Here is a 223,474-nt window from a genome sequence, read left to right on the forward strand (position 1 = left end):
GCCCTCGGCGTGGTGCTCCTCTCAGAGCAGCTGGTTCCGCTGGTTGCCGGGCTCGCCGGGCCGGCCTGACACCACTTTCGGGCGTAGAACTCCGGCACCGCGCTCACGCACAGAACTCGGGCACAGAACTTCAGGCTTTGCGCTCCATAAACCATTCCGTGAACTCCAACGCCCGCCCGTCCGGTTCAAGGCGGATGACCCACAGGTTGTCGTAGCTGGGACTGTCACCGGGGTAGTCCGTGAAGCCCTGCACAAAGGCCAGCCCGCCGTCGGTTCCCAGTACGGACCAGTCAAAGGTCCAATTCCCGGGGTCGTCCGCCGCCGTCAGCCAGCGGTTCACGATCTGCTCGCGCCCCCGCCATGCGTCGGCATCGTGCGGCCGGGTGGCGTAGACGGCTTCCTCGGTGAACAGCGCCCGGATGTCCTCGGGGTTGTTGGTGGTCCACGCCGCGATGTACTTCTCCATCCAGGACCGGACTGCGTCGCTCATGCCTCCGTTGTACTCCGGGGCGGCTGGCTCCACAAGGCAAGTCCACAAGGCAAGTCCATCAGGCCGCCCGTAAGACGAAGCCTATTTTCCGTCCAGGTTCTCCCACTCCTGCTCCCACAGCCGGCGCTCGTCAACGTCCTTGCGGATGACTTCGAACGTTTCCAGCTCCGCCGGCCGGCCGCGGAGCCAGTCCCGCGGGTTGAGGGACTTGCGGCCGTTGTCCAGCACCAGCAGGGCGCGGTCGGTCAGTGCGTCGTTGCGGAGCACCACGTCCGTTTTCCGGCGGCGGAGGACCTCCTTCAGGGCGTCGTGCGCCTGTGCGTGGGCGCCGAGCCGCCGGAGCGCCCGGCCCCGGAGCAAGAGCAGGGCCGCCGAGAGGTCGTCGGAGTTCAGCAGCCCCTCCGTCCAGATCACCACTTCCTTGTCGCGTCCCAGCCCGAACGCCAGCGCACAGCGCGCCAGTGCTGACGGCAACGACGGCGGCAGCCCGGCCACCGTCTGCAGCGCGGCTTCCAGCTGGCCCGTCTCCCGCAGGGAGTGCGACAGGGCTAGGAAGACCGATTCCTGGCTGAACAGCACGGGGACTTCGATGCGCTCGGCAACCTCCACCCGCGTGACCACACGCGTGAGGTACGTGGCCGCATACTGGTTGGCGTCGTCGTCGTTCCTGAGGGACAGGCCGCGCTGGAGGAGTTCGGACGCGCGCAGGTAACCGCCGTGCTGGTACGCAAGGAGGCCCGCCATAACTGAGCAGAGCCCCGCCCAGCCCGGATAGGCGCGGCCCAGGGCGATGAGCCGCTCCGGTTCCTTGCCGGTGAAGATGGCATCGTGCACGGCCCTGGCCGCTTTCCCGGGCATCCGCTTGAGCTTGGGAACCTCGCCGTCCACGGCGAGCAGCGCGGCATCCCGGCCGCCCAGAACACCGTGGATCAGCCCGCCGACGCTGCCGGCGAGCTCGCGGACGGGGGTCTGCATGTGGGCGTTTCCGAACGGTGTCAGGTCACGGGCGTCCCGGTAGATCGGTCCTCTGGCATCCCCCGCGGTCATCTCTCCATGCTACGTGGCGGACCATCGTGGACGGACTATGTGGCCGCGGCGACCCAGAGCCCGATCACCCAGGTGCTGGCCGCCAGGCACGCCAGCCCGAACTCCACCAGCATGCCCAGTCCGGTGGCCTTTAGGGCGGCCCAGCTGGTGGATGTCGCCGTGCCGACCCGCCGGGTCCGGCGAAGCTCACTGAGCAGCAGGCCGGCGGCGAACCCGATAAAGAGCCCCACGACGGGGATGATGAACATGCCCACCACGCCTGCGGCCAGGCCGATTAGCACGCTGCGGTTGGGAATGCCGTGCTGCTTGAGCTTCCGTCCAGTCAGCACTGCACTGGCCGACATGCCAGCGAGCACAAACACCATTCCCACCGCGAAGACCACCCAGCCCACCGCGCCCGCGCCGCCCCAGATGGCCCACGCCAGCAGGCTGAGCCCGATGAGGAAACTGCCGGGAAGCACCGGGATGATGGTGCCGGCCACGCCCACCAGGATGGCCAGGCCACACAGGAAACTTACAACGGTTTCGGAGTTCATGAGCCCCAGTTTAGGGTGGCCGCCAGCCGGACGGCCGGGCCTCCCCGGCCCGCAGGCGGCGGCCGCGGACCACTGGAAGGTGTATGAACAACTTATTGATGGGATAGAGAGTGCTCCACCATTGAGGATTTAGATGCCAGCGATACGCTGCCCAAACAGCGGATTAACGAATTTAGAACTTGTATGTACAGCTGTGTTTTTTGCTTGCTCGGCCTGGCCCAGGGCGCCAAGGTGTATGAGTACCCGGTTCGCGACCCGCGATCCGGGATTCCAACCAGACACGAGGAACCATGACCAGATCCTTCCGCTTCCGCGCGGCCGTCACAGCAACCGCCATTACCGTCATTTCTGCCGTCGGCGTTCCAGGGGCGATGGCCACGCCTCTGGCGCCTGGCACTCCGGCTGAACCACTGACGGCCGCCGACACGGCACCCTACGCAGGGCTCCCCGCCGGCACGAAGTCCCAGAAGACCTTGGTGATCGGGATTGACGGCGCGTCCATCTCCACTTTCGCGCAGGCCGGCGTGCCGAATCTGCAGCAACTGATGAACGGCGGAATGACTGCCACCAGCAACCTTTATGCCAACCCCATGGCACCCACGGTGTCCGGGCCGGGCTGGTCAAGCATCGCCACAGGAGTGTGGCCGGACAAGCACAAGGTAGTGGATAACAACTTCACGGCCCCGAACTACTCCCAGTACCCGGACTACCTCACCCGACTGGAAACCGCCTCCCCCGAAGCTTCAACCCTGGTGGTTGGCACCTGGTCCCCCGTCCCGCAGAAGATTTTCGGCAACAAGGTGGATCTTCGGCTTGCCGGCGGCAACGACGCGGGCACCACGGCCAAGGCAGTTGATTACCTCAGCCACGGCAACCCCGACAGCACCTTTGTGCATCTTGACGAGGTGGATGGCGCCGGCCATTCCGGTGGTACGAACAGCGAGGGTTACCTCGCAGCCACCCGCCGCGCCGACAGCCAGGTGGGCGAAATTCTGCAGGCTGTCCGGCAGCGCCCCAGCTACTCCACCGAGGAATGGCTGATCGTGATCACCGCGGACCACGGGCACACCCCCACAGGAGGCCATGGCGGAAACACCCCCGGGGAGCGCCAGACCTTTGTCATAGCCCAGGGCGCAGGCATCAAGAAAGGCACGGTCCGCAACGACGTCAAGATCGCTGACATCGCTCCATCCGTACTGAAGCATTCCGGGGTTCAGACTGATGCAGCCTGGAACCTGGATGGCACTCCGTTCTCAAAGGTCGCTGCGGACGCTTTCGACAGCCTGAGCGACACCCTCAGGACCCGGGTTGACGAAGCCGGCCTGGCAGCTGACCTCAAGGGCTGGACCAATGCCACCCCCGAGGGCTGGAGCATCGACAACTCCGCCATGCCGGCCGGCGGTGTTACGGAGTGGAGCGGCTGGTCTTTTGCCACCGACGACTTCTGGACCAACACGGATCGAGGACAGGGCCGTGAGACCAGCGTCCGGAACCGGAATGTATTTGCCGTGGCGGACTCAGATGAATGGGATGATAAAGCCCATGCGCCTGGGCAGTTCGACTCCACCCTTGTCAGCCCGGATTACAAGGTCAACGGCAAAACGGCCGTGCTGACCTTCTCGAGCAACTACCGCGTGGACGGCCCGCAGACCGGGGATGTGCTGGTGAGCTTCGACGGCGGTGCACCACAGCTGGTCAAGTCCTACCGCAGCAACGCCAACGGCTTCGAAAGGATCGAGCTGCAGGTTCCGTCGGGAGCCAAATCAGCCCGGGTGCATTTCAAGTACACGGGCACCAACAGCGCCTTCTGGACCGTGGACCAGATCGGCATCGGCCACTGACCTGAATAGCATCGACGGCGGTGCCTCCCTTCCAAGGGAGGCACCGCCGTCGGGCGTTGTGTCAGCTTGTGGCTGCGGAGGCTACTCGGCTTCCACGGCGGCGGCGACGGCGGCCGTCACTGCCGGGGCAACGCGCGGGTCCAGCGGGCTGGGCACGATGTAGTCCACCGAAAGGTCAGCTTCCGCGAGTTCGGCAATGGCTCGTGCCGCGGCAAGCTTCATGGCGGGCGTGATCCGGCGGGCACCGGCGTCCAGCGCGCCGCGGAAGATTCCGGGGAAGGCCAGGACGTTGTTGATCTGGTTGGGGAAGTCGCTGCGGCCGGTGGCCACCACGGCGGCGTACTTGGCGGCCACCTCGGGCAGGACTTCGGGGTCCGGGTTGGAGAGGGCGAACACGATGGAATCGGCGTTCATCAGCCTCAGATGCGCCTCGTCCAGCTTCGAGGAGGAAACCCCGATGAACACGTCAGCGCCCAGCAGCGCTTCGCCGGGGCCGCCCGTGACACTGCGGGGATTGCTGCGCCCTGCCATCTGGGACTTCTTGCTCTGCGGGTCGGCGGCAATGTCGGCCCGCTCCCGGTTGATGACGCCCTTTGAGTCGAGCAGGACAACATCCGTGATGCCGGCGGCGAGCAGGATTTCGGCGACGGCGATGCCTGCTGCTCCGGCGCCGGAAACCACTACGCGGAGGTCTGCGAGTTCGCGGCCGGTGACCTTGGCGGCGTTCGTCAGGGCGGCGAGGGCCACCACAGCGGTGCCGTGCTGGTCATCGTGCATGACCGGGCAGTCCAGGGCTTCGATGAGCTTCTCTTCGAGCTCGAAGCAACGGGGGGCCGAGATGTCCTCGAGGTTGACCGCACCGAAGCTGGGGCGAAGACGGACCAGGGTTTCCACGATCTCATCAACGTCCGTGGTGTTCAGGACCAGGGGAATGGAATCCAGCTCGCCGAAGGTCTTGAACAGGGCGGACTTGCCCTCCATCACGGGGAGTGAGGCGGCCGCGCCGATGTTGCCCAGGCCCAGCACCGCGGTGCCGTCGCTGACCACAACCACCAGGCGCTGCGCCCAGGTGAGGGTCTTGGCGAGTTCCGGGTTGTTGTGGATGGCGCGGCTGACCTCGGCGACACCGGGAGTGTAGGCGATGGACAGGTCGCGCTTGTTGGACAGCGGGACCGTGCTGGTGACCGAGAGCTTGCCACCCTGGTGGGCGTCGAAGATTTCGGCCTCGGTCAGGGCGGTGGCTGCTGAATTGTCGGTAGGTGCGATTACGTCAATGGACACGTCGTTGTCTCCTGGGGCTAGCCGTGGGCGCACGGCGCAGAAAGGCTCAAGCACAGGGAGGCTCAAGGTGGAATTCGTTGCTTCTTGGGCCCAGAGGTGGCGGGCCCGGGGTGAAGCCCTTGCAGATGCGGGTTGCCAGCCACTCCGGTCCTGCAATACTAAACAGCGCTCACGCCCCGGAAAGTGCATTTGAGGGTCCCGAGGCCTGCTAAATCGTTTAATCAGGCGTATTTGTGAGCCACGTCACGGAATAAAGACGTATTTATTGGCCATCTGGTCTAGACCAGTTACGCCGATCGGTGGGCAGCCCGGGCCCCGGCAGCCACCGGAGCAAGCAAAGTGCAGGCCTTTTTGAGGTCCTCTTCGGCCTCAAAGAGCGAGAGCCTGCGGTTGCGGACGGACTGGACCAGACCAGTGACGGTCAGCAGGAGCACCCGGGCCGCTACGGCGTCGTCGGAGGCGGTGGCCACCGCCGTTTCGCTCAGGGCATCGATTTCATGCAGGAGTGCCGTGGTGTCCTTGTCCTTGAGGTAGACGCAGCGGCTCAGGCACTGCTCGACTGCCGGCTGCATCACCCGCATATGGAAGATCTCCATGACCACACCGGTGAGGGCGCGGCCGCCGAAGCTGGCCGCTGACGTGCGGGCCCTGCCCTGAAGCTCGTCCAGCTGCTGGCGGTAGAGGGACAGCATCAGGTGGTTCGCGGTGGGGAAATAGCGGTAGACGGTGCCCAGAGGCACCCCGGATTTTTCCGAAATTTCCGCGAGGTCCACAGACTCCAGCCCTTTGCGGGCAAATCCCGCGGCAGATTCAAGGACGCGCGTGTAACGCAGCCGCTGGCGCGGGGTGGCGGGCCGGGCGGCCATGGACGGATGGGCTGAAAAGGTCTCGGGCATCAGGATTCCGGGGTTGTGTTCCAATGGTGCAGCGGCAGGGAGAGTCCCCATCCCGTGGTGCAGTCCGCCTCAACTATACGGCACGGGCAAATGCCGGAGTCAGTCGACCCCCTTGATTTTGACCACGAACACGGCCCCCAGCAGGCCGATGACGGCGGCTGTGGTGAACAACGTGACGTACCCGCCGAGGAACTGCAGGGAGAGGAAGGCGATCAGCGGGGCAAACACCTGCGGCAGGGAATTGGCCACATTGATGACCCCCATGTCTTTCCCCCGGTCAGCGGCCTGCGGCAGCACCTGGGTCAGCAGCGCGAAGTCCACTGCAAGGTAGGCGCCGAAGCCGACGCCCAGGACGGCGGCCCCCACCAGGGCCCCCGGCCACACCGGGAAAAAGGCCATAATCAGTCCGGCCGTGGCGATGGTGGCGGACGAGCCGATCACAAACGGCTTGCGTTTACCCACCCGGTCACTCCATGGTCCGGCCAGCACTGCGGTGATCATGACCATCACCGCGTAGATTCCCGTGAGCATCAGGACACCCAGCGCCGGGTCCTCATGCTTGATGACGTCCCGGAGGAAAAAGAGCAGGTAGACGATGGTGAGCTGGTTGCCTACGTTGACCAGGAAGCGGGTGAGCCAGGCCCAGGCGAAGTCCGGGTGGCGGGCAGGGCTGATCCAGAAACCGCGCAAAAATCCGGTCCAGGTGAACGGCGGCCGGGCCTCCCGCGGGAGCGGGGGATCGTTCCGGTGGAAGAGATAGGGCAGCACGGAGAACAGCAGGGCGGCCGCACACATGGTGTACCCCACCATGAAGTTTCCGGAGACCACGGCACCGAAAACTGCGCCGAGCAGGATTCCCAGGGTCTGGCCCATCGCCGCCAGCCCGCCCACTCCCCCGCGCTGGAGCACCGGCACACGGTCCGGGACGGCAGCGGTGATGGCCGCGTAGGCTGCGTTGGCACCGAGCTGGACCAGGCACCAGAAGAGGACCATGAGGGCCACCGCCGTGGCTCCGGACATCGCCAGCAACGCAGCCGTGGCCAGGACGGCGCCGGCCAGGACCCACGGGGCACGGCGGCCGAAACCGGAGACCGTCCGGTCGGACAAGGCGCCGAAAAGCGGGTTGGCCACCAGCGAAACGGCGGCGCCGCAACCCGTCACCAGGGAGAGGATGGCTTCCTTGTTGGCGGCGTCAATGCCGATGGCCTGCTGGCCGATGAAGACATTGATGGGGCCGAAGAACGCGGCGTTGATGCCTACATTGACCAGCACCAGCCCGGTCACCCAGCGCGCGGTGACCTTCCGCGTCGGCTCGGCGAGCGCCGCCGTCGAGCTTTCCGCGGCCGCTCCGGGAACCGGCGCAGCGCTGGGATCCGGTGCTGCGGGTGTGTCGGACAGGCTCATGCTGGTTCCCCCTGGAACGGTTGGTGATTCTGAAAATCAGACTATCGTGGGCTGCATCGCGCCGCCTGTCATACGGAGCATGCCTTGTGTGGCGATGGACAGCGCGCAGCCCACGACGACACTGAACACCTGGAGATCCAATGACCGCATCTGCTGCAGGCAACACCAACAGCCCCGTCAACACCGCCGATCTGTACGACGAGCGCGGCGAGGAACTGGCGTCCGTTTCACTCCAGTTCCAGTCCCTCGGCGGCCGTACACACTTCAGCGGCCCGGTGCGGACCATCCGCTGCTTCCAGGACAACGCCCTGGTCAAGTCCACGCTGGCCACCCCCGGCAACGGCGCCGTGCTGGTGGTGGACGGCAGCGGTTCGCTGGGCACCGCCCTGATGGGGGACATGATCGCCGAGAGCGCCGTGGCGAATTGCTGGGCCGGCGTCGTGATTAACGGCGCCATCCGCGACCGCGAGGCGATCGCCCAACTGGATCTGGGCGTCAAGGCGCTGGGCAGCAACCCGCGCAAGAGCGCCAAGGCCGGCGCCGGTGAGGTTGATGTGGATGTAGTGCTCGACGGCGTGACGTTCCGTCCCGGAGTCACCGTCTGGTGCGATCCGGACGGCATCCTCGTGGAGCGCTGAGCGAGGTCCTCTGGCTGCGGCGGGGCCGGTCGGGGCGGCGGCCGCGGAAGAAATTTCTGGCAGCGGGAATGAAACGGGAACTAACATAGTTACTGAAAGCAACTATGTTAACGTGATCCCTTTATTCTTTCCTGGAGTAGCCATGTCCAAAATAACCGCTGTGCGTGCCGCCGGCGAAACCCTGACACAGCGTCAGATCGTCACCGTGATGGTGGGGCTCATGCTGGGCATGTTCCTGGCATCCCTGGACCAGACCATCGTGTCCACCTCCATCTACACCATCGCTAATGATCTCGACGGGCTGTCCCTGCAGGCGTGGGCCACCACCGCGTACCTCATCACGTCCACCGTCAGCACGCCGCTGTACGGCAAGCTGAGCGACATCTTCGGCCGCCGACCGCTGTACCTGATCGCCATCGTCATCTTCCTGGTCGGCTCGCTCTACGCCGGCTCAGTGCACTCCATGACGGAACTGGCCATCGCCCGCGGCGTCCAGGGCCTGGGCGCCGGCGGCCTGCTGGCCCTCGCGCTGACCATCATCGGCGACATCGTGTCCCTCAAGGACCGGGCCAAGTACCAGGGCTACTTCATGTCGGTATTCGGCATCTCCTCCGTGCTCGGCCCCGTGGTGGGCGGCGCGTTCGCAGGTTCCGCCAACATCCTGGGCTTTGACGGCTGGCGCTGGGTGTTCTTCATCAACCTGCCGATCGGCCTTGCTGCCTTGGCCGTGGTGTTCATGTTCCTGCACTTGCCGGCCAAGCACGTGAAGCAGAAGATCGACTACTTCGGCGCGGCCGCCATCACGCTCGCCATTGTCCCGCTGCTGCTGGTGGCGGAACAGGGCCGCAGCTGGCGCTTTATGTCGCTGAACTCCTTCCTTTGCTACGGCCTGGGCGCGGTGGGCATCATCTGGTTCCTGCTGGCTGAAAAGCGCGCCGGGGACTACGCCCTGATCCCGCTCCGGCTCTTCAGGAACGCTACTTTTGGCCTGTCCTCGCTGCTGAACTTCATCATCGGCATCGGCATGTTCGGCGCCATCGCCATGCTGCCCATGTACCTGCAGCTGGTCAAGGGGCTCACACCTACCGAAGCCGGCCTGATGATGATCACCTTCACGGTGGGCATCCTGACCGGTTCCATCACCGCGGGCCGCACCATTTCGGCGTCGGGCACGTACAGGATCTTCCCCATCGTGGGTACGGGCACCCTCACCGCCGCCGCTGTGACCATGGGCCTGTCCCTGGGCGTGGATACGGGCCTCTGGGTTCCCGGCGTGATCGCCGTGTTCTTCGGCATGGGACTGGGTTTCTGCATGCAGCCGCTCACCCTGGCCATGCAGGTCTCCGTGCCCCCGAAGGACATGGGCGTGGGCACGTCGTCCGCCGCGTTCTTCCGCTCCATGGGCGGCGCAGTGGGCACAGCCGTGTTCATCTCCATGCTGTTCAGCCTGGCCGCAAGCCGGATCGCCGACACCATGAAGTCAGCCATGTCCAGTGCCGACTACCAGGCCGTGCTGCGCGACCCGGCCGTGGCGGCGGACCCCGCGAACGCGAAGCTCTACGAGTTCTTCCAGAACGGGGCATCGAACGAATCGCTCAATGACACCAGCTGGCTCCCCTCCGCCAACAGCGCTCTCACCCGGCCCATTACTGAAGGCTTCGCCTACGCGATCGACACCGTGATGATCACCGCGGCCGTCCTCACCGGGATCGCGTTCCTGATCAGCTTCGCACTGCCGAACAAGAAGCTGACGGACCCGAAAGTCGCTCCGCAGGAGGTCGGTGCTGCGCCGGTGGCGGCCCACTAGCGCTTCTGGGTTCACCGGACCCATGCATTCGCGCGGCAACCTGTCACGGCAGGCAGTCTTCTAGGCTGACTGCCGTTGTCGTTCCGCGGAAACCCGGGCTTTTCCCGCCCCGGCCGGCCCAAAAGCGTGCTTCACGTGACACCGGCCGCACGCACGCAGCGGCTAGACTCCGGAACGTGCCGCCCCCGGCGCCGCCGCCCGAGGCAAGCAGCACTCACCGGGCCGCAACTCACCGACGAGCCTAAGGAGTCCGATGACGAGCCCCCTGACAGAGCACCGGCCCACGCGCCTCCCGCTGAGGAAGTCCTTCTCGTTGTCCGCGGTGACGGCGGGATTCGTGGCGGTGGCCATTTCCTACGCCGGCCCCATGCTGGTGGTCCTGCAGGCCGCCCAGAGTGCAGGCCTCAGCGCGGAACGCACCACGTCGTGGGTCTGGTCCCTGGCGGTGGCCAGCGGCGTGACGTGTGTGGTGCTCAGCCTCGTGACGCGCCAGCCGATTGTGGTGGCGTGGTCCGTTCCCGGGGCGGCGCTCCTGCTGACGGCACTGGGGAATTACGAGTACAGCGACGCGATCGGGGCCTATGTCGTGGCGGCTTTGCTGGCGCTGATCGTGGGCGTGACCGGCTGGTTCGGGCGGCTCCTGGCCATCGTGCCGAAGCCGGTGATGGCCGCGGTACTCGCCGGGGTGCTGCTGCCCTTTGTCCTGAAGGCCGTCGAGGCGGTGGTCACGTCCCCCATCGTTGCCGGCGGGCTGGTGGTGGCTTTCCTGATCGGACGGCGGATCACCCCGCGGTACGCCGTGCTCGTGGCCATGGCGGTGGGGGTGGCGCTAAGCGCACTGACAGGTCAGGCCCAGGCGCCCGACCTGACGCTCGACCTCTCCGGACCGGTGTGGACCACACCCACTTTCGATTTCCAGGCGATCATGGGGATCGCTGTGCCGCTGGTGATCGTGACCATGGCCGGGCAGAACGGACCTGGGCTGGCCATGATGGGAACCCTTGGCTACAAGGTCAACGACAAACTGGTCCTCGGCGGGGCTTCACTGGCCTGGCTGGTCTCGGCCCCGCTGGGCTCGCACGGCATCAATCTAGCGGCCATCACGGCCGGAATCTGCGCCGGCCCGGAGGCGCACCCGGACAAGGACCGCCGCTACATGGCTGGCGTTTTCTGCGGCGTCTTCTATATCCTTTTCGGCCTCTTCAGCAGTGCCGCCGTGACACTCTTCTCCGCCGTCCCGGCAGCCATGATGGCGGCCCTCGCCGGCGTGGCACTCCTGGGTGCACTGCACGGCTCGCTGATCGACACCATTTCGGACTTCAAGGCCAACCCGATCGCGGCGGAGGCGGCCCTGATCACCCTGGTGGTCACCGCGTCGGGAGTAGCTCCGGCGGGCATCGTCTCGCCGTTCTGGGGACTCCTGGCCGGAAGCGTCGCCTACCTCGCCCTGCGCCGCTACCGCGGGAAGGCGTAAGCAGGCCCTGCGGAAACCACAGACAGGACGACGGCGGCCTCCCGCCGTCGTCGTCCTCCCCTTCCGTGCGGGAAGCGGCCAAGTGGAACGGCGGGCGGTGACGTGCCACACTGTGTAGCGCGTGTGCGCCGGTCATAAGCCGGTACCGCAGCCGACGACGTCCGCACCGCATCCACCCGACCCCCAATCCCAGGGAGCAGCATGCCCACCGCCAAGGAGCAGACAACCGCCAAGATCCCGCAGCGGGTGATCTGGCTGGCACTCGCAGGCGCGGTGGGCGGATTCCTGTTCGGTTTCGACTCCTCCGTGGTCAACGGCGCAGTAGACGCCATCAAGGACGAGTTCGCGCTCTCCGAGGCCGTGACCGGCTTCGCCGTGGCCATCGCCCTGCTGGGCTGCGCGGCAGGCGCCTTCCTCGCCGGCAAAGTCGCCGACCGCCACGGCCGCATCCCCGCCATGAAGCTCGGCGCCTTGCTGTTCCTGGTCAGCGCCATCGGAACCGGCTTCGCCTTCGGCGTCTGGGACCTGATCTTCTGGCGCCTGGTGGGCGGCCTGGGCATCGGCCTGGCCTCAGTGATCGCACCGGCCTACATTTCCGAGATTTCCCCGCGGCAGGTCCGTGGCCGGCTGGCGTCGCTGCAGCAGCTGGCCATCACCACCGGCATCTTCGCCGCACTCCTGTCCGACGCACTCTTCGCCACCACCGCAGGCGGCGCCGACCAGGCCTTCTGGCTGGGCCTGGAAGCCTGGCGCTGGATGTTCCTCGCCGCAGCGGTTCCCGCCGTGGTGTACGGCTGGATTGCCTACACCCTCCCGGAATCCCCGCGGTTCCTGGTGTTCCAGGGCAAAGAAGACGAAGCCCGCAAGGTCTTCGACTCCATCGCGCCCTCCGAGGACACCGACCGGCACATCCGCGAGATCCAGGACGCCATCGAAGAGGACAAGCTCTCCGGGCAGAAAGGCTCGCTCCGCGGCAAGACGTTCGGCCTGCAGGCAGTGGTCTGGGTGGGCATCATCCTCTCCGTCCTGCAGCAGTTCGTGGGCATCAACGTGATCTTCTACTACTCCACCACGCTGTGGAAGGCCGTCGGTTTCCAGGAGAAGGACTCGCTCACCATCTCGGTGGCAACCTCCATCACCAACATCCTGGTCACACTCGTGGCCATCGCCCTGGTGGACCGGATCGGCCGCCGGCCCATCCTCCTGGCCGGTTCCATCGGCATGGCGGTTTCGCTGGGCACCATGGCGCTGGCGTTCTCGGCCGCAGTTGGCTCCGGCTCCGAGATCTCCCTGCCGGGCGTCTGGGGTCCGGTGGCCCTGGTGGCCGCCAACATCTTTGTGGTCAGCTTCGGCGCATCCTGGGGCCCGCTGGTCTGGGTCCTCCTCGGCGAGATCTTCCCGTCCCGGATCCGTGCCCGTGCCCTGGGCCTGGCCGCCGCCGCGCAATGGGTGGCCAACTTTTCCATCACGCTCAGCTTCCCGGTGATGGCCGCCGCGTCCCTGCCCCTGACCTACGCCATGTACGCGCTGTTCGCGGCGGCGTCGTTCTTCTTTGTGATGTTCAAGGTGCCGGAAACCAACGGCATGTCCCTGGAGCAGGCCGAGACGCTGTTTGTGCCCAAGGGTTCCAAGAAGGCATAACGCCCGGGTCAGAGCGTGAGCTTCATGCCCTCATGGCTGGCGTCAAAGCCGAGCCGCTCGTAGAAGCGGTGGGCGGCCGTCCGCGTCTTGTGTGTGGTCAGCTGCAGCAACGTGCAGCCGCGGCGCCTGGATTCGTCGATCGCCCACCCCACCATCAGGTTTCCCAGGCCCTGGCCACGAAGGCTGCCCGCCACGCGGACCGCCTCAATCTGCGAGCGCCAGGAGCCCTGCCGCGAGATGCCGGGAAGGAAGCTCAGCTGGAAAGTGGCCACTACGGGGCCGTCAGCTGCCCCAACCGGCACGTACTCCCCCACCGCGAGCAAATGGGACGGATCGGCGTCGATCGCTTCGAAAGCACGCTCGTACGGTGCCATCTCGTGGCCCAGCTCGCGGCTGGCGCCCAAGGAATCGTCGGCCAGCAGTGCCACGATGGCGGGCAGGTCCGCGGCGACTGCGTGCCTGAGGCGGAAGGTCCCGCCGTCGACGTCGGCAGTCAGCAAGGGGGTCAAGGCGCCGGGGTTCGTGGTCATCTCCCCAGCATTCCACGGCTGTTCCCGGGACCCAACGTACGACGCCGAGACCACGCCCCAGGGTAGGAGATCACAACGCACGACGCCGGCACTCGGGTGAGTGCCGGCGTCGTGATTGCGCGAGGGTTCAGGAAAAACCCGCAGGAACTGCGAGAGGGTTTGGGAAAAACCCGCACGAAGTGAGAGAGGGTCAGGCGGGCGCCTTCGCCCCTTCTGCCTGGCGTTCCTCCACCAGCGTGGACACGGCTGCGAACAGGGGGTGCTCCGGAGCCAGCCCGGTGATCCGGGCTGTGGCGTCGTCCGCCGATGAGGACGCCAGGATCTGCGCAAGCTCGGCAGCCTCGGCGTCGGCGGGGTCGGTGAAGCGAAGGGCCGCGGCGATGGCACCCAGGAGTGCCTCGGGCACGATCCCGCGTTCGGCGAGCTCGGCTGCCGGGCCGATGAACCGTTCATGCCGGCTGAGCTTGCGCATCGGGGCGCGGCCCACCCGGTTCACGGTGTCCGGCAGGTGCGGGTTGGAGAACCGGACCAGGATCTTCTGGACGTAGGCTTCCTGCTCGTCGTTGTTGAAGCCGTGCTTGGCCACGAGGAGCTGCTTGGTTTCCTCCAGGACGGCCCGGACGTCTTCCGCGACGTCCTGGTCGGCCATGGCATCGGAGATCTTTTCCAGGCCGGCCTCGAACCCGAGATACGCCGCGGAGGCGTGCCCGGTATTCACGGTGAAGAGCTTCCGCTCGATGTAGGGCGAGAGCTCGTCCACAAACGTCGCCCCCGGGATGACCGGCGCAGCATCGCCAAATGCCGTCCGGTCGATGACCCACTCGTAGAACGTCTCCACGGTGACGTCCAGGCCCTGGCCCGGCGCCTGGTTGGGCACAATCCGGTCCACGGCGGTGTTCGCAAACACCGCCGCGTCGTCCAGGGAGCCGGCGGCGTCGTCCCAGAGCGCCGCGACTTCGGCCCGCAGGATGTCCGTGGCGTTGATGGCGTTCTCGCAGGCCATAACCTGCAGCGGCGCCAGCCCGGTAGCCCGCGCCGCGATGCCCTTGGCGATGGCGGGCGCCACGAACTTCAGGATGTGCGGTCCCACGGCGGTGGTGACGATGTCCGCCGTCGCGATTTCCCGCACCAGCTCCGCTTCCTGCGTGCCGGAGTTCAGCGCGCGGAAGTTGTCCACCGTCCGGACGGTGGGGTTCTCCCCCACCTCGTGGACGTTGTAGCTGTCTGCTGCCGCCAGCTGGTCGATGAGCGTGTCCGCGACATCCGCGAACACCACCTCATAACCGGCCTGGTGCAGCAGCAGCCCCACAAAGCCGCGGCCGATGTTGCCGGCTCCGAAATGTACCGCCTTCACTATGCGTTCACCTTTCCGAACAGCTCCAGGACTTCCTCAACGGACGTGGCCGCTTCCAGCTGGGCCACCTGGGCCTTGTTGGTGAAGACCTTCGCGATGGAGGACAGGATGTGGAGGTGTTCGTTGTTGATGCCGGCGACGCCCACCACGAACTTGACCTGCTTGCCGTTCCAGTCGATGCCGTCCGGGTAGCGGATCACGGACACCGCCGACTTCAGGATGTGGTCCTTGGCGGCGTTGGTGCCGTGCGGGATGGCCAGCAAGCTGCCCATGTAGGTGGACACGGATTCCTCGCGTTCGTGCATGGCCGCGAGGTAGCCCTCGTCCACGGCGCCGCGGGCCAGGAGGAGCCGGCCGGCTTCGTCGATGGCGGCATCGCGGGTGGTGGCGGTGCCGTTGAGGATGACGCTGTCGGCCACGAGGATGTCGGAAGGCGCCGCCGTCCCCGCAGCTTCGGCAGGTGCTGTACCGCTGCCGGCGGCGGGTGAGGCATCCACAGGGGCACTGGCAACGTGCGCGCCGTGGCCAGCGGCAGCTGCGGCACCGGCGGCAGCACCGGCGTCGGGCGTTGCGCCTTCGGTGTTGTGCTCCTTGACCAGCTCCACAATCTCGTCGTACCGCGGGCTGTTCATGAAGTTGTCCACGGAGTAGTGGGCCGCACTGGAGGTGACGGGCTTGGCGCGTTCGGTCAGGTCCTGGTGCGTGATCACAACGTCGTAGGTGTCGCTGAGGTTGGCGATCGCGGCATTGGTGACCTTGACGTCCGGGAACCCGGCGGCCTTGATCTTGTTCCGCAGCACCGAGGCGCCCATGGCGCTGGAGCCCATGCCGGCGTCGCACGCGAACACAATGTTCTTGATGGGGCCGGCGAGGACAGCCGTGCCCACGCCGCCACCTGCACCAGCGCCGGTCAGCATTGAGGAGACGGAGCTCTTTTTGCCCTTCATGGCTTCCATCTTGGACGTGGCGTCGGTCAGGTCCGTCTCGTCGCTGTGCTTGGTGGTCTTCAGGATCACGGAGGCCACCAGGAAGGAGACTGTGGTGGCAAGAACCACCGCGAGGATCACCCCGACGTAGCTGTCGCGGGAGGTCTGGGCGAGCACGGCGATGATCGAGCCAGGCGCCGCCGGCGCAACGAGTCCGGAGCCGGTGATGGCCATGGTGGCGATACCCGTCATGCCGCCGGCGATTGCGGCCAGGATCAGCAGCGGGCGCATCAGGACGTACGGGAAGTAGATTTCGTGGATGCCGCCGAGGAAGTGGATGATCGCTGCGCCGGAGGCCGAACCCTTGGCAATGCCCTTCCCGAAGAACATGTACGCGAGCAGGATCCCCATGCCGGGACCGGGGTTGGCTTCGAGGAGGAACAGGATCGACTTGCCCTGCTCCAACGACTGCTGGATGCCCAGCGGGGTCAGCACGCCGTGGTTGATAGCGTTGTTCAGGAACAGCACCTTGGCGGGCTCGATGAAAATGCTGGTGAGCGGCAGCAGGCCGTTGTTGACCAGGAACTGCACCACATTGCCGGCGCCGGTGCTGAACGCCTGGACCAGCGGGGAGATGCCGTAGAACCCCAGCATCGCCAGCAGTGCGCCCCAGATGCCGGCCGAGAAGTTGTTGACCAGCATCTCGAAGCCCGGGCGGATTTTGCCTTCCCACAGGAGGTCGATCTTCTTCATGGTCCAGCCGCCGAGGGGGCCCATGATCATGGCGCCGATGAACATCGGGATGCCGGCGCCCACAATGACGCCCATGGTGCCGATGGCTCCCACCACGCCGCCGCGGACGTCGTAGACCATCCGGCCGCCGGTGTAGGCGATCAGGAGCGGCAGCAGGTAGGTGATCATGGGGCCAACCAGGCCCACATTGGGGACTCCCTCGGCGTTGGTGTCGAAGCCGCCCAAGGCCGGGACCGGGATCCAGCCCTTCTCAATGAAGAGGGCCGTGATGAGCCCCCACGCGATGAACGCGCCAATGTTGGGCATGATCATGCCGGACAGGAACGTCCCGAACTTCTGGACGCCGACCCGCAGGCTGGTGCGGGGTTTCGCAACTGTCTCTGTTGCCATGTGCTTTCCTAACCGTCATTCCTGCTGCAGCGCAGGATGGGTCCGATACTTACGACGACGTGCTGGTGGAGATTCGGTGAAGCCATTCGAGGAACAGTTTGAGTTCCGAGCTGGAGAGCTGGTCTGAGTGCGATGCCTGGAGCGCGGCGTTCAGGGCAATCGCTGCCACCACCACCGAGGACTTGCCGGAGTCTTCCGGCGCGGCCCCTTCGGCTTGCGCCGCAGACACCGCAAAGATCATGGCGTCCCGGGTCATGATGGACAGTTCAAGGTTCCGTTCGGCGGCCGGTTCCGCAATCAGCATCAAGGTCACACCCACGTTGGCGGCCAGGATGGACCTGGCTGCTTCGCGCGGCTGGACGTTCAGCTGGCCCGCAGCCGCTGCCTTGTTCAGCATCTCCTCCATCAGCGCCTCGGCTTCGGCGACGATGGCGGGGCGGCTTTCCGGGCGGATATTGCCGAACATCACCAGGTACAGTTCCGGCTGCTTGAGCCCGAACTGGACGTGGTTATCCCACATCCGCCGGATGTCTTCCAGCGGATGTCCGGACCGGGCGAAGTCCCTCTCGCCCGCAACATACTCTTCAAAACCTGCGGCGACGACGGCGTCAAAGAGACCTTCCTTGTCACCGAAGTGGTGGTACAGCGTGGGCGCCGTAACCCCTGCCAGCTGCGTGATCTGGCGGGTGGAGACGGATGCTCCCGCGGACTTTGCCAGCAATTCGGCCGCTGCACGCAACAGACGCATTTTGGGGGGAAGCTGGCCATCCAAACTCATAGCCGCTACCCTATCACCTATAGCATTGCTATATGAACTGAATCACATACAATTTTTTCAGGCACGTTTCCGCCCTCGCACATAGTGGTCGCGGCGGCCCCGGCATGGCGCCGGGATAACCTAGGCGGGCCTGGCTACCGGCAGAGAATGAGGACCTTCAGTGCAGACCTTCCCAGGAGTTGGCGTCAGCCCCGGCCGCATCATCGGAACCGTCCGGCAGATGCCCAAACCGATCAGCGAACCCCCCGCAGGCGAGCAACTGGCCGCCGGAGTCACGGCCGAGGACGCGACCGCCGCCCTCAAGACGGCCTCCCAGGCGGTGCACGACGAACTGAAGTCCCGTGCCGCCCACGCCACAGGTGACGGCAAAGCAGTCCTGGAAGCCACGGCACTCATGGCCAAGGACACCATGCTGATCAAGGGTGCGGCCAAGCTCGTTGCCCGCGGCGCCTCAAGCGAGCGCGCCATCTGGGAGTCCGGTTCCTCCGTTGCTGAAATGCTTCACAACCTGGGCGGCTACATGGCCGAACGCGCCACTGACGTCCTGGATGTGCGCGCACGGATCGTCGCCGAGCTGCGCGGCGTGCCCGCGCCCGGCATTCCGGCATCCAATACGCCGTTCGTCCTGGTGGCCGAGGATCTGGCGCCGGCGGACACCGCGACCCTGGACCCGAACAAGGTACTGGCACTCGTTACAGCGGGCGGCGGCCCCCAGTCCCACACCGCCATCATCGCCCGCTCCCTTGGCCTGCCGGCCGTGGTGGCAGCCGTAGGCGTGGACGAACTCCCGGACGGCACGGACGTCTATGTGGACGGCGCGGCCGGCACCATCACAGCTGAGCCCGACGAATCACTGCGTGCCGCAGCGGAAGCATGGGCGGCCACGGCTTCCCTGCTGGCCGAGTTCAGCGGCACGGGCACGACGGCGGACGGCCACCTGGTGCCGCTGCTCGCCAACGTTGGCGGCGGCAAAGACGCCGAGGCTGCCGCCAAGCTTGGCGCCCAGGGCGTGGGCCTTTTCCGCACCGAATTCTGCTTCCTCGAACGGGACTCCGAGCCCAGCGTGGAGGAACAGGCCGCGGCCTACAAGAGCGTTTTTGATGCGTTCCCGGGAAAAAAAGTGGTCCTGCGCACGCTCGACGCCGGCGCCGACAAGCCGCTTCCGTTCCTGACCGACTCCACGGAGCCCAACCCGGCCCTGGGCGTCCGCGGCTACCGCACTGACTTCACCACACCTGGCGTGCTGGACCGCCAGCTGGAAGCCATCGCCCTGGCCGAGAAGCAGTCCGAAGCGGACGTGTGGGTCATGGCCCCAATGATCTCGACGGCGGAAGAGGCGGCCCGCTTCGCCTCAATGTGCGCCGACGCCGGCATCAAGACGCCCGGCGTGATGGTGGAAGTCCCCTCCGCCGCACTCACCGCCGAGGCCATCCTGCGCGAGGTGGGCTTCGCGAGCTTGGGCACCAACGACCTCACCCAGTACGCCATGGCCGCGGACCGCCAACTCGGCCCGCTGGCAGGACTGAACACACCCTGGCAGCCCGCCGTGCTGCGCCTGGTGGGTTTGACCGTGGAAGGCTCCCGTGCGGAAGGCAACAACAAACCCGTGGGCGTCTGCGGTGAGGCGGCCGCTGACCCGGCCCTCGCCGTCGTACTTACCGGGCTGGGCGTCAACACGCTGTCCATGACCGCGCGGTCCCTGGCCGCTGTGGCCGCGGTGCTGAAGACCGTCACGCTGGCCGAGGCGCAGCAGCTGGCCAAGCTGGCCCTGTCCGCGCCCAGCGCCACCGAAGCCAAGGCTTGGGTACGGGAAAAACTGCCCGTCCTCGAAGAACTCGGCCTCTGACCGCCCGCCTTTGACCAACCGCCGCTCTAGCCAGACACCACGAAGCACCCACCAGGAGGAACAATGCCCGAACGCATCGCCACCATCGCCAGCCGCTCCGGCCTGCACGCGCGCCCCGCCGCGCTGTTTGCTGAAGCCGCGGGGGACGTGGGAGTTGAGGTCACCATTGCCATGCAGGGCGACCCGGAGGACGACGCACTGGACGCTTCGAGCATCCTGTCGCTGATGACCCTGGGCGCCGCCAAGGGCGATGTTGTGGTGCTCCGGGCTGAAGGTGACGGCGCCGACGCGGCATTGGATTCGCTGGTCAAGCTCCTGGAAACGGACCTCGACGCCGAATAGGGCACGACGCCGGGAGCGCACCTCACGTGGTGGCGTTCAGGCGGTGACGCCGAAGCCGTCCACGGGCCGGGCCCAGTCGGTGATCGCAGCGGCCGCCGGCCCCGGGGCGGTGTGCTGGAAAACGTGGCCGCGTCCGGGGATCTCGGCCAGGCTGCCCTGGGGAGCCTGGGCAGCCAGCCGCTGGCACCAGGCGCGGCCGGCCACCGGGTCCTTGCTGCCGCGCAGCACAAGCAGCGGCTGGCTGACTCTCCGGATCCTGGCCTCAAGGGGATACTGCATCATCACGGGCAGCTCGGTGAGGTACCAGCGTGGGCCGGCCCGAAAATAATCCGATAGGACAATGGCATTCGCGGACGGGCTCTCGCTGAACATGGCGTCGCGGGTCAATGCCAGCGCCTGCCGCGCCACCGACTTCCGGCGGGGGTCCACCACCGGGCCCATCAGCACCACGCCGGCAACGAGTTCCGGCTCCTGCAGGGCGAGTTCAACGGCATGCTGGGTTCCCATGGAATGCCCGATCACCACGCAGGACGTCACGCCGGCTTCCGCGAGCGCCGCCCGCACAAACGCCGCGTACTCACCCACCGGTACCTGGCGCCGAGGCTTGGGCGCGTCACCAAAACCTGGGAGGTCAAAGGAGTAGACGTCTGCTGCCAGGGCCAGCTCCCGGTGCAGCCGCGCAAAGTAGCGGTGGGAGACGCCGATCCCGTGCAGCAGGACATACGTCTGTCGCTGAACCTCGCCTCCTGGCGCCACGGAGCGGTACAGCCGGCCCGCCAGCCCGCCGGATTCAATGTCCTCGCCATCACTGAGCTTCACCCCGCGAGCATACCGCCGTCGCCCGCAGGTACCGGGTTAGGCTGTGCCCATGGCATTGATAGCTCCGAAAATGACGGCTGCGCTTCCACCCAAAGATGCAGGGAAACTCCAACGGGCCCTGGCGGGCGGCAATGACATTACGGTTTTTGTGGACGGCACCGTCCACCGGCTGACGCCCCAGGCGAGGGATGCGGTGGTGGACCTGCTCGCTCGGCTGAGCCGCGGCGAAGCGGTGACCGTCAGCAGTGTGGAGGAAATGCTCACCACGTCCCAGGCGGCCGAACTCGCCGGGATTTCCCACACGTACCTGCGCAACATGACCGATCGCGGTGAGATTCCGGTGGAATACCGCGGCACGCACCGCCGGATCAGGCTGGCGGCCATCATGGCCTGGCTGGACCGGCAGAAGAAGCTTGATCAGCAAGAGAAGCCAGCGCCGGCCTAGCCCCCGGGTGGGCTGGCTCCGGCGCGTCTGGGTCCGGGGTGCGCTAGATCCTGGCCCGTTAGATCCGCGGGCGCCCCGCCCAGCGCCGCATCTTGAGTGCCGCATGGAGCTCCAGCCGGGGCATCCCCTTCAGCGGGTCAACGCCCAGGAGTTGCCGGATGCGGCCCAGCCGGTTGTAGATGCTGCTGCGGTGCAGGTGGAGTTTGGTGGCCACGTCCTGGACTGAGCCGTCGTTGTCATAGATGAGCTCAAGTACTGGGAGAAGCTCATCGTTGCGGTCGTGGTCCTCCAGCATCCGTACATAAACGGACCCGGAGTCAGCCCAGGCGCCAGCTCCCCCGCCCGCCGATGCCAGCAGTTGGTAGACCCCGGTGGCCCGGCAGTCCACCAGTTCGCCCAGCTGGGGGTCCACCGCCGCCGCCTGTGCCGCCTGCCTGGACTGCCTGTAAGCCTCGGCAAGCTCGCGTGGCTTCGCAAATCCCTCGCTGATGCCCAGGATGATGCGGTGCACGGGCCGGCCCGAGCGTTTGGCCAGCTCCAGCTGGTAGTGGACCAGTACCTGGGCATGGTTGGCCCGGCCCACCGACTCCCGGAACAGCACCACCGAATGGGTTTCCGTGCCTGCACTGAACAGCGCCACATCCACTCCCACCGTGGCCTGCAGGGCGGCTGACCGGTGGATCAGCGTGGAGGCGATGGGGTCCGGGCCGCCGGCCCAGCCATCGGCGTCGAGCACTGTGACCATCTGCCACGGCCCCTTGCCTTGGATTTCCTTCCAGCCCGCCACGGCGGCCACCGCGTTGGCCTCGCCGGAACAGGCGGCCAGGAACTCGCGTTCGCGGCCCCGCCGGAACTCGGACTCGGCGGTGTTGGAATCCAGCAGCAGGCCGGAAAGCAGCTCGATCTCCGGGGTGACGTCCGGCAACTGGGCGAGGATCGCCGTCGGATTTTCCTCTGCAGAGTCCTGCTGCACCCAGAGGTAGCCGACGCGGAAACCGCGCACCATCAAGGGGACACACACCCGGCCCAGCATCCCAAGCTCCTGGTTGGCGGGAATCGCTACCGGGCGGACCGCCGTGGCGATGCCGTGGGAAAGCTGCCAGGTGCTGACATCGGCCGGGACCCGCTTGCTCAACAGGAAGTTCACCCGGACCCGGTCCGCATGGGACTGGTTGGAGCTGTAGGCGAGCAGCAGGCCGTCCAGGTCCTCCAGCGACAGCCCCCGCCCAAGCTTCTGCGCCACCTGCTCCACCAGTTGTTCCACGTCCTGCTGCATGGGGTAACACTACTGCTCCGGCAGGCATCCGGGCGAACGAACAGCAGGCGACACCTGATGCCCTCACGCTGAACATTTGTCGATCCATGAAACCAAAAATTCCCGGAATGACGCGGAGTTTGCAAGCCCCGGAGCTTGCTTTCCTGTCAGCTGGGTCACAACCGGATCTATTCTGGAAGCACAACTTCCCCCGCAATTTCGGGCCTACGCGGCCTGAGAATATGGAGCCACAAATGATCATCGGTGTCCCCAAAGAGATCAAGAACAACGAATTCCGCGTCGCCATCACCGCTGCTGGCGTTAACGAGTTCCGCACCCACGGCCACACAGTCCTGGTGGAACGCGGCGCAGGCCTGGGCTCAGGGATCACGGACGAGGAATACGCGATCGCCGGCGCCGAAATCGTCGCCGAGGCCGATGACGTCTGGGCCCGGGCCGACATGGTCATGAAGGTGAAGGAACCCATCACGGCCGAGTACCACCGCTTCCACAAGGGCCTGATCCTCTTCACCTACCTCCACCTCGCCGCCGAACCGGAACTCACCCAGGAACTCATCAACTCCGGCGTCACCGCCATCGCCTACGAGACCGTGCAGGAAGGCCGCACCCTGCCGCTGCTGGCCCCCATGTCCGAGGTTGCCGGCCGCCTGTCCGTGCAGGTAGGCGCCACGTCCCTGATGGCACCTGCCGGCGGCAAGGGCGTCCTGCTGGGTGGCGTTCCGGGTGTCCGCCCGGCGAAGGTGGTTGTCCTTGGCGCCGGCGTCGCTGGCACCAACGCCGCCGCGATGGCCCTGGGCCTGGGCGCCGACGTCACCATCCTGGACATCAACATCAACCGTCTCCGCGAACTCGACGCCCAGTACCAGGGCCGGCTGAAGACCGTGGCCTCCAACAAGTACGAGATCGAAAAGTCAGTGGTGGACGCAGACCTGGTAATCGGCTCCGTCCTGATCCCCGGTGCGAAGGCCCCCAAGCTGGTCAGCAACGAACTCGTGGCCCGCATGAAGCCCGGCTCCGTGCTGGTGGACATCGCCGTGGACCAGGGCGGCTGCTTCGAAGACACGCGCCCCACTACGCACCAGGAACCGACGTACAAGGTCCACAACACGATCTTCTACTGCGTGGCCAACATGCCGGGCGCCGTACCCAACACGTCCACCTACGCGCTGACCAACGTCACCCTGCGCTACGCCGTGGCCCTGGCCAACCTCGGCGTCAAGGCAGCCTTCGAGAAGGATTCGGCCCTCGCCGCCGGCCTCAACATCGCCGCCGGACACGTAGCGCACCACTCCGTCTCCGAGGCACACAACCTGCCCCTCGTGGCGGACTGGCACGAACTGGTCTCCGCTTAGGCCTCTTGGTTGCCGTCTGAACGGCAGACATCCAACGCGTGCTGGCTCCTTCGTCGCCTTTGACGCACGCTTTCTGGATGGCTGCCGTTCCGACGTTAAGCCCCGTTCTGCGCCAAGGCCAGTTCGCGTGCCTTTTCTATTACTTTGAGGACCTCGACGGCGTCTGCCGGGTCTACCGGGAGCGGTAGTGCGGATGTGGCGCCGCCGTCGTCGATATTGGCTGCCAGCAGCCGGTAGAACTCGGGGTAGGCGCCTCGTTCCGTGGGCAGTAGATCGAGGTGGCCGTCGCGGCCCAGGCTTCCTGCCCATTCCGGTGCCTCAACGCCGTATTCCGCGTCCAGCGGGCCGCCGCCGGCAACAATGAACGGCTCCTGCGGGTCGATCCCGTGCTTGGTGAACGCGCCCGTGGATCCGAGGATGCGGAACCGCGGGCCCTGCTGGGCGCACAGCAGGTTCATGCTTAGGTGGCTGGTCGCCCCGGACTCGTGGTTGAGTACCAGGAAGACGTCATCGTCGGCCTTCTCGTCGGGACGCCGGACCCGGAGTTCTGCATGGATGACGGTGGCTGGACCGAAAAGCAAAAGCGCCTGGTCGATGAGGTGCGTGCCGAGGTCGAAGAGCGCACCGCCGCCGTCAGCCGCCGTAGCGCTGGCCTTCCAGGCTTTGGAGATCCCTGGCGTCCAGCGCTCAAAGCTGGACTCAAAGCGGGTCACAGCGCCCAAGGCTTCCTCGGCCAGCAACTTCCGGACCGTAAGGAAATCGCCGTCCCAGCGCCGGTTCTGGAAGACCGTGAGCACCCGTCCCAGCCGCTCCGCGAGGGCGATCAGTTCCTGCCCCTCGGCTGACCGGACCACAAAGGGCTTGTCCACCACAACATCGAGCCCAGCCTCCAGGGCTGCCTTCGCCAGCGGAAAGTGCGTGGCCGGCGGGGTCCCCAGCACCACAAGGTCAAGGTCACCGGCGAGCGCAAGCACAGCATCGCCGTCGGGCACTGTTTTGACGCCTTGGTACCGCTGCGTCGCAGCAACCTGCCGGCCGGCGTCGGACGTGGCGATGACGTCCAGCGAGTAGCGGAGGTCCGCCGCGATGAGCGGCGCATGGAAAACGCTGCCGGACAGGCCATAACCGACGACGGCGGTCCGGATACGGCGTTCGGGTTCAGTCCACGTCATAGGGAAAACGGTACCCTTACGCTCTCTCACCTCCTGTATGTTTCACGCGAACGCTCTCTCACTTCCTGACCGGGAGTGAGAGAGCGTTGCGGAAAAACCTGCAGGATGTGAGAGAGCGTCCCGGGGGTATTACTTCTTGATCCAGCCCAGGGTGGACCAGTCCGGAACCTGGGAGAGGCTCTGGAACAGGGACGGGCCGTAGTTGGCCAGGCCGGTGCGGACGAAGGAGATCTGCGGGCCGTTCATCACAACACCCAGGGAGAAGTACTTGGCCATGTGCTCCTTTTCAACGTCCATGGCTGCCTTGTTGCGCTCGGCGTTGTCCTCGATGGAGGCGAGACCGGCGATTTTCTTGTCCAGCTCGGCGTCGCCCAGGCCGTTTTCGTTGGTCTTGGAGTCGTAGTACTGCTTGACGGCGTCGGTGGCATCCGGGCCGACGGTGTAGCCGGAGACGCTCATGTCGAAGTCGCGGCCGCCGATGACCTTGCCGAAGTCGGCAGAGGCGCGCTGGTCGATGCCAACATCCATGCCGCCGGCCTGGAGCTGCTTCTGCAGCGTCTGGGTGAAGGCAAGGGTGGTGGGGTCGTCACCGAAGTTGCTGATCTTGAAGGCGGCGGGCTTGCCGTCCTTCTCCATGATTCCGGCGGCGTTGGGCGCGTAGCCGGCGTCGGTCAGAACCTTCTTGGCAACGTCCGCGCCGGTTTCCTTCACCGGGTAGTTGTCCTGGTAGTAGTCCGAGAACGGCAGGACCATCATGGAGCCGGAGCTGGGCTCTTCCCAGTTCAGGCCATTGAAGCGGACCTTGCGGAGGGCTTCGCGGTCAACTGCGGCGAAGATGGCCTCGCGGACGGCGACGTCGGTGATCTTCTGGGCGTTGATGTTCATGCCACCGGCGAAGAGGCGCTGGCCACGGCGGACCTCGGAGTCTTTGGTGCCCTCAAGCTGCTTGTAAAGGGCGATGGTGTTGGCGGACATGGCGTCGATCTCGCCGTTCTTGAAGGCAGCGATCTGTGCGCTGGTTTCCAGCTGGCGGAAGACGACGCTTTCCAGGACGGGCTTGGTGCCCCACCACTTGTCGTTGGGAACCAGCGTCACCGTCTTGGCTGCGGTGTCGTACCGATCCAGCTTGAACGGTCCGGCCATCCACTCGGGGTGCATTTCGCCGTTGAAGCCTTCGTTGAAGAGTTCAGGCGTGTTCACGGCCGGGTGGATCAGGCCGAAGAAGAGCGCATCCAGCGGGTAAACCGGCTGGGTGGTCTTGACGATGACTTCCTTGTCACTGCTGCCGGCCTCAACCGACTCAACGAACTCGTAGGCTCCGGAGCTCACGATGTCGTAGCCGGCATCCGGGCTCTTCAGGATGTTCCAGGTGTTCTTGAAGGCCTTGACGTCGATCGGCGTGCCGTCGTTGTAGGTGGCCTTCGGGTTGACCTTGATGGTGACGGTCTGCTTGCCGTCCACCACCTTGCTCTCCACGGACTCGCAGAAGTCCTTGTTCGGAGTTGCCTTGCCGACAAAATCGATCTTCCAGCAGCCGCCGATGCCGCCGCTGTTCACAGCCACCGGGTTCATGGGGATCTGCAGGGCGGAGTTGTCCGCACTGTTGCCGTTGTTGGAGAACCCGTTGAAGTCCGGCCCGATGTTGCCAAGCGGCAGCGTGACCTTTCCGCCGGGCTCAAGATCCGCGGCCGGCTTCTCGTTGATGCTGATGAGCTTGGCGAGGTCGCTGCCCGTCCCCTGCCCCTTAGCGGTTTCCGGTCCGGTGGGTGTTCCTCCACCTCCGCAGGCCGTCAGCGTCAGGGCTGCGGCAATGGCCGCTGCGCCGCCGATCTTGGTCAGATTCCTCATGGTTTTCCCTTCATAGGTGCGGGTGATGCTTGTGATGGGTCGAAAAAATCTAGGGTGCATAGGGTTCCACCGTTTCGTGGACCACCAGCATGTGCTCGTCCAGCTCGCCGTCGGGGAAGAAGCAGGCGAACTGCTGGTCCGGCGCGGGCACCGGACCAGCCTCCAAAACCTGCACCGCGGACGAAGGCTGCACGGCTTCCAGCGGCGGCTCCAGGGTCAGGCACTGCTCCTGCTTCGCTGCGGGAAGCGCCGCGAACACGGGGCAGCGTGTGGCGAAGTTGCAGCCCTTCGGGGCATCCAACGGGGACGGCAGGTCCCCTTGGAGGATGATCCGCTCCCGTGTGCGCTCTAACTGCGGGTCCGGGACCGGGATCGCGGACAGCAGGGCGCGCGTATACGGGTGGCGGGGGTTGTCGAAAACCCGGTCAACCTCACCGATTTCCACGATCTTCCCCAGGTACATCACCGCCACCCGGTTGGAGATGTGGCGGACCACGGAGAGATCATGGGCCACCATCAGGTAGCTGAGGCCCAGCTCAGCGCGGAGCTTGTCCAAGAGGTTGATGACGCCGGCCTGGACCGAGACATCCAGCGCGGATACTGGCTCGTCCAGGACCACCAGTTTGGGGTTCACGGCCAGGGCCCGGGCGATGCCGACGCGCTGCCGCTGGCCGCCGGAGAACTGATTGGGGAACCGGTTGACGTGGTCCGGTTGCAGGCCCACCAGTTTCATCAGTTCCATGATGCGTTTTTTGATGTCCGGCTTGCTGAGTCCGGCGTTCTGGAGCGGTTCGGCCAGGACCTCGTAGACGGTGAAACGGGGATCAAGGGCGCCGGTGGGATCCTGGAAGACCATCTGCATTTCCCGGCGCATGGCGCTTTTGGTCTTGGCGTCGGCGGCTTGCTTGTTGCTGATGCCGCCGATGATCACCTCGCCGTCCTGGTCCTTATGGAACTCCATGATTTCCAGCAGGGTGGTGGTTTTGCCCGACCCGGACTCCCCCACAATGGAGAAGCACTCGCCTTCGCGGATGTCGAAGCTCAGGCCGTCCACGGCCTTCACGGTGCCGATGCGCCGCTTGAGCAGGGCGCCCTTGGTCAGCGGAAAGTGCTTACGGACATCCTTGAGTTCCAGCACGGTTGAGCGTTCCCCGCGGGGGATGAGGTCAAAGCTGGAGGCCGGGACCGGCGGGGCGGAAAAGATCTCGTGGACATCCACGTCCGCGCCGAGGGAGCCGGATTTGATGCAGGCCGCCTGGTGGTAACCGCTGCCCGGAACCGGGTCCAAGGAAGGCTCGCCGTCCAGGCAGGCATCGGTCACCAGCGGGCACCGCGGCGCGAAGGAGCAGCCGGTGGGGGTGTGGAGGAGGTTTGGCGGAATGCCGTCGATGGGGACCAGCGAGGATTTCTCCGCGACGTCCACGCGTGGCACTGCCCCGAGCAGGCCCATCGTGTAGGGCATCCGGGGATCGTAGTAGATGTCATCCACGCTGCCGGTTTCCACCGGCTTACCGGCGTACATCACCATGATGTCGTCGGCGATGCCCGCCACCACGCCCAGATCGTGCGTGATCATCACGACGGCGGCGCCCGTTTCCTCCTGCGCCGTATGCAGCACCTCAAGCACCTGGGCCTGGATGGTGACGTCCAGGGCCGTCGTCGGCTCATCCGCGATCAGTACGCGCGGGTTGTTGGCGATGGCGATGGCGATCATCACGCGCTGGCGCATGCCGCCGGAGAACTCGTGCGGAAAGGCCCTGAGCCTGTTCCTGGGGCTGGGAATGCCCACCATCGCCAGGAGTTCGACGGCGCGGGTTTCCTTCGCCGCGTTGCTCATGCCCGGGTTGTGGATGGTGAGGGCCTCGGTGATCTGGGTGCCCACCGTGTACACCGGGGTGAGGGAGGACAGCGGGTCCTGGAACACCATGGCGATGTCGTTGCCGCGGTAGGCACACATGGCTTTGTCGCTCAGGCCCAGCAGTTCCTTGCCCTTGAGCCTGACGGAACCGGAGATCTCGGCCGTGGCAGGCAGCAGGCCCATGATGGCCAGCGATGTCACCGACTTGCCGGACCCGGACTCTCCAACAATTCCCAAGGTTTTTCCGGGCATCAGGTCGAAGTTGACGCCCCGGACGGCATGGACGGCTCCGTTTTCGGAGTTGAAGCTGACGTTCAGGTCCCGGACGGACAGGACAGCGTCCGACGGCGAGTGGAGACCGGCGATGTGGAGCCGCTCGGCCGCTGCGGGGGCCGGGTCCGCCGGCTCAACGAAGGTGCTCATTTGCTCTTCCTTCCTGCACTGGTCTTTTTGGCACGGCCAACCGAACTGGAGCTCGGGTCAAAGGCGTCACGCAGGCCATCGTTCATCATGGCCAGGGACCCCGTGAGCAGGAACATCACGGTGAGCGGGACCCAGAACATCCACGGGAACGTCTGGACCTGGGACGTGGCGCCGCCAATCAGCACGCCGAGGCTCACATCCGGCACCTTGATGCCGATGCCGATGAAGGAGAAAGCCACTTCGGCCAGGATGGCCCCGGTGACGCCGCGGGTGATGTCCAGGACCAGCAGCGACCCGATGTTGGGGACCAGGTGCCGCCACACGATGCGCCGCGGCGGGACGCCCATGTACTGGGCCGCCTTGACGAAGTCCCGCTGCATCAGCGACATGGACATCGAGCGGATAAGCCGCGCGGTCCCCATCCAGCTGAACACCAGGAGCACGATGATCAGCAGGAGCCAGCTGGGGAGGTTCTTCTTCAGGCCGTCCCCTCCGCCGCTGGTGGCCACCGCCACCACCAGCAGGGCCGGCATCATGATGAGCGCCTCCAGGACGAAGAGCATCACCTTGTCCACTTTTCCCCCGAAGTAGGCCATGGTGCAGCCGTAGACCGCGGCGACCAGGACGGACACGAGGCCCACAATCAGGCCGATCAGGATGGAGATCCGGGTGCCTTCGACAGTCATGGCGTAGAGGTCGATGCCGGCCTGCGACGTACCGAGGAAGTGGTCACCGGAAGGCGGCATGCCGATGTTGAAGGGGTCGAGGGTCTCCTTGTCCCAAGGCGTAAAGAACCCGCCGACGAAGGAGAAGAGGGTCAGGCCAACGAAGATCGCCAGCCCTGCGACGGCCGTCTTGTTCCGCATAAAACGGCGGAAAATGATGGTGGACTTGGCGATCACCACATCGGCGCCTTCGAGGTGCGCTTCCTGCGCGACCGCTGCCGGATCAATGGCGTTGAGGTTGGTCATGGCTACTGCACCCTCACTCTCGGGTCCACAAGCGTGGTGGCGAAGTCAGCGAGGATGGCGCCGAGGGCGAAGATGACCGAGCCGTAGGCGAGGGTGGCCGTGGCCGCATTGACGTCCTGCAGCGAGATGGCGTCAATGCTCCAGGAGCCCACTCCGGGCCAGGCGAAGATCTTCTCGGCAAAGAAGCCGCCGGCGAAGATGGCCGGGATGGTGAACGCGATGCTTTGGGCCACCGGAATGAAGGAAACCCTGAGGGCGTGCCGGGTGATGGCCTGGTTCCGCGTCAGCCCCTTGGCGCGTGCCGTCCGGACGAAGTCCGCATTGACGTTATCCAGCAGGTACTGGCGCTGCGCGATCTGGTACGAACCCCAGCCGACAAGGGTGATGGCGATCGTTGGAACTGCATAGTGGGCCACCATGTCCACAAACTGCGCCCACCCGGGTTGCATGCCCGGCGTGGAGATGCCTGTCACGAAGAAGATGCGCTTCCCGACGGTCTCGTTGATGTTGATGGCACCGAGCTGCACCAGGAAGTAGGCAATGGGGGCGGGCACGATGTACGCGAGGTAGCTGTAGGAGGTGATCACCCGGTCCTGAAACTTGTACTGCCGCGCCGCCGAGTAGACCCCGAGGGCGACGCCGATGACGAGGGTCAGGACGATGGCTGCGAGGAAGAGCCGGGTGGAGATCCAGACGCGGTCCCCGAATTCAGCGTTGATGAAGGCGCCGTTGGGGCTGCGTCCCCAGTCCCAGCGGGTCACGATCCCGGTGAGCCACTCAACGTAGCGCTCCCACGGGCTGAGGTCCGGGTCCAGGCCCTTCAGGCGCATGGAATTGGCGACCTGCTCGGGTGTGGGCCGGGGAATCCGTTCCTGTTCGAGGAGCGCCGGCTTGAGCGAACTGACCGCCAGGAAATAGCCGGCAGACGTGGTCAGGAAAATCATAAAGACGTAGGTGATGCCGCGCTTGGCGAGGTACCTGATCATGTGGCAGCTACTTCAGGATCTTTGCCACCAGGACTATGGACGAACACTCCAAGGGATCACCCTGGGCTGGCAACGGTTGTCCTGCCTTCACTACATCCACGTTCCAGATCCTTCCGATTTCCCCGGCCAGCAACGGGTCTCGCCGCCACCGGGTTTTCACCAGCGCGTAGCCGGTCTCCCGCGACCAGCGCAGAATAGGTCCGGGTGGACTATGTTGCGGGTCACATTCCAGAGGAAACTACCACAGAGTAGCGTCCGAAATGCGGCCACCTGAGCGGAATCCGTGCGCTCCGTATCAGATTGTTATGAATAATTCTGTGGAATTGATTTGACTGGACGACTCGAGTGATTTAGGCGTACTCTACCGCCCGCGGACCACACGCGTGACAAGCTCCCGCCAGGATTCAGTCAGTCGCTCGGGCGCCAGGCCCTGGACGCGGACGGCGTGCAGAAGCCGGTCTGGATCCAGCGTTGCGGTCAGGGACATGGCCATCAGCAACGGGTCCGCGTCCATGCCTTCTTCACGGAGGAGGTGCTCGACATGGCGTTGCCACAGCATGACTGCCGGGACCTCGTAGCGGCTGTGGGCCGAAGACTCAGCAGCTCTCGCCAGGTCCCCATGCTCCATGACGTAGGCGATCCGCTCCGCACCGAAGGCGATCAGCCGCTCCAGGCCCGGGGCGCCTGGCCCCAAGGGCGGCGGGCCGAACATAAAGCGCGCCTGGAACGCGGCCTCGGAATCGCTCAGCAAGGTCATCATCAGCCCCGCGCGGCTCCCGAACCGGCGGAAGACGGTGCCCTTGCCCACGCCGGCCCGCTCGGCCAGCCTGTCCATGGTTAGGGCGTCCGCCCCACACTCGGCAATCAGCTCCCGCGCCGCGCCCAACAGCCGCGCACGGTTCCGCGCAGCGTCACTGCGCTCAGCGGGCGGACCGGCGAGCGAACCGGGCAGCAGCGGGATAAAGCTCACAGTCCATATCCTAGCCTCGGGAATAATAATCGGACTACAGTCCGCTTAGTCGATGAAGGCACCAAGCCTCCACCCTTCCACCGGCCAGCGGCCCCGTCCGCAGCCCGACCCCCAGGAGTCCGTATGTCGAAGAGCACCGTCCTTACCCTTGTTGGCAGCCTCCGCGCCGAATCCACCAACCAGAAGCTCGCCGAAGCCATCCAGCTGAACGCTCCCGAGCAGGTTGACGTGGTCATCCACGAAAGCCTGGGCAACATCCCGTTCTACAACGAGGACATCGACGTCGAGGGCAAGGTTCCCGCCGCTGCCGCCGCCCTCCGCGCCGCCGCCAATGAAGCAGACACCCTCCTCCTGGTGACCCCGGAGCACAACGGCACGGTGCCCGCATCGCTGAAGAACGCCATCGACTGGCTGTCCCGCCCCTTCGGCGCCGGCGCCCTCTCCGGCAAGCCCACCGCCGTCGTCGGAACCGCCTTTGGCCAGTTCGGTGGCGTCTGGGCGCAGGACGAAGCCCGCAAGGCAGTGGGCATTGCCGGCGCCCAGGTGCTCGAGGACGTCAAGCTCGCCGTCCCCGGCTCCATGGTCCGCTTTGCCGAGCTGCACCCGAAGGACGACGCTGAGGTTGTGGAGCAGATCAAGGGCGTCTTCGACGCACTCGCCGCCGCCCAGCCGGCAGCATAAGGCCGCCGCAGACAGCAGGCTCGAGCTACCAATGCCCCGGGCACCGAAAGGTGTCCGGGGCATTGGTTATCTCGCCGAGAGCAGAAACGGACGCAGCCACCGCGCGCGTGATCAAGTCTTATTCCAACCGGTACCGCGCGGGCATGTTCAGGGTTGAGGGACCGCCGTAACGTTTAATGCACGGAAGGCATTGGGCACGGGAACGCGGTGCGGACATGGCAGGCAGGCGGAGCGCCGGAAAGCTGATGGCGACGGCGGCAGCACTCTCGCTTCCGCTGTGGCTGGGAGGCTGCGCTCCCGCTTCGAACCCGCCTGCCGGCAGCAGCGGTCCGGCCGGTGCAACCACCATTGAACACTCTGACCGCGCCCAGGCGCCCCTGGTCCCGGTTCCCCAGCCGCAAGCGCCGCCGCCGGCCACCGCTGCGCCCCCAGAAGCCACCGGCGCGTCCGCCGCTTCGCCGCCCGAGCCTTCAGGCCAAGCGTCCGGCGGGGTGCCGGGAAGGCCGGGGGGAATCCCGGGCGCCGGTCCAGCGTCCGGGCCTGCAGCGTCCGGTCCGGCCTCGCCCGGGACTGCCGCGCCCGGCGGAGCGGCACCCGGTACAGCTACGGCCGCCGCGGGAAGCCCATCGCCGGCCCCGGAGCCCTTGGCGCCGCCCCCGGCCGCGCCGGCTGCCGGCCAGTCCGCCGGATCCCAGACGGTGACTGCCTACTACGTCATGCTCGACGACGGCGGCGCCGGAGGTGTGCGCTTTGGCTGCAACGACAGCCTGGCAGGCGTCCGCCGCAACGTTGCCGGATCCGCGGAACCGTTGGCCAACGCCATGCGCGCCCTGCTGGACGGAGTCGCAGAACCGGCGCCCGGACTGTACAACTCCCTGTCCGGCTCAACCCTGACGTTCCTGTCCGGCACCTTCGACGGCACGGCCGTCACGGTCTACCTGTCCGGCTCGATCCGTCCGGCGGGGGTGTGCGACATCCCCCGCATCGAGGCCCAGTTGACCCAGACTGCCGTCGCCTCGGTGGGCGCCATCCGCGCCGAGGTCTACGTCAACGGTGTTGGGCTGGCCGAAGCACTGCGCCTCAAATAGCGCGATTGATCAACAGATGTTGCCTGATCGGCAACTGCCGGCTGTATCCTGAGCATGTGAGCCACGAAACACTTGATGCCGGCGCAGTGCAGCTACCGGCCGAAGCCATTGATGCCATCGAGCGCGCGGCCACGTCCGCCCACCGCGCCGCCCATCCCCATGAGGCGCTGTTTTCGGAGCGCGCAGCCAACATTAAGCAATCAGCAGTGCGGGACGTTTTTGACATCTCGATGCGCCCCGGGCTGGTGTCCCTTGCCGGGGGCAGCCCGTACCTGCAATCCCTTCCGCTTCAGCGGCTGGCCGCCACGGCTGCCAGCATCATCGCCGACGAAGGGCTCACCGCCCTGCAGTACGGCGGAGGGCAGGGCACGGAAGAACTGCGCACCCAGATCTGCGAGGTGATGGCGGCAGAGGGAATTCTGGACGCGATCCCGCAGAACGTGGTGATCACGGCAGGCTCCCAGTCCGCCCAGGATGTGGCCACCAAGGTCTTCTGCAACCCGGGGGACGTGGTGCTGGTGGAGAACCCCACCTATGTGGGCGCCCTCAATACGTTTGAGGCGTACCAGGTGGAGGTGGCCACCGTGGAAATGGATGACGACGGCCTGGTGCCTGAGCTTCTGGAGGCCAGGATCGCAGCGCTCCAGACAGCCGGGAAGAACATCAAGTTCCTCTACACCATCCCGAACTTCAACAACCCCTCCGGCATTACCCTGGCCCGGGAACGCCGTCAGCGTGTGGTTGATATATGCCGGAACGCGAATATTCTGGTGCTGGAAGACAACCCGTACGGGCTCCTACGGTTCGACGGTGAGCCGCTGGAACCGCTCCGCGCGGCCAACCCGGCGGATGTCATCTACATGGGGTCCTTCTCCAAGATCTTTGCCCCTGGTCTGCGAATCGGCTGGGCGCTGGTTCCGGAGCACCTCCAGCGGCGCTACTACCTGGCATCCGAATCTGTCACGCTCTGCCCGCCGACGCTGAACCAGATGCTGGTGTCCGCCTACCTCAGGGACTATGACTGGAAGGGCCAGATCGAGACCTACCGCGGACTTTACGCCGAACGATGCACGGCAATGCTCGCAGCCCTGGACGAGCATATGCCCGCCGGCACCAGGTGGACCAGCCCGGAGGGCGGCTTCTTCGTCTGGGTCACCCTGCCCGAAGGCGTGGATACCTATCCCCTGCTGCAGAAGGCGATCGATGCCGGCGTCGTCTTTATCCCCGGGGCTGCTTTCACCACGTCTGATGCGCCGTCCAATAAGCTGCGGCTCGCGTTCAGCGCGGTGCCGCCCGACGCTATCAAGGAAGGTGTCCGCCGTTTGGCCCCGGTACTGCGCGAAGCCCTTGCAGCGCTGTAACGTTGGCCGGACTGAGTGTGGCCACGATTGATACTGAACAAGGGGTACAAAGCATGAGCGGAATTATTGTTGTGGGGGTTGACGGCAGCGGCACCGCCAAGAAGGCCGCCGAATCGGCCCGGGATCTCGCCGCCGCCGTGGGCGCCTCGCTGCACGTCGTCTCAGCCTTCGACAGCGACCGCACCGAGATCTTCGGCTCGGGCAGCGACCAGTGGATCGTTTCCGACGCCGACGGTGCCGAACATGTTGCCAAGACAGTGGCCGAGGCGCTGGCCGGCTCGATCAAGGTCACGTATTCGGCCGCCCGTGGCAAGCCTGCCGACGCACTCATCAAGGAAGCCGAGCGCCTTGACGCCAAGATGATCGTGGTGGGCAACCGGCGGATGCGCGGCATCGGCCGGGTCCTGGGAAGCGTGGCCAACAGCGTTGCCCACAATGCCACGTGCGACGTCTACATCGCCAACACCTACGACGCCGACTAACTGACCACGCGACACCGTGCACCAGCCGCACCGCGACGGTGCATGGTGTCCGTTCTCACCCCTTAAGGCCGGTTTCAGCACCGGCCAGGCGATAAAATGGGAGTGCCCTCAACGGAGCGGACAACCACTCTCCACTCCAGCCAAAGGGGCCCCTTGATTACTCTTCAGCGCCGCCAACTTGTAGGCCATGACATCCTTCTGGCCCGCCACGGCAACCACATCTGCTCCATGCGGGTGGACCGCGGCAACGGCCGTGTCATTGCCCTGCTGGATGACGGCTCCGTGGACAGCGCACCCAACCTCATCACGCCGGGACTGCGCCTGCCGGAGACCTTGGAGAGCGTCCTGCGAGAGGACTGGAAATTCTTCGCGGCCGTCTCAGGCATTGCCCTGATCCTCGGTGGCCTGGTTTTCGCAACATTCGCCGCCTGGGCGGGCGCCCTGGGCGGGAATCCCGAGGTGGTCGAGATGATGACGGCATACTCCGCCTACGGTTACTGACATTTAGGCTTACCGGTAGAGGAGCCAGCCGCGCAGGAGCCACCACAGGCCGGCCATCACTAGCCCGCCAAACAGCGATCCGGCCACCACCTGCGCCAGCGTGTGTGCGCGGAGCACCACCCGCGACCACCCGACGGCTGGAATCAGCAGCACCAGTGGGAGCCACGCAGGTCCCAGCATCAGGACGGAAATAACTGCCGCCGACGACACCGCGGCAGCGTGGCCGCTGATCTTCCAGAAGGGGCTTACGGCGGCCAACACAATAATGCCGGCGACGATGGCCAGCACCATGACCAGCACGCTTCGCGGCGCACCGGTGGCTTGCAGCACCACCAGGCCTGCGATCACAGACCCTAGCACCATCAGCAGCACGGGCGCGCGCTGTTTGCGGTTGCTGACGTGGTGGTCAGTGACCCTGTCCAGCCTCACGAGCACGAGGAGCACGACCAGCGGCAGCACGCACACAAACAGCGCAGCCAAGGCTCCGTACCCGATGGTGCCGGGGAATCCGGGCTCGACCACAGGGCTGATTAGCAGCTGAAGCGTCACCACCACCGGCGGTTGGAACACCTCTGTCAGCCATCTGGCTGTCCGGTTCCTGGACCGAATGGCAGCTTGGTTCACGGTTTTGATGATCGTGGTCCCGGCGTCCTGGTCCCCGCCCTAGTCCAGGAGGAGCGCCGGCTCCTCAAGGATCGCGGCGACGTCGGCCATAAAGCGGGCGGACAGGTCCCCGTCCACCACCCGGTGGTCAAAGGAGCCGCCGAGTGTGGTGATCCAGCGCGGAATGACCTCTCCGTCCAGGACCCAGGGCTTCTGCTTGATGGTTCCAAAAGCCACAATTGCCACTTCGCCCGGGTTGATGATCGGCGTGCCGGTATCGATCCCCAGCGCACCGATGTTGGTGATGGTGAGCGTTCCGCCCTGCATTTCGGCGGGCTGTGTCTTGCCCGCCCGGGCTGTGGTTGCGAGGCTGTTCAGAGCCAGCGCCAATTCCTTGAGTGACAGGTCCTGCGCGTCCTTGATGTTCGGAACCATCAGCCCGCGCGGGGTGGCGGCGGCGATGCCCAGGTTCATGTAGTGCTTGACCTGGATCTCGGCGGCGTCGGTCCCGTCCACGTTGTCTACCCAGGTGGCGTTGACGCTGGGGTTCCGGGCTGCAGCCCAAATGACGGCCTTGGCCAGGATCAGGAGCGGCGAAACCTTGATTCCCTCGAAGTCGCGCGAAGCCTTCAGTCGCTTGACGAACTCCATGGTGCGGCTGGCATCAACATCAACAAAGATGCTCACGTGCGGGGCCGCGAACGCTGATTCCACCATGGCCTTGGCCGTCGCCTTGCGGACGCCCTTGACCGGAATCCGTTCAATCCGCTGGTCCTGCGGCTTGCCTGCTTTGCCCCAGAAGCCTTCGGCCTGATCCAGCTCTGCATCGCGCTGGGCCTGGTAGCTGACCAGGTCCTCGCGCGTGACTTCGCCGCGCGAGCCGGTGGCCACCACATCGGCGAGGTCAATCCCCAGATCCCGGGCGATCTTGCGGACGGGTGGCTTGGCCAGGACGCGGTTCACGAGGCCTGTGATCGTTCCGCCGAGGGTGGGCCGGTTATCGACGGCTTCGGTGATTGCCTGGGTCTCGACAGGCTCGACCACCAGAGCGATGACAGGCTCGCCCACCAGGACCGGGTCGGCGGGTGCCGCCTTCCGGGGACGGCGCTTGACGGCGTCGGCCTTAGGACCCGATCCCACCAGCGGACCGCCGGCCAGGGCACTGCCCGTGGTGCCGCCGTCGTCCGCGGGAAGCTTGCCGTACAACGGCTGGACCGGAGTGGCGGGGGCCGGGACATCGGCCGGCGTCGGGTCACCGGAGACGGCGTCAGAGACGCTGATGATGGCGGTCCCGACGTCGATGGTCACGCCCTCGGGAACCAGCAGCTCGGTGACGGTGCCGGCGAAGGGGGACGGCAGCTCAACGAGCGATTTGGCGGTCTCGATCTCGCACAGAACGTCGTTGATGGCAACGGTGTCCCCCGGCTTGACCTTCCAGGAGACGATTTCCGCCTCGGTGAGGCCTTCGCCCACGTCGGGCAGGTTGAACTTGTTCAGAGTCATGGTGTCCTCTTTCGCGGCGGACTTGAGCGGGAAGCGTGAGCGGGGAAGGTGCCTGCGCCTAGTAGGCCAGGGCGCGGTCCAGCGCCTCGAGGATCCGGTCGATGTCCGGGAGGTAGTCTTCCTCGACCTTGGCCACCGGGTACGGCATGTGGAAGCCGCCCACACGGATCACGGGTGCCTCCAATGAGAGGAATGCCCGTTCGCTGATCCGGGCTGCGATCTCGCCGCCGATGCCGCCGAACGTCGGCGCCTCATGCGCCACAACAAGCCGGCCCGTCTTCTTGGCGGACGCTGTGACGGTGTCGAAGTCGATCGGTGAAATGGAGCGCAGGTCGATGACCTCGATGCTGTGGCCGTCCTCGGCAGCGGCGTCGGCAGCGGCAAGGGCCACCGGCACGAGCGGTCCGTAGGCCACCACTGTGGCGTCCGTGCCCTCGCGGAGCACATGCGCCTTGAACGGATCGGCCGAAGCGCCTGGTGAATCGGTGTCAACCTCGCCCTTGAGCCAGTAGCGGCGCTTGGGTTCGAAGACGATCACGGGATCTTGGCATTCCACTGCCTGCCGGATCATCCAGTAGGCGTCGTGGGCGTTGGACGGTGTGATGATCCGCAGGCCGGCAGTGTGGGCGAACAGCGCCTCCGGTGATTCCGAATGGTGCTCAATGGAGCCGATACCGCCGCCGTAAGGGATCCGGACGACGACGGGAACGGTGAGGTTGCCGTTGCTGCGGGCGTGCATCTTGGCCAGCTGGGTGGTGATCTGGTTGAAGCCGGGGAACACAAACCCGTCGAACTGGATCTCGCAGACGGGCAGGTAGCCGCGCAGGGCGAGGCCGATGGCCGTGCCGATGATGCCGGACTCGGCCAGCGGTGTGTCCACCACGCGGTCCGCGCCGAACTCCGCAAGGAGGCCGTCGGTGACGCGGTAGACGCCGCCCAGGGCTCCGATGTCCTCGCCCATGAGCAGGGTCCGCGGGTTGTTGTCCAGGGTAGCGCGCAGGCCCTCGTTAATGGCCTTGGCTATGGTCATGGTGGTCATCAGCGGGCCACTCCTGTCGCTGCTTCATCGGGGTCCGGGCTGCCGGGTCCAGCACTGTCAGGTTCAGCGCTGTCGCGCTCCGCCGTTTCGGCGAACCCTGCGCTGTATTCCTCAAACCAGGCCAGTTCCTCGGCCACCAAGGGGTGGGCCTCGACGTAGGTGTTGGCGAAGGCGGTCCGGATGTCCGGGGTCTCAAGGTCGTAGGTGGTCTTGCGGACGTAGGCGGCGAGTTCGTCGCCGTCGGCCTTAACCTGTTCAAAGAACGCGTCATCGGCCAGTCCCTCGGCCCGCAGGTACTTTTCCAGGCGGTCCAGCGGATCCTTGGCGCGCCATAGGGCTTCCTCGGCGGATTCCCGGTACTTCGTGGGGTCATCAGCCGTGGTGTGCGCACCGACGCGGTACGTGAACGCCTCGATCAGCACCGGTCCCTTGCCCTCACGGGCGTGTTCGAGCGCCCACTCGGTCACGGCGTGGACGGCGATCGCATCGTTGCCGTCCACCCGGATTCCCGGGAAACCGTAACCCTTGGCACGGTTGGACAGCGGAATGCGGGTCTGCACCGAGCTGGGAACGGAGATGGCCCAGTGGTTGTTCTGGCAGAAGAACACCACCGGCGCGTTGTAGGAGGAAGCGAACACCATGGATTCGTGGACGTCGCCCTCGGAACTGGCACCGTCACCGAAGTAGACCATCACGGCGGCCTTGGGCTCGGCCGGCCCGTCCGCCGCCCCATCCGCGGCGACTGCAGCGGCCGCGAGCTTCTGGTCCCGCTGGATTCCCATTGCGTAGCCGACAGCGTGCGGTGTCTGCGCGGCGAGGACCAGGGTGTAGAGATGGAAGTTGGTGTCCTTCGGGTTCCAGCCACCGTTCGAGACGCCGCGGAACTGGCGCAGGAGCTCCGCGAGGTCCACATTGCGGGTCAGCGCCACGCCATGCTCGCGGTAGGTGGGGAAGATGTAGTCCTGAGGCTGGCTGGCCCGCCCGGAGCCGATCTGCGCAGCCTCCTGGCCGGTCAGCGGGACCCACAGGGCTAGCTGGCCTTGGCGCTGGAGTGCGGTTGCCTCCACATCAAAGCGGCGGATCTTGGCCATGTCAGCGTAGAAGCCGCGCAGCTTTTCACCGTCCAGCCGATCCGCATACGCAGAGAAGACCGGGTCTGTCCCCAGGGTCCCGTCAGGCGCCAACAGCTGCACCATAGGCTCGGCCGGGCCGCCCAGTTGGGCCTCGGCCGCAGCCTCGAGCTGGTCGTCTGCCGCTGTCTCATCGAACTCGGTGGAGGGCAGATGTGTGGCGCCCATACCGTCTCCTTGCTTGCCGCATGCGGATGCATTGCAATGTCGCTGGGATATATGCCGCCCGAGGAATGCATTCCCCTGTTGGCATATATATTGGCTTTCTGATCCTTACTTTATCTTCAGTAGGTGCCGCTCCTGATGCATGTTAAGCATTAGGAAGGTCGTGGCGCCTTTGTATAGTTCGCACAGAGCTCGAGGAAGCGGGTGTTGGCCTCCGGCTCGCCGATGCTGACCCGCACGCCTTCACTACCGAAGGCGCGCACCGAAAGCGCCTGCGTGCCCGCCAGCTCGGCAAATTCCGAGCTGTTTTCGCCGAGGTTCAACCAGACGAAGTTGCCTTGCGCCTCAGGCACAAACCAGCCCAGCTCACGGAGCCCGGAGGTTACGCGGGTGCGTTCGTCCACGATGCTTTGTACCCTTTCTACAACCTGTGGGTAATTCTGCAGCGAAACAATGGCGGCCTGTTCGGCGATCTGTGACACGGCGAAGGGCGTGGCCGCGACGCGCAAGTGCTGGGTGAGCCCGGGGTTCGAGAGGCTGTAGCCCACGCGCAGGCCCGCCAGCCCGTGCGCCTTGGAGAACGTCCGGAGCACCACAACGTTCGGGTATTTGCGATACATCGCGATGCCGTCCACGGCGTCTTCGGAGCGGACGAACTCCTGGTATGCCTCGTCAATGACCACCACAACGTCGGCCGGGACCGCCTGGATGAACCGCTCCGTTTCGGCAGTGGTCAGGATGGGCCCCGTGGGGTTGTTCGGAGTGCAGAGCAGGATGACCCGGGTCCGGACCGTGACGGCTGCGGCCATGGCGTCAAGGTGGTGGCGTCCGTCTGCCGTCAGTGGGATGCGGACGCTTTCCGCGCCCACCAGGCCCACGCTGATGGGATAGGCCTCGAAGGACCGCCACGCATAGATCACTTCGTCGGCTTTGCCGTCCTCGTTCTGGCCCGCGAACGTGGACAGCAGCTGGTTCAGGGCGCCGAGGCTTCCAGCACCGGTGACCACGTCCTCGGCCGGCACATCCAGGAACTCGGCGAGCGCAGCACGAAGCTTGCTGCTGAGAGGGTCGGGGTAGCGGTTGAAGTCAGTCTGGCTGGAAATCGCCTCCAGCACCGCCGGAAGAGGGGGCAGGGGGTTCTCATTGGAGGAGAGCTTGTAGCTGGCCAGCCCATCCGCGGCGACGGGAGGCTTTCCTGCGGCGTAGCGGGGAAGCCGGCCAACCACGGGGCGCGGCCGGATTTCGCCAGGCAGGATCTCTGATGAAGTCATGCAAACTAGCCTACTTCGCCTGAACGCCACGGATTGGGCGGGCGCCCAGGCGGGGCTCAGGGGCAATGTGACAGCATGGGCGTATGCGCTCTTTTATTGTTCGAGTCCTCATCAACGGGCTGGCCCTCTGGATTGCCAGCTGGATACTACCGGGCCTGGATATCTCTACTTCGGCCACTACCGAGGCGGTGGCCAACACGGGCGTAACGCAGGGCACGGAGACCGTCGGCATCATTCTCGCGTACCTGTTCATCGGGTTGATCTTCGGCGTGGTGAACGCGTTTGTACGCCCCCTGGTCAGCTTCCTGTCCTTGCCCATCACCATCCTCACGCTGGGGCTGTTCACCATCGTCATCAACGCCGCCATGCTGTATCTGACGTCCTGGCTCAGCAGTTACACGCCGGTGCATTTCACCATCGACTCGTTCTTCTGGACGGCGGTCCTCGCGGCCATCATCATCACGCTCATTTCGCTGGTGGCGGGCCGGGTGCCGGGCGGCCGCCGGCGCTAACGGGCGGATCACCTCGCCCGGTCAATCTGAGACGGCCGCGGTGGGGAGTGTGGCATGGGCCGCGGTACGGGCCCGGGCGGCGTCCCGGGAGGCTTCGCGCGCGTCAGCGCAAAACGTGTGGCCGTTGCCGTGCCGCCTGCCCCCAGGACGCCGCTCAGGACGGCGGTTGACGCCGTGAGCGAAGGATCGTCGCTCTCCGCGACAAGCCGTGCGCCTCCCGTGTAGTTGCTGAGCCTGTGGCCTGGACCAATACCGAATTCGCCACCTTCGGGCGTGGTTACTGGGCTGTTGAGGGTCACCGTAACCCGGTTTCTGGCGTCCGGGTTCGGTGTGCCGTCAGTTCCCGGCACCCAATCCTGCCTATGCTCCAGATGGAGAGCAGTGACGTCGGCGTCCGGAACAATGCCACCTACGGGAGACCCTGCAGTGAGCACATATTTCATGTCGTACTCGTTGAGGAACAGTTCGTCGGCCGCAAGGTTCATGGCATGGATTCCACCTTGGCTGTAACCCACGGCAACTACGGGCGCACCCTTTTCTGCGCCGGCATCCTGCAAGGCCCGCAACACCGCCGCGTTGATTTCTGCGGAGTTGTGACCCAGCCCTTCAACGATTCCGGCTTCATCGAAGGGATTCACTCCGCCCATTTCGCCTCCCGTCTGCGTTCCGGGAATGACCACCACGTAGACCTTCTGTCCCCCGTTATCCACCTCGATGACTTCCACGTAGCCCTCACCCCGCTCACCAATGATCCGTGCCCGTTCCAGGAGGGAAGCCGGCGAGCCATCGAACTCAATAGGCAGCGTTTCCTTCCGGTCCACCGTGACCGGACGCGGCTGCAGAATGCGGACGGAACTCCCTGCCGCGCCGTTGAGCATGGGAACGGCCGCCGCGACGTGCCTGCCGGCCGCCATGTCTGCCCCGAGCGCTACCAAAAAGCGCTCCGGCGCGACTGCGAGCAAGGCCGCAAGGGCCACAGGGCCCGCGGCGAGTTCCGCGACTTCCCTGTTGGGAACAAAGCCCAACCCGAGATCTCCCGCCTGCCGACCGAGAGTTTCGGTGCTGGTCAGGCTGCCGCCAATTCCGCGCGAGAAACCCGCCCATGCTTCCGCCGTCTCGTAGTCCCATTTGCAGTCCCGTACCTGCTGGCTGATTCGCTGCAGCTCCACGCGGACGGCCTGGACGCTCCACTGCGCCTCGCCGAGGCCAATCAAGGCCGCCGTTCCGGTGGGACGCGCTTCGTCCTGGTAGGGGCACAGGTCTTCCCAGATGCGGCGCACCTCCACTTCCACTCCAGCCAACTCCCCCGCAGCAGCGTCGAGCTTTTCGGCGCCGCCTATGAGCTCCTCCAACTGAAAACTGATGCCACCAACGCCTCCCCTGATTTCCATGCCCCCGTCCACGGCAGGCCGTGTCAGCTGGATGGGTCCGCCGCTCCCGGACGGGGTCACCTCGGCCATCAGTACCGCCCCGCCGAGTCGCCGGCCGAAGCTCCCACCGCCTGCGCGTGACGTCGCACCGAAGACAACGCGTCCTCGAGTCTCACGCGTGCCCTTCCAAGCGCCGCCTCCTGGAGGGCTACCGAATTCCGGTATGCCCGCCCCGCGGGAGACTGCCAGTCCAGGAGCTGGATCTCGCGAAAGCCGCCGAGGACCTTTTCCACCCTCCCCAAGCAAAGGTCAATCCGAGCCGCCAACTGCTGAACCTCATAACCGCGCGACATGCATGCCGCCATGTCGGCTGCCGTCACGTCACTGCCCATGCCCGTTCCCCCTTCCGGCTACCCGTATGACTATCTGATCCGTCAACGCCAAGTCCTGAACCCCGACGCTACGGAAAGCCGCCCACACGGCGGAAGCACCGCCGTCGGCTATGTGGACAAGTCACGCGCTGTTCACATCAGCCGGACCGCTTAAGCGGCAGTGAAGAGTTCATGAAACAATCAGCACATGCCTGAAACTGCCGCCACAGCTGATACCCGCACGCCCTCCGGACGCCTGGCCTTTGCCGCGTCACCGGACCAGATCGCCCTGGGTCCGCTGGACGGCCGCTACCAGTCCGCCGTCGCGCCCCTCGTTGACTACCTGTCCGAGGCAGCCCTGAACCGTGACCGTGTGGCCGTGGAAGTCGAGTGGCTCATACACCTGACCAGCAACAACGTCCTCCCCGGCGCAGGCCAGCTCACCGCGGAACAGCAGGAAAAGCTCCGCGCGATCGTCACCGAATTCAACTCAGCCTCGGTGTCCGAGCTCGCCGAAATCGAAGCCGTAACCGTCCATGACGTGAAGGCAGTGGAGTACTACATCGGCCGCCGCCTGCCCGCCGTCGGCATCGAGAACCTGACCGCCATGGTCCACTTCGGCTGCACGTCCGAGGACATCAACAACCTCTCCTACGCACTGGGCGTCAAGGGTGCTGTGGAGGACGTGTGGCTGCCCGCCGCACGCGCCCTCGTTGCCCAGATCAGCAAGATGGCCGAGGACAACCGCGCGGTCCCCATGCTGTCCCGCACGCACGGCCAGCCCGCTACGCCCACCACCCTGGGCAAGGAACTGGCCGTCATCGCGCACCGCCTGACCCGCCAGCTGGACCGGATCGCCAAGACCGAATACCTGGGCAAGATCAACGGCGCCACCGGAACGTACGCAGCCCACGTCGCATCCGTTCCGGGCGCGGACTGGCAGCACGTGGCCAGGTCCTTCGTGGAGGGCCTGGGCCTGACCTGGAACCCGCTGACCACCCAGATCGAAAGCCACGACTGGCAGGCCGAGCTGTATGCCGACGTCGCCCGGTTCAACCGGATCCTGCACAACGTCTGCACGGACATGTGGAGCTACATCTCCATCGGCTACTTCGCCCAGATCCCCGTGGCCGGCGCCACCGGTTCCTCCACCATGCCGCACAAGGTCAACCCCATCCGCTTCGAGAACGCCGAGGCCAACCTGGAGATTTCCTCCGGCCTCCTGGACGTGCTGGGCTCCACGCTGGTGACCTCCCGCTGGCAGCGCGACCTCACGGACTCCTCCAGCCAGCGCAACATCGGCGTGGCGTTCGGCCACTCCCTCCTGGCGATCTCCAACGTGGCCAAAGGCCTGGACCGGCTCGACGTTGCCGAAGACGTGCTCGCCGGCGACCTGGACACCAACTGGGAAGTCCTGGGCGAGGCCATCCAGATGGTCATGCGCGCCGAGGCGATCGCCGGCGTCGAAGGCATGGAAAACCCGTACGAGCGGCTCAAGGACCTCACCCGCGGCCAGCGTGTGGATGCCGCCCGCATGCAGGAATTCGTTCAGAGCCTGGGACTCTCGGCCGAGGCCGAGGCGCGGCTGCTCGCCCTCACACCGGGCAAGTACACCGGCATCGCGGACCAGCTGGTGGACCACCTCAAGTAAGCCGGCACGCTCGGCCATAAACGTACGACGGCGGCGCCGGGTCCTTTGAGGGCCCGGCGCCTTCCGGTGGTTGAGCTTGCCGAACCCGGTTGCGGTGCCGCGCCCTGTTCGTTCCCGCCCGGTTGCCGGCCCGGCTACAGGCGGAGCGCGGGCGACACGCCGTGTCTTGCCACCCGCGGGCACCAGCAAACCGGGGAGGAACGCACGACGTCGGCCCGGCAGGCAGACGCCGAATCGCGCCGCCGGGTGCGAAACTGGAGTCATGAAGCTGCTGCTCATCCGCCACGGACAGACCCCCGGCAACGTACTCGGCCAGCTGGACACTGCCCACCCAGGGCCCGGGCTGACCGAGCTGGGCGAACGCCAGGCCGAGGCCATGGCGCGGTCCCTGGCCAGCGAGCAGATAGGCGCCCTGTACGCATCGACGCTTCTGCGGACCCAGATCACGGCCGCCCCGCTATCCCGGCTCCACGGGCTTCGCGTTGAAGTCCTGGACGGTCTGCACGAAATCGAAGCAGGGGCACTGGAGAAACTGACCGACCACGAGTCGCACATGCGGTATATGGGCACAGTGTTCGCGTGGGCAGCCGGTGACCTGGACCGCAGGATGCCTGCAGGCGCGGACGGCCACGAGTTTTTCGAGCGGTACGACGCCGCCATCAGCCGGATTGCCGAGCACGCGGCCAGCAACGGGGACTCCGCCGTCGCGGCCGTGGTGAGCCACGGCGCCGCCATCCGCACCTGGACAGGGCTCCGCGCCGCCGGCGCCGACCATGAGTTCGCGGCCCGCCACGTCCTGTCCAACACCGGCATCGTGGCCCTCGAAGGGGACCCCGGCGCCGGCTGGAAGTTGATCCACTGGGACGGGAGCCCGGTGGGCGGCCTCGCTCTTGCAGATCCGACCGCCGAGGACCCCACCGGCGCCCCGGGGTAGTAGGCAAGTTCTTCGTTCCCTTACGCACCGGTAACACGGCGTTAACCGCACGCCCGTAGGCTTAATCTGCATCACCCTTCGGCGAAACGAGGCAGTCATGCAGACCAATCCGCGGCTCAACATCAGGTCCGTCACGTGGTCCAACCCCGTGGGCGCCGATCTGCGCAGGGCCCAGCAGGCGGAACTGGACGCCCGCTTCGGTACCCCTGACCACGAACCGGGGACCCCGCCGTCGGGCGCTGACTGTGCCGTGTTCCTGGTGGCGTACGACAAAGGCTCGGGACAGCCCGTGGGCTGCGGCGGACTCAGGCTCCTGGACAGCGCCACGGCCGAAATCAAGCGGCTTTACGTGCTCCCGTATACGCGGGGATCGGGCGTGGCCAGCTCCATCCTGGCCGCCCTCGAAGCCGAGGCGCACAAGCAGGGAATCACGCGTATCACGGCCGAAGCAGGCTCGGCGCAGCCGGACGGCCGGAACTTCTACGAGAACTCCGGTTTTGAATCCGTCCCCAACTTTGGCGCTTACGTGGGCGTGGAGCATTCGTACTGCTACGCCAAGTCGATTGACTCGCACAGCGCCGCCCACACTGCGATGACCTGAACCAAATCCGGGCGGCGGTCCGTTACACAACAACAACTACGACGTAACGTGCGCCGCGGCACGCTAACCTCGCCATATGGAATCCACTGACATCACTTTCCGCACCCGCAAATGGATCCGGCCGGAGGACCTGAATGCCAACGGGACCCTCTTCGGCGGAAGCCTGCTGAAATGGATCGATGAGGAAGCCGCGATCTACGCCATCCTCCAGCTTGGCAACGGCCGAGCGGTCACGAAGTACATCTCGGAGATCAACTTCGTGAGCTCCGCAGTGCAGGGAGACCTGGTGGAAATGGGCCTGACGGCAACGCGCTTCGGCCGGACGTCACTGACCATGCGCGCCGAAGTCCGCAACATGATCACCCGCCAAAGCATCCTCACCATCGAAGAGATCGTCTTTGTGAACCTCAGCCCGGCCGGCAAACCCGAGCCCCACGGCTACACCGAAATCACGTATGAGCGGGACCGGATTCCCACTCATCACCTGACCGAAACCCTCATCCAGGACTGAGGCGGGACTGACGCAGTACCGGGCTGACATCGGCCGGCGGGGCGCTGTCGGGGCGGGAACGCCGGCCGTTTGCCATGGGTCCCTGGGGCGTACGGCATAGGATCGATAGCCGGACCCATTGAAAGGACCCTCTTGGCCAAGCTCTACTTCCGCTACGGCGCCATGAACTCCGGAAAGTCCACCGGACTCCTGCAGGCCGCCTTCAATTACGAGGAGCGGGGCCAGCGCGTCCTCCTCGCCAAGCCCGGTGTGGACACCAAAGGCGATACCGACATTGTTTCCCGGCTGGGCATGACACGGTCCGTGGACTTTCTTCTCTCCGCCACCACCCCGGTGCGCGAGCTGTTCGCCGCCCATGCGGCCGGCGATGACCCGGACGCCCTGCTGGAGCACGTGGACCAGAAGCCGGTGGCCTGTTTTCTAGTGGACGAGGCACAGTTTCTGACCCCGGACCAGGTGGATGACCTGTTCCGCATCGCCGTCCTGGACAACGTCCCGGTACTTGCTTATGGCATCAGGACGGACTTCCTGACCCACGCCTTCCCGGGATCACGCCGGCTCATGGAGGTCGCCCACACGCTGGAAGAGCTCAAGACCATTTGCCGGTGCGGGCGCAAGGCCATCTTCAACACCCGGCGCGTTGGCAACGAGGTGGTGTTCGACGGCGACCAGGTCGCCATCGACGGCCAGGACGTCTGGTACGAATCCCTGTGCGGCTCCTGCTACCTCGAGGAGTCCGGCGGCCGCCTGGGCTCCTAGACGTCCTGTCCGGCGGCTGAGCGTCCAGCGGCTCAGCGTACCCCGGGCCAGCCGGTGTACGCCTCGGCCAGGTAAGCCATTCCGTGTTTCGACGAGACAACCGAGTTAAGCTCGCCGAGCTGGCGGGCGCGGGAGAATGCGTCCGCCTCGGCGGAGGTATGCAGCATAGTGGTCATCCAGTAGGAGAACTGCTGCGCCTTCCAGACCCGCTCCAGTGCAAGGTCGCTGTAGGAATCGAGCAGGACAGTGGAGCCGCTGGCGTAGAACGAATCCAACCCTTCGAAGAGCACCTTAACGTCGTGGATGGCCAGGTTGAGGCCCTTGGCGCCGGTGGGCGGAACCGTGTGGGCCGCGTCGCCGGCCAGGAACAGGTTTCCGTGGCGCATGGGGGTGTGCACGAAGCTTCGGAATGGCAGGACCATCTTGTCGATGACCGGCCCCTCCTTGAGCTCGAAGCCGTTGCCGTTGACCCGGCTGCGGAATTCCGCCCAGATCCGGTCATCATCCCAGTCAGCCACGTTTTCCTTGGGATCACACTGGAAGTACATCCGCTGGACGGTTTCAGTCCTCTGGCTGATCAGGGCGAACCCGTTGTCCGAGTTGGCGTAGATCAGCTCATCGGAACTGCGCGGGGCTTCGGCCAAGATGCCGAACCAGGCGAACGGGTATTCGTGGAAGTACCGCTTGCGGCCGGCTTCCGGGATCTGGACTCGGCAATGGCTGCGTGAACCGTCCGCGCCCACCAGAAACTCTGCCTGGATCTCATACTCCACCCCCTCGGCGTCGGTGAACCAGACCTTCGGCTTGCCCTCGAGGTCATGGACGGTGGTGTCAGTGACGCTGTAGCGGACGTCGCCGCCGTCGGCCTTCCGCCGGGCGGCGAGGTCCAGGAAGACGTCAGTCTGCGGGTAGAGCCAGACTGACTCCCCCACGAGGTCTTTGAAGTCGATGCGGTGGCTTTCGCCGTTGAACCGCAGCTCGATGCCGTCATGCCGGTCGCCGTCGCGCAGCACCCGGTCCGAGACCCCGCTGTCCACGAGCAGGTTGACGGTGCCGTGCTCCAGAATTCCCGCCCGGACCGTTTCGGAGATGTCCTTGTGGCTGCGGACCTCAATCACGGTGGTGTCGATGCCAGCCTTGGCCAACAGGTGGGAAAGCATAAGGCCGGCGGGTCCGGCGCCCATGATGGCCACCTGGGTGGTGATGATCTTGCGTGCTGCCATGACTATTCTCGCTTCGTTGCGGGGCCCTCGTTGGTGGCCGGGCGGTGATTGGTTCTTGCTAACAGCGTGCGGCAGGCAACGTGACCTGCGTTAGACCAATTCCATTCAACGGAAGCACAAATTAGACTCCCTGGCCTCCGAGCCTGCGCGCGATACCCCGCGCCGCGGTCTGCAGAGCGGGCACCAGCGACTGCAGACCCACCTCCCGCAGCGGAACCACGACGCCGGGTGCGGCCACTGCGTGCTGCCTGCCATCCAGCACGGGGACTGCGATGCCCCTCGTGTCCGGATCCACCACGCCCGCCAATTGCGCGAACCCCTGATGGCCCGTTTCGCTGAGCACGGCACGCACGGCGGCCGCCGCGGTGAATCCCCGGAGACTGAATTTGCCATATCCGCCGCTTCCATTCAATGGTGATGATAGGTGGCCCCCAGATCACCCTCTGCGCACGCGCCGCCAGAGGGCAGGTGCCAGCACCACGGCAATGCCGACGGCGGCACCAATCACCGTCTCGACGATCCGGTCCCGGAGCAGAATGGTGGGCGACGCCGGCACCACGAGCAGCGTGGAGATCAAGGCCAGCGGCGTGACGAAGAGCTGCGCCAGCACGTACTGGCGGGCGATGAACAACTCCGCGCCGAACTGGCACAGCGCGATGACCAGCACCGTCTGCCACGGTGCCAGGCCCAGCAGCAGGATGACGGCCAGCACGGCGAGCCCCAGCACGGTGCCGATGATCCTCTGCACGCCGCGGCGGACGCGGTGCACAGTGGTGTGCCCCACCAGCGGCACCACCGCTGCCACCATGGCCCAGTAGTTGTGGCCAAAGCCCAAGCGTTGCCCCACCAGGGTCGCCAGCGAACCGGCCAGCCCGGCTGCCACAAAATAGCCCAGGCCCTCCAGCCAGGCCGCCCGCCGCTCGTCCGGAGTGCGGCGGAGCGGGCGCGGCCGGACCCAGGGTGTGCGGTGGCTGGGCAGCACCCGTGCAGAGAAGCCGATCAGCAGGCAGAAGGCGGTGGTGAGGACGGACACCAGCATGCCTTCCAGGAGCGGCGGCTGGTTGGGGATCGAGGCAATGGCTGCGAAGGCGAAGATATGAAACAGGGACCCGGCGGGCCGCAGCCGAAGCCAGGAGATGGCCACCGAACAGCCGCCCGCCACCAACGTGGTGGCCAGGACCAGGAGCCAGGTGGCTCCGGCCCCGTCCAGTCCCCAGGCCGCGCCGGCGCGGGCCGCGAGAACTGCCAGCAAGATGACAAGCAGCATCAGCAGGCCGGCGCGGAGCTGAAGGAAGAAGCGGGATCCATGGGGCTCGCCGCGGCCGTAGATCCCGGTGAAGGCGCCGAAAGAGGCGAAGATCGCCAAGTCCAGCCGGCCCAGCAGCACCAGGGTCAGGAGCGGAACAAACACGCCCACGGCGCACCGGAGCGCCGGCTGGTGGTCCTTGTTTGCCGGAGCGGTGCTGAACATCTCAGCGAGGATCTTCACGTGCTGATGGCGCCTTCCTGCAGTACAACCGGTACATCTCTGACGGGCGGCCGCGCTGACGTCCACATCGATCCTACGCCGCAGCCTGTTCCCACAATCGGAACGGCAGGGCAACGCCGCCGAAACACCACCCTGTGATCCTTGAGGCATGAAGCCCACTGCAAGGAACCCTGCCGCGGCTGATTTGAGCTGTGAAGTCTGCGGCCTGATGCCGGAACCCACCAAGACCCGCCTGACCGTGGCCAACGTGGCAGTCATGCTCCCGATCGAACTGCTGGTCCATGCCCTCGTGGTGGAAACTCACCTGCCGTATCTTGCCAAGGTGCTGGTCCTCACGCTCACGGCCACCGTGCTGGTGATTTGGGTGGCGGAGCCCTCCGCCGCCCGGATGCTCCGCGGCTGGCTGCACGCGCCGGCGCTCCGGCACCACAGGAAGCTGGGCAGCGCACCGGCGTTGTGGCGGGCGCGCACGGTGCTCCAGGACCACCCGGGGTCGTTGCAGAAGATCACCCGGGCGCTGGCCCGCCTGGACACCAACATCCTCAGCATCCACGTGCACCCCGTTGCCGGCGGCGTGCTGGACGAGTTTGTGCTCTCGGCGCCCGGGAACCTCAGCGAACGGCACCTGCTGGAGGCACTGCAGGACGGCGGCGGCTCGGGTTCGCGGGTCTGGCCCACCACTGCCCTGGCCATGGCGGACGGCCAGACGAAAGCGCTGAGCCTGGCGGCCAGGATCGCCGATGCCCCGGACGAACTTCCGCTGGCAGTCGCCGAGCTGCTCCGCGCCCGCATCCTCACCCCCGCAGAGGCCGCCCTGGAAACGGACGACGCCGGCACCCGCCTGAAGATCCCCACCGCCTGGCACGGACCCATCATCTTCGCCCGACCCGGCGAACCGTTCACACCCGCCGAGTCAGCCCGTGCACACCGGCTCGCCGAGCTCGCCGAAATCCTGGCCCACCGGCAGGCGCCCGCTCCCCGCATGTAGGTCCCAGCCAATGTAGGTAGCGCTATCTGTCGTTATAGGGCCTCAAAACGACAGATAGCGCTACCTAGTTGGGCTACATCCGGATGGTCAACGCGCCGGGCTCAATGGTCATCAGGACGTGCTTGCCGTCGCCTTCGTGGTCGCCGTCGAGCTGGTAATCGTCGTTGTGTTCGAGCGTGATCTCCACGGATTTGCCCTGGTAGTACTCCACGGACGTGTTCTTGCCGCGGCCCTTGCCGATCATGCCGGCGATCACGGAGAACCACCCGAGTTTCCCCCTCGGAGCCAGCACCGCGACGTCCAGCAGTCCGTCATCCATCTTGGCCTCGGGGAAGATCTCCAGTCCGCCCTGGACCTTGCCGCAGTTACCCACCATCACGCTGCGGACCCCGCGGTGAACTACAGTTTTGCCGTCGAGGACGATGGTTGCCTTCACCGGCTTGCCGGGCAGGTTCCGGATGCCGGCGTCCACGTAGGCCAGCCAGCCCACCTTGTCCTTGAGGTCCTCATTGGTGTCGGCCATGATGGTGGCGTCGTAGCCCACGCCAGCCATGACCAGGAAGACCTGCTCCTTGTCCGGATCATTGCGGGCGGCCCGGACCACGTCGATCTTCCGCTCGGTGCCCGCCAGTGCCCCGGCCATGGCGCCGTCAAAGTCCGTGACGTCCATGCCCAGGTTCCGGGCCAGGAGGTTTCCCGTGCCGAACGGAAGCACCCCCATGGGCACATCGCCGCCGGAAAGGACCTCGGCCACACACCGCACGGTACCGTCGCCGCCGGCAGCAATAACGACGTCGGCCCCTTGCTTGAGTGCCTCCATCGCCTGGCCGACGCCGGGATCCTCCTTGGTTGTCTCCAGCCAGATGGGTTCGCCCCACCCGTTCTCCGAGCAGTGCTTGGCCGCCAGGGCACGTAAGTCGATGTCCACCGGCTTGGCAGGATTGATGATGATGGCCGGGCGCTTGAGGGAAGTGGAGCTGTTGGCTGTCATGGCGTCCTTCGGGTGACGGGAAATGTGCCTGTTGTGGAAAGCGTACTTGGCTACAGGGCCTTCACGGCGCCCAACACCTTGGCCAGGGAATCCTTGGCATCGCCGAAGAGCAGCGAGGTCTGCGGCTCGTACAGAAGCTCGTTCTCAATTCCCGCGAATCCTGGCCGCATGGAGCGTTTCAGGAAGATCACCTGCCGGGCGTCGGCCACTTCCAGGATGGGCATGCCGTAGATCGGCGAACCGGAGGACGTCTTCGCGGCGGGGTTCACCACGTCGTTGGCTCCCACCACCAAAGCGACGTCGGCCATCCGGAACTCGGAGTTGATCTCGCCCATCTCCTTGAGCGATTCGTACGGCACGTTCGCCTCGGCCAGTAGCACGTTCATGTGCCCGGGCATGCGGCCGGCCACGGGATGGATAGCGAAGTCCACCTCGATGCCTCTGGCTTCGAGGGCCAGAGCCAGCTCGGCCGCTGTGTGCTGGCCCTGCGCCACCGCCAGGCCGTAGCCGGGGACAATGATCACCCGCTGCGCATAGCCCAGGAGCACGGCGACGTCCTCCGGGCTGGAGGACCTGACGGGACGTTCGCTCACGGCGGTGGATCCCGCCGTCGAACCTCCCTTGAAGGCGCCGAACAGGATGCCGGCCACGCTGCGGCCCATCGCGGCGGCCATGGCCCTGGTGAGGATGGTACCGGAGGCGCCCACCAGCGTGCCGGCCACCACCAGCAGCACGTTGCCCAGAACCACACCGGACGCCGCAACGGCCAGGCCGGTGAACGCGTTCAGGAGCGAGATGACGATTGGCACGTCCGCGCCGCCCACCGGCAGCACCAGCAGCGCGCCCGCGGCCAGGCCCAGCACCATCAGCAACACAGCGAGCGCCAGGGAACCGGTCAGGACGACGGCGACGGCCGTTCCCACCGCTGCGAGCAGCACCGCGGCCATCACCACGGGGAGGCCCGGGAACACCACCGGCCGGGTGGTCATAAGCTCCTGGAGTTTGGCGAAGGTGATCCCGGAGCCGGCGAAGGACACGGCCCCCACCAGGAGGGTGAACACGATGGCCAGCCGGACCCAGGGGTCGGCGGTATGGCTGAGTTCCAGCAGCGCCACCAGGGCTGCGGCGCCGCCGCCCACCCCGTTGAACAGCGCCACCAGCTGGGGCATCTGGGTCATCTGCACGCGCCGGGCCACCGGTGCGGCCACCGCTGACCCCAGCGCGATGGCACCGAGGATCCAGGGGATGTTGTCCAGCCGCGCGGAAAGGAAGACCGTGACGACGGCGAGCAGCGCACCGAAAGCGCCGATCAGGTTGCCGCGCCGGGCAGTCCGGGGCGAGCTGAGGCCGCGGAGCGCCAGAATAAAGAACACCGCCGCGGCGAGGTAAAGGAGCGAGGTCCAGACCGGATCGAGGAGGGTCACTTTGCTTCCTCCTTGCCGGTGGCTTCCTTGACCGGGGCTCCCTGGCGGGCGACGTCCTTGCGGGCACGGAACATGTGCAGCATCCGGTCCGTCACCACAAAGCCGCCCACCAGGTTGGCGGTGGCCAGCACCACGGCAAGCAGCGCCACGGCCAGGATCCACGGGTCCGCGGCCTGGCCGGCCACGATGATGGCGCCCACCAGGATGATGCCGTGGATGGCGTTGGCGCCGGACATCAGCGGGGTGTGCAGGGTGCTGGAGACCTTGGAAACCACCTCGAATCCCACAAACACCGCCAGCACGGTGACTGTCAGCAGGCTCATGCCGTCCATCAGATTCCCCCCTCGTTCTGGACCCGATTGTTCTGGACCCGGTCGTTCTGGACCTGGGGCGCATGGTCGGGCAGGGCGGGCACAAGTGCCGCCAAAGCTTCGGCCGTGGGCAGGTGCCGCACGGCGCCGTCGTGCGTGAGGCACGCACCCGCGATCACCTCGTCGTCGAAATCGGGGGCAACGGTACCTTCCCGGACCATCAGGGCGAGCAGGTTGGCCACGTTCTTGGCATACAGCCGGGACGCGTCCTGCGCCATTGCGGACGGCGCGTCCTTCAGCCCCACCAGGGTGACGTGGCCCTGACCGTCAGCGGTGGGCACCAGGATGTCCTCGCCGGGAACGGCACCCTCCACGTTGCCGCCGGACTCAGCGGCGAGGTCGACGACGACGGAACCGGGGCGCATGCCCTGCACCATTTGGCGGCTGACGAGGAGCGGTGCGCGCCTGCCGGGGACGGCCGCCGTCGTAATCAGGACATCCGCCGCGGCGACATGCGGGGCGAGGAGTTCACGCTGGAGGGCGCCGCGGTCGGCGCTGAGTTCGCGGGCGTAGCCACCGGAGGCCTCCGCCGTTTCCAGATCCAGTTTGATGAACGTGCCGCCCATCGACGCGACCTCGTCAGCCGAGGCCGGCCGGATGTCGTTGGCGGAGACCCGGGCGCCAAGCCGTTTCGCGGTGCCGATGGCCTGCAGCCCGGCAACCCCGGCGCCGAGCACCAGAACCCGGGCAGGCGGGACGGTACCGGCGGCGGTCATGTACAGCGGGAAGAAGCGCGGCAGCCGGATGGCGGCTTCCAGCACGCAGCGGTAGCCGGCCACCAGGGCCTGGGAGCTGAGCGCATCCATGGACTGGGCCCTGGAGATGCGGGGCACCAGTTCCAGGGCGAACGCGGTGACGCCGGCCTCCACGAGCGCCTGCACGGTGGCGAGTTCGGACGACGGCGAGGCAAGCCCTACGGTGACGGCGCCCCTTTTCAGGGCTGCCGCCGTCGGGGGTTCCAGCGGGCGGACGTGGACCAGGACGTTCAGGTCGCCGGGATCCAGGTCCTGGACGATCCGGGCGCCGGCGGCGGCGTAATCGTGGTCTGAATGGCCGGCGGCGGCCCCTGCTCCTGCCTCGATCAGGACGTCCAGGCCCAGCCCCGCCAGCTGCTCGACCGTTTCCGGCGTGGCGGCCACACGCTGCTCACCCTCATGACGTTCCCGCGGTATGCCCAGTTTCAAACCGCCAACTCCCTTACGGACGTAGTTGGCTCGAGTCTATGGCGCCTTTCGCGAACTGGCAGCTAATTCCCTCAGATTCGCGTTTTGGGCGCATTTACTGCCTGTTCGCGGCCTCACTGCCGCGGTCAGGTCCGCGCGGTCAGCCCCGCCCGTTCAGCGCCGTGCGGTCAGGTCCGCCGAGATGAGCTTCGCGGTCGCCACGATTTCGCGGGCCACGGCGGCCAGGTACGCTTCCGGGTCCGGCCGGGCCGCTACCGACTGGGCCTGGAGGGACACGTTCACGGCGGCCACCACCTTGGTTGGCCCGTCGTACACAGGGGCCGCAACGGACATCAGCCCGAGCTCAAGCTCCTGGTCCAGCAGGCACCAGCCCTGGGCGCGGACGGTTTCCAGGACCAACAGAAGCTCGGGGACAGTGCCCAGCGCGCGCGGCGTCAAGGGTTTGATGTCCGCCGCTGCCACGTAGTCCTTGAGTCCGGCGGGCGGCAGGGCCGCGAGCAGCACCCTGCCCATGGACGTGGCGTAGGCCGGGAAACGGGTGCCCACGGTGATGCCCACGTTCATGATGCGGCGCGTGGTCACCCGGGCGATGTAGGCGATGTCAGTGCCGTCCAGCACCGCCGCCGACGTGGACTCGCCCAGTTTGAGGGACAGTTCCTCCAAGTGCGGCTGGGCCAGCTGCGGCAGGGACAGCCCGCTGAGGTAGGCGTAGCCGAGCTGCAGGACCTTGGCCGTGAGCGCAAACGTTTTACCGTCGGTGCGGACGTAGTCCAGCTCAACGAGGGTGTGCAGGAAGCGCCGGGCCGTGGCTCGGGTCAGGTCCGTCCGGGCCGCCACCTCGGTCAGGGTCATGACCGGGTGGTCGGTATCAAAGGCGCGGATCACGGCCAGCCCGCGCGCCAGCGACTGCACGTACTGGTCACTCGCCTGCGGGGCGGCCCCTGAGTCTCCGGGTGCGTTGGTCATGGTTACCAATCCTATTCGGCGCGAACGGGCAGGTAATCCCCTCAAAGCTTGGGTTTGAGGGGATTACCTGCCCGTTCGCGCTGGGTGGGGTTAGAGCGCGACGACGGCGGCGGACTTGAGCGGGACAGGCACCAGTTCCTGGAGCTCCTCCAGGGTGCATCCGAACGTCTCACGGACCTGGACGCCGTCGGGCCCGGTGAGGAAGACGGCCTTGTCCGTGTACACGCGGGTCACGCAGCCCACGCCGGTGAGCGGGTACGTGCACGCTTCCACGATCTTCGACGCGCCTTCGCGGGTCAGGAGCGTCATCATCACAAACACGTCCTTGGCGCCGGTGGCGAGGTCCATCGCGCCTCCCACGGCCGGGATGGCGTCAGGGGCGCCGGTGTGCCAGTTGGCGAGGTCGCCCGTGGCCGAGACCTGGAACGCGCCGAGCACGCAGATGTCCAGGTGGCCGCCGCGCATGATCGCGAACGAATCCGCGTGGTGGAAGTAGGACGCCCCGGGCAGCTCCGTGACCGGGATCTTGCCGGCGTTGATGAGGTCGCCGTCGATGTCGTCGCCCTCGGCCGCGGGACCCATGCCCAGCATGCCGTTCTCCGTGTGGAGCGTGATGTTCTGCTCCGGCCTGAGGTAGTTGGAGACCAGCGTGGGCTGGCCGATGCCAAGGTTCACAAACGAGCCCGGCGCGATGTCGCGGGCCACGAGTTCGGCGAGCTGATCGCGGCCCAAGGGCATGTCGGACGTCTGAATGCTGGTTGCGATGCTCATTTTCAGGCCACCTTCACGATGCTGTTGACGTAGATTCCGGGGGTCACGACGTTTTCGGGGTCGAGCCCGCCGGTGGGGACAATCTCGGACACCTGGACCACCGTGTGCTTCGCGGCGGCGGCCATGATGGGGCCGAAGTTCCGCGCGGTCTTGCGGTACACAAGGTTCCCCACGCCGTCGGCCTTCAGGGCCTTGATCAGGGCGACGTCGGCGTGGATGGGGGTCTCGAACACCTGGCCGCGGCCGTCGATGATGCGGGTTTCCTTGCCCTCGGCCAGCATGGTGCCGTAGCCGGTGGGTGTGAAGAACCCGCCGATGCCGGCACCGGCGGCGCGGATCCGCTCGGCCAGGTTGCCCTGCGGCACCAGCTCCAGCTCGATCTCGCCGGCGTGGAACTTGGCGTCGAAGTGCCACGAATCGGACTGCCGTGGGAAGGAGCAGATCATCTTCCTCACCCGGCCTTCCTTGATGAGCAGCGCCAGGCCCTGGTCGCCCTGGCCGGCGTTGTTGTTCACCACGGTCAGGTCCTTGGCGCCGCAGTCCATCAGCGCGTCGATCAGTTCGAACGGCTGGCCGGCGTTGCCGAAGCCGCCGATCATCACGGTGGAGCCGTCCTTGATGCCGGAAACGGCCTCGTTTACGGAGTCAACAAATGTCAGCACGTCCTAGGCCTTTCCTGTGCTGGTACCGGTACCAGCCGTAACGTTTTCGAGGACAACGGCGAGGCCCTGGCCCACGCCGATGCAGATCGCGGCCACGCCCCAGCGCTCACCGGAGGCCTGCAGGCTCCGGGCAAGCGTGCCCAGGATCCGCGTACCGGACGCGCCCAGGGGGTGGCCCATGGCGAGCGCGCCGCCGTGCCGGTTCACGATGGTGGGGTCGATACCCCAGGCGTTGATGCAGGCCAGGGACTGCGCGGCGAACGCTTCGTTAAGTTCGACGGCGCCCACCTGGTCCCAGCTGATGCCCGCCTTCGCGAGGGCCTTGTTCGCGGCCTCCACCGGGGCGTAGCCGAAGTACTGGGGGTCGTTGGCGTGTGCGCCGCGGCCGGCGATGCGGGCCAGCGGTTCGAGCCCGAGCAGCCCGGCGGCGGCTTCGGATCCGATCCAGGCCGCGGAGGCGCCGTCGGACAGCGGGGACGCGTTCCCGGCCGTGACGGTGCCGTTCTCGGTTCGGAAAACGGTCTTCAGCCCGGCGAGTTTCTGGGCCGAGGAGCCAGCGCGGATCCCTTCATCGCGGACCAGGTCGGTGCCGGGAACCGGGGCCACGAGGTTGTCGTAGAAGCCCTCGTCCCAGGCGGCGGCGGAGAGGTTGTGCGAGTTCGCGGCGAACTCGTCCTGCTGCTCGCGGGTCACGCCGTACTTCTCGCGCAGCCGCTCGGTTGCCTCGCCCAGGGAGATGGTCCACTCCTTCGGCATCGCCTTGTTCACCAGTCGCCAGCCCAGCGTGGTGGACGCCAGGGTCATGTCCCCGGCCGGGTAGGGCTTCTCCGTCTTGGGCAGGACCCAGGGGGCCCGGGACATCGACTCGGCGCCGCCAACGAGCATCAGCTCGGCGTCGCCGGCGTTGATCTGGCGCGAGGCGATGATCGCCGCGTCCAGCGACGACCCGCAGAGCCGGTTCACGCTGGTGCCGGGAATCGAGACCGGCAGGCCGGCCAGCAGCGTGCCCATCCGGGCGATGTTGCGGTTCTCCTCGCCGGCGCCGTTGGCGTTGCCGAACACCACCTCATCAATCCGCTCGGGGTCCAGGCCGGGCGCACGCTTCACGGATTCCTTGATCACGTGCGCGGCCAGGTCATCCGGACGGACGGCGGCAAGGCCGGAGCCGAACTTGCCGAACGGCGTGCGAACGGCGTCGTACACAAAGGCCTGGTTCATAACTTTTCCTCAAATTCTGTCTGACTAAAGCTGCGTGCGTACGGCAGCGGGTAGGCGGCCCAACTAGGTAGCAGTAAGTGTCGTTCTGAGGGCTCATAACGACAGTTAGCGCTACCTAGTTGGGTGGGGTGGGGTGCTAGTTGGGTGGGGTGGCGGCGTCGTCCGGGGTGGGGGCGTCCATGTCTGCGGCGTCCATGTCGCGGAAGACCTGCTGGGCGGTCTTGAAGGCTGTGTTGGCGGAGGGAACTCCGCAGTAGATGGCGGTCTGCAGCAGGATTTCCTTGATGTCGTCCCTGCTCAGGCCGTTGGAGATGGCCGCGCGGATGTGCATGGCCAACTCTTCCCAGTGCCCGTGCGCCACCATGGCGGTGATTGTCACGGCGGAGCGCATCTGCCGGGTGAGGCCCGGGCGGGTCCAAATGCCACCCCACGCGATCCGCGTGATCATGTCCTGGAAATCGTCGGTGAACTCGTCCTTGTTGGCGTTGGCCCGGTCCACGTGCGCGGCGCCCAGCACCTCGCGGCGGACCACCATGCCGCCGTCGTAAATCTGCTGGCTGGTGGCGTCCGGCTGGACGACGCCGTTGCGTTCTGCGTTGGGAAGGTCTGCGCCGCTCATTGGGCTGCCCCCCGGGATTCGCTCCAGGTGATGAGGGTCCGCAGCAGTTCGGCAACGTGCGCGGGCGCCTCGGCAGGGGCCAGGTGCGCCACTCCCTCCAGCGTCACAGCATTTGCCGTGCCGCCACCGGCGGTAATTCCGTCAACGGTTTCCTGAGCCATCGACGGCGGCGCAACAGTGTCCGCCGCACCCGCCACTGCCTGCGTGGGGACGGTGATGCTGCCGAGTTCGTCCCGGACGTCAAAGCCTGCCAGCGCTTCGCAGCAGAAGGCGTAGCTGAAGCGGTCGGTGTCGCGAAGGGCGTGCAGGAGCCGGCTGCTCCGCTTGGGTTCACGGTCCATAAAGCCCGGCGCGAACCAGCGCTGCGCGGAGCCCTGGATCAATACGGGAGTGCCCTGGCTGCGTACGGTTTCAGCACGTTCCAGCCAGGCTTCGGGGGTGCCGATCTTGGCGCCGGTGCACTGGACGGAGAGGCTCTTGAGGCGTTCGCCGTGCTTGATGCCCAGCTGCAGGCCGGTGGCACCGCCGAGCGAAACCCCGGCATAGTGGAAGGCTTCGCCCGGGGCGATCGAGTCCACCAGGTCCACCACTGAATCCGCCAGCCCGGCGACGTCGAACGTCTCCGTGGCGGCGGGCGAGACGCCGTGGCCGGGCAGGTCCCAGGCCACAACGTCGTAGTCGTTGCTGAGCAGGGTGGCCGCGTCGGACCACAGGACGGAGGAAGTGCCCAGGGAGGGTCCAAGCACCAGCAGCGGACGTTCGCCAAGGGCCCGTTCGGGCGAAAGCAGAACTGCCTTCAGGGTCGGTTTAGCCACGGTTGGCTCCGTTCTGGTCGGGGTCTGCTGATGACCCGGGGTTGGCAGGTAACTGGCTGAAGCGGGAAAAGTCGGGGTAGGCGGCCAGGATGCGGCGCGAGATTTCGGCTGCCTGGCCCAGGTAGCTGGCCGGTTCAAGGAGTTCCGCCAGCTGCCCATCGGAAAGCGTCTCCGCCGGGACGGCTTCGCGGAGCAGCCGCCGGTAGGTGTCCGCCTGTTCGACCGCGGGCGCCCGGAGCGTCCGATCCACCACGAGCTGCAGCTGCTCCTTGCCGCTGCGGCCATCCTGTTCGGCCAGCAGCGGGGCGACGGCGGCGCCCACGCCTTCGGCCAGGAGCAGCGGCCCGGCAAGTTCCAGGTTGCGGCGCATGGCGTCGGGGAAAACCTGCAGGCCTTCGGCGAGCTCCCTGAGGTGTCCGGCCGCGCCGAGTGCCAGGCGGAGGAGCTGGCGCAGGGCCGGCCATTCCGTGTGCCAGGCGGCGTCGGGGCGTTCGTCGTTGAAGTTGGCAGCGGCCAGGTGCAGCTGGGCCACCAGCTGCGGCGCCTGGAGCGCGGCGCTGCGGATGAGGACCGACAACACGGGGTTCTGCTTCTGCGGCATGGCAGAGGAGACCCCGCGGCCGGCGGCGCGCGGTTCGGCGAGTTCGGCCACCTCGGGCCGGCTCAGGAACAGGGCGTCCGTGGCGATCTTGCCCGCGGCGTCCAGCGCCGAGGCCAAGGCCTGTCCGAGGGACGTGACGGCCAGCCGGTTCGTGTGCCATGGTGCCGGTGCCGGCGCGAGCCCCAGCTGCGCGGCCAGCGAGTCGGCCAGGTCAAAGGGGCTGGCGGCCGAGCCGGAAGTGAGCACGGTTCCGGCAGCGAGTGTTCCGGCCGCCCCGCCGAACTGCACCGGGAACTGTACGTTGCCCAGTTGCCGGCCTGCGGCCGCCAGCCCGTGGAACCACTGCGCCGCCCGCAGCCCAAAGGTAAAGGGAAGGGAGTGCTGGGTCAGGCTCCTGCCCACGCCCAGCGTGTCCGCATGCTGTTCCGCCAAGGAAGCGAGCGCCGCCGTCGTGCATTTCAGATCCGCCAGCACCGCCTCAACGGTGTTGCGCGCGAGCAGCATCAGGGCCGTGTCCAGCACGTCCTGGCTGGTCAGCGAGGTGTGAACCGCCTTAACTGCGCCGATGCGGGCGCCGTCCAGCGCCGTGACGTGCTTCCGCAGGTCTCCCAACAGCGGGATGACGGGGTTGCCGCCGCCCTGGGCCCGGAGCGCGATGTCTGCCGCGTCGTAGCGGCCCGCCTCCGCGGCGGAAACCACGACGGCGGCGGAACCGGCAGGCGCCAGGCCCGCCTTCTCCAGCACGGCGGCCCAGCCGGACTCGACGGCGAGAATCGCCGCCAGTACGGCGCGGTCACCGGTCAGCGCCGTCACCAGGGGCGACGCCGAGACGGGACTGAGCAGGCCGACGTCGCCGTCGGCCGCGCTTCCGAAGCGGCCCAGGGCGGCGTCAGTCACTGGAAGTCCAGGAAGACTGTTTCGCCCTCGCCCTGCAGGCGGATGTCCCACGTGAGTCCGCCGTCGGGATCGCGGCGGCCAATGAGGGTCTTGCGGCGTTCCGGGTCCAGTGAGCTGAGCAGCGGGTCCTTGGCGAGGGCTTCCTCGTTTTCCGGGAGGTACACGCGGGTGAAAAGCCGGTTCATCAGGCCGCGGGCAAACACGGCCACGGAGATGAAGGGCGCGGCACCGGACTCGGTGGGGCCCGGGTTCACGGTGGTGAACGTATACACGCCGGAGTGGCCCACGGAAGCGCGGCCCCAGCCGGTGAAGGTGTAGCCGTCGCGGACCAGGGAGCCGGTCTGCTGCACGATCTCACCGTCGGCGTCGGGCTGCCAGATCTCGAGGATGGCGTCCGGGATGGTTTCCCCGGCGCCGTCATAAACGGTGCCCTGGAGGCGGAGGGAGCCGGGCGAGCCAGGCGCAAGGAGTTCGTTGTCCTTCTCGAACGGCAGGGCGTAACCGTAGAACGGGCCGACGGTCTGGCCGGGGGTGGGAACAAGCTTGGTGGTTGTGCTCACGTTATTCCTCGTCTCCTGCTGCGCCGAGCGCCTCATTTTCGGTCCAGGTCCGCTTGGAGCCGGTCAGGACGATGTCCCAGTTGTAGCCCAGGGCCCACTCAGGCTGGGTCAGGTCATGGTTGTAGGTGGCCACGAGGCGGTCGCGGGCGTCCTGGTCCACGATGGACTGGTAGATGGGGTCCAGCGGGAACAACTGGTCGCCGGGGAAGTACATCTGCGTGACGATCCGCTGGGTGAACTCCGTGCCGAACATGGAGAAGTGGATGTGGGCCGGGCGCCAGGCGTTGACATGGTTCTTCCACGGGTAGGCGCCGGGCTTGATGGTGGTGAACCGGTACGAGCCGTCCGGGCCGGTGATGCAGCGGCCGACGCCGGTGAAGTTGGGGTCCAGCGGGGCGGGGTGCTGATCGCGTTTGTGGATGTAGCGGCCGGACGCGTTGGCCTGCCAGATTTCCACGAGCTGCCCGGCCACGGGGCGGCCGTCGCCGTCCAGGACCCTGCCGGCCACGATGATCCGCTCGCCCTGGGGTTCCCTGTTGTGCTGGATGGTCAGGTCCGATTCCAGGGCGTGCACGTCCTGGTGCCCAAAGGCCGGCGAGTACAGCTCAATGGTTTCCGGGTCCGCGTGGTGCAGGCTTTTGGTGGGGTGCCGCAGGATGCTGCTGCGGTAGGGAGCATAGTCCAGCCTGGGCTGGGTCTCGGCCGGGGCGCCGTCCTTGAGCGCCCGCGCGTAGGCATCGCCCATGGCGTTGATCTCTGCACTGAGATCCTGCTGTGTCTCCACTGCGGCCTCCTCTTCTCTGGTTGTTGCTGCTGAGTGGTCTTAAGGATGGGTAGTACGGATAGTGCTGTCTTACCGGTGCTGCAGGTGGTCGTACTGGACTGCGTGGCGCACGGGGGCGTTGGGGGCGCCGTAGCCGTCGTAGGCGCCGCGGCGTTCCACCATTTCGAAGAACACACTGCCCACGGTGGCCGTGTAGAAGTGGAGGAATTCGCCGTCCGCGTCCCGGTCGTACAGCAGGTTCAGGTCCTGCATTGTGGCCAGGAAGTCCGGTGCCAGTCCGAAGCGTGCGTCCAGATCCTCGTAGTAGTTCGCCGGGATCTGCAGGAATTCCAGGCCGCGGGCCTTGCAGTCACCGGCGGTGGCCACCAGGTCATCCACGGCGAAGGCGATGTGCTCCTGGTAGGTCCTGCGCTGCTGATTCAGCGGTGCCAGGTTCAGCACCAGCCGCACGGCGCGGTTTTCCGTGGCCATCACCTGCGAGCGGACCAGCCCCGTGGGGCTGGGCACCTCCGCGAACGGCTGGGGCTCCAGGGCCAGGGCGCTCGTGTAGAAGAGGACGGCTTCGTCGAAATGCTGCCACGGCTGGGCCAGGTTGACGTGGTCGATCACGGCGGTGGCTCCGGCGGCGGGCTTTTCCAGCCCCTCCCCGAACTCACTGGTCCAGGCCGCGGTGCCGTCGGAGGTGCCCTGACACAGGAAGATCTCGGTGGAGTCCGGGGCGGCGAAGCCCTGGAATACTTCCTCGTTGGCCTGGCTTTTGCGCGGGACCGCGGGGGCCTTCAGCTGCTGGGCGCGGGCGGCGGCAATCACCGGGGAGTCGACGTCGAACCCCAGGGCGGCGATGGCCGGTGAGGCATCCCCCGCTGAGTCGTCCCCGTCTGCAGGTGCAGCCTCGTTGATGATCACCCGGGCGTGGCCCATGCTCCAGAGCTGCACGTCCTTGGTGCGGTGCCGGCCGTTGAATTCGAAGCCCAGCTGGCCCAGGACCGTTTCCAGTCCCTTGGTATCCGCGGCCCTGACTTCGGCGAAGTTATAGCCAGCCGGTTCGGCCACCTGCGGGAGCGTGGCCAGCTCCATGGGATAACGACGGCGGCTGGGGGCCGGGGTGCCCACCGCGCCAGCGGTGATACCGGCGCCGGAAAGGGCCGGGGCGTTGGCGTCCAGCCACTTGGCGCTCTGTTCCTCCAGCCAGATGAGCGAGCGCATGGCATCGACGGCGGTGCGCTCCACGTCCGACTGGCGGAAGACGTCGTTGAAGATCTCCAGCGACACCGGGCCGCTGTACCCCGCCCGGACCACGTGGCCCATGAACTTGGCGAGCTCGAACTGGCCCTCGCCCGGAAAAACCCGGTAGTGCCGGCTCCAGGAGAGGACATCCATGGAGAGCTTGGGGGCGTCTGCCACCTGGACGAAGAAGATCTTTTCCGGGTTGAAGGCCTCGATGGGGGCGGTGTCCCAGTTGCGGGACAGGATGTGGAAGGAATCCAGGCAGGTGCCCAGGTTGGGGTGGTCCACGGCTTCCACGAGCTTGTGGGCATGCTCGTAGTCGCTGACGTATTTGCCCCAGGCCAAGGCTTCGTAGGCAACCTTGACGCCGTGGTCCCCGGCCAGTGCAGCCAGTTTGCCGAGCTGTTCAACCCGGAGGTCGTCGCTGTCGATGCTGGCGGTGGCCACGTTGGAGCAGATCAGGATGGTGTCGATGCCCAGCCGCGCCATGAGTTTGAATTTGGCTTCGGCGCGCCGGAGGTTGGCAGTGAGGAGGTCTTCGGAGACGCTGTCGAAGTCGCGGAACGGCTGGTAAAGATCCAGCGTGAGGCCAAGGTCGGCCGCCATCTTGCGGACGTCCTCGGGCGTGAGCGGCGACGTAACCAGGTCCTGTTCGAAGATTTCAATGCCGTCAAAGCCGGCGATGGCGCAGCCCTGCATCTTTTCCTTCAGGGTGCCGGAGAGGCAGACCGTGGCGATTCCAGTGCGCATCAGGCAGCCACCTCTTCCTTGGCCACGAGCTCCAGGAAATGGCTGCGCATCCGTTCAGCGTCGGCTTCCAGCCCGGTGAAAATCCGGAAGGAATCCGCGGCCTGCCCCACTGCCATGCGGCCGCCGTCCAGGACCTCGCAGCCTATGGCGCGGGCGCCGCAGACCAGTTCGGTATCGATCGGGCGGTAGACGATGTCCGCCACCCAGTGCCGCGTTTCCAGCAGGTCCAGGTCCAGGGGGATGCCCGGGTGGGCGGCCATTCCTACGGGCGTACAGTGCACCAGACCGTCGGCCAGCGGCATCAGCTGCGGCAGCTCCGCCGTCGTACGCGCTGTGACGGTGCTGCCCGCGAACAAGCCGGCCAGCTCTGCGGCGCGTGCCGCGCAGCGGTCGGGGTCCACGTCCACCAGGTCCAGCGCCTGCACGCCGGCGGTAAGCAGTGCGTAGGCGACGGCGGAACCGGCACCTCCCGCGCCAAGCTGGACCACGCGGTCCAGCCGCGCGCCCGGTAGGCCGGAGGCAAGCGCGGCGGCGAAGCCGGAGAAGTCGGTGTTGTGGCCGATGAAGCGGCCGTCCTCGACCACCACGGTGTTGACGGCGCCGAGCCTGAGGGCATCCGGTGAGACCTCGTCCAGGTGTGCCAGGACAAGCTGCTTGCACGGATGAGTGATGTTCAGGCCGTTGAAGCCCAGGCTGCGGGCACTCTTGAGCAGATCCCCCACGGCGTCGCCGGAAAGTCCGAGCTCCAGCAGGTCGATGGGGCGGTAGAGGTAGCGCAGGCCCTGCACGTCCCCTTCGCGTTCGTGCATGAGGGGAGTGAGTGACGGCATCACGCCGTCGCCGACCAGTCCCACAAGGTAGGACTCAGTTCGATTGCTCATCCGGGCAGCTCCTTTGATACGGCACCCGGCGGGCGGCGGCGCTCGAGGCGTCCGCGGCGGGTCGGGTGATAGGGATTACAGTACAACACTTGTTCACTTCCCGCACGCTTGTTCTACATGCGAACTTTTGAAGCATAATTACCGCTGCGGCAAGCGCGCGGCCAGCTCCGCCGCGGCATCCTGCAGCAGGGGCACATGGGCCAGCAGGGCTTCCACGCTGAGGCGGAAGACGGGAACGGCGGTGGCCAGGGAAGCGAAGGCGTGGCCCTGAGAATTGAGCAGCGGCACAGCCACGGCGCGCATGCCGTTCTCGTTCTCCTCGTCCATCACGGCATATCCCTGCCGGCGCACCTTCTCGATCTCCGCACGGAAGGCGGCGCGGTCCCTGATGGTGTGTTCGGTAAGGGGTTCCAGCTCGAGCTCCTCAATCAGCGCTTCACGCTCCGAATCCTCGGCAAAAGCCACCAGCGCTTTACCCACGGCCGTCGCGTGCAGGGCGCCCAGATGCCCGGGATCGCTGGTGACGCGGAAAGTCTGCGGGCCATCCACCTTGTTGACCGTGAGGTGATGATGGCCGTCGCGGACGCTGAGGATGGTGGCCTCCCCCGTCCGCTCGGTGACGCGGCGCAGGACGGGCAGTGCCGTGCCCGCAAATCCGTGATGGTTGGAGACCCGCTGCCCCAGCTGGAAGATCCGCAGGCCCAGGTGGTAGCGGCGGCCGTCCGGCTCATAGTCCACAAATCCGTCCCGCGTCAGGGAACCCAGGAGGCGGTAGGTGGTGCTGAAGGGGAGATCGGCACGGCGCGAAATCTCGGCGGCGCTGGCGCCACGCGGCTCCTCACCTAGGAGGACCAGCAGGCCCAGGGCCTTGCCCACCATGTCCGTGCGGTCACCCTTGGGCGTCTTTGGCTCAGCGGCGACGTCATCGGGCGCTGTGGTTTGATTCACACTCATACGTCGATGTTGCCACATCGTGGGAACTATTTCTAGATGGTGATTATTTTCTTGACAAGTGACTGCGCTCACAGCCATCATTGCTGTATCGCACAAGTAGCTCCCACCATGTGGCTACTAGGCCGGGTCTTTCAACGGACTCCAGCCGCACCGCACCAGGCCTCCACTCAGGCCGCTGCGGCTGCGACCCTCCAGATCCATCCGCGACAACGTCGTCACATCTAAGGAACTCCATGAGCCAGACACTTCCGTCCGCCGGGCCGGGCACTGTTGCCCCGGCCGGGACGCCAAAGAAGGCAGCCCTCGCCAGCTTCCTCGGCAGCGCCGTCGAATACTACGACTTCTTCATCTTCGGTTCCGCGGCGGCCCTGATCTTCCCCACGGTGTTCTTCCCGGACGCCGGGGCCAACGCGGCCGTTATGTCCTTCGCCACCTTCGGCTTTGCCTACGTGGCGCGACCCTTCGGCGCCGTCATCCTGGGCCACTTCGGTGACCGCGTGGGCAGGCGGAAGGTCCTTATGTTCACGTTGCTGCTGATGGGTGCCTCGACGTTCCTGATCGGCTGCCTCCCCGACTTCAACACCGTGGGCTGGTGGGCTCCGGCCCTGCTGGTGCTGGCCCGGCTGTGCCAGGGCCTCTCCGCCGCAGGTGAGCAGGCCGGCGCCTCGTCCATGACGCTGGAACACGCGCCGGACAATCGCCGCGCCTTCTTCACCTCTTGGACCCTCACGGGCACCCAGGGCGGCCAGATCCTCGCCGCGCTGGTCTTCATCCCCGTCCTGGCCCTTCCGGACGAGATCAAGTACGGCATCGGCTGGCGCATTCCGTTCTGGCTCAGCGCAGTGGTAGTGCTGGTGGCATTCTTCATCCGCCGCACGCTGCACGAGCCGCCGGCCTTCGAGGAAGCCCAGAAGACCGCCCAGATTTCCAAGCTACCCGTTGCCGACCTCCTCAAGGACCACTGGCGCGATGTGCTCCGCGTGGTCTGCTGCGCCTTCATCGCCGCAGTCTCCACCGTGTTCGGCACCTTGGCCATCACCTACGCCAAGACTGTTGCCGGTGTTGACGGGACCACCACCCTGTGGCTGGTGGTCGGCGCCAACCTGGTGGCCCTGGGTACCCAGCCTTTGTTCGGCAAGCTCGCGGACCGGATCGGCCGCAAGCCGGTCTTCCTCTACGGCGCCGTGGCCAGCGCCATCCTCACGCCGGTCTTCCTGCTCAGCCTGGAATCCGGCAGCATCCCGCTGATGTTCCTCGCGGCCATCGGCTTCTTCTCCTTCGGCTACGCAGCCTCAAACGCCGTCTGGCCGTCCTTCTACGCCGAAATGTTCAGCACCAGGGTCCGGTTCTCCGGCCTGGCGATCGGTACGCAGCTGGGCTTTCTGATGGCAGGTTTCGCCCCGGCCATCGTGGCAGCCATGGGCGGCATCAGGCCCGGCGGCTGGGTCCAGATCAGCATCTTCACCGCCGTCATCTGCGGCATCTCGGCCATCTCCGCCCTGACGGCCAAGGAAACCTTCAACATCCCCACCAAGCAGCTTGGCCTGCAGTAACACCCCGCTGGCCGGACGCCACAAGCCGGACGCTCCTGCCCAGTTTGCTCACCGGAATGCCCGGCACGTCCCTGGACGCGCCGGGCTTTCCCTTGCACCGCCGGGGGCAGATGGGGTGGAACGTTCGACGCCGGGAAGCGGGCCGGGTGCCTACGGCTGTCCGGTGTCCAGGACCGAGGCAAGGTCGAAACTGACCGGTTCCTCCAGTTGGGCGTAGGTGCAGGATTCGGGATCCCGGTCCGGCCGCCAGCGTGAAAACTGGGCAGTATGCCGGAAGCGCTCACCTTCCATGTGGTCGTACCTGACCTCCACCACCAGTTCGGGCCGGAGGGGCACAAAGGACAGGTCCTTGCCGGCGCTCCACCTGCTGCCCTCCGCGTTGCGCGGGGTCCGTTCGCCTTCCTCCTGCTTGGCCCAGGCCCAGGGGTGTCCGTCAAAGTCCGTGACCAGCGCTTGGAGTTCCTCGAACAGCTCCTGCCGGCGTTTCATGGGGAAGGCGCCGATCACGCCCACGCTGGCCAGGCCGCCGTCGTCCTTGTACAACCCCAGCAGCAGCGAGCCGATCGCGTCAGGTCCGCTCTTGTGCACGCGGTAGCCGGCCACCACACAGTCGGCCGTGCGTTCGTGCTTGACCTTGAACATCACGCGTTTGTCCGGCTGGTAGCTGCCATCCAGCGGCTTGGCAACAATCCCGTCCAGGCCTGCACCTTCGAACTGCTGGAACCACTGCTCGGCGGTGGCCTTGTCCTGGGTCGCGGCGGTGAGGTGGACGGGAGCCTTGCTGGTGGCGAGCGCCTTTTCCAGCGCTGCCCGACGCTCGGCGAAGGGCCGGCCGGTGTAGTCGTCGTCGCCCAGGGCCAGCAGGTCAAAGGCCACAAACTTGGCCGGGGTCCGTTCGGCAAGAAGCTTCACCCGGCTGGCCGCGGGATGGATGCGCTGCTGAAGGGCGTCAAAATCCAGCCGGTCGCCGGATGTCCCCACCAGGACAATCTCGCCGTCCAGGACACAGCGGGGCGGCAGGTTCTCCTTCAGGGCTTCCACAAGCTCAGGAAAATACCTGGTCATGGGCTTTTCATTGCGGCTGCCGATCTCCAGCTCGTCGCCGTCGCGGAAAATGATGGACCGGAACCCGTCCCACTTGGGTTCATAGCTCAAGGGCCCGTCCGGTATCCCGCTGACGGCTTTGGCGAGCATGGGCGGGACGGGAGGCATCACGGGAAGTTGCATAGTGCCCATTGTTGTCCGGGAGACCCGCCGGCGGTAGGCCTGAACTGGCACAATGCCCCACTGAAGGCCCCGCCGCGTTTGGCCGGTGGCACTCTCCGAATCCCATGGTGCCGGCGGAAACGCATCGATCGCAGAGAACTAACCGGCTCCTAACGTCGAGGAAACTCGGGCGCAACATTGCCCCGCCACACTGGAAGTGCCGGCAAGCGCAGGCACCAGCTCCAGCCAGGAGGCCCCAATGTTGAAGGAAGCCAAAGCCCATGTAACAAGAGTCCGCGCCCTGGACCAGCTCCACCGCGGCGATGAAATCGAAGCCAGGCTCTCTGTGGGCCCCAGCTACGACGACGTGGTCATCCGCCGCGGCCGCGTCCAAGAGACAGCACCGGGAATCGGCGTTGTCTGGATCATGGACCATCACACCGGCTCGCGGAAAGCGATCAATACGGACGAATGCAGCGTCTGGCGGATTGCCTGACCCGGTTTCGAGCCGCTGGCGCAGAACCTCCTTGCGGAACCTTGCACCGCGACGGCGGGCGCAGTCATTCAGGACTGCCCGCCGGACCGCCCGAGAGACGCTTCGGCCCTAACCTCCGGCCACCGACTGGATGACCAGCACCTCCTGCCCGGGCGACACCTCGGTTTCCAGGCCCTGGAGCCGGCGCACCTCGTCGCCGGCCACGTAAATATTCACGTACCGGCGAAGTGCTCCTGTTTCGTCCCGCAGTCGCCTGGCCAGCACCGGGTAACCCCCGGTCACCGAATCCAGCAGGCTTCCCACCGTCACCGTCCCTTCGGCGGGCGCAGTCAGGATGGACTGCCCGCCGGCCAGTGGCTGGAGGATGCTGGGAAGTACCACGCTGATGTCAGGCACCGCGGGCCGCTGACGTTTCCGGAACCGCCAGTCCCGCCCCGGAGACCACGGCGGCGCGGACACAAAGGACATCCGGGAGATGACTGACAACTTCAGCAAACGTCTCCCCTTCATCCGCGCTGGCGTACACGGTGCCGCCGCGGGTTCCAAAGTAGACGCCTGCCGGTTCAGCTGAGTCAACCGCTGCGGCATCGCGGAGGACGCTGTTGTACTCGTGCTCCGGCAGTCCTGCGTCGAGCCTCTTCCAGGTGCCGCCGGCGTCGTCCGTCCGATGCACCGCAAGGTGTCCCTCCGGGGGGATCCGCTCGCCGTCGGCCTTCAGCGGGACAACCCAGGCTGTGCCTTCCCGCCGCGGATGCGTCAGCATCACAAAACCGAAGTCGGCCGGAAGTCCTTCAGCGATGGAGTCCCAGTTTTCGCCGTTGTCATCCGTGCGGTAGACACCGTGGTGGTTCTGCGCATACAGACGGCCTTCGACTACGGCATCCGCAGCGATCTTGTGCACGCACTGGCCGAACTCCGGGTAGGGGTCAGGCATGAAACGCACCGAGATCCCTTTGTTCCGCGGTTGCCAGGAGGTCCCGCCGTCGAGCGAGCGGTACACGCCACCGGTGCTCATGGCGATGTGGACGTTATCCCCCGCCCGATTCACCACGATGGAGTGGGCCGCGGCGCCACCGTAGCCCGCACCCCAATCGCTGCGATGAGGATGGTCCCACAGCCCGCGGTTGAGTTCGAAATGCTCACCGCCGTCGGTGGATTTCCAGACCGAAATCGGTTCGGCACCTGCCCACACCACCCCTGGCCGCGACTCTGCGTCCGGGTAGATCTGCCAGATGCGCTCCACTGCCGCGCCGGTGTCTTCGGGAAACGTGATGGCGCCCTGTTCCGGTTCGGTCCACGTGGCGCCAAGGTCATCGGAGTGGGCCACAGTAGGGCCCCAGTGCTCGGACCTGACGCCCACCATGATCCGGTTACGGCCGTCCCGAGTGTCGATCCCGATGCTGGGGATTTCGCTCATCAGAAAATGCGGGCCGGAGAAGGACCATTGCTTCCGGTCCTGGCTGGTTGCCAGCCAGAGGCCCTTTTTGGTCCCGATCGCTAAGACATAGTTCTCTGCGGTTGCCATGCACCCCATGCAACCACCACGGCCGGAGGGCCGCAACGCTTTTCTTCGCTATGTGGATTGGTCCGGCGTGGACTGGACGCATGGGCCGTGCCGGCGGCGCCCCGTCAGTCGACGAATTCGGACTGCGTCTCGATGAAATCCCAGTCGGCTTCGGTGAGGACAGCCACCTGGGTACCCGGATGCGGCCCGCCGGCTTCGGCGATGCCCTGCAGCACCGGTAACGGCAGTTCCGCCGCACGGAGGTTTTCCCGCAGCCATTCCTTGGTTTGCAGGTTCAGATCCAGCCACCACATGTAGATTTCCATGCCGGTCACGCACCTTTCGTATGCTCCAACGTTAGGCTCCGCCCTGTCCACGTTCAAGGGTGGCAACACTCCAATAGCCCCCTCCCGTTTCCGCGTACAGGCAGGTAACAGCGCAGGTCAAAGGCGGAAAAAGACGAGTACCCGCTACTCGCGACCGCACCCGCCCGCCGCCCCTAGCCTGAATTTACAAGCAATTGATCATGCTGCCGGGGGCATTCAGAGCCAACGCTCCTCCCCTACCACCATGGTCCTTTCGGAAAAGTCTGGGGAGACGAAAACCATGAAACGAACCTTCGCAATTTTGGGGGTCGCGGGGCTGGCATTGCTCAGCGTCTCGGCCCCGGCCAGCGCGGCAGATAACTTCACTCTTTGCCACAACGGACATGACATCAGCATCGACCTCAACGGGGTGAACGGCCTGGGTGCCCATAGTGGACACTCCGAGGACATCATCCCGCCCAACCCGCTGCTGCCTGGCGGATTGAACTGGGACCTTCAAGGGATGGCGGACTTTGCTAACTCCTGCAACGCAGTAACACTGCCGCCCGTCGTCGTCCCACCCGTGGTACCGCCGGTCGTCGTCCCGCCCGTCGTTCCACCCGTAGTGGTGCCGCCGGTCGTCGTCCCACCCGCAGAAGAACCCGTGGTGGTCCCGCCAGCCGTGGTGGTGACGCCCATGGTGGAGTCAGCGGTCGTCGTCCAGACGCCGGTCACCACAGTCACACCCACAGTGCAGACCCCCGCCGCACCGGCAACCGTACAGACGCCAGCCGGCACCGGGACAGTGGCTGTCAGCCAGGGCACCAACCAGGGCTTCAACGCGCAGACCGCAGTGGGCGGAGCTGAGAGTGCTCCTACCTGGCTCGCGGGCCTGGGCATGATGCTCGGCGCCGGTGCGCTGGTGGCCGTACGCCGCAGGTCCCTGGAACCAAAGGCAGACTAGGCCCCAGCTCGGACTGGGCCGAGCTGACACGCAGGGCGCCCCGCCAACTCAAGGCGGGGCGCCCTTCCTGTAAGCACAATTTCCAACAGCCTGAGGAGCATTGTGGCAAAGCAAACCGGACGGCACGAAGTGCCGAAACGGCCCCGCGGCTGGAACCGCGGAGACATCGCCATCCTGGCCTGCGGTGTCCTGGGCTTCCTGTCCTTCACGTTCGGTGGATCGCTGCTGGACCAGCATGGGGCCGCAACGCCGGGTACAAACACTGCAGACTACTCTTCCGGAACGTCGTCGATCCAACTGCCGTTGCCCCTGGCCGTTTCGGGCCTTCCGGCCGCACCGTCTGCATCCGTGCCGGCTGCAGCGGCGCCCGTGGCCACCGGGCCGGTCCTCCCGGAGTCTTCGGCCCCGCAGCGGATCGTCTATCCGAAAGCTGCGATGGACACGGCCGTGCATCCGCTGGCGCCGGACAGCACAGCCGTCGAAAGTCAGACAATCGTGCCGCCCACCACCATGGACGGGTATTGGCTGACACCGTTCGGGACCCCGGGCAACGGCTCGGGCAACACCACGTACATCATCGGTCACAGCTGGGAGGGGCGGGACGCCCCGTTCAATCACCTCAGCTCCGCTGCCGCGGTTGGCGATACGTTCGACGTCGTCACGGAAACCGGCACCATCCCTTACCGCGTGGACAGCGTCACTACCTACCTCAAGGACAGCCTCAAAGACAGCCCCATCTGGGACATGGTGCCCAGCCGCGTGGTTCTGATCAGCTGCTACACGGAAGACCCATGGGGGAAAAACGTGGTGGTCTCGGCGTCACCCGCTGCCGCTTAACACGTCCACGCGCCGGGCGCCCCCCTGTTCAAGTGGCACCCGGCGGCACAGAATGGCCTTATGAGTCCAGAACGTTTCAGTGGCCCGCCTCCACTCCTGGTCGGTGTGCTGCCCGATCAGCATCCCGAGGTGCTGAAGACCGCAACATCTCTCGCAGCCCGCCTGTCAGCGCCGTTGCTGTTCGCCTATGTTGACGAGGCCAGCTACCTGGTGGAATGGGATCCTGCCAGATCCGCGCACCGGCTGTCGCTGCACCCGGACAAGGACGACGACGATATACGCTCCGTCACCACGGAACTCAGGGCGGTGATCGCAGAAGCCGTGGCCGCCGCCGCGACGCCGGGCGCCCCCGTGGATTGGACTCTGCGGACCCTGGCGGGGGATCCGGGCCGCGCCCTGGCCCGGCTCGCCGCGGAAAGCAACTCCCCCATGATCATCGTGGGAACGTCGGAGCGGGGCCTGACCCACCGGATCTCCGAACTGCTCAACGGATCAGTGGGACTCTGGCTGACGCATCATCAAAGCCGGCCAGTGCTGGTGGTTCCTTACCGGAGACCGGCGCATCAGGACGAAGTCTGAGCCGGCCTGAACGCGTCGCCTCGCCCATCCGGGGCGGTTTTCGGGTGACCGAAATAATAAAGCGAAAGTAGTTATTCGAGGTGGTAGCGGACGGCCGTACCGGCACGTAAGCTAATTCAAGCAGAACGATCCGGCCGCAGCGGCCGGGTGAATCTGCCCAAATGCTGCTCCGGAGTGCGTATCCCCCAATAACGCACTCCGGAGCTTTTTTGTGCGCTCCCACAACCCGCACCTACCCCCGTTCGTGGAGCGCCTCCTTGATTTGGATACCCCCAGGGGGTACTTGCCATATACCCCCACCGGGTATATGTTGGCAGCATGGAACCTTTGCAGGAAACCTTGACCACACATGCCGGCACCGCCCCGGCGCCCCCGCATGGCTACACCGCGAACAAAGAGGCATACCTGCGCAGGCTCAAGCGCATCGAAGGCCAGGTCCGCGGCATCGCCCGGATGGTGGATGAGGACAAATACTGCATCGACATCCTGACCCAGGTCTCCGCGGTCACCAAGGCCCTTCATGCTGTGAGCCTGGGACTCGTGGAAGAGCACATCGGCCACTGCGTGGTGGGTGCCGCCGGGGAACCCGATCCTGCCCTTCGCGCTGAAGCCATCGACAGCAAAGTCAAGGAAGCTACAGAGGCCATCGGCCGTCTCCTGCGCTGACCACCTGCCACTGACCATCCATTTACGGCCGGCCACCGCCGGCCCCCTTTCAAGGAGCCAGCCATGAGCACCACCTCCACCACCGTCAACGTGTCCGGCATGACCTGCGGCCACTGCGTTTCCTCTGTCAGCGAGGAAATCGAATCGCTCGCCGGAGTTGAAACGGTCGACGTCGAACTCAACGCCGGCGGCATTTCCACCGTCACCATCACCTCAAGCCAGGAACTGTCGCCGTCCGAGATCGGCGAAGCGGTAGCCGAAGCCGGCTACCTGGTTGTTGCCAACGACGCGTAACGCTGTCTGATCGGGGGATCCCACATGAGTACAGACCATCTCCGTCACCACCCTCAAAGCCGGGTGGTTGAACTGGACGTTGAGGGCATGACCTGCGCCTCCTGCGTGAACCGCGTGGAAAAGAAGCTGGGCAAGCTCGACGGCGTCGAAGCCTCCGTCAACCTCCCGCTGGAATCGGCCCACGTCACTGTCCCTGCCGGCATCACGAACCAGCAGATTGTGGACACAGTCAACGCCACGGGCTACAAGGCAACGGTCCGCCTCCCGCGCTACCTGAGCCAAAATGCCGGCGACGGAACCGACGCGCTCGGCTCGATGCCCGCAAGCGGCGACGTCGGGGGCATGCGGCAGCATGCGTCTAAGCGAGGCACGAGCGAGCATGCAGAGCATGTCTCCGACGGTGCCGCGCCTGGTAACCACCCTCAACATGGCACCGAAGGCGGTGCGAAAAGTGACCACTTGTCCCACGGCGGCAAGGCGGCCCAGCTCCGGCCGCGCCTCATCCTGGCCGCAGTCCTGACGGTTCCCGTGTTCGCGGTTTCGATGGTTCCGGCACTGCAGTTTCCCGACTGGGGCTGGGTAGCCGGTGCCGTGGCGTTTCCGGTGGTCAGTTGGGCGGCTTGGCCCTTCCACCGCGCTGCGGCCGTCAATGCCCGCCACCTGGCGTCCACCATGGACACTCTCGTTTCCATCGGCGTCGCTGCCGCTTACCTTTTCAGCGTGTGGCAACTGGCCCTGGATCCCCGCATGACCGAACACCCGGCCATGGAGGGCATGGAAAGCGGCGGGCTGTACTTCGAAGTGGCCGCCGTGGTCACCACCTTCCTGCTGCTGGGCCGGCTCCTCGAAGCCAACGCCAAGCAGAAAGCCGGCGACGCCCTCAAGGCATTGTTGAACCTCGGCGCCAAGGACGCCACCATCCTTCACCACGGCTCCGAACATAAAGTCCCCGCCGATCAGCTCCGCGTGGGAGATGTCGTTGTGGTCCGCCCCGGCGAAAAGATCGCCACGGACGGAGAGGTGATCGACGGAATTTCAGCTGTGGACGCATCCCTGCTGACCGGCGAATCCGTCCCGGTGGAGGTGGAGCCCGGGAGCAAGGTCACGGGCGCCACCATCAACACTTCCGGCCGGCTACTGGTCCGGGCCACACGCGTGGGCTCCGAAACCACGCTGGCACAGATGGCCCGGCTGGTCTCGCAGGCACAGACCGGCAAAGCCCCCATCGCCCGACTCGCCGACCGGATCAGCGCCGTCTTTGTCCCCATAGTTCTTGCCCTCGCCGTGCTCACGTTTGCGCTCTGGCTCGCGTTCAGCGGCCCGGTGATTGAGCCTGCCGAGCTCAGGGCAGCTTTCACCGCCGCAGTCACCGTCCTGGTCATCGCTTGCCCGTGCGCCCTGGGGCTTGCCACTCCCGTGGGACTGCTCACCGGAACCGGCCGGGGCGCCCAGCTGGGCATCCTGATCAAGGGCCCGCAGGTCCTCGAAGACACCCGCACCGTGGACACCATCCTGCTCGACAAGACCGGCACCGTCACCACCGGAAAACTCGCCGTGGGCAACACTCTCGCGTTTGACGGTTACCAGGGCAAGGACGTGCTGCGGCTCGCCGGCGCCGTCGAAGCGGCATCGGAGCACCCGATCGCACACGCCATCGCGGCCGCGGCCCTTGAGGCACAAACCGGGCACGTTGACGGCGGGCGGCTCCCCGCCGTCGAACACTTCCGTTCGGCACCCGGCGGCGGAGTGGTGGGAACCGCTGATGGGCGAGTGATCCTCGCGGGCCGCACCGGCTGGCTCACGGAGAATGGCGTCCGCCCTTCCGGCGCGCAGCTGGAGGCGCTGGCCGATGCGGAAGCCACCGGTGCCACGGCCATCTGGGTGGCGGTGGACGGCACCCCTGCCGGCATCATCAGTCTCCGCGACACCGTGAAGCCGGGATCCGCGGAAGCTGTGGCAAAGCTGAAGAAGCTCGGGCTGCGCCCCATTCTGCTGACCGGGGACAACGCCGCGGTGGCCGCGCAGGTCGCTTCCGCCGTCGGCATTTCCCCTGACAATGTTTATGCAGGTGTTCTGCCTGCCGGGAAGGTCGACGCCGTCCGTCGGCTCCAGACGGGCGGGGCCATTGTGGCGATGGCCGGCGACGGCGTGAATGACGCCGCCGCGCTGGCGCAGGCTGACCTGGGCATCGCCATGGGATCCGGTACCGATGTGGCCATCGAGGCGGCGGACCTCACCGTCATGGGCAATGACCTGGGACAGGTGGCGCAGGCCATCGAATTGTCCCGGCGGACGCTGGCCACCATCAAGACCAACCTGTTCTGGGCGTTCTTCTATAACGCCATCGGCATTCCGGTGGCCGCCCTGGGCCTCTTGAACCCGATGCTTGCCGGTGCCGCGATGGCGGCGAGTTCCGTCCTGGTGGTGGCCAACTCGCTCCGGCTGCGCAGCTTCGGCAAGTAGGTCCTCAGGCGGATAGATCCTCAGGCGGTGCCGAAGCGCACGGCAGCGCGGGCCTTCGCCTTGATAGCCTCTTCTTCCCGGTCTTTGGCGGGAGCGTGGGTGACCAGCGAATCCAGCAGGTGTTGGGTGATGTGGGCGATCTCGTGCACCGCCGCTTCGAAGGCATCCTCGTTGGCCTTGGACGGCTTGGCGCTGCCGCTGACCTTGCGCACATACTGCAGCGCGGCGGCATGCACTTCCTCAGAGGTGGCATGCGGTTCGTAATTGTGGAGGGTTCGGATATTCCGGCACATACAGCCATGCTAGGCTCTGGAACGCCTCGGATCGACCCCCCTCTCCCTCACATGGGCAGCGGTGCCCATCGACAGTGTTTTGGGGCCGGGATAGGTTCTAGGTAATGGATCTTCCGGATGAACCGGGGGCCACTGGGGATGCCGATCTGGATCGGATCCAAGACAACAAGGAGAAACTGATGGCTATTTGGGGCGCAGATGTAGAACAGCTCAGGACTCTTGGCAGCAAGCTGCAGGCCGGTGCCGGCGAGATCGAGCAGCAGCGGTCCAACCTGTCCCGCGTGCTGGACAGCACCAACTGGGAAGGCCCTGACGCCACCCACTTCCGCGGCGAATGGTCAGGCACGCACACCGCGGCGCTGAACCAGGTCATCCAGGCGCTGAAGGATGCCGGCCAGAAGGCCACCAAGAACGCCAACGAGCAGGACCAGGCTTCACGCTGACGGCAGAAGCTATAACCCGGGGGCCCGGACACAGCACAGTGTCCGGGCCCCCGCGGCATTTAACCGCGGGGCACAGCGGCACCTGTCCTTCAGGACAGGGCACCCGGCACTCAGGGCACGGGTTCGACGTCGTTCGCGTGGTCCAGCGGGGCGGGCGTACCGCCAGTTGCTGCGGCCGTGCCGGAGCGCAGCTCGTCCAGCCGGACCAGCACGACCCCGCCCACAATAAGGGCGCCGCCCAGGAGTTGGATGGCACCGGGCAGCTCACCCAGAAGCAGCCAGGCCCAGATCACGGCGAACAGAACCTCGGTCAGCGAGACGAAGGACGCAACCTTGGAGCCAAGGGCGCGGGCAGCGACAATGCCGGAAACGTACGCCAGGACTGTTGCCAGGATGATCAGGCCACCCAGGGAGACCCACCAGGGTGTGATCCAGGGGCCCAGCTTGGTATCCGCGGTGCTGAAGGCCATGGGAAGCAGTCCCGTGGCGGCCGCCAGCCACATGACGGCGGCCCCCACCAGCAGCCCGACCGACGCAAGGACGATGGGCGGCAGGGAATCATTTTCCTTGGCCGTGATGAAGAAGTAGATGGCAAGGCATACGGCAGCGGCCATCCCCCACAGGACCCCGATGATGTCGATCTTGACCGTTCCGGTGAGGTCCAGCACGAGGATCAGGCCGCCGAGCGACAGCACTGTTCCGCCGAAGGTCAACGCACGCGGCCGCTTCCTGCTGGCTCCCCATAGCCAAAGCACGATGAGGACGGGAGCCAGGTATTCAAGCAACAGCGCTACACCCACAGAGAGGCGGGCTACGGCGTTGAAGTAGAACAGCTGGCACGCGGCCACACCGATCAGCCCGAAAAGACCGATGGTGACCCAGTTGTCGCGCAGCTGGTACCACCGTCCGCGTAAAGCCAGAATGGCAGGAATGGCGAGAATCAGCGCCGCGCCGGTCAGGCGGGCCGTCACGGCGGCGCCCGGGGACCAGCCGGTTTCCAGGAGCGCTTTGGCGAAGGAGCCGGAGAGCCCGAAGACAGCAGAAGAGAACAAAGCGATTCCAAGACCGGAGCCAAGGAATCCGCCCGCGGCTGCGGGGTTAGGGGCGGCAGTCACCGACGCCTCCTGTCAGGAGTAAAGTAGGGTAATGGTCCTGACATTACGCCCGGTCCCAGTAAGGAGTCAAGATGGTCTTTGCCCCTGACACCGAAATTGCCCTGCGCACCGTGGTCAACCTGATCAACACCGCCGCCAACGGCCGTGAATCACTTGCCACGGTGGCGGACCTGGATCACTTCCTTCAGACCGAAGGGTTCAGTGGATCCCGCGCCGGCGATGCAGCGGAAGTGTCCAGTGTCCACGAACTGCGCGGCCGGCTTGCCAACCTGTGGACGGCAGAGGAAGACTCGGCCGTCGCGGGCGTCAACCGCTTATTGCGCGAGGCGAACGCACTCCCCCAGCTGATGAAACACGACGAGTGGGACTGGCATCTGCACGCCACCGCCCGGGATGCGCCACTGGCGGAGCGCATGGGCACTGAAGCCGCCATGGCCCTGGTGGACGTCATCCGGACCAAGGAGATGGACCGCCTTCTGGTGTGCGAGGCCGAGGACTGCGATGCGGTGGTCCTGGACCTCAGCCGCAACCGGTCTAAACGCTATTGCGATACCGGGAACTGCGCCAACCGCGCGCACGTCGCAGCGTACCGAGCGCGGCAGGCGACGGTTCGCTGAGCCAGGGCAGGGCCGGGCCCGGGCCGCCGCGCGGGGGGCGGGTGGGCTAGGAGTGGCTGGAGCCGGCGCTGTCAGCGTCCGGAGACTCAGGTGCGCCGCCGGCCTGGCTTGGCCCGTGTCCCCCGAATCCATGCGACGGCTTCCGCGCTGAACTCAGGTTGACGCCGGATCCCTTGCCCAGGTGCTCGGAGTTCTCCTTGTGGCTCATAGCCAGCATGGCGGCGATGACCAGCGTGACGATAAACGCGATGCCGGCGCCCGTGAAGGCGAGATCGAACCGCGGGGTCTTCGCGCTGCCGCCAGAGGCGAAGATCAACACCGCGAAGAAGGCGAGGACGGCCCAGAACGCAGAGAACATCAGCGGCCCCTTCACCGAGGTCCGCAGATTGCGCGGTTTTCCTGGTTTCTGGTCTGCCAAGGTAGTTCCTCTCCTACAGCCGTGCCGGAAGGGCGTGCTGGTTCGAATGTGTGCGGGGGTTGTTCCGAGCGTGTTTTCTACGCCGGGTAGAACCTTTCGCTTCTAGTTTACGGCTTCGCGGAGGCGGGCCGGGAATCGTGCCTCAGCGTCAGCCCGGACAGGACCCACAGCACACCGGAGATGATGGCCCCACCGCCGGCGACGCCCAGCAGGGCATGGGCTCCGAGGCTGATGAAGAAGGGCAGGATGGCTGCGGTACCAAGCCCGATGATGCCCGAGGCCAGCCAGTCGCGGGCCAGCACGTGCCGGCCGCGATACCGGAGTCCGCAGTTCAGCTCCACCGCTCCGGCCAGGCCAAGTCCCACCGCCGCGACGACGCCAAAGACCCGGTCCCCGTGAAGCAGCGCCACGGCAACACCTGCGCCTGCCAGGGCGGCCCCTGCCGCGGAGAGGATTTTGCCGGGCATACGCTCACGCGCGTAGCCGGTCTTGGGGATGGCCCAGAGCAGCAGCAGGCCCGTGACAAGCAGATATAGTCCGCCTGCCCAGCCCATGACCTGGACCGACGGTCCGCCCCAGAAAATGGTCACGGCGCCGAACGCCAGTGCGGCCACGGCCCTGAGCAGTACCGGCTTCCACAGGTCAGCCTGCTGGGCGGTGCCTGCGGGAGCATCTGTGGGTGTCAGTGGTTGGTTCACCGGTCCAGTTTAGTGGCCGCTGGGCTTATGGCGAACCCAGCACCAGCCAGCGGTCCGACCGGGCGCGCAGGCCCAGTGTCACGGCCCGGGCGGCCATATAGCCCAGCGCAAAGGCGGCCCACAGCCAAACGAGGCCTGCAGCAGCGGACATGCCGGAGACAACAACGGCCACGAGCATGGGGACGTATACGGCGAGGTTGACCACGCCCGCCAGCGCTAGGTACTTGGCGTCCCCGGCGCCGATCAGCACACCATCCAGGACAAAAACATAACCGGCAAGGGGCTGACCGGCGGCCAGGATCCACAGAGCGTATGTCAGCACGGATTGGACGCCGGGGTCGGAGGTGAACAGCGCCCCCACCCAGGGCGCAGCGATGGCCAGCAGGGCCCCCGTAAGCACACCGAATCCGACACCCCAGCGGATCATGGTCCGGGTCAGGTGCCGCGCCCTGACGGGGTTGGATGCGCCCAGTTCCTTGCCGATCAGGGCCTGGGCGGCGATGGCAAGGGCATCGAGGGCAAAAGCGAGGAAGGAGAAGATGGTCATGGCCAGCTGGTGCGCAGCCAGGTTGACGGCACCTTGCCCCGTAACCACAAAAACCGTAGCCAGGATGGCAATCCGCAGGCTCAGCGTGCGGAGCATGAGCCACGAACCGACCCGGGTCATCGCGCGGATACCGCTCCAGTCGGGCCACAGGCTGATGCCGTGCCGGGCAGCATTTCGCTGAACCATCGCCAGATAGACGGCCGCCATGGCCCATTGCGCCACGCTGGTGCCTGCCGCCGAGCCCGCAACGGACCAGCCCAGCCCGTAGACCAGCCAGAAGTTAAGGACAATATTCAGGGCAAAGCCTGCGGTGGCTACGAGCAGCGGCGTCCTGGTGTCCTGCAACCCGCGGAGAACACCAGTGCCGGCAAAGATGAGCAGCATTGCCACCAGGCCGGGCATGGACCAGCGCAGATAGTCAGCGGCGAATGAACGCACCTCACCCTCGGCGCCCATCAGGGACACCAGCGGTTCAGCGGCCCAGAAGCCGGCCACCGCCAGGACTATGCCCAACAGAAGTGCCAGCCAGACGCCGTCGCGCCCTGCGGCGAGTGCCTTGCCCAACTGCCCGTGTCCCATCGCGCGGGCCACCGCCGGGGTGGTGGAGTAGGCGAGGAACACCATCAGGCCGACGGCGGTGTGCAGCACGGCGGAGGCGAGCCCCACACCGGCCAGCTGGGCCACACCAAGGTGTCCCACAATGGCCGAATCCGCGAGCAGAAACAGCGGTTCGGCGATCAGCGCCCCGAACGCCGGGACGGCGAGCCGCAGGATTTCCCGGGCATGGCTCGCGGGACGCTGCACGGCAGCGGGGGCGGATTGGTTGGGCACAGTTTCAGCCTAGCGGCCGGCACCGACCGTCTGGCGGCTGCGCTTCCGTGACGCCGCAAGTCATGACCAAGGACACAATGGGCGGCATTTAGTTGACACTTCAACAAACGATCACCGAGACTCGATTCATGAATCAGTCACGCCTTACCACCACCGCCACCACCGTCCTGCGCGTCATCCTCGGCTTCCTCTTCGCCGCCCACGGCTGGCAGAAATTCAACGAATGGACCATCGCCGGAACCCAGGCCGCGTTCGCCCAGATGGGCGTGCCCGCAGCCAACGTCTCAGCACCCGTCATTGCAGGCCTCGAACTGGCCGGCGGCATTGCCCTCATCCTTGGCGCACTCACCCGCGTGGTGGCCGCCCTGCTGGCCGTAAACATGATCGGCGCCCTCGTCCTGGTGCACGCCTCGGCCGGAGTCTTCGCCGACAAGGGCGGGTACGAACTGGTCCTGCTCCTGGGCGCTGCCGCCCTGGCACTCGCACTCACCGGAGCTGGCCGCGTGTCTGTGGACCGCGTCCTGTTCGGCCGCAAGGGCTCCAAACTGGCAGTCCTCGCGTAAGGCGGACTCCCACAAAGCAAACGTAAAGCCCGACGGCGGACAGGCACCCAGGTGCCGGTCCGCCGTCGGGCTTTAACGTCCCTGGCCGTCAGAACGTCAGCCGGTGACCCCGGTCAGTTCATTGGCGACGCGTTCCAGGACGGCACTCCTGACCACCTTTCCCTCAGTCAGGTCAACGGCGTGGATGGTGGAGGTGGCCGGCTCCGTGACGTAGGCCGTTGAGCCCTGGACGAACAGGGTGGGGCGGGGATCCTGCCAGGCATCCGGCTCCGTCCAGGCGCCAACCACGGAAATGGCAGCGGTGACCTCGCCGTTCGTCGGATCAATGACGTGGAGCGCCCCGTCCGTGCCCAGCACCAGGGCCTCGCCGGCCGGACCGCGGCCCAGGGAACGGAAGGAATAGCTGGTGCCCAGGTCCACCAACCGCAGTGTCCCGGTGTCAGTGTTGACCAGTGAGATCCGGGTGGGCCGCTCAAGGTCGGCATCCCTGTCCACCTTGTAGTCGCCGAGGATCACCGGCGAGGCGGGGCTTCCGGCCTGGTTGCCCATGCGGCCGTACATGTCGGGGCTTGCGAGCTTGGTGAAGGCGCCGTCCCGATAGACCAGCATGCCGTCCTCGCAGCCCACCACCACGGCGTCACCGCCTGCCACGGCCTCGCCATGCACGCCGGGGCAATCCTCGTTGCGGAGCAGTTCGCTGCGACCCTGCCCGCCGTCGTTGCTCGGCGCACTCAGCAGCGCGAGGCCGTTGCGGCCATCCTCGTTGCCAAGGGTGACCAGCAGCTGCCCATCCGCCAGCGGCACTGCCACGCCATGATGGGCTTCGGGTGTGGTGTAGGTGCTGGTCGCGGGCAGGCCGGTCTTGAGTGCGCCAGTCAGCGCGGCCGGATCAAAAACTTCCACCTTCCCTGAACCGTCATTGAACAGCACTGTCTTCTCTGCGTGGTTGACCACATGGCCGGCCTTGTTGGCGCCGAAGGCCCGGTCCGTCAGCCGGGGTGCGGCGACATAGGAGTGCCCGTGGTCGCCGTGCGCCTCTGTCCACACGCCGGCGTCAAAGATGCGGAAGGAATCTCCGGTGGCCACCAGGACGTGCCGGCCGTCGCCGGCCGGACTGAGGCGGTTGAATCCCTCCAACGGCACCTCCCCCACCGGCCCGAGCGTCTTCGCGTCAAGAACCGTAATTCCCGCATCGTGGGTCAGGACCAGCCGCGGGGAGGGGGCCTGGCTTTCCTTTGCTTGCCTTGGTGCGGGAGCCGCTGAAGCGCCGGCTGAGTCAGCGCCTGCGCTCGGCGACGGTCCGGAGCCCGCGCCCGGGGCGGCCCCGCATGCCGTGAGGAGCAGTGCCGAAACCGCGAGAACTGCCGGCAGAGCCTGCGGATATGAGCGCATGAGGCCGGGATATGTGTGAGCTTTAGTCATAGTGCTAACGATAGTCATTATCAATAGTGGTGCAAGTCGAATGACCTCGCCCGCGTCATGGTGAGACCTCCAGCGCGGGGCATGTTCACCCAAAACAACACACTTGACATCAAAAACTCCCAGAAAACAATCAGGATACCCTTGACCTCTACAACGTTGTACTGATAAACCTGTGAGCGATCACATGGACGGTATGCATCACCGCCCAGGTCGCAACATCCGAGGCGTCAACCTTCCGTTCCGGCTCCTGCCGCCAGTCCGCTGGCCGGCCCCAACCCCAGGAAAAGCACCGCGCACAAATTCTCCGTTCGTATTGAAACGATCCAAGTCCGACACAGTGGTTGGGCTCCCCGCCACCGCTCATCAAAGGAGATGTTCGTGAACAATCCCCCTCAAGACAGTCCGTTCAGCAAGGAAGGACCCCCTCGCGGCAGCACGGGCAGACGCCTTTCCAAGGGCACCAAAGCCGTGACGGCAGCCGTCGCCTCGGCGGCCATTGCCTTCACCGGCTTGCCTGCCGTCCAGGCAGAGACTCCCCTGCCGGCCGTCGGCAGCGGATTCCAGTTCGACTTCGGCCCCGGCAACACCGAGGCCGGCTACACGCAGGTGGAGGCGTCAACCGGGTACTCCGCCGCCGGCAAGTTCGGCTTTACGGACACCGCCGCTACGTCCGGTGTGGACCGCGGCACGGGCGACGCCCTCCGTTCGGACTTTGTCCAGGCACAGGGCAGCAGCTTCCTGGTGGACCTGCCCAATGGCGACTACACCGTCAAGCTCATCGCCGGAGACGCCTCCGAGGCGACCAACATCGCCATCACAGCTGAGAAGATGGCCAAAGTCCAGATGACGGACAAGGCCGCCGGCCAGTACCTGGAAATGGAGTTTCCCATCTCCCTGGTTGACGGCCAGCTGAACCTGGATTTCAGCGGCACGGCGGCCAAGATCAACTCGCTCGTGATTGCGGCCCGCGCGCCGCGGACTGCCACCACTGACCCCGGCATCTACCTGGCCGGGGACTCCACGGTCCAGACCTACGACGCCGGGTACGTCCCGCAGGCAGGCTGGGGCCAGATGATCGACCGCTTCTTTGATGACAAGGTGGCCTTCAGGAACCACGCCATCGGCGGCCGCAGCTCCAAGAACTTCATCAGCCAGGGACGGCTCGACGAGATCCTGCGGGTCATCAACCCCGGGGACTACCTCATGGTCCAGTTCGGCCACAACGATGCCACGTTCGGCGTCGATGACCGTTACGCGTCCCCCGCTGACTACAAGGAATACCTACGGACCTACGTCCACGGCGCCAAGCAGCGAGGCGCCACCCCCGTGCTCGTCACCCCGGTGGGGCGTCGCGACTTTGACGAGGCCACCGGCAAATTCAACGTCAGCTTCCCCGAGTACGTCGCCAAGATGCAGGAACTGGCCACCGAGGAGAATGTGGCCCTGGTTGATCTGTCCGCTCTGAGCCGCGCCTACTACGACGCCATCGGCCCGGAGGACACCAAGTCGGTCTTCCTGCACGTCGACGCCGGCGTTTACCCGAACCGGCCGACGGGCACCGTGGACAATACACACTTCCAGGAATACGGCGCCATTCAGATAGCCCGCCTGATCGCCGGCAGCGTGAAGCAGCTCAGCGTACCGCTGGCCTCGCACGTCCTGGAGGTCACACCGCCGTCGTCCGTTCCCGCGAAGCCGCAGGCCCTGGTGGCGGGAAGTGTGTCCAACGCCGGCGCTCTCCTGAAGTGGCAGCCGGTTGATGGCGCGGACATCTACAAGGTCTACCGGAAACTCGCGTCAGAACCGGACAGCTCCTGGACGCTGGCCACTACGGCCACCGTCCCGACAGCCAACCTCACCGGGCTGGCCGAAGGCACTGCGTACAACGTGCGCGTCGCCGCCATGAACGGCAAGGGGCTGTCCGAGCCCAGCGATACCCTGAACGTGACCACCAAGGAAGCCAAGTACCGCTTCGACTTTGGACCGGTCGGAGCTCCCGTGGAGACCGGCTACACCGAGGTCAACCGGACCATGGCCTACACGGCCCAGCGCGGCTTCGGGTTCAAGGACATCAGCGTCCTCAGCGACCGCGACCGGGGCGCCGTGACCACCAACCTCCTGCGCGACTTTGTGCTCAGCGGCGCCAGCTTCGAATTCCAGCTCGACGTCCCGAACGGCACCTACGCCCTGAAGACGTACCACAGCGACTGGATCGGCTCCACCCGGACCGACGTCGCCGCGGAAGGCACCCCTTACGGCCAGGTCGCCTCCAGCAAGGCTTCCTCCGCGACCAAGATCATCAACCAGGTCCTGGTCTCCGATGGCCAGCTGAACCTGACCATCAGTGGTTCCGGCCAGCGACTCAACGGCCTCGAGGTCACGCCGCTGCTGGTGGGTCCCACCAACCTGCACACCACTGCTGTGGACGCCGGCTCCGAACCGCCGGCCGTCGACCTCGCATGGGACGCGGTGGGAGACGCCGCCAGCTACAAGGTGTTCCGCCAGGCCTCTTTCGATACCGAGTCCCGGCTGATCGCAGAGAACGTCGCGTCCGCTTCGTTCCGCGACAGCACCGCGTACGCCGGCCTCAGCTACAAGTACTTCGTCACGGCGTTGGATTACACCGGCCTGGAATCGGTGGCCTCGAACACCGTGGACGTGGCCCTGGTCGATCCCAACACCCCGGTTCCGGCCGCCACCGGCAAGCTGGACGTCAAGGCCGTTGAAAAGACCAGCGTCAGCCTCAAATGGAAGAAGGTCCCCGGCGCCGCGGCGTACCAGGTCTACCGGTCCACCTCCCCGGACGGGCCGTTCGACTATGTGGGCCGGGCCACCGAGATGAACTACACCGACACAACGGTGCTGACCACCATCCGTTACTACTACCGCGTAACCACGGTGAACAAGGGCGGCGAATCCGCGCCGTCCGCCGTCATCGGGACCGAGAAGGTCACTGTGGTGAACCGGCAGATGGAGAAGCTGGACCGGGCCCCCGTCGCGCTCCTGACCGGCGAGGGTGTCCGGGTCGGCTGGCGCATGTTGGGCCTCGATCCGGAGCAGATCGGCTTCCATGTCATCCGCGACGGCGTCCAACTCACCGCCGAGCCCATCAGGAACAGCACCACCTTCCTTGATGCCGGGGGATCCCCTGGATCCAAGTACGTCATCAAGGCCGTGGGCAACGGCGGGGACCAGCTCACCGCCGAGTTCACGCCACTTGCCCAGGACTACCTGGCGGTGAAGCTGGACAAGCCTGCCGACGACTACACCAAGGACGGCCAGCCCTACAGCTACTCCGCGGGCGATTCCAGCGTTGCCGACGTCGACGGCGACGGCACGTATGAAGTCATCCAAATGTGGTCCCCGTCCAACTCCAAGGACAACTCACAGGCGGGCTACACCGGCACCGTTTATGTGGACGCCTACAAGATGGACGGCATTAAGCTCTGGCGCATCAACATGGGCCCGAACATCCGGGCCGGCGCACATTACACCCAGCTGCTTGCCTACGACTTCGACAGCGACGGCAAGGCCGAAATCGCCATGAAGACGGCGGACGGCACGCGGGACGCCGCCGGAACCGTGGTGGGTAACCCCACTGCGGATTACCGCAACAGCAGCGGCTACGTGCTGACGGGGCCGGAGTACCTGACAGTGTTCCATGGGGCCACCGGGACGGTCATGGACACCGTGGCTTACGACCCGCCCCGGGGCGATGTAGCAGCCTGGGGCGACGGCTACGGCAACCGCGTGGACCGTTTCCTCGGCGCCGTTGCGTACCTGGACGGTGAACACCCCTCCATGATGTTCAGCCGCGGCTACTACACCCGCACGGTGCTGGCCACCTACGACCTCGTGGGCGGCAAGATCGTCAAGCGCTGGGTCTTCGATTCGGACATCGCTGGCGCCCAGTACCGCGGCCAAGGAAACCACAACCTCTCCGTGGCGGACGTGGACGCCGACGGCAAGGACGAGTTCGTCTTCGGCTCCCTGACCATCGATGACAACGGCAAGCCGCTCTACAACACGGGGCTTGGCCATGGCGACGCGATCCACACGGGCGACCTGGACCCCACCAGGCCGGGACTCGAAACGTTCGCCGCCCACGAGGACATGGGTTCAAGCGGCAACAAGGGCGCAACGTTCCGCGACTCCCGGACCGGTGAAGTCCTCTGGAGCATCCCGGCCGTCAAGGACACCGGACGCGCGGCGGCCGGCGACATCGACCCCCGCTACACCGGGGCCGAGGGCTGGGCAATCGGCGGCGACGCCGCCTGGAACTCCCCCGTCGGCGAGCTCCGGTCGGCCAAGGGCGAACTGATCGCCAACAACATCCCGGCAGCCAACTTCCTGGCGTGGTGGGACGGAGACTTGCTTCGCGAAATCGTCGACCACGACTGGGATGCCACCGCCAACAAGGGAACCCCCACAGTCTCCAAGTGGAACTGGGAAACCGCGTCCAGCGACCGGCTCCTGACGGCAACCGGATCGAAGTCGAATAACAGCACCAAGGGCACACCGGCTATCCAGGCTGACCTCCTCGGTGACTGGCGTGAGGAAATCGCCTGGCCGTCGTCGGACAGCACGGAGCTGCGGATCTACACCACCGCCGCAGCCACGGACGTCCGGCTGCGGACGCTGATGCACGATCCGGTCTACCGGCAGTCCGTTGCGCGCGAGAACATCGCGTACAACCAGCCGCCGCACCCCAGCGTCTTCATCGGGGTTGGCATGGAACGGCCCGCACAGCCGGATATCACCTACGCGGGCGCAAAGTAACCACCGGCAGCCGGCAATCCTCAGCAGAACTGCCCTGTCCGCCCCAAAAGGCGGGCGGGGCAGTTCCTGTTGCGGATATGCGTCAGCCCCGACCCTCCGGTAACACGACGTCTCAGTAAGATCGCAGCATGACTGAGACCGCAGCCAACTCCGTAACCCTCCGCTTCCTGGCCGCCCCCACGGATGTGGGCCACAGCGGATCCGTGGACGCGGGGACCGTCCTCGAATGGGTGGACAAGGCTGCGTACGCTGCCGCTGTGGGCTGGGCCAAGTCCTACTGCGTCACCGCCTATGTGGGCAACATCCATTTCGCGGACCCGGTGAACAGCGGCGACATGGTGGAGGTGGAGGCCACCATCGTCTACACGGGACGTTCCTCCATGCACATCCAGACCGTCGTCTCTTCAAGCGATCCCAAGGGCGGGCCAGCCACGATGCGCAGCCAGTGCATGGTGATCTTTGTTGCGGTCGGCGACAACGGCAAGCCGATACCCGTCAAACAGTTCGAGCCGGTCACGGCAACGGAGCTCGAACAGCGGGACCACGCCCTGGCCCGGATCAAGGTCCGCGAACGCATCGTCGAAGCCATGAACGCCCAGGAATATACCGACGCCGGGACCGCCGAACACGTAACGCTGCGGTTCATGGCCGCCCCCACGGACGTGAACTGGGGCGGAAAAGTGCACGGCGGCATCGTCATGAAGTGGATCGACGAAGCCGCCTATGTCTGCGCATCCCGCTACTGCGGGATGGACACCGTGGCGGTATTCTCCGGTGGCGTGCGCTTCTACCGGCCCCTGCTGATCGGCCATGTGGTGGAGGTCGAGGCCAGGCTGGTCTATACAGGGACCAAAGGCATGCACATCGCCGTACACGTGCGCTCCGGTGATCCGAAGGGCAAGGAACTCAACCTCACCACGTATTGCCTCACGGTGGTGGTGGCGCGCGACGCCGACGGCAACTCGGTGCCAGTCCCCGGCTGGGTGCCGGTCTCGGCGGAGGACAAGCGGCTGCATGCCCACGCCCGCGAACTGCTTGAGATCCGTGGGACCGCTCCGGGGAACCGTCTGCCCAACCACCTGCTGGGGCAGGGCTAAGCCAGCGGGAAGCCTTGCTCAGGCAGGGCCAAGCCAGCCAGCCCGGCCGGGAACGGACCTAGAAGCCGCTGCCTCCGGCGTCGGCCGCCATGTTGGCGAAGCGCGAGTAGTGACCCTGGAAGGCCACCACAATGTCCTTGGTGGGGCCGTTACGGTGCTTGGCGATGAGGATGTCCGCCTCCCCCGCACGCGGGGATTCCTTGTCATAGACGTCCTCGCGGTGCAGCAGGATGACCATGTCCGCATCCTGCTCGATGGAGCCGGATTCACGGAGGTCAGAGACCATGGGCCGCTTGTCCTGGCGCTGCTCGGAGCCACGGTTCAGCTGCGACAGGGCAATGACCGGGACCTGGAGTTCCTTGGCCAGCAGCTTGAGCGCACGGGAGAACTCGGAGACTTCCTGCTGGCGTGACTCGACTTTCTTGCCGGAGCTCATCAGCTGCAGGTAGTCCAGGATCACGAGCTTCAGGTCATGCTGCTGCTTGAGGCGGCGGCACTTGGCCCTGATTTCCATCAGCGACATATTCGGGCTGTCATCGATGAAGAGCGGGGCATCATTCATCCGGCCCATGGTGGTGGCGATCTTGGACCACTGCTCGTCTTTGATGGTGCCCTTGCGCAGGTCCTGGAGACCAATGGTCGCTTCGGCGGACAGCAGGCGCATGGCGATTTCGTTCCGGCCCATTTCGAGCGAGAACATGACCGTGGCCAGGTTGTTCTTGATGGCCGCCGAGCGGGCGAAGTCCAGGGCAAACGTGGACTTACCAACTGCCGGACGGGCGGCGATGACGATCATCTGGCCCGGGTGCAGCCCGTGGGTGAGTTCATCGAGTTCGTAGAACCCGGTGGGAACACCAGTCATGCCTTCCCCTCGGTGTCCGGACGCTTCGATCTCGTCCACCGTGGCTTCCATGACGTCCTTGAGGACCACATAATCCTCTGCTGTGCGCCGCTCCGCCACGGCGTAAACCTCGGCCTGCGCCTGGTTAACCAGGTCCTCCACCTCGCCGTCGGAACCGTATCCCAGCTGGACGATTTTAGTGCCCGCGTTGACCAGCCGGCGCAGAATGGCGCGCTCTGCCACGATCTCGGCGTAGTAGCCGGCATTGGCGGCCGTAGGGACAGTCTGGATGAGCTCGTGCAGGTAGGCGGGGCCGCCGATCCTGTTGATCTCTGCGCGCTTGGTCAGTTCGTCCGAGACGGTGACGGCATCCGCCGGCTCGCCGCGGCCGTAGAGGTCGATGATCGCCTCGTAGATGGTCTCGTGCGCAGGCCGGTAGAAGTCCTGGCCGCGGAGGATTTCCACAACGTCCGCGATAGCGTCCTTGGACAGCATCATGCCGCCGAGGACGGACTGCTCGGCGGGAATGTCCTGTGGTGGCTTACGGCTGCCTTCTGATCCGCGGGTACCCTCGATCGAGTCCAGGTGCGTTACTGACAAAGCTGCCGTCCTCCATAGTGTGCCGCGTCAAGATGCGGCGAGTAAGTCGTTTACCTGCCGGCTGCCATCCAGCGGGACCTCCCCGGGACGGCATACGTTCAGGTCTATCAGCGGCCACCGACAATGAAGCCCGGCGGGCCCGATTGAGTCTGCGCAACTTGGAGTCTGCGCAACTTGGAGTCTGCGCAACTTGGAGTCTGCGCAACGCGCGTTGGAGTTATCCCCATGTTCCGCAAAGTTATCCACAGAATGCGCCCCAGCGGCCGGACCTAAGGCCTCCACTGCGGCGACAGCACATGTCCGCGACGGCGTCATCGCGCCCCAAAAGCAGGTATCCCGCAACGGTAGCCGCCACCGCTCCAGCGTCCAAGCCCACAAGCCGGGAGGACTGTGGATAACCTGTGCACTAATGGGCATAGCTTGTGCACAGCCTGTGGGTGAACCTGTGGAAACAAAAAAACTTTTGCCACATGCAAGCGTCTGACCTGCGAAAACGTTCGTCGAGGATGTGGACTAAATTCTTTTTTTCCTAACCTTCATCCACAGCTTGCGGCGCGGCGCCGTTGAAAGTTCTGCCGTTCCGGGCGCCTCAACCTACGATTCATGCCCCCAAGGTGATGCGACGCACACCTGTCGGAATTTTTTGACGTCGCAGCGAATCGGCTGTATGCAACGGCAGGAATATGCTGTGGATAACGTGCATCTGGCATAAGCTCTGACTATGGGCGACGTACTGATGGTGTTTCTGCCGGCCGGCGTGTTGGCGGCAATAATCTGGGCATTCACCACGGCACTCAGGCCACGTGATTCCGGGACTTCCGACGCCGAGAAGTACCAGCAGGACCTGGCCAGGCGCTCTGCGGAGCACTATGCCGAGCAGGTGCGCGTGGCAACAGCGGTGCGTGCCCGCCTCGAAGCCAACACCCGGCCCAGCCAGAACGAACAGCAGCAGTCGCAGCAGGAAGACCATGCCCGGGCGGCACAGCGCGGGCAATCCGGAGCGGGTGCCGGCCAGTTTGGCTATGCGGCGCTGCCCGGCGGTCATCTGGACCCTCAGCTGGCCCTGCAGTTGCAGACGATGGCGCACGACGGACACAAGATCCAGGCCATCAAACTCCTCCGCCAGGCAACCCACACGGACCTGGCCACAGCCAAAAAGTATGTAGATCGGCTTTAGAAATGGAATCGCTCGTGATCCCCGTTATCATCCTCGCGGTCGTGGCCGCCGGAGTCGCACTGGCGGCCCGGGCGCTCAGCAGGCGGCAGGCGGCCGTCAAGCAGGCCGGGACCGCCCCCGCGCCGGATCCGGTTGAGGTGGCCCGCCTGGCCGCCGCCAAGCTCTCTGAGGACCAGCACCGCAGGTTGTACGCGCTGATTGCCCAGGGACAGGCGATGGCGGCCATCAAGCTGTACTACGAGGCAACAGGAGACGGCCTGCGGGCATCCCGGGACGCGGTGGGGGCGTTGGCCGCCCATCCGCAGGCCTACCGCAGTCCTGCGGCTGAAGCGGCGGAGGCAGAGCCCGACGACGACGACGCGCCCCAGCGGTTCCCCTACCGTTACCGCGCCATCGCCAGCAAGGGCGACGTGACGCGTGAGGTCAGCAGCAACATGCTCAACGACGAGATCTACGGCCGCATCCGCACGCTTGCGCGCAGTGGCGACACCGAAGCCGCCGCCACTGCCCTCACCAGGCACTCGGACATCTCCCTGAAGCAGGCACGCGAGTTCATCGCCCTCCTGGACGACTAAGCTACTGGACCACCCGGCTCCTGGTCCCCCAGGGCCCCTAGCCAGGTCCCGCCGCGCCGTCCGGCTGTCAGAAGTCGAAGAGGTCTCCCAGCCAGCCTTCCTTCTTTTTGGGACGCCGGCGGTCGTAGTCGCGGTCATGCCCGGGCTTGTTGTACTTCCGGTCGTCGTAGCGCGACTGGTCGAACCGGGGCTGCTCAAAGCGGGGCTGCTCGCGACGGGGTTCAAAATTCGGATACAGCGGGGGCGGAACCGGGGCAGGCGCCGCGGCCGCCGGGCGCGGCGTCGGAGCGCTGCCACCCATGGCATCGTTGGCGCGGTCGATGATTTTGTCCAGCTCACCGCGGTCCAGCCAGACGCCTCGGCACTGCGGGCAGTAGTCGATCTCGACGCCGCCGCGTTCGCTCATGATCAGGTCAATTGAATCCACAGGACACTTCATGTTCCGGTCAACGACCGGGGAGACCGAATAGTTCGGCAGCCGGGGTTCCCGGGGCGGACGGGCGCGGCCGTTGCGGACGGCCGCCTTAGCGTCCGCCGGAAATGCCCGCCAGGAGCTGCTCGAACGGCAATGACTCCAAGGCCGCCGGCTTGCGGGCGGACTGCTCCCCCGCCAGGAGGGCGGCAAACTCAGCCGCCGCACGGTCGATCCGCGACGATAGGGGCGAACCGCCGTCGTCCGTGTTTCCCCAGTCCTGGGGGCCGGCGAAAACGGCCGTTGCGGCCATCCGGGTGCGCAGGTAGCTGAAGAGCGGGCGCATTGCGTACTCAAGGACCATCTGGTGGCGGTCCGTACCGCCGGTGGCGCCCAGCAGGACAGCCTTCCCGTCCAGGGACTTGGGGTCCAGGACGTCAATGAAGGACTTGAACAGGCCGCTGTAGGAGGCGCTGAACACCGGGCTGACGGCAATGATGCCATCGGAAGCCTCCACGCCGGCAATGACATCCGCCAGGCGCGGGGCCGCATAGCCGGTGACGAAGTTGTTGGCGATGTCCACCGCTAGGTCCCGGAGCTCAACGATCTCAACCGTTACCTCAAAACCGGCATCTGCGAGGCGGTGCTCCGCTGCAGCGGCGAGCTGGTCGGCGAGCAGCCTGCTTGAGGACGGCACGCCCAGGCCGGCGGACAGCACGGTGATGCGGCGGGTTTCCACTTGGACTCCTGAGGTTCGGTACAGCGGAGGTTACATGTATTTGCATGTACCTGGGTAACCAGCGACTGTCCGCGTTTATTCCACGGGCTCTACAGCACCACCGTGCCGCTGATGCAAGTGGTGGAACTGCCGCCCACCCAGACGTCTTCGCCGACAGCTTCTACGTGGACGCGCCCCGCCCGGCCCAGCACCGTACCCTGCGCTGCCGTATACGAATTCGGCGCACGGCCACTGCCGATCAGCCACTGTGCAGCGCCTGCGTTGAAGCTCCCGGTGACGGGGTCCTCAGCCGCAGCGTCTCCCGGGATGAAGGTCCGAACCTCAAAGTCGGTTTCGGCGTCCGCAGCATGCCGCCCGATCACACCCACTTTCAGGCCAGCCAGGGCGGCGAAGTCCGGCCTGATGCCGAGCACCTGCCCGGCGGACTCCAGGAAAACGCCGATCCATTCCGGGCCATTGACCAGCCAGGAGCCGTCCAGAAGCGCCGGGCGCGGCAGGCGAAGGCCCACTGCGATCCGTGCCATGTCCGCTTCCGCCACCGGTCCGGAGCGCGTCAGGGGCGGCGCAGCGAATGCCAGCCGTCCGCCGTCGCGCTTCACGCGGACGAGGCCGGCCGCGCATTCCTGGACCAGGACCCCGTCCCGCTTCGGGACGCCACCGGCCTCGAGCCACGCATGCGCCGACCCCAACGTGGGATGCCCGGCAAAGGGGAACTCCTCGTGGGCGGTGAAGATGCGGACGCGGTAGTCGGCGTCGGGATGCGTCGGCGGCAGGAGGAAGGCGGTCTCCGAGAGGTTGGTCCAGTTGGCGAAGCGCTGCATCTGTTCCGCGCTGAGGCCTACGGCATCAAGAACCACTGCGAGCGGATTGCCCCGGTAGGGTTCGTCCGTGAATACGTCCACCTGGGTGAACGGACGACGGCGGCGCGCGGGGGAAGAATTCTGGCTCACCGCGGCAGGCTATCACCCCGGGCCGCCGGGCTGACACGCCTGCCACGGGGTGGGAGACTACCGGCATGACGGAAAACAAGACCCAGCCCACCGACCGTACCGTTGAGGACTTCCTGGCGGCGGTGGAGCACCCGGTACGCCGCGAGGACGGGTTCGAACTGTTGGACCTCATGCGGCAGATCACGGGGCATGAGGCAGTCATGTGGGGGCCAACCATCGTCGGATTCGGCAGCTACCACTACCGGTACGAAAGCGGCCACGAAGGGGATACCGCTGCCATGGGCTTCTCACCGCGCAAGGCGAACCTCGCCCTGTACGGGCTGACGTACGGGCCCGACGCGGAGCATCTGCTTCCGCGGCTCGGCAAGCACAAGACCGGAGTGGCCTGTCTCTACATCAACAAGCTCGACGATGTGGACCGCGAAGTCCTGGCCGAGATGGTACGCACCGGCTACGGCCACGTTATGGCAGAGCTGCACCAGCCCTGACGTCCTTCGAGATGGCATTAGGCGGCAGTCCCGGTCGCCGACACTGCCGCCTAATGCCATGTCGGGCAGCGCAGGCACAGAAAACCCCCGCTGCCGGTGACGGCAACGGGGGTTTTCGTGCAGTTCAGGACTGCGTAGCGGGAAGGCTACTTGCGCTACGCAGCGCCCCTAAAACCTCGCAAGCTCGGTTTCAGGGAACCCTGCACTACTTGCTGGCGACTACGTTGAGCTCGATCACAGCGGCAACGTCAGCGTGAAGGCGGACGTTGGCCTGGTAAGAACCGACCGACTTGATGTGAGTCGGCAGTTCAACCTTGCGCTTGTCGATGCGGCCAAGGCCAGCGGCCTCAACAGCGTCGGCGACGTCGGCCTGCTTGACGGTGCCGAACAGGCGTCCGGTCTCGCCAGCCTTGACGACGAGCTTGACCGGCTTGGCCGAGAGTGCAGCGGCCTGCTTCTGAGCATCTTCCAGGGAAGCGTGCTCGCGGGCGGCGCGGGCAGCCTTGATGGACTCAACCTGCTTCTCGCCACCCTTGGACCAGGTCAGGGCGAAGTTGCGGGGCAGCAGGTAGTTACGTGCGTAACCGTCCTTGACCTCGACAACGTCGCCAGCAGCACCGAGACCGGTTACTTCGTGGGTCAGAATGAGCTTTGCCATGTTAGTTAATCCCTTCCCTAACCGCGGCCAGCGCCGGAGTAAGGCAGCAGTGCAACTTCGCGGGCGTTCTTGATTGCCTGGGCGATTTTGCGCTGTTCCTGCACCGTGACGCCGGTGACGCGACGGGCGCGGATCTTTCCGCGGTCGGAGATGAACTTGCGCAGCAATGCTACGTCCTTGTAGTCGATGACAGTGATGTCAGCGGCCTTCAAGGGGTTGGACTTTGGTTTGGGCTTACGGAGTTCAGCCTTAGCCATCGTGGAGCTCCTATTCTATGGAGCCCGTGGATATTGATCCACGGGATGGTGGTGGTCCGACGGCGGCAGTCACCTCCGGTGCCTTGCGGCACTTTCGGCGGTCCCGGCGTCGGGCCTAAATGATTGGTTTAGAAGGGAGGTTCGGAATCGGGGCCGTTGCCCCAGCCGCCACCTGCGTTGGAGACACCGGGCGTAGCCCAGGGATCCTCCTGTGCAGCCGGCTGGTTGCCGCCACCGAAGCTTCCACCGGAGTTGCCGCCCTGGTTTCCACCAGAGTTGCCGCCTCCGAAGCCACCGCCGCTGTTGCCGCCGCCGAAGCCACCCTGACCACCCTGACCGCCGGAGCGCTGGGTGCGGTTGACCTTGGCATTGGCGTAACGCAGGCTCGGGCCGATTTCATCGACTTCGAGTTCAATAACGGTGCGCTTTTCGCCTTCTTTTGTTTCGTAGGAACGGCTCTTCAAACGGCCGGAAACGATCACGCGCATGCCCTTGGTGAGGGACTCGGCAACGTTCTCGGCTGCTTCACGCCATACCGCTGCGCGGAGGAACAGGGTTTCCCCGTCCTTCCACTCATTGGACTGGCGGTCAAAGGTGCGCGGGGTGGAAGCGATGGTGAAGTTCGCTACTGCCGAACCTGACGGTGTGAACCGCAATTCCGGGTCATTGGTGAGATTACCGATGACCGTAATAGTGGTTTCGCCTGCCATCTACTGCCTCCTTGTTCGATCCTGGGTGAAGAATTCGATCCTGCGGGGTAAAGAATGAAAATTGGAGCTGAAATTACTCAGCAACAACCTTCTGCTCTTCGGGGCGGGTGATCTTGGTGCGCATGATGGTCTCGTTAAGAGACAGCTGGCGGTCAAGTTCCTTGGCGGTGTCCGGCTTGGCGGTGAAGTTCACCACGGCGTAGATACCTTCGGACTTCTTCTTGATTTCGTAAGCCAGTCGACGACGGCCCCAGATGTCAACCTTTTCGATGGTTCCACCATCGTTGGTGATGACGTTCAGGAACTTCTGAAGCGACGGCTCAACGGTACGCTCTTCGACCTCGGGGTCGATGATTACCATCAATTCGTAAGGACGCATATGTGAACCCACCTCCTTTGGGCTAAGCGGTTACGGCATTTCCGTAACAGGAGGTTCATTTGCGATGCCGTGCGGTGCCCGACCAACAGAACGGAGGCAGGGCGCAGCACAGACTTCAATATCTTAGTGCATTTGGACCGGATAGGCGATTCGCGCTTGACTCAAGGCTAGGCGCCGTGGCCCGGGAGCGGAAGCCGGGATGCGCGTATGTGGATAACTTCCCAAGTGGAGAACGGCCCGAAAATGAGTACTTAAGCGCCGGGACTTCGCTGGTGCGGGCACATGACGGGAGCTATATTGCTATCCAACGGCTGGGAACCGTGCTGGTCGCGATAACGCGGCCAGGAAATCCGGCCCGCACGGTCACGAAAATGACCGGACGGTCCTCGTCAAGTGTGAAATGCAAGCAGCGGTGGTCTCCTTCGATGAACGGATGGGGACCACATGTCGTTAATAGGGCGCACCAAAGAGTTGGAGCGGATCCTCTCTGTGATCCGCAAGCCCAAGGAGTCCGCCCTGACGATTGTGGGCCGGCACGGCATGGGCAAGTCCGCGTTGCTGTCCGAAATCCCGCGCCTGTCGGACTACAGGACTGTTGTACTGCGGGCCAGCGCCTCCGAATCGGACTGGCCGCTGTCCGGCCTCACGGCACTGTTGAACGGCATTGATGATCCCGTCCTCAGCCGGTTCGCGGACGAGCTGCTGCGGGATTCAACCGGCGCCATGGACGTCCCCACCGTGTCCAGCATGCTGCTGAACGGACTTCACCAGCGCTCTTCCTCACGGACCATCATTGTCATCGACGATGCAGACCAGCTGGATCCCAGCAGCCAGGCTGTGATCGGATTCCTGGCCCGCCGCCTGTCCGGTACTGACATTGCCCTGTTCACCAGTGTGCGCGAAGAATCGCCGGACAGCCCCTTCGACAGCCTGCCCACCCTTCAGCTGACGGCCCTGGACTACAACGACACCGTCCGGATGCTGGAGTCGATACCGGCGCGTCAGTCCGCGACTATGGCCGTCCACGCCGTCGCCGCAGCAACCCAAGGCAACCCGCTTGCCGCCGTCGAGCTCTACACCTGCCTGCTGGAGCGCCACGCCGAGGGGAAATACGCACTCCCCATTCCGCTGCCCTGCAAGGGAAGCTTTGAATCCGAATTCGCCGCAACGGTGGGTGCGCTCACCCCGGCCGCCCGGCATGTCCTTGATCTGATTTCACTGTCCTGCCGAAGCGACATCGCGGCACTGGAAAAGGTCTACGACGAACTGTGGACTGGCGTGGATGAGCTGCTGGCCAGCGGTATGGTCAGCCGGTCCGGTCCGCACCTGCGGATCCGGGACCAGCTCCTGCGGGGCTATGTCTTTGCCGCGATGACACCGGCCATCCGGACGGCCAACCACCGCGCCCTTGCAGAAGCAGCGGGCGAAACAGACCCGCATTCGCGCCGGTGGCACCTGAGCTTTACGGCGTTGGAGCGCCAGACGCCGTTCAGCCTCCTCCGACATGCCGTTGACCTGATCCGGGACGGCGACGTGTCCTTCGCTGTGGAGTACATCGAGCGGGCCCTCACCATCAATCCCTGGGAAGCAGAAACGGCGGCTCGGCTCACTAGGGTTGCGGAACTGATGTTCAACCGGGGTGAATTCGTTTATGCCAAGCGGTACCTGGACTGGGCGCAGCGGGTTACCCGCAATCCGGCCCTGATCCTTCGGCTGACCGGCCTCGCCTTCGAAATCCAGTTCATGCAGGGTGCGGCCGTGCGGCCCAGCATGGTGCTGCGGCTCGCGAAGGAATTCGGCCAGCACGACCCCGCCTACGCGGCCAGCCTTTTGTCCGTCGGTTCGCTCTACTACGCAGAGCGGTGGGAGCTGGAGGCCGCCCTGAGCCTGCTTCGTTATGCCGAAAAATTCAAGGACGCCGCCTCGAAGGACAGCCTCGCGGTGGCAGACCGTGCCAGGCTCCTGATCGACGCAATCAGCGGGAACACCGAGCGCCTGACGCGCAAACACGATGCCGAGGACGGGACCGTGGCCGCGCTCCTGGTGCAGGGGCGTACCCTGAGCTATGCCGAGCATCATGAATCCGCCCAGGAGGCCTTCGCGATCGTGCGGAACGCCGTTGACGCGAGCAATATCAACTGGCGGGAAACCGCAGACTACCTCGCCGTGGACAATGAGATCCGCGCGGGGAATGTCCGGAAGGCCATCCGGCTCATCGACGACCTGGAAGTCAGCGAACGCGAAACCAAATACCACCGCGGGATGCGGCACATCTTCCGGGTATGGCGGGCACATTCCCTGGGCGATGAGGCGCTGGCGCAGCTCTATGTTGCGGAGGCCCAGCATTTCGCCGGGGCGGACAGCCACCGTGCCATCACTGCCCAACTGGCCGCCTGCCAGGGCCACTTCGCGTTGATGCGGGGCAACCTGGCCGAGGCATTCGCCCAGCTGTCACGCGCCGCGGAGATCGGCATGGCGTTCGCCAATCCAGCGCTGCTCCGCTGCGAGGCTGACCTGGTGGAGGTCCTGGTCCGGATGGGGCGGCACCGCGAAGCGACCCAAGCCCTGTACCGCCTTGAGAGCCGCTCCGTGGGGCTGAGGTCTCCCTGGCTGCTCACGGTGGTGGCCCGCAGCCGGGCCATGCTGGCGGACGGGGAGCAGTCGCTTCAACTGTTCAGCCAAGCCCTTGAGGGCAGGGGCGCCCGCGATTCCGTGTTTGAACGCGCCAGGACTTTGCTGTGCTACGCGGAGCGGCTGGGCGCCTTCGGGCGGCGGCGTGATGCCAGGGACGGACTCATGCGCGCAAAAGTGATGTTTGACGAGGCCGGCGCGGATGCCTGGACACAGCATGTTGATTCGCTCCTGCTCGACGACCGCGTGGAACCGTCCCGCGCAGCAGGTAACCCCGCCATGCTCGTGCTCGCCGACCACGAACGTGCCCTCGCTAAGATGGTGGCCCGCGGCATGCGCAACAAGGAAATCGCCGGCACGCTTTATGTTTCCGTGCGGACCGTTGAAGTGCGCCTTACGGCGATCTACCGCAAGCTGGGCGTGGAGTCCCGCGCGCAGCTGACGGCCCTGGCGGCCGGTAAGGACGCCGCCGCACGCGAGGCGTACGTCCTGCCTGTCCCGTAGGGCAACCCTGCAGTTGCAGGTACCCGCAGTATCCACACTGTTCCCTTACCGCACCCACAAAGGCCCTCCCTTTCCCCGCTGCAGGCGTCAGTTCCCGGCTAATTTTGCATCACGGTCAGAGCAAAAGCGGACATGCCGGGAAGGGGATATCATGGCGGAAATTCCAGTAGCCCGCACCCGGCGTGCAGCCTTCGACTGGCCCGTTGCTTCCGTTGCTGCACAGCGGACCGCAACTGCGCCGTTGGCGGGAGCGGGCGCCGCAGGAACCCGGTTCCTGCTCCCGCCAACTGTTTCCCCCGCAACGCCCGGCCGCAAGGCAGGGACAGCGTGGATCGCAACGCACATCAATCTTCTCCGCTTCACCGACTCGCTCATGGTGTCGGGCGCTGTTCTTGTTGGCTTTCTCCTTTCCAGCATCGGATTCGCCCCAGGCGTTGAAAGCGACAAGGGAGGCGTCCTCACCGCCGCCCTGGTGACGCTGCTTTGGGTCATGGCACTGGAAATCTACCGGACACGCGACTCCAAGGTACTTGGCGTCGGTGCGGACGAATACAAGCGGGTCGCCTCGGCAACGCTGCGGATCTTCGGCCTCATGGCCATCAGCGCAGTGGTGCTTTCCGTTCATGGTGGAACCGCCTTCGTCACGGTGTCGCTGCCGTTGGGGCTGGTGGCCCTGACAGGAAACCGGTGGGCGTTCCGCCGCCGGCTGACCAGGGAAAAGGCGTACGGACGCCACCTCTCGAAGGCCATTGTGGTGGGGGAACCGGAGGATGTCCGCTACGTTGTGCAGCAGGTGGCCAGAAAATCCGGCCCGGTGTACAAGATCCTTGGTGTCTGCCTTCCCGGGGCCCGGCGCGGGGGGAGCCTGCGCGTGGAAGGGCTGCAGTTCCCCGTCCTTTCCTCCACCGATGACATCGCCCGGACAGCGCGGCTTGCCGACGCGGACACGGTCATCGTGGCGGGGCCCCTCCCCGGCGGCAACAAGTTCATCCGTGAACTCGGCTGGAAGCTCGAGGAATGCGCCGCGGAAATGGTCCTGGCAGCCACCCTCACCAACGTTGCGGGTCCCCGCATCCATTGGCGGCCGGTTGAAGGCCTGCCCCTGATGCATGTGGACATTCCGCAATACTCGGGCGCGAAGCATGCGCTGAAGAGGGTTATGGATGTGGCGATGGCGCTCGGTGCCCTCCTGGCGCTGTCGCCGCTGCTCCTGGTGCTGGCCGAAATTGTGCGGCTGGACAGCCCGGGACCGGTCCTTTTCCGCCAGGACCGCGTGGGTAAGGACGGCCACACGTTCGGGATGTTCAAGTTCCGCTCAATGGTGGTGGACGCCGAGGCCCGCCTGGCGGCACTGAATCAGCAGAACGAAGGCGCCGGCGTGCTGTTCAAGCTGCGTGACGATCCGCGGGTCACCCGGTGCGGGCGTTGGATGCGGAAATACTCGCTGGATGAACTGCCGCAGCTCTGGAACGTGGTGCTAGGTGACATGAGCATGGTGGGACCGCGCCCGCCGCTGGCCAGGGAAGTCAATGGCTACGAACGCCACACCCGCCGGCGCCTGCTCATCAAGCCGGGGATTACGGGTCTCTGGCAAATCAACGGCCGCTCGGACCTTTCCTGGGACGAGGCAGTGCGGCTGGACCTCTACTACGTCGAGAACTGGTCCATCGCGGGGGACCTCCTGATCCTGTGGCGGACCTTCCGCGCCGTCATCAGGCCCTCGGGTGCCTACTAACCACCTCACCAGGGAGAGAACAAACATGAGAACCCCCAATCCTTTCCACGTCCCCACCCAGCGTCAGCCGACTCCGAAGCTGAAGATCGCCGTCGTCGGAGCCGGGTATTGGGGGCCAAACCTGGCCCGCAACCTGCAGGCCAGCCCCGTCTGGGACCTCGTGGCAATCTGCGACCTGGACCTGGAACGGGCCACCAGGCTGGCCGCGACGCTGGGTGACATTCCCGTCGTCGAGTCCCTGGATGAGCTGCTGGACACCTTTGATGTGGACGCCGTGGCCATTGCGACGCCGGCCCGCACCCACCACGGGACCGTCATGACGGCGCTGCGCGCCGGTAAGCACGTCCTGGTGGAGAAGCCGCTGGCGGACAGCCGGGCCCACGGACTGGAAATGGTGGCGGAGGCCGAGGCGAAGGGCCTGGTGCTGATGGCGGACCACACGTACTGCTACACCCCGGCGGTGCTGAAGATGCAGGAGCTGGTGCAGGCAGGGTCGCTGGGCGAAATCCTCTTTGTGGACTCCACCAGGATCAACCTGGGGCTGGTGCAGCCCGATGTGGATGTGTTCTGGGACCTGGCTCCGCACGACCTGGCGATTCTCGACTTTGTCCTCCCCGGCGGGCTGAACCCAACGGAGGTCTCGGCTTTCGGTGCGGACCCGCTGGGGACCGGCAGGGACTGCGTGGGGCACCTGAACTTCCGGCTTCCCAACGACGCCACTGCGCACGTGCACGTGAACTGGCTGAGCCCCACCAAGATCCGGCAGATGGTGATCGGCGGCTCGCTGCGGACCCTCGTGTGGGATGACCTGAATCCGCAGCAGCGGCTGAGCGTGTACGACCGCGGCGTGAGCCTGGACAGGCAGGCCAAATCGGCGGGTGAGAGGAAGACCTCCGCCGTCTCCTACCGGCTGGGGGATACCTGGTCCCCGGCACTTCCCGAACGGGAGGCACTGGGGCAGGTGGTGGAGGAGCTGGCCTACTGCATCCACAACAAACGCGAGGCCCGCACCGGCGGCGCGTCCGGCCTGCGGGTACTGTCCGTGCTGGAAGCTGTCACGCGCAGCCTGAGCATGGACGGCAAGTCCTCCCCGGTGGAAGGGTCCGAGCTGGCCGCTGCAGGCGTTCGGTTTGAAGGTGCGCGGTGAGCGAGCTCCGGGGGGCCAATGTCCTGGTGACCGGCGGGGCGGGAACCATCGGCTCAACCCTGGTGGATGCACTCCTGGCCGCCGGCGTGAACCGGATCGAGGTGCTGGACAACATGGTCCGGGGCCGCCTGGGCAACCTTGAAGAGGCCCTGGAAAGCGGGCAGGTTGAGTTGGTCATGGGCAGCATTTGCAACCGGGACCTTGTGCATGACCTCACCAAAGGCAAGGATCTTGTGTTCCATCAGGCAGCCATCCGGATCACCCAGTGCGCCGAGGAACCGCGGCTCGCCCTGGAAGTCCTGGTGGACGGGACGTTCAACGTCCTGGAGGCCGCCGCCGAGCACGACGTGGACAAGCTGATCGCCGCGTCCAGCGCATCGGTCTACGGCATGGCCGAGGAATTTCCCACCACCGAACGCCACCACCACGCCAACAACGACACCTTCTACGGAGCCGCGAAATCCTTTAATGAAGGAATGGCCCGCAGTTTCCACGCCATGACCGGGCTGGACTACGTGATGCTGCGGTATTTCAACGTCTACGGGCCGCGGATGGATGTCCACGGACTGTACACAGAGGTTCTGGTCCGGTGGATGGAAAGGATCATGGACGGCCAGCCACCGCTGATCTTCGGCGATGGCCTGCAGACCATGGACTTCGTGTACACCGCCGATGTTGCCCGGGCCAATGTCCTGGCCGCTGCCAGCGACGTCGGCCGCGGTATTTACAACGTCGCCAGCGGCACCGAGACGAGCCTGCTGGAAATGGCGCAGGCGCTGCTCCGGGTCATGGACTCGGACCTGGCTGTGGAACACGGCCCCGCCCGGCTGGTTAACAGTGTGGTCCGCCGGCTGGCTGACACGTCGGCGGCAGGGCAGGACCTGGGATTCAAAGCAGAAGTGGAACTGGAAGAAGGACTCCGCGAACTCGTCCGTTGGTGGAAGCCGCTGCGCGCGGAGATTTCCGCGACAAGGAAAGTTGGTGCCTGATGACCGCGGAAACAGCCCTTGCCCGGATCAACGTCATGAAGCCTTGGCTCGGCGCTGAGGAAGCCCAGGCACTGGCGGAGGTGGTTGCCTCAGGCTGGGTGGCGCAAGGGCCCAAAGTCAAGGAATTCGAGGCTGACTTCAGCGCCGCGCAGGAGGTGCGCCACGCCGTCGCGACCTCCAGCTGCACCACGGCACTTCACCTGGCGCTGGTAGTGGCGGGCATCGGTCCCGGGGACGATGTGGTGGTGCCGTCACTGTCCTTCATTGCCACCGCCAACGCGGTGACCTACGTCGGGGCACGTCCGGTGTTCTGCGACGTCGACCCGGCCACCGGCAACGTGACCGCGGAGACCATCCACGCGGCCCTGACACTAGACACCAGGGCGGTGATTGTGGTTGACCAGGGCGGGGTGCCGGTTGACCTGGACCCCATCCGCGAACTCTGCGCCCGGAACGAGATCACCGTGGTCGAGGATGCTGCCTGCGCCGTCGGATCCCGATACAAGGGCCGGCCCGTTGGTACCGGGGCTGACGTGGCGGTGTGGTCATTCCATCCCCGCAAGGTCCTCACCACCGGCGAGGGCGGCATGCTCACCACGAACCGGGCGGACTGGGCCGCGCGGGCGCGGACCCTGCGGGAACACTCCATGAGCGTTTCGGCGACCGACCGGCACGGATCATTACTGGCCCCGCCGGAGGTTTATCTCGAGGCAGGGTTCAACTACCGGATGACTGACCTGCAGGCCGCCGTCGGGATAGTGCAACTGAGGCGGCTCGCGGCAGTGGTGGAACGGCGTCGGGAGATTGCGGCGGGGTATGTTGCCGGGCTGGCGGGCCTGAAGGGCCTGCGGTTCGTCGCAGATCCGCCCTACGGCACCACCAACTTCCAGTCCTTCTGGGTTGAGGTCCTGCCGGGCTTTGGGACCAGTCGGGAGGGGCTGCTTTCGCAGCTGGCTGATGCTGGCATTTCGGCCAGGCGTGGCATCATGGCTGCGCACCGGCAGCCCGCATACCGCTGGCGGGACTCCGGCAACGCGAGGCTGCAGCACACGGAGCGGCTGACCGACAGGACGCTCATCCTTCCTGTCTTCCACGAACTGGACACCGCCGGCATGAACCGTGTCATGAGCACCATCCACGCTGCCGCCGTCGACGGAGTGGGGACATGAGCGAGCTGATTCTCATAGCTGCAAGCGGGCTCGCCCGCGAAGTGCTCGCCATGGTGCGCAGCAGTGGCCAGTACGACGTGGTGGGGCTGCTCGACGACGACAAGGAAATGGCGGGCGTCACCGTCGATGGGGCACCTGTCTTGGGGACCATCGACGACGCGCCCAAGTTCACACACGCTTTTGTGTTGGTGTGTCTGGGCTCCGGAAAGTCGCGGGAAACGGTGGTGGAGCGGCTCACCGCCATGGGGTTGCATGCGGCGCGGTACGCCACCGCGATCGACCCGTCCGTCCAGAGCCCGGAGGGGTGCCGGATCGGCCGGGGCAGCATCCTGCTGCGCAACGTGACGCTGACAGCCTCCGTCACCCTGGGCTCGCACGTGGTGGCCATGCCCTCGGTGACTTTCACGCACGACGACGACGTGGCGGACTTCGCCACGTTCGCGGCCGGCGTGTCTCTGGGCGGCGGAGTCCGGATTGGCCGGGCAGCATACTTGGGGATGAATTCCAGCGTCCGGGAACGGACGTCGGTGGGTGCGTACGCCACGGTAGGCATGGGCGCCGCCGTGCTCAGCAACGTTCCCGACGGCGAGACGTGGGTGGGCGTTCCGGCCCGCGAAATCGACGGCGAAGCCTTCTGCCACGGGAGTGGACGATGAGCGCGGGGGTGCTCAGCCGGAGTTCGGGCGCACTGCGCCTGGCCGCCGGCCAGCTGCGGCGGCGCCCCTCAGTTTCGGTGGTCATCCCGTGCTACAACTACGCGCGCTACCTGCGGGACGCGGTGGCTTCGGCTCTGGGGCAGGCTGAGGTGGATGTGGACGTGGTCATTGTTGACGACGCATCGACTGATGAAAGCGGCCAACTGGCTCTGGACCTTGCGTCGGCCGACCCCCGTATCCGGCCCATCCTGCACGCTGAAAATATGGGGCACATAGGCACCTACAACGACGGCCTGTCCCGGGCCACCGGCGACTATGTGGTGCTCCTGTCCGCAGACGATCTGCTCGCGCCGGGCTCCCTGGCCAGGTCCACTGCGTTGATGGAAGACCATCCCGAGGTGGGTCTCGTTTACGGTTTTGCCGAAGAGTTCTCCGAGACCGTACCGCCTTCGCCCGGCAAGAGGGCCTCGTGGTCCGTGTGGCGGGGAGAAGCGTGGATCGGCATCATGTGCCGGCGCGGATCCAACATCATCACAAACCCGGAAGCTGTCCTCAGGCGGACAGTATTGGAACAGCTTTCCGGGTACCGGGCCGACATGCCCCACGCCGCAGACATGGATCTGTGGCTTCGTGCCGCCGCAATCAGTGGTGTGGGACGGGTCAACGGACCCGTTCAGGCGTACTACCGCGTACACGGCCAGAACATGCACCTCACGGACTTCAGCGCGACCCTCGACGACATCCGGGCGCGACGTGAGGTCTTTGACGAGCTGTGCACGCTTTCCGGTCCTGCACTGACCCGGCCACGCCAGTTCCTGCACGCCGCACGCAAGGCACTCGCTATCGAGGCCGTTCGCGCGGCGATCCATCTTGCCGACAACGACGACGGCCAGCCGGGACATTCAGCTGCCCTTGCCGATTTCGCGTCGCAGACCGATTCGGCCATCACAGCTTCTGCGCTCTGGGCCTCATACCTGCGGCGGTCGGCCGGGGAGTCTTCAATTGCCGAGAGAACCGTTTCGGAACTCGTGTACCGCTGGCGCTGGTCATTGCAGTGGCGGCGTTGGAGGCGGTCCGGAATATGACAGCAGCGGCAGCAGGCAGCCTGCGGAGCCGGATCGGGACGGGGCTGGCGTGGAGCACGGTAAACAGCCTCGTCCTTCGCCTGGGCAGCTTCGCTGTGGGCATCGTTCTGGCGCGATTGCTGGCACCCGAGCAATTCGGGGTGTTTGCCGTGGCGCTGACTGTCCAGGCTGTCCTGATGACGTTGGCAGACCTCGGTATGAGCACCGACCTGATCCGCTCAGAAAACCCCGAGGCAAAAGGCCCCACTGTAGCCACGCTGGCACTCGTGTCAGGAACGATGCTGACAGGGGTCATGGCCGCTTCTGCCCAAGGCCTCGCCGATCTCTTGGGGAGCAGCCAAGCCGGACCCGTCATTGCCGTGATGGCGTTCTCCATGATGCTTGCCGGCGCCGGTGTTGTCCCCTACGCCTCTCTGCAGCGCGAATTTGCCCAGAAGAAGCTCTTCATTATCGCCGTGGTGGAGTTTGTCGTTGGCACCGCATTGACGATTGGCCTGATTCTTGGTGGCTGGGGAGTCATGGGCCTGGCGGTTGCCAGGATTGCGTCGCAGCTCCTGACTCTTGTGCTTCAGTTCATCCTTTCCGGTGAACGGGTCCGCTTCGGCTTTGATCCGGCCCTTGCCCCCGGGATCCTCAAATACGGGATCCCCGTGGCTGGCGCAAATATGCTCTCGTGGGCGCTCCTGAATGTGGACAACGTGGCGATCTCACGGCTGGCAGGGCCTGTCGCACTGGGCTTCTACTTCCTTGCCTTCAACATTTCCACTTGGCCAATGAGCGCCCTTGGCCAAGTGGTGAGGTCAGTATCGATACCTGCGTTCGCCCGGCTGGCCGCAGGACGCTCTGACCAGAGCCTCGCGGCGGTCTTGGGGCCGGTCTGGGCGGTTTCGCTCCTTGCCGGATTGATGCTCGCGGTACTCGCAGCACCCGTCGTCGAACTGGTATATGGAGAAAAGTGGCTGCCCGCTGCCGTCGTCCTTGCCTGGCTGGGGCTGTTCGGTTCCCTGCGCACACTTTTCGACCTTTCCGCCTCCTACCTGCTGGCGAGGGGTGCCTCCAAGGCGACCCTTTTTGTGCAGGTCGCCTGGATTGCCGCCCTCGTCCCGGCTGTATTCACAGGAGTCAACGTGGCAGGGATTGCCGGCGCGGCAATCGCTCATCTTGCTGTAGCCGTCCTGATCGTGTGCCCCGCTTATGCGATCGCGCTGCGATCGAACGGCGCGGACCTCCTGGCCGTCGGCGCCCGGCTTTGGCCGCCCGTGGTGGCAGCCATACCTGCTGCGGGCGCCGCCCTGGGCGCCATGGCGCTGCAGCCGACGCCTTTGGCCTCTCTGTTTGCAGGCGGGGCCGCAGGTACCGGCGTCTATGCGCTGCTGCTCGCCACATGGTTCCGCCGCCAGGTCCGCGAGGCAATCAGGTGGATGCCTGGCAGTGACGTCCGAAACAACAACGAAGCCAATGCCGACCAGCGGTTGGCCGCACCGTCAGGGGGAATGCCATGACACAACAACAAGTGCCACTGGTTGATCTGTCCTACCAGCAGCTGCAGATCAACGATGCAATTCGTGAAGGGTTTAACCGCGTCATCGCGGAGTCCAGCTTCATCATGGGGCCCCAGGTGGCTGAGTTTGAAGAAGCCTGGGCGAATTACTGCGGCGTGAAGTTTGCAGTTGGCGTGGGAAACGGGACCGACGCCATCGAGCTCGCTGTGCGGGCAACCGGAGTGGGTCCCGGGGATGAAGTCATCGTCCCTACCAACACCTTTGTTGCCACTGCCGGGGCAGTCCTTCGGGCCGGGGCCAAACTCGTTCTCGCTGATTGCGACGAAGATTTCCTGCTTGACCCCCGGGACGTGGCAGACAAGCTCACGTCAAGGACGAAGGCCGTCATTGGCGTCCATCTCTTCGGACAGGCCGCTGCCATGGAAGACATCGGCGCCGCCGTGCCGCCGGGCGTAGCGCTGATTGAGGACATGGCCCAGGCCCACGGCGCCAGGAGACATGGCGTTCGTGCCGCCGGACTCGGCCATGTCGCCGCCACAAGTTTCTATCCGGGCAAGAACCTTGGCGCTTATGGCGATGCGGGGGCCGTCATGACAAACTCCGAAGACGTTGCCACCCGGCTGCGCGAGCTGCGCAACCATGGCGGAATGGCCCGCTACCAGCACTTGGACATTGGCTTCAATTCACGGCTGGATACCCTCCAGGCAGTGGTCCTCAATGCCAAACTCGGGCTGCTGGATCAATGGAACCAGCAACGCGTTGAGGCTGCTGCCCGGTACGACGAACTGCTTCGCGGCCTGGACGGCGTTGTCTTACCCCGATCCATTCCGGGCAATGACCACGTCTTCCATCTCTACGTTGTCCGGGTTCCCGAGCGGGACCGCGTTGTCCACAAGTTGAACAGGGGCGGAATCGGAGCCGGGATTCATTATCCGAATCCGGTCCACCTGCTGCCCGCCTACGCCTTCCTCGGACATCGGAAGGGCTCGTTTCCGGTGGCAGAAACTCTCACCCGGGAAATCCTGTCTTTGCCGCTCTACCCCGGAATTACGCCATCACAGCAGGAGATCGTGGCAGACGCACTCCGGTCAGCGCTAAGGGGCTGAAGTCATGGACAACACCTCAGTACGTTTGCATCAGCGCATCAGGGTCAGGCCACTGCTGGAACGGCCGTACACACCCACAGTGACCGTCGTCATTTCCTGCTACAACTATGCCCACTACCTTCCCCAGGCAGTTCAGAGCTGCCTCGATCAGCTGGACGTGGACGTAGACGTCATCATTGTCGACGACGCTTCCACGGATAACAGTCTTGCGGTCGCGCAAGGCTTGGCAGCAGCCCACCCCAACATTTCAGTCGTGGCGCACAGCCAGAACAAAGGGATGGTGGAGACGTTCAATGACGGGGCCAAGACGGCCACCGGGGAGTTTCTGGTCCGCCTGGACGCAGACGATCTGCTCACGCCGGGATCGCTGTCCCGCGCCACGCTCGTGGCCCAGAACTACCCTTCAGTTGGGCTGGTGTACGGACACCCGATTCACTTCTCCGGGGTCACCCTCCCCAAGGCGCGCGAACGGGCCACCGCCTGGACCATCTGGCCGGGTACGGAGTGGCTCCAGGACCGCTGTCTTTCAGGGAAGAACGTCATCACTTCGCCGGAAGTGCTCATGCGCCGGGCACTCCTCGAAACGCTCGGCTATCAGGCACCGCTGCGCCACACTCCTGATATGGAGCTATGGTTCCGCCTGTCAGCATTTTCCGATGTGGCCTATGTCCAAGGCGCCGACCAGGCATGGCACCGGGACCATGAGGCCAGCATGTCGGCCAAGGAAGTAGACGAGTTGGTTGATCTTCGCGAGCGCGGCGAGGCATTTGACGTTCTATTCCAGGGTCCGCTGGCGGGCAAGCCGGAAGCTCCAGCGCTGCGGGCCATCGCCAACAAGACACTTGCCAGCGAAGCCCTGTCGACGGCCCGGCATGAGTTGGACCGCGGGGCCGGTGCCAGCCCGCTGTACTCGTTCTGTTTAAAGCTGGCAACATCACTGGATCCCGTCGTGGTGGACAGTCCTGCGTGGCAAAAGCTCGAAGCTCGCTCCTTGGCCGGTCCCATCCGGCGTTCCCCAGGCATCAAATCGTTGGCCGCACGGTTGAGGGGCCGGATCAGATCCGAGCTGCAATGGCAACGCTGGCACAGGACGGGGGTGTACTGAGATGGAATCAACAGCCCTATTGGGCGTTGTACGCCGCGTCCGAACAAGCGGAGCCAGGGACATCAGCCGCCGTATTGCCCGTCGCGTGACCCGCTTCCTGTCAACCACGTTTGATACGTCGACGCTGGAGTTCCCACTTCTGCCGCAGGATATTGCCGATTCAACCCGGCTCCGGCTCGATCCTCCCCCTGGCACCGGCGCACCTGATGAACCACTTCACCTGGCATGGATTTGTACCCCTCCCGGTGCCGGCTCGGGAGGCCATACAACGCTTTTCCGGATGCTTGAGGGTATGGAGCTGCGCGGGCATACGTGCTCGCTGCTCCTTTATGACCGCCACAATTCGGATCCAGCTCATTCTGCGTCCGTAATACGCAGGCACTGGCCCCAACTGAAAGCCGACATTCAACAGGTGCCGGGTGCCATCGAGGGCTTCGACGGCTGCATCGCCAGTTCATGGGAAACAGCCCACGTGCTGGCCAGTCGCGGGCAAACGGGCATGCACCGATTTTACTTCATTCAAGACTATGAACCGTTCTTCTACCCCCGAGGCAGTCTCTACAGTCTCGCGGAGGACACCTACCGATTCGGCTTTCGCAACATTGCTCTCGGCGACATGGTCGCTGGTGCTCTTAAGGAAAACATCGGTGTTGACCCTGCGAGCGTGTCCTTCGGATGTGACACGTCGGTCTACAGGCTTGAAAACCTGGGGCGACGTCATGGCGTGGTGTTCTATGCGCGGGAAACGGTAGACCGACGGGGCTTCCTTTTAGGCAAACTGGCCCTTGAGGAATTCCACAAGCGGCACCCTGAGCAGACCATTCATGTATACGGCGACGCCATTGGCCGCTGGCGGACTCCTCACACGCATCACGGTCGGCTGGCCCCCCGTGAGCTGAACCAACTTTACAACTCGTCAATCGCCGGCCTCGCAATGTCGCTAACTAACATCTCGCTTGTTGCGGAAGAGATGCTTGCCTCGGGTATGACGCCTGTTGTCAACGCCAATCCCTATGCTCAGGCAGACCTCAACAACCCATACGCTCGGTGGGCGCCTGCTACGCCGGGCGGCCTCGCGGATGCCCTCTGCCACGTCGTGGAGCAGCCCGAGGATCCGACCAGAGCGCTTGGCATCTCCGCTTCTGTCCGCCGAGGTTGGACACCCGCGCAGTCGGCTTTCGCCGGAATCATTGAAGCGGAGGTAGCAGCATGCAGGATCTGACACCCGCGAGGCCAACACGTCGATCGCTGGAGTCGGCACCGGCAACGGCCCGGGTTGAGTGGCTTGACGGCGTTCGAGCCTTGGCCGCATTCTTTGTAGTGCTCCACCACTCGTGGCTGATGACCGTGGGCGGTTATCCGGGCAACAACGGCCCCTGGTTCACGGACTGGCTGATCTACGGCCATTTGGCGGTGTCAGTTTTCATAGTTGTCTCCGGTTACTCCCTTTGCCTGTCGCCGTCGCGATATGGAATGCAGCTGCGAAGCGGAGGCCGGGGATTTCTGCGCCGCCGCTTCTGGCGCATCGTCCCGCCGTACTGGGCTGCGCTGGTCATTGCGGCACTGCTTATTCAGTTCGGGCTCTATGCGCCTGCAGACAGCCAGAACTTCGAGGCACGCGACTTCCTGGTCCATTTCCTGCTTCTTCAGGATGCGATCGGGAATACGTCGCCTAATGGCGCTTTCTGGTCCATTGCTGTGGAGTGGCACATTTACTTCCTGTTCCCACTGATCCTGTGGGGGTTCCGCCGCTACGGCATCAGGGTCGCACTGCCGGCGACGGCTGCAGTCGTAATAGGGCAGCAACTGCTGGGCCAACTTGTTCCGGCTGTGGGGGCGTTCAACCGTTTCACCCCCGCATATCTGGTGCTCTTCATGGCCGGGGCTTCGGCGGCTTGGCTGGTACAGCGACGGGAGGGCGGCCGGGAGGGGCTCATGTCAGCCGGCCTCCTGGGAGCCGCCGCCGCCATCTACCTCATCGCTGCCGGCAGCGAGCGAACGGTGGAGACATATTTCTGGGTTGACCTGGTGGTTGGAGCGGCCACCGCCAGCCTTTTTGTAGCTCTAGGCCAGGGCCGGCTCCGCTGGCTGGGTTCGTTCCTGGCACTGCGGCCGCTCGCTTTCCTGGGATCCTTCGCCTTCAGCCTCTATCTCATCCATGCGCCTGTCCTGGCGATGCTGACGGAATATGTGGTTAGGCCGTCCGGGCTGGGGGGCATTGATAGCCTGCATCTGCTGCTCCTTGTTGGCTGCCCCAGTTCCGTGGCTGTCGCCTACCTCTTCTTCCTCGTCTTCGAGCGTCCTTTCCTGACCATCCGAAGCTTCGGGCAAATCGCCAGCGCCTTGCGTACGCCGTTCGCATCGTGGCGAAAGCCGCGAATTCGCAACCGCAAGGACGCCGGACGGGCCCCCGCTGCGCACCCCTTGAAGGTGACTGAGCCATGAAAGAAATGGTGGTGCTCACGCCGTCCTACTTGCCGGACTTTGAAAACTTCGTCCGCCTCCATGAGTCCGTTCTCAGGTTCACGGACGAATCTACGTGGCACCACGTCATCGTGCCGCGGCGCGACCTCCCGGCGTTCCAAGGGATCCGCTCGCCACGGCTCCGCGTCTGGTCAGAGGCGGATTTCCTCCCCAGTGGCTTTGTCGCAACCGATGGCCTGGCCGCGCTCCGACGCCGTGTACCCATCCTTCCGAAAACAATCAACTGCAGCGCCATCAACCTCCGACGGCCCTGGCCGCCGGTCCGGGGCTGGATTCTGCAGCAGATTCTCAAGCTCTCCGCGGCGACACAGCTGGACTGCGCTGCCGTTGTGATCATCGATTCTGATGTTGTCCTCATCCGACCCCTGCAGGCTTCAACGTTCCTCCGCGGCGGCGCCGTCCGACTCTATGAGAAGCCGGACGCCGTGACGGCTGACCTTGAACGCCACTTGACATGGACCAAGACGGCTTACGATCTGCTTGGACTCCCTTGGTCCGGCGAGGCAAGCTTTCCGGACTACGTGGGCGGCATAGTGTCCTGGGACCCGCGGTTGGTCGCCGCATGCCGCGAACGCATCGAGGCAGTTTCCGGATCCGACTGGGCTACGACGGTGGCATGTCGGCTCCACTTCAGTGAGTTCATTCTGTACGGAACCTACGTCAGGAATTTCGGAACCCCCGCGGAGCGGTCATTTTCGGAGGACCGGACGCTATGCCACAGCTACTGGTCGCCAACCCCCCTGTCGGGCGAGACGGCTGATTCCTTCGCAGCCTGCTACGACAACCGTGATCTTGCCGTTCATGTGCAGTCCAACTCCGGAACCGCCACCGAAGTCATCGATCGGCTCGTTTCGGTGCTAGCCGGGAGGGCGGCCAGATGACGCTCTATCCCACGACGCTTCCCGAGCCTGCCAGTCGTTCGCACTCAATCCTTAAAATGCTGCTTCTCATCGTCTTGGTCTTGCCGTCCTACATGGTCATCGGCGCCTTCGGCGCCAGTGGAAGCGCAGGTCAACTGCTCGCCCTGGCCGTCTTTGTTCTCTGGCTGATTGCCGCGGGATTCGGCCTCCATGACTCCATGCCATTCGGCCATCCCGGGCGGGCCGCGCTCCTGTTTTGGATATTGGCGTCTTGCGCCAGCTATGCCGCCATGTTTGCTGGTCTCAGCGGGAGCAATGACGATGCAGGACGTGCTGCCGCGGATCGATGGCTGATCTTGGTACTGGCCGGCGCCGGAATCACTCTGGTTACTACCGAATCCGTCCGGACCACTGCAGCGGTGAAGTCAGTGACCCGGTGGGTCATGGCCGGAGCGGCCTTCTGCTGCGTGGTGGCTCTGGTGCAGTTCTCATTCAAAATCAACCCGATGGAGTGGGTGGCGTCCCTGATGGTCGGCTTCGAGGACAACGGTTCGGGTACCGCCTTCCAGAGCCGCGAAGCGTTCATGAGAGTGGCCGGCACAACGATGCACCCTATTGAACTCGGCGTTGTGTGCTCCATGCTTCTTCCCCTGGCAGTCTGGTGGAGCCTGTTCGACTCCCCTGTACGGCCTTGGCTGAGATTCTCGGTCCCCGTACTCCTCTTTGCCGGCAACGTCATCACAGTTTCCCGCACAGGCCTAACTGGGCTTGCGATCGCAGCGCTCGTTCTCATTCCGTACCTCCCCAAACTGGCCCGTCGGTGGGCGTTTGTTGCCGTGCCCTCTGGGATTGCTGCACTGTTTCTGTTTGTGCCCGGAATGGTCTCGACGCTCTTTTCTTCAGCCACAGCCGGTTCATCGGATTCCTCAATCACCTACAGAACTGATGACTATCCGCTGGCCTGGCAACTGTTCTTTGAGCGGCCGTGGCTGGGCCTGGGCCCGGGGACATGGATGCCCGTTGATATGAAGAATGTCTTTGACAATCAATATCTGCTGACGGTGGCGACGATGGGCGGAATCGGTCTGGCAGCCTTGCTGGCCTATTTCCTTGCCCCGTTCTTCGCCAGCCTGACTGCGGCACATCACGCCCAGACCAGCGAGATCCGGGTACTGGGCGGGGCAGTCGGTGCTGCCATGCTCGTCGCCGCGGTCTCCGCAGGAACGTTTGACGCGCTGTCCTTCCAGACCTTCGCTCTCCTTTGTCCCTTTTTCGTGGGTCTCAGCGGAGTGGTCTGGCTGATGGTCAAACAAGAAATGTCCGCGTCGCCAACGCCCGCGGAGTCGAAGCCCTCCGAGGCAAAAGAAGCGGGGAAGGAAGACCCATGGACCCATTAACAGTCCTAGTTACCCTCTGGCGGCACAGGTGGGTGACGTTGCCGGTGGTCCTGCTGACTCTTGCCGCCTGCGTGTACGTATACCTGTTTGCTCCGCGCACCTACGAGGCAACGGTGTCCTACGCCCTGACAGCGCCCGACGTCCCCTCTAACTACGAACTGGAGCACGATGCCGAGCTCGCCAAGCTGAATTCGGACAATCCGTATCTTCGTAGCAGCGACAGCTCACTGCTTGCCCAGGTAGTGATCACCAAACTGTCTGACCCCACATACGTGGACCAGCTCAAAGAAGCCGGTTTTGGAACAGACTTCAAGATCGCTCCTGTTGCCAGCCTTGGCATGGGACTGGTCACGGTCAGTGCCTCGTCTGAATCCCCGGCTGAGGCCGTCGAAACGGCAAAACTAGTGGGTGACCAATTCACCAATACCCTGAACTCTGTCCAGAAAGTCAAAGGGGCTGACGACCGCTATCTCTACTCGACCATCCTGGTGCGGGGCCCCGGACCGGCCAAGGAGCTGTTCTCAAGCCGCCTGAGGTCACTGATTATGGTCGGGATCGCCGGTAGCGTACTTCTTTTCAGTGCGGTATCGGTGGCACGCTCCATCCGGATCAGGCGCGTGCGTAAGAGCCCTGAAGGGCAGCGGGAAAAGGTATCGGCGGCCGCGGAGAACGTGTCAATCGCCGCGGCCAGGCCTGAGGTTGAGCACGGCGAGTCCGTTCCTGCCCCCTCCCGGAGGTCCATGAGGGGGACCCAAACGCCTGCCGCGGTGAATGCTTCCTTGACGGCTGCGGCCGTGCCGGCTCGTGCTATCATCTCCAGCAATCCAGCAACCACGGATTCCCCGCCCAGCGAGGCTTCCCGCCTTGTATCGGTCGGCGAAAAGATGCGCAACTCCTAGCAGTGACGTGCAGAGTGACCAGAAGCCCGGACGCCTTCCTCGTCCGGGCTTCTGGTCACTCTTCGCGTAGCTAGCGGCTGGAGTCGTCCCGCTCCCACCTGATCCCCCGGCGCGGAGCCATTCGACCGGCCAGGGCGAATGCCGCGTAGACGGCCGCATCGACTGCGGAGCCAGCATCACGGACTGACCGTGCCAGTTGGCCTACCGTACGGCCGGTATGTGATCCGGCGACCTCACGCAATTCTGCGTTGCCGCGGTACACCCTCTTAAGGATGGCCAGCAAAGTCCTGGCGGAGCGCGGTGTCCTTACGACGACTGGAGGACAATCCAGTGTTGCCTTTTCGCCGTCGCCGAAGAGACGGTCAATGAAGCAATCGTCAGCAGTCACGGTGGGAAACTCGCCCAACCGGCCGTGTCCCGCAAGGCTAAGGCCATATACACCAGCGCCCCACATTGATTCAGATGCCTGCGGCAGGCGGTTTCTCGCCCGGTAATAGGCACGCACCGGCCATGACGCACCCAGGGTGTCGTACCGGAACGTCGGACGGGCACACAGAGTCTTTTCGTCATGGGCAAGCCGCTCCAGAGTGGCACACAGCGCCTCGACCGGGAGTTCAATGTCCGCATCGAGATACACCCTCGGCCATCGTGACGCTGCACGATCCCCTGCGTTCAGGGCAGCTATCTTGGATGCCCCCGGGACCTCAATTACCTGAACCCCTCGAAATCGGCGTGCCAGTGACTCCGTCCCGTCACTGCAGCCGTTACACGCAACGATGACCTCCACAGATCCGCTGGCCAAGGGCTCCGCCAGTGCCTTCAACGTCCGCTCGATCACCGCCGCCTCGTTATGGGCGGGAATGATCACGGAACCTGTGGGAATGCCCGCACGGTGTCCCTCCGCAGGCGCATAGTGAACTGCGCGCGGGAGCCGCTCCCAGGCCTTCTCCTTGCTCACCGCGGTAAGGACCTTAGTACGCCGTGGCAGAGGTAAACGCAGGACCGCGGAAAGGACGACGGCGGCACGGAAGGCCCGTGCGTAGCCGCCGGGATGAAACTTGCGGATGTATCTGATCCGGTTGGTTGCCATGAGGGCATCCAATGCAGCAGATGTTCCGGAACCGCCCCGGCAGTGCATCATCCGGGACCGTGGCTCGAACCACACATCGGCGCCCGCTTCACGGACACGATGAAGGTAGTCGGTTTCTTCTGAGTACAGGAAATAACTTTCTTCCCAGTCCCCCACCACCTCGGTGACGTCAGGCCTGATCAGGAGGGCTGCTCCCGTTGCCCAGTCGATCTTGTGGGCATGAAGATAGCTTTCTGAATCAAAATCCATTTCGGACAACCAGCCCGGACGCCCTGGGAGCCTGCTTCCCAGCAGCGCATCTCCGAAGGCCCGGGAAATGCTGGGCTCCCTGCGTAGCGAAGGATAGACCGTACCGTCGTCGTCGAGCAATAACGGCACCACCACACCAGCCCGCGAAGAAGTCATCCTGTCCCGCAGGGCCCGGAGAGATCCCGGCACCACCCGCATGTCCGGGTTGAGGACAAGGTAGGCATCGGTGGTGCCCGCCATTGCCACGGCCGCATTGATTGCAGCGGCGTAACCCAGGTTTCCCCCTGTCGCGAAGGCGAAGACGTCGGGGTGGTCCTTCAGTGCCAACAGCGTGGACGGCGACGGCGAATTGTCCGCCACGATGACCTTGATGGATTGGTCCAGAGCCTCCCGTCTCAGGCTTTCGAGAAGGACCGGAATATCTGTTTCACTGTTGTAAGTGACCACAAGCACCGCAACATCCGTGTGCTCGTCCCTCGGTGAGAATCCTTGCATGCGCGCGGTGGGAGCTGGTGGTGGCTTAGTCTGCCCCGAAGCTGGATAACCCGGGCGGACAGCGTCCACCGCGCTGTTTGGGCGGCCGGCAGCGCTGCAGCGGCGGAGTTTGAGGTAGGCTTCCGGCCCGTCCACCAGGTATCGGTTAGCAAGTCGCCGTGGTTCCAGGGCGAGGCGCCATGCCCATTCAAAACCGAGATCCCGCACCGGAGTGGGAGCCCTCTGTACGCGACCGGCCAGGAAATCGACGACGGCGCCAAACGCCAGCATCACCCTTGCCCCTGTCAGGTGTCCGAACTCGGAAATCCAGAGTTCCTGCCGTGGCTTGCCGAGGCAAACCACCAGTATGTCCGTTCGGGACGCTGAAATCTCGGCCGCCAGGGCCAGGGAGGCTTGCGGATCTGCGAGCGAGCTTCGCTCTGGAGCCCACCAGCCGGCCACCGCCAGATTGGGGTGTGCGGTCGCGAACCTGTCTCTGATAAGGGCATGTGCGTCCGCGGTTCCACCCAGGAAGCCGACCCTCAGCCCCTTCGCCTCGGCAGCATCAAGTACCGGCCAGATCAGATCGCTCCCGGCGAGCCGCGGCCAACGCCGGTGGGTGATCCTCTCCGCCTCCGATACCAGCGGGGCTCCGTCGAGGAGCGTCAGCCATTCAACGGAGGTCTGTTGTTCCAGCGTGTCCGCCCAACGGTTGCCCTGACCAAAATGATTGACGTGGTCCAGGTTGGCTGACGCGACGCCGAGCGGCAGCGGTCCTCCCCGTATGGCCCGATCAACAATGGAGTCCAGCGCTTCCTCGAAGTCCAAAAGCCTGACCTGAGTGCCGCCGAGAGTTACCCACTCAACAGCGCTGCGCTGCGCCGCGGGATCGGTTTCCGGAGTGAGCACAGGTCGATGACGGGCGGGCCGGAGCAGGGCAGCCGGCTGCACGAAGCTTCGCAGAGAACCTGTCAGTGTCATGTGGCCTAACCTTTCGATGGAATGCCGGTTAAGGTGAAGACGGAACCTGGAGGAGCTGTATAGCGGACAGTCCCGCGCTCCATGACGGCGTTCTCGCCGGATTGCATGTTCCGGACGGCATCGGTGACGTTGCTCGAAAGCTGGACGGTTTGGGCAACTCCGGGCGCCTGGAGGACGGCCTCCACGGGCTGGTCGGACGAGTTCTGACCGAACAGGGTGACCCGGCCTGAAGCCCGGTCATGGAAGGCCACCAGCCGGACTGCTTCCTGATCGGATGACGCCGCCAAACGCACCGAATTCCGGGGCGTATGCCTTATCAGTTGTTGGAGGACGAAATATGTCTTACGCGGGCTGTAGGTCCCAGTCCTGGAGTCGTACGCCAGCAGTCCCCAGTAGCCCATGCTTTCGTGATGTTCGTAGTAGCCGTCCCAGGCGTCGTATTGCTGCAGACCCGATGCTCCTTGTTCCAGGAGATCGATTGCATGTCCGGCAGTTGCGGCTGCGGAAGTCCAGTCCGTGGGGTTCGGTGATCCGGAATCGCAGCCGGGGCAGGGTCCGGAGAATTCGGTGACCCAGAAATCAACCCCCGTGTTGGTTGCCCGCGGCAAGGCATCGTTAGTTCCAGCCGCATCACCGTCGTACGTGTGGATGCCGAAGTGGGCCAGGCGCGACATCACCAGGGGGTCCTTGGCTAACGCCGGAAGATACTTCTCAACACCCTTCGGCGCGGAGGCAGTATCCGGTCCCACGAGGCGGATGTCGGAAAGACCTAGCCCGTCCAACCGATTAATAAGTTTGTGGAGCAGTCGCACGTATTGATCAGCGCCCACCTGGGGCCCCTCGATACCGTTCCAGTCTGTCTCGTTCATCGGCCCGAGGAGCTTGAAGTCGAGTCCCCTGACGGTACGGCCGTAGGCGACCATGGAGGCAATCATGCGCACCCAGTGGTCTTCGCGGGACTCGTCAATCCGGTTGCCGCCCATCCATGCGGGGACACCACCCATCACATTGACCATGACCTGTTGACCGGGCTTGGAGTTGATGTACTCGACGGTCTCCCAAAGGTCCGCCATCTTGCCGTTCTCGTAGATGGATGAGTAATAGTTCCAGTCGATAATTTCCGTGCTTTCTGGGTTTTCCACGGCTTCCCAGTCAGCCTTGTCGACGATCACCCGCCAGGTGACTTCACCGAGTTCGGTAATCCGGTCGATGGCAGGCCGCAGCTCTCCGTTGTTCCAGCTGTGAACGTTGGCATTTACTCCCAGGCCTGAAATCACCTGGAATTCAAGCTGTTGACCTGGTGCGTTCGCAGTCGGATTCGAGGCAGCCTGGGAGGGCTCCGGTGGTGCAGGATGCGGGGCAACACCCCCATTGACCGCACCTGAACACCCTGCGATGAGCACCATCACGCATCCCAGTACGGCTGCGCTGAACCTTTCGAGCCGACTCATTCGATGTCTCCGTCCGGTTCGCAACCGGTCACGAACGATTGAAAACGACATCGACCCAGTAGTTGGTGCTTCGGAAACTGTCGGTCGGGAACCCTGCCGTGCCATAGCGGTAGACGCCGTTGGCTCCGTCCACACCACTGGCGAGACCATGAAGAGGAGCGTTGTCCGCGGAACTGTTGAAGTAGTCCCTGGTTGATGAATAGAAACCGACAGGCGCGTAGTAGGACACGATGTAAGTGGTGTTGGCTGAGATGGATACCGGTGTCAAGAACAAAGCTTGCTGCCAGCCAGAACCCGTCTCGCCCACAAATATAACGGTCGCGAGAAGAGTCCCTGCTGACGACCAGAGGTGCCCGATGTGGATCCCGGTGTTGGAACTGCCCTTGAAGAATCGGACGCCGGTTACTGTGCCGGCAACGTCCGAGCGGAACTTCATCCCCAGCTCAGTCGCATTTCGATCGTTGGTGTTGACCGTGGCGGGGACAGCGTTCGGACTAAAGACGCTGCATGGGCATGCTGAGGGGGCTGCTTTCGTGGTGAAACTCCAGGAGAAGGGCGAGCTCATTGCCGCACCGGCAGCATTTGTAGCCCCACTCACAGTTGCCGTGTACGTAGTACTGAACGCGAGTGCCGCGGCGGGAGAGAATGTAGATGTATTGGTCAGCGAGTCATACGCCGCCGATCCGGCCACTGCAGTTCCTAATGCGTCCTTGAGGCTGAATATCACCGACGATCCCGTGACTGCCTGGTTGAACGTAGCTGTGGGCTTCACTGTCTCAGATACGACTGTTGCGCTGTTTGCTGGTGAAACCGCCGTGACAGACGGGGCTGTTCCTGTCGTGCTGGCGTTGAACACCACGTCCACCCAATAGTTGGTGTTGTTGAAACTGTCCGTGGGGAACGCGGTTGCGCCATAGAGGTAAAGACCATTGGGCCCGTCGTCACCACTGGCCAGGCCATGCAACGGGGCACGGTCAACAGAGGACGAGAATTGTCCGCTGCTCGAGGAGTAGTAACCCTCTGGAGCGTAGTAGGACACAACGTAGGTGGTGCCGGCGGCTATGGGAACGGGTGATGAGAAGAGTGCCTGCTGCCAGCCCGTTGCCGACTCTCCGGTGAAGGTAACCGAAGCCAGGATCGTTCCTGTTGCGGACCACAGATGGCCTGTGTGCGTTCCCGTGTTTGAGCTGCCCTTATAGAAGCGCACGCCCGAGACGGTCCCGGCTGTATCCGAACGGAACTTCATGCCTAGCTCCACGGCATTGCCATCCTCAGCCGAAACCGTTGCGGGGACGGCGTCTGCACTGAAAACGGTGCATGGGCACAATGCGGGAACTGCGGCTGTTGTGAACGACCACGTATAAGGCGCACTCATGCTCTGCCCGGTTGTATTGGTCGCGCCGCTGACCGTTGCCGTGTAGGTGGTGCTGTACGAGAGGGCAGCACTCGCAGTGAAGGTGGCCGTTGTTGTTGCCGCGTCGTAGGCGACCGTCCCTGAAACTGCCACGTTGGCCGCGTCCTTCAAGGCGAAGACCACCGACGACGCCGTTACTGCCTGGTTGAACGTTGCGGAAGGCTTTACTGTCACGGCAACGGAGGTAGCGCTACTGGCTGGCGTCGACGACGAAACAGCGGGAAGCACGGCCGCGGCGGTGGTCGTAAATGTCCATGAGTACGGTGCACCCATGGTTTGCCCTGTGGAATTAGTGGCACCGCTGACTGTTGCCGTGTAAGCAGTGTTGTACGAGAGAGTGGCCGTCGGCGAGAACGTAGCAGTGTTGGTGGCCAAATCATAGGCAGTGGACCCCGGCACCGTGGCATTCGCTGCATCCTTCAGCGCGAAGACCACGGAGGACGCGCTTACTGCCTGGTTAAAGGCCACCGTAGGCTTGACCGCCACGGGAACACCTGTTGCATTGTTTGCTGGAGTCACGGTAGTGACGCCAGGCGCCGCTCCGGTGGGAGTCGTACCAAAAACAACGTCCACCCAATAATTGGTGTTGTTGTAGCTATCCGTGGGAAACGCTGTACCACCGTAGCGGTATACGCCGTTGGGCCCATCCGTCCCGCTTGCCAACCCATGCAGCGGCGCCCTGTCAGCGGCGCTGCCGAAATATCCGCTGTTGGCCGCATAATGGCCATTTGGTGCATTGTAGGAGACCACGTATGTGGTGTTCGCCGTGATGCTCACGGGAGCGGAGAAGTTGGCCTGCTGCCAGCCGGTCGCCGTCTCGCCCGCAAACGTGACGGACGCCAGCAGCGTCCCGGTTCCGGACCAAAGGTGACCAGTATGGGTACCAGTGTTGGATGTGCCCTTATAGAACCGGACACCTGTCACTGTGCCCGTCACGTCTGAGCGGAACTTCATGCCCACTTCCACCGCGTTGATATCACTTTCCGCGGCGATTGCCGGAACTGACGTGGGACTGAACACCGTGCAGGGACATGACTCCGGCGCGGCAACCGTGGAAAACGTCCACGAATAGGGCGCCGTCATCGACTGGCCGGAGCTGTTCGTCGCGCCGCTCACGGTTGCCGTGTAATTGGTGCTGTACGCCAGGGCGGCCGCCGGAGCAAACGTCGCGGTGTTGGACGAGGTGTCGTAGGCCGTTGAGCCCGCGACTGAGGATCCGGCAGCATCCTTCAGGCCGAAGACCACCGATGGGCCAGTGACCGCTTGGTTGAACGTCGCTGCCGGTCTTGCTCCCACCGCCACACTTGTTGCGTTGTTCGTCGGTGAGACTGAGGAAACGGCAGGCGCCACCGGAGCCGCCACTGTAGTGAACGTCCACGAATAGGGTGCGCCCATTGCCTGGCCACTGGAATTCGTTGCGCCGCTGACGGTGGCTGTATATGCCGTTCCGTACGCGAGTGCACTCGCCGGTGTGAAAGTGGAGGTGTTTGTGGCTGCGTCATGTGCGACGGATCCGGTGACGGACGCGCCGGCAGTTGTCTTCAGTGCGAAGACCACTGAGTTGCCTGTTACCGCCTGGTTGAAAGTCACTGATGGCCTAACATTCAGGGCGACGCCCGAGGCACTGGACGCAGGAGACACCGAGGATACCGCCGGAGCGACCGTCCCTGTTGGTGCGAACTGCGCGTCGACCCAGTAGTACTCGGCGTCGTAGATCTGATCAGGGAAGCCGGATGCGGACCCGTAGCGGTAGAAGCCGTTGGGAGACCCCGGAACGCTGCGTGTGAAGTGCAGCGGAGCGCTGTCCGTGAGGTTCATACCGCCAGAGGGAGAGGGGTTGTTGTAGAAGTACCCAACGTCCTGGGCGTAGTGGCCTTGCGGCGCGAAGTACGACACCACATAGGGGGTGTTTGCCGCGATGGCCAGCGGTGGCGACAACGTGGCCGTTTGCCAGCCCGTGGCAGACTCACCTGTGAAAGTTGCGCTGGCAAGTCTCTGACCGGTGGCGCTCCAGACGCTGCCGATGTGGGTCCCGGTGTTCTTGACGGACTTAAAGAAACGGACTCCGCTGATGGTGCCGGCGACCTCGGAAGTGAACTTCGCACCGACTTCTATGGAGTTGATGTCGTTTGCGTCAGGAATCGCGGGAACTACATTTCCGCCGATGATAGAGCACGGGCACGCAACATTCACTGGCGCGCCTGCTGATCCCGATCCAAGGTTGCCACTGTCATCAACCGCCCGGGACCGCAGCACTGATGTGGGACTTCCATGGGCATTCCACGTGAAGGTCCAGTTCGTGGTCCCATTCGCCCGGCGCCAGGTGGCACCGCCGTCGGTGGATACCTCCACTCCGGCCACTACTCCCCCAACGTCGGACGCAGTTCCGGAAACCGTGACGGTCGTGCCATCTGCAATCGTCGAACCCGCGGCAGGGGAGGTGACTGTTGACGTGGGGGCGGTGGCATCAACTGAGGGTTGGGCGGGGGTCAGGCTGCCCATCAGGGTGACAGGCTGGGACCCCATATCGGCGAACAGGTTCACCGTGGCCTGCTGCATATTCCGGTCCACGGCCTTGCCGGTGGTGAAGGGGTCCAGGCCCCACGACCATTGGACGGTACCGGCGCCAAAGACGAGGGCGCCACTGGAGGCCTTGTACATGGTCAGGTTGTGGGTAGCTGTCCCGCCCTGTTGGGTAGTGGAGCCGTAGTCGGTAAAGATCTCAGCCGAAGTGCTTGTAGTTTGGGACAGCCGGAAGGCACCTGGTGGCCTGAAGCCGTTATCCGCGTCAACATCCCATTCATAACCCAGCGTGCCCACGCCGGCACCCAAAGTCGCCGAGGCCCCCGCAGCCAAGCTTGGTATCGAGGTGCCCCGCCACAGCCGAAGCTGCTTAAAAGCAGCCGGAACAACGATGTCCGTGGTCCCGGAGTTGACCACAAAGTACTGCCCGGTCAGGGAGTTCTCCGGGTTACCTCCCCCGGTTGCCGTCCCGAACCGCGGATCACGCCAGGTTCCGGTCCACGCCACCGGATCGGTCTGCGTATAGAAGTGGGTGTCCTTGTAGGAGACCAGCGTCCTGCCGGCCGTATTCGCGCCGTCTGCACTCGGCTCCCACCGCGTCTTCCAGAACATTTCATTGCCGCTGAAGAAGGCAAGGTGGACCCCGGCGTCGCGTGCTGCCTCGACATTGTCGCGCTGATCAGCGGACCAGTATTCGTCGTGCCCAACCGACATAAAGGCCTTATGGTTGAGCAGCAGTGGCGCCTTGGTGGCCACATCCAAACCGCTCATGTAACTCATGTCGTAGCCGTTTGCCTCCATAAAACGGATCATTGGATACTCGGCGTACATCAGCCAGCTGCGGCCCTGGTCATCGGCGGCCGAATTAAAGGGCCTGTTGTACGAAACCTTGAACGCGGCCTTATAGGCGAGAGGAGTTCCCGGCGGACACGCGACGGTGCAGCTATAGAGGCTGTTTCCGCCGTACGTGTTGTAAGCCTGCCAGGTGGTGTCCGACGTTTGGAACAGGACATCCGAGTGCGCCGCATCATCGCGGACAATGAACGGAATGACACTCGCCGCGCTGTTGTCGGTCCTGACCAGCCGCGCCAGGTAGACCCCGGAGACTGCCGACGCCGGCACAGGCCACGACGCAGAGACGGCCCAGTTGCCACAATCGATCAGGCCCGTCGCGGAGAACGTGGCGCAGTTCGGCTGGGACTGGGGCAGCGGCACTGAGGGAAGGATGTTTGCGGCGACCTTGCGGGCGCCAAGCCCTTGGTAGTAGCCCAGCCGGTAGATATCGATCCGGTACGCACTGGCAGTGCTCTTGACCTTGAAGGTCACTGTCTGGCCGACGTTGACACTCATCGACGTGGCGTAGCCCTGAATGGTGCTGTTGCCCGCACCAGCTACCTGCCACTCGGAGGCGGGGCTGCCTGGCTGGGTGTTCTCGCAAGCGACCTTGCTGACCACCGGCGCATCGCACGGACCTGCGGCGCGGGCAGGAGCCAGCAGCGACGGGTCGGCCGCGATGGAGAGCGTGGAAACGATCAACGCAAGGACCAGCGCAGGCACACCCTGCTTGAGGATCCGCCGGGAGAACAATCCAGGTGCAGACTTCATTTTCGGCTCCATAGTCGCGGTACAACCACGCAGCGGCAGGATCCGGGGTCTGCACTCCCCTGTCCTGCCAGCGGTACCGGCCTCCCGGCACCTGACTGTCGCGTTCAGTTAGTTGTTACCGATGTCCTGGGTGGCGATAAATGAATCGCCGCAGCGGCCCGGAACCATGGACCACATACCCATAGGGCATCCGTGTTTTTCAACCGTAGACGCGGCTGAGCGCGGCCACTACTGAAGGGGCGTGACTTTGTGGATATCCGCACCAGTTTTGTGGTGCGGATTCAAGCTGTACGAAACCCTTAAACCGCCGTGCCGCTCCGGGTAGTTGGGGTGGACCGCATGGCCCGCATCAGCGGAAACGCAGAACGACGCCGCCAGCGCCTGCCGCCGCTGGCTCACGGTTGCGCCGAGGCCGTCGGAGACCCGCACCAGCACGTCCTCGAGGATGGGTCCGCAGGCTCCGGAACGGGAGTTGGATCCGATTTCCTCGTGGTCGAACGCCGCGAGGACGGCGATCGGCCCACCGGCCGCGCCGCCAGAGGCAGCAGAAGAATGCGCGATCAGCGACGCCAGCCCGGCATGCGTCGCGGAAAGGTTGTCCAGGCGCCCGGAGGCGAAGAACTCCCGGTTGGCCCCGAAAACGCAGGAGCCTGTGTGTCTGCAATAACGACGTCGTACCCGCCAACCCGCGCAGGATCCTCCGAAACGCCGGCGACGTGGGAAGCGAGCACGGCGTCATGCCGGGGGTCACGTTCACCCACGACGACGACGTGGCGGACTTCTCGACCTTCGCAGCCGGAGTTTCCCTGGGCGGGGGCGTGCGGATAGGGCGGGCCGCGTACCTGGGCATGAACTCAAGCGTGCGGGAACGGACGTCGGTGGGAGCCTACGCCACGATCGGGATGGGGGCTGCCGTATTGAGCAACGTCCCGGACGGGGAAACCTGGATCGGCGTTCCGGCCCATGCCATGGACTTCGGTCCTGGCGCGGCCGGTCCCCTCATGAAATATTTCGGTCAATCCGGGACTCAACCGGCACGCAAGGCGACTCACCGCCTCCAGGCAGAGGCGGGGGACCCAGAGTCTCAAGGGCATGGCATCAAGCCGGCCCTAGTACTACAGTGCCCGGAGGGTGACAACTTCATCGTCGCCGTTAAGGAATTCCATGCGGTCGTTCGGTTCATATCCAACAGCCGTCAGAAGCCGGGCGCCGATTTCTTGGGTGATAAACGTACCGGCCCGCACCGCCATCAGAGGAAGTGTCCCCCCAGACGGTGACGCTGGAAGAGGTAGCCACGCCTGAGCCGGAATCACAGCGACTTTCGTCAGGGCCGCGCCGTTTGTGGGGATGGCGGTGAACTTCCAGGGTGGGTTATTACGAAGTCAGTCAGGGTGGCGCTAGCCGCGCCATGGATAATGTCTACGGTGATCTTTTTGACGTCTACGGCAATGGTCGAGCCGGTGGCGTTGTGGATCGCAAAGATATTCTGTGAAGTGGAGGCACGCTTAGGGTGCGGAATGTGGCGGTACGTCCCTCATACTCACCGTGATTGCCCAGCACGACAACCTGCCTGTGGTCGCCGCCGGGCATGGTGACGGTATCAATATTAGTGCCCGAACCGGCGGTGATCGGAACCGAGGAATTAGCCATGGCTTCGAGACCCGCTGTCAGTCTGCATTCCGCCAGAAACGGGACGGAATTCCCACGTATAAGAGCCGTCAGCCTTGAGGCTCATCCGTAGGTGACCCCCACGTGTCGCTAAACTTCCGCTCCACATAGGAGGGGTTGCTGGTGAACTCCCGGAGGCCGATTCCACCAGTGGACACCTGGAATTGTTGCATCCCGTCCGCAACGCACTGGTCCGCGTTGTTAATCGGGCAGGTCCGCTCATAATTGTGCTGTGAGCCGGACAGCAACACACGAACGCGGTTCGCCCAGAACACGTCAATCCACGGCTTCGCCTTAGAGAAGCGGGTATGGCTCGACGTGTTGCTGGTGAAATAAGGATCATGGTAGATAACCGCCAGATGCTTTCCAGCGGCCTTCGCCGCTTTCAGGTTGGCATCCATCTCCGAGGTCATCGCCTGCGCCCGCGTAGCGTTATAACGCCATGTGGCCGTAGGCGCTACAAGAATGTGCCAGTTGCCTTTGTCGAACGAATACCATTCAAGAGCGTTTTGGAACCGTCCAACATCGGAGTTCGTCGCGCTCTTCACCGTGGACACGCACTGCCCATCCATGTACCGCTCAACGTCGTCATTCTTGCCGGGTTCAACATCATGATTCGGTCCAGCGGTCCAGTACGTCTTGGCCTTAGCCGGACCCCACAACTGGTTGTAAGCCCCGAGCGCGGAACAGGTGCTCTTGTCATACTGGAAATCGCCCAGCGCAAGGAAGTTGTCCAGCGAACCGTCGTTGAGACCGGCGATGATGCTAGCCGCGTTTTTACCACTGTGCGACGTGGCCGACGTGATACCCGCAGGGTTCATATCCCCGGTGGCGGCGAACTCAAACGACTCACCGGATGGCGGCGGGGGAGGGGGAGCGGCTGCCGCATAGACGCGAACCCAATCCACTCGCATCTCGCCAGCGCCGTCAGCAGTGCTGTCTGGGACCCAGTCCAGTTGTAGCGTCTGGTGCATCCCGCCTGGGGGCTGGTGCGCCGGGTCGGTGGTCTCGAACCACTTCACGCCGTCAATGTAGCCGACGATCCCGGCCGGAGACCAGTCCACTGCGTAGTTGTGGAACTGTGAAACTTCCAGTGTCTTGGAAGCGGACACCTGACGGTTTTCACATGAGTAGTGGTGGAAGAACTTGATGACGTTCCAGTCACCCATCGTCTCCGCGTAATTAACTTCGCCGTCACACGGCCAATTCCCACTATCCGGCCACAGGATCGACACCATGTGGTACTCATTGTCACCCGAACCCGCCGCGCGGACCTCCCACCGGCCGTACTTCTGGCGCGCAAACTTCGCGCTCATTCCAGCGGTCGTGCCGTCCGGTGTTCCAGTCATGACCATTTTGGAACCGTCTACCGTGACCTGCTGGGGACTCCGAATGCCATTCCCCGCGTGCCCGGCACTGTTGTACACGGACCACTTCGCGGCGTCCGGTGCGCCGGTATAGTTGAACTCGTCGCCAGCGGTCGGCGTGCCCCAGTTCAGATCTGTCGCGGCCGAGCCTGTCGTTGGCGTAGCAGGCGTCGGCGTGGCTGATGCTGATGTGGCGGCCGGCGCCGGCGCCGTTTCTGCCGGTTGCGGTGAAGGGGCCGAGCAGCCGGCCAGGAAGATTGCCGCTACCCCAACGGCGACCAGGTGTTTACGCATACGTCAGATGATAAGGGCCCGGGGCGAGGATGCCTATGTGACCGCTCCCGGAGGCTGCGAGCACCTTGTGGCGCAGGAACTCGGGCAGCACTCTGCCGGGGCACCGGGGGTCCTCGTCCGACACGCCCAGGTGGAGGTCGCTGAGGAGCCACCACCGCGCGGCGCGGCTCACGTGAGCAGTCCCAGCACGCGTGGAAGGAAGAGGAGCAGGTACGTCGTCCACATGACGGCGACGACCTTGGGGCTCACTGTTCGGCCGAGGAGCCTCGGCCGTGTGGGCTGTCCGGTGTCTGGTCCGGCGCGTCGGACCTCGAGCGCGATGAGGGTGATGAGCAGGGCGGCAGTCGCGAGCAGTCCCGCCAGGTTGATCATGACGTCGATCATGACGTGGCCTCCTTTCTTGCGCGTGTCATGCACGCGAGGACGGTGATGACGCCCATCGTGACGACGCACGCCTGCCAGGACCACACAGCGAGGTAGAACATCGCCGTGGACACCGCGGTGAGCGCGGCGAGGCCGAGCGCCAGGACGAGCAGCGCGCCGAGCGCGAGGTCGGTCACCTGCGTGAGTCGGGCCAGTGCCTGCCCCGGGAGCAGGACCAGGACGGCTGTCGCGGCGACCGTCTGCAGCGGTGTCGGCAGCCCGACGAGCGTCACCAGCGACAGCGCGACGGCCGCGAGACCGAGCGCCACGGTGGGCCGGCTGACGCCGCCGCTCATGGCGCCACCACCCGGTACGCGCGTGCGTCGGCGTTGCTGAACGCGAGCTCCACGCCGTCCTGCGTGCTCAGCCACTTCTCCAGCTCGGCGAAGCCGCCCGCGCTGCTGGCGCCCTGGAGCACGAGACTCGCCTCCGACGAGCGCGTGAGCAGCACGATGGCACCGGCAGGGTTCTCTCGGGCGTAGTCGTAGACGAGTGGGCCGCACGTCGCCGTCGACAAGTCGGACCGGCACATGTAGTCGATCGTCCGGTACCGGTGTCGAGGTAGGCCTCGCTGCGCCACGGCGTGGGGTGGGCAGCCGAGATCCGGCGCTCTTCAAGCACAAGGACGAGGCCGGCTTCGACGTCCTCACCTGGCGCAAAGGCACCACAGAGGACATCCCCGAGAACAGCTTCACTGACGTCGCCTACACGGACGCCCACGGGCAAACCAGGACCTGGAACGTGGCGGACACGGCCGTGGATCTGGCGCTGGCCGCCACCGGGGAAGCGTTTCGGATGCGGCAGATCAGCCGCATCGTCCCTGCCCGGGGCGGGGCAACCCGGCAGATCCACATCCTCACCACCGATCAGGTGATGCCGGCCGGTGAGGTGATCTACCGGATGGGCTCCCGCTGGCGCCAGGAAAACTACTTCCGCTACGCCCGCATCCATTTCGACCTGGACTCCCACGACGCCTACGCCGGCACCGAGGATGACCCCGACAGGTCAGTACCGAACCCGGACAAGAAAGAGGCCTCCCAAAAAGTAGTCGCCGCCCGGGCCCGCTACGACCAGGTGCTGGCCCGAACAGACGCCGCGATGCTCGCGATGCGAACCCCGGATCCAGGCACCGGCGAAGTCCTCATCACCAACGCGATGCACAACGCGGTCACCGCCCCGCTCCTTACCGCGGAAGCCGCACTGGACCAGGCAGAAGCCGCCCACCGACGGATCCCCGTCAGGGTTCCGTTGGGAGAACTCTCACCCGGCCAACAGGTCCTCGACACCGAGACCAAGCTGATCACCCACGCGGTCAGGATGGCCGCGTTCAACACCGCTACGACCCTCGCCCGGGAGATCCGCACGAACACCGGCTATGCCCGCGCGACCCAGGAAGCCCACGCACTGGCACGGCAGGCGCTGACCGGCAGCGGCGACATCGACACCACCACCCCTGGTTACCTCACGATCCGATTGGACCCACTCCCCACACCACGGGCCACCGCAGCAATCAGTGAGCTCTGCGAGCACTTCACCACCACCCAAACCTGCTACCCCGGCACCGGGCTCGTCCTGCGCTACGAAATCAAAAACCACCTCTGACCCCACACCGAATACCTCACCATGTCAGGAGCCCTGGAGCCAGAACGCTGTGGCAGATTCCTTCTTCTCATCGGTGAGGATTTCGGAGTAGGCCAGCCTTGAATGGTCATCCACGGCGTGGTGCAGGTAGGCGTGGCCTGGTCCCGGCCCGGCGGTTCTTTCTGCCTGCGGCCCGTCCCAGGGAGCGGTGTCCGCCGCCTTCTGGGATGCGTCCTAGTTTCTTGATGTCCACGTGGATCAGGTCCCCGGGGGCTCGTGTTCGTAGCGTCGTGGCGCTGGTTTGCGGATGGGCAGCCCGGTACCCTGGTCAAGGCAGGCAAGCCGTGGCATCCGGTAACGGGCCAGGACGTTTCCCACCGTCGATCGGGCCAGGCCCAAGTGCGCCGCAATGCGGTGCGGCCCCCAACGACGGCTGATACGCAGCGCCAGAATCAGCCGTTCAGTGCGGGCGTTGGTGCGGTTCGGGCTCCGGTGTGGCCGCGAGGACATATCGGCCATGCCGTCCTCACCGCGGGCCCTATACCCGTCGACCCATTTCTTCGCTGTGGCCGGCGAGCACTGGAACCGCTCCGCAGCGCGGCGCAAAGTCCAGCCCTGCTCGATAACCAACCGGGCAAGTTTTCCCCTGGCCTTGGTGTCAGGTCGGCATTGGCATGGGTAACGTAGGACACGAGAGCCTCCTGGCGTCGAGATGAGTGTGGTAGCCCAAATCGATACGGGAGGCTCTCGCCCTTTACATCACGCCACGCTGTTCATAACCTGCGTGGGAACTACACTAGACCTGTCCTGGGTGACGCCCGAGGAGGCTGCCTCGCTAGCCGCCCGCGGCGAGATGCCCCAGCTCGCACGGAGTGCTCGTTCGCCAGGCTCTGGCGCACGCCGGGTTCCCCAGGTGACCGGCGGCCCGCCGCCCCATTCCTTGCACGCGAGCGTGCAGCCCGCCCGGCCGGTGCGCTGACACCGGTACGGCTCAGCCACCGTCCGGACGCCAGTACCGCAGCCCGCCGCTGGTGGTGCCGTCGCGGGCGACGTCGACCACGGCGTACGGGAACGCCCGACGGTCCGACTGGTCAGATCCGCGACCGCGGACGTCCGAACACCATGTGCCGGTGTTGACGTACCGGGTGGGGCACGCCTCGAGCGCCGACTCGAGGGCCCGGTGGGTGTGGCCCGAGACGTACCAGGCCACCCCGGAACCGTGCGCCTCGAGGGTACGCGCGAACCGGGCCGCTACAGCAGGAGCCGCCTCGCTGGCGATACTGCGCCCGGCAGCCGCGAGCACCATGCGGGTGGCGGTGCGCGGGAGCACCGACACCATCCGGAACCGGGACAGGCGCGCCAGGTCCCGAACGGCCGCCCCGTCGAGCTCGAGCCGCAGTGACTCGGCCTGCAACAGTTCGCCGTACGCAACCTCCCGGACGCGGCGTTCCGCCCGTTCAGAGGCCAGGCAGGCCCGGGCAACGGCCCCGGCACGGCTCAGGCGCGAGCTCGACGGCCGGGCGTGCCAGGCCGCGAGCGGTGGCAGGTCCAGCTCGTCGGTGCCGCTGACCGCGGTGCGCAGCAGCTCGGGGATCCGGTGCAGCGCGTGATGCTGGTGCCCGTGCTCGGCCACAAGTACGTGGGGCACGTGCAGGAACCACGGGTGCACCCGGACCTGCGTCGGATCGACGGGCGAAAGCAGCGATGACAGGCGGGCGGCAACGGAGGGCCGGGCCAGCTCCACGTCATGGTTGCCGCACACGAAGTGCAACTGCACGCCGCGCGCCGCACACGCTTCGAGCGCCCGTACCGTGTCGGCGTGGCGGGTGAGGATGGACTTCAGCCGGGCCAGGCTCTCCTCTTCGGGGAACCCGGCCAACTCAAACGTGTCGCCGACAAAGACGACGTGCTGCTGACCAGAGGCTGCAAGCACCTCACGATGCAGGAACTCGGACAGCGCCTTGCCTGGGCGCCGGGGGTCGTCGTCCGGCACGCCCAGGTGGAGGTCGCTGAGGAGCCACCACCGGGCTGCGCCGCTCACGTGAGTAGTTCCAGCAGACGTGGAAGGAAGAGGAGCAGGCACAGTATCCACATAACGGCAACGACACCGCGGCTCACCGCTGGCCCGAAGAACCTCGGGGGTGCGGTCTGCCGCGGGTCTGGTCCGGCGTGTCGGACCTCAAGCGTGACGAGGGTGACCAGCAGGGCAGCAGCCACCAGCAGTCCTGCCAGATCAATCATGACGCAACCTCCTGCCGTGCGCGTGCAATGCACGCGAGGATGGTGATGACGCCCATCGAGACGACGCATGCCTGCCACGACCACACACCAAGGTAGAACATCGCCGTGGACACGGCGGTGAGCGTGGCGAGGCCAAGCGCCAGGACGAGCAGCGCGCCGAGCGCGAAGTCGTTAACCGGCGTGAGCCGGGCCAGTGCCTGCCCCGGGAGCAGGATAAGGACAGCTATCGCGGCGACCGTTTGCAGCGGCGTCGGCAGCCCCACAAGCGTTATGAGGGCCAGCGCGACGGCGGCGAGACCGAGCGCCATGGCGGGCCGCTTGGCAATACTCATGGCACTCATGGCGCCACCCGGTACACTCGTGCGTCGACATTGTTGAACACGAGCTCCACGCCGTCCTGCATGCTAAACCACTCCTCCAGCTTGGTGTAATCGTCCGCAGTGTTGTCGCCCTGGAGCACCACACTCGCCTCCGACGAGCGCATGAAGAGCAAGTGGGCTCCGGCGGGGTTGTGCTGGGCGTAGTTGTAGACAATGGGACCGCAGGTCGCAGGTGACAGATTCTCCCGGCACAGGTCGTCCATTGTCCGGTAACGGTGTTCGAGGTAGGACTCACTACGCCACGGCGTAGGGTGGGCAGCAGAGATAACAGCCGAACCGGGGGGCGCCAAATGCTCCGCGGCGGCGACTGCGTCAATCTCATTGTCGGTGAAGACGTCATACTGCGCGTTTCCGAACCGACCGGTTACGGTCAGCACGGCCAGCAGGAAGCACGTGAGGACAAGGCCTCCCACGGCGCGGGCAGACGGGCGGCTGCTGCCGTCCCCGGGGAGCAGCACCGAGCACGCCAGGAGGGCTACGAAAGGCAGTGCGAACAGCGAGACTCGGATGAGCATTTCACCGCCGTACGCCTGTGCGGGGAAGAGCAGCAGTGGGGTGACGGCAAGGAGGACCACTCGTAGGTCGAGACGCCCTCTGCGCCACTCGAGTACCGCCCCGAGAGCGGCGAGCGCCCACAGCAGGACGGTGAGGCCGACCCGGAGTTGCACCACGAGCAGGTGCCCGGCGGTCCCGCTCACACGATCGACGACGTTGGCCTCGGCCGCCATTTGCAGTCCTGCATCCTCCAGGAGCGGGTGCCCGGCGAGGTATGTACTCGCTGGGTAGACGAGCCAGAGCATGAGCACAACGCCGGCGATAAGGGGCAGCCGGCTGGGCCAAACACGTCCGCTCAGCGTGAGGACAGTGATGACAATGAGCAACATAAACGGCGTGAGCTGATGGCTCGCGTTGATGACCACGATGAGCAAGAGGGTCACAACGAGAGCGGCCAGCCGGTGTGCCGGCCGGGGCTCGGCTGGCGACCGCCCTCGCCACCACTCCGCCAGGCTGGCCCGCCGGAAGCCGTGAAACTTAGTGGACCGCGCTGCCAGCGGGCCGAGCAGCATCGCAAGCACAACGAGGTACAGGAAGAAGCCGAAGGCCTGGGGAGACAGGTAGTCCTGGTCCTGCCAGTTGCCAAGGCAGAAAAGCCAGAGTACGAGCCAGCGCCGCCGTGTATCCCGGGTCAAATAGCCGGTGAGTACGGCCACGGCAGTGAGCCACAGGCCCACGTTGAGCACCGGAGCCCACAGGGCAAGGGTCACGGGGTCGATGCCGGTCGCCCCGAGCACTGTCGCCAGCAGGGTGAAGAAACCCGGCCAGTTGAAGTACGCGTCGATGTTCGGATCGATCCGCTGCATGCCTGACAAGGCGTCCGCGATACCAAGGTGACGGAATGCAACCTCACCCCTTGGTACGTCGGTCACGAAGGCGGCCGTCCCGAAGAGTACGAGCACGAGCACCACAACGAGCCCCAACATGACCGGGCGGCGCGCCGGGCCCGCGGCATCCCCCCGCAGCGCCACGACGAAGGCGATATTCAAAAGCAGGACCCCCACCCAGTACGGGTAGGGCAACACGGCGACAAGCCCCAGGTCACTGTTCACGGGCAAGGCCACAGTTGAGGCGGCCCCTGCGGCAAGAGCCAGCGACACCATGCCCGCCACCGCGCACCACAAGTCCAGAGGCTTCCAGCGTCTCTGGATGCGGCTGGCCGGCTCAAGCGTCTTGGTCATCGCGCTTCCTTCGTGACGCGCCGGAGGATGGCGAGCACGCGGAGGCCGATCGCCGTAGATCCGATGGCGAGCACAACGAGCCACGCAAGGGCCATGGCGGTGGGGCCATTTTCGGCGGCCAACATCGCTGAGACGCAGAGGGCGGTTCCGAGCGCCACACCGACCACGATCGCCTCAGTGTAGAGGCCGCGGACACGGCAGACGGAGTTGTAGGCATGCAGCACCGCGTATGGCACCAGTCCGGCCGCCAACAACCGCAGGGCGTCGGTGGACGAGTTGGCGTACCGGTCCCCGAGCAGATGGAGCAGCGGGTGAGCGAAGATGACGAGGACGACGGCGGCGAGACCACCTATGGCGAGCGACCAACGGAAACTCGCCCAAGTGGTCGCCACCAGGCGGCCGGGGTCGCGGACACCCTCGGAGAACTGGACGATGCCTATCAGCATTGGGGCGGTGTAGGCGGCCCAGGCCATCATCCACGCGGGGTACCAGTAAGCAGCGGCCTCCGGAGATACCATGTGCGCGAGCAGGAGCGGCAGCACCAGCCCGGGGGCGCGCTCGGTGAGGGTGAGGAGCTGGTGCGGAATGCCCAGCACCAGCAGTGGACGGTTCCGCGCCGGGCGCAAGGATGGTCGCGGCCGGTAGCCGACCAGTCTTCGCAGCTGGACCATACCGACGACGCACGAGACGGTGGACCCGAGTGTCCAGCAGGCCATCAGCACGTCCGCCGGGGCGCCGTGCGCCTGCAAGGCCACGAGCGCTGTCGCTCCGAGTGAGACGACGCCACCCACCAGGTACCTCAAGGTGGCGCTGGAACCGCGGCCCAACGCCACCAGCGCCTGGTCCAGCACAGTGCACAGGGTCCCTGTGACGGCAGCTATGAGGAACGTGATCCAGAAGAGAACCGATACCACGGCCGTGTCCGGCGTCACGGTCGACTGCAGCACGAGGTAGCCGAGGGCCAGCACGGTGCTGGCTACCCCCACGATGCCGAACGCCGCGTCCAGCATCCGCGCGGGCGGCTCCCCCCGCCCCACAGAGACGATCACGGCCGACCCGGCGCCCAGCACCGCGAGCTGCGTGCAGATCATCACCGCCGAGACTGCGGCCGTGGTGAGCCCGACCTCACGGTCGAACGTCGCATGCGCCGCCACCACCCAGAAGGCGAAACCCGCGCCCGTCTGGGCGGCCTTGCCCACGATGAGGCCGAGCGAGCTGCGCAAGGCGGAGTGCCGGACGGTCGAGGCGTCCCTGACAGTGATCCCCTGGTCAGCGCTCACGACGCAACCCCCTCGCCAGGCCGGCGTAGTTATACCAGCAGAAGGCGACGTAGTAGCGCACCCACCGAGGCTGGCCCGCAGCGAGGCTCAAGGCACTGCCCCGGACTGCCGCGGCGGCGGGCAACAGCGCCAACCTCGCACCACGCCAGCCGTGCTTGCGGACCATCCGTCCCAGTCCCGTTCCGTCCATGAGGAACTGGTCGAGCGCGAAGTCGAAGTCGTCTGCGGCGAAACGATGTTCGACGAGGACCCGGCGTGACACCGCCGTTCGCAGCCCTGACTCCCGCATCCGCCAACGCAGCTCGATGTCCTCCCCCGACTTGAACGAGTCGTCGAAACCCACGCCCAGCATCAGGTCCCGGTCCACGACCGTCGCCACGAGCCCGAACCAGTTGCGGCTGCGGCCGGTACGATGGTGATGTGCCAGCGCCTGCCCCCAGTAGCCCGGTCCGGCGACACTCTCCAGACCGGCCTGCAGGGCGTCGTAGCCGCCCTCGACCAGCTCCGTGAGCAGGTCGGCGACCCCCGTGGGCCCGAACACGACGTCGGAGTCCACGAGCAGGACCCAACGCGTGGTGCTGCTTTGCACACCCAGCGTTCGAGCCCATGGCAGGCCGCGCCCCTCATCACTCAGGACCCGGGCACCGGCAGCGAGGGCAAGCTCGACGGTGCGGTCTGTGGAGCATCCGTCCACCACGATGATCTCGGCCACGCCGGACTGACGCAGGGCCTCCAGACAGCGCGGGAGCAGGTGCTCCGCGTTGCGGGCTGGAACGACCGCGGTGACCTCGGCAGGGCTGTGACCCACTGTGTCCGGCACCTCAGGCCTCCTCGTCGAGGACCGACGGCAGCAGCTGCTCGAGATACCGGACGATGTCGTCCGACGCCTCGTCCGCCGAGTACGCGGAGGGCACCTGCAGCAGGTGGCAGGGCCGCCCGTCGAGCGCCTTGCTCAGCACGACCCCCTTCGCCGCGAAGTGCTCGCGCCACGGGACAACGGACGTGGCCGCCAGGCCAGTCACGACCCGCTGCGAGAAGCCCGCCATCTCGATGTGGAAATTGCCGATCATGCGGTCGACCATCCACTCGGTCGTCCGCTCGACGATCCGAGACCGGGCGCCCTCGTAGCGCTCGATGTAGATTGCGGCCGCGAGCGGGGCCGAGGTCGTCACTTCCCTCCCCGGGAACGCGGTCCCCGCCTCGACCATGCGGTGCTCCGGCGACCATCGCCGGGAGAAGTCCGCGAGGCGCGGATAACGGATGACGTACGGATGCACCACCGTGGTGAGACGGCCGACGCTCCCCGAGAGCTGTGAGGGAACGAGGGGCTTCCGGACACCTTCGAACAGGTGTGGGTAGATGGCCCGGTGGTGCGGCTTAATGAACATCGGCTTCGCGTAGCCGAGCAGCGTGGCGTCCTCGGCGAGGAAGGCCCAGTCATCACCCATGAACGACCACCCCTCGCGCCGCATCAGCTTAGCGGCGGTGCTCGTCTTACCGGTCCCACCGGCGGCCGGAAGCGCAATCGCGTGACCCCGGTACGCCATCGTTGCCGCGTGGATCATGCCGGCTCCCCGACCGACCATGGCGGCATCGAGAACAGGGACCACGGAGGTCAACAGCTCGCCCGGCCCGTGAATGCGCCACTGCTCTGCGTCCCTCACGACCTGGACCCGATCGGCCTGGAAACGCACACTGTTCTCCGTGTACGCGAGCTCGTGCTCGACCAGACCCGCATCCGGCATCGGCTCCAGCCGGTCATCGACCACAATATCGGCCGGCCCTTCGGCGTCGGTGGCGAAACACGCCAACATGCTCTGGAGCTGGGCCGCTGCCGGCGCCTTCGCGTCAACACGGATCCTGACGCGGCCGTGGATATCGAAATGCAGTGCCTTGGTCTTGGCCTTGGTCTGCCTGGTGTGCATTGTTGTCCCCTGTCTGGGTGCTATCGGTCGGATGGTGTCTCGGCCCCGCATGGCTGCGGCTTTTTTGGGTTGTGGACTGTGGCGCTGGGGTTATTGGGCGCGGAGAGCGACGAGCCAACCGGCCCATTCGCGCTGCGAACCGCTGCTCCATGTCCAGGACTTGCTGCCCGAGGAACCGGCGGTTGCCTGGAGGGCATCGTCAAGCTCAGTGCGCTTACCACCGAGGTCATACACTTCTGTCATGTCTGACGGGCCAGTGATAGCGATAGTGGTATTGCTTGAGTTGATGGCGATTGCGCCGACGAGCATAGCTCCGGCGGTCGTTGTGGTGACTCCAGAAACCGAGCCCGTAGACGCAGCGACGGCAGACGCGGCTACCGAGGCTGTTGTGTCCAACGGAGTTGTGGTGTTCACGCCGGAGTAGCAACTGATTCCGCCACCGCTAGTGACCGACCCCGCAGTGGTCCAGGTGTAGCTAGCAGGTTCGGACGCCCCCATGACGTGGTAGTAGCCATACAGATGTGGGTTGGCGATCGACGTACTTGCGGCAAACTGAGTCCAGCCAGTCGGGGCCGCTGAAACGGTCGAGCCGTTGAGCGCCAATGAGACTATACAGACCTGGCCTGCCGCCGCCGAAGCGGGCTTGTTAATCGTGTGACTCGTGGCACTCGTGGTGTTAACCAATGTGCTCATGCCTTGGCGCTGAATGCCTGTGGCTGTCTGAGCATTAGTGGTGAAGGTCCAGATCTTGTCCGACGCCAACGCGTTACCGGCAACATCCTTCACCCCACCGGGGCCCTTGATCGTCGCCGTGTACGTCGTACCCGCCGCCAGATCCGCATCCGGGTTCAACGTCGCAACCTGGTTGTTATACGTCACAGCGGCCGGCACCGTCGTCGTCCCCTCCTTCAACGTGAACGTGTTCGACGTGACCGTCGACGCATCCATCGCCTCCGAGAACGTCCCCGTCACATTCGCCGTCACCGCCACACCAGTCGCACCAGCAGCCGGAGACGTACCCGTCACCGTCGGAGCCGTCGTATCACCACCACCACCGGAAGCCGTGGTGAAGGTCCAGGTCTTGTCCGACGCCAATGCGTTACCGGCTACGTCCTTCACACCACCGGAGCCGCCCTTGATCGTCGCGGTGTACGTCGCACCCGCCGCCAGGTCCGCACCCGGGTTCAACGTCGCAACCTTGGCCGTGCTGTCGTACGTCACAGCGGCCGGAACCGTCGTCGTCCCCGCCGTCAACGTGACCGTGCTCGACGTGACCGTCGACGCATCCATCGCCTCGGAGAACGACCCCGTCACATTCGCGGTCACCGCCACACCAGTCGCACCAGCAGCCGGAGACGTAGCCGTCACCGTGGGAGCCGTCGTATCACCACCCCCACCACCGACGCTGGGGTCGTAATAGTGCCAGTACCGGCTTGTGGCGTTCACATCGGCGAGCACCAGCAGACCGCTGTTGGCCGTGCCCTGCGCCGCACTGTTGAGGTTCTGCTTCGTTGACGTCACGTTATGTGCATACTGGTCGGCGTCCACGATACGAGCCGTCTTCGCGGTGGTGAAGTGGATGTTGTCCAACGGCGTGGACTTCTCGTAGATCGCACCCCCCGTGCTGGTGCAGACACCAGCGTTCGTCGTGCCACTCGGCTTCGGATAGGTAGCGAAGGTACGCAGCATCTGCGTGCTCTCATCAATCAAGACGATCACCCGGTTCGGGCACTCCGAAACAGGCGCGATCGGGTACGCCGACCACGTCGTACCACTCAATGCCAACAGCTGGATCAGCGGCTGAGGCGCCGACGTGAACGACGTCTTAACAGCGGCGAAAACCCGACCACCCGAGGAGTTCAGCCACTTCAAGTTCATATGGTCATCACTGCTGCGCTGCCCCGACACCGCCGCCACCGGAGTGGTCCAGGCGGTGTTCGACGGGTCCGTATCGACGTGGTAGCTCCAGTACATGCCGTCGGTGGAGTCACCGACCTGCCGGCTCCACATCACACCAATCTTGCCGGGTCCGAACGCGATCACAGCCGACGTGTCGTCCACAGACACGTTGCTCAGTGCCGCAGGATGCGGGAACGGCTTCCCCCACGTCTTGCCATCCGTGCCAGTGACGTTCAGATAGATCCGGTTTCCCTGCTGCCACGTGGCCCACACCCGACCAGTCGAGTCCTTATCGATGGTCAGGACCTCAACTTTGGAGTTGTTGATCTGTGAAGAACCTAGCAGCGAGTACTTCTTTGTACTCGAGTCGTAGCTGTAACGCCGCATCGTCGTCGGGAAGTTCGGCTCAGCCGGAAGACCGTCGTTGACGAACTGATAGCTCGCCACATACAACGTCTTCCCGTCCCACAGCACGTCATGATGAGTGCTTGCCCGCGTCTCCGTCGCCACACCCGTGTTGACCCACGAGCTCGTCGCGGCATTGAACCGGAAGATATGAAAATCCGAGCTAGCAGTGTCCCACAGGTTCCCCCACCAGATTCCGTCGTTGAACCACAACGCACTAATCGCCCGCTTCGTACCCGTCGGCGTCCCCGTCCCCGAATGCGACGGACCCTCAACCCCAACATCACCGGCAGCAGCCGACGCCGTAACCGGCACCACCAGAACACCACTCAGCGCAAGCAGCAGCGCTGTCAGCAGTGCATAGAGCCGCAGATTCCGCGACCCACGTCCAAGCCAGAAAGTCCTGCGCGCCCTGCGTTCGAGCATCCCGCCCGGGGTCGCTACATCGACGAAACCGCGCACAGCTGTCCCCTCGCGCACCAGCAACCGGGCCCGTTCGTTGTAAGTTGGCATGACGTTTCCGTTCTTTGTTGAACCCGTGTGATTCTGCAGCTTCAACCGCGAGTGCGCGGCGAGGGTCTCCAGATCGACGGTGCCGATCCACCGCGCCCCCGGCCAGTCCGGCAAGCGATGGCTTTCCATAGCCGGGACCAGCTCAAGGGCCGCGCCGTCGGCGGCCGGGAGCAGCTCATTCACGCGTTCACTCACTGGACTTCCCTCCAGGGTGCACCTTGGGGAGCTGTCCTGCTCAGCTGGGTTGTGGAGACGTGAGCGAGCCGACGCCCGCGCAAGTAGCCGGCGGACGTGAAGGCCAATACCGCGAGAACGGACCCTGCACGGCCCAGTCCTTGGGGGTTGCTTCCAGTGCTCCAGTCGCGTATTCCGGCCAGGACAGCCCGTGGCAGCACACTTTTTACATACCGGCGTTCCGGTCCCAGCGCCCGCTTGCGGCCCACCACCTGACTGACCTGCGCCTTGGAAATTCCTTCGGACCAGGACCGCGCCAGCATGTAGCGGAGTGTCCCCCGGTGGGCGGGCACGTGGTGGCGCACCAGGGCCGCCGGCTCATAGACGATCCGTGACCCGGGGGCGCCTATCCTGGAACGAATGCAGATTTCGGTCTCTTCGCAGCCCAAGGGTTTTGAGCCTTGGCGGCCAAGCGCGAGGTTGAAGCCGCCCACTTGACGGAGGACTGCAAGCCGAAAGGACATGTTTGCGCCAATGACATTCCGGACTTCGGACGCCACCTTGGGCAGACCACGGTGGCTGCACCCTACGATCCAGTCGAGCTCCTCGCCGAAGTAGGCGGGGCGGCCATTTTCCCACACCGGTTCAACGCGCCCGCCCACGGCCAGCACATCGGGGTCGTCATAGAAGGCCACCAGCCGTTCGAGCCATTCCGGTGCCGCTTCGGCGTCGTCGTCCAGGAACGCTAAGACATCGGAACTGGCACGGTCCACCCCGGTGTTTCGCGCTCCGGAAAGCCCCACTGGCCCCCTGCTCTGTACCAGTGTCACGTCATCCACGATGGAGAGGAGACGCTCGTACAGGTCCTCATTATGGTCAACCACAACAATGACCTCTTCAGGGACCAGTGTTTGGGCTCGAACTGAGTCGATAACGTCCAACAACCGGTCCCAGCGCTCCATGGTGTAGCAGCAAATGACCACGGAGACCGTTGGGGGTTCACCTGGAATGAACATGCTAATGCCTTTCCACCAACGCCAGGAGGCTCTGGGGATCCGTAGGTGTCCGCGGGAACCTGACGTTGGCATACGCATACTTCACGCGCCGGAGGGCCTCGGGACGGGCTCCGGCGGTGGGTGCCTCCCAGATGGTGCATTCCCGCGCGAGGGTGCGCAGGACCCGCCATCCGTCACGGAACGTCTGCAGATGCGATGCGCCGGAGATGCGGTCAAGCTCAATGCTGGGTACCTCGGCGATGCGGAGGCCTGCCCTCGCCGCCCTGACAATCAGCTCGGTTTCGATTTCAAAGCCGTTCGATTCCAGCTCCAGAACCTCCAGGCACTCCCTGCGGAACGCGATGTATCCATAGCAAAGATCGGAGTAGTCGCTGTGCAACACCGTGTTGGCCAAACCTGTCAGCACCCGGTTGCCGGCGCTGCGCAACCAGGTCAGGTCCTCGGACCCACCCCCGGTGACGTAACGCGAGCCTTTGACGAAGTCGTAGTCATGCTGAAGCGGGGAAACGAACCAGCCTATTTCCTGGGGGTCCATGCTTCCGTCGGCGTCCAGCATGACGATGATGTCTCCCGAAGCCGCGGCGAACCCCGCCCGGACAGCAACACCTTTTCCCTTGCGCTGCTCGTCCACTACGACGACGTCGAGGCGGAGTGCCCGAGCAACGTCGACGGTGTGATCATGGGAGCGCCCATCTACGATGACAACCTCGTCCACGTACGAGGGCATGCGGCGAAGGACCCAGGGAAGATTCATTGCTTCATTTAGGGTTGGGATAACCACACTCACCGAGGCCCTCGGCGTTAGGACAGCCGGCTCAGAAAAAGTAATTGGGAGCTGGGTGGAAATAGACAAATGCCTCACCACTTCATGACAGATACGGACGTTCAGACAACGTCGCGCTCAACTCATAGGAGGACGAGCGCGGCACTAGCGCTTACCCGGTCATGGTCTGGTCTTTGGCCCCAGCTCTCTTAGCCTTAGACTCTGCCCGTGTCGTAGAGCCTATGGTCCGGCCCAAGTCGTGTCACGAGTAGCCGGTACTCGCTTTGCAGGCCATTTCCACCCGCCCCTACGTAAGTAGCGGGGTTCCCGTGCCGTCCAATGCTTAGGGATAGGGGTTATCTCACCGCCCGGGAAATAGGGATAGGGGATATCACACAACCCAAGAAATAGGGATAAGGGTTATTGCACGGAATTGGTTGCATGGTCTCCCGTCTCCGGTCTACCCTGTCGCATAACTGGGATTCTGCCGTCGTTTCTGGGTCGACGCATATCCGGACCTCAGGTGTGCGTTTTCAAAAGCCCAGGAAATCGGCGATGAAGACAAAAAGTTCCATCCGCCGGCTTAGCCGGGCGCTCGTCGTGGCCACCCTTGTCGCGGGACTCTGCTCGGTAATTCCAACGGCGCGTCGGCAGTCGCTAGTTATGGCATACCGAGCATCAGCTATTCGGGTGTCAGCAATCCCCCGACGTCGGACAAGCCGCAGAGCAAGCTGTGGTGGAACGAAGGCTCCTGGTGGGCGGACATGTGGAAGACGGGAAGCGGCTGGCACATCTACCGGCTGGACCGCACCACGGAGACATGGGTAGACACCGGGCTGCGCAATGACAACCGCAGCAGCACCCTGGCCGACACCCTGTGGGACGGCGAGCATCTTTACATTGCCTCCCACGTCGTCACGATCACGGGCGAAGGCGCACCAATCCATCGGTTCCCGGTCAGCCGGCCAAGCTCTACCGCTACAGCTACTCCGACGGCACGTACAGCTGGACAGTGGTTTCCCGACGACCATCACCAACAACAGCAGCGAGTCGATGACCATCGATAAGGACTCCACGGGGGCAATCTGGGCCACGTGGACCCAGGTCGCCGGCAGCTCTTCCACAGGATTCGCCAACACCGTCTACGTCAACAACTCCGCCCCGGGTGGCACGAGCTGGGCGACCCCGTTCGTCATTCCAGTGTCCAATCCAAATGCCGCACCCGATGACATATCAGCGGTTGTGGCCTTCAAAAACAAGATCGGCGTGATGTGGAGCGACCAGCTGACCGGCACCGTGCACTGGGCCACCCGCACGGACGGCACCAACCCGACTTCGTCCTCATCGTGGAACGTCCAGCCGGCAATCAAGGGCAAGGGTCAGGCCGATGACCACATCAACCTTAAAACTTTGCAGGCCGACGCCTTTGGCCGCGTGTACGCCGCGGTGAAGACCGGCCTCAACGACAGCTCCTCCGACCCGACCCTGGCCCAACTGCGACTGCTGGTATTCAAACCCGGCACCGGGTCCTTCTCGATGTCGACCATTTCCACGACCGGCGACTGCGTTTCACGCCCACAGATTATGCTGGCTACCCAGATAGCGGAACAGGCTGACCGAATCCAGGCCACCGCCGGCGCCAGCGGCACCGCCACCTGGACCTTCAGCACCACCAAAGCTGTCGCCGCATGGCGGACCGCGCTAAAACCCGCCAGCTGACCAGTCTGAAGGGCAGCCCTATGCCGCTGTCCGGAAGAACTGCTCCGTTACCGTGGCCAGCCTGTATGGGTCCGCCACGCCGCAGAGTTCGCGCGCGGAGTGCATGGACAGCAGGGGCACGCCCACGTCCACGGTGCGGATTCCCAGGCGGGTGGCGGTCAGCGGCCCGATGGTGGAGCCGCAGGGCATCACGTTGTTTGACACGAATTCCTGGTAAGGCACGCCTGCGCCAGCGCAGAGCCGGGCCCAGAAGGCCGCACCGTTGGCATCCGTGGCGTAGCGCTGGCTGGCGTTGATCTTCAGCAGTGGCCCGCCGTTCAGCATCGGGTGGTTCGCGGGATCGTGCCGCTCCGCATAGTTGGGGTGGACAGCATGGCCGGCGTCGGCGGAAACACAGAACGACCCCGCCAGGGCCTGCCGCCGCTGACTGACTGTTGCGCCCAGGCCGTCGGAGATCCGCACGAGCACGTCTTCGAGGATGGGCCCGCACGCACCGGAACGGGAGTTGGAACCGATTTCCTCGTGGTCGAACGCCGCGAGGACGGCGATCGGCGCACCGGCGACGGAAGAAGAACCGTGCGCGATCAGCGCCGCCAGCCCGGCGTGCGTCGCGGAAAGGTTGTCCAGACGCCCGGAGGCGAAAAACTCACCGTTGGCCCCGAAAACCGCGGGTGCCTGCGTGTCTGCAATAACGACGTCGTACCCTCCGATCTTGGCCGGATCCACGGAAGCACCGCCAGGGACGCGGGAAGCGAGTACGGCGAGGAGGTCCACGTCGGCGGGATCGCCCAGGCCCCACACAGGGTTCATGTGCCGCTGCTTGTCCAGGGTCAGGGCGTCGTTCACCGCACGGTCAAGGTGGATGGCCAGCTGCGGGAAACGGAACATGGGCCCGGTGGCCGTGAGGTGCTCGGTGCCGTCCAGCATGACCAGCCGCCCGGCCAGCTGCAGCTCCCGGTCCAGCCAGGAGTTCAGCAGCGGCCCGCCGTAAACCTCCACGCCGGCCTGCAGCCAGCCGTGGGCGCCGATGGTGGGCTTGGGCTTGAGCTTGAACGACGGGGAGTCCGTGTGCGCACCCAGGATGTTGAACCCGGTGGTGGGTCCGGCGCCTTCCGGGACCACCCAGGCGATCAGCGCGCCGTCGCGGACCAGGTAGAACGAACCAGCCCCGCCAGCCCAGGGCTCGCGCTCGTCCAGGCCCGTGAAGCCGGCAGCGTCCAGCCGCCGGGCGGCCTCGTGCACAGCGTGGAAGCTCGACGGCGAGGCGCTGACGTACGCGCCAAGGTCCTGGATGTGGTCTGCGGCAGTGGAAGGTGAAGGCATGGTCCCGAGTCTAGATGGTCACGTTGAGCCCGGCCGTGTAGCCCGTGGACGCCGATCCTGTCATGGTGGCGAGCTGGTAGATGCCGCCGTCGTCCCCGAAGACGTTGTCCAACTGCAGGGTTGTGCGGGCCATGCTGCGGACACTGGCCTCGTAGCCGGGAGTGGCGTAGACGTCGTCGCAGGAGGCCTTGGTCAGTGCGATCTGCGATACCGCCAGCACCTGTCCGGCGGCCGTGGCGTTGCTCATGGACTCGAACACCTCAAAGTGGATATGCGGCCAACGGCCCATGTAGGCGCCCGGGAAGATTGAGGTGAAGGTGAAACGGCCGCGCCGGCCAGGGGCACGCAGCCGTTGGCGTTGTCCAGCAGGGTCACGGTGAACGTCAGCGGCACACCCTCGGCTGTGGCGCTTCCGGTTCCGAAGCTTGCGGTGATGTCCTGCCGCACCACCCCGGATGCTGTCAGGACGTTGGGGCCGTTGGAGCCGTCACCGGGGTAAGGACCTCCTGTTTCCTGGGGGATCTCCACGCCGCACTCCGCGATCGCCCGGGTGAGCGTGGGGCTGGCGGTGGGAGTCGCCGTCGTGGTGGCGGCGCTTGCGGTGGCTGAGGCACTCTCCGTGGCGGTCGACGTCGACGTGCCGGTTGTGGTGCCTGACCCGCCGGGGGTGCAGGCTGCCAGCGCCGCTGCCGCACCGCCGGCGCCGAAAAACATTCCGAGTGAACGGCGGCTGACCATGGTGGACAGATCAAACTCAAGGCCGCGGTCGTGGTTGGGGTGGGGAGGGTGGTTGCTCATGGCTCCATCCAGCGCGCCCCGCCTATCCCCTGCATAGGCCCTTCCTGTGCGGAACCTGTGCGTCAGTAGTCAGGATTGCTCGGGACCACCAGGCCGGTCTCGTAGGCGTAAACCACTGCCTGGACCCGGTCGCGCAGGTGGAGCTTGGTCAGGATCCGGCGGACGTGGGTCTTCACCGTGGCTTCGGACAGGAAATACCGGTGCGCGATTTCGGCGTTGGAGAGGCCCTCCGCCATGGCTTCCAGCATTTCCGTTTCGCGCGGGGTGAGGTCTTCGAGCAGGGGATCCCGCGGTGCGGCGGAGGGGGTTGGCATGGCAGCACCGCGGACATACGTCTCCAGCAGCCGTCGCGTGACACGCGGGGCCACTACGGCATCCCCGCTGGCCACCACCCGGACGGCGCTGACCAGATCCGACGGCGCCACGTCCTTGAGCAGGAACGCGGACGCTCCTGCCTGGAGCCCGGCGAACGCGTATTCGTCCACGTCAAAAGTGGTGAGGATAATGACCCGGGCGCAGGATCCGGAGGCCGTGATGGCGCGGGTTGCCTCGATGCCGTCCAGAACGGGCATCCGGACGTCCATCAGCACCACGTCGGGGTTGAGGTCGCGGACCAGCCGCACCGCCTCGGCACCATCGGAGGCCTCGCCCACAATATGCAGCTCTTCCTCGCCTTCGAGGATGAGGCGGAAGCCCATCCTGAGGAGCGGCTGGTCATCCACCAGCAGGACGGTTATCGGTTGGGTCTCAGTCACGTGTGCCTTGCAGTTGTGGTGGATGGTTGTGAGGTTCCGCGGGCTCGTCGGCCGGCCAGCTCAGGACGGCATACACCCGCCAGCCGCGGCCACGCCGCCCGGCCACCACGGTGCCTGCGTAGATGCGCGCCCGTTCGGCCATGCCCGCCAGCCCCTGGCCGGAGCCGGGCCCGCCTGAACCCGGCCCGCCGCCGTCGGAGGTGCCCGGACCCGGGGCTCCCGCGCCGTCGTCGAGCACTTCAATGGTGACCGTGGAGCCAGCCCGGACGATGCCCACATCCACCCGTCCCAGCGACCGGCCGTGGCGGAGCACATTGGTCAGTGACTCCTGAACTATCCGGTAAACCGTCAGCTGGAAGGCCGCGTCGTCGGGCAGCGCCGGGCCGGTGTGCGAGTAGTGCAGCGGCAGGCCCGCGGTCCGGAAACCCTCCAGGAGCTTCGCCAGGCTGTCGCCGGAAGCGAGGGGCTGCCGTGGCGCCGTCCCGCCGGCGTCGTCCCGAAGTACGCCCAGGACACGCCGCATGTCAGCCAGCGCGGTCCGGCCGGTCCGCGACAGTTCACCAAGCACCTCGCCGGCGCGGTCGGGACTTTTCCGGACCACAACGGCGGCGCCGTCGGAGAGGCTGACCATCACCGTCAGCGAGTGCGCCACGACGTCGTGCATTTCGCGGGCGATCCGGTTGCGTTCGTTGACGGACGCAAGGCTGGCCGTCCGCGCCGCCCAGGCGGAGATCTCCTGCTCATGCTCCCGCCGTTGCCGCACCGAGATGCCGATCCCGGTGGCGATGACGTTGGACAGGGCGATGGTGGCGCCGGTGGCGATGCTGGTCAGGAGGTGGAAGTCCCCGGGATTGCCGCCGGCATCGTGGACGAAGGAATTCTCCATGGGACCAACGGCGGCCAGCAGGTACAGCAGGGCCAGCGGTGCCGTGGCGGCGGCCATGGCCACCAGCGCGAACCGGCGCGTGTGCACCACGGCCACGGCGTAGAGCGCGAACCACAGCCCCGCCGAAACGTTGGAGCCCCACGGGTGAAGCAGCGTGATGGCCACTTCCATGACCGCGACGAAGGCTGCCAGCGCCACGGGGTGGGAGCGCCGGAAGAACAGGGCGCCAGCGACCGCGAAGAGGAGCGCCGCCGCCAGCCAGGCGCCGGACATGATCGCGTCCACCACGGTCGGCGCCACCAGCAGCGCATAGCTGAACGCCACCACACCGTCCATCACCCGGGGACGCTGGTAGAGGTACCGCCGGAGCAGGCCGCGGCGCTTGGCCGTGATTTCGGCAAAGGACGCGTCGGCCTGGCTGGCCGGCGCGTCCCTGACGAGAGCCGCTTCATTCATGCTCTGAGCCTAGTGTCCGCCTAGACGTCGCGTTTCTTGAGCACAATCATGGCCGGAACCAGGAACAGCAGAACGTAGCCCAGGAAAATCAGGCCGCCTTGCCAAGGATCGATGATGCCGTCGGTGTGGCCAATGGACAGGAACCGTCCGCCGGCGTCGCTGGGGAGGTACTGCGGCACGTACTTCCAGAAGTCACCGGGGATGAAGGTCATAAAACTCGCCGCGATGGACACCACGAAGAACAGGCCCACCAGCACGGTGATGCCGCCGGCGGAGTTGCGCAGCAGTGCGCCGAGCGACAGGCCGATCAAGGCCACACCGGCAACGTAGAGGCCGCCCGTGAAGACGCTGTACAGCACGCCGTCCGTGGACCAGCCCAGGTCAAAGCCCAGTCCCTGGAAGACCGGCATGGCAATGAGGAACGTGGCCGCGGCGGCGATGGTGGTGATGACGTAGGAGATCACGGCGAGCAGGATCGCCTTGGCCACAAAGGCGGGCGTCCGACGCGGGACGGCGTTCATGGTGGAACGGATCATTCCCGTGGCGTATTCGGAAGAGATGAACAGGACAGCCAGCGAGCCCAGCACCAGGATGCCGATCTGCAGGCCGGCATTGGGCAGGTTGTACAGGTCAAAGCCCGAACCCGGCGGGACGGACTGCGCCATCATTTCCGGTGTCATGGTCTGGCCCTGGTCCCGCGCCTGCTGGGCCAGGGAGTCCAGGAAGGAGAACCGGATCAGGACGGCAAGGGCCCCGACGCCAACAATCGCCACAAGGGTCAGGAGCAGCAGGATGCGGGTGGACATCAGGGAGAACAGCTTGATCCATTCGGACCGCAGCACACCGGCGAAGGTCACCCCCTTGGTACCAGCGGTGGAACGGACCCGGGAAGTTTGGGTATCAGTCATGGTGGTCATCGTCCTTACTTTCCTGCCGTTGCCGGGGCGTTTTCCGGGGCGAACTCGCCGGCGGGTCCACCGGTCAGGTGGGAGTGGTATTCCACTTCGTCCTTGGTGAGATCGAAGTAGGCGTCTTCCAGAGACGATTGCTGCGGGGTGAGTTCGTAGACGAGGACGCGGTTGTCCATTGCCACCTGGGCGATCTGCCGTGCGTCCAGGCCGGTCACCTCCAGGGTTTCGGGCTGGCCCTGGTCCACCGTCACGCCATCCCCGGACAGCAGGGCCGACAGCTGGGTGGCCGCGGACGTGCGGACCAGGGTCTTGACCTGACGGGTGCCCGCAATGATGTCCTGCACGGGGGCGTCGGCAATGATCCTGCCGCGGCCGATCACGATCAGGTGGTCTGCGGTCTGGGCCATTTCACTCATGAGGTGTGAGGACAGGAAGATTGTCTTCCCCTGGCCGGCGAGGTAGCGGACCAGGTTGCGGACCCACAGCACACCCTCCGGATCGAGGCCGTTGACCGGCTCATCCAGGATCAGGGTCTGCGGATCGCCAAGGAGCGCGGCGGCAATGCCCAGGCGCTGCCCCATGCCCAGCGAGAAGCCGCCTGCCTTCTTCCGTGCCACGGCCTCCAGGCCGGTCATCTCGATGACTTCGTGCACCCGGGACGTGGGGATGTTGTGCGTCGCCGCCATGGCCCGCAGATGGTTGTAGGCGCTGCGGCTGGTGTGGACCGCCTTAGCGTCCAGCAGCGCACCCACCTCGTGCAGGGGGGCCTTGTGATCGGCGTAGTGCAGGCCGTTGACGGTGACCGTGCCCGACGTCGGCCGGTCCAGTCCCATGATCATGCGCATGGTGGTGGATTTGCCGGCACCGTTCGGGCCCAGGAAGCCCGTTACCTGCCCTGCCTTGACGGTGAAGCTGACGCCGTCAACCGCCGTTTTGCTGCCGTAGACCTTGGTCAGGCCTGTTGCCTCAATCATGGAAATGTTCCTTAGAACAGCAGCCCGTGGCTGCGGGATGCGGGATGCGGGGAAGTTTTCGTGTGTACGTTCCACGCTACCGACGGCACGGCCGGATTTCGCCGGTCTCAGGGATGATTCAGGGTCGAATCAGGGTAGTCCGCACGGATGATGAGGGGTCCCCTCCGGGACGCAGTCGGCTTAGGAGCGGGACGAGTAGTACGTCAGGGCACGCGGTTCCACCCGGATCCGGACGCTGCGCACGCCCGCCAAAGCCTCACCGTCGACCGCCAGTGCCATGGGGGAGACCTCCGACTCAATGCGGACCTCCGTGGCCGCCCGCAGGTGGGTGATCCGGGACGTCGCCACCGTGCCGGTCAGCACCGACCACAGGAGCCGGAGCCGGGCAAAGGATTCGTCGGCGGTGATCATCCGGACATCGAGGACGCCATCGTCCAGCACCGGCCGCGACAAGGGCGCATGGTCCCGGGGGTAGTAGCGGCCGCGTCCGATGTACGCGATCCAGAGTTTGTGCCGGACACCGTCCACTGTCAGGGTGGTGGGTGTTCCCGCGGCGAAGGTCCGGAACATTGCCACCACGCCGGCCAGCGGTTTGCCGAGGGCCGGCTGCAGCTGCTCCCTGCGCCGGACCAGGTTGGGGTACATGCCGATGCTGGCCGTGTTCAGCATGACCAGGTCAGCTGTTTCCGGGTTGCCCGCCAGCCCGCGCTCCACGGTCACAACGCCGACGTCGGCACGCGCGGCATCACCGGCGGCCGCGGCGGCCACAGCGTCCTTCAGGGTGGCAGTCCCCGTGTCCCGCGCGAAGTGGTTGAGTGTTCCGCCCGGGAGCACCAGCAGGGGAAGGGAATGTTCGACGGCGGCCGCGGCCGCCGTGCCAACAGTTCCGTCGCCGCCCCACACGCCAAGGGCACGGGTGTCCGGGCGGGAAGCGGTGGCCTGGATGGCCTCCTCCAGGCTCTCTCCCAGCTCGACCGTTTTTATATGCGCTTTCGGGAATACTTCCTGGAGTGCGTCTCCCGTTTGTTCGGTGAATGAGCCGCCCAGGGTGTTCACCACGATGCTGAGACCTGCACCGCCCGGCAGTTCCGGGGCGTGGGTTGCGGTGCGGGACACTTCGGGAAACGGTGGGCGGACGGGCCACCACTTGCGGGTCACCAGCGCTGCCCCTGCACCGATCGCCGAACCGAAGAACACATCCGATGGCCAGTGGGCCCCAGTGTGGACACGTGAGTAGGCCACCCCCAGTGCCGCCGGCGCAAGTGCCGCACCGACAACCGGCTTAACCATCCCGGCGCCGAGCGCGAAGGCGATGGCCGAGGCCGAATGCCCCGATGGCATGGACGAACTGGTGGGCTGCGGATGGACGAACCGGAAAACCGGCAGATGCTCAGGGAGCGGCCGTGCCCGCGGCAACAGGGTCTTGAACACCACGTTAGTCACAGCCGAAGCCACCGCTTGGGCGATCAGCCCGTGCAGGGCGGCCCGGCGGGGCTTGCCGGCAAACGCGGCCATGATCGCGGCTGCCACCATCCACAGTTTGCCGTGAGTGGCGGACGCGGAGAGGCCGCGGAAGAACGCATCGTGGTTTCCTCCCGGGAACGACGACACGCCGCGGACAAGGTGCCGGTCAACTCGGCTGATCCACCCCGGTCCTTTGCGCCACGCTCTGTACATCTCACCACCCTATAACCGATGGTCCCTCCCTACTTGGAGGACAGGGGCCTCGCGGCTCCGGCGAGGAGCAAGGCCACCAGGATCGGGGCGAGGATCGCGAGGAGCGCCAGGTGGATTCCCGTGAGGTCGCCCAGGTAGCCCAGCAACGGCGGGCCGGCGAGGAAGGAAACATACCCCAAAGTGGATACAACCGAAACCCTCGCGGCTGCATGCTTCGGATCGTCGGCGGCCGCGGACATCCCCATGGGGAAGGCCAGCGCAGCGCCCACGCCCCACAGCGCAGCACCAACCCCGGCCAGCCAGATGTTCCCGGCGAGCACAAACAGGCACAAACCTGCCGTGGCCGCGACCATGCTTGCCCGGAGCACTACAACACGTCCGTACGTGTCGATCACGCGGCCGCCCAAGAGCCGCATCGCCGTCATCGCCAGGACAAACAAGGCGAACATCAGGGCCCCGGTGGATTCCGAACTGCCCAGGCCGTCCACGGTGGCCTTGGCGATCCAGTCGTTTCCGGCGCCTTCGGTGAGTGTTGCGCCCAGCACCACAACGCCTATCAGCAGGGTGCGGCTGTCCCGCCACGCCGATGGCCCCTTCGCCGCCGTCGGTTCACCCTCGGCCGGGAGGGCATGAGCTATGTGCGGGAGGAAGTAGCGGGGCGCCACGAGGGCGACTACCACCACCACGCCGGCGATGACCAGCAAGTGCAATGGCAGCCCGACGCCGATCGTTGACAGGCCCGCACCGATCAGGGCCCCCACAAAGGCACCGCCGCTGAAGGCAGCATGGAACTGGGGCATGATGGTGCGCCGCAGCTTGTGCTCGACGTCGGCCCCCTCAATGTTCTGGGACACGTCCCACAGCCCGACGCCGATGCCGAAGAAGAACAGCGCAATGGCAGTGCCCGGAACCGATTCCGCCGACAGGGACAGGGCAATGCCCACCCCGGCCAGAGCGGACAGCAGGCCGCCAACGCGCACCGCGTTGGCGGTGCCGATCTTCCCCACCACCAGTCCCGCCGTCGGAAGGGCCAGCAGTGAGCCGACGGCTATGCACAGCAGAAGCGTGCCCATCTGGCCGGAGGTCAGGTGCAGCGTCTCGGTGACGGCGGGGATCCTGGCGGCCCAGCTGGCAAAAACAAACCCGTTGATTCCGAAGACCACAAAAGTGGCGGCGGCGGCTGACCTGAGGGACGGTCCGGCCGTCATGCTGGTGTTGATGCTCATGCTTTGACTACTTCCACCGAGAGCTTGTTAAGGTGTGCGAGTTCGTCCGCACTCAGGTCTTTGTCCGTGACAATCACGTTCACCGCGTCCAAGGGGGCAACCAGGGCCACCGCGGTGGCATTCCATTTGGCACCGGCGCAGGCAACAATCACCCGTCCCGCCGAGTCGATTCCAGCCCGCTTCACTGCGGCATCGTCCAAATCATGGGCCAGGAGGCCGTCCTTGAGGTTCAAGGCGCAGGGCGTGACCACCGCCGTGTCGAAGCGCAGGGACCGGATGTTGGCCTCCGCGAGCGGGCCGCGGAACGACAGCTCGCCGGGGACCAGGCTTCCGCCGGGGAGCAGCAGCGCAGGACGCTGGCCGGCGTGCGGGTCGTCGTCCGTGACCGTTATCAGGGAGCGCATGGACATGGGCATCAGCGTCAGTTCGCGCCCGCGGAGGACGCGGGCAATTTCCGTGGCTGTGGTGCCGCTGTCCAGCCACACGTGTTCGCGTTCTCCCAGCAGGCCGGCCACGGCGGCGGCAATCCTGACCTTCACAGCCTGGTCTTCGAGTTCGCGCTGGCCGTAGCCGGGGTTTTCGCCGCCGGCGATGAGGCTCCTGGCACCGCCGTGGACCCGGCGCAGCACGCCATGCGATGCGAGCATCTCAAGGTCGCGGCGGATGGTGGCGCCCGATGCGTCGCACGCCTGGGTCAGCTCCTCCACCGAGACCTCGGTTTTGCGGCGCAGCAGCTCCCCGATCAGGCGGTGCCGCTCGTCAGTCTTCATGCTCATATGATAGCAATTCTTGATCATATGATCGCAACCTGGCCCTCTCTCGCTTCCTGTACAAAACGCTCTCTCACTTTCTGCACAAAAAAAGCAAACGCTCTCTCACCGGGTGAGAGAGCGTTTGCCGAAAGCCTGCAGGAACTGAGAGAGCGTTAGCGGGCGCGCTCAACCCGTTTTTCGTCCCACACGGGCTCGGGAGATTCGTACACCCTGCCGTCGGAACCGAACACCAGGAAGCGGTCGAAGGTGCGGGCGAACCAGCGGTCGTGCGTGACTGCCAGGACGGTCCCCTCGAAGTGGTCGATGGCCTTTTCCAGTGCCTCGGCCGAATGGAGGTCCAGGTTGTCCGTGGGCTCATCCAGCAGCAGGAGCGTGGCGCCGGAGAGCTGCAGCAGCAGGATCTGGAACCGCGCCTGCTGGCCACCGGAGAGGGACTCGTACTTCTGCTCCGACTGCGATGCCAGTCCGTAGCCGTCCAAAGCGCCGGCGGCGGCCTCGCGTCCCAGGCCGGACCGGTGCTCGTCGCCGCGGTGCAGGATCTCCAACAGGGTCTTGCCCAGGAGGTCGGGCCGGAAGTGGGTCTGGGCGAAGAAGCCGGGCCGGATGCGGGCGCCGAGTTTCACGGTGCCTTCGTGCGGCACTTCGGCGATATCGACGTCGGACACGGGGAGGTGCTCGCGTTCCGGGTCCGTCCCACCCGTGGCGAGCAGCCGCAGGAAGTGGCTCTTGCCGGAGCCGTTGGAGCCGAGCACACCCACACGGTCACCGAACCACACCTCGGTGGAGAACGGCTTCATCAGCCCGGTCAGTTCCAGTTTTTCAGCCACGACGGCGCGCTTGGCGGTCCGGCCGCCCTTCAGGCGCATGCGCACGTTCTGCTCGATCGGCAGCGCTTCGGGCGGGCCGGCCTCGAGGAACTTGGCCAGGCGCGTCTGGGCGGCCTGGTAGCGGTTGGCCATGTCCGAGCGGAATGCCGCCTTGTTTTTGTACATGTTGACGAGTTCCTTGAGCTTTATGTGCTCCTCGTCCCAGCGCTTGCGGAGCTCTTCGAAGCGGGCGTTCCGGTCGGCGCGGGCGTCGACGTAGGAGCCAAAGCCGCCGCCGTGCACCCAGGCACCTGCGCCGTTGATGCCCGGTTCGAGAGTCACGATGCGTCCGGCGGCATTGTTGAGCAGCTCGCGGTCGTGGCTGATGAAGAAAACAGTCTTTTTGGACCCGTTGAGCTTGTCCTCAAGCCAGCGCTTGCCGGGCACATCGAGATAGTTGTCCGGTTCGTCCAGAAGCAGGAGTTCGTCTGGACCCGCGAACAGGGCTTCCAGCACCAGGCGCTTCTGCTCGCCGCCGGACAGGCTCGACGCCGGGCGGTGCTGCGCGCGGTCGAAGGGCAGTCCGAGGGCGGCCATGCAGACCTCGTCCCAGACGGTTTCGACGTCGTAGCCTCCTGCGTCTCCCCAGTCCACGATCGCCTGGGCGTACCGCATCTGGGAGGGCTCGTCGTCGTGCTCCACCATCGCGAGCTCAGCCACGTCCACTTCCTTGGCCGCGGCTGCCAGGGCCGGCGGGGCGGCGGAAACCAGAAGGTCGCGGACGGTGGAATCATCCCGGACCTGGCCCACGAACTGGCGCATGATGCCCATGTTTCCGGAGCGGCCGATCACGCCTTCGTCCGGAACGAGGTCACCGGAAATGATGCGGAAGAGGGTGGTTTTGCCGGTGCCGTTGGGGCCGATCAGGGCTGTTTTGGTGCCGTCCGGGACCTTAAAAGTCACGCCGTTGAGCAGTTGGGTGCCATCGGAGAGGAAGTAGTCAATACCGGAAATGTCTATGTGGGCCACGCCAACAATCTTCCCACGCCCGCCCCACAAGAGTTTTTGTCCAGCTGTGAAGCACTTTGGCTGGATGCGGCCGTTTCTGCCCGGTCTGTGAAAACCCCTATAGACCCGTTCCCTGCCTCCGGCCCATCATTGAGAGATCGCGGACCGGAAGGAATGCATATGGAACGCGCCAATTTTCTCGACAGTACTGTTGGCCGGAGGAGCCTCTTCGTAGGATTCGGTGCGGCCGCAGTGGCTGCGGGAACGGCAGGAGTGCTCGCCAGCGCCTACGGCCAGGGTGGCGGACCCACTGCCGGCACTTCAACCGGGCCGCTGTCCGAGCAAGCAGACCTGCTGGACCTGCCCCGCGTCGGGTGGGAGGGCGGCCCCGACTACTGGCGGGCCTTCCCCAAGGCGGCGGGCGCCGGCTGGACCGATCCGTCATTCTTCCCACTGGCGGTTTTCTTCGGCCGCCCTGCCCACGCGGAGCAACTGAAATCCATGGGCATCAACACCTTCCAGGCGGTTGAGCACAACGATCCACTGAGCGTTGCCACCTCCAAAGGGATGTTCTGCATCGTCCAGGATGAGTTCTCCGCGGCCGAGATTGGGGACGATCCCAACGTTGTGGGTCTCTTTGCCTTTGACGAATGCGACATGGGGCTGGGGTGCGGCGGGGCAGACACCAACGCAAGCCTCGCCAACATGCAGCAACAGGTCTCGGCTCTCCGCTCCAGGCAGGACGGGAGATTCATCAACGCCAACTATTCCAAAGGCGTGCTGGGCACATGGTGGGCCCAGGGAACCATGGACGATTTTATGTCCGTAGTCGATGGGGCCAGCGTGGACAACTACGCCTACACCTCCCCCGATACCGGAGCCGCCGTCAAGCAGTCTCCGCATTGGCCGGCGGAAACGCCCACGATGCGGTCAGCCACTTACGGCTGGCTGATGGACAGAATGCGGTCCTACCAGGCGCCGCCCGGCGTCAAACCCAACTGGATGTTCGTGGAGACGGCAATGCCGTCCCTCAACGACACCGGCGCCCGCACCATCAGTCCGGAAGAGATAGAAGGCGCGTGCTGGTCGGCAATCATCCACGAGGCCCGGGGCATCATGTTTTTCCAGCACAACAATGACGGGGTCAATGGCGGATACTCGCTGGTGGACTGCAGCGAGGGGCGGAAGGGGCAGATCCGGGCGGCCAATGCCAAGATCACGTCACTGGCTCCCGTGATCAACACACAGTCCTATGCCTGGAACTTCGGCCCTGGGGTGGACACCATGCTCAAGGCTAGGGCGGGGTCGGCCTATGTCTTCGCAGAAATCGGTCTGGGTACCGAGCCCGGCACGCGGACCTTCGCCCTCCCCGGCCGGATTACGGGAACAAGCGTGGAGGTGGTAAATGAAGGCAGGGCACTGAAAGTGTCCGGAGGTACCTTTGCGGACGACTTCCCGTTCGAATACACGCACCATATCTACCGGATCGCCATCTAGCGCTGGCCGTCCTTAGCCGGCGGCGGCCAGGAACTGCTTGAGCAGCGGCCCGGACGTGGTGGCTCCGAGGCCGCCGTCCTCGACGAAAACGGCCACTGCCAGGTCACCGTGGACAGCCACAATCCACGCGTGGGTCTTGGGCGGGGTCTCCTTGCCGAACTCCGCCGTGCCGGTCTTGGCGCCCACCGGCGCGCCCGGAACGGTCGCCAGGAAGCCGGCGTGGCCGGACGTGACCACGGCCCGCATCATGTCGGACAGCGCCGCGGCCTCGGCGACAGTGATCGGCTGGCCGGACGCCTTGGACGGCGCCTCGGGCGTAACGGTCGACGACGGCGAACCCGCGTCCGCCGTCGCCGCGCCTGAGGTGTCTGCCGCGGCTGCGCCGACGTCGGGGTTCAGGACCAGCTGCGGTGAGACGGGGGATCCCTTGCCCACGGAGCCGGCCATGATGGCCGCCGCCAGCGGGGACAGGAGTACCTTGCCCTGGCCGATCATCGAGGCGGCATGTTCGGTGCCGGCAGCCTCGCCCGGAACGGACCCGAGGAACGCCGCGGCGCCCAGCGCGGGGGCCTCCACGGCTACGCCCATGGCGACGGCGGCAGCCTCAAGCTGGGCCTGCGTGACTGTGTCGCGCGCAGCGATGAAGGCCGTGTTGCACGAGTGGGCAAAGGCGTCGCGGAGTGCCACCGACCCCAGTGAGGTTTCCGGGTAGCCTTCCGCGTTCTTGAACGTGCGGCCGTCCACGGTAAGAGTGGGGGTGCATTCCACCTTCGAATCGGGCGTCAGTCCGTTGCGGAGCATGGCGAGAGAGTCGATGATCTTGAAGGTTGACCCGGGCGCGTACTGGCCCAGCATTGCGGTGTTGTAGCCGTTGCTTCCCGGGCCGGAGGCCGCCGCGAGCACCGCACCCGTGGAGGGGCGGAGCGCCACTATGGCCGACGCCGGGCCCACACCGGCAAGCGTGCTCTCTGCGAGTGACTGGAGGTTTGGATCCAGAGTGGTTTTCAGGGGAGTGCCGGGGGTTGGGGCCATCTCGAACACCACCTTGCGGGGGTCTGTTCCCGCGGCCTGGATCTGTTCGCGGGTGAGGTCGGCCCGCTGCGCACGGATCACCACGGCGTCGGTGCCGCGGAGCTGTGGGTCGTACTGCTGCTGGAGCCCGCCAATGCCGGTCACGTCTCCGGCGGTCAGGACGCCGTCGGACGCCTCGATCTGTTCTGCCGTGGCCTCGCCGACGGTGCCCAGGACTGCCCTTGCAAACGTGCGGCTGGGTGCCAGCGGCTGGGCTTCGGGGATGGCGCGGGCACCGGGGATGGCCGTGATCTGCGCGTCCGTGATGGTGCGGCCCTCGTCACGGAGGGTGATCGCCCGGACAAACGCCTCGGCGCCGGAGGCGGCAACCTGCTGGGCGTAGGCGGCGGGATCCACACCCACCAGTTCGGCCAGTTTAGTGGCCGACGCGGCGGCATCCGCGGATCCCAGGAGCAGTCTGTCGATCCCCACGTTGACCACAGGACGGTACGTGACAAGCTTCGCGTCACCGGCACCCAAAATGTCGGCACGCTGCGGCGACTGGGTGCCCTTGCTGAGGATTTCGTTATCGGCGAGCCCCGGAACCAGGGTTGCCGGGTTCCAGACGGCCAGCCATTTGTCCTCGGATTTCGTGAACTCTGCGGAGACCGTATATTTCCACTCACCGGTGCCGATTTTCCAGATGTAGTTCAACGGAACCGTTGCAGTGTCGCCGTCCAGCGTGAGCTCGCCGGCCGCCACGGTGGGCTTGTCCGGCTCCAGGGCCTTGAAGACGTCCTGGACCTGTTGTTTGGCCACCCCGGAGTCTTTGCCGTCAAAGGCGACCGAGCCGACGTCGAGCGTGGAAAGCGCGGACGCAAACTGCTTGGCCGCGCTTTCAGCACCCCCTCTGCCGTCGTCGCAGGCAACCAGGGAGGCGCCGAGAATGAGTCCAGCTATGGCAAGTGACAGTTTTCTTGAGTTCCCCACCGCGCTATTATGCCCCGGTTTGGACCGTGCCTGCTGTCACCGATCCGTGCGAACGGACACTTGACGCGCCACCCATTTGCGCGAAGGGACACTTGGGGCCCGCCGCCAGGGGTTCAAGTGTCCGTTCGCGCCGGATTAGAGGCCGAGGGCAGGGACCTCAAGACCGAATATGTCTTTCAAGGCATGTTTCGCGGCGAAGTACCCGGGCATCCCCGTCACGCCGGGGCCCGGCGGCGTGGAGGAGGAGCAGAGATACACGCCGGGCACGGGCGTCCGCCACGGAACGCGGGAGACCACCGGGCGCTGGATCAGTCCGCGCACGTCCATAATGCCGGCGCTGAAGTCCCCGCCCACGTAGTTCCGGTTGTAGCTGGCAAGCGCCGCCGCCGTGGTCACGTGTCTCTGCACCACCACATCTCGGAACCCGGGCGCGAAGCGCTCCAGCTGCGCGGTCACGGCCTCGCCCATGTCGCGGGTTGATCCGGCGGGCACATGGCAGTACGCCCAGAGGATCTGCCGCCCGGCCGGCGCCCGGCCCGCGTCGAAACGCGATGGCTGGGCCACCAGTACGTACGGGCGCTCCGGGTGTTTCCCCGCGGAGACTTCGTTCTCGGCACGGGCCAGCTCCGCCCGTGTTCCGCCAACGTGGACAGTTCCGGCGTCCCCCAGTTCCTTTGCTGCCCACGGAACGGGACCGGACAGGATGAAGTCCACCTTGCAGGAACCATTTCCATAGCGGAACGCCTCCATGGCTTGCCGGTACCGGGCCGGGAGCCTGTCGCCGGCGATGTTCAGTAAACCCCGGGGGGCCACGTCCAGCAGAGTGGCACGCGCGCCGCGGAGTTCGTGGAGACTCTCAATCGGCGCCCCCGTGTGGATCACGCCGCCGTGGGCACGGATGTCGGCTTCCAGTGCAGCCGCGATAGAGGCCGATCCGCCCAGCGGAATCGGCCAGCCTTGGGCGTGGGCCAGTGCGGTGAGCATAAGCCCGGCACCGGCGGAGGCCAGCGAGGGCAGCTGCGAGACCGCATGGGCGGCCACGCCGCTGAGCAGTGCAGGCGCAAGGTCACCGTTGAACCGCGTGTTCCACAGCCGCGATCCCTGCTCCAGTGTCCGCAGCCCGAAGAGCGCCGCCGCCAGGGGATCCCGGGGGATCCTGAGCAGCTGGTGCTGCGTCAGGTCCATCACGCCGTCAATGCGGCTCACGAGCGGTTCAAGAAGCCTGCGGTAGGCGTCGCCGTCCCTGCCCAGGCCCTGGACCGCCCGTTCGAGGCTGTGGTAGGCGAGGGCCGCCCGTCCGCCGTCAAGGGGTGATCCGAATGAAAGTTCCGGAACCACCAAGTCTATCCGGCGTGCCAGTTCGAAGTCACGGAAGAAAGGGGACGCCAGCGCCATGGGGTGCACGGCGGAGCAGATGTCATGAATATGCCCCGGCTGCATCAGTTCCGCGGTGCGCGTGCCGCCTCCGATGGTGTCTGCCGCCTCGTGGACTTCGACGGAGAGGCCGGCGCGGGCCATCACAGCCGCTGCGGCCAGCCCGTTGGGTCCGGACCCGACGACGGCGGCGTCAGGCATGGTGTCTCACCCGCCAGGGGAGCACCGCGAATGAGGGATGGCGGGGGCTGAACCGCAACCAGTCCGGCAGTCCGTTGAACGGCCCTCCCTGCGGATCATCCAGGTGATGACGGCGGACGGGATCGTAGTCCGGATCATAGATGTCCCACACAACGCGGAACATCAAATATGCCGTTGCAAGCATATGTGCGGCTACCGCCAGGACATAGTATGGCATATCAATATTGTGCTGCGTCGGGCCCTGGCTGGTCACCTGGCCCAGGTACATCCAGACGGCTGCCCAGTGCAGGCCTTCAACGCCCTGCCAAATGAGAAAATCCCGCCACCGCGGCCGGGCCAGCGCCACAAGCGGGATGAGCCACAGGACATGCTGTGGCGAATAGACCTTAGTGGTGAGGATGAAGGCACCCACGATGAGGAACGCCAACTGGGCCAGCCGCGGCCCGCGTGCTGCTGTGAGCGCCACCGCGGCAATCATGGCGCAGGCCAGCAGGAACACGGCCAGCGCCAGCCAGTTGATGGCTGTGGGATCGAGCACCGGCCAGCGCAGCCGCCGGGCCACCAGGTTGTAGGCGAACCATAATGACCCGTAGCCGGCTTCCCTCGTCTCGGTGAACCTGAAGAAGTAGCCCCAGCCGGACGGGTTGGAGAGCGCAACAGGTACGTTGATGGCCAGCCAGGCCGCCGCGCTGGCGCCGGCCGTGACCAGGAACGCGCGGATCCGCCCGGTACGCAGGGCCAGCAGGAGGATGGCTCCGAGAACCAGGGCGGCGTAAGGCTTGGTCGCCGCGGCGAGCCCGATCAGTGTGCCGGCCAGGACCAGCCTTTCACGCGAAAAACACAGCATGCCCAGCGCCAACAAGGCCACGGCCCACATGTCCCAGTTGATGGTTCCGGCCAGCACGATGCCGGGTGCCAGCGCCACCATTGCCGCATCCCAGGGGCGCCGCTGTGACATCCGGGCCGTAGCCAGCACTGTGACAATCCATACGGCTGCAACCAGCGTGGCATTAACGTCGAAGTAGCCGAGGATCCGCGCGTCACTGGCACCCTCGCCCGGGACCAGCCAGGCAGTCACGCCGGCAATGAATCCCATCAGGACGGGGTCTTCAAAAAGAGATCCCGGGCTCAGGATCGGGAACGTGGCGTCTCCCAGGCCGCGGTTGCGGAAAAATTCCGGGAAGTCGGAATAACACGTTGAATAGAACTGGCCGGGGCTCGACCAGCCGTTGGCCCGGCAGTAACCCTTGATCGCGATGCCGGCCAACGCCGCCACTACGGTCAGGATGATCAGGACACGTTCCACCGTAAAAACGCCGGGGGAGATGAGGCCGGGCGCCGACCGGGCACCCATCGGGCCGCCGATCAGTTCCGTGAAATTCTTTAGCAGCAGGTCGCTGCGACTCGGAACAACCAAGCGGGCGCGCCGTGGGTGCGCCGGTGGCTTCGTCTCCTGCATGTCTGAGAGCTTACCCGGACGTGCGCTGCCGGACCGTGGACTTCATGTCCGGCTCTCGCCTCAGTTCATACCGCCCATCTGCTGGTGCAACAGGACGAAAACGTCTTCGCGCCGCCGGTCCAGGAGCTGCCCGTTGAATTCCCGGCGGTCATCCCGGACAGGCCGCCGCAGGGAAAACAATGCTTTCTTGATTCTCTTGATCATGGTGGTCACCTCCTTTCGGCGTAAAATTGGGCATGACAAATAAGGCCATTTAATACCAGAGCAATAACGGCATAATTAGGCAGGGAAATGCCCTGTGGTTATGAATAGATCGCAAATGCGAAGACGGACCCGTATTCCAGCGGCTGTGCAGACCCCAACAAAGAAGCTGAGTTCCGAACTATGGGGATGCTGCGTCGCCGCGCGGACCAGCCGGGAAGGGACGCCGACAGGAGACGTCCAGCGGGCGTCGCCTAAGGCGAGCCGTCCGAGGAGGATGGGCCTGGATATACCTCATTGCAAGTGACGCCACCGCGCGGGCGGGATCAGTTGCGGGAAGGTTAGGAGACAGGCGCTCCGTTAAGACGGCGCGCAAAAGCAGCAGAGGCCGGGTTCGCGGTGATGGTCATCTTCCATCCGCTAGTCAAAGTAATCATTTTTCCCAACCTCCTTTTCTGTTATGCCGCTGCCTCGGCTGACTTGCCTGGCAACGCGCGCCGCGACCCCGGCAAAGACGCTCTGGGGTCAGGAATAAAATTACCCTATGAATGCAGCAATGCGCCACTTAATTCGCAAAGTTTTTCAAGAAAGTTTATAAAGGCGCTTTTAGAGTCCCCAGCGGACAATGGCCGGGGTCCGCTTATCCCAGCCGAGCGTGCAGACTTTCGCGGTTCCTAGGATGAAATGACGGCCCTCGGCAGGCGGCAGCTCCAGCCAGCGCGCAGTGAGGATCCGGGAGAAGTGCCCATGCGCCACGATCAGCACGTTGTCCACCCCGGATTCCAGCACGCGGGCCACAATCTTGTCGGCGCGGGCTGCCACTTCGTCCAGGGTCTCGCCGTTGGGCACACCATGCGTCCAGATCAGGTATTCCGGGTTGTCCTTGCGGATCAGGTCCGAACTGATGCCCTCGTAGTCGCCGTAGTTCCATTCGACCGCCAGCGGCTCATGCTGCGCGTCAGGGTAACCAGCCAGCTCGGCTGTCCGCCGGGCGCGGCGCAGCGGGGACGTCAGGACCAGATCGAAGTCCACCTGGTCCAGCACCTTCCGGGCCTCCACGGCCTGTTGCTCGCCTTCCACGGTCAGGGGCAGGTCGGTGAGCCCGGTGTATTGCCCGCTCTTGGACCACTCGGTCTCGCCGTGGCGCAGGATCCAGAGCTGGGGGCGGGGCGCGGTCATCGGGTCAGTCATTTGGACTCCTCGTTCGGGGAAAGTTCGACGTCGGCGGCCGGCTCTGCTGCTTCCGGAACCGGGGGTGCTGCCTCGGGCTGCTCCGCCCACCAGGCGAGCAGCCTCGCTTCGGCGTCGTCCGGTTGCAGCGGTCCGTGTTCCATCCGTTCCTCCAGCAGGAACTTGTAGGCACGGCCCACCACGGGACCAGGTTTGAGGTTCAGGATGGCCATGATTTTTGCACCATCCAGATCGGGCCGGACCGCGTCCAGGGACTCCTGCTCGCGCAATACGGCGATCCGGTCTTCCAGATCGTCGTAGGCGAAGGCGAGCCGTTCAGCCTTCCGCTGGTTGCGCGTGGTGACGTCCGAGCGGGTCAGCCGGTGCAGCCGGTCCAGCAGAGGGCCGGCGTCCGTGACGTAGCGGCGGACGGCCGAGTCGCTCCAACCGGCATCACCGTAGCCGTAGAAACGCATGTGCAGCTCCACCAGCCGTGCGACGGCCTTGATGGTGTCGTTGTCGAACCGCAGGGTCTTCATCCGCTTGGCCGTGAGTTTGGATCCCACCATGTCGTGGTGGCGGAAGCTGACCGCGCCGCCCGGTTCGAAGCGCCGCGTAGCCGGCTTGCCGACGTCGTGCATCAGCGCTGCGAACCGCAGCACAAAATCGGGGGCAGGCACGGCGCCGTCGGCATCCGTTTCCAGGGCGGCGGCCTGTTCCAGGACCTGAAGGGAGTGCTGGTAGACGTCCTTGTGGCGGTGGTGCTCGTCAGATTCCAGCCGCAGGGCGGACACCTCAGGCAGCACGAACTCGGCGAGGCCGGTTTCCACCAGCAGGTCCACCCCGGCCCGGGGGTGGGCACCGCAGATGAGTTTGACCAGCTCATCACGGACGCGTTCGGCCGAGATGATATCGATCCGCTCGGCCATCTGGCTCATGGCCAGCCGCACGTCGTCATGCACGGAAATACCCAGCTGCGACGCGAACCGGGCGGCGCGCATCATGCGGAGGGGATCATCGGAGAAGGAGGCCTCGGGTGAAGCGGGCGTCGCCAGGACGGCGGCGTTGAGATCCCGGACGCCGCCGAACGGATCGATGAGTTCAAGGGACGGGAGCCGCAGGGCCATGGCGTTAATAGTGAAATCGCGGCGCAGGAGATCGTCGGTGAGTGAGGTGCCGAAGGCCACCACGGGCTTGCGGGACTCCGGATCGTAAGCCTCGGCCCGGTAAGTGGTGATCTCGATCTGGAAGCCGGACTTCCGCATGCCGATCGTCCCGAAGGCGCGGCCGATCTCCCAGAAGTTGTCCGCCCACTTCTTGATCAGGGCAACAGTCTGGTCCGGGGTGGCGTTCGTGGTGAAGTCCAGGTCGGGCGAGGTGCGGCCCAGGAAGAGATCCCGTACCGGACCGCCCACCAGGGACAGCTCGTGGCCGGCGTCGACAAAGCGCTGCCCGAGCTCCAGGACCACCGGGTCCACCTGGAAATCGACGGTGTTGGAATCAATCTTGTGATGTGCGTGCGCCATAGTTACTTAAGCTTGTCAGAAACAAGCGGCTTGGCAGGCCAAAATCTCCTCAAGATCGCGCCTATTCGCCTATGGCCCCTCAAAGTGCGTCATACGCAGTCCATCTTGATGTCATGTTCCGGTCATCATGATCGGACAAGAGTCGTTAGAGTGGACTCCATGGCCCATCCCGTACCGAGCGCTCCCGGCAGGAGGACAAACGCACCGTTGCCGTCGGCAATTGGTGCCCATGTCGCGCCTGCCTTGCACTCGGCCCCGGCCTCGCTCCCTACGGTGGAGGAAATTTCCGCCGGCGGCGTTGTGGTGGACACGTCCGACGGCGAACTAAGGGTTGCGATTATTGCCCGCCTGAACAGGGGCGGACGGCTGGAGTGGTGCCTTCCTAAGGGCCATCCGGAAGGCAAGGAAGACAACGAGCAGGCCGCAGTCCGCGAGATTGCCGAGGAAACCGGCATCGAGGGCGATATCCTGGCCCCGCTGGGCAGCATCGACTACTGGTTCACTGTCAGCGGGCACCGCGTCCACAAGACCGTCCACCACTACCTGCTGCGCGCCACCGGCGGCGAACTCACGATCGAAAACGATCCGGACCACGAAGCCGTGGACGTCGCATGGGTCCCCATCAAGGAACTCGCACGGAAGCTCTCGTTCCCCAATGAGCGCCGCATCGCGGATCTGGCCCGGGACGTCCTGCCCGAACACCTCTAAGGCCGCCTCCGCCGGAGTTGCGTGTATGCCTGCACCGGCATATGGCCTGTCCATTGCGGTACAAACAGCGTCCGGGTGAGACGATGAACTCGATGTCAGCTACCAATCCCCCCTCCGATAAAGCGCGCCGCGCCGCCCCGAGCGAATCCGCGAGTGAAACCCGGTCCAGCGCCATCATGGCTGCAGGCACCCTGGTATCCCGGTTCCTGGGCTTCGGCAAGACCTGGATGCTGGGTGCCGCGCTGGGCCTCGGCTCCACGGTTAACGACACGTTCATCAATGCCAACAACCTGCCCAACCTGATCTTCCTGCTGGTGGCCGGTGGTGTGTTCAACGCCGTGCTGGTGCCGCAGATCATCAAGGCGAGCAAGGCCCCGGACAGGGGAGCGGACTACATCAGCCGGCTGCTGACGCTGGCTGTGCTCCTGCTGCTGGGCCTCACAGCGCTGGTCACGCTCGCTGCTCCGTGGGTCATTGAGCTGACCACACAGGGGTATTCGCCGCAGCAGAAGGCCCTGGCAGTTGCGTTCGCCTTCTGGTGCCTGCCCCAGATCTTCTTCTACGGCCTCTACGCCCTGCTGACGCAGGTCCTCAACGCCAACGGCGCGTTCGGGCCGGCCATGTGGGCCCCCATCATGAACAACCTGGTGGCCATTGGCGGCCTGGGCATGTTCATCTGGATCTTCGGCGAGAACGCCATGAATCCGCACACGCTGGACAACTGGGGCCCATCCCAGACCCTGCTTGTGGCCGGCTTCTCCACCATAGGCGTGGTGGCCCAGACAGCCATCCTGCTGATCCCGGTGATCCGCCTGAGGCTGGGTCTCCGGCCCCGGTTTGGCTGGCGCGGAGTGGGCCTTGGCCAGGCCGCGAAGCTGAGCGTCTGGACGCTCCTGACGGCCGCCGTCGGGCAGTTGGCGTTCCTGTACGTCATGCGTATCGCCACTATTCCCGGTGCCGAGCGCCTCCGGCTGAAGGCTGCGGGGGATCCGGCGGCAGAGATGCTGCCCGGCAACGCGGTCCTGGAGGTGGCCAGCCAGCTGTACCTGCTGCCGCACTCGATCATTGCGCTATCCCTCGCCACTGTCCTCTTTAACCGCATGACCCGCGCTTCGCAGGATGGCAACCGCGCAGAACTCCGCGATGCCCTCTCGCACGGCCTCCGCACCATGGCGGTGGCCACCGTCTTTGGCGCGCTGGCACTGTTTGCGCTGGCGGGGCCGCTGGGCATGTTCTTCTCCGGTGGTCCTCGCCAGGACGGCGTGATGCTCGCCCAGACGCTCACTATCCTCGCGCTCAGCACCCCGTTTATGAGCGCCAACTTCATGATGTCGCGGGTTTTTTACGCCAATGAAGACGCCCGTACACCCTTCAATATCCAACTGCTGCTCGCCGTGGTCTACGTGGCCGGTGCCTTTGGGATCCAGTTCCTGCCGGTGGGCCAGATCATTTACGCCATCGCCCTGCTGTACATGGTGGGCAACATCCTCTCGGTGATCATCAGCGCCTTCTTCCTGCGCCGGCTTCTGGGCCACCTCGACGGGCCGCGGATCGCCAACTCGTATATCCGGATGGGCTACGCGGCGCTCGGTTCCGCGATCGCGGGCGCCGGGGCCCTGTGGCTGATGGGCAGCTACAGCGCGGACGGCTTCGCCTGGAGCGGCCGGCCGGCTGCCCTGGTGACAGTCATCGTCGTCGGACCCATCATGTTGTTTGCCTACCTCTTCCTGCTCAAGATCTTCAACGTCGCGGAACTCCGCGACCTCATGCGCCCCCTGTTGGGACGGCTGGGGCGCGGTACCGGACCGTCGGACGGCGCCGGGGGAGCGCCGTCGTCCGCTGCGGGTGCCGAGGATTCCGGAACGGAACGTCCGACGCCGGAACGCGCCACGGTCGCGGTGGACACCGGCCTGATTCCCCGGATCTCCGGCGAATTCGACGCCGTGTCATTCCGCGCAGGACCCGTACCTGAACCCCAGGCAGCGCCTTCGGCGCCGGAAACTCTTCGAGGAAATCCCAGAGTGCGTGCCGCCTCGGGTCCAGGTGAGGGCGCCAATGAGGAAACTGACGGGATCGCTGACGGGGCTACTGGCGAGGGCACTGAACCCGCCGCGGGATACCTTCCCGCCGAGGATGTGCCCGGCACAGCGCGGGGCGGGCTGCTGCGCGACGAGATTCCACTTCCCGGCCGGCGCACGTTCCAGGGCCAGGCCGGACAGAACCCCCATTTCAGGCCACGACGGCCTCGAAAAAAGTGATCTTCGCGCGGTTTCCGGTTGCCTGTCGACCACGGCGGCCATAGCCGATCGGCTAGGATCGACAGTGAACAGGGGTAGTTGCAGGCAAGCGCAGACCGGCTCGCCGACTGGCTTTTGACCGGTTTCTGACCGGCGCTGGCATCATCTACGCCGGCATTCCCGGACAGTCTAGGAGGAACACGTGTCCCACCCGATCGACGTTGGATCAGTACTCGGCGGCCGCTACAAGGTCACAGCTACGGTATTGACCTCACACGACCAGGATCTGGTGCTGGACGGGGTGGACCAGGTTCTCAACCGACCGGTCAGCATTCTGGTCGCCGGCCCGGACAACACCGAACAGGTGGCCCAGAGCGCCCGCGAGGTGGCTACCGGTGAACGCCCGGGCAACGTCCAGGTCCTGGACCTCGGCGTCACCGAGGCTGCCACGTACCTCATCACCAACCACACCTCCGCGGCAGACTTGCTGGACCTCGTGGTTGCCTCCGACGCGCCTTACGTCGAACCGTTCTTCACGGATACCCTTGGCAGCGAAATTTTCGGCCAGGCGCGTTCCCACGAACCCGAACCATACGACGATGAGGAGAACATCGACGCCGGGTACATTAACTACGCGGACAATCACCCCAGCCAGGTTGATTCATTCCGGTCTGCCGCGCCGGTAGTTCCGCCGCTGGTACCCCCGGTTGTTCCTGCCCGTCCGCCGCTCCGCCCGGCAGTCCGTCCGGCGTCGGCTTCTGCCAGGACCGGGGCCGCTGGCGCAGGGGCCGTCGCTGGCGCGGGGGCAGCCGCTGCCACTGCTGCACACCAGCACGTAACTGCGCCGCAACCAGTGCAGGCCGCAGAAAACCGGTCGGTTTCCGGACCCGCTGAGCCCAGGACCGGCGCATCGTCCGATGCGCCCAAGGTTTCTTTGTGGTCTGAGGACGACTACTCCAACGGCTCCCAGGATGCAGCAGGCTACGACGAAGCCGGGGGCTCCGAAACACCCGAGCGCTCCGATCGTGCAGCGCGCGCCTTTCCGTCGCTTGCCCGGAAAACCTCTCCTGCGGCGACGGTACCGCCTTCCGGCGGGACGGATGACTATTACGACGACGAAGAGCCCGAGCGTGAGCCCCGCTCCATGCGCTGGCTGGTGGGCGGACTCCTTGCCGTGGTGCTGATCGCAGGGTTGGTCTTTGCGGTCACCAACCTGGGGAGTCTCTTCAAAACGGGCCCTCAAGCCGCCCCATCCTCGAACTCGACGGGCGCAACTCAGCCAAACACGGGGTCGGCTTCCCCTAACCAGAGCTCCGCAGCGCCAGCAGCACCACCGGCCATCGAGAACATCACCCGCCAAGGTGATTTTGACTTCGCAGCCACCTACGACGTGGATTTGGTGAAGGCGTTTGACGGCAACGCAGCCAGCTACTGGTCGGACATGGAATTTGCCACCGAGGGCTGGGGCGGTCTGGCAAAAGATGGCGTTCCATTGTTCATCAAGCTGAAGAATCCGGCAAAGGTTTCGTCGGTCACCCTGACTCAGCTCGGAGCCTCTGGCGGCAACCTCAGTGTCTTCACCAATGACCGTCCGTCACTGGACGGCGCAAAGCTGGTGGGGACCAACAGTTTCACGTCAGCAGATCTGACCATGCCGCTGGCCGAGCCAGTGGAGGCACAGTACGTGATCGTGTCCATCAAGTCGCTTCCCAAGCTCGCCGCCCCAAAGACCCGCTACGGCTTTGGCATACGCCTGGCGGAAATCAAGATCCAGTAGGGCCACCAGCGCCGCTCCTGTTGAGCCGCGGCTGTTCTGCCCGGAGCATTGCTCCGCAGTAACAGACGCGGCTCAGCTGTCTTCAGACGGTAATCTGGTAATGCGTCCCGTCCAGGTGACGGGGTCATCACCACTGATGGTTCCTCCGTTCGCGCGGCGCCCGGAATATTCACCACCAAGATTCAGTTGTGCCATGTGGCCGGCCGCAAAAGCCGGCGCATCGACTAAGGAAGAGGTTCACCGTTCAGTGAGCAACGCAGAAAACACCGCGTCCGAAGTACGTGATGTCATCATCGTCGGCTCGGGCCCGGCCGGGTACACGGCCGCTGTCTACACGGCGCGCGCCAACCTGAAGCCCTTGCTTCTGGCAGGATCAGTCACCGCCGGCGGCGAACTGATGAACACCACCGACGTCGAAAATTACCCAGGCTTCCCCGAGGGCATCATGGGGCCGGACCTCATGGAGAACTTCGAAAAGCAGGCAGCCCGGTTCGGAACCGAAATCCAGTTCGAGGATGTCACCGCGCTGGGCCTCGACGGCGACATCAAGACTGTCACCATCGGCACCGGTGAGACCTTCCGTGCGCGGGCGATCATCCTCTCCACCGGATCCGCTTACCGTGAGCTCGGCCTCCCGAACGAAAAGCGCCTCTCCGGGCACGGTGTCAGCTGGTGTGCAACCTGCGACGGTTTCTTTTTCAAGGACCAGGACATTGCAGTTATCGGCGGGGGAGACTCGGCGATGGAAGAAGCCCTCTTCCTGACCAAGTTCGCCAAGTCCGTCACCGTTGTGCACCGCCGCGACACACTCAAAGCTTCCAAAATCATGGCAGACCGCGCCCTGGCCCACGACAAGATTTCGTTCATTTGGAACAGCTCCGTTGATGACGTCATCGGAGCCGACAAGGTCACCGGGCTCAAGATCAAGAATCTGCAGGACGGCACCGTGTCCGATCTCGCCGTCACCGGCGTCTTCGTGGCCATCGGAAACGATCCCCGCACCGACCTGGTCAAGGACTCCTTGGAGATCACGGCGGCCGGCACCATCGCCGTTGAGGGCCGGAGTTCCAGGACCAGCATCCCGGGCGTCTTCGCCGCCGGCGATGTAGTTGACCCCACGTACCGTCAGGCCATCACGGCCTCCGGTTCCGGATGTGTTGCCGCTATCGATGTGGAACACTACCTCGCAGACCTCCACGCGTAATTCGCGTAACCGCCATTCGAAGAGAGAGACAAGGTTATGAGCAACGCTAAAGACGTAACAGATGCAAGTTTTGGTGCGGACGTACTGTCCGCCGACAAGCCAGTGATTGTGGACTTCTGGGCTGAATGGTGCGGCCCCTGCCGCAAGCTGGGACCCATCCTCGACGAGATCTCGGTCGAATACAGCGAGAAGGTGAATGTCGTCAAGGTCAACGTCGATGACAACCCCGCCATCGCTGCCGAGTACGGCATCACGTCCATCCCCGCCGTCTACCTCTTCCAGGACGGCCAAGTGAAGAGCACTGTTATCGGTGCGAGGCCGAAGCAGTTCTTCGAAAAGGAATTTGCGGACGTCCTGTCCTAGTCAGTTAGGGCCTACGGCCCAGCATTACCGGGTAACAACCGGTCTGTGGCCACTGCTTCCCCGAAGCAGTGGCCACAGGCGTTTCAGAGCGCGCCAATCCGACTCAATATGGTTGTATTCGACCTTGATCCGTTCCCAGACGTCACCAACTGATCATGGGCCTACTGGAAACCAGTGCAGGGTCTGGAAGAATTGGGCTAAGGACCGGCATGCTACAAGGCTCCGGTCAGTGGAACTGCCGCTGAACCACCGTCCGGGCCTCCATATTCGAAAGTCTTGTTTCACGTGAAACAGTGACGATCGGAGCATGGAGAGCCCTAAGTCAGTTTCGTGTTCCCCGGCGCGACGAATGGCACCCGAGATGTGGATATCTTGCTGCCCCTGCCCTCTGAGCAGCGTTTCAGTTGGCCCTCGCCAAGATCGCTAAGATTCGCTGAGAGTACACCCATTCAGCCCACTTTCCAGTCCTGCGAGACGTTCTCCGCACGGAAGCGACTCTTTGCCCTGTTTCACGTGAAACATTGACGACCGCTGAAGCGAGCGTCCCAGAGCGATTCTTCGTTCCCCGAAGGGACGACAACCTCCGTCGATCACGTGATCCCCACTTTGCTGATTATGCAATCTGAATGGCCCCTTCCCTGACTCGCGGCGATAGCGTTTCGCGTCTCTGGCAGCAGTTGATTCCAACCCACCTACCAACACCCCAAGTGGTCTCGATCTGCGCTCAGATCCGAACCCCATGCTTTGTTTCACGTGAAACACCGCCCAATCCCGCAGAGGAAGACTCCGTCCTGCTGGAAAATGGCCTTGCCGCCACTCAGCACAACCACCAAGCATCAGCTGCACGGGGATTCGGTGTACTACGCCCGTCACCCTGTGGACAGCATGTACCCCTATTACCCCCAAGTCGGCCATCAAGAGTCGATTGAGCACCGTAATACGGTTAAATTATCATAGCCCGCAGATCCACTCGATCGATTTCCAGTTCGCTGGGACAACACTGGGAGTCTGGAAGATAGGATCAGCCGAAACACCCTGGCTAGATTCTGAGCGTTCCAGTCGCCTCGGGCTCGCCTGGATTGAATCAAACACCGACTTGCAGCTGCCGCATCGGGAAACGGCAGTTCCAATGGTTGACTCAGGCTGGGCGCAGCTGGTCGGGCGAGCTGGTCGGACGAGCTGATCCGGGGGAGCTGATCCGCTGCCGGCCGGAGTAACCGACCAATTGAAGCAAATTCTGGGCATGAATGGCAGTTTCGTCCAAGACTCGATGTCCTGCCCCTCCATTCGCGCGATCCTCATCACCAATTTCAGCATGGCGTGAGTTGCACTTGCCGTGACTGTTGCCAGCTCATTTACGGCCAGATCAGTTACACGCAACCCAGTGTCGTCCGCCCACGGTGACCACACGGCCAGGTGCATCCCCAAATTCAGCGAAGCAGGGCGTACTCACGCATCGCGGGCGGCCTACCGGCACAATGAAGCTGCCGTCGGAACGGATTTGGCACCGTAGACCTGGATCTTCACACTGCCTTTCCGAGGAGGACTCCAGTCTCGAATAAGAATCAAAAGTCCAGCGAGGGAGGCCGCCACCCGCCTGGCCGCCCTCATTTGTTCGCACTCGTGGACAAGACCTACTCCTACGCATCGCCGCTTTGTGCGGGAATTCCATTAATGTGGTTGGCCCGAAAGGGAAGCAACATAGGGAGATTTTCCATGACTGACATCGCTCCGGGACTGCCCTTCGACCGTACCGACACACACCTGATACGCCTCATCCGTTACGCGACGCCCGTGCTCGTAGTAATAGCACCGTACCCATCGATCTCTCGCGCACCTCAAGAGGAAGGTCAGCGTAGGAGGCCTAGAAGACGGAGTTCTCTCTGCAACGTACTGTTTCACGTGAAACACGTTCAATGCCGGGTCTAGCTTCGCGATTGACTAGAGCGCGAACGTGATGTTTCACGTGAAACGAATGCAGCGAAGAGATGCCGTCCTTCACTGGATAGGATGTCAGGGACTCTGGCTTCACATGGGCCGACAGCTCGCCACGGCACCGAACTGCAAGCTGGCCTCAAGGCCACGTCAAGACCCTTGCGACACTGCCCGAAATCCTCCACCCGGATCCACCGGACAGGCCGGGCACGCTGGCCACACGAAACCGAATTCTCCACCCAGCAGCCACGCTCCGCACCCCAGACACCCTCCACAGTGCCCACGTGGCCCTGTGCATGCTTGCGCGACGGCTGAGCACCAGCCCGAGCGAACAGTTTGCTGCGCCGACGGGGCGCGTCAGCCTGAACCTAGACTGGACGAGCGCGGCCGCCCATTAGTCGCTCATAGCTAGGCGTTAGGCGTTAAACGTTAGGCGTTAGGCGTTAGGCGTTAGGCTTTAGGCTTCACCACATCACGCACATCCCGATATGCCGCTGCCGTCGATCTCTATCCAGTCAACGGATGACGGAACTAGAGTCGCCTACCGCAGTCATCAACGTGTCAGTCAGCGCTAGTGCTTACGGTCAGTGCGGCACCCATAGTCGACGCACCGCACGGTAGGCATTCGAGCACGGCTCCTGGCACCATTCATACACGCGCTCTGTTGTCAGATCATGAACCCAAGGGCCTGTGCCGGGCCTCCTGGTAAAGCGGTGGAGAGATACCTGACCGGCCAACTCCATCTGGAGGACCTCAACCAGGCGATAGATGACGCCAGCTGAGGAGTCAATCGCTCCATCAGAAGCATGACTGTTGGGTACGGCTGACCGGTTCCACCACGTTGGCGATCCACTCCCTTTGAAGTTATCCCCAAATGTTATCCACATCGATATCCACAGGCTTATCCACGGGTCTGCAAATCATGGATGCACTGCCGCTGAGTCCACACTCGAGTCCAACGATCACACTCAAATTGGCAGCCACCCCGTGACAGACAACACAGAGGAGAAGGACGCTCATGCGGAACCAGAAATACTGCCCGAAATCCAACTATTGGAGTCTCTTTCCGAGCCAATAGGGTGCGGGACGGGGGGCTTGGCAATGTTTCACGTGAAACAGGGCTTCAGTCGCTCCCTGATGCGCGTGCAGGCTACTAGTTCCTGGATGTGCTGGTGCGCGTCAAATCCCTTCGTGATGCTCGCCACCAAGCAATCTATCCACAAAGTTATCCACAGCGATATCCACCGCGCAATTCACACCCTGCGGCCCTGGAGCTGAGTCGGACTCAACTGCTGTTGCTGTTAGTTTGCCGCGCCCCATGATGAAAAAGTGGCACGCGACTCGCAATCGATCAGGCCGTAGGATTGCCCTTTCACCGAGTAGTTACTGGATCCTGGTTCACGTCCACTTCGCCAATCCACTTTGGTACCTGCATGCAATAGGCGTCACCCCCCGTTCGGTTCGGTCCTATCCGTTCGGGAAGTCCAGCCGCCACAAGCTGGCGCAGATCCAGACGACTGGGCTCACCATCAAGTTCATTCCATTCCCGAAAGCTCCGAGTCTGGACAAGTTCCGAGTCTTGCGGGATCTCCTAGTGCGGGGGAGGCCAAGTCGAGGAGCTGTTCCCAGGACCCTTGGTGCAGAGCTGCTCCGACCACGTGCCGACGGCTAAGAGTGTTCCAGGACTGGTCATGGATGGTCATCCCGGCGATGTAGCCGGCGCCTTTACTGGGTAGCCCAGGAGGTTGATCTACATTCCTGAGATTGGTGTCTACTAAACCGCGCCGCAGACTCCATGCCGCGGCATCCCATCTCCGCAGAACACTATTCAACGGCAGGCCACATCGGGCGAGGCCAAGGTCTGTCTGTCGGTCTGTCTGTCTGTCTGTCTGTCTCGGCCGATGATACTGTTCCGCACACGTAGGGACACGCCGACCGGTCCCGCCGCTAGCCCATACTTCTGCGCTGCCCGGAGCTCAGGGCACGAGGCGGGCACCTCACAGGTCCTGGGATCCGTTTAGAAGCGTTCCCTTCAAGCTAGCGGCCCACCGATGGGTCGGGGATGGGACTCGGGCCACAACGGACGTTGCCACAGTGGCCTCCGACCATGTCCTTCCACCGGATAGTGGCCCTCTGGGGCGCCCTATCATGGGCCTACTGCGCCCTGGGAGGGCATCCACCTGGCCAGCAGCACGTAGCCTGCCGTGGCACCCATCACCGCTCAGGAAAGTGAGGGAGGAGCTCCTTGAGGTGGAGCGTGGGGTCTTCATCGGCTCTGAGCTGTGAACTCCAAAGACAACGAACCGCCAGTTCCCCCGGGCATCGGAGTGGGTGGGCATCGGGGATGGAGCTGACACAATCTGGGATGCACTCCGTACGCTGGCGTCTTCAGGATATTCGGGGCATGCGGATAGTCGGGCCACGGCGCACACGATCCGTCTCGATGTTTCACGTGAAACTAGTGGACCACTAAAGGATCGGTCCGGCCTGCTCAGCAATCAATGTAGGAGCATCCCTACTCCGCATTGGCAGCAGGCAAAGGCTGGGATCTTCCCCTCTCGGCGCTGCCGTAGGCGAAGCTCCTCCGACGCTGACAAGTAGGGGTCAATTCCACCGCATCCTCAGCTATAGATCAGGTGACTCGATGGCAAGACCATGCGTTGAGAGCCTGGTCCACATCAACCCATGATCGTCATTTCTCGGGCCGCCGGCATGATCTTGCACGCGGTCTACTGGTGTTTCACGTGAAACGGCCGGTGGGAGTCGCCTTCTCATGTCGAACCTGACACTGCCGGAACCCTCTGAGGAGGTAATCCAAGCAGGCAACAAGTCCGGGGGAGACGTCGAATCTGGCGCATCCATCACACTCAGCCAGCCAGGCTGAGGCTCTGGCCAACACCCGCACGGACAGGCAGGAAAAATGCCAGCTCCATGGAACAGACTGGAGTTGGGGACAACGAACATTGCATTCCCGCCGCCGCACAGGCTTGGCACCAAAACTAATTTCGAACAATCTGACAGAATCGACGCATTCTTCAAACTGCTTCGGCGCAACAAGGCCATCTCGGTGCAAAGCATCATAAGTCCATTCAGGGTATGCAGCCTTCGTTCGAATGCTCAACCCACCGGACTGCCGTAGAGTTCGACCGCGACCCCGACCACGTGGAACTCGTACAGCAACCACATCCAATGGGTCCCAATTCTCCCAATTCTGACGCCCACAGAAGTCCACCGCTGCCGCGGGAACACAGCCAATCACGCCTGTTGTTGGAGGAGTCTCCGGCCGTCGACGGTGCCAAGTCCACGGCCACGGCCAACAACAACCCCATCAGGGCCAACGCTGTCCGATGCAAACGGGGCTCCAGTTTCGGGGCTGTCTCACTACCGATGTGGTCGCAACCAGTAGCAACTCAGGGAATGCAAAGGTGGAATAGTTCCAGACGCAAAGAAGGGTCTGTTTCACGTGAAACAGACCCTTCTTTGAACACGAAACGCTAGTTTTCAGACCCCGGTGCAAGAACTTCCATGATGCGGTTCAGGTCTTCAACACTGGCGAACTCAATGCTGACGCGCCCCTTGCGGACACCCAGGGAAATCTTGACGTTGGTATCCAAGCGGTCCGACAGCGAGGACGCCAGATAGTCCAGGCGCTCATGGCGGGCACCCGGACGAGGGATGTTGTTCTTCGCAGGCTTCGTGGGATCCTGATAGAGAGTGACGGCCTCTTCAGTGGCCCGAACAGACATGCCCTCAGCCACGATCTTCTGGGCCAGGCGTTCCATGGCTGCCGCATCCGGCAGTGCCAGCAACGCACGGGCGTGGCCGGCGGAAAGAACACTGGCCGCCACACGACGCTGAACCAGGGGTGGAAGTTTAAGCAGACGCAGTGTGTTCGTAACCTGGGGACGTGAACGACCAATGCGATCCGCAAGCTGCTCGTGAGTGGTTCCGAAGTCTTCGAGCAACTGCTGGTAGGCCGCCGCCTCTTCGAGCGGGTTCAGCTGGCTGCGGTGCAGGTTCTCCAGCAGTGCGTCCCTGAGGAGGTCATCATCCGTGGTGTCCCGGACGATGGCAGGGATAGTATCCATCCCGGCCGCCTGTACTGCCCTCCAGCGACGCTCACCCATCACCAGCTCGTACGGTTCTCCACCCTCTTCGGTTGAAGTACGAACCACAATTGGCTGGAGGACGCCGATTTCCCGCACGGAGTGGATGAGCTCGGCCATGTCATCTTCATCGAAGACTGAGCGGGGCTGTTTCCGGTTCGGATGGATGTCGGTGACCGAAATCTCGGCAAAGCGTACGCCGGGGACTTCCACAAGATCTACGCCGTTATCCGGCTCAATGCTCTGGGTTTCAGGTGCGTCGAATACGGACACGCCAGTCAAGGCTTCAGCCGGCGCGGGCGCAGCATCCACCGCCGGTGCAGCTGCACGGCTCTCCGCGGGAGCTTTCGCAGGAGCCTTGGCCGGATCTTTCGCGGCCGGCGCCGTGTCTTCTGCCTTGACGGGCGACGTGGCGGGGGAGGCCGGGGAGGCCGTTCTTGGCGCAGCTGCTTCCTTCGTTATCGATACTTCGTTGGCGTTAGCCGGCGCAACCGACGCGGATGATGTGGATGATGTGGAAACATCCGAAGCTGGCCCACCATTACCTGAAGCGTCGTCGGAGGAAACGACTTTCTTGCGGCCTTCCGGAAAGAAGAGATCCACGGGCCGCGACACAGCTGTGCCGTTGCCCGACGCACTACCGGCGGAACTTGGAATGAGTGCGCCAAGACCGCGGCCCAGGCCACGTCGCTTTTCGCTCATGGATAAATCCCTCCGATGGAAGAGTCAGAACTTGCCGGACTCCGGTTGTTGCACTTCTTGAAGATTCTAGCGTTCAGCGATTTCGGCTGCGGCTTCCAGGTAAGACAGGGCTCCACTGGAGGAAGGATCGTAGGTCATCACTGTTTGCTGGTAGCTCGGTGCTTCCGAAATCCGCACCGAGCGGGGGACTACAGCACCCAGGACCTGCTCCGGGAAGTGCAGGCGAACCTCCGCTGCCACCTGCGCTGCAAGGTTGGTTCGGCCGTCATACATCGTGAGGAGAATAGTGGAGACCACCAGATCTGCATTCAGGTGCTTCTGGATCATCTCGATGTTCTTAAGGAGCTGGCTGAGGCCTTCCAAGGCGTAGTACTCGCACTGGATGGGGATAAGGACCTCACCGGCAGCGCAGAAGGCATTAACCGTGAGCAACCCGAGGCTCGGCGGGCAGTCAATAAAAATGTAGTCGAGGCGTTCTTCGCCATTCTTCGCCCGGGTCTTGGCATACACATCGATCGCCCTGCGGAGCCGCTGTTCACGGGCCACCAGCGAGACAAGCTCAATCTCCGCACCCGCCAGGTGAATGGTGGCAGGAGCACAGATCAGGTTGCTGATGTCCGGGCAGGGGGCCACCACATCAGCGAGAGGGAAATCGTTGATCAGGACATCGTAGATGCTGTCCACATCGGCATGGTGCTCGACTCCGAGGGCGGTGGATGCGTTGCCCTGGGGATCGATATCAATGACCAGGACGTTCAGGCCCGCTGCGGCCAGGGCAGCGGCGATGTTCACCGTGGTGGTGGTTTTGCCGACCCCACCCTTTTGGTTGGACACCGTGAAGATGCGTGTCTTCTCCGGCTTGGGAAGTTTACGGCCAACCAGCCGTTCGCGGCGCCTGGTCTCGTGCGCGAGCTCCCGGGCGATAGGACTGGAGTCGTCCATGGTGTCCATGACGTTGATCCTGCCGCCCGTTGTTGTTTCACGTGAAACAGAGGCAAGAGTTGCCATTTCTGCAACCGGATTAGGGTGGCTTTCCCCTCGTCCCGGCGCGGAACCCATGCCAGCAACTGATCGTGCTGACCCCAAAGACACAAACGGGGGTATCCGTTGTGTGGAGGCTTCGCTACTGGTCACTGGGACACACTCTCTCTCATTCGGCTTTTGCTGCCGTTGTCTAGCCTAACCGCTTCGCCCTGCAGACCAAGGCTACCGGGCCCGGACTAGGAGATCTTTCGGGACTTGTTGACGACGATCCGTACCACCGTGGTGGGTTCCTCCAGGAGGCTTTCACCGACAGTCACTACAGAGGTCTTGACGCCACCGAGCTTCCGGATAACCTTTGCTGCTTTTTCGATTTCCTCACCTGCGCTGCGTCCCTTAATGGCCACAACCTCGCCCTTGCCGGCGAGCAGGGGGATGGTTAGGCCGGCCAGGTTGCTCAGCGCGGAAACAGCCCGGGCAGTCACAACGTCAGCGTTAACCATGCCGACTGCCAGTTCAGCGCGGGTCCGCATCACCGTGACGTTTGTCAGGCCCAGATCGTCCACCACTTCCTGGAGCCAGATCACCCGGCGTTCCAGCGGCTCGATCAGTGTCAGTTCAAGGTCCGGCCGCGCGATGGCGAGGCAGAGTCCGGGAAGTCCGGCTCCGCTTCCGACGTCGGCAACATGGCTACCGTGCGCGATCTCGCTTTCGATGACGGCACAGTTGAGGACGTGCCGGCTCCACAACCGTGGGATCTCGCGCGGCCCGATCAGCCCGCGTTCCGTTCCGGACGTGGCCAGGTGCTCTACGTAGCGTTTGGCCAGGTCCAGGCGGTCACCGAAAATCTTCTCGGCCGCCAGCAATTCTGCTGCCGTGATGTCAACCATGATTAGCGGTTCAGCATTCTCTAGTCTGCGGATACAACAATGTGACGCCCGGCGCCTTCGCCCTCGGACTCGCTGACGAGTCCCAGGTCAGCGACGGCGTCGTGAACAATTTTGCGTTCGTAGGCACTCATCGGCTCCAGTGCCACGGCTTTGCCGGACTCCTTGACCAACGCTGCCGCGTCCTCGGCGATCTTCTGAAGGTGGCCGGCGCGCTGCTGACGGTAGCCGTTGATGTCCAACACCAGGCGTGAGCGGTTCTCCGTTGCGGAGAGGACGGAAAGCCGGGTCAGTTCCTGAAGAGCTTCCAGGACTTCGCCGTCTTCGCCTACGAGGCTGTCGAGACTGTCGGTTTCTTCTTCAGCAACGATGGAAATGTAGGTGCGGCCGTTCCGGACTTCGATGTCAATGTCGCCGTCGATGTCCGCGATATCCAGGAGTTCCTCCAGGTAATCGGCAGCAACGTCGCCTTCCTCTTCGAGTCGGCTGGCAGCGGATCCCTTGAGGGAAGCATCGGCGTCGGTCGCTGATTCGTCCTGATCGTCAATGATCTCGTCGGAAAGGGCGTGTTCGGTGCTCTCGGCTGACATTACTTCTTCTTCCTGTTCTTACGCTGTGGCTGGACGCGCTGTCCCTTTAGCTCGATGGCCGCGGCTGCGGCTGCTGCCTCCGCTTCGGCGTCGGCCTTTTTCCCGCCCAGAATGGGCAGGGCCGGCAGGCCCTTGGCCGCCCGGCGTTCGGCGAGAGCCTTCGCAGCAGGGGATCCCGGCGTCGGCATGCGGCGGATGACGAAGAACTGCTGCGCCATGGTCCAGAGGTTGGTGGTGGTCCAGTAGATCAGGACACCGATGGGGAAGTTGATGCCACCCACACCGAACACGAGCGGCAGGATGTAGAGCATCATCTTCTGCTGGCGCATGAACGGGCTGGCCATGGCCTCCTCGGACATGTTTTTGGCCATGATCTGCTTCTGCGTGATGAACTGCGATGCCGTCATGGCCAGGATCATCACGATCGACAGAATCCACACGGCCACCACGTTGCCGCCGGCAGGTGTGCCGTGAAGCAGTGTTGCCGAGAGCGGGGCACCGAAGATGCTGGACTCATCAAACTGAAGAACCTGTTCGTGGCTCATCGCCCCGATGCTCTTACCGCTGGTGGCCGCGGTCGTAATGCCGGAGAGGACCTGGAAAAGCGCAAAGAAGAATGGCATCTGGATCAGCATGGGCAGGCAGGCCGAGAACGGGTTGGTCCCGTGCTTCTTGTACATGGCCATCTGTTCCTGGGCCATGGCCTGGCGGGACAGCTGGTCGGTTTTACCCTTGTACTTGTCCTGGAGCTTCTTCAGGTCAGGCTGCAGCAGCTGCATGCCGCGCTGCGCCTTGATCTGCTTGACGAAGACGGGAATCAGGGCGGCGCGGATGACCAGCACCAGCCCGATGATGGACAGGGTCCACGTCCAACCATTGGCGGCAGGCATGCCGATGGCGCTCAGGCCATCGTGGAAGACCACCATAATGGCGGACACAAGCCACTTGAACGGAAACATGATTGTTTCAAAGAAGTCCATACGATATCCCTATTCGTCAGGCCGCAAGACGGCCTTCTCCATCAGTCTGAGCAGCCAGGTACTTGTCCGGGTTGTTCAGCACAACAATTGTGGGGGTCCGGTGTTCGGGCCAGTGGCGGTGGCCGGCGGGGACATGGTCCACACCACCGGCATTCCACGGATGGCAGCGCACAAGGCGGCGGGCCGCAAGCCAGCTGCCCTTCACTGCCCCATGGACAGTGATCGCCTCGAGAGCGTACGCCGAGCAGGAAGGAAAGAAGCGGCAAACCTGGCCATACAAGGGGGAAATCACCTTACGGTAGGCCATGAGCAGCAGAATAAGAATGTTTCTGGGCACGTTCCAGAGGAAGGTGCCCACGGCGGCAGCAACAGGCTGGAGGTAGTGGACGACGGCGGCAGTTACCTTACGCACGCGGTGTCCCCTCCTGTGTTGTACCGGTTGAACCGTTTACAGCAGCCTGCGGAAGGCGGCTGCCCAACCGGCTCATGGTTGATTCCAGTGCGGCGTTGTAGTCCGCCAGCAGTTGATCCCAGCTGGCGGCAGCGGACGCAGGCAGGGCCCGGACCACTATGGCGAACCCGGTACCGTACTCGCGCAGCGAGGCAGCACCGACTTCTCTCAGTCTTCTCTTAACGAGGTTCCTGACCACAGCGTTCCCGACACCTTTGGAAACGATGAACCCGATCCGGCTGGGTTCGTCGGCAGCAATAGCTGCCGCATATAACACTACGTTCCGGCGTCCATTGCGGACACCGGAACGTACGGTTGTTGAAAAATCGGTTGCAGTCCTCAAGCGGTTACGGGTGGCCAGCACCTTAAACTCGCAAAGAAAAGTTTACCGACGAGTCAGTTATCTAGGCCGACAGTTCGGTGCGGCCCTTGCCACGACGGGCTGCCAGGATGGCACGGCCGGCACGGGTACGCATACGAAGGCGGAAGCCGTGCTTCTTGGCTCGACGGCGGTTATTCGGCTGAAAAGTCCGCTTGCTCACGTTAGTTACTCCAGTGGATCAAAGGTGCGCCCACCCGATCAGTAAAAGGGGAAGAACTGGCCGACGCTAAGTTTTGTATGTGCACGCTTCCCCCGGCTGCTCAAACGCGGTGCGTCTGAGAGATTCAGAAGGGGTCAAAAAGCGTACACAAAGGACGTCACAACGTTAGGGCAAAATGCCTCCCAGAGTCAAACCGGGGTACCCCTGGGTCCATGGTCCAGGCTGTGGTTAACCTGGCCCCACAGCCTGTGGATGAAGTGGCTCACAGGGCCTGTTTTCGAACCACAACCGTGTAATTATCCACAAGCTACTTCCCAGCTATCTTCTGCCCTTTTGATCCCCTAGAGTGGCTCAGTAGCCGATTATCCACGGACTGTGCATAACCCTGTGGATGAAGCTGAACCAGCACCCTGGTTCGGGACTTGGGGCTGCACGTAATGCAGGCACGCAAGTTTTGAGGAACTGATTGATGACAGTAGACGAAGCCAACCACGCCAATACTGTCGGAAGTTCCTGGCGTCGAGTTGTGAGCCTGCTCGAGCAGGACGACCGCGTTTCACCACGGCAGCGGGGCTTTGTCATCCTGGCGCAGGCACAGGGCCTGATCGGATCCACACTCCTGGTGGCCGTTCCCAACGAACTGACCCGTGAAGTCCTCCAGACCCAGGTCAAGGACGCCCTGGACGACGCCCTGCACAACGTTTTTTCCGAGGACATCCGCTGCGCAATCGACGTGGACACCGACCTGGTGCCGATCCACAAAGAGCCGGAACCCGTCGTCGAACCTTCCTACTCACCGGACCAGCTGATCGAACAGAAGCCGCAGCCGATGCTGCCGAGCACTTCGCACGAATTCGGCCGGCTGAACCCCAAGTACGTCTTCGATACCTTCGTGATCGGCTCGTCCAACCGCTTTGCCCATGCAGCCGCCGTGGCGGTGGCCGAAGCGCCCGCCAAGGCCTACAACCCGCTGTTCATCTACGGTGATTCCGGACTGGGCAAGACCCACCTCCTGCACGCGATCGGCCACTACGCCCGCCGCCTGTACAGCGGAATCCGGGTCCGGTACGTGAACTCCGAAGAGTTCACCAACGACTTCATCAACTCCATCCGCGATGACGAAGGCGCCAGCTTCAAGACCACGTACCGCAACGTGGACGTGCTGCTGATCGATGACATCCAGTTCCTGGCCGGCAAGGACCGGACGCTGGAGGAGTTCTTCCACACGTTCAACTCGCTGCACAACAACAACAAACAGGTGGTCATCACCTCGGATCTGCCCCCCAAGCAGCTGGCAGGATTCGAGGACCGGATGAAGTCCCGCTTCGAGTGGGGCCTCCTCACCGACATCCAGCCGCCCGAACTCGAAACCCGCATCGCCATCCTGCGGAAGAAGGCCCTCAGCGAAGGCCTCTCCGCCCCGGACGATGCCCTGGAATACATCGCCTCCAAGATCTCCAGCAATATCCGCGAACTCGAGGGTGCGCTGATCCGGGTGACGGCGTTCGCCAGCCTGAACCGCCAGCCGGTCGATGTGGCATTGGCGGAGATGGTCCTGAAGGACCTCATAACCGACGACGGCGCCCAGGAAATCACGTCGAGCCAGATCCTGATCCAGACAGCCGAGTATTTCAAGCTCAGCATGGAGGAACTCTGCAGCAAGTCGCGGACACGCACGCTGGTGACCGCCCGGCAGATCGCCATGTACCTCTGCCGCGAGCTCACGGACATGTCCTTGCCGAAGATCGGCCAGGAACTCGGAGGCCGCGACCACACCACGGTGATCCACGCAGACCGCAAGATCCGTGAGCTCATGGCTGAACGTCGTGTGATCTACAACCAGGTCACCGAACTCACCAACAGGATCAAGCAGCAGCAGCGCAACTCCTGAGCCGCCGCCTCTGTACCTTATTAACAGGTGCATGTGGATAACCCTGTGGATCCTTAAGGGGACAACCACGCTTAATGGGCTTAAAACCCTTAAGGCGCCTGTGGATCAGCGAAAACCCAAAAATTGTTATCCCCATCCACAGCCTGTTTAAAACCTGCTTCGCCCACAATCCATGAACAGGGCTTAACCGCTGGATCCTGCGGCCGGATCGAGTTATCCACAGTATCCACAGCAGTTATTAACACTACTAATCCCAAGAAATTGATTTCCCTCAAATAACAATCTCGATCCGCACCCTGAACCGGCCCAGGCCCAAGGGCCTCCGGACCCCAGGCGTCCTGACCGGGGATGGGTTAATCAGCCGTCTTCCGGCTAAGCTGTCAGCAGCGCTCCCATCCTCGGGTTTCTTTGTGGTTCAGCAATCGAAGAACCATGCAGGTTCCGTTGTTGGGGCGCCACTACTTTTGGGCTCCCTGTGGGAGTTTCCGGTTCAGACAAGGCAGCAGCAATGAAAGGCGGCACCCTTCCGTGAAGTTCAGAGTCGAACGGGACGTCCTGGCAGAAGCCGTCACCTGGACAGCCCGGTCGTTGTCTCCGCGGCCGCCGGTTCCAGTGCTGTCAGGCCTGCTCCTCAAGGCTGAAGCCGGCACTGTCAGCCTCTCGAGCTTTGACTACGAGACCTCGGCACGGCTTGAAATCCCGGCGGACATCACCGCTGAGGGAACCATCCTCGTTTCCGGACGCCTCCTCGCCGACATCTGCCGAAGCCTTCCTTCAGCTCCGGTTCTCGTGGAGACCGACGGCAACAAAGTGACGCTGACCTGCCGCCGCAGCAGCTTTCACCTGGCCACCATGCCCGAGGCCGAATACCCGCCGCTGCCCGCGTTGCCCGCCATCAGCGGCACGGTCCCGGGTGACGCTTTTGCCCAGGCTGTGTCACAGGTGATCATTGCGGCCAGCAAGGATGACACCCTCCCTATCCTCACCGGCGTCCGCATGGAGATCGAGGACGATCTCATCACCCTTCTGGCCACCGACCGCTACCGTCTGGCTATGCGCGAAGTGCCGTGGAAGCCCACCACTCCGGGAATTTCCACCAGTGCACTGGTCAAGGCAAAAACCCTGAACGAAGTGGCCAAGACTCTTGGGAACAGCGGCGACATCAACCTCGCTCTTGCGGACGATGACAGCCGCCTGATCGGTTTCGAAAGCGGCGGACGAACTACCACCTCGCTGCTCGTGGATGGCGATTACCCCAAGATCCGTTCGCTGTTCCCGGATTCCACCCCCATTCACGCAACCGTTCAGACGCAGGAACTTGTGGAGGCCGTACGCCGTGTGTCGCTGGTAGCCGAACGCAACACACCGGTTCGCCTCGCCTTCACGGAAGGACTGCTGCACCTGGATGCCGGCACAGGCGAAGATGCCCAAGCCTCCGAAGAGCTCGAAGCCCAGCTCTCCGGCGACGACATCACCGTCGCCTTCAACCCCCACTACCTGGTGGAAGGCCTGAGCGTCATCGAAACGAAGTACGTCAGGTTCTCCTTCACCACGGCGCCGAAGCCCGCCATGATCACGGCTCAGGTAGACGCCGACGGTGAAGACCAGGACGACTACCGTTACCTGGTTATGCCGGTCCGCCTCCCCAACTAGGTAGCAGAAAACGTCGTTATGGGCGCTCATAACGACACTTAGTGCGACCTAGTTGGGCTGCCCCGTCCAGCAACAGCCAACCCCGCGCAGAAAAGAGACCCACGTGCATATTGGACTGATCGGCCTTGGCAAGATGGGTTTCAACATGCGCGAACGTCTGCGCAAGGGCGGCATTGAGGTCACGGGTTTTGACCGCAACCCGGAGATCACCGATGTTTCCTCCGTGGATGTGCTGATTGCGGCCGTTCCGGTTCCGCGGCTGATCTGGGTCATGGTGCCGTCCGGCGACATCACCGATGCCGTCATCACCGAACTTGGGAACAAGCTGGACGCCGGTGACCTGGTGATCGACGGCGGCAACTCCCGTTTCACCGAGGACCAGAAACATGGTGCCGCGCTGGCTGAGAAGGCCATCCGTTTCGCCGACTGCGGTGTTTCCGGCGGGGTGTGGGGCCTCCAGAACGGGTACGGACTCATGGCCGGCGGCGACGCCGCCGATATTGAGCGGGCATTGCCGGTTTTTGATGTGCTCCGTCCCGAAGGTGAGCGGGCGGACAGCTTTGTCCACGTTGGCGGAATCGGTGCCGGACACTACGCCAAGATGGTCCACAACGGCATCGAATACGGTCTGATGCAGGCCTACGCCGAAGGCTACGAACTGCTGGCCGCCAAGGACATTGTTGACGATCTGCCCGGTACATTCCGCGCCTGGCAGAAGGGCACCGTGGTCCGGTCCTGGCTGCTGGACCTGATGATCAAGGCGCTGGACGAGGACCCGGGACTCGAATCCATCGATGACTACGTCGAGGACTCGGGCGAGGGACGCTGGACCGTTGAGGAAGCCATTGCCAACGCTGTTCCGGCACCTGCCATCACAGCTGCACTCTTCGCGCGCTTTTCCTCCCGCGAAGAAAACTCGCCCGCGATGAAAATGGTTTCAGCGTTGCGTCACCAGTTCGGCGGGCATGCCACCCGTCCCGCCAAGTAACATCCACCCCGGGACCCGCCGGTTCCGAGAATTGTCGAACACCGCGTGTACCTAGAACACCTTTCGCTCACTGACTTCCGCAGCTACGCCCAGGTTGACCTTCCCCTCGAACCGGGGGTAACCGTGCTCGTCGGGGCAAACGGCATCGGCAAAACCAACCTCATGGAGGCCATCGGGTACCTGGCCACCCTCAGCTCGCACCGGGTCAGTTCCGACGCCCCGCTCCTGCGGTTCGGCACGGACCGCGCGATGGTCCGGGCCCGCCTGGTCCGCGGCGAACAGACCACGGTCCTGGAACTTGAGATCAACGCCAGCCGGGCGAACCGGGGGCGCATCAACCGCAGCAATCCGGTCCGGGCCAGGGATCTCCTGGGGATCTGCCAGACTGTGCTGTTCGCCCCCGAGGACCTGGCGCTGGTCAAGGGAGATCCGTCCAACCGCCGCCGGTTCCTCGACGAGCTGCTGGTCAGCCTCATGCCGCGGCATTCGGCGACGCGCACGGACTACGACCGTGTCCTCAAGCAGCGCAACGCCCTGCTCAAATCCGCCCGGGCCGGAAAATTCACTGCAGGGCATGAAGCAACCCTCGATGTCTGGGACCAGCACATGGCCCGGGCGGGCGCTGAGCTGCTGCACGCTCGGCTGGCGCTGGTGGAACTGCTGCGCCCGCATCTGGCCAAGGCATATGCCCAGCTCACGGATGGTTCCAAGGAGGCCAACGCCCTCTACCGGTCCACCCTCCAAAACCTGATGGACGACGACGGCGGTTCGGCAACGGGTGCCGGCGGAGGTTTGCTGGCGGTGGAGTCCGCCGCTGTCGAAGACCTCCGGGATCTCACCATTGAGGACCTCACCGGGCGCTATGTCCAGGCCTTCGCAGCCTCCCGCCGCAAGGAACTTGAACGTGGAATCTCCCTGGTGGGGCCGCACCGGGATGAGCTGGAACTGATCCTCGGCGAAGCGCCTGCCAAGGGATATGCCTCGCATGGTGAAACATGGTCCATGTGCCTCTCCCTCCGGCTCGCCTCCTATTACGTCATGCTCGATGACGCCCGGACCGGCGGGTCTGCCCCGATCCTCATCCTCGACGACGTTTTCGCCGAGCTGGATGTACAGCGGCGGCGTAAACTGGCGGCAATAGTCTCCGGCGCGGAACAGGTCCTGGTGACCGCCGCCGTTGACGCCGATATTCCGGAGGAACTCTCCGGCCGGCGGGTGAAGGTCATTCCTGGAGGAATCGATGAACAAGGATGAAAAGGGCGGGCTGCAGCCCGGCCGGGATCCTGACAACATCGATGCGCCGCAGGCGGCGCTGAACCGCATGCGCGAGGCCGCGGCCGCGCGCGGCGAAATCCGCCGAAAGGCACCCCCAAAGGCCGGCGCCGCTAAGACAAAGCGCGGCATCAGGGACACCCGGGGCTTCAGCCAGTTCCACTCCACCGGCCGTGATCCCTTGGGACTCGGCAAAGTCGTGGGACGCCTCGTGGCTGAACGTGGCTGGAGCTCGCCGGTAGCGGTGGGGTCGGTCATGGCAGAGTGGGCCACGCTGGTTGGACCTGAGATTTCAGCGCACTGCACCCCGGAGAGCTTCACCGATACCACCCTTCACGTGCGCTGCGACTCGACCGCATGGGCCACCCAGCTGCGGCTGCTGAGTATCAGCCTGCTGGAGAAATTCCGCACGGAACTGGGCGACGGCGTTGTCACCAGTATCCAGGTGCTCGGACCGTCGGCACCCAGCTGGCGCAAGGGCGGACGTACCGTCAACGGCCGCGGGCCGCGCGATACCTACGGCTAGCCGCCGCCGTCGGCTCTTGAATATTCGTCCGGCGGCGTGTAGGGCGGTCTAACGCCCTTGGGGCGTATAGGAACCCGGAGACGGGACCTCGAGGGCGCCCTAGGCGGGATCAATGGCCTCGCATCGGCACATCCCGCTCCCGCGACGCCCGCCGGAATGCGAGTTTGACGCCCATTTCACGATAGAATCACAACAGATAACTGGGCGCCGGTGAAACGTTGACTGAGTCCGTTTTCCGCACGCTCTCCGCAGGCGGACTTCGGTCCCGCACGTCGACGTATCCGTCAGCGCCATCAGCTTGTGCCTGTTGGCGGATGCTTTCCCATGGAAGGCCGACGCCGGCCATCATCGAAAAAGAGGAGTCGACAGCACCTGTGGCTAACGACAATACAGATACCCAGGCAGTGGAACGCGCAGCGGAGGACGTACCTACCCCCGATACGCCGGCGGAGGCCGTGACACCCCGGGAATACGGCGCTAGCGACATCACCGTGCTTGAGGGCCTCGAAGCCGTCCGGAAACGCCCGGGCATGTACATCGGCTCCACTGGCCCGCGCGGCCTGCACCACCTGGTCTATGAAGTGGTGGACAACTCTGTTGACGAGGCGCTGGCCGGGTACTGCACGCACATCGAGATAGTCCTGCAGGCTGACGGCGGCGTCAAAGTTGTTGATGATGGCCGCGGAATCCCGGTGGACATGCATCCGACCGAGCACAAGCCCACTGTTGAAGTTGTTATGACCATCCTGCACGCCGGCGGCAAGTTCGGCGGCGGCGGTTACGCGGTCTCGGGCGGCCTCCACGGTGTGGGTATTTCCGTGGTGAACGCGCTGTCCAGCAGGGTGGACACTGAAGTCCGGCGGCAGGGCAACGTCTGGCGGATGTCCTTCGCCGACGGCGGCAAGCCCCAGGGCGGGCTGGTCCAGGGCGAAGAGAGCGACACCACCGGCACCACCCAGACCTTCTACCCGGACGCGGGAATCTTCGAATCCACGGAATTTGATTTCGAGACGCTCCGCGCCCGCTTCCAACAGATGGCCTTCCTGAACAAGGGCCTGCGGATCACCCTCACAGACGAGCGCACCGCAGCGTCGAATGCGGACGCCAATGAGGACCTTGACCTTGACGCTGTGGTCACCGAAGGAGAAGTCACCGCCGAGCACCGCACCGTGGTGTACCAGTACGACGACGGCCTGCTGGACTATGTGAAGCACCTGAACTCGGGCAAAAAGGTTGATGTGGTCCACGAGGACGTCATTTCCTTCGAAACCGAGGACACGGAACGGCACATCGCGCTGGAAATGGCGATGCAGTGGACCAACGCGTATTCCGAGAGCGTCCACACCTACGCCAATACCATCAACACCCACGAAGGCGGCACCCACGAAGAGGGTTTCCGCGCCGCGATGACCTCGCTCATCAACCGCTACGCGCGGGAGAAGAGCATCATCAAGGAAAAGGACGACAACCTCACCGGTGACGATATCCGTGAAGGCCTCACGGCGGTCATCTCGGTGAAGCTGGCCGAGCCGCAGTTCGAGGGCCAGACCAAGACCAAGCTCGGCAACTCCGAGGTCAAGGGCTTCGTGCAGCGCGTTGTCACCGACGGCCTGGGCGACTGGCTGGAACGCAACCCCGGCCCCGCCCGCGATGTCATCCGCAAGGCCATTTCCGCGGCCCAGGCCCGGATGGCTGCCCGGAAGGCCCGTGACAATGCGCGCCGCAAGAGCCCGCTGGAATCCTTCGGGATGCCCGGCAAGCTGTCCGACTGTTCTTCGAAGGATCCCGCCCGCTGCGAGGTGTACATCGTGGAGGGCGACTCCGCCGGCGGTTCCGCCAAGCGCGGCCGCAACCCTGAAACCCAGGCCATCCTGCCGCTGCGCGGCAAGATCCTGAACGTGGAGCGGGCCCGGCTGGACAAGGCCCTGGGCAACACCGAGGTCCAGTCCATGATCACCGCATTCGGCACCGGCATCGGCGAGGACTTCGACCTCAGCAAGCTCCGGTACCACAAGATCGTGCTGATGGCCGATGCTGACGTTGACGGCCAGCACATCACCACGCTGCTTATGACGCTGCTGTTCCGCTACATGCGCCCGCTGATCGAAAACGGCTATGTCTACCTGGCGCAGCCCCCGCTGTACCGGATCAAGTGGTCCAACGCGCCGCACGACTACGTCTTCAGTGACAAGCAGCGCGATGCCAAGCTCCTGTCCGGGCAGGCGGCCGGCCGCCGTATTCCGAAGGACAACGGCATCCAGCGCTACAAGGGCCTGGGCGAGATGGACTACACCGAGCTGTGGGACACCACCATGGACCCGGACCACCGGACCCTCCTGCAGGTCACCATGGACGATGCCCTGGCAGCGGACCAGACCTTCTCCACACTGATGGGCGAAGACGTGGAGTCCCGCCGAAACTTCATCCAGCAGAACGCCAAGGACGTCAGGTTCCTGGATATCTGACCGGTTCACCGAGTAGATATTCCAAGTCCGACATATACCTGAAACGGAAAATATAAACGATGAGTGACGAGACACCCGAGAACCCGGCGGAATCCGCCGATCTCCCGGAAACCGTTCTTGAAGGCGACGTGCTGGTTGACCGTGTGGAGCAGGTGGACCTGCAGACGGAAATGCAGCGCTCGTACCTGGACTACGCCATGGCCGTTATTGTGGGCCGTGCCCTTCCGGACGTGCGCGATGGCCTCAAGCCCGTGCACCGCCGCGTCCTGTACGCGATGTTCGACGGCGGTTACCGGCCGGAACGATCATTCAACAAGTGCGCCCGTGTGGTGGGCGAGGTCATGGGCCAGTACCACCCCCACGGCGACACCGCGATCTACGATGCGCTGGTCCGCCTGATCCAGGACTGGACCATGCGCTACCCGCTGGCCCTGGGCCAGGGCAACTTCGGTTCGCCGGGCAATGACGGTGCCGCCGCCCCGCGGTACACCGAAACGAAAATGTCCCAGCTGGCCATGGAGATGGTCCGGGACATCGACGAGGAAACCGTCGACTTCCAGGACAACTACGACGGCAAGAACCAGGAACCCACCATCCTGCCGGCGCGTTTCCCCAACCTGCTGGTCAACGGTTCCTCCGGCATTGCCGTGGGCATGGCCACCAACATTCCGCCGCACAACCTCCGCGAAGTAGCTGACGGCGTCCAGTGGTACCTGGCCAATCCGACGGCCAGCCGCGAGGAACTGCTCGAAGAGCTGCTGCTCCGTATCAAGGGACCCGATTTCCCCACCGGCGCGACCATTCTCGGCCACAAGGGCATTGAGGACGCGTACCGGACGGGCCGCGGCTCCGTCACCATGCGCGCCGTGGTCAACGTCGAGGAACTCCAGGGCCGCACGTGCCTGGTTGTCACCGAACTGCCCTACCAGGCCAACCCGGACAACCTGGCCATCAAGATCGCCGAACTGGTCAAGGACGGGAAGATCTCCGGCATCGCGGACCTCCGCGACGAGACCTCCGGCCGCACCGGCCAGCGGCTGGTCATTGTGCTCAAGCGCGACGCCGTGGCCAAGGTGGTGCTGAACAACCTCTACAAGCACACCGAGCTGCAGAGCAACTTCTCCGCCAATATGCTGGCCATCGTGGACGGGGTTCCGCGCACGCTGAGCCTGGACGCCTTCATCCGCCACTGGGTAACCCACCAGATGGACGTCATTGCGCGCCGTACCCGCTACCGCCTGCGCAAGGCCGAAGAAGAGGCGCACATCCTGCGTGCCCTCCTGAAGGCCCTGGACGCTCTGGACGAAGTCATTGCGCTCATCCGGGCGTCCAACACCACCGAAGCCGCGCGCGACGGGCTGATGCAACTGCTGGACATCGACGAACTGCAGGCCCGGGCCATCCTGGACATGCAGCTGCGCCGCCTGGCAGCCCTGGAACGCCAGAAGATCCAGGACCGCCACTCCGAACTCGAGGCCCTGATCGCCGAGTACAACTCGATCCTTGCCTCCGAGGAACGCCAGCGCGAAATCATCAGCACCGAACTGGCCGAGATCGTGGCCAAGCACGGTGATGACCGCCGCACCAAGATCCTGATGGGCTTCGACGGCGACATGTCCATGGAGGACCTGATCCCCGAAGAGGAAATGGTTGTCACCATCACCCGCGGCGGTTACGTCAAGCGCACGCGCAGCGACAACTACCGGTCGCAGCAGCGCGGCGGCAAGGGCATCAAGGGCGCCCAGCTCCGCGGTGACGACGTGGTGGAGCACTTCTTCGTGACCACCACCCACCACTGGCTCCTGTTCTTCACCAACCTCGGCCGGGTATACCGGGCGAAGGCCTATGAACTGGTGGAGGCCGGCCGTGATGCCAAGGGCCAGCACGTCGCCAACCTGATGGCCTTCCAGCCGGACGAGCACATCGCCCAGGTCCTGGACATCAGGGACTACCAGCAGGCTCCTTACCTGGTGCTGGCCACCAAGCGCGGCCTGGTCAAGAAGACCCGGCTGGAGGACTACGACACCAACCGCTCCGCCGGCGTCATCGCGATTAACCTGCGTGACGAGGACGAGCTGGTTTCCGCCCAGCTGGTCTCCGAAACGGATGACCTCATGCTGGTCTCCCGCATGGGCCAGTCCATCCGCTTCACCGCCACCGACGATGCCCTGCGTCCCATGGGCCGGGCCACATCCGGTGTCACGGGCATGAAGTTCCGCGAGGACGATGAACTGCTGGCGGCCGACGTCGTCACGGATGGTTCGTTTGTTTTTGTCGTCACCGAAGGCGGGTACGCCAAACGCACCGCCGTGGAGGAATACCGCCTGCAGGGCCGCGGCGGCCTCGGCATCAAGGTGGGCAAGTACCAGGAGGAACGGGGCCACCTCGTAGGTGCCCTGATTGTCCAGGAAGAAGATGAGGTCCTGGTGGTCATGGAAGGCGGCAAGGTTGTCCGTTCGTCAGTGGCCGGTGTACCGGCCAAGGGCCGCGACACCATGGGCGTGATCTTCGCGAAGCCGGACAAGAACGACCGCATCATCGAAGTGGCCAGGAACAGCGAACGCGGCCTCGAGGGCGAAGAATCCGTGGACGATGACGTAACGTTGGCTGAAGAAGCCGGGTCCCCCGAGGGATCCGCAGGGTCAGCATCAACGGCCGAAACATCACCGGCTGTTGAGTCAGAGGACGCCTCCGGCGACGCTGAGCCGAACGAAGACTACACCGGAGGTAACGAGTGAGTAATCCCGACTCATATCCCAAACCGAGCAGCAATGTCCCCGGCGGAACGCCGCCGCCCGCGGCTGCACCACGCGTGAACGCCCCCGTCCGTCCGCAGCAGCGTCCACCGGCCCCTGCCGGCGCGCCGGGGCAACGTCCGGCCACCCCCGGCCAACGCCCTGCGCAGGACAGGGTTCCGGCAGGCCAGACCAGCCAGCGCCCAGTGCAGGGACGGTCTCCGCAGGGCCAGCCCGGCCTGATCAAGCCCGCACCCAAGGCCAAGGTCAGGCGTGCACGGCTGCTGGTCAGCAAGGTGGATCCCTGGTCGGTCCTGAAGATGGCATTCCTCCTGTCGGTGGCGCTGGGAATCGTCACCGTCGTGGCCGCCATTGTCCTGTGGACTGTCCTGGACCTCACCGGAATCTTTGACCAGGTGGACAGCCTCCTGGGCACCCTGGCAGGCTCCGAAGGCGGCGGCTTCGAACTGAAGAAGGTCGCATCCCTGGGCCAGGTGGCTTCCTTTGCCACGATCATTGCCGTGGTGAACGTTGTCCTGCTGACGTCGCTTTCCATGCTCTCAGCGGTGCTTTACAACATCTCCGCAACGCTTGTTGGCGGCATCGGCGTTACCCTCACGGACGACTGAAAACCCATAATTTCACCGGAAATTCTCCGACAAAATGCCTCGATTTGAGATCGGGCCGGGATGTGCTGTAAAGTCATGTCTCGGCCCGATGAGGCATCGGGGCGTATAGCTCAGGCGGTTAGAGCGCTTCGCTGATAACGAAGAGGTCCCAGGTTCAAGTCCTGGTACGCCCACGGAACCTGTGCAGGTTCGAAGGAAGGTTTGGTTTGCTTCACGGCAGGCGGGACCGGAACGGGGAGCATGTGAAGAAGTTGCTGGTACTTGCAGCTGCGATCGCAGGCGTCCTGCTCTACAGGAAAGCACAGAAATCCGAGGCCCGGAAAACAGTCTGGAGCCAGTCGACCGACAAGGTCGAATAGGCCGGATTCCCGGACCGGGGGCTTGCAAAAGGCTCCATGGTTCTAGGGTATGATTGACGGGTTGCTTCTTATGGGGGCATGGCGCAATTGGTAGCGCACCTGCTTTGCAAGCAGGGGGTTCGGGGTTCGAGTCCCCGTGCCTCCACCATAAGGAAGTCCCGGACAGCCGAAAAGCTGTCCGGGACTTTTTCGTTAATGCAGAACAGGAGGGTTGACCGGTGAACTTTCTCCTTGCGGCCGTTGGCGTCCTGGGCGTGGCGTCGTCCGGGCCGCTGATCGCCGCGACCCTCGGTGCCACCACCGTCAGCGCCCTCGCCATCGCCTTCTGGCGCAACGCCATTGGGGCTGCCGTCATGGCCACCCCCACCCTGGTCCGCGAACCCCGGCAGTTCGGCCGGACCACCGGCCCCGAGTTCCGATGGTCGCTGCTGGCCGCCGCAGCCCTGGCCTTGCATTTTGCCTGCTTCATCACGTCCCTCCAGCTCACCTCCGTGGCCGCCGCTACGGCCCTGGTCTGCCTGCAGTCGGCCTGGATCGCGGTCTTCCAGCTGTTCCGTGGAACCAGGCACCGCTGGCAGGTACTGGCAGGGCTGGGGATCGCCTTTGGTGGCGTTGTCACCATCACCGGGTTCGACATGGGATCATCGCCTGACGCGCTCCTGGGCGACCTGCTGGCCGTCGCTGGCGGAGCCCTGGCCGGCCTCTACACGCTTGCCGGCGGCAAGGCCCGCCAGACCATGACCACGGGAACGTACACCACGCTCTGCTATGGGATGTGCGCGGCCTTTGTGGCGGTGCTGGCGCTCGTAAGCGGTCAGCCGCTGGTGGGGTTCGACGCCGTTGGCTGGGTGGGGATCCTGGCCATCACCGTGTGTGCCCAACTGGTGGGTCACACGGCCTTTAACCACCTGCTGGCCACCATGAGCCCGCTGCTGGTGTCGATGATCATCCTGCTGGAGATCCCCGGCGCAGCCGTCCTGGCCGCGGTCTTTCTGCACGAGACTCTGCCTGCCGGTACCTACGGCGGGCTGGGGCTCATCCTCGTGGGCCTCGCCGTCGTGGTTCTGGGACAGCGGGCAGGTTTCAGGAAACGTCGGGAAGGCTCCGGCCCGCGTGCGGACGGACCGCCATCGGACCGTCTGGCTGACCTCGGAACGGACTGAGGCCAGGCCACTGAGGCCAGTGCTTCGGAGGCGCGCTTACTGTCCGCCGCGGCGGACAGGCTGGGCGGTGTTGACCGTGTGGATAGCCCGCAGGAGCTTCGCCGGGAAGTAAACCGAGAAGAACACCACCATGGGTGCCTTGAGGGCCATTTTCTTGACGTTGTGCGCCTTGTAGGTACGGTCGAAGCGGGTCACGTAGTACCGGTAATCCCGCGGTGAATCCTCGAGCCGGCGGGCGGACATCCCGGACACCATCTGGGGCCAGTACTGGACTTTGAGTTCGTGGTCGGCGAGGTGCAGGGAGAGGTCGATGTCCTCATGCATCTCATCCTTCTCGTCGCGGCAGGTTTCATCCCGGATGGTTTCCCATGCCGTAGCGCGCAGTGCCATGTTGGAGCCGAACAGGAAATGGTACTGGTGCTTGGCGAGCTTGAGCATCAGCTGGCGCATCTTGTCGTCTGCCTTGAGCCCGAACCGCCGCATCGGCATATCGTAGTAGACCACCGGTCCGGTGGCTGCCTGGACTGACGGGTCAAAAAAGGCCTTCTGGACCTGTTCCACCCAGTCCGGCTCTACAACAGAATCGGCGTCGATGCGTCCCAGGATGTCGCCGGTGGCATGGTTGAGGCCAAAATTCCGGGTGGGAATCAGGCCCTGGTCCCGGTCCTGGCTGAGCAGGATGATGGGGCTTTCCGGATACTCCAGCTGCATCTGCGCCACAATGGCGGCGGTGCGGTCAGTGGAGAGGTTGTCCACCACAATGATCTCGTGGGCCGGCACGGACTGGTACACCGCAGCGATGAGACACTGCCGGATGACACTTTCCTCGTTGTAGGCCGGGATCACAATGGACACGCACGGCAGCTGTGCTGCGTCGTTCAAGGCATCCCCAGAGGATTTATCGGCTGACATCAGTTCAAATTTAGCACCGATCGGGATTTGTCCCGCCAGCGACTGGGTCCAGTCCGGACAAACACTGGGAAAACACTGAAAGGGCCCCGCACCAGGCGGAGCCCCTTCAATGGACGGCGCGACCGCGCCGGGAGTGCTAGTTGCTGCCCTTGTCCGCGGAACCGTTCATGTTGGCCGCGATGTTCTTGATGGCGGTCTTGGCATCGGTGGACGCCTTGGCTGCCGCGTCGGCCGATTCGTCGGCAACGTGCTTGGCCTTCTCTGCCGCGTCCTCTACGGTGTCCTTCGCATCCGCGGCAACATCCTGCGCCTGGTCGGCCACGGCGTCAGCGGCCGAAGCCGTGGCCGATGCAGCCTTGCTGGCTGCTTCCTCGGCCGAGTCCTTGGCGTCGTTCACGGTGGTGGCAGGAACCGGCGCCGGAGTGGGCGTGACAGGAGAAGGGGTCTTCCACGGATCTTCTACGGGCTTGGAGGCCTTCCAGGCGGCGACGCCGGCGGCTACGGCCGCGGCGATGATGCCGAACACCAGCCAGCCGCGCTTCTTGGGCTTCTGGGGCTGGGCGATCTGGACTCCCACAGCCTTACCGGCTTCGTGCGCGGCGGCCTTGAGCTGGGTGCCGGCCGTCTGTGCCTGTTCCTGGAGGGAATGCACTACACCGGAATCGGCAAGCCGCTGGGCAACGGCGTCCACGTGGGACGGCGCGCTTTCCAGGGTGCGGTGCACGGCGTCGGACGCGTGGCCGATCTGGTCCGAAAGGCGCGGCAGGTATTCCACCACCACGCGGTCCCTGGCGTTCTGGATGACCGGGGTGGCCTTGTCCAGGGCCTCGTACAGGCGCGGGGTCGTGACCTCAACGGCGTCGTGGATTTTCGGGGCGAGCTGGGCGAGCCCCTCCTGGATGCGCGGTGTCACTGTTGCGACGCCGTCGGCAAGGTTGTGGGCGGCGGTCTTGAGCCCTTCCTGGATCCTGGGAGATGCGGTGTCCAGGCCATGCTGCAGGCGGGGAACGGCCCAATCCACTGCTGCTTCCACACGGGGGGATGCCCAGTCCTTGGCGCTCTCAACTGCGCTGTTGACTGACTGTTCAAGGTCGCGGGCAATACGATCCGATTTCTTCACAACTACCTCCCGATTAATGTGACGGTTCTGTTGTTAGCCTACGTGCCTTGACCTGCACCGGCTATTCTTCCCGCGGATTTACGGCTGATTTCACCCAGCGCGGAACTGCCGGTCCAGCCCCTTCCGCGTTGACCTGCCGTGAAAGAATAGGCGGCATGACTGCAATCGCAACTGCAAAAGCAACCATCCACACCAGCCTCGGCGACATCGTCGTTAATCTCTTCGGCAACCATGCGCCGAAGACGGTCAAGAACTTCGTTGGCCTGGCCACCGGTGAGCAGGCCTGGACCCACCCCGAGACCGGCGAGGACAAGACGGGCACGCCGCTGTACGACGGCACCATCTTCCACCGCATCATCAAGGACTTCATGGTCCAGGCCGGCGATCCGCTGGGCCGTGGCGTGGGCGGACCGGGCTACAAGTTCGACGACGAGATCCACCCCGAACTCAGCTTCAATGCCCCCTACAAGCTGGCTATGGCCAACGCCGGCCTCCAGGCAGGCAAGGGCACCAACGGCTCACAGTTCTTCATCACCACCATCCCCACCGACTGGCTGCAGGGCAAGCACAGCATCTTCGGCGAGGTTGCTGACGAGGACTCCAAGAAGATCGTCGACGCCATCGAGGGCGTCCGCACCGGCATGGGTGACCGCCCGGTTGAGGACGTCACCATCAACAGCATCGACATCGAGCAGCTCTAACCCATCGCATGAGCTACGGAATTCCGGCGGCCGAGCCGTCCGCGCAGGTTCCGGTGTGCCCCAGGCACCCGGACAGGCCCTCCTATGTGCGCTGCCAGCGCTGCGGGCGCCCAGCGTGCCCGGACTGCCAGCGGGCGGCCGCCGTCGGATTCCAGTGTGTTGACTGCGTCAACGAAACCAAGCGGGCGACGCCGGCAGTCAAGACTGTCTACGGCGGCGCCGCGGCAACCGGCAAGCCCGTGGTGACGTTTGGAATCATCGCCGTGTGCGCGGTGATGTACGTTCTGCAATGGGTGGTTCCCGGCGAGTGGATCTACCAGAACCTGGCGTTCGCCAATGTGTTTGCCACTCCCGAATTTGGTGAGTTCGAACCCTGGCGGATGCTGACGGCGGCTTTCCTGCACTCCCAAGGATTCATCCTCCACATTGTGCTGAACATGTACATGCTGTGGATTTTCGGTCAGGCACTCGAACCGCTCCTGGGCCGGGTCCGCTTCCTGGCCCTGTATCTTATCTCCGCCATCGGCGGCTCCGTCGGCTACCTTCTCCTGACTCCCGGGTACGTGCCCGGCGTGCCTCTTGCCGGAGTGGTGGGCGCCTCGGGTGCCATCTTTGGACTCTTCGGGGCGATGCTCCTGGTGCAGCGGAAACGCGGCGGAGATACGCGGCAACTGTGGATCCTGATCGCCATCAACGGCGTGATTGGATTTGTGGTCCCCCAGATCGCCTGGCAGGCGCACCTGGGCGGGCTGGTCACGGGCGCCCTCTGCGCTGCCGTGATTGCATACACTCCCCGCGGCCCGCGGCAGGGCCTGCTGCACGCCGCCGGACTCGCCGCGGTGGTCCTCCTGCTGGCCCTGGTGAGCTGGCTCCGCGTCACGGCCGGCTGACCGCCCGGATCCCCAGCCCCACCTCCACCAGCCCAATTCAAGACCCCGGTGTCCAGCGGACACCGGGGTCTTGAATTGGGCTGGTGGAGGCCGCCGCGGTATTCGGGCTTGTCATGATCGAGGGTGTAGTCGGGGCCTGAATCCGCCGGCTTCGAGCAACGAGGGTGCGAATGTAGTTCGTCAGGTTCCGGAATCCGAGGGCGCTGCCGCGGAGGTGTCGTCGGGCGCCACCCGGCGGCTCATGCGCCAGCCGCCGGGTCACGCTGTCGCACGGCGCAGCCTTGCATCCGCAGCGGCGACACCACCGGGCGAACTCGTCGGTCTCGACGACCCGGCAGGCCAACACCGCACAGCCGGGCTCGATCCGTTGACCCATGACCTGCAGGCCGAGTTCGTCAAGACGGCAGAACGAGCCCAGGTCAGGGCGTACCAAGCTAGCGCGAGGTGCGTCGCGCCCGTCGGCCATCCGAGCATGAGCAGGTGCCGTCACACCTACCGAGTCGACTGGTTTCGTGGGCGTCAGCGCCAGAATTCGGTGAGCTGCTCGGCAAGGGCTCTGCCTTGGTTGTATCCAGCCAGAGCAGCGGGCGGACGCAGGGACAGGTCCATCGCATTGGCGCCGAACATGTGCTCGGAGCTGCTGTCCGGGAAGATCGTTTCGACTCTCTTGCCGCGTGCGCGTAGTTCGTCGACCTGTGCTGCAAGATGCATGCCCCACTCCAACGGCGTCCGTGTTCTGCCGCCGAATGGTGACAGCACCAGCACCCGCTGGTATCCGGCTGCCAGATCAGCGTTCTCGTTGCGTCGATAGCCGCCATCGATGTATCGGTTGTCGCCGATACGGTGGGGAGGGCCACTGGCACAGCTGGCGGCGACGGCGTCAACCAGGTCGACTCCGCTGTGGCGGTCGAAGACGACCGGTTCACCGGTTTGGGCATCGACCGCGGTGATGAGCACCGTTCGTTCCGGCCAGTGCTGGCTGGGCAGCCGCGCGGCGACGGTAGCGCGCCACTGTGTTTGCCCGGAACCGTCCGACGACGCATCCATGGCGAGTGCCGCCGCGCCCATTCTGCGGCGCATGTCAGCCGCATCCTCAGCGGCGGCGATGATCTTGCTCGTTCTCTCCATATGGTCCGCCACCGGCCTGATCGGAACGCGTCCTCGGTCGGATCCGGCCGGACCGGTCCGTTGCTGGGGCGCAGCGGCAAGGATGCCGGCAAGCAGTTGGGTCGGGGTCGCGCCAGTTATCTGGGCCGCGGCCGTCGAGCCGGCCGACGTCCCGATGATCAGGTCAGCCTCGGTCACATCCAGCCCGGCATCGAACAGGCCGGCGATGACGCCGATCAACCACGCGTTGCCTGCCGATCCGCCACCACCGAGGACCAACGCCCGCTCACCCGCGGCGCGCACCCGCCTTGTGGCGTCGACCTGCGGCTGATCCTGGTCGGACCTCGGCCGGTCGGAGGCCGTCGTCGAGGTGAAGTGCAGAGTTGAAGAAGGTGTTGTGTTCATGGGAGTCGCCTTTCGCGAATTGCCTGTTTGGGCGCTCCCGGTGGCGACTAACTCAGTCGCGCGATCGTGGACTGCGGGGAGCGCCCAGTGCGGATACTGCGTTCATGGGTCTCACCTCCTGCCGACTGATCACGATTACCGGGAAGATATCACGCCGGTGACGCGGCGGGCAACCGGCATGATGCCGGTTGCCGTGTCGCTGTCGAACGCACCGCCTGCGGCTACACCCTCATCTGTGATGGGCCGGTATTCGTCCGCCGGGCGAGTTCGTGCTGCGTGAGGGGTCCGCTCGGCGCCCCGGTGGGCTCTCATCGACGGTCGCACCGACGGATGGAGTTATCCACAGGGGTTATCCACACTGTTGGTAACTTACACTGGTGTAGTTCAGGATTTCGATGTTCCCCTGCTCCCGGATGTCCGCTCATTTCCCGGTTTTGGGCCTCCCGTTTTCCACAATTGTGGAAAACACCTGGGGATGCGCCTGTGGTTAAGTGGAAAAACCACCCCTTTATGCCCGGTCTGTGGATATCTTGGCCATTTCCCGCGTTTCAGGCCAATAGGAGGGGATCCGGGCTGCGTGTATCAACAGGGTTGTTCACAGTGTTAATAACTTACGGACATGTAGCTACACTTCATTGTTTCCCAGAGTGGGGCCCCTGAAGGGGCCTCCCGAGCCGGCCTGTGGATTGTTGTCCACAACTGTGGATAAGTTGTGGGTAGTCCAGTGTTAGTAAGTGGAAAACTCCCGAGTGTGCGAGGGTGTTCGTACGCAGCACCGACCCAACAGGCTTCCAACCAGGAGGACCGCTTTGAGCACCGCCGCCACCACCCAGCACATTTTCCTCGACAAGCAGCACCCCGCGGTATGGCGTGCCCTTAACGGGCTGGGGCTGAAAGTGCGCGAAGCCGCCGACGCGGCCGGGATTGACCGCAAGACCATTGAATTGCTCAACGTGCGGACCTCCCAGCTCAACGGCTGCGCCTATTGCCTCGATATGTATGTGCGGGACGCCGTGGAGGCCGGGGAGAGCCACCAGCGGCTTGCTGTCCTGCCTGCATGGCGGGAGACGGCCCTGTTCACGGACAAGGAGCGCGCGGCTCTGGCCCTGGCCGAATGCATCACCGAGTTGCCTGACCACCGGGCCCGCGAGCTGGATGAAGGATTTGCCCGTCAGCACCTCAGCGCCGATGAATTTTCGGTGGTCAGCTGGCTGGTCATCACCATGAATGCCTTTAACCGGGTGTCCGTCACCAGCCACCATCCGGTCCGCCGGGACCGCTGAGCGGGCCCCGGGCCGGTGACGGACAGCCGAGAGGCCCCAGGTTCTTAGCGGAAAGCTGAGGGGGCTCCCGTGCGGCGGAGCTCAAAGACGACGCTTTTCGACAGTTACTAACAGTGTGAATTATCCACAGCTAATCCACACTGTTAATAACTGTCCCTCCGAGATCCTTGGATCCGGTCCCGTGCGTCATGGCCTGCAGGGGCGGCTGTCGCTGCTGGCACCAGGAAAGTTATGCACATTGTGGATAACTTTTCCAACAGCTGGGGAGAACCTGCCCGGCGGGGCATCCGGTCAGCTGGCCGGGGGCGCCCGATCAGCCGGTCCAGACTCCTGAGGAACCGCGCCGGTGGCTGTCCAGGAGATGGGTATCCACCATGCCGATGGCTTCCATCAGCGCGAACATGGTGGTGGGGCCTACGAACGAGAATCCTTGCTTCCGCAGCGCTTTGGACAGCGCCACCGATTCCGGTGACTGAGTGGGGATCTCCGCGTGCGTGACCGGCCGGGGAGTGGTTCGGGGCTGGAACTGCCAGACGAAGTCAACCAGGCCTTCCCGCTCGCGAAGCGCGATGGTGGCCTGGGCATTGGTGATGGCGGCGCGGACCTTGAGCCGGTTACGGACGATGCCGGGGTCCTGGAGCAGACGCTCAACATCCGCATCCGTAAAGGCGGCAACTGCGTCCGGCTGGAAGTCGAGGAAGGCCTGACGGAAGGCAGGGCGCTTTCGGAGGATGGTTGCCCAGGAGAGCCCTGCCTGGAAGCCTTCAAGGCAGATACGTTCGTAGAGGCCTTGTTCGTCGCGGACGGGCACGCCCCATTCGGAGTCGTAGTACTCGCGCAACAGCGGATCCGCGGCCGCCCACGGCGGACGGGCCAGGCCGTCGTCGCCCAGTACGGTTCCGTCCACACCCTCGTTTCGGGGCTGGGCGGTGGCCGCGGGAGTCATACGGGACCTGCAGCCAGCGTCAGGAACGCCAGCGGGTGGTCATCAGGAAGCCGATGATGGCAATGCCGAAGCCGGCCACGATGTTCCACGACTCCCAGGCCTGGACAGGGAACCGGCCCTCGCTGATGTAGAACGTGATGATCCAGAAGAGCCCGATAATCATCAGGCCGAACATCACCGGCTTGAACCAGACAGCGTTGGGCTTATACGTCTGCGCCCCGGAAGCGGGCTGCGAGGCGCTGGAAGTCTTCTTGCGTGGCTTTGACTCGGGCACGTGCACTCCTTGGCGGACTGGAGCAAGCTCGGCGTCGCGGGCTTGATATCCTGCAAGAAGGAAGTTGCCAGCGGTCTGCGCGATCTTGGTCAAATCTGGATTCTTACTAGCAGTCAATTCTAGCCGTAGTTCAGGGCACTCAAACGCCCATCGCGGCCACCCGGAGGAGAGCGCGTGGTATTGCAGGAGAAGGCGAGGCCCGCCGTTGTTCCGGGCACAGGCGCCACTATTCTGCGTGGGACCGTGCAGGTGCTCGGCGAACTGCTCATCACGGCCGGCATTATTCTCCTGCTCTTTGTGGGCTGGCAGCTGTGGTGGACCAACATCGAATCCGACGCCAAACAGAGTGCGGTCATCAAGGAATTCGCCCAGGGGCTCGGCGGTACAGTGCCCGCAGTCCCGGAACCGGACCCAGCGGCAGCGCCCGTGGATTACGGACTCCCGGCAGTTTCCGCAGCGCCAGGCCATGCCGGCACCATCGGCATCATGTACATCCCCCGGTTTGGCCCCAGCTACACCCGGCCCATCGTCCAGGGAACCACCGGGGACGTCCTGGATACGCTGGGGCTTGGCCATTACGCCAACACGGCGATGCCGGGCGCCGTCGGGAACTTCGCCGTGGCCGGTCACCGGCAAACGCATGGTGCCGTCCTGGACAACATCCACACCCTTGTCCCGGGGGATAAAATCTACGTCCAGACCAAGGACGGCTACTACACCTATGTCTTCCGCAACAACCAGATTGTGATGCCGGACCGGACCGATGTCCTGGAACCGGTCCCCACCCGCCCCGGCGTCACTCCCACCGAAAGCTTTCTCACCATGACCAGTTGCAATCCGCGTTTCGGCGCCGAGGAACGCATCATCGCCTACGCGCAGCTGGACAGCTGGCGGCCTGCTTCGGCGGGACCACCGGCAGAAATCGCCGCCCAGGTGGCGGCAGCGGTGGGAGGAAGCTGAGTATGTACGGCTGGATTTTCCGCCACCTGCCGGGCCCCCTCTGGCTGCGGATCTTCACCTCGTTGGTGCTCATCGCCGGCGCACTGATCCTGATGGTTCAGTTCCTGTTCCCCTGGATGTCCGGGTTCACCGCATTCACCGACTCAACGATTGGTTCTGCAAGCCAGCCATGACCACAACCAAAATCCTGGTCGTAGACAACTACGACAGCTTTGTTTACACCCTGGTGGGCTACCTCCAGGAGCTCGGCGCCGAGACCACTGTTGTCCGCAACGATGACGTAACCCTCGCTGAAGCCACCGAGATGGCCCAAACGCGCGACGGCGTCCTCATCTCACCCGGTCCGGGGAACCCCGCCGAAGCCGGCGTGTGCATCGAACTGATCAAGTGGTGCGGCGCGAACAACAAGCCCATGTTCGGAGTCTGCCTGGGCCACCAGGCCCTGGCTGAAGCCTACGGCGGCACAGTGACCCACGCGCCGGAGCTGATGCACGGCAAGACGTCGCTGGTGGAGCACAACGGCACCAGCGTCTTCGCCGGGCTCCCCTCCCCCGTGATAGCGACGCGCTACCACTCGTTGGCAGCGGTAAGGGACACCATCCCCGACGTCCTGGAGATCACCGCCGAAACAGCGACCGGCGTCGTGATGGGCCTGCAGCACCGCACTGCACCGCTGTGCGGGGTACAGTTCCACCCGGAGTCGGTCCTGACCGAAGGCGGCTACCAGATGCTGGGCAACTGGCTCGAGTCCCTCGGAATGGCGGGAGCGGCCGCCCGGGCCGCCACGCTGAGCCCGCTTATCCAGCACTGACAGGCACACGCGAACAACGCGGGGTCACTTCGCGCCCATCCCGAAGGGAACATGGGCGCGAAGTGACCCCGCGTTGCTTTTAGGAGCGGGTGGAGGGTCAGCCCTTTTTGGTGGCTGTGGGCGTGGCGGTTGGCGTTGGTGTGGGCGGTGGGGCCGGTTCCTTGGCCACCACAATATTGATGGTCTTGCCCTGATCGACGGCGGCGTTCACGGGGTCGCTTTGATCTGTCACCCGGCCTGCCTCCACTTGGGAGTTCTCCACTTCCTGGACGTTGGGGACCAGGCCAAGTTCCTTCAGCGCCGTTTCGGCCTCGACACGCATGCGGCCGCGCAGTTCAGGCATGGACACCTTGCCGGTGGAGATCACGATCTCCACCGTGGTGCCCACGCCCACCATCTGGCCCGGCGCCGGGCTGGTGGTAATCACCCTGCCGGCAGGAACGGTGGCGCTGTTGGCGGTGGTGGTGGACGCGGCGCCCTTCAGGCCGCTTTGGCGCAGGATGTCCCGGGCCGCTGCCTCCGTTTGGCCCGGTAAGGTCTCCGGAATCTTGACCGCGCTTGGGCCCTCAGAGATGTTCAGGATCACCTCCGCGTTGGGATCAACCGAGGTTCCAGCCACCGGGTCCGTGCCGATGGCCGTACCGCTGGGAATGGTTTCGTGCTTGTTCCGTTTGATCTGCGGACGCAGGTTGGCACCATAAAGTTCCTGCAGGGCCGCCGACTCCGTCAGGGTCGCCACCGCGGGGACCTCCACCTTGGGTGGCGGGGGCGCGGGGCGGTTCACGGTGTTGTACAGCCAGAGACCGCCGCCGCCAAGGATCAGCAGGGTGAAGATCACCAGGGTAGCCATCCACGTACGACGACGGGACTTCTGCCGCGCGGTCCGCTCACGTTCCGGCGCGAAGCCCAGGGGCAGTTCGTCCGCTTCCCGGAGCCCGCTGGATGTGGCCGCGCGCACCGGAAGTGTTGCCCCGTCGTCGTGCGTGTCAGTGAGGCCGTAACGCCCCGTGGGGGCATCGTCCAGGAAGCCGGCACCGGTGAGCCCGAACGCTTCTGTTGCGGGCGGGCGTTCCGGCGTCGGGACGTGGTCGTTGGGATCGGTGGGGGCTTCAGTTGCAGCCATCGCGGGCACGGACACACCCGCCCGGGCGGCGCGCAGAGCACGCCGGAAGGCGGCCGCGTCCTGGAAACGGTCCGTCCGGTTCTTCTGCAAAGCCTTGGCCAGGACACTGTCCAGTGCGGCCGAAACCTCCGGGTTCACGCTGCTCGCGGGCTCCGGGATTTCCCGGACGTGCTGGTACGCCACGGAAACCGGGCTGTCACCAATGAAGGGCGGGCGGGCGGTGAGCATTTCGTACAGCAGGCACGCTGCGGAGTAGAGGTCGCTGCGCGCATCCACCGTTTCGCCCCGGGCTTGCTCGGGCGAGAGGTACTGGGCCGTGCCCACCACGGCCTGGGTCTGCGTCATGGTGGCGGATGAATCGGCGATGGCCCGGGCAATCCCGAAGTCCATGACCTTCACCGAATTGGAGCCGTCGCAGTACATCACGTTGGCGGGTTTGATGTCCCGGTGGACGATGCCCGCCTTGTGGCTGTATTCAAGGGCCGAGAGTACGCCCAGGCAGAAGTCGATGGCCTGGTCAATGCTGACTTCCTTGGCCCGGATCAGGTCGCGGATGGTCCTGCCCTCGACAAACTCCATCACAATGTAGGGCACCCGGACACTGTCCTCCGAGCCATCCGGAACCGTATGTTCGCCGGTGTCGTATATGGCGACGATCGAGGGGTGGTTCAGCGCCGCCACGGACTGTGCTTCCCGTTTGAAGCGCGCCTGGAACTGCGGGTCCCGGGCCATGTCCGGGCGGAGAAGCTTGACGGCAACTGTCCGGCCAAGCCGGGTATCGACTCCGCGGTGGACATCCGCCATCCCGCCTCGGCCGATGATTCCGCCGAGTTCGTAGCGGTCGCTCAGGACACGCTGGTTATCCACCGGGAGGCTGTCCTCCCGGTGCAACGGAGTGCGGGGCGAGTCATTCACAGTCAATCCTGACGGCTACGGCGCGCAGGTAGGAGGCAATCCCGGCAGCTGGCCGGGGTTGCATTTGGGCAGGGCGGCGGACGGGTCAGCAGACGCGGCCGGCGAGGACGGCGGAGTGGTCGGGCTGCTGGTGGGCGCCGGCACCGCGTAGGTCACGGTCACTTCAGCCCCCTTGGGCACGGTGCCCGTGGGATTGATCTGCAACACCGTTCCGGCAGCGGAAGTACTCTGCTGCGGGATGACCCGCACGGACAGGCCCATGGTTTCCAGCGTCCCCTGGACCTGACGGTAGTCCTTTCCGAGGTAGGCCGCCGAAATGATGTCCACCGTGGTGGGGGTGGGCGTTGGAGTGGGCGCGTCGGTGGTCCGGGTGGGGGTAGGCGTAGCGGATGCAGACGTTTTTGACGGGCTGGCGCTGGTGGACGGCGGATTGCTGGACGCCGAGTTGGTGACGGTGTTGGCCGGGTTAAAAATCCCCTGCTGCGTCAGGAAGAACCCCACCAGCGCGAACAGGACCAGCACGATCAAGGCGACCAGCGGCCACGTCCAGGGGCTGCGGCCGCGACGGTCGGGCTCGTCGGCCGGCTCGTCGTCGTCGTATTTCTCTTCCTCCTGCACCCAGCTGCGCTCCGCAGCAAGGGCGTCCGCACGCGACAGCGTGCTCCCGGCTCCTGTGGCTGCGCCCGCGGCCGCGGCGCCGACTGCAGCGCCGCCGGCAGCGGCACCAAGCACGGGCAGAGCAGACGTCGACGTCGTGTTGCTGTCCTTCTGGGCGATGACGCCGGTGGGTGCCGTGGCAATGTCCACCGGTGCGGTAATGGGGCCGGTAGTCGCCTCGAAGAGCAACATGCCGGGAACCGCTGCGTGCGCGGCGTCAATATCGCCGTTGCGGATGGCCTCGGCAGCTTCGGACAGCTTGATGGCGTTGGCCGGGCGGTTCTTGGGGTCCTTGGCCAGCATGGACATCAGGAGCGCGCGGACCGGTTTGGGCAGAGTCTCCGGAAGCGGCGGCGGGGCGTCGTTGACCTGGGCCAGGGCAATGGCGATCTGGGATTCGCCGGAGAACGGCCGGTGCCCGGTGAGGCACTCGTAGCCGATCACGCCGAGTGAGTAAATGTCCGAGGCGCCGGTAGCGGTCTGGCCGGTGGCCTGCTCGGGGGCCAGGTACTGGGCGGTCCCCATGACCTGGCCTGTCTGCGTCAACGGGACCTGGTCGGCCAGGCGGGCGATGCCAAAGTCGGTGACCTTGACCCGGCCGTCGGGGGTGATCAGCAGGTTGCCCGGCTTGATGTCGCGGTGGACCAGCCCCTGGGCATGGGCGACGGAAAGCGCGCGGGCGGTCTGCGCCATCATGGACAGCGTCCGGTCCGGGGACAATACCTGCTCGTGCTCGATGATGCTGCTCAGCGGCTGGCCTGGGACGAGCTCCATGACCAGGTACGCGGAGCCATCCTCCTCGCCGTAGTCAAAGACATTGGCGATGCCCACGTGGTTCAGGAGAGCGGTGTGGCGTGCCTCTGCACGGAACCTCTGGAGGAAACCGGGGTCGCCGGTGTATTCCTCCTTGAGTACCTTGATGGCGACAATACGGCCCAGGACCTGGTCCTTTGCCTTCCAGACCTCTCCCATCCCGCCGATCGCAATCCGCGTGGTCAGCTGGAATCTGCCGCCGAGGGTGATTCCCGTTGTAGGCCTCACTTATTCAACACCGCCTCAAAAATCTTCTTCGCGTTCGGACTGGTTAGCTTTGCGCCGGTGGTGATGTCTACGCCCTCCATGACGATGGTGACACTCACCTCCGGGTTGTTCGCCGGGGCAAACCCGGTGAACCAGGAGTTGTTCAGGCCGTTGCCCAGTTCAGCGGTTCCGGTCTTACCGGCCACCTGCACACCGGGGACCGCCGCGCCGCGGGCGATGCCCTGGCTCACCGCACTGGTCATCCATTCGGTGATCTGCCGGGCAATTTCCGGGGTGGTGGACGTCCGGAGCGCTTTAGGCTGGGGCTCGTCAATGACCCGAAGGTCCGGGGACCGCACGGTCTTGACGAGGCTGGGGCTCATCTGGACGCCGTTGTTGGCGATGGCCGAGGTCATCAGGGCGATTTGCAGCGGAGTGGCGCGCACGTCCTTCTGGCCGATCGCAGACTGGGCCAGGCCCGGCCCGTCCAGGTCATCGGGGAAGCCGCTGCCTCTGGCGTAGGCGAGCTTCAGCCGATCGCCCAGCTCCTCCCCGAAGCCGAACTTTGCCGCCTGCTCGGCGATCGCATCGCGTCCCAGGTCGAGGGCAATGCTGGCGAACGGCGTGTTGCAGGATTGCTGCAGGGCGAAGGCAAAGCTGGCCGTGTCCTGGGTATAGCAGTTGCCCCCGGCATAGTTCGGCAGCGTGTACTGGATCCCCGGGAAGGGCATCTGGGCCGGATTGGGGAGCACACTGTCCTTGTTGTACTTCCCGGAGCTGAGGGCGGCAGCGGTATCCACCAGCTTGAACACCGATCCCGGAGCGAGTAGCTCTCCTGTGGGGCCGCTGACATTCTGGTTCAGGTTGATGCCGGGGACCTTGACCAGCTCATTGATGTTGGTGGTTTCTGCCGCGGGGTCCTGGGTGGCGACCAGGTTGGGGTCATAGGACGGCTTGGACGCCATGGCCAGGATGGCGCCGGATTTGGGGTTGGTGACCACAATGGATCCCCGCTGGCCGTCCGGGATGAGGTCGTAGGCGAGCTTCTGGATGGCGGGATCGATGGTGAGTTCCACCGAGGCGCCCTTCGGCTGGTTGCCCAGGAAGAGCTGGCCGATCCGGTCGAAGAACTGCTGGTCTGAGCTGCCGGCCAGCTGATCGTTCATCGCAACTTCCAGGCCGGTGGCACCGTAGTTCTTCGAGAAGTAGCCCGTGATGCCTGCATAGAGTGCTGGCTGTGCGTACGTCCGCTGGAACTGGCAGACCTCGGAGGTGCCTTCCACCGATTCGGCCACGGGGTTCCCGCCCACGATGATGGCACCGCGGTCGTTGCAGTAATTCTGCAGAATAGCGCGCTGGTTCAGGGGGTTGGCTTTGAGGTCATCGGCACCCACCACCTGGACGAAGCTGATGGCGCCGAAGATTAAGGCGAACATGGCGATCGCTGCCACCCAGGAATTACGGATTGCTTGGTTCACGCTTGTTTCACCGCCTCGGTGGGAGTGTCAATTCCTGCAGGTTCCGCAGCGCCACCGGGTGGAAGTGGGGTGGTGTCCACCGGTCCCCGCGCCGTATGGGAGATCAGCAGGAGCAGGCCCACGATGATCCAGTTGGCCAGCAGCGACGAACCGCCGGCGGCGAGGAACGGCGTGGTCAAACCGGTCAGGGGGATCAGCCGTGTGACTCCGCCGATCACCACGAAGCACTGAAGGGCGATGGCGAAGGAAAGTCCGCAGGCCAGCAGTTTCCCAAAGGCATCCCGGGTGCCGAGCGCCGCCCGGAACCCTCGTGTGAACAGCAGCACGTACATCAGCACCACGGCGAACAGCCCGATCAGGCCCAGCTCCTCGCCGATGGAGGCGATGATCATATCGCTGTTGGCGAAGGGGACCAGGTCCGGCCGGCCCTGGCCCAGGCCGGTACCCACCAGGCCGCCGTTAGCCATGCCGAAGAGTCCCTCGATGACTTGCCGGCTGCCGGTCTCGTACACGTCTGGGCTGAAGGCGTTCAGCCAGCCGTAGATGCGGACTTCGACATGGGAAAACACCTGAGCTGCCACGAAGCCGCCACCCAGGAGTAGGGCCACACCGATCACCACCCAGCTGATGCGGCTGGTGGCCACGTAGATCATCACGATGAACAGGCCAAAGAACAGCACGGACGATCCGAGGTCGCGCTGGAAGATCAACACGCCGATGCTCACAAGCCAGGCGGTGATCATGGGCCCCATGTCCTTGAACCGGGGGAACTGCAGCGGGCCGATCTTGCGGCCGGCCAGCAGAATAAGGTCGCGGTTCGATGAAAGATAACCGGCGAAGAATATAGCCAGGGTGATCTTGGCGATCTCACCCGGCTGGAAGGTCATAGGACCCACCCGGACCCAGACGCGGGCGCCCAGGATTTCGCCGGCCGAGATGCCGGGCACCAGCGGAAGAATCAGCAGGAGTGCGCTCACAGCCAGCGAGATGTAGGTGAAGCGGCGGAGCACCCGGTGGTCCTTGAGGAACCAGATCACGCCGATAGCCACAGCCATGGCGACCAGGGTCCAGCGCAGCTGATTGTTGCCGGTGTCCTCCCCGGGTGCGTCGAGGCGGTGGATCATGGCAAGGCCCAAGCCGTTGAGTGCAACCACCAACGGAAGTATTACCGGGTCTGCATATTTAGCCCTGATCCTCAGGACCACATGGAAGACAATCGCTGCCACCGCCAGGAGGCTGGACTGGAACCAGAAGTCTGAATCGAACGCCTTCTCCTGGTCGACGCCCACCAGCATGCTGGCGCCGATGCCCACAGTAAGGGCGACGACCAGCAGCAACAGTTCGACGTTGCGCCGGGGTTTGGGAATAGTGCTGAGCTGGCTCACTGGCCTCCCTCACAGACGACAGTGGGGCTGGGTGAGGCGGACGGGGCCGGCGCTGCCGCAGGAGCGGACGGGTCTGGTGGTGTGGCAGGCGTAGTGGGTGTTGCAGCCGGTGCAGTTGCTGGGGCGGGAGTGGGCGACGGGGTCAAGCACTCATCCGGCGGAGCAATGGTGCCGGTGCCTTCGAGGTTCTTCACGATCCGCTGGGCGTCGTAGAGGTCACGCGCGGGAACTGTCTGCCGGACGCGCTGCTGGGAGAACTGGGGCAAGGAATCCATCCGGATCTCTGTTACGGCTTCGAGGGTTGAAAGCTGGAGGGGACCAAGCCGCTGCGAGACACCGTTGTAGATGGCCACGCGGGAATCGTATTCCCCGATGTAGTAGCGGGTCTGAGTCCAGGCGTAACCGAGCCAGAGGCCCACTGTCAGCACCACCAGCACGGACGCGGCGATGGACATGGTGACCCAGCGGCGGGGTTTGGGCCGCCCCAGGACGTCATCCGCCTCCGCAACGGGGGCGTCGGCCTTATGCGTCAGGACGGTGGCGGCCCGCCGGGCCACGGTGCGGCCGGCGATGGTGGGTATGGAGCCGGACTCGGCCGCGGTGGCCGCAGCACCGACCAGTTCGTGCGGTCGCGATGCGAGTTCCTGCCGCAGGACTTCGGCCGAAAGGTGCTCGCCGAGATGGGGGTCGGTGGAGGGCGGCGGTTCGGTGGCAACCGGTTTTTCTGGGGCTTTTTCCGCGACGGGCTTTTCGTCGGCCGCCTCGGTGTCCGGTGAAGCACTGTCCGCTTTGCTGTCCGCGGCAGGGGTTTCGGTGAGCAGCTGGGAAGGGATGATGTCGACGGCGGCGGTGCTGACGTCGTCGGGCGTTTCCTCGATAATCTCCACCATGACCACGGTGACGTTATCCGGTGAGCCGGCTTCAAGCGTCAGGTTGACTAGCGTTTCGACGCACTCGCGCAGGTCCTTGGTCTCGCGGACGGTCCGCTCCACTACGTGTCCGGCCACGTAGTTGAGCCCGTCCGAGCACAGCAGCCAGCGCTCCCCGGGCTTGACGTCCAGGGTGTCCAGATCCAGTTCGGGGCTGGCGTCAACGTCGCCCAGGACGCGCATCAGGACGTTTTTGTGCGGGTGGGTTTCGGCCTCTTCGGGACGGAGCCGGCCTTCATCGATCAGCCGCTGGACGAAGGTGTGGTCGATGCTGATCTGTTCAAATTCGCCGTCGCGCAGGCGGTAGGCCCGGGAGTCGCCGATGTGCGCGAAGTGCAGCTTGCCCTCGGCGAGCAGCAGGGATGTGACGGTGGTGCCCATGCCGGCCAGCTTGGGGTTGATGTGCACCAGCTCGGAGAGCAGGGAGTTGGCCGTCTGGATTTCGTCGGCGAGGACCGTGCCGGCATCGCCGTCGTAGTCGTCGTGGTCCAGGTGCAGCATGTCCAGCACGGTGGCAGCGGAGGCAACATCGCCGCCGGCGTGACCGCCCATTCCGTCCGCGACCACAGCCAAATGGCGGCCGACGTATGCCGAGTCGTCATTTTTGGCCCGGATGCGTCCCACATCCGAGCGGGCCGCATAGCGCATGATGAGGGGCCGCTGGACGGGCGTGGCCTCGCCGGCGGGAAGGTCAGCGGCCATGGCTATGGCCTCAATTCGATGACCGTCTTGCCGATTCTCACGGGTACGCCAAGCTCAACGGGCAGGGCCCGGGTAAGTTGCTGGTCGGCCAGGTAGGTGCCGTTGGTGGAGCCAAGGTCCTCGATGAACCATCGGCTGCCTTGCGGGAACAGCCGCGCGTGGCGGCCTGAAGCGTAGTCGTCCTCGAGTACCAGCGTGGCTTCCTGTGCGCGGCCCAACAGGATGGGACTGGCGGCCAGGGGGATGGTGGTTCCCTTGAGCGGGCCTTCGACGACCACCAGTTGGTGGGCCTGCTGCTTGAGGGGCTGCGGGGGAGCCTCGGCCAGTTCCGGATTTTTACGGACCTGCCGGGCGGTCGGGGTGCCGGCGGCGGCTTTGCGGCCCACCATCAGGTCCCGGCGCATGGCCGACACGATGCTGAAGATGAGGACCCAGAGCAGGATCAGGAAGCCAAACCGCAGCGCAGTGATGGTCAGGTCGCTCATGGGCGGCCCCCAGGGTTGGCGGGAAGCAGGCGGAAGATGATCTTTGTCCGTCCCATCGTGATGGTGGAGCCGTCGGTCAGTTCGGTGCTGCCCGCCACTTTGTGGCCGTTGACGTAACTGCCGTTGGTGGAGCCAAGGTCCACAGCGCTGGTGACACCGCTGGCGGTGCGGATCTCGAGGTGGCGGCGCGATACGCCGGTGTCGTCAACCAGGATGTCGGCCTCGGAAGACCGGCCCAGGACGACGGAGGGGGCATTGAGGGAGTAACGCTGGCCGTCGATGTCCAGGACTGGTTGCAGCCGCACGGGCGGGCGGCTGGGGGCTGCGGGCAGGTTGGGCCTGGCCGACGCGACTCCGGGGCCGGCTTTGGACTTTTCAGTGGAGGAGACGATCTCGAAGTCGCCGGCGCGCAGTTCCTCGGAACGGCGGAAGGAGATCCGCACTGAGCCCTGCAGGGTGTAGCCCTGGCTGCGGACATGGTTGATGACGACGTCGCAGAGTTCTTCGGCCAGCGGCGTGCCCCATTCCTGTGCCCTTTTGAAGTCGCCGTCACTGAGCTGGACGTCGAAAACGTTCGGGGCCAGCGTGCGGCCGGCGGCGATGGTGAGGGCTTTGTTGTCCACCTCGCGGCGGAGCCGGCTGGCGATTTCCACAGGTTCCACCTGGGCACGCGAACCGGTGGAGAAGACACCGCGGACGGCTTTTTCGATACCGCGCTCGACCTTGTCCAGCAATCCCATGGTCCTTCTCCTTTCCCCCCGGCTGCGGGGCAGTTTTCGTTCCGGAACTCAACCAACAACGCAGTTCAGAACCCAGCGGCCTGCCTGGCAGTGGCAGGCACTACTACATCAGATACTACTGGGCAGGCCTGTGAATGACCTTAATCCACAACGGCCGGGCCCCCGGAAAAGTTCGTTCCGTGATCCCGGAAGGCCCCCTCCCGGCAGGGAATTTGACCGCTCCCGGGGCTCAATTGGTGTTTTGCCGCCGATGTCCGTTATGCTTGATCTCGCTGCTTTTACACGGTTGCGGATCCGGGAAACCGGCCGTGATTCATGGAAAAGAAGTTGCGCGCGAGTGGCGGAACGGCAGACGCGCTGGCTTCAGGTGCCAGTGTCCGAAAGGGCGTGGGGGTTCAAATCCCCCCTCGCGCACGCAAATATGAAAAGAGCCCCGGTCTTAGGACCGGGGCTCTTTTGTGTCCGGGCTCCGGTAAGTGCGCCGCCGGTCAGAGGCTTGTTCGCCGATACCTGCCTTGAAGGTCAGGTTTCGCAAACAGGCTTAGGATCCGCGCCGGGTGGGGGCGGCTCTACTCCCGTAACGCCCCGAAGCCCGCGATAAGGGCCTCAAGCCCCAGGCTGAACGCCACGTCCGCAGGTTTCTGGTGCCCCTGCGCAGCGAGGCTCCGGACGGCACCCGTGAAGCTCGGCGTCGATTCGGCCATGCTGCCGGAATCGAAAATGTCGGCGGGGGCCGTGACGTCGTAAGCGGAACCGAAGATGAATGATTCCAGGGCCACGATGGCGGACACGATCCGCTCCTCGGGGAATCCGGCCGCCCGGAATCCGGCGCTGACGGTCTCGTACATGGCGAGGGTCTGCGGTGCGTCCGTCACGGGAAGTACGGCGATGACGGGAATCAAAGGCGTGTGCTCCGCGAAGACGTCCCGGTAACTCCAGGCCCATTTCCGCACCGCGGACTCCCACGGTTCCGCCGCGAATGCGGTCACGTCCACCAGGGCAGTCAAATGGTCTTCCACCAGGAGGAGCACGTCGCGCTTGGATTCCACATGGTTATAGAGGGCCGACGGCGCCACGTTCAGTGAGCGGGCCAGCGCGGCCATGGTGAGTCCGTCGTAGCCGTTCCTGCTGATGAGCCGGAGGGCTGCTGCCGTGATGCCCGCCTGGTCCAGGACAGCAGCGGCGGGCCGCCCCACGCGACGACGTGCCGCAAGGGTTTTCGGCGCGGGTTCGCGCTCCCTGGTGTTTCGTGAATCGGCTGGTGATGCCGGCATTGCTGGCCTTTCTGCGGGCAGTATCCCCAGCATTATTCCATCGGCCTCTTCCTCGCGGGCCGCGCAACAGCTATAGTTCTAATAAATGAATGGCATTCATTTAGTGGTTCGCGTCACTCAAGCGGCCACAGAGAGGACATCATGCTGAATCTTGACCGTGACGTTGTAATCGTTGGCGCCGGACCCTCCGGGCTCACCGCTGCCCGCGAGCTGAAAAAGGCCGGCCTCAGCGTGGCAGTGCTGGAAGCACGGGACCGCGTGGGCGGCCGGACCTGGACCGACACCATTGACGGGGCCATGCTGGAAATTGGTGGCCAGTGGGTCTCTCCGGATCAGACTGCACTGTTGGAGCTCCTGGACGAGCTCGGCCTGAAGACATACTCCCGCTACCGTGAGGGCGAATCCGTCTATGTCGGCGCCGACGGCAGGAAGACCCGCTACACCGGTGATTCCTTCCCGGTCAGTGGAGCCACCGGGGCGGAAATGGACAAACTGATTGGCATTCTGGACGGTCTCGCCGCGGAAATCGGCGCCACCGAACCCTGGGCGCACCCCAAGGCCCGGGAACTGGACACCATTTCCTTCCACCACTGGCTGCGCGCCAATTCGGACGACGAGGAGGCCTGCAACAACATTGGCCTGTTCATCGCCGGCGGCATGCTCACCAAGCCCGCGCACGCCTTCTCGGCACTGCAGGCGGTCCTGATGGCAGCCTCCGCCGGGTCCTTCAGCCACCTCACCGACGAGGACTTCATCCTGGACAAGCGGGTCATCGGCGGGATGCAGCAGGTGTCCCTGCTGCAGGCAGCGGAACTGGGTGCCGACGTCGTACTTAACAGTCCGGTGCGCACCGTCCACTGGGAGGATAACGGTGAAGACGGGCACCGCGTCAGTGTTGTTTCGGAGCGTGCCACCGTGAATGCACGCTTTGTGATCATGGCTGTGCCCCCGAACCTCTACTCGCGGGTCTCCTTTAACCCGCCGCTTCCGCGGCGGCAGCACCAGATGCACCAGCACCACTCCCTGGGCCTGGTGATCAAGGTCCATGCCGTCTACAGCACGCCGTTCTGGCGTGAAGACGGACTCTCCGGAACCGGCTTCGGTGCGGGCTCGCTGGTCCAGGAGGTCTACGACAACACCAACTACGGCGATTCGCGCGGAACGCTGGTGGGCTTCATCTCGGATGAAAAGGCCGACGCCGTCTTCGAGTTGAGTGCTGCCGAACGTAAGCGCGTGGTGCTGGAGTCCATTGCCGGCTTCCTGGGGGATAGGGCGCTGGAGCCCGAGGTCTACTACGAATCGGACTGGGGCTCCGAGGAATGGACCCGGGGCGCGTACGCCGCCAGCTACGATCTGGGCGGCCTGCACCGTTACGGCAAGGACCAGCACGCCCCCGTAGGCCCGATCTACTGGTGCTCCTCAGACCTCGCCGCCGAGGGCTACCAGCATGTTGACGGAGCTGTCCGCATGGGCCAGCGCACGGCGGCGCGGATCGTGGCTGCGGCGGGTATTGCAGCTGACGCGGGCGCTTCCGGCGCGGCGCATATGGCCGCGGCCGCCGTCGACTGACAGCTCCAGCTCCAGCCCATTCAGCGTCGAATGATCTACGAGAGGCAATGCCATGAGTCCCAAAGAAGTGGCAGCACAGACAGCCAGCGGCGTGGACAATGGCCTGGCTGAAAAGGGCCTGAGCGGGAAGGGCCTGAAGGCCGGAGCGTTGGGGCTGGTGGGCGCCGTCGTGATCGGGGTTTCCTGCATCGCGCCGGCATACACGCTGACCGCGGCGCTGGGGCCCACGGTATCGGAGGTGGGGGTTCAGCTGCCGGCGATCTTCCTGGTGGGCTTTATCCCCATGATTCTGGTGGCGTTCGGCTACCGCGAACTGAACAATGCCATGCCCGACGCCGGAACTTCGTTCACGTGGGCATCGCGCGCCTTTGGTCCGTGGATCGGCTGGATGGGTGGCTGGGGGCTGATTGCGGCCACCATCATTGTGCTGTCCAACCTGGCGGCTGTCGCCGTCGACTTCTTCTACCTCATGCTGGCCCAGCTGCTCGGGAACCCGGAACTGGGCGAGCTGAGCAAGAACCTGCCGCTGAACATCGCCACAACCTTGGTTTTCATCGCGCTGGCTTGCTGGATTTCCTATCGGGGCATGGAAGCCACCAAGGGCGTGCAGTACGTCTTGGTGGCGTTCCAGCTGCTGGTGCTGGGCTGGTTTGCCGTTGCTGCCTTCAGCCACGTGGCCAACGGCACTGCCTTTGATGCGACCGCCATTTCGCCGGACTGGTTTAACCCGTTCGCGGTTGGATCCTTCTCCGCCTTTGCTGCCGGGGTTTCCCTCTCCATCTTCATTTACTGGGGCTGGGACGTCACCCTGACCATGAACGAGGAAACCAGGAACCCGGAGAAGACTCCGGGGCGGGCGGCAACCGTCACTGTGGTGGTGATTGTGGCGATCTATATGACCGTTGCGCTGGCAACCCTGTCCTTTGCGGGCGTGGGCGAAACCGGCCTGGGCGCCGGGAATCCGGACAACCAGTCGAGCATCTTTGCTGTCCTCTCCGGGCCGGTCATGGGACCGTTCGCCATCCTGATGTCCCTCGCCATCCTGAGCAGTTCGGCCGCCTCGCTGCAGTCCACGTTTGTGTCGCCGGCGCGGACCATGCTGGCGATGGGTCATTACAAGGCACTCCCGGCACGTTTCGGCAAGGTCAGCCCGCGCTTCAAATCCCCGAACTACGCCACAATCGCCGCGGGCGTTGCCGCCGCAGCCTTCTACGTCATCACCCGGACCACGTCCGAGAACGCGCTCTGGGACACCATCACGGCGCTGGGCATGATGATCTGCTTCTACTACGGCATCACAGCCCTGGCATGCGTCTGGTTCTTCCGGGCACAGGCGTTCAGCAATGGCCGCGCCTTCTTCTTCAAGTTCCTGGCGCCGCTGCTGGGCGGAGTCATCCTGCTGGTGATGTTCTTCAAGACCGCCGCCGATTCCACGGACCCCGAGTACGGCTCCGGATCATCGGTGGGCGGGCTGGGGATGGTGTTCATCCTGGGCATGGGTGTCATCCTGCTGGGCGTGGTGCTCATGCTGGTGATGTCCCGGCTGCGGCCCGAGTTCTTCAAGGGGCAGGTGCTGGCCCGCGGGAACTGAGCGTCCGCCTAGTACTACAGTCGCGTTTATTTTCGATGTTGTCGGCGGTTTAATCGGACATTGGTCGTGAATCCTGTTAATCATGACGGGTGAGTGATGATATTTGGGTGGCA

195 protein-coding genes, 3 tRNA genes and 6 pseudogenes (1 of these 204 only partly in view) are annotated in these 223,474 nt (G+C 64.8%); 85 read left to right on the top strand and 119 right to left on the bottom strand.

The features are described 5' to 3' along the window. On the top strand, positions 1–69 hold the 3' portion of the coding sequence (locus AC50YA_RS07410; RefSeq protein ID WP_494981662.1) for a LysE family translocator. The gene continues 585 nt to the left of window position 1, outside the view; the window shows 69 of its 654 coding nt (coding positions 586–654); the start codon falls outside the window, past its left edge; the stop codon is at positions 67–69. A gap of 61 nt (positions 70–130) precedes the next feature. Here the strand turns inward: AC50YA_RS07410 and AC50YA_RS07415 are convergent, their stop codons facing one another. From AC50YA_RS07415 to AC50YA_RS07425, 3 genes are all read right to left on the bottom strand, one after another. Next, complete coding sequence (locus tag AC50YA_RS07415; protein WP_494981663.1) at positions 131–490, bottom strand: nuclear transport factor 2 family protein; 360 nt, start codon at positions 488–490, stop codon at positions 131–133. Positions 491–571: 81 nt separating this feature from the next. After that, positions 572–1,537: a hypothetical protein gene (locus tag AC50YA_RS07420; protein ID WP_494981664.1), complete on the bottom strand. Its 966-nt coding sequence runs from the start codon at positions 1,535–1,537 to the stop codon at positions 572–574. A 35-nt stretch (positions 1,538–1,572) separates the two neighbouring features. After that, on the bottom strand, positions 1,573–2,073 hold the full coding sequence (locus AC50YA_RS07425; protein ID WP_494981665.1) for a DUF456 domain-containing protein: 501 nt from the start codon (positions 2,071–2,073) through the stop codon (positions 1,573–1,575). A 290-nt stretch (positions 2,074–2,363) separates the two neighbouring features. On the opposite strand from AC50YA_RS07425, the gene AC50YA_RS07430 reads away from it, so the two are divergent. Then, the gene (locus AC50YA_RS07430; RefSeq protein WP_494981666.1) at positions 2,364–3,914 is read left to right on the top strand and encodes an alkaline phosphatase family protein; all 1,551 of its coding nucleotides are present in this window, start codon (positions 2,364–2,366) and stop codon (positions 3,912–3,914) included. An 81-nt stretch (positions 3,915–3,995) separates the two neighbouring features. On the opposite strand, the gene AC50YA_RS07435 is transcribed toward AC50YA_RS07430, so the two are convergent. From AC50YA_RS07435 to AC50YA_RS07445, 3 genes are all read right to left on the bottom strand, one after another. Beyond that, positions 3,996–5,195 (bottom strand): NAD(P)-dependent malic enzyme, encoded by a 1,200-nt coding sequence (locus AC50YA_RS07435; RefSeq protein WP_494981667.1) that lies wholly within the window; start codon positions 5,193–5,195, stop codon positions 3,996–3,998. Between the two features lie 287 nt (positions 5,196–5,482). After that, a complete protein-coding gene (locus AC50YA_RS07440) occupies positions 5,483–6,091 on the bottom strand; it encodes a TetR/AcrR family transcriptional regulator (RefSeq protein WP_494981668.1) in 609 nt (202 codons plus the stop codon). 99 nt (positions 6,092–6,190) lie between these two features. Next, the gene (locus tag AC50YA_RS07445; protein ID WP_494981669.1) at positions 6,191–7,495 is read right to left on the bottom strand and encodes an MFS transporter; all 1,305 of its coding nucleotides are present in this window, start codon (positions 7,493–7,495) and stop codon (positions 6,191–6,193) included. 140 nt (positions 7,496–7,635) lie between these two features. On the opposite strand from AC50YA_RS07445, the gene rraA reads away from it, so the two are divergent. The 4 genes from rraA to AC50YA_RS07465 all read left to right on the top strand — a co-directional run bounded on the left by rraA (position 7,636) and on the right by AC50YA_RS07465 (position 13,055). Beyond that, on the top strand, positions 7,636–8,133 hold the full coding sequence (gene rraA / locus AC50YA_RS07450; protein ID WP_494981670.1) for a ribonuclease E activity regulator RraA: 498 nt from the start codon (positions 7,636–7,638) through the stop codon (positions 8,131–8,133). A 142-nt stretch (positions 8,134–8,275) separates the two neighbouring features. Continuing rightward, positions 8,276–9,940 (top strand): MDR family MFS transporter, encoded by a 1,665-nt coding sequence (locus AC50YA_RS07455; protein WP_494981671.1) that lies wholly within the window; start codon positions 8,276–8,278, stop codon positions 9,938–9,940. Positions 9,941–10,193: 253 nt separating this feature from the next. After that, complete coding sequence (locus AC50YA_RS07460; RefSeq protein ID WP_494981672.1) at positions 10,194–11,414, top strand: benzoate/H(+) symporter BenE family transporter; 1,221 nt, start codon at positions 10,194–10,196, stop codon at positions 11,412–11,414. 201 nt (positions 11,415–11,615) lie between these two features. Beyond that, positions 11,616–13,055: a sugar porter family MFS transporter gene (locus AC50YA_RS07465; RefSeq protein WP_494981673.1), complete on the top strand. Its 1,440-nt coding sequence runs from the start codon at positions 11,616–11,618 to the stop codon at positions 13,053–13,055. Positions 13,056–13,063: 8 nt separating this feature from the next. Here the strand turns inward: AC50YA_RS07465 and AC50YA_RS07470 are convergent, their stop codons facing one another. The 4 genes from AC50YA_RS07470 to AC50YA_RS07485 form a co-directional block, all read right to left on the bottom strand. Then, positions 13,064–13,585 carry a GNAT family N-acetyltransferase gene (locus tag AC50YA_RS07470; protein WP_494981674.1) on the bottom strand — a complete coding sequence of 174 codons (522 nt, stop codon included), beginning with the start codon at positions 13,583–13,585 and terminating at the stop codon, positions 13,064–13,066. A gap of 190 nt (positions 13,586–13,775) precedes the next feature. Further along, positions 13,776–14,939 carry a mannitol-1-phosphate 5-dehydrogenase gene (locus AC50YA_RS07475; protein ID WP_494981675.1) on the bottom strand — a complete coding sequence of 388 codons (1,164 nt, stop codon included), beginning with the start codon at positions 14,937–14,939 and terminating at the stop codon, positions 13,776–13,778. After that, positions 14,939–17,008 (bottom strand): PTS mannitol transporter subunit IICBA, encoded by a 2,070-nt coding sequence (locus tag AC50YA_RS07480; protein ID WP_494981676.1) that lies wholly within the window; start codon positions 17,006–17,008, stop codon positions 14,939–14,941. The genes AC50YA_RS07475 and AC50YA_RS07480 overlap by 1 nt, the downstream gene beginning before the upstream one ends. Before the next feature lie 49 nt (positions 17,009–17,057). Continuing rightward, positions 17,058–17,786, bottom strand: coding sequence for a TetR/AcrR family transcriptional regulator (locus AC50YA_RS07485; RefSeq protein ID WP_494981677.1), 729 nt, complete (start codon positions 17,784–17,786; stop codon positions 17,058–17,060). Between the two features lie 160 nt (positions 17,787–17,946). Between AC50YA_RS07485 and ptsP the strand changes: the two genes are divergently transcribed. Continuing rightward, complete coding sequence (gene ptsP, locus AC50YA_RS07490) at positions 17,947–19,632, top strand: phosphoenolpyruvate--protein phosphotransferase (protein WP_494981678.1); 1,686 nt, start codon at positions 17,947–17,949, stop codon at positions 19,630–19,632. A 63-nt stretch (positions 19,633–19,695) separates the two neighbouring features. Further along, positions 19,696–19,974, top strand: coding sequence for an HPr family phosphocarrier protein (locus tag AC50YA_RS07495; protein WP_056341927.1), 279 nt, complete (start codon positions 19,696–19,698; stop codon positions 19,972–19,974). A gap of 36 nt (positions 19,975–20,010) precedes the next feature. Here AC50YA_RS07495 and AC50YA_RS07500 read toward each other — a convergent pair whose 3' ends face one another. Beyond that, positions 20,011–20,793 carry an alpha/beta fold hydrolase gene (locus AC50YA_RS07500; protein WP_494981679.1) on the bottom strand — a complete coding sequence of 261 codons (783 nt, stop codon included), beginning with the start codon at positions 20,791–20,793 and terminating at the stop codon, positions 20,011–20,013. A gap of 49 nt (positions 20,794–20,842) precedes the next feature. Between AC50YA_RS07500 and AC50YA_RS07505 the strand changes: the two genes are divergently transcribed. Continuing rightward, positions 20,843–21,238: a helix-turn-helix domain-containing protein gene (locus AC50YA_RS07505; RefSeq protein ID WP_494981680.1), complete on the top strand. Its 396-nt coding sequence runs from the start codon at positions 20,843–20,845 to the stop codon at positions 21,236–21,238. A 58-nt stretch (positions 21,239–21,296) separates the two neighbouring features. Here AC50YA_RS07505 and AC50YA_RS07510 read toward each other — a convergent pair whose 3' ends face one another. Then, the gene (locus AC50YA_RS07510; RefSeq protein WP_494981681.1) at positions 21,297–22,514 is read right to left on the bottom strand and encodes a PucR family transcriptional regulator; all 1,218 of its coding nucleotides are present in this window, start codon (positions 22,512–22,514) and stop codon (positions 21,297–21,299) included. Between the two features lie 233 nt (positions 22,515–22,747). Between AC50YA_RS07510 and ald the strand changes: the two genes are divergently transcribed. Continuing rightward, positions 22,748–23,866, top strand: coding sequence for an alanine dehydrogenase (gene ald, locus AC50YA_RS07515; protein ID WP_494981682.1), 1,119 nt, complete (start codon positions 22,748–22,750; stop codon positions 23,864–23,866). A gap of 95 nt (positions 23,867–23,961) precedes the next feature. Here the strand turns inward: ald and AC50YA_RS07520 are convergent, their stop codons facing one another. From AC50YA_RS07520 to AC50YA_RS07545, 6 genes are all read right to left on the bottom strand, one after another. Then, on the bottom strand, positions 23,962–25,038 hold the full coding sequence (locus AC50YA_RS07520; RefSeq protein ID WP_494981683.1) for a Gfo/Idh/MocA family protein: 1,077 nt from the start codon (positions 25,036–25,038) through the stop codon (positions 23,962–23,964). A 129-nt stretch (positions 25,039–25,167) separates the two neighbouring features. Further along, entirely contained in the window at positions 25,168–26,886 is a 1,719-nt protein-coding gene (locus tag AC50YA_RS07525) for an ABC transporter family substrate-binding protein (protein ID WP_494981684.1), read from the bottom strand. 49 nt (positions 26,887–26,935) lie between these two features. Beyond that, entirely contained in the window at positions 26,936–29,167 is a 2,232-nt protein-coding gene (locus AC50YA_RS07530; protein ID WP_494981685.1) for an ABC transporter ATP-binding protein, read from the bottom strand. Further along, positions 29,164–30,138: an ABC transporter permease gene (locus AC50YA_RS07535; protein ID WP_494981686.1), complete on the bottom strand. Its 975-nt coding sequence runs from the start codon at positions 30,136–30,138 to the stop codon at positions 29,164–29,166. Before AC50YA_RS07535 ends, AC50YA_RS07530 begins: the two co-directional genes overlap by 4 nt. Before the next feature lie 2 nt (positions 30,139–30,140). Beyond that, complete coding sequence (locus tag AC50YA_RS07540) at positions 30,141–31,124, bottom strand: ABC transporter permease (protein ID WP_494981687.1); 984 nt, start codon at positions 31,122–31,124, stop codon at positions 30,141–30,143. A gap of 361 nt (positions 31,125–31,485) precedes the next feature. Further along, entirely contained in the window at positions 31,486–32,094 is a 609-nt protein-coding gene (locus AC50YA_RS07545; RefSeq protein WP_494981688.1) for a TetR/AcrR family transcriptional regulator, read from the bottom strand. A 123-nt stretch (positions 32,095–32,217) separates the two neighbouring features. Here AC50YA_RS07545 and AC50YA_RS07550 point away from each other — a divergent pair, with 123 nt between their 5' ends. The 5 genes from AC50YA_RS07550 to AC50YA_RS07570 all read left to right on the top strand — a co-directional run bounded on the left by AC50YA_RS07550 (position 32,218) and on the right by AC50YA_RS07570 (position 36,207). Next, a complete protein-coding gene (locus tag AC50YA_RS07550) occupies positions 32,218–32,775 on the top strand; it encodes an NAD(P)H-dependent oxidoreductase (RefSeq protein ID WP_494981689.1) in 558 nt (185 codons plus the stop codon). 215 nt (positions 32,776–32,990) lie between these two features. Continuing rightward, positions 32,991–33,863 (top strand): GerMN domain-containing protein, encoded by an 873-nt coding sequence (locus AC50YA_RS07555; protein ID WP_494981690.1) that lies wholly within the window; start codon positions 32,991–32,993, stop codon positions 33,861–33,863. 56 nt (positions 33,864–33,919) lie between these two features. Then, complete coding sequence (locus AC50YA_RS07560; protein WP_494981691.1) at positions 33,920–35,224, top strand: aminotransferase-like domain-containing protein; 1,305 nt, start codon at positions 33,920–33,922, stop codon at positions 35,222–35,224. Positions 35,225–35,277: 53 nt separating this feature from the next. After that, positions 35,278–35,706 (top strand): universal stress protein, encoded by a 429-nt coding sequence (locus AC50YA_RS07565; protein WP_494981692.1) that lies wholly within the window; start codon positions 35,278–35,280, stop codon positions 35,704–35,706. Between the two features lie 153 nt (positions 35,707–35,859). Next, complete coding sequence (locus AC50YA_RS07570; protein ID WP_494981693.1) at positions 35,860–36,207, top strand: hypothetical protein; 348 nt, start codon at positions 35,860–35,862, stop codon at positions 36,205–36,207. Positions 36,208–36,216: 9 nt separating this feature from the next. Here the strand turns inward: AC50YA_RS07570 and AC50YA_RS07575 are convergent, their stop codons facing one another. The 5 genes from AC50YA_RS07575 to AC50YA_RS07595 all read right to left on the bottom strand — a co-directional run bounded on the left by AC50YA_RS07575 (position 36,217) and on the right by AC50YA_RS07595 (position 41,918). Continuing rightward, positions 36,217–36,831, bottom strand: a complete 615-nt coding sequence (locus AC50YA_RS07575) for a phosphatase PAP2 family protein (protein ID WP_494981694.1) — start codon at positions 36,829–36,831, stop codon at positions 36,217–36,219. Between the two features lie 39 nt (positions 36,832–36,870). Continuing rightward, positions 36,871–38,313: a dihydrolipoamide acetyltransferase family protein gene (locus AC50YA_RS07580; RefSeq protein WP_494981695.1), complete on the bottom strand. Its 1,443-nt coding sequence runs from the start codon at positions 38,311–38,313 to the stop codon at positions 36,871–36,873. A 58-nt stretch (positions 38,314–38,371) separates the two neighbouring features. Then, positions 38,372–39,352, bottom strand: a complete 981-nt coding sequence (locus AC50YA_RS07585) for an alpha-ketoacid dehydrogenase subunit beta (protein ID WP_463859356.1) — start codon at positions 39,350–39,352, stop codon at positions 38,372–38,374. Then, positions 39,352–40,650, bottom strand: coding sequence for a thiamine pyrophosphate-dependent dehydrogenase E1 component subunit alpha (locus tag AC50YA_RS07590; RefSeq protein ID WP_494981696.1), 1,299 nt, complete (start codon positions 40,648–40,650; stop codon positions 39,352–39,354). The genes AC50YA_RS07585 and AC50YA_RS07590 overlap by 1 nt, the downstream gene beginning before the upstream one ends. A 149-nt stretch (positions 40,651–40,799) precedes the next feature. Next, on the bottom strand, positions 40,800–41,918 hold the full coding sequence (locus tag AC50YA_RS07595; protein ID WP_494981697.1) for a histidinol-phosphate transaminase: 1,119 nt from the start codon (positions 41,916–41,918) through the stop codon (positions 40,800–40,802). An 83-nt stretch (positions 41,919–42,001) separates the two neighbouring features. Between AC50YA_RS07595 and AC50YA_RS07600 the strand changes: the two genes are divergently transcribed. Further along, positions 42,002–42,430, top strand: coding sequence for a phage holin family protein (locus AC50YA_RS07600; RefSeq protein WP_494981698.1), 429 nt, complete (start codon positions 42,002–42,004; stop codon positions 42,428–42,430). An 8-nt stretch (positions 42,431–42,438) separates the two neighbouring features. Here AC50YA_RS07600 and AC50YA_RS07605 read toward each other — a convergent pair whose 3' ends face one another. Next, positions 42,439–43,890, bottom strand: a complete 1,452-nt coding sequence (locus AC50YA_RS07605; protein WP_494981699.1) for a hypothetical protein — start codon at positions 43,888–43,890, stop codon at positions 42,439–42,441. A gap of 261 nt (positions 43,891–44,151) precedes the next feature. Between AC50YA_RS07605 and AC50YA_RS07610 the strand changes: the two genes are divergently transcribed. The 6 genes from AC50YA_RS07610 to AC50YA_RS07635 all read left to right on the top strand — a co-directional run bounded on the left by AC50YA_RS07610 (position 44,152) and on the right by AC50YA_RS07635 (position 48,627). After that, the gene (locus tag AC50YA_RS07610) at positions 44,152–44,346 is read left to right on the top strand and encodes a hypothetical protein (RefSeq protein WP_494981700.1); all 195 of its coding nucleotides are present in this window, start codon (positions 44,152–44,154) and stop codon (positions 44,344–44,346) included. 33 nt (positions 44,347–44,379) lie between these two features. Further along, positions 44,380–45,822: an adenylosuccinate lyase gene (gene purB / locus AC50YA_RS07615; protein WP_494981701.1), complete on the top strand. Its 1,443-nt coding sequence runs from the start codon at positions 44,380–44,382 to the stop codon at positions 45,820–45,822. Between the two features lie 262 nt (positions 45,823–46,084). Further along, a complete protein-coding gene (locus tag AC50YA_RS07620; RefSeq protein WP_494981702.1) occupies positions 46,085–46,756 on the top strand; it encodes a histidine phosphatase family protein in 672 nt (223 codons plus the stop codon). Positions 46,757–46,853: 97 nt separating this feature from the next. Next, entirely contained in the window at positions 46,854–47,357 is a 504-nt protein-coding gene (locus AC50YA_RS07625) for a GNAT family N-acetyltransferase (protein WP_494981703.1), read from the top strand. Positions 47,358–47,433: 76 nt separating this feature from the next. Continuing rightward, complete coding sequence (locus tag AC50YA_RS07630) at positions 47,434–47,868, top strand: acyl-CoA thioesterase (RefSeq protein ID WP_082575848.1); 435 nt, start codon at positions 47,434–47,436, stop codon at positions 47,866–47,868. A gap of 132 nt (positions 47,869–48,000) precedes the next feature. After that, positions 48,001–48,627: a thymidine kinase gene (locus tag AC50YA_RS07635; protein ID WP_494981704.1), complete on the top strand. Its 627-nt coding sequence runs from the start codon at positions 48,001–48,003 to the stop codon at positions 48,625–48,627. Between the two features lie 32 nt (positions 48,628–48,659). Here AC50YA_RS07635 and AC50YA_RS07640 read toward each other — a convergent pair whose 3' ends face one another. The 3 genes and pseudogenes from AC50YA_RS07640 to AC50YA_RS07650 all read right to left on the bottom strand — a co-directional run bounded on the left by AC50YA_RS07640 (position 48,660) and on the right by AC50YA_RS07650 (position 51,339). After that, on the bottom strand, positions 48,660–49,850 hold the full coding sequence (locus tag AC50YA_RS07640; RefSeq protein ID WP_494981705.1) for a 4-hydroxybenzoate 3-monooxygenase: 1,191 nt from the start codon (positions 49,848–49,850) through the stop codon (positions 48,660–48,662). Positions 49,851–49,971: 121 nt separating this feature from the next. Continuing rightward, a pseudogene (locus AC50YA_RS07645) lies at positions 49,972–50,211 on the bottom strand (IclR family transcriptional regulator); the annotation flags it as partial. A 75-nt stretch (positions 50,212–50,286) separates the two neighbouring features. Beyond that, the gene (locus AC50YA_RS07650; RefSeq protein ID WP_494981706.1) at positions 50,287–51,339 is read right to left on the bottom strand and encodes an FUSC family protein; all 1,053 of its coding nucleotides are present in this window, start codon (positions 51,337–51,339) and stop codon (positions 50,287–50,289) included. A 148-nt stretch (positions 51,340–51,487) separates the two neighbouring features. Between AC50YA_RS07650 and AC50YA_RS07655 the strand changes: the two genes are divergently transcribed. Continuing rightward, on the top strand, positions 51,488–52,327 hold the full coding sequence (locus tag AC50YA_RS07655) for an ACT domain-containing protein (protein WP_494981707.1): 840 nt from the start codon (positions 51,488–51,490) through the stop codon (positions 52,325–52,327). Between the two features lie 73 nt (positions 52,328–52,400). On the opposite strand, the gene AC50YA_RS07660 is transcribed toward AC50YA_RS07655, so the two are convergent. The 16 genes from AC50YA_RS07660 to AC50YA_RS07735 all read right to left on the bottom strand — a co-directional run bounded on the left by AC50YA_RS07660 (position 52,401) and on the right by AC50YA_RS07735 (position 68,002). Then, positions 52,401–53,318 carry a diacylglycerol/lipid kinase family protein gene (locus AC50YA_RS07660; protein WP_494981708.1) on the bottom strand — a complete coding sequence of 306 codons (918 nt, stop codon included), beginning with the start codon at positions 53,316–53,318 and terminating at the stop codon, positions 52,401–52,403. A gap of 50 nt (positions 53,319–53,368) precedes the next feature. Next, complete coding sequence (locus AC50YA_RS07665) at positions 53,369–54,742, bottom strand: NAD(P)(+) transhydrogenase (Re/Si-specific) subunit beta (protein ID WP_494981709.1); 1,374 nt, start codon at positions 54,740–54,742, stop codon at positions 53,369–53,371. Next, entirely contained in the window at positions 54,739–55,074 is a 336-nt protein-coding gene (locus tag AC50YA_RS07670) for an NAD(P) transhydrogenase subunit alpha part 2 (RefSeq protein ID WP_494981710.1), read from the bottom strand. The genes AC50YA_RS07665 and AC50YA_RS07670 overlap by 4 nt, the downstream gene beginning before the upstream one ends. Beyond that, positions 55,074–56,297, bottom strand: coding sequence for a Re/Si-specific NAD(P)(+) transhydrogenase subunit alpha (locus AC50YA_RS07675; RefSeq protein WP_494981711.1), 1,224 nt, complete (start codon positions 56,295–56,297; stop codon positions 55,074–55,076). The genes AC50YA_RS07670 and AC50YA_RS07675 overlap by 1 nt, the downstream gene beginning before the upstream one ends. A gap of 153 nt (positions 56,298–56,450) precedes the next feature. Then, positions 56,451–57,263 carry an IclR family transcriptional regulator domain-containing protein gene (locus AC50YA_RS07680; RefSeq protein ID WP_494981712.1) on the bottom strand — a complete coding sequence of 271 codons (813 nt, stop codon included), beginning with the start codon at positions 57,261–57,263 and terminating at the stop codon, positions 56,451–56,453. A 90-nt stretch (positions 57,264–57,353) separates the two neighbouring features. Continuing rightward, entirely contained in the window at positions 57,354–58,034 is a 681-nt protein-coding gene (locus AC50YA_RS07685; RefSeq protein ID WP_494981713.1) for a 3-oxoacid CoA-transferase subunit B, read from the bottom strand. A gap of 2 nt (positions 58,035–58,036) precedes the next feature. Beyond that, the gene (locus AC50YA_RS07690; RefSeq protein WP_494981714.1) at positions 58,037–58,696 is read right to left on the bottom strand and encodes a 3-oxoacid CoA-transferase subunit A; all 660 of its coding nucleotides are present in this window, start codon (positions 58,694–58,696) and stop codon (positions 58,037–58,039) included. Between the two features lie 3 nt (positions 58,697–58,699). After that, complete coding sequence (locus tag AC50YA_RS07695) at positions 58,700–59,914, bottom strand: thiolase family protein (RefSeq protein WP_494981715.1); 1,215 nt, start codon at positions 59,912–59,914, stop codon at positions 58,700–58,702. Between the two features lie 136 nt (positions 59,915–60,050). Beyond that, positions 60,051–60,533, bottom strand: coding sequence for a 4-carboxymuconolactone decarboxylase (gene pcaC, locus AC50YA_RS07700; protein ID WP_494981716.1), 483 nt, complete (start codon positions 60,531–60,533; stop codon positions 60,051–60,053). Continuing rightward, positions 60,530–61,348, bottom strand: a complete 819-nt coding sequence (locus tag AC50YA_RS07705; RefSeq protein WP_494981717.1) for an alpha/beta fold hydrolase — start codon at positions 61,346–61,348, stop codon at positions 60,530–60,532. Before AC50YA_RS07705 ends, pcaC begins: the two co-directional genes overlap by 4 nt. Continuing rightward, a complete protein-coding gene (locus tag AC50YA_RS07710; protein WP_494981718.1) occupies positions 61,341–62,846 on the bottom strand; it encodes a lyase family protein in 1,506 nt (501 codons plus the stop codon). The genes AC50YA_RS07705 and AC50YA_RS07710 overlap by 8 nt, the downstream gene beginning before the upstream one ends. Then, the gene (gene pcaG / locus AC50YA_RS07715; protein WP_494981719.1) at positions 62,843–63,442 is read right to left on the bottom strand and encodes a protocatechuate 3,4-dioxygenase subunit alpha; all 600 of its coding nucleotides are present in this window, start codon (positions 63,440–63,442) and stop codon (positions 62,843–62,845) included. Before pcaG ends, AC50YA_RS07710 begins: the two co-directional genes overlap by 4 nt. Further along, the gene (gene pcaH, locus AC50YA_RS07720; protein WP_494981720.1) at positions 63,408–64,190 is read right to left on the bottom strand and encodes a protocatechuate 3,4-dioxygenase subunit beta; all 783 of its coding nucleotides are present in this window, start codon (positions 64,188–64,190) and stop codon (positions 63,408–63,410) included. Before pcaH ends, pcaG begins: the two co-directional genes overlap by 35 nt. Positions 64,191–64,259: 69 nt before the next feature. Continuing rightward, the gene (locus AC50YA_RS07725) at positions 64,260–66,167 is read right to left on the bottom strand and encodes a bifunctional sugar phosphate isomerase/epimerase/4-hydroxyphenylpyruvate dioxygenase family protein (RefSeq protein ID WP_494981721.1); all 1,908 of its coding nucleotides are present in this window, start codon (positions 66,165–66,167) and stop codon (positions 64,260–64,262) included. Then, entirely contained in the window at positions 66,167–67,048 is an 882-nt protein-coding gene (locus tag AC50YA_RS07730) for a shikimate dehydrogenase (RefSeq protein ID WP_494981722.1), read from the bottom strand. The genes AC50YA_RS07725 and AC50YA_RS07730 overlap by 1 nt, the downstream gene beginning before the upstream one ends. Positions 67,049–67,186: 138 nt before the next feature. Further along, positions 67,187–68,002 carry an IclR family transcriptional regulator gene (locus AC50YA_RS07735; protein ID WP_494981723.1) on the bottom strand — a complete coding sequence of 272 codons (816 nt, stop codon included), beginning with the start codon at positions 68,000–68,002 and terminating at the stop codon, positions 67,187–67,189. Between the two features lie 233 nt (positions 68,003–68,235). Here AC50YA_RS07735 and AC50YA_RS07740 point away from each other — a divergent pair, with 233 nt between their 5' ends. Next, positions 68,236–69,555: an MFS transporter gene (locus AC50YA_RS07740; RefSeq protein WP_494981724.1), complete on the top strand. Its 1,320-nt coding sequence runs from the start codon at positions 68,236–68,238 to the stop codon at positions 69,553–69,555. 150 nt (positions 69,556–69,705) lie between these two features. Here AC50YA_RS07740 and AC50YA_RS07745 read toward each other — a convergent pair whose 3' ends face one another. Then, positions 69,706–70,782: an ATP-dependent DNA ligase gene (locus AC50YA_RS07745; RefSeq protein WP_494981725.1), complete on the bottom strand. Its 1,077-nt coding sequence runs from the start codon at positions 70,780–70,782 to the stop codon at positions 69,706–69,708. A 238-nt stretch (positions 70,783–71,020) separates the two neighbouring features. On the opposite strand from AC50YA_RS07745, the gene AC50YA_RS07750 reads away from it, so the two are divergent. Beyond that, complete coding sequence (locus AC50YA_RS07750; protein WP_056341782.1) at positions 71,021–71,257, top strand: hypothetical protein; 237 nt, start codon at positions 71,021–71,023, stop codon at positions 71,255–71,257. Positions 71,258–71,365: 108 nt separating this feature from the next. Here the strand turns inward: AC50YA_RS07750 and AC50YA_RS07755 are convergent, their stop codons facing one another. From AC50YA_RS07755 to AC50YA_RS07765, 3 genes are all read right to left on the bottom strand, one after another. Continuing rightward, entirely contained in the window at positions 71,366–71,653 is a 288-nt protein-coding gene (locus AC50YA_RS07755; RefSeq protein WP_354184046.1) for a MoaD/ThiS family protein, read from the bottom strand. Then, on the bottom strand, positions 71,646–72,791 hold the full coding sequence (locus tag AC50YA_RS07760; RefSeq protein WP_494981726.1) for a WD40/YVTN/BNR-like repeat-containing protein: 1,146 nt from the start codon (positions 72,789–72,791) through the stop codon (positions 71,646–71,648). The genes AC50YA_RS07755 and AC50YA_RS07760 overlap by 8 nt, the downstream gene beginning before the upstream one ends. A gap of 95 nt (positions 72,792–72,886) precedes the next feature. Then, positions 72,887–73,087: a hypothetical protein gene (locus AC50YA_RS07765; protein WP_494981842.1), complete on the bottom strand. Its 201-nt coding sequence runs from the start codon at positions 73,085–73,087 to the stop codon at positions 72,887–72,889. A 280-nt stretch (positions 73,088–73,367) separates the two neighbouring features. On the opposite strand from AC50YA_RS07765, the gene AC50YA_RS07770 reads away from it, so the two are divergent. The 6 genes from AC50YA_RS07770 to AC50YA_RS07795 all read left to right on the top strand — a co-directional run bounded on the left by AC50YA_RS07770 (position 73,368) and on the right by AC50YA_RS07795 (position 78,869). Then, complete coding sequence (locus AC50YA_RS07770) at positions 73,368–74,030, top strand: hypothetical protein (RefSeq protein WP_494981727.1); 663 nt, start codon at positions 73,368–73,370, stop codon at positions 74,028–74,030. Between the two features lie 102 nt (positions 74,031–74,132). Then, a complete protein-coding gene (locus AC50YA_RS07775) occupies positions 74,133–74,867 on the top strand; it encodes a class F sortase (RefSeq protein ID WP_494981728.1) in 735 nt (244 codons plus the stop codon). Positions 74,868–74,927: 60 nt separating this feature from the next. Beyond that, positions 74,928–75,446 carry a universal stress protein gene (locus tag AC50YA_RS07780; RefSeq protein ID WP_494981729.1) on the top strand — a complete coding sequence of 173 codons (519 nt, stop codon included), beginning with the start codon at positions 74,928–74,930 and terminating at the stop codon, positions 75,444–75,446. Between the two features lie 318 nt (positions 75,447–75,764). Then, entirely contained in the window at positions 75,765–76,112 is a 348-nt protein-coding gene (locus AC50YA_RS07785) for a metal-sensitive transcriptional regulator (RefSeq protein WP_494981730.1), read from the top strand. A gap of 63 nt (positions 76,113–76,175) precedes the next feature. Then, positions 76,176–76,406 carry a heavy-metal-associated domain-containing protein gene (locus tag AC50YA_RS07790; protein WP_494981731.1) on the top strand — a complete coding sequence of 77 codons (231 nt, stop codon included), beginning with the start codon at positions 76,176–76,178 and terminating at the stop codon, positions 76,404–76,406. Positions 76,407–76,430: 24 nt separating this feature from the next. Further along, positions 76,431–78,869: a heavy metal translocating P-type ATPase gene (locus AC50YA_RS07795; protein ID WP_494981732.1), complete on the top strand. Its 2,439-nt coding sequence runs from the start codon at positions 76,431–76,433 to the stop codon at positions 78,867–78,869. A 20-nt stretch (positions 78,870–78,889) separates the two neighbouring features. Here the strand turns inward: AC50YA_RS07795 and AC50YA_RS07800 are convergent, their stop codons facing one another. Next, the gene (locus AC50YA_RS07800) at positions 78,890–79,162 is read right to left on the bottom strand and encodes a DUF2277 domain-containing protein (protein ID WP_494981733.1); all 273 of its coding nucleotides are present in this window, start codon (positions 79,160–79,162) and stop codon (positions 78,890–78,892) included. A 179-nt stretch (positions 79,163–79,341) separates the two neighbouring features. On the opposite strand from AC50YA_RS07800, the gene AC50YA_RS07805 reads away from it, so the two are divergent. Beyond that, positions 79,342–79,605 (top strand): WXG100 family type VII secretion target, encoded by a 264-nt coding sequence (locus AC50YA_RS07805; RefSeq protein WP_111908407.1) that lies wholly within the window; start codon positions 79,342–79,344, stop codon positions 79,603–79,605. Positions 79,606–79,715: 110 nt separating this feature from the next. Here the strand turns inward: AC50YA_RS07805 and AC50YA_RS07810 are convergent, their stop codons facing one another. Then, the gene (locus tag AC50YA_RS07810) at positions 79,716–80,720 is read right to left on the bottom strand and encodes an EamA family transporter (RefSeq protein ID WP_494981734.1); all 1,005 of its coding nucleotides are present in this window, start codon (positions 80,718–80,720) and stop codon (positions 79,716–79,718) included. A 71-nt stretch (positions 80,721–80,791) separates the two neighbouring features. Here AC50YA_RS07810 and AC50YA_RS07815 point away from each other — a divergent pair, with 71 nt between their 5' ends. After that, positions 80,792–81,337 carry a CGNR zinc finger domain-containing protein gene (locus AC50YA_RS07815; protein WP_494981735.1) on the top strand — a complete coding sequence of 182 codons (546 nt, stop codon included), beginning with the start codon at positions 80,792–80,794 and terminating at the stop codon, positions 81,335–81,337. Between the two features lie 46 nt (positions 81,338–81,383). Here AC50YA_RS07815 and AC50YA_RS07820 read toward each other — a convergent pair whose 3' ends face one another. The 3 genes from AC50YA_RS07820 to AC50YA_RS07830 form a co-directional block, all read right to left on the bottom strand. Beyond that, positions 81,384–81,755 (bottom strand): hypothetical protein, encoded by a 372-nt coding sequence (locus AC50YA_RS07820; protein ID WP_494981736.1) that lies wholly within the window; start codon positions 81,753–81,755, stop codon positions 81,384–81,386. A 107-nt stretch (positions 81,756–81,862) separates the two neighbouring features. Next, positions 81,863–82,453 (bottom strand): hypothetical protein, encoded by a 591-nt coding sequence (locus AC50YA_RS07825; protein ID WP_494981737.1) that lies wholly within the window; start codon positions 82,451–82,453, stop codon positions 81,863–81,865. Positions 82,454–82,478: 25 nt separating this feature from the next. Then, positions 82,479–83,831, bottom strand: a complete 1,353-nt coding sequence (locus tag AC50YA_RS07830) for an MATE family efflux transporter (protein WP_494981738.1) — start codon at positions 83,829–83,831, stop codon at positions 82,479–82,481. A 128-nt stretch (positions 83,832–83,959) separates the two neighbouring features. Here AC50YA_RS07830 and AC50YA_RS07835 point away from each other — a divergent pair, with 128 nt between their 5' ends. Continuing rightward, on the top strand, positions 83,960–84,394 hold the full coding sequence (locus tag AC50YA_RS07835) for a DoxX family protein (protein WP_160676147.1): 435 nt from the start codon (positions 83,960–83,962) through the stop codon (positions 84,392–84,394). 96 nt (positions 84,395–84,490) lie between these two features. On the opposite strand, the gene aztD is transcribed toward AC50YA_RS07835, so the two are convergent. Then, positions 84,491–85,816 (bottom strand): zinc metallochaperone AztD, encoded by a 1,326-nt coding sequence (gene aztD / locus AC50YA_RS07840; protein WP_494981739.1) that lies wholly within the window; start codon positions 85,814–85,816, stop codon positions 84,491–84,493. 378 nt (positions 85,817–86,194) lie between these two features. Between aztD and AC50YA_RS07845 the strand changes: the two genes are divergently transcribed. Together AC50YA_RS07845 and AC50YA_RS07850 are read left to right on the top strand one after the other, a co-directional pair. Next, positions 86,195–90,595 (top strand): rhamnogalacturonan lyase family protein, encoded by a 4,401-nt coding sequence (locus AC50YA_RS07845; protein WP_494981740.1) that lies wholly within the window; start codon positions 86,195–86,197, stop codon positions 90,593–90,595. Between the two features lie 128 nt (positions 90,596–90,723). Next, positions 90,724–91,692, top strand: coding sequence for an acyl-CoA thioesterase (locus tag AC50YA_RS07850; RefSeq protein WP_494981741.1), 969 nt, complete (start codon positions 90,724–90,726; stop codon positions 91,690–91,692). A gap of 58 nt (positions 91,693–91,750) precedes the next feature. On the opposite strand, the gene dnaB is transcribed toward AC50YA_RS07850, so the two are convergent. Then, positions 91,751–93,133 (bottom strand): replicative DNA helicase, encoded by a 1,383-nt coding sequence (gene dnaB, locus AC50YA_RS07855; RefSeq protein ID WP_058930676.1) that lies wholly within the window; start codon positions 93,131–93,133, stop codon positions 91,751–91,753. A 721-nt stretch (positions 93,134–93,854) separates the two neighbouring features. Here dnaB and AC50YA_RS07860 point away from each other — a divergent pair. Together AC50YA_RS07860 and AC50YA_RS07865 are read left to right on the top strand one after the other, a co-directional pair. Next, the gene (locus tag AC50YA_RS07860; protein WP_494981742.1) at positions 93,855–94,310 is read left to right on the top strand and encodes a hypothetical protein; all 456 of its coding nucleotides are present in this window, start codon (positions 93,855–93,857) and stop codon (positions 94,308–94,310) included. A gap of 2 nt (positions 94,311–94,312) precedes the next feature. Beyond that, the gene (locus AC50YA_RS07865) at positions 94,313–94,885 is read left to right on the top strand and encodes a hypothetical protein (RefSeq protein ID WP_494981743.1); all 573 of its coding nucleotides are present in this window, start codon (positions 94,313–94,315) and stop codon (positions 94,883–94,885) included. A gap of 67 nt (positions 94,886–94,952) precedes the next feature. Here AC50YA_RS07865 and AC50YA_RS07870 read toward each other — a convergent pair whose 3' ends face one another. From AC50YA_RS07870 to AC50YA_RS07880, 3 genes are all read right to left on the bottom strand, one after another. Beyond that, entirely contained in the window at positions 94,953–95,324 is a 372-nt protein-coding gene (locus tag AC50YA_RS07870) for a TFIIB-type zinc ribbon-containing protein (RefSeq protein ID WP_494981744.1), read from the bottom strand. An 85-nt stretch (positions 95,325–95,409) separates the two neighbouring features. Beyond that, positions 95,410–96,036 (bottom strand): CE1759 family FMN reductase, encoded by a 627-nt coding sequence (locus AC50YA_RS07875; protein ID WP_494981745.1) that lies wholly within the window; start codon positions 96,034–96,036, stop codon positions 95,410–95,412. A gap of 89 nt (positions 96,037–96,125) precedes the next feature. Further along, positions 96,126–96,986, bottom strand: coding sequence for a PhzF family phenazine biosynthesis protein (locus AC50YA_RS07880; protein ID WP_494981746.1), 861 nt, complete (start codon positions 96,984–96,986; stop codon positions 96,126–96,128). A gap of 65 nt (positions 96,987–97,051) precedes the next feature. Here AC50YA_RS07880 and AC50YA_RS07885 point away from each other — a divergent pair, with 65 nt between their 5' ends. Continuing rightward, positions 97,052–97,474 (top strand): DUF1801 domain-containing protein, encoded by a 423-nt coding sequence (locus tag AC50YA_RS07885; RefSeq protein ID WP_494981747.1) that lies wholly within the window; start codon positions 97,052–97,054, stop codon positions 97,472–97,474. 205 nt (positions 97,475–97,679) lie between these two features. On the opposite strand, the gene rplI is transcribed toward AC50YA_RS07885, so the two are convergent. The 4 genes from rplI to rpsF form a co-directional block, all read right to left on the bottom strand. Further along, complete coding sequence (gene rplI, locus AC50YA_RS07890; protein WP_494981748.1) at positions 97,680–98,132, bottom strand: 50S ribosomal protein L9; 453 nt, start codon at positions 98,130–98,132, stop codon at positions 97,680–97,682. A gap of 17 nt (positions 98,133–98,149) precedes the next feature. Beyond that, the gene (rpsR, locus tag AC50YA_RS07895; RefSeq protein ID WP_003800144.1) at positions 98,150–98,389 is read right to left on the bottom strand and encodes a 30S ribosomal protein S18; all 240 of its coding nucleotides are present in this window, start codon (positions 98,387–98,389) and stop codon (positions 98,150–98,152) included. 128 nt (positions 98,390–98,517) lie between these two features. Then, entirely contained in the window at positions 98,518–99,099 is a 582-nt protein-coding gene (locus tag AC50YA_RS07900; RefSeq protein WP_354251226.1) for a single-stranded DNA-binding protein, read from the bottom strand. A gap of 73 nt (positions 99,100–99,172) precedes the next feature. Beyond that, complete coding sequence (gene rpsF / locus AC50YA_RS07905) at positions 99,173–99,478, bottom strand: 30S ribosomal protein S6 (protein WP_011693941.1); 306 nt, start codon at positions 99,476–99,478, stop codon at positions 99,173–99,175. Positions 99,479–99,922: 444 nt separating this feature from the next. On the opposite strand from rpsF, the gene AC50YA_RS07910 reads away from it, so the two are divergent. The 15 genes from AC50YA_RS07910 to AC50YA_RS07980 all read left to right on the top strand — a co-directional run bounded on the left by AC50YA_RS07910 (position 99,923) and on the right by AC50YA_RS07980 (position 118,747). After that, positions 99,923–102,613, top strand: a complete 2,691-nt coding sequence (locus tag AC50YA_RS07910; protein WP_494981749.1) for a helix-turn-helix transcriptional regulator — start codon at positions 99,923–99,925, stop codon at positions 102,611–102,613. Positions 102,614–102,764: 151 nt separating this feature from the next. Next, positions 102,765–104,348 carry a sugar transferase gene (locus AC50YA_RS07915; protein ID WP_494981750.1) on the top strand — a complete coding sequence of 528 codons (1,584 nt, stop codon included), beginning with the start codon at positions 102,765–102,767 and terminating at the stop codon, positions 104,346–104,348. Between the two features lie 25 nt (positions 104,349–104,373). After that, positions 104,374–105,495, top strand: coding sequence for a Gfo/Idh/MocA family protein (locus AC50YA_RS07920; RefSeq protein ID WP_494981751.1), 1,122 nt, complete (start codon positions 104,374–104,376; stop codon positions 105,493–105,495). Then, entirely contained in the window at positions 105,492–106,484 is a 993-nt protein-coding gene (locus AC50YA_RS07925) for an NAD-dependent epimerase/dehydratase family protein (protein WP_494981752.1), read from the top strand. The genes AC50YA_RS07920 and AC50YA_RS07925 overlap by 4 nt, the downstream gene beginning before the upstream one ends. Next, the gene (locus AC50YA_RS07930; RefSeq protein ID WP_494981753.1) at positions 106,484–107,653 is read left to right on the top strand and encodes a DegT/DnrJ/EryC1/StrS family aminotransferase; all 1,170 of its coding nucleotides are present in this window, start codon (positions 106,484–106,486) and stop codon (positions 107,651–107,653) included. The genes AC50YA_RS07925 and AC50YA_RS07930 overlap by 1 nt, the downstream gene beginning before the upstream one ends. Continuing rightward, entirely contained in the window at positions 107,650–108,309 is a 660-nt protein-coding gene (locus tag AC50YA_RS07935) for an acetyltransferase (RefSeq protein ID WP_494981754.1), read from the top strand. Before AC50YA_RS07930 ends, AC50YA_RS07935 begins: the two co-directional genes overlap by 4 nt. Beyond that, positions 108,306–109,394: a glycosyltransferase family 2 protein gene (locus AC50YA_RS07940; RefSeq protein ID WP_494981755.1), complete on the top strand. Its 1,089-nt coding sequence runs from the start codon at positions 108,306–108,308 to the stop codon at positions 109,392–109,394. The genes AC50YA_RS07935 and AC50YA_RS07940 overlap by 4 nt, the downstream gene beginning before the upstream one ends. Beyond that, complete coding sequence (locus AC50YA_RS07945) at positions 109,391–110,896, top strand: lipopolysaccharide biosynthesis protein (protein WP_494981756.1); 1,506 nt, start codon at positions 109,391–109,393, stop codon at positions 110,894–110,896. Before AC50YA_RS07940 ends, AC50YA_RS07945 begins: the two co-directional genes overlap by 4 nt. Continuing rightward, on the top strand, positions 110,893–112,002 hold the full coding sequence (locus AC50YA_RS07950) for a DegT/DnrJ/EryC1/StrS family aminotransferase (protein WP_494981757.1): 1,110 nt from the start codon (positions 110,893–110,895) through the stop codon (positions 112,000–112,002). Before AC50YA_RS07945 ends, AC50YA_RS07950 begins: the two co-directional genes overlap by 4 nt. 4 nt (positions 112,003–112,006) lie before the next feature. Beyond that, positions 112,007–113,107 (top strand): glycosyltransferase family 2 protein, encoded by a 1,101-nt coding sequence (locus AC50YA_RS07955; protein ID WP_494981758.1) that lies wholly within the window; start codon positions 112,007–112,009, stop codon positions 113,105–113,107. 85 nt (positions 113,108–113,192) lie between these two features. Next, a complete protein-coding gene (locus AC50YA_RS07960; RefSeq protein ID WP_494981759.1) occupies positions 113,193–114,329 on the top strand; it encodes a rhamnosyltransferase WsaF family glycosyltransferase in 1,137 nt (378 codons plus the stop codon). Beyond that, entirely contained in the window at positions 114,317–115,552 is a 1,236-nt protein-coding gene (locus AC50YA_RS07965; protein WP_494981760.1) for an acyltransferase family protein, read from the top strand. Before AC50YA_RS07960 ends, AC50YA_RS07965 begins: the two co-directional genes overlap by 13 nt. Beyond that, positions 115,549–116,472, top strand: a complete 924-nt coding sequence (locus AC50YA_RS07970; protein WP_494981761.1) for a DUF6492 family protein — start codon at positions 115,549–115,551, stop codon at positions 116,470–116,472. The genes AC50YA_RS07965 and AC50YA_RS07970 overlap by 4 nt, the downstream gene beginning before the upstream one ends. A gap of 56 nt (positions 116,473–116,528) precedes the next feature. After that, the gene (locus AC50YA_RS07975) at positions 116,529–117,848 is read left to right on the top strand and encodes an O-antigen ligase family protein (RefSeq protein ID WP_494981762.1); all 1,320 of its coding nucleotides are present in this window, start codon (positions 116,529–116,531) and stop codon (positions 117,846–117,848) included. Continuing rightward, positions 117,836–118,747 carry a YveK family protein gene (locus AC50YA_RS07980; protein ID WP_494981763.1) on the top strand — a complete coding sequence of 304 codons (912 nt, stop codon included), beginning with the start codon at positions 117,836–117,838 and terminating at the stop codon, positions 118,745–118,747. The genes AC50YA_RS07975 and AC50YA_RS07980 overlap by 13 nt, the downstream gene beginning before the upstream one ends. Before the next feature lie 70 nt (positions 118,748–118,817). Here the strand turns inward: AC50YA_RS07980 and AC50YA_RS07985 are convergent, their stop codons facing one another. From AC50YA_RS07985 to AC50YA_RS08000, 4 genes and pseudogenes are all read right to left on the bottom strand, one after another. Next, entirely contained in the window at positions 118,818–121,541 is a 2,724-nt protein-coding gene (locus AC50YA_RS07985; RefSeq protein ID WP_494981764.1) for a WecB/TagA/CpsF family glycosyltransferase, read from the bottom strand. 5 nt (positions 121,542–121,546) lie between these two features. Then, the gene (locus AC50YA_RS07990) at positions 121,547–122,992 is read right to left on the bottom strand and encodes a glycoside hydrolase (RefSeq protein ID WP_494981765.1); all 1,446 of its coding nucleotides are present in this window, start codon (positions 122,990–122,992) and stop codon (positions 121,547–121,549) included. A gap of 28 nt (positions 122,993–123,020) precedes the next feature. Beyond that, positions 123,021–128,534, bottom strand: a complete 5,514-nt coding sequence (locus tag AC50YA_RS07995) for a DUF4082 domain-containing protein (RefSeq protein WP_494981766.1) — start codon at positions 128,532–128,534, stop codon at positions 123,021–123,023. Positions 128,535–128,792: 258 nt separating this feature from the next. Beyond that, positions 128,793–129,268, bottom strand: a pseudogene (locus tag AC50YA_RS08000) (M18 family aminopeptidase); the annotation flags it as partial. Positions 129,269–129,271: 3 nt separating this feature from the next. On the opposite strand from AC50YA_RS08000, the pseudogene AC50YA_RS08005 reads away from it, so the two are divergent. Next, positions 129,272–129,514, top strand: a pseudogene (locus AC50YA_RS08005) (LbetaH domain-containing protein); the annotation flags it as partial. Positions 129,515–130,252: 738 nt separating this feature from the next. Here AC50YA_RS08005 and AC50YA_RS08010 read toward each other — a convergent pair. Genes AC50YA_RS08010 through AC50YA_RS08030 form a run of 5 tightly spaced genes read right to left on the bottom strand, consistent with a single transcriptional unit; the run spans position 130,253 to position 132,818 of the window. Continuing rightward, on the bottom strand, positions 130,253–131,863 hold the full coding sequence (locus tag AC50YA_RS08010; RefSeq protein ID WP_494981767.1) for a family 16 glycosylhydrolase: 1,611 nt from the start codon (positions 131,861–131,863) through the stop codon (positions 130,253–130,255). Continuing rightward, on the bottom strand, positions 131,856–132,035 hold the full coding sequence (locus AC50YA_RS08015; protein ID WP_494981768.1) for a hypothetical protein: 180 nt from the start codon (positions 132,033–132,035) through the stop codon (positions 131,856–131,858). Before AC50YA_RS08015 ends, AC50YA_RS08010 begins: the two co-directional genes overlap by 8 nt. Continuing rightward, complete coding sequence (locus AC50YA_RS08020) at positions 132,032–132,247, bottom strand: hypothetical protein (protein ID WP_494981769.1); 216 nt, start codon at positions 132,245–132,247, stop codon at positions 132,032–132,034. Before AC50YA_RS08020 ends, AC50YA_RS08015 begins: the two co-directional genes overlap by 4 nt. Further along, positions 132,244–132,582 (bottom strand): hypothetical protein, encoded by a 339-nt coding sequence (locus AC50YA_RS08025; RefSeq protein ID WP_494981770.1) that lies wholly within the window; start codon positions 132,580–132,582, stop codon positions 132,244–132,246. The genes AC50YA_RS08020 and AC50YA_RS08025 overlap by 4 nt, the downstream gene beginning before the upstream one ends. Further along, complete coding sequence (locus AC50YA_RS08030) at positions 132,579–132,818, bottom strand: hypothetical protein (RefSeq protein ID WP_494981771.1); 240 nt, start codon at positions 132,816–132,818, stop codon at positions 132,579–132,581. Before AC50YA_RS08030 ends, AC50YA_RS08025 begins: the two co-directional genes overlap by 4 nt. Before the next feature lie 56 nt (positions 132,819–132,874). On the opposite strand from AC50YA_RS08030, the gene AC50YA_RS08035 reads away from it, so the two are divergent. Further along, the gene (locus AC50YA_RS08035; protein ID WP_494981772.1) at positions 132,875–133,888 is read left to right on the top strand and encodes a putative transposase; all 1,014 of its coding nucleotides are present in this window, start codon (positions 132,875–132,877) and stop codon (positions 133,886–133,888) included. A 27-nt stretch (positions 133,889–133,915) separates the two neighbouring features. Here AC50YA_RS08035 and AC50YA_RS08040 read toward each other — a convergent pair. The 11 genes and pseudogenes from AC50YA_RS08040 to AC50YA_RS08090 all read right to left on the bottom strand — a co-directional run. Then, a pseudogene (locus AC50YA_RS08040) lies at positions 133,916–134,559 on the bottom strand (helix-turn-helix domain-containing protein); the annotation flags it as partial. Between the two features lie 299 nt (positions 134,560–134,858). Continuing rightward, positions 134,859–135,908 carry a hypothetical protein gene (locus AC50YA_RS08045; protein WP_494981773.1) on the bottom strand — a complete coding sequence of 350 codons (1,050 nt, stop codon included), beginning with the start codon at positions 135,906–135,908 and terminating at the stop codon, positions 134,859–134,861. Then, entirely contained in the window at positions 135,905–136,108 is a 204-nt protein-coding gene (locus tag AC50YA_RS08050; RefSeq protein ID WP_494981774.1) for a hypothetical protein, read from the bottom strand. Before AC50YA_RS08050 ends, AC50YA_RS08045 begins: the two co-directional genes overlap by 4 nt. After that, entirely contained in the window at positions 136,105–136,440 is a 336-nt protein-coding gene (locus AC50YA_RS08055; RefSeq protein ID WP_494981775.1) for a hypothetical protein, read from the bottom strand. Before AC50YA_RS08055 ends, AC50YA_RS08050 begins: the two co-directional genes overlap by 4 nt. A 5-nt stretch (positions 136,441–136,445) precedes the next feature. After that, positions 136,446–138,224 (bottom strand): glycosyltransferase, encoded by a 1,779-nt coding sequence (locus AC50YA_RS08060; RefSeq protein ID WP_494981776.1) that lies wholly within the window; start codon positions 138,222–138,224, stop codon positions 136,446–136,448. Further along, positions 138,221–139,504: a lipopolysaccharide biosynthesis protein gene (locus tag AC50YA_RS08065; RefSeq protein WP_494981777.1), complete on the bottom strand. Its 1,284-nt coding sequence runs from the start codon at positions 139,502–139,504 to the stop codon at positions 138,221–138,223. Before AC50YA_RS08065 ends, AC50YA_RS08060 begins: the two co-directional genes overlap by 4 nt. Continuing rightward, entirely contained in the window at positions 139,494–140,324 is an 831-nt protein-coding gene (locus AC50YA_RS08070; protein ID WP_494981778.1) for a glycosyltransferase family 2 protein, read from the bottom strand. The genes AC50YA_RS08065 and AC50YA_RS08070 overlap by 11 nt, the downstream gene beginning before the upstream one ends. 1 nt (position 140,325) lies before the next feature. Beyond that, positions 140,326–141,429 carry a hypothetical protein gene (locus AC50YA_RS08075; RefSeq protein ID WP_494981779.1) on the bottom strand — a complete coding sequence of 368 codons (1,104 nt, stop codon included), beginning with the start codon at positions 141,427–141,429 and terminating at the stop codon, positions 140,326–140,328. 90 nt (positions 141,430–141,519) lie between these two features. After that, positions 141,520–144,441, bottom strand: a complete 2,922-nt coding sequence (locus tag AC50YA_RS08080; RefSeq protein ID WP_494981780.1) for an Ig-like domain-containing domain — start codon at positions 144,439–144,441, stop codon at positions 141,520–141,522. After that, positions 144,438–145,436 (bottom strand): glycosyltransferase family 2 protein, encoded by a 999-nt coding sequence (locus AC50YA_RS08085; protein ID WP_494981781.1) that lies wholly within the window; start codon positions 145,434–145,436, stop codon positions 144,438–144,440. The genes AC50YA_RS08080 and AC50YA_RS08085 overlap by 4 nt, the downstream gene beginning before the upstream one ends. A gap of 1 nt (position 145,437) precedes the next feature. Continuing rightward, the gene (locus AC50YA_RS08090; protein ID WP_494981782.1) at positions 145,438–146,301 is read right to left on the bottom strand and encodes a glycosyltransferase family 2 protein; all 864 of its coding nucleotides are present in this window, start codon (positions 146,299–146,301) and stop codon (positions 145,438–145,440) included. 662 nt (positions 146,302–146,963) lie between these two features. Here AC50YA_RS08090 and AC50YA_RS08095 point away from each other — a divergent pair. Together AC50YA_RS08095 and AC50YA_RS08100 are read left to right on the top strand one after the other, a co-directional pair. After that, positions 146,964–147,266, top strand: coding sequence for a hypothetical protein (locus tag AC50YA_RS08095; RefSeq protein WP_494981783.1), 303 nt, complete (start codon positions 146,964–146,966; stop codon positions 147,264–147,266). Beyond that, positions 147,253–147,918 carry a hypothetical protein gene (locus AC50YA_RS08100; protein WP_494981784.1) on the top strand — a complete coding sequence of 222 codons (666 nt, stop codon included), beginning with the start codon at positions 147,253–147,255 and terminating at the stop codon, positions 147,916–147,918. The genes AC50YA_RS08095 and AC50YA_RS08100 overlap by 14 nt, the downstream gene beginning before the upstream one ends. An 18-nt stretch (positions 147,919–147,936) precedes the next feature. Here AC50YA_RS08100 and AC50YA_RS08105 read toward each other — a convergent pair whose 3' ends face one another. From AC50YA_RS08105 to AC50YA_RS08150, 10 genes and pseudogenes are all read right to left on the bottom strand, one after another. Further along, complete coding sequence (locus tag AC50YA_RS08105; protein ID WP_494981785.1) at positions 147,937–149,241, bottom strand: M18 family aminopeptidase; 1,305 nt, start codon at positions 149,239–149,241, stop codon at positions 147,937–147,939. A 10-nt stretch (positions 149,242–149,251) separates the two neighbouring features. Continuing rightward, a pseudogene (locus AC50YA_RS08110) lies at positions 149,252–150,039 on the bottom strand (peptidase associated/transthyretin-like domain-containing protein). Between the two features lie 62 nt (positions 150,040–150,101). Then, positions 150,102–150,737: a response regulator gene (locus AC50YA_RS08115; RefSeq protein WP_494981843.1), complete on the bottom strand. Its 636-nt coding sequence runs from the start codon at positions 150,735–150,737 to the stop codon at positions 150,102–150,104. A gap of 49 nt (positions 150,738–150,786) precedes the next feature. Further along, positions 150,787–152,136 carry a sensor histidine kinase gene (locus AC50YA_RS08120; RefSeq protein ID WP_494981786.1) on the bottom strand — a complete coding sequence of 450 codons (1,350 nt, stop codon included), beginning with the start codon at positions 152,134–152,136 and terminating at the stop codon, positions 150,787–150,789. A 20-nt stretch (positions 152,137–152,156) separates the two neighbouring features. Then, the gene (locus AC50YA_RS08125) at positions 152,157–153,053 is read right to left on the bottom strand and encodes an ABC transporter permease (protein WP_494981787.1); all 897 of its coding nucleotides are present in this window, start codon (positions 153,051–153,053) and stop codon (positions 152,157–152,159) included. Between the two features lie 5 nt (positions 153,054–153,058). Further along, on the bottom strand, positions 153,059–154,021 hold the full coding sequence (locus AC50YA_RS08130) for an ABC transporter ATP-binding protein (RefSeq protein WP_494981788.1): 963 nt from the start codon (positions 154,019–154,021) through the stop codon (positions 153,059–153,061). A 180-nt stretch (positions 154,022–154,201) separates the two neighbouring features. Then, the gene (locus AC50YA_RS08135; RefSeq protein ID WP_494981789.1) at positions 154,202–155,698 is read right to left on the bottom strand and encodes a bifunctional phosphatase PAP2/diacylglycerol kinase family protein; all 1,497 of its coding nucleotides are present in this window, start codon (positions 155,696–155,698) and stop codon (positions 154,202–154,204) included. Between the two features lie 29 nt (positions 155,699–155,727). Beyond that, a complete protein-coding gene (locus AC50YA_RS08140) occupies positions 155,728–156,924 on the bottom strand; it encodes an MFS transporter (RefSeq protein ID WP_494981790.1) in 1,197 nt (398 codons plus the stop codon). Next, on the bottom strand, positions 156,921–157,694 hold the full coding sequence (locus AC50YA_RS08145; protein ID WP_494981791.1) for a DeoR/GlpR family DNA-binding transcription regulator: 774 nt from the start codon (positions 157,692–157,694) through the stop codon (positions 156,921–156,923). Before AC50YA_RS08145 ends, AC50YA_RS08140 begins: the two co-directional genes overlap by 4 nt. A 155-nt stretch (positions 157,695–157,849) precedes the next feature. Beyond that, positions 157,850–159,532 (bottom strand): ABC-F family ATP-binding cassette domain-containing protein, encoded by a 1,683-nt coding sequence (locus AC50YA_RS08150; protein WP_494981792.1) that lies wholly within the window; start codon positions 159,530–159,532, stop codon positions 157,850–157,852. Between the two features lie 159 nt (positions 159,533–159,691). On the opposite strand from AC50YA_RS08150, the gene AC50YA_RS08155 reads away from it, so the two are divergent. Then, positions 159,692–161,008, top strand: coding sequence for a hypothetical protein (locus AC50YA_RS08155; RefSeq protein ID WP_494981793.1), 1,317 nt, complete (start codon positions 159,692–159,694; stop codon positions 161,006–161,008). A 12-nt stretch (positions 161,009–161,020) separates the two neighbouring features. Here the strand turns inward: AC50YA_RS08155 and AC50YA_RS08160 are convergent, their stop codons facing one another. The 6 genes from AC50YA_RS08160 to AC50YA_RS08185 form a co-directional block, all read right to left on the bottom strand. Continuing rightward, complete coding sequence (locus AC50YA_RS08160; RefSeq protein ID WP_494981794.1) at positions 161,021–163,009, bottom strand: penicillin-binding transpeptidase domain-containing protein; 1,989 nt, start codon at positions 163,007–163,009, stop codon at positions 161,021–161,023. Positions 163,010–163,144: 135 nt separating this feature from the next. Next, positions 163,145–164,584, bottom strand: a complete 1,440-nt coding sequence (locus AC50YA_RS08165) for a phytoene desaturase family protein (RefSeq protein ID WP_494981795.1) — start codon at positions 164,582–164,584, stop codon at positions 163,145–163,147. Then, positions 164,577–166,043, bottom strand: coding sequence for a glycosyltransferase family 87 protein (locus AC50YA_RS08170; protein WP_494981796.1), 1,467 nt, complete (start codon positions 166,041–166,043; stop codon positions 164,577–164,579). Before AC50YA_RS08170 ends, AC50YA_RS08165 begins: the two co-directional genes overlap by 8 nt. Positions 166,044–166,103: 60 nt before the next feature. After that, complete coding sequence (locus AC50YA_RS08175; RefSeq protein WP_494981797.1) at positions 166,104–166,247, bottom strand: hypothetical protein; 144 nt, start codon at positions 166,245–166,247, stop codon at positions 166,104–166,106. Positions 166,248–166,850: 603 nt separating this feature from the next. Further along, the gene (locus tag AC50YA_RS08180; protein ID WP_494981798.1) at positions 166,851–167,435 is read right to left on the bottom strand and encodes a histidine phosphatase family protein; all 585 of its coding nucleotides are present in this window, start codon (positions 167,433–167,435) and stop codon (positions 166,851–166,853) included. Next, positions 167,432–168,940: a CCA tRNA nucleotidyltransferase gene (locus tag AC50YA_RS08185; protein WP_494981799.1), complete on the bottom strand. Its 1,509-nt coding sequence runs from the start codon at positions 168,938–168,940 to the stop codon at positions 167,432–167,434. Before AC50YA_RS08185 ends, AC50YA_RS08180 begins: the two co-directional genes overlap by 4 nt. A 207-nt stretch (positions 168,941–169,147) precedes the next feature. On the opposite strand from AC50YA_RS08185, the gene AC50YA_RS08190 reads away from it, so the two are divergent. From AC50YA_RS08190 to trxA, 5 genes are all read left to right on the top strand, one after another. Next, positions 169,148–169,648 carry an NUDIX hydrolase gene (locus AC50YA_RS08190; RefSeq protein WP_141141894.1) on the top strand — a complete coding sequence of 167 codons (501 nt, stop codon included), beginning with the start codon at positions 169,148–169,150 and terminating at the stop codon, positions 169,646–169,648. Positions 169,649–169,740: 92 nt separating this feature from the next. Then, positions 169,741–171,906: a murein biosynthesis integral membrane protein MurJ gene (gene murJ / locus AC50YA_RS08195; protein ID WP_494981800.1), complete on the top strand. Its 2,166-nt coding sequence runs from the start codon at positions 169,741–169,743 to the stop codon at positions 171,904–171,906. 181 nt (positions 171,907–172,087) lie between these two features. Beyond that, positions 172,088–173,662 carry an ABC transporter substrate-binding protein gene (locus AC50YA_RS08200; protein WP_494981801.1) on the top strand — a complete coding sequence of 525 codons (1,575 nt, stop codon included), beginning with the start codon at positions 172,088–172,090 and terminating at the stop codon, positions 173,660–173,662. Between the two features lie 247 nt (positions 173,663–173,909). Further along, the gene (gene trxB, locus AC50YA_RS08205) at positions 173,910–174,866 is read left to right on the top strand and encodes a thioredoxin-disulfide reductase (RefSeq protein WP_494981802.1); all 957 of its coding nucleotides are present in this window, start codon (positions 173,910–173,912) and stop codon (positions 174,864–174,866) included. A 36-nt stretch (positions 174,867–174,902) separates the two neighbouring features. Continuing rightward, positions 174,903–175,229 (top strand): thioredoxin, encoded by a 327-nt coding sequence (gene trxA / locus AC50YA_RS08210; protein WP_111908381.1) that lies wholly within the window; start codon positions 174,903–174,905, stop codon positions 175,227–175,229. A gap of 5,429 nt (positions 175,230–180,658) precedes the next feature. Here the strand turns inward: trxA and AC50YA_RS08215 are convergent. The 8 genes from AC50YA_RS08215 to rpmH form a co-directional block, all read right to left on the bottom strand. Further along, on the bottom strand, positions 180,659–181,972 hold the full coding sequence (locus AC50YA_RS08215) for a ParB/RepB/Spo0J family partition protein (protein WP_494981803.1): 1,314 nt from the start codon (positions 181,970–181,972) through the stop codon (positions 180,659–180,661). Positions 181,973–182,038: 66 nt separating this feature from the next. Further along, positions 182,039–183,106 carry a ParA family protein gene (locus AC50YA_RS08220; protein ID WP_494981804.1) on the bottom strand — a complete coding sequence of 356 codons (1,068 nt, stop codon included), beginning with the start codon at positions 183,104–183,106 and terminating at the stop codon, positions 182,039–182,041. Positions 183,107–183,192: 86 nt separating this feature from the next. After that, positions 183,193–183,843: a 16S rRNA (guanine(527)-N(7))-methyltransferase RsmG gene (gene rsmG / locus AC50YA_RS08225; RefSeq protein WP_160676066.1), complete on the bottom strand. Its 651-nt coding sequence runs from the start codon at positions 183,841–183,843 to the stop codon at positions 183,193–183,195. Between the two features lie 20 nt (positions 183,844–183,863). Beyond that, positions 183,864–184,430: a Jag family protein gene (locus AC50YA_RS08230; protein ID WP_494981805.1), complete on the bottom strand. Its 567-nt coding sequence runs from the start codon at positions 184,428–184,430 to the stop codon at positions 183,864–183,866. After that, a complete protein-coding gene (gene yidC, locus AC50YA_RS08235) occupies positions 184,430–185,410 on the bottom strand; it encodes a membrane protein insertase YidC (protein ID WP_494981806.1) in 981 nt (326 codons plus the stop codon). Before yidC ends, AC50YA_RS08230 begins: the two co-directional genes overlap by 1 nt. A 16-nt stretch (positions 185,411–185,426) precedes the next feature. Then, positions 185,427–185,822: a membrane protein insertion efficiency factor YidD gene (gene yidD / locus AC50YA_RS08240; RefSeq protein ID WP_494981807.1), complete on the bottom strand. Its 396-nt coding sequence runs from the start codon at positions 185,820–185,822 to the stop codon at positions 185,427–185,429. Further along, positions 185,815–186,225 carry a ribonuclease P protein component gene (rnpA, locus tag AC50YA_RS08245; protein WP_494981808.1) on the bottom strand — a complete coding sequence of 137 codons (411 nt, stop codon included), beginning with the start codon at positions 186,223–186,225 and terminating at the stop codon, positions 185,815–185,817. Before rnpA ends, yidD begins: the two co-directional genes overlap by 8 nt. A gap of 40 nt (positions 186,226–186,265) precedes the next feature. Continuing rightward, positions 186,266–186,403, bottom strand: coding sequence for a 50S ribosomal protein L34 (gene rpmH / locus AC50YA_RS08250; protein WP_003800212.1), 138 nt, complete (start codon positions 186,401–186,403; stop codon positions 186,266–186,268). A 469-nt stretch (positions 186,404–186,872) separates the two neighbouring features. On the opposite strand from rpmH, the gene dnaA reads away from it, so the two are divergent. The 12 genes from dnaA (at position 186,873) to AC50YA_RS08310 (ending at position 200,084) form a co-directional block, all read left to right on the top strand. After that, positions 186,873–188,294, top strand: a complete 1,422-nt coding sequence (gene dnaA / locus AC50YA_RS08255) for a chromosomal replication initiator protein DnaA (RefSeq protein WP_185262049.1) — start codon at positions 186,873–186,875, stop codon at positions 188,292–188,294. Positions 188,295–188,822: 528 nt separating this feature from the next. Further along, positions 188,823–189,947: a DNA polymerase III subunit beta gene (gene dnaN, locus AC50YA_RS08260; protein ID WP_160676012.1), complete on the top strand. Its 1,125-nt coding sequence runs from the start codon at positions 188,823–188,825 to the stop codon at positions 189,945–189,947. A gap of 103 nt (positions 189,948–190,050) precedes the next feature. Next, positions 190,051–190,935 carry a phosphogluconate dehydrogenase (NAD(+)-dependent, decarboxylating) gene (gene gnd / locus AC50YA_RS08265; RefSeq protein ID WP_494981809.1) on the top strand — a complete coding sequence of 295 codons (885 nt, stop codon included), beginning with the start codon at positions 190,051–190,053 and terminating at the stop codon, positions 190,933–190,935. Positions 190,936–190,980: 45 nt separating this feature from the next. After that, entirely contained in the window at positions 190,981–192,189 is a 1,209-nt protein-coding gene (gene recF, locus AC50YA_RS08270) for a DNA replication/repair protein RecF (RefSeq protein ID WP_494981810.1), read from the top strand. Next, entirely contained in the window at positions 192,176–192,733 is a 558-nt protein-coding gene (locus AC50YA_RS08275; RefSeq protein WP_494981811.1) for a DciA family protein, read from the top strand. Before recF ends, AC50YA_RS08275 begins: the two co-directional genes overlap by 14 nt. Positions 192,734–193,107: 374 nt before the next feature. Then, positions 193,108–195,198: a DNA topoisomerase (ATP-hydrolyzing) subunit B gene (gene gyrB / locus AC50YA_RS08280; RefSeq protein WP_494981812.1), complete on the top strand. Its 2,091-nt coding sequence runs from the start codon at positions 193,108–193,110 to the stop codon at positions 195,196–195,198. A 59-nt stretch (positions 195,199–195,257) separates the two neighbouring features. Continuing rightward, the gene (gene gyrA / locus AC50YA_RS08285; RefSeq protein WP_494981813.1) at positions 195,258–197,936 is read left to right on the top strand and encodes a DNA gyrase subunit A; all 2,679 of its coding nucleotides are present in this window, start codon (positions 195,258–195,260) and stop codon (positions 197,934–197,936) included. After that, entirely contained in the window at positions 197,933–198,562 is a 630-nt protein-coding gene (locus tag AC50YA_RS08290; protein ID WP_494981814.1) for a DUF3566 domain-containing protein, read from the top strand. Before gyrA ends, AC50YA_RS08290 begins: the two co-directional genes overlap by 4 nt. 99 nt (positions 198,563–198,661) lie before the next feature. Beyond that, positions 198,662–198,735: transfer RNA gene (locus tag AC50YA_RS08295), tRNA-Ile, on the top strand. Positions 198,736–198,804: 69 nt separating this feature from the next. Then, positions 198,805–198,921, top strand: coding sequence for a DLW-39 family protein (locus AC50YA_RS08300; protein ID WP_494981815.1), 117 nt, complete (start codon positions 198,805–198,807; stop codon positions 198,919–198,921). A gap of 72 nt (positions 198,922–198,993) precedes the next feature. Then, positions 198,994–199,069, top strand: a tRNA-Ala gene (locus AC50YA_RS08305). 70 nt (positions 199,070–199,139) lie between these two features. Further along, positions 199,140–200,084 (top strand): DMT family transporter, encoded by a 945-nt coding sequence (locus AC50YA_RS08310; protein ID WP_494981816.1) that lies wholly within the window; start codon positions 199,140–199,142, stop codon positions 200,082–200,084. Between the two features lie 36 nt (positions 200,085–200,120). Here AC50YA_RS08310 and AC50YA_RS08315 read toward each other — a convergent pair whose 3' ends face one another. Together AC50YA_RS08315 and AC50YA_RS08320 are read right to left on the bottom strand one after the other, a co-directional pair. After that, the gene (locus AC50YA_RS08315) at positions 200,121–200,996 is read right to left on the bottom strand and encodes a glycosyltransferase family 2 protein (RefSeq protein WP_494981817.1); all 876 of its coding nucleotides are present in this window, start codon (positions 200,994–200,996) and stop codon (positions 200,121–200,123) included. A 136-nt stretch (positions 200,997–201,132) separates the two neighbouring features. Next, positions 201,133–202,116: a hypothetical protein gene (locus tag AC50YA_RS08320; RefSeq protein ID WP_494981818.1), complete on the bottom strand. Its 984-nt coding sequence runs from the start codon at positions 202,114–202,116 to the stop codon at positions 201,133–201,135. Positions 202,117–202,271: 155 nt separating this feature from the next. Between AC50YA_RS08320 and AC50YA_RS08325 the strand changes: the two genes are divergently transcribed. Further along, the gene (locus AC50YA_RS08325) at positions 202,272–202,817 is read left to right on the top strand and encodes a peptidylprolyl isomerase (protein WP_494981819.1); all 546 of its coding nucleotides are present in this window, start codon (positions 202,272–202,274) and stop codon (positions 202,815–202,817) included. Between the two features lie 8 nt (positions 202,818–202,825). Then, a complete protein-coding gene (locus AC50YA_RS08330) occupies positions 202,826–203,707 on the top strand; it encodes a rhomboid family intramembrane serine protease (RefSeq protein WP_494981820.1) in 882 nt (293 codons plus the stop codon). Between the two features lie 215 nt (positions 203,708–203,922). Here AC50YA_RS08330 and AC50YA_RS08335 read toward each other — a convergent pair. Both AC50YA_RS08335 and AC50YA_RS08340 read right to left on the bottom strand, forming a co-directional pair. After that, positions 203,923–204,173 (bottom strand): annotated as a pseudogene (locus AC50YA_RS08335) (ISL3 family transposase); the annotation flags it as partial. 53 nt (positions 204,174–204,226) lie between these two features. Next, a complete protein-coding gene (locus AC50YA_RS08340; RefSeq protein ID WP_494981821.1) occupies positions 204,227–205,219 on the bottom strand; it encodes a patatin-like phospholipase family protein in 993 nt (330 codons plus the stop codon). An 809-nt stretch (positions 205,220–206,028) separates the two neighbouring features. On the opposite strand from AC50YA_RS08340, the gene AC50YA_RS08345 reads away from it, so the two are divergent. Next, the gene (locus AC50YA_RS08345) at positions 206,029–206,502 is read left to right on the top strand and encodes a carboxymuconolactone decarboxylase family protein (protein ID WP_494981822.1); all 474 of its coding nucleotides are present in this window, start codon (positions 206,029–206,031) and stop codon (positions 206,500–206,502) included. A 313-nt stretch (positions 206,503–206,815) separates the two neighbouring features. Here the strand turns inward: AC50YA_RS08345 and AC50YA_RS08350 are convergent, their stop codons facing one another. Beyond that, positions 206,816–207,448, bottom strand: a complete 633-nt coding sequence (locus tag AC50YA_RS08350; protein ID WP_494981823.1) for a DNA-3-methyladenine glycosylase I — start codon at positions 207,446–207,448, stop codon at positions 206,816–206,818. A 19-nt stretch (positions 207,449–207,467) separates the two neighbouring features. Continuing rightward, a complete protein-coding gene (locus tag AC50YA_RS08355) occupies positions 207,468–207,722 on the bottom strand; it encodes a cell division protein CrgA (RefSeq protein WP_494981824.1) in 255 nt (84 codons plus the stop codon). 174 nt (positions 207,723–207,896) lie between these two features. On the opposite strand from AC50YA_RS08355, the gene AC50YA_RS08360 reads away from it, so the two are divergent. From AC50YA_RS08360 to AC50YA_RS08370, 3 genes are read left to right on the top strand one after another with little or no spacing between them, the layout of a single operon-like run. Further along, on the top strand, positions 207,897–208,682 hold the full coding sequence (locus AC50YA_RS08360; protein WP_494981825.1) for a class E sortase: 786 nt from the start codon (positions 207,897–207,899) through the stop codon (positions 208,680–208,682). A gap of 2 nt (positions 208,683–208,684) precedes the next feature. Continuing rightward, entirely contained in the window at positions 208,685–208,855 is a 171-nt protein-coding gene (locus AC50YA_RS08365) for a hypothetical protein (RefSeq protein ID WP_181577402.1), read from the top strand. After that, positions 208,852–209,493 carry an aminodeoxychorismate/anthranilate synthase component II gene (locus AC50YA_RS08370; RefSeq protein ID WP_494981826.1) on the top strand — a complete coding sequence of 214 codons (642 nt, stop codon included), beginning with the start codon at positions 208,852–208,854 and terminating at the stop codon, positions 209,491–209,493. The genes AC50YA_RS08365 and AC50YA_RS08370 overlap by 4 nt, the downstream gene beginning before the upstream one ends. A 97-nt stretch (positions 209,494–209,590) precedes the next feature. Here the strand turns inward: AC50YA_RS08370 and pknB are convergent, their stop codons facing one another. Genes pknB through AC50YA_RS08405 form a run of 7 tightly spaced genes read right to left on the bottom strand, consistent with a single transcriptional unit; the run spans position 209,591 to position 218,927 of the window. Continuing rightward, entirely contained in the window at positions 209,591–211,531 is a 1,941-nt protein-coding gene (pknB, locus tag AC50YA_RS08375; RefSeq protein ID WP_494981827.1) for a Stk1 family PASTA domain-containing Ser/Thr kinase, read from the bottom strand. Between the two features lie 15 nt (positions 211,532–211,546). Continuing rightward, positions 211,547–213,229, bottom strand: coding sequence for a protein kinase domain-containing protein (locus tag AC50YA_RS08380; protein WP_494981828.1), 1,683 nt, complete (start codon positions 213,227–213,229; stop codon positions 211,547–211,549). Further along, the gene (locus tag AC50YA_RS08385; protein ID WP_494981829.1) at positions 213,226–214,686 is read right to left on the bottom strand and encodes a peptidoglycan D,D-transpeptidase FtsI family protein; all 1,461 of its coding nucleotides are present in this window, start codon (positions 214,684–214,686) and stop codon (positions 213,226–213,228) included. The genes AC50YA_RS08380 and AC50YA_RS08385 overlap by 4 nt, the downstream gene beginning before the upstream one ends. Next, positions 214,683–216,071, bottom strand: coding sequence for an FtsW/RodA/SpoVE family cell cycle protein (locus AC50YA_RS08390; RefSeq protein ID WP_494981830.1), 1,389 nt, complete (start codon positions 216,069–216,071; stop codon positions 214,683–214,685). Before AC50YA_RS08390 ends, AC50YA_RS08385 begins: the two co-directional genes overlap by 4 nt. After that, entirely contained in the window at positions 216,068–217,702 is a 1,635-nt protein-coding gene (locus AC50YA_RS08395) for a PP2C family protein-serine/threonine phosphatase (RefSeq protein WP_494981831.1), read from the bottom strand. The genes AC50YA_RS08390 and AC50YA_RS08395 overlap by 4 nt, the downstream gene beginning before the upstream one ends. 2 nt (positions 217,703–217,704) lie before the next feature. Then, complete coding sequence (locus tag AC50YA_RS08400; RefSeq protein WP_494981832.1) at positions 217,705–218,187, bottom strand: FHA domain-containing protein FhaB/FipA; 483 nt, start codon at positions 218,185–218,187, stop codon at positions 217,705–217,707. Beyond that, positions 218,184–218,927: an FHA domain-containing protein gene (locus AC50YA_RS08405; RefSeq protein WP_494981833.1), complete on the bottom strand. Its 744-nt coding sequence runs from the start codon at positions 218,925–218,927 to the stop codon at positions 218,184–218,186. Before AC50YA_RS08405 ends, AC50YA_RS08400 begins: the two co-directional genes overlap by 4 nt. Before the next feature lie 331 nt (positions 218,928–219,258). On the opposite strand from AC50YA_RS08405, the gene AC50YA_RS08410 reads away from it, so the two are divergent. Then, positions 219,259–219,341: transfer RNA gene (locus AC50YA_RS08410), tRNA-Leu, on the top strand. A 155-nt stretch (positions 219,342–219,496) separates the two neighbouring features. Here AC50YA_RS08410 and AC50YA_RS08415 read toward each other — a convergent pair. Next, the gene (locus AC50YA_RS08415; RefSeq protein ID WP_494981834.1) at positions 219,497–220,234 is read right to left on the bottom strand and encodes a TetR/AcrR family transcriptional regulator; all 738 of its coding nucleotides are present in this window, start codon (positions 220,232–220,234) and stop codon (positions 219,497–219,499) included. Positions 220,235–220,342: 108 nt separating this feature from the next. Here AC50YA_RS08415 and AC50YA_RS08420 point away from each other — a divergent pair, with 108 nt between their 5' ends. Beyond that, positions 220,343–221,770 (top strand): flavin monoamine oxidase family protein, encoded by a 1,428-nt coding sequence (locus AC50YA_RS08420; RefSeq protein ID WP_494981835.1) that lies wholly within the window; start codon positions 220,343–220,345, stop codon positions 221,768–221,770. A gap of 52 nt (positions 221,771–221,822) precedes the next feature. Beyond that, positions 221,823–223,361 (top strand): APC family permease, encoded by a 1,539-nt coding sequence (locus AC50YA_RS08425; protein WP_494981836.1) that lies wholly within the window; start codon positions 221,823–221,825, stop codon positions 223,359–223,361. The last annotated feature ends 113 nt before the right edge of the window (positions 223,362–223,474 follow it).

This window comes from Pseudarthrobacter sp. RHLT3-21 (assembly GCF_059383495.1).

Bases quoted from the DNA above. Each gene is read 5' to 3' on its own strand.
- rsmG (WP_160676066.1), bottom strand. From the start codon at position 183,843: ATGGTTGACATCACGGCAGCAGAATTGCTGGCGGCCGAGAAGATTTTC.
- AC50YA_RS07965 (WP_494981760.1), top strand. From the start codon at position 114,317: ATGCAGGATCTGACACCCGCGAGGCCAACACGTCGATCGCTGGAGTCG.
- AC50YA_RS07870 (WP_494981744.1), bottom strand. From the start codon at position 95,324: ATGAAGTGTCCTGTGGATTCAATTGACCTGATCATGAGCGAACGCGGC.
- AC50YA_RS07660 (WP_494981708.1), bottom strand. From the start codon at position 53,318: ATGACAGCCAACAGCTCCACTTCCCTCAAGCGCCCGGCCATCATCATC.
- AC50YA_RS07850 (WP_494981741.1), top strand. From the start codon at position 90,724: ATGACTGAGACCGCAGCCAACTCCGTAACCCTCCGCTTCCTGGCCGCC.
- AC50YA_RS07805 (WP_111908407.1), top strand. From the start codon at position 79,342: ATGGCTATTTGGGGCGCAGATGTAGAACAGCTCAGGACTCTTGGCAGC.
- AC50YA_RS08185 (WP_494981799.1), bottom strand. From the start codon at position 168,940: ATGGCGCACGCACATCACAAGATTGATTCCAACACCGTCGATTTCCAG.
- AC50YA_RS07790 (WP_494981731.1), top strand. From the start codon at position 76,176: ATGAGCACCACCTCCACCACCGTCAACGTGTCCGGCATGACCTGCGGC.
- AC50YA_RS07505 (WP_494981680.1), top strand. From the start codon at position 20,843: ATGGCATTGATAGCTCCGAAAATGACGGCTGCGCTTCCACCCAAAGAT.
- AC50YA_RS08125 (WP_494981787.1), bottom strand. From the start codon at position 153,053: ATGACCACCATGACTGATACCCAAACTTCCCGGGTCCGTTCCACCGCT.
- AC50YA_RS07770 (WP_494981727.1), top strand. From the start codon at position 73,368: ATGAAACGAACCTTCGCAATTTTGGGGGTCGCGGGGCTGGCATTGCTC.
- AC50YA_RS08405 (WP_494981833.1), bottom strand. From the start codon at position 218,927: ATGGGATTGCTGGACAAGGTCGAGCGCGGTATCGAAAAAGCCGTCCGC.
- AC50YA_RS08155 (WP_494981793.1), top strand. From the start codon at position 159,692: ATGGAACGCGCCAATTTTCTCGACAGTACTGTTGGCCGGAGGAGCCTC.
- AC50YA_RS07955 (WP_494981758.1), top strand. From the start codon at position 112,007: ATGGACAACACCTCAGTACGTTTGCATCAGCGCATCAGGGTCAGGCCA.
- AC50YA_RS08120 (WP_494981786.1), bottom strand. From the start codon at position 152,136: ATGAATGAAGCGGCTCTCGTCAGGGACGCGCCGGCCAGCCAGGCCGAC.
- pcaC (WP_494981716.1), bottom strand. From the start codon at position 60,533: ATGAGCGGCGCAGACCTTCCCAACGCAGAACGCAACGGCGTCGTCCAG.
- rpsF (WP_011693941.1), bottom strand. From the start codon at position 99,478: ATGCGTCCTTACGAATTGATGGTAATCATCGACCCCGAGGTCGAAGAG.
- dnaA (WP_185262049.1), top strand. From the start codon at position 186,873: ATGACAGTAGACGAAGCCAACCACGCCAATACTGTCGGAAGTTCCTGG.
- rplI (WP_494981748.1), bottom strand. From the start codon at position 98,132: ATGGCAAAGCTCATTCTGACCCACGAAGTAACCGGTCTCGGTGCTGCT.
- AC50YA_RS07780 (WP_494981729.1), top strand. From the start codon at position 74,928: ATGAGTCCAGAACGTTTCAGTGGCCCGCCTCCACTCCTGGTCGGTGTG.
- AC50YA_RS07445 (WP_494981669.1), bottom strand. From the start codon at position 7,495: ATGAGCCTGTCCGACACACCCGCAGCACCGGATCCCAGCGCTGCGCCG.
- AC50YA_RS07915 (WP_494981750.1), top strand. From the start codon at position 102,765: ATGGCGGAAATTCCAGTAGCCCGCACCCGGCGTGCAGCCTTCGACTGG.
- AC50YA_RS08175 (WP_494981797.1), bottom strand. From the start codon at position 166,247: ATGATCAAGAGAATCAAGAAAGCATTGTTTTCCCTGCGGCGGCCTGTC.
- AC50YA_RS08130 (WP_494981788.1), bottom strand. From the start codon at position 154,021: ATGATTGAGGCAACAGGCCTGACCAAGGTCTACGGCAGCAAAACGGCG.
- AC50YA_RS07600 (WP_494981698.1), top strand. From the start codon at position 42,002: ATGCGCTCTTTTATTGTTCGAGTCCTCATCAACGGGCTGGCCCTCTGG.
- AC50YA_RS07680 (WP_494981712.1), bottom strand. From the start codon at position 57,263: ATGACCAACGCACCCGGAGACTCAGGGGCCGCCCCGCAGGCGAGTGAC.
- AC50YA_RS07730 (WP_494981722.1), bottom strand. From the start codon at position 67,048: ATGAGCAATCGAACTGAGTCCTACCTTGTGGGACTGGTCGGCGACGGC.
- purB (WP_494981701.1), top strand. From the start codon at position 44,380: ATGCCTGAAACTGCCGCCACAGCTGATACCCGCACGCCCTCCGGACGC.
- AC50YA_RS07815 (WP_494981735.1), top strand. From the start codon at position 80,792: ATGGTCTTTGCCCCTGACACCGAAATTGCCCTGCGCACCGTGGTCAAC.
- AC50YA_RS07640 (WP_494981705.1), bottom strand. From the start codon at position 49,850: ATGGCAGCACGCAAGATCATCACCACCCAGGTGGCCATCATGGGCGCC.
- trxA (WP_111908381.1), top strand. From the start codon at position 174,903: ATGAGCAACGCTAAAGACGTAACAGATGCAAGTTTTGGTGCGGACGTA.
- AC50YA_RS07985 (WP_494981764.1), bottom strand. From the start codon at position 121,541: ATGACACTGACAGGTTCTCTGCGAAGCTTCGTGCAGCCGGCTGCCCTG.
- AC50YA_RS07480 (WP_494981676.1), bottom strand. From the start codon at position 17,008: ATGGCAACAGAGACAGTTGCGAAACCCCGCACCAGCCTGCGGGTCGGC.
- AC50YA_RS07670 (WP_494981710.1), bottom strand. From the start codon at position 55,074: ATGGACGGCATGAGCCTGCTGACAGTCACCGTGCTGGCGGTGTTTGTG.
- AC50YA_RS07595 (WP_494981697.1), bottom strand. From the start codon at position 41,918: ATGACTTCATCAGAGATCCTGCCTGGCGAAATCCGGCCGCGCCCCGTG.
- AC50YA_RS07765 (WP_494981842.1), bottom strand. From the start codon at position 73,087: ATGGAAATCTACATGTGGTGGCTGGATCTGAACCTGCAAACCAAGGAA.
- AC50YA_RS08420 (WP_494981835.1), top strand. From the start codon at position 220,343: ATGCTGAATCTTGACCGTGACGTTGTAATCGTTGGCGCCGGACCCTCC.
- AC50YA_RS08230 (WP_494981805.1), bottom strand. From the start codon at position 184,430: ATGTCAGCCGAGAGCACCGAACACGCCCTTTCCGACGAGATCATTGAC.
- AC50YA_RS08365 (WP_181577402.1), top strand. From the start codon at position 208,685: ATGTACGGCTGGATTTTCCGCCACCTGCCGGGCCCCCTCTGGCTGCGG.
- AC50YA_RS07430 (WP_494981666.1), top strand. From the start codon at position 2,364: ATGACCAGATCCTTCCGCTTCCGCGCGGCCGTCACAGCAACCGCCATT.
- rpsR (WP_003800144.1), bottom strand. From the start codon at position 98,389: ATGGCTAAGGCTGAACTCCGTAAGCCCAAACCAAAGTCCAACCCCTTG.
- AC50YA_RS08415 (WP_494981834.1), bottom strand. From the start codon at position 220,234: ATGCTGGGGATACTGCCCGCAGAAAGGCCAGCAATGCCGGCATCACCA.
- AC50YA_RS07625 (WP_494981703.1), top strand. From the start codon at position 46,854: ATGCAGACCAATCCGCGGCTCAACATCAGGTCCGTCACGTGGTCCAAC.
- AC50YA_RS07520 (WP_494981683.1), bottom strand. From the start codon at position 25,038: ATGACGTGGACTGAACCCGAACGCCGTATCCGGACCGCCGTCGTCGGT.
- AC50YA_RS07470 (WP_494981674.1), bottom strand. From the start codon at position 13,585: ATGACCACGAACCCCGGCGCCTTGACCCCCTTGCTGACTGCCGACGTC.
- AC50YA_RS08030 (WP_494981771.1), bottom strand. From the start codon at position 132,818: ATGTGCCGGTCCGACTTGTCGACGGCGACGTGCGGCCCACTCGTCTAC.
- AC50YA_RS08325 (WP_494981819.1), top strand. From the start codon at position 202,272: ATGACTGCAATCGCAACTGCAAAAGCAACCATCCACACCAGCCTCGGC.
- rraA (WP_494981670.1), top strand. From the start codon at position 7,636: ATGACCGCATCTGCTGCAGGCAACACCAACAGCCCCGTCAACACCGCC.
- AC50YA_RS07945 (WP_494981756.1), top strand. From the start codon at position 109,391: ATGACAGCAGCGGCAGCAGGCAGCCTGCGGAGCCGGATCGGGACGGGG.
- AC50YA_RS07920 (WP_494981751.1), top strand. From the start codon at position 104,374: ATGAGAACCCCCAATCCTTTCCACGTCCCCACCCAGCGTCAGCCGACT.
- AC50YA_RS08165 (WP_494981795.1), bottom strand. From the start codon at position 164,584: ATGCCTGACGCCGCCGTCGTCGGGTCCGGACCCAACGGGCTGGCCGCA.
- AC50YA_RS07485 (WP_494981677.1), bottom strand. From the start codon at position 17,786: ATGAGTTTGGATGGCCAGCTTCCCCCCAAAATGCGTCTGTTGCGTGCA.
- AC50YA_RS08425 (WP_494981836.1), top strand. From the start codon at position 221,823: ATGAGTCCCAAAGAAGTGGCAGCACAGACAGCCAGCGGCGTGGACAAT.
- AC50YA_RS08350 (WP_494981823.1), bottom strand. From the start codon at position 207,448: ATGACTCCCGCGGCCACCGCCCAGCCCCGAAACGAGGGTGTGGACGGA.
- AC50YA_RS07785 (WP_494981730.1), top strand. From the start codon at position 75,765: ATGGAACCTTTGCAGGAAACCTTGACCACACATGCCGGCACCGCCCCG.
- AC50YA_RS07930 (WP_494981753.1), top strand. From the start codon at position 106,484: ATGACCGCGGAAACAGCCCTTGCCCGGATCAACGTCATGAAGCCTTGG.
- pcaG (WP_494981719.1), bottom strand. From the start codon at position 63,442: ATGAGGCGCTCGGCGCAGCAGGAGACGAGGAATAACGTGAGCACAACC.
- AC50YA_RS08340 (WP_494981821.1), bottom strand. From the start codon at position 205,219: ATGAACACAACACCTTCTTCAACTCTGCACTTCACCTCGACGACGGCC.
- AC50YA_RS08145 (WP_494981791.1), bottom strand. From the start codon at position 157,694: ATGAAGACTGACGAGCGGCACCGCCTGATCGGGGAGCTGCTGCGCCGC.
- ald (WP_494981682.1), top strand. From the start codon at position 22,748: ATGATCATCGGTGTCCCCAAAGAGATCAAGAACAACGAATTCCGCGTC.
- AC50YA_RS07980 (WP_494981763.1), top strand. From the start codon at position 117,836: ATGGACCCATTAACAGTCCTAGTTACCCTCTGGCGGCACAGGTGGGTG.
- AC50YA_RS08215 (WP_494981803.1), bottom strand. From the start codon at position 181,972: ATGAGCGAAAAGCGACGTGGCCTGGGCCGCGGTCTTGGCGCACTCATT.
- AC50YA_RS07580 (WP_494981695.1), bottom strand. From the start codon at position 38,313: ATGACTCTGAACAAGTTCAACCTGCCCGACGTGGGCGAAGGCCTCACC.
- AC50YA_RS07760 (WP_494981726.1), bottom strand. From the start codon at position 72,791: ATGGGGTGCATGGCAACCGCAGAGAACTATGTCTTAGCGATCGGGACC.
- gyrA (WP_494981813.1), top strand. From the start codon at position 195,258: ATGAGTGACGAGACACCCGAGAACCCGGCGGAATCCGCCGATCTCCCG.
- AC50YA_RS08085 (WP_494981781.1), bottom strand. From the start codon at position 145,436: ATGTTCATTCCAGGTGAACCCCCAACGGTCTCCGTGGTCATTTGCTGC.
- AC50YA_RS07740 (WP_494981724.1), top strand. From the start codon at position 68,236: ATGAGCCAGACACTTCCGTCCGCCGGGCCGGGCACTGTTGCCCCGGCC.
- AC50YA_RS08100 (WP_494981784.1), top strand. From the start codon at position 147,253: ATGACCATCGATAAGGACTCCACGGGGGCAATCTGGGCCACGTGGACC.
- AC50YA_RS08330 (WP_494981820.1), top strand. From the start codon at position 202,826: ATGAGCTACGGAATTCCGGCGGCCGAGCCGTCCGCGCAGGTTCCGGTG.
- AC50YA_RS08115 (WP_494981843.1), bottom strand. From the start codon at position 150,737: ATGGGCTTCCGCCTCATCCTCGAAGGCGAGGAAGAGCTGCATATTGTG.
- AC50YA_RS07940 (WP_494981755.1), top strand. From the start codon at position 108,306: ATGAGCGCGGGGGTGCTCAGCCGGAGTTCGGGCGCACTGCGCCTGGCC.
- AC50YA_RS07585 (WP_463859356.1), bottom strand. From the start codon at position 39,352: ATGACCACCATGACCATAGCCAAGGCCATTAACGAGGGCCTGCGCGCT.
- AC50YA_RS08170 (WP_494981796.1), bottom strand. From the start codon at position 166,043: ATGCAGGAGACGAAGCCACCGGCGCACCCACGGCGCGCCCGCTTGGTT.
- AC50YA_RS07695 (WP_494981715.1), bottom strand. From the start codon at position 59,914: ATGAACCAGGCCTTTGTGTACGACGCCGTTCGCACGCCGTTCGGCAAG.
- AC50YA_RS07455 (WP_494981671.1), top strand. From the start codon at position 8,276: ATGTCCAAAATAACCGCTGTGCGTGCCGCCGGCGAAACCCTGACACAG.
- murJ (WP_494981800.1), top strand. From the start codon at position 169,741: ATGTCAGCTACCAATCCCCCCTCCGATAAAGCGCGCCGCGCCGCCCCG.
- AC50YA_RS07460 (WP_494981672.1), top strand. From the start codon at position 10,194: ATGACGAGCCCCCTGACAGAGCACCGGCCCACGCGCCTCCCGCTGAGG.
- AC50YA_RS08370 (WP_494981826.1), top strand. From the start codon at position 208,852: ATGACCACAACCAAAATCCTGGTCGTAGACAACTACGACAGCTTTGTT.
- AC50YA_RS08180 (WP_494981798.1), bottom strand. From the start codon at position 167,435: ATGACTGACCCGATGACCGCGCCCCGCCCCCAGCTCTGGATCCTGCGC.
- AC50YA_RS07935 (WP_494981754.1), top strand. From the start codon at position 107,650: ATGAGCGAGCTGATTCTCATAGCTGCAAGCGGGCTCGCCCGCGAAGTG.
- AC50YA_RS08020 (WP_494981769.1), bottom strand. From the start codon at position 132,247: ATGATCGACGTCATGATCAACCTGGCGGGACTGCTCGCGACTGCCGCC.
- AC50YA_RS07565 (WP_494981692.1), top strand. From the start codon at position 35,278: ATGAGCGGAATTATTGTTGTGGGGGTTGACGGCAGCGGCACCGCCAAG.
- AC50YA_RS07530 (WP_494981685.1), bottom strand. From the start codon at position 29,167: ATGAGCACCTTCGTTGAGCCGGCGGACCCGGCCCCCGCAGCGGCCGAG.
- AC50YA_RS07725 (WP_494981721.1), bottom strand. From the start codon at position 66,167: ATGCGCACTGGAATCGCCACGGTCTGCCTCTCCGGCACCCTGAAGGAA.
- aztD (WP_494981739.1), bottom strand. From the start codon at position 85,816: ATGACTAAAGCTCACACATATCCCGGCCTCATGCGCTCATATCCGCAG.
- AC50YA_RS07685 (WP_494981713.1), bottom strand. From the start codon at position 58,034: ATGAGCATCGCAACCAGCATTCAGACGTCCGACATGCCCTTGGGCCGC.
- AC50YA_RS08315 (WP_494981817.1), bottom strand. From the start codon at position 200,996: ATGTCAGCCGATAAATCCTCTGGGGATGCCTTGAACGACGCAGCACAG.
- AC50YA_RS08400 (WP_494981832.1), bottom strand. From the start codon at position 218,187: ATGAGCGACCTGACCATCACTGCGCTGCGGTTTGGCTTCCTGATCCTG.
- AC50YA_RS07860 (WP_494981742.1), top strand. From the start codon at position 93,855: ATGGGCGACGTACTGATGGTGTTTCTGCCGGCCGGCGTGTTGGCGGCA.
- AC50YA_RS07750 (WP_056341782.1), top strand. From the start codon at position 71,021: ATGTTGAAGGAAGCCAAAGCCCATGTAACAAGAGTCCGCGCCCTGGAC.
- AC50YA_RS08395 (WP_494981831.1), bottom strand. From the start codon at position 217,702: ATGGCCGCTGACCTTCCCGCCGGCGAGGCCACGCCCGTCCAGCGGCCC.
- AC50YA_RS07620 (WP_494981702.1), top strand. From the start codon at position 46,085: ATGAAGCTGCTGCTCATCCGCCACGGACAGACCCCCGGCAACGTACTC.
- AC50YA_RS07655 (WP_494981707.1), top strand. From the start codon at position 51,488: ATGAAGCCCACTGCAAGGAACCCTGCCGCGGCTGATTTGAGCTGTGAA.
- AC50YA_RS07535 (WP_494981686.1), bottom strand. From the start codon at position 30,138: ATGACCAACCTCAACGCCATTGATCCGGCAGCGGTCGCGCAGGAAGCG.
- AC50YA_RS07420 (WP_494981664.1), bottom strand. From the start codon at position 1,537: ATGACCGCGGGGGATGCCAGAGGACCGATCTACCGGGACGCCCGTGAC.
- AC50YA_RS07525 (WP_494981684.1), bottom strand. From the start codon at position 26,886: ATGAGGAATCTGACCAAGATCGGCGGCGCAGCGGCCATTGCCGCAGCC.
- AC50YA_RS07865 (WP_494981743.1), top strand. From the start codon at position 94,313: ATGGAATCGCTCGTGATCCCCGTTATCATCCTCGCGGTCGTGGCCGCC.
- AC50YA_RS08275 (WP_494981811.1), top strand. From the start codon at position 192,176: ATGAACAAGGATGAAAAGGGCGGGCTGCAGCCCGGCCGGGATCCTGAC.
- AC50YA_RS08050 (WP_494981774.1), bottom strand. From the start codon at position 136,108: ATGATTGATCTGGCAGGACTGCTGGTGGCTGCTGCCCTGCTGGTCACC.
- AC50YA_RS08060 (WP_494981776.1), bottom strand. From the start codon at position 138,224: ATGACCAAGACGCTTGAGCCGGCCAGCCGCATCCAGAGACGCTGGAAG.
- AC50YA_RS07495 (WP_056341927.1), top strand. From the start codon at position 19,696: ATGCCCGAACGCATCGCCACCATCGCCAGCCGCTCCGGCCTGCACGCG.
- AC50YA_RS08105 (WP_494981785.1), bottom strand. From the start codon at position 149,241: ATGCCTTCACCTTCCACTGCCGCAGACCACATCCAGGACCTTGGCGCG.
- AC50YA_RS07555 (WP_494981690.1), top strand. From the start codon at position 32,991: ATGGCAGGCAGGCGGAGCGCCGGAAAGCTGATGGCGACGGCGGCAGCA.
- AC50YA_RS07415 (WP_494981663.1), bottom strand. From the start codon at position 490: ATGAGCGACGCAGTCCGGTCCTGGATGGAGAAGTACATCGCGGCGTGG.
- AC50YA_RS07970 (WP_494981761.1), top strand. From the start codon at position 115,549: ATGAAAGAAATGGTGGTGCTCACGCCGTCCTACTTGCCGGACTTTGAA.
- AC50YA_RS07795 (WP_494981732.1), top strand. From the start codon at position 76,431: ATGAGTACAGACCATCTCCGTCACCACCCTCAAAGCCGGGTGGTTGAA.
- AC50YA_RS07735 (WP_494981723.1), bottom strand. From the start codon at position 68,002: ATGAGTGTGAATCAAACCACAGCGCCCGATGACGTCGCCGCTGAGCCA.
- AC50YA_RS08095 (WP_494981783.1), top strand. From the start codon at position 146,964: ATGTGGAAGACGGGAAGCGGCTGGCACATCTACCGGCTGGACCGCACC.
- AC50YA_RS07950 (WP_494981757.1), top strand. From the start codon at position 110,893: ATGACACAACAACAAGTGCCACTGGTTGATCTGTCCTACCAGCAGCTG.
- AC50YA_RS07590 (WP_494981696.1), bottom strand. From the start codon at position 40,650: ATGGGCGCCACACATCTGCCCTCCACCGAGTTCGATGAGACAGCGGCA.
- AC50YA_RS07800 (WP_494981733.1), bottom strand. From the start codon at position 79,162: ATGTGCCGGAATATCCGAACCCTCCACAATTACGAACCGCATGCCACC.
- AC50YA_RS07465 (WP_494981673.1), top strand. From the start codon at position 11,616: ATGCCCACCGCCAAGGAGCAGACAACCGCCAAGATCCCGCAGCGGGTG.
- AC50YA_RS08010 (WP_494981767.1), bottom strand. From the start codon at position 131,863: ATGCGTAAACACCTGGTCGCCGTTGGGGTAGCGGCAATCTTCCTGGCC.
- AC50YA_RS08055 (WP_494981775.1), bottom strand. From the start codon at position 136,440: ATGAGTATTGCCAAGCGGCCCGCCATGGCGCTCGGTCTCGCCGCCGTC.
- AC50YA_RS07510 (WP_494981681.1), bottom strand. From the start codon at position 22,514: ATGCAGCAGGACGTGGAACAACTGGTGGAGCAGGTGGCGCAGAAGCTT.
- AC50YA_RS07995 (WP_494981766.1), bottom strand. From the start codon at position 128,534: ATGAAGTCTGCACCTGGATTGTTCTCCCGGCGGATCCTCAAGCAGGGT.
- AC50YA_RS07885 (WP_494981747.1), top strand. From the start codon at position 97,052: ATGACGGAAAACAAGACCCAGCCCACCGACCGTACCGTTGAGGACTTC.
- AC50YA_RS07835 (WP_160676147.1), top strand. From the start codon at position 83,960: ATGAATCAGTCACGCCTTACCACCACCGCCACCACCGTCCTGCGCGTC.
- AC50YA_RS07425 (WP_494981665.1), bottom strand. From the start codon at position 2,073: ATGAACTCCGAAACCGTTGTAAGTTTCCTGTGTGGCCTGGCCATCCTG.
- AC50YA_RS08140 (WP_494981790.1), bottom strand. From the start codon at position 156,924: ATGAGCATCAACACCAGCATGACGGCCGGACCGTCCCTCAGGTCAGCC.
- yidC (WP_494981806.1), bottom strand. From the start codon at position 185,410: ATGGACTTCTTTGAAACAATCATGTTTCCGTTCAAGTGGCTTGTGTCC.
- AC50YA_RS08135 (WP_494981789.1), bottom strand. From the start codon at position 155,698: ATGTACAGAGCGTGGCGCAAAGGACCGGGGTGGATCAGCCGAGTTGAC.
- AC50YA_RS07610 (WP_494981700.1), top strand. From the start codon at position 44,152: ATGCATGCCGCCATGTCGGCTGCCGTCACGTCACTGCCCATGCCCGTT.
- AC50YA_RS07550 (WP_494981689.1), top strand. From the start codon at position 32,218: ATGTCGAAGAGCACCGTCCTTACCCTTGTTGGCAGCCTCCGCGCCGAA.
- AC50YA_RS07630 (WP_082575848.1), top strand. From the start codon at position 47,434: ATGGAATCCACTGACATCACTTTCCGCACCCGCAAATGGATCCGGCCG.
- AC50YA_RS07900 (WP_354251226.1), bottom strand. From the start codon at position 99,099: ATGGCAGGCGAAACCACTATTACGGTCATCGGTAATCTCACCAATGAC.
- AC50YA_RS08025 (WP_494981770.1), bottom strand. From the start codon at position 132,582: ATGAGCGGCGGCGTCAGCCGGCCCACCGTGGCGCTCGGTCTCGCGGCC.
- AC50YA_RS07910 (WP_494981749.1), top strand. From the start codon at position 99,923: ATGTCGTTAATAGGGCGCACCAAAGAGTTGGAGCGGATCCTCTCTGTG.
- AC50YA_RS07990 (WP_494981765.1), bottom strand. From the start codon at position 122,992: ATGAGTCGGCTCGAAAGGTTCAGCGCAGCCGTACTGGGATGCGTGATG.
- AC50YA_RS07745 (WP_494981725.1), bottom strand. From the start codon at position 70,782: ATGCAACTTCCCGTGATGCCTCCCGTCCCGCCCATGCTCGCCAAAGCC.
- AC50YA_RS07975 (WP_494981762.1), top strand. From the start codon at position 116,529: ATGCTGCTTCTCATCGTCTTGGTCTTGCCGTCCTACATGGTCATCGGC.
- AC50YA_RS07440 (WP_494981668.1), bottom strand. From the start codon at position 6,091: ATGCCCGAGACCTTTTCAGCCCATCCGTCCATGGCCGCCCGGCCCGCC.
- AC50YA_RS07605 (WP_494981699.1), bottom strand. From the start codon at position 43,890: ATGGCCGAGGTGACCCCGTCCGGGAGCGGCGGACCCATCCAGCTGACA.
- AC50YA_RS07540 (WP_494981687.1), bottom strand. From the start codon at position 31,124: ATGATCAGGTACCTCGCCAAGCGCGGCATCACCTACGTCTTTATGATT.
- AC50YA_RS08075 (WP_494981779.1), bottom strand. From the start codon at position 141,429: ATGCACACCAGGCAGACCAAGGCCAAGACCAAGGCACTGCATTTCGAT.